The organism is Curtobacterium sp. MCLR17_042 (genome assembly GCF_003234695.1).
Classification (GTDB): domain Bacteria; phylum Actinomycetota; class Actinomycetes; order Actinomycetales; family Microbacteriaceae; genus Curtobacterium; species Curtobacterium flaccumfaciens.
On record NZ_QKTD01000002.1, the window covers coordinates 57,279 to 287,964 of the forward strand.

Genomic DNA, 230,686 nt, shown 5'->3' on the forward strand with positions numbered 1-230,686 from the left:
GGTCTGGGCGGCGAGCGCGTCCAGGGTCCGGTCGAGGTGGGCCGCCCCGTTGGCGGCGACGAGGATCGCGGTGACTCTGGGCTGCATGACGGGCGTCACTCTACGGTCTGGAGGCGCGGTGTCGGCTGCGGACGGCGGCGCGCCGTGAACCTTTGGATGCGCTCACTGCGCGGTGCGGGGCGGGCGCTCCACGCGCCTCCCGGACGGGGTGGGGCGGCTACGCCCTTTTCCGCAACTTGCGGCGTTCGCGCTCGGAGAGGCCGCCCCAGATGCCGAAGCGTTCGTCGTTCTCGAGCGCGTACTCGAGGCACTGCGCCCGAACCTCGCACGAGGTGCAGATCTTCTTCGCCTCGCGCGTGGAGCCGCCCTTCTCGGGGAAGAACGCCTCGGGGTCGGTCTGCGCGCAGAGCGAGTCGACCTGCCAGGCGAGCGGGTTCTCCTCGTCGTCGGTCTCCGGACGTCGGACACCCGGGACGCCGAGCGCCACAGGATCGACGTGCCAGTCCTCCGGAACTCCGGCGTGGAACTCGGAACCGTTCACCCTGATCACCCCTGCCGCCTCGACAACGAACCCCAACTCTTGCGGCCGTTGCCTGTAATTACAGCGGTGTCATTCGCCTGAGTCAAGTCGCGGATCATAGAAGGCACCGACCGCTCCAGCGTGTCATGTCCCCCGTTTGGGCGTGTCGCACCGCTCGGGTGGACCTTCCGGGGGACAACTGACTCGTCCTCAGGCGCTCAGGAGGCGCTGCGACGGGCCTCCCAGGCGCTCGACACCATCTCGTCCAGGGAGTGCCGCATGGCCCACTCGAGGTCACGGGCGGCGGCTTCGCCGGTCGCGACGATGCGGGCCGGGTCGCCGGGGCGCCGCGGTGCGATCTCGGGGTCGAAGGCGATCCCGGTGCCCGACGCCATGGCGTCCATGATCTGCCGGACGCTCACGCCGTCGCCGCTGCCGAGGTTGTAGGCACGCTCCAGCGGCTCCCCCGCCTCGAGCTTCCGAGCGGCCACCGCGTGCGAGTGCGCCAGGTCGGCCACGTGCACGTAGTCGCGGACGCAGGTGCCGTCCGGGGTGGCGTAGTCGTCGCCGTTGATCCGCGGGGTCCGGCCGGCGAGCAGCGCGTCGAAGACCAGCGGGAACAGGTTGTGCGGGCTGGCGTCGTACAGGTCGGGCTCCCCGGAACCGACGACGTTGAAGTACCGGAGCGACGTGGTGGTGAAGCCCGCGGCGACCTCCATGTCGCGCAGCAGCCACTCGCCGATGAGCTTCGACTCGCCGTACGGCGACTCCGGGTTCTTCGGGGTGGACTCGACCACGGTCTCGACGTCCGGCGTGCCGTAGACCGCCGCGCTGGACGAGAAGACCGCCTTGGTGACGCCGGTCTCGGCCATCGCGCGCAGCAGGGTCGCCATGCCGGTGACGTTCTGCTCGTAGGTGTGCAGCGGGCGCTCGACCGAGACGCCGGCGTACTTGAACCCCGCGACGTGGACCACGCCGGTGACCTCGTGCTCGCGCAGCGTGCGTGCGACGAGCTCGCCGTCGAGGATCGTGCCCTCGACGAACGGCACGTCGTCCGGGACGAACGCGCGGAAACCGCTCGACAGATCGTCGAACGCGACCGTGTCGATGCCGGCCGAGCGCAGTGCTCGGACGACGTGGGACCCGATGTACCCGGCACCGCCGGTGACCAGCCAACTCATGCTCGCCACGCTAGCGGACGTCGGCGACGCCCCGGTGGCGGTGTGCGGGTCCACGCCACGGCGTGCGGCCCCGCGCCGGCCCCGGCGCCGGTCCGCGCCCCTAGGCGCCGGTGGCGATGAACACGGTCGACGTGATGCCGTCGGAGGAGTCCGCCTCGACCGTCACGTCGCCCTCGTCCGGGGTGATGAAGCACGACTCGCCCTTGCGGAGCAGGGTCGCCGACTGCGCGCCGACGAGCGTGACGACGCCCTCGGTGCAGATCGCGATCGACGGCCCCACGAGCGGGGCGACCCCGCCGGTGCTCAGGCCCACCGGGCGACCGTCACCGTCCACCCGCAGCAGCGCGAAGCCGACGCCGTCCGGCGCGAACCGGTCGACGCCCGGGGCGATGCGCTCGGGCTCGAGGACCGGTGCCGGGTACGCGGTGAAGTCGAGCACCCGCAGGAGCTCCGGCACGTCGACGTGCTTCGGCGTGAGCCCGCCGCGCAGCACGTTGTCCGACGGCGCCATCAGCTCGATGCCGAGTCCGTCGAGGTACGCGTGGATGTTGCCGGCGGGCAGGTACATGGCCTGCCCCGCGGTGAGCGTCACCCGGTGCATGAGCAGGGAGACGACGATGCCGGGGTCGCCGGGCCAGCTGGTCGCCAGGTCGCGGACGGTCGCGGTGTTCGGGGTGAGCAGGTCGTCGTCGAGCGAGACGGCCAGGTCGCTCGCGGCCTGCACCACGGCGAGCGCGGACTCGTCGGCGGTCTCGAGCCAGCGGACGGTGTCCTCGAGCCCGTGCAGCAGGTGCACCTCGAGCGGACCGAGGCGTCCGGTGCCGGCGTCGAGCACGCGGACCTCGGCCAGGGTCTCCTCGACCGGGCGGAAGCCGCTCAGCGCCTCGAACCGCTCGCTCAGCGCGACGACGAGCTCGGGCTTCGGGAACGGGTCCTTGTAGTTGCGGGCCGGGTCGTCGAGCGGGATCCCCTCGCGCTCCTCGCGGGCGAAGCCCGCTTCTGCCTGCTCCGGGGTCGGGTGCGCCTGCAGCGAGAGCGGTGCCGCAGCGGCGAGCACCTTGAGCAGGAAGGGCAGGCCGGTGCGGTCCGGCCCGAGTGCGGTCTCCGGCTCGTCGGCGATCCAGTCGCGGAGCGTGTCGGCCCCGCCGACCATGGCCGGGTTGACGACGACACTGGGGCTGCCGGCGTGGGCGCCGAGCCAGAGCTCCGCCTGCGGGGCACCCGTGACGGTGCGGCCGAGGAGCTCCGGGATCGCGGTGACCGAGCCCCAGGCGTAGTCGCGGGGGGTGTTCGTGATGCCGAGGAACATGGGCCAGAGCCTACCGGCGCTGCCGGTGGAGTCCTGCGGACGGCGACCGGCCGGTAGCCTGGCGTCGTGACGAACACCTGGCCGCTGGCGCGCGGGACCGTACCGGAGCGCGAGGCGTTCGCCTTCGGGGCGACGACCCTGTTCGTGCTGTTCGCGGGCGACGCCGTGCCGAACACCCTGACCTGGGTCGGGGCCGGCGTCCTCTGGGCCCTCGTCGCGGCGTGGGGCATCACGATCCTGGTCCGGGCGAAGCCGCCGCTCGTCCGCACCCCCTGGGCGCTCTGGGCGTTCCTCGGCTGGTGCCTGGTGACCCTGGTCTGGTCGCACTGGCGCTTCGCGACGATCTCGAGCCTGACCGTGCAGGTGATCTGCGCGGCCGTGGCGTTCACGATCGCCTCGACCCTGACGTGGCGCCGGATCACCGATGCCCTGAGCCTCGCGCTCCGCTGGGTCCTCATGCTCTCGCTCCTGTTCGAGGCCGCCGTCGCGGTGTTCGTCCGGCACCCGATCGCCCCGATCTGGACGGACTACGGCGACCGCGACGTCCCCGACGCCTTCTACTTCTCGCGCGCCGAGCTCTTCACCGGTGGTCGGATCCAGGGGCTGCCCGGCAACGCCAACCTGCTCGCGATGGTGGCCCTGCTGGTCGCGATCGTGGTCGCCGTGCAGTTCGCCGAGGGCCGGATCCGCCGGAACCAGGCGATCGGCTGGCTCGTCGTCGCGGCACTCGGCTTCGTCCTCACCCGCTCGTCGACGGTCATCGCCGCCGCACTCGTGGTCGCCGTGGTCGCACTCGCCGCCGTCTGGATGCGCCGTGTCCCGACCGAGCGCCGCACCCCGCGCTACCTGCTGCTGGCGGTGGGTGCCGTCGTCGTCGCCGTCGCCGCGTTCGTGCTGCGCGGCCCGGTGTCCGAGCTGCTCGGCAAGGGCTCGGACGCCACCGGACGCGGAGAGATCTGGGCCAAGGTGCTCGGCCTGATCGACCAGCACCCCGTGGGCGGCTGGGGCTGGATCGGGTACTGGTGGCCGGGCATCCCGACGCTCGCCGACCTGGCGCAACGCAAGGGCGTCACGTACCTGCAGGCCCACGATGCATACCTGGACGTCTGGATGCAGACCGGCATCATCGGCCTGGTGCTCTTCGCGATCTACGTGGTCACGACGCTGTCCCGCTCGTGGGCCTGCGCGACCCGCATCGGGTACGACGCCGCGCTGCGTCCGCGGTCGTTCGACCCGGTGTCGCTCCTGCCGCTCCTGGTCGTCGTCGCCCTGCTCGTGCAGTCCGTCGCCGAGTCCCGCCTGCTCTACCAGGGGAACTGGGTGCTCTTCGCCCTGCTCGCGATCAAGACGCGCATCGTGCTGACCGGCGAGGAACCGGTCTCGACCGGCGACGGCCCGCGCACGCCGCCCGCCAAGCGCGAGTTCCGCTGGGCCGGCACGCGCTGACCCGGACGCTCCCTCAGCGCGACAGCCACGAGCACGACACCGGGGACGACCACGGGTTCGACTTCACCCGGGCGACCTCGAGCGTCGGGTCCGCGTCGCATGCCGCCACCGCCGCCGGCAGCTGCCCTGCCCACACCGGGCCGCCGCTGCGCCGCGTGTCGGTCGGCGCGACGTGCAGGACCGCCGACCCGACGACGGCGGTGACCACGCACCAACCGGCCAGCGCGCCGACGAGGCGACCCGGGCCTCCCGTCCGTCCGGCAGCACGCGACCAGCTGCGAGCGTCCACGAGCGTGGCGGCTGCGACCACCGCGGCGCTCACCAGCAGCAGGCCGGCGGCCGCGGCGTAGCGCTGCGGCGGCACGGCGGCCATCGCGGCGACCGGCGCCGACCAGTGGATGCCGTCGCCGCCGTTGGCGAGCAGGGCCACCCACCACACCGCGACGGAGCCGACGGCGAGGGCTGCGACCATCCACCGGGTGCGCGCCGGCCCGACCACGACGGCCGCCACCAGGACGACGAGCAGCAGGGCTGCGGGCACCACGACCACCGCCCAGCCGTGCTCGACCACCGCCGTCAGGACCGCGCCGAGGTCCGGGTCCCAGGCGCCCGCCACGGGACGCAGCAGGTACCCCGCGAGCACGTCGCGCAATGCCGGCGACCCCGTGGCGAGGGCCCGCGGGCTCGTCAGGGTCGTCACGCCCTGCACCGCCAGGGCGACGACCACGACGAGCGTGACCGGCAGCGCGGTCCACCGGCCGGCCGGTCCGGGCGTACGGCCACGCGGCGTCCAAGCGAGGAGCAGCAGGGGTGCGAACAGGGCGGTGAGCGGTTCGGTGAGCACGGCCGCCCCCGCGACCACGGCGAGCGCCCCGGCCGCCCACCACGACCGAGCACGCCACGCGAAGACCCACGGCACCAGGACGAGCAGGAACCAGTGCAGGTTCGCCGCGTTGCCACTGATCTCGTACGGGGCGAGCGGCAGGACGACGGGGACGGCGGCGAGCACCAGCCGCAACGGCCAGGGGCGCACGACGTCGCGGGACAGCACGAACACCAGGGCGCAGACCCCGCCGACGACCGCGCACGCGGCGAGCGCCACGACCTGCGCGTACCGCTCGGGCGGCAGCGCGTACCCGAGGTCGACGATGAGGCGCGGCAGCAGGTGCACGTACCCGGCGTAGGGGTGCAGCAGGGTGTCGACGGGACCCATCGCGATCCGTTCGCGCAGGAACACGCCGCCGTCCTCGGCCCAGATGGTGTTCCGCGGCACCGGGCCGAGCCGGTACCAGGCCAGGGCGGTCGTGAGCAGGCCGACGACGACCGCGACGAGGGGGACGCCGGCGACCCTGCGCGCGAGGTCCATCCGGTGAGGATAGTTCGGTCATCGCGCATCGTCGATACAGCCACACCGCGATGCGGTGTGCTCGTCACAAGGTCGTGCGCCAAGATGGACGCGTGACGGACGGCCGGGTGAGCAGACAGGTGCTCGGGCGCCGGTACCTCTCCGCCTGGATCGGCTTCTCGGCCGGTGGACGGTTCAGCCAGGCGCTCGCGACGGTCATCGTGCTGTTCGGGTTCGGCCAGCCCACCGTCGAGGCCCTCGTCGGCCGGGCGGGGACCTGGGCGGTGCTCGTGACGCTGTTCGTGCTCGCGGGGCTGAGCCTGCTCGGCCAGCGCTACCGGATCGAGTGGCACGGGGTCCTCCCCCTCTCGCTGCTGGCCTTCGTCGGCTACTGCGCGTTGAGCGTGCTCTGGAGCGAGTACTCCTGGGTGGCGCTCCGCGGACTGGTGCAGACCGTGTGCTTCATCGGCCTCGGGCTGTACCTGGCCCTCGGCCGCGACCTGGTGCAGGTGATCCGGGCCTCGGGCGACGCCTTCCGGATCCTGCTCGTGACGGCCCTCGGACTCGAGGTCCTGTCCGGCCTGGTCCTCGACGTCCCGTTCCCGGCGTTCGGCATCCGCGGCGACATCGCGTACGGCGGTCCGATCCAGGGCATCGGCGGTACGCGCAACTTCATGGGCTTCATCGCCGCGATGGCCCTGGTCACCTTCGTGGTCGAGTTCCTCACCCGGTCGGTCACGGTCTGGCGCGCGATCGCCTCGACCTCGCTCGCCGTGATCGCCCTGATGCTCGTGCAGTCCCCCATCACCGGGCTCGCGATGATCGCGCTCGCCGTCACCGCGCTGGCGCTCTGGTCACTCCGGCACGCGCGACCGGCGACCAGACCGGTGGTCAACGGCGTCCTCGGCGCGGTCGTCCTGCTGACGCTCGCCGTCGGGGTGCTCGCCCGGCACCGTCTGCTCGCCGAGATCGGGGCGGCCGGCGGCACCGCCACCCGGACGGACCTGTGGTCGCAGATCCGGGTCCTGGTGGAGCGCTACCCGATCCAGGGCTGGGGCTGGGTGGGCACGTGGCCGACCGAGCCCGTCGTGCCCTACGTCACGCTCATCGACCCCGCCGGCGTCCGGTTCACCTCGGGCCTGAACGCCTTCGTGGACGCCTGGCTGCAGATCGGCTTCGCGGGCACGCTCATCCTCGGCATCACCGCGTTGCTCGCGTTCGCGCGTGCCTGGGTGACGGCGACGACGTTCCCCGGGGTGGCGTACGTGTGGCCGGCCGCCGTGCTCGTGCTGCTCGCGGTCACCAGCACGGCGGAGAGCTACCTGCTGCACGGCGCCGGCCTGATGTTCTTCGTGACGGTCCTCGTGATCGCCGCGCGGCGCCGCTCCTGGCGCCGACACCTGCCGCGCGTGTAGCCGCGGTACGGCGCGACCCACCGCCGGCCTGGAGGCCCGTGGCGGCCCCGCACCGCGCCTCCAGGCCGTCACGCCGATCGTTCCGGACGCGCGCTTCGTGAGCAGGAACGGTCGCCTCCGCGGAGGCGACCCGACCGTTCCTGCTCACGAAGCGCGCGAGCGGGCGCCCTACGGGCGCGTGCGGCGACCGAGGCGGCGCTGCACGCCCCACTGGGTGACGCGGAGCATCGCCTCGAGGACGATGGACCGGCTCATCTTGGAGACGCCGTGCACGCGGTCACGGAAGCGGATGGGCACCTCGACGATGCGGCCGCCGAGGGCGTCCACGCGCAGCGTCATGTCCACCTGGAAGCAGTACCCCTTCGAGTCCACCGACCCGAGGTCCATCCGCGCGATCGCCGACGAGCGGTACACGCGGTAGCCGGCGGTGATGTCCCGCACGTCGAGCCCGAGCACCAGGCGGGCGTAGGTGTTGGCCCCGCGGCTGAGCGCCTGGCGCCGGAGCGGCCAGTCGACCACCGACCCACCGGGGACCCAGCGGGACCCGATGGCGAGCAGGACGTCGTCGGACGCGGTCACGGCGTCGACCAGGGCCGGCAACCGGTCGGCCGGGTGCGAGCCGTCGGCGTCCATCTCGACCAGCAGCGGGTACCCGCGCTCCAGACCCCACCGGAAACCGGCGACGTACGCCGTGCCGAGCCCGAGCTTGCCGGAGCGCTGCAGCAGGTGCACACGGTCGTCCGCGGCCGCCAGGGACCGCACGATGTCCCCGGTGCCGTCCGGGCTGCCGTCGTCGACGACGAGCACGTGGGCACCGGGCACCGCCGCCAGCACGGCGGCGGTGATCGCACGGATGTTCTCCGCCTCGTCGTACGTCGGGACGATGACGAGGGCGGTGGTCTCCCCCGGGGTCACCGGTTCAGGCGCCGCTTCACCTTGCCGGCGACGCTGCGGGGACCCTCGGTGCGCAGGTAGTGCACGGCACGGCCGAGGTCGTAGCGGACGCCGGAGAGCTTCTTGCGCTCCGGGACGCGGACGCGCATCTTGTGCGGCTCGATCGACGACGCGGTGTCGCGCACCGACTTGTCCGCAGCGCGGATCGGGTTCCGGCAGAACTCGACGAGCGGGGCGAGGACGTTCTCCCACGTGAACTGCTCGCGCACGCGGTCGACGTTGCCGATGAACTCGGTGCGGGCCTTCTTGTCGAAGAGCGCCGTCTCGAGCGCGGCGGCCAGGCCGTCGATGTCCTGCTCGTGCACCGCGATGCCGAGCTTCTCTTCTGCGACGAGGTCACCGAACGAGTCGCCGGCCGTCGTGACGATCGGCAGGCGTGCCCACAGGTAGTCGAGGATGCGGGTGCGGAACGAGAAGGTGGTCTCGAGGTGCTCGTAGTGCGTCGAGACGCCGGCGTCGGCCTCGAGCAGGTAGGCGCCGCGCTCCTCGTACGGGATCCACTGGTCGTTGAAGAACACGTGCTTGCCGGTGAGACCGAGGGCGTCGGCCTCGGCGCGGACCTTCGCGACGATGTCCATCTCGGGGACGTCGGGGTTCGGGTGCTGCACGCCCATGAAGAAGAGCTTCACCGACGGGCGGCGCTCGGCGAGCTGGGCGATCGAGCGGACCAGGGTGATCGGGTCGAACCAGTCGTAGATCCCACCGCCCCAGACGACGAGCTTGTCGTTCTTGCCGATGCCCGGCACGACGCCCTTGACGCGCTGCTGGTCGTGGACCGGCGGCGTCGAGGACAGGCCGAACGGCACGACGCCGATGAGCGAGCGCAGGTCGGCGTCGCGCGAGTACGTGCGGGCGTTCACGCGGCCGGAGCCGGCGAGCTGCCCGAGCCAGAACATCCGCTGGCGCTCCGAGGCGCAGATGAAGTAGTCGCCGAGCTCGAGCTGATGGTTCAGCGTGTCCGAGGCGTCGAGGATCTGGCGGTTCCACTTGTCGACGTCGTCGCTACGGCCCTGTTCCAGCTGCTCGAGGTGCAGCGGGTCGTAGACGTCGACGACCAGGATCTTGCTGGTCGACTCGAGCACCGGGAACAGCCGGAGCGCGTGACCCTGCACGATGATGACGTCGGCCCAGCCCTCGTGCTCGACCATCTGGCGCGGGTGCCGGTGCGGGACCGTGACGACCTCGTACGACGGGTCGATCGGCGACGAGCGGGTCAGGCTGACCACGCGGACGTCGTGCTCGGACGCCAGCTGCTTGGCCATCTGCGTGGCACGGATCGCCGGACCGGCCATCTTCGCGCCGATCGAGTCGCCCGTGATGATGAGGACGCGGCGACGGGTACCGACCTCGAGCACGCCGAGGGAGTGCACGATCTTGTCGTAGCCGGCCAGGTAGTTCTCGATCGGGTACGCGGGCTCGTCGCGGTTGCCGAACAGGCGGAGGAGCTCACGGTCGGACCGGACGCGGGTCGCCTGGATCTGGCGGCGGGACTCGGTCATCGACGGCAGCTGCTCGACGAACTGGTCGACGCCGTAGATGCCCGCCATGCTCGTCTTCGGCACCGGGATCGTCGGGACGCTGTCGTCGCCGCGGTTGCGCAGGTCGAGTTCGGTGGAGTCGAGCTCCCCGCGGCCCACGGCACGGCGGACGGCGAGTGCCAGGGAACCGGGCAGCGCAGCGGCGAGCTGCTCGTCACCGAGGTTCTTGTAGAGCGTGAACAGCGCGTTCCGCTCGAGCAGGTAGGTCTCGCGGAAGTCGCCGAACTTGTTCATCGACGCGTGGTGCTTGTGGAACGCGACCGACTTCGGCTGGTACCGGAAGCGCCAGCCGAGCAGGTTGAGCCGCCAGCCGAGGTCGACGTCCTCGTAGAACATGAAGTAGCGGTCGTCGAAGCCGTCGAGCTGCTCGAAGAGCTCGGCGCGGATGAACATCGCGGCGCCGGTGCCGAACAGGACGTCGGTCTCGCTCTCCCACCGGCCGGTGTCCGGCGACCCGGCGAAGGGCTTGTAGCCCATGCCGTACCAGGTCATCGCGGCCTCGGTGAAGTCGACGTTGACGCCTTCCCAGTCGAGGACCTTCGAGGCGACGGCGCCGATGTCGGCACCGGAGGCGAAGGTGGCCATCGCCTCGCGCACCCAGCCGGTGTCCGGGCGGGCGTCGTTGTTGAGGAACGCCACGACCTCGCCGGAGGACTTCTCGACGCCGAGGTTGCACCCACCGGTGAACCCGAGGTTCGCGCCCGCGTCGATCAGGGTGAAGTCGAGGCTCGAGGCCTTCAGACGCCCGAGGTGCTCGGGGCCCGAACCGTTCTCGACGACGATCACCTCGAGCTTGTCCTGCGGCCAGTCCTGCTTGCGGAGCTCCGCGATGCTCGTCAGGGTGTCGTCCGTGCCCTTGTAGTTCACGAGGATGACGGACACGACTCCCGGCTTGCGCTCTGTCACGCGAGTTCCTCCAGCAGCTGCCGCGCACCGGGCGCGGGTCGATGGGTCGGCCGACGGGGTGCCGCGGGCCGATGACACCCTACAAGGCGCGCCCAGGGACTCCCTGCCGCCGCTGCGGATTCGTGCAGAATGGCGTGCGTGACCGCAGTGATCCCGAGCACCCCCATGTCCTCTCCCCTCCGCGAGGACTACGCGGCCCTCGCGGCCGACGAGCACGCCGAGGGCCCCCGCGGCACGATCCGCTTCGCGGTGTCGACCGCCGATCCGTCCGAGGGCAAGGGCGACCTGTTCGTCGCGCTCGGGCTGGCGCGGGCGCTCCGGGCCGAGGGCTGGGGCGTCGCGATGTGGCCGCTCGAGCGCTGGGGCGAGGAGCTCCCCGCCGACACCGCCGTCGTGGTCAGCATGATCGAGTCCTTCGTGCCCGGGTACGTCCCCGCCGGCACTGCCCTGGTGGCGTGGGTGCGGAACTGGACCGCCAAGTGGGCAGCTCTGCCGTACCTCGACGAGTTCGACGCGGTCTGGACCTCGTCCGGGATCGCCCGCGACGCGATCGCGGCCGCGTACTCCGGCCCCGTCGAGGTGGTGCCGATCGGCGTCGACACCGAGCTGTTCACGACCGACGCCCCCGCACCGCGCGAGCGCACGGACCGCGCCGTGACCACCGTCAACTTCTGGGGCGTCCGCCGCCGGGTGCAGGACGTCCTCGCCGAGGTCGCCCCGGCCGAACCGATCGTCTGGTTCGCCGCGAACGTCGACCACGTCGAGGCCTCCGCGGGCGTCGAGCTCCGCCCGGCCGTGTCCTACTTCGCCCTGCCCGAGGTCTACCGCGCCGCCGGCTTCGTCGTCGACGACGTCATCGAGCCGGCCGCCGAGTACGGCACCCTGAACTCCCGCCTGTACGAGTCGCTCGCGTCCGGTGCACTGCCGGTCACCGACTGCGCGCTCGGGCTCGACGAGCTCGGCCTGTCCGACGTGCCGGTGTTCGACGACACCGACTCGCTCGAGCGCGTGCTCGCGATGCCCCGCGACGAGCGCACCGCCCTGGTCGCACGGCTCCGCGCCGTCGTGGTCGAGCGGCACTCGTTCCGCAGCCGCGCCGAACAGGTCGGTCCGTCGCTCGACGCCGCCGTCGCCGCCGCCTCGGGCCGGAGCGGCGAGCGTGGCGCGTTCCTGCGGTGGGCCACCGCCCAGCGCGAGACGCTCCGGCAGACCGAGCACGACCGCGACGTCCACCTGGCCGGCGTGCACGACATCAACGCTCGCCTGGTCGCGTCGGAGCAGAAGGTCGGCGCGTACGACACCGCCCGTCGCCTGGCCGAGGCGGAGCGCGACCAGATCGCGGCCCGCTTCGAGGGCCTCACGCGCTCCCCCGAGTACCGGCTGCTGCACGGCGCGGGCCTGATGGCGCGGCGCGCGCGCCGCTGACGGCGGTCGACGCGACCCACGACGGACGGGAGGCCCGGTACCAGCTGGTACCGGGCCTCCCGTCCGTCATCTGGTGACCGTCTACTGCACGGTGACGGTCTTCGTGCCGAAGCTCTTGTAGGTGCCGCTCGGCAGGTCCTGGAAGTAGACGCGCACGGTGTGCGTGCCCTTCTTCACCCCGGTGAACTTCCGCGACAGGCCGACGTCCGAACCCCAGTCCGGGTGCACGGCCTGCACGTCGGTGCGGGTCGCGTTGACGGTGCCCGGCGAGACGGCGACGCCGTCCAGGTGGATCTTGTACTTGACCGGGTCCCAGACGTCCGGGTCGATCGCCCAGCCGGCCACGGTGATGGTGCCCGTGCCGCCGGTGACGGACTCGTACAGGCCCTTGACCGAGCCGGTCTTGCCCGTCTTGCCGGTGGTCGGCGGGTCGGTGACCGTCACGCTCTTCGTGCCGAAGCTCTTGTACGTGCCGCTCGGCAGCTCCCGGAAGTACACGCGCACGGTGTGCGTGCCGGCGGTCAGCCCGGGGATCTTCAGCGAGAGGCCGACGTCGGAGCCCCACGCGGGGTGCACGGCCTCGACGTCGGTCCGCTTCGCGTTCGCGGTCCCGGGGGCGATGGCGACACCGTCGACGTGGATCTTGTAGGCGACGGGGTCCCAGACGTCGGGGTCGATCGCCCAGCCGCGCACCGTGGCGCTGTTCACGCCACCGACCACGGACTCGAACGCACCCTTGACCGAGCCGGTCTTGCCCGTCTTGCCGGTCGTCCCCGACGCGTCGGGTTCGGCGGTCGACGCGGCGGTCACGGTCACGGACTTGGTGCCGAAGCTGACGTACTTGCCGCCCTGCAGGTCCTGGAAGTAGACGCGCACGGTGTGCTTGCCCGCCTTCAGGCCGGTGAGCCGGAGCGTCAGACCGACGTCGGAGCCCCACGTCGGGTGCGTCGCCTCGACGTCGGTGCGGGTGGCGTCTGCGATCCCGCTGTTCGTGCTCACGCCGTCGAGGTGGATCTTGTACTTGACCGGGTCCCACACGTCCGGGTCGATCGCCCAGCCCCGCACGGTCGCCGTGCCGACGCCGCCGGTGACGGAGTCGTACGACCCGCGCACGGCACCGGTCTTGCCGGTCTTGCCGGTGGTCGGGGCGTCCACGACGACCGACTTCGACGCGACCTTCACGTACTTCGTGCCGGGCTTGTCCATCACGTACAGCGTCACCGCGCGCGAGCCCGCGCTGATGCCGCCGATCGTCTTCGAGAAGCCGAGGGTGCTGCCGACGCCCGGGTAGACCTTCGCCACGTCGGTGCGGGTCTTGTCCGCCGTGCCGGTCGCCTTGCTCACGCCGTCGACGAGGATCTTCCACGAGCCGGGCTTGGACGAGTCGGGGTCGAGGACCCACCCGGTGGCCGAGATCGTGCCGACGCCGCCGGTCACCGAGTCGAGGACGCCCTTGGGCGCCGCGCTCGTGATGGTGCGGGTGTAGCAGCCGAGCAGGGTGTTCGCCCCGCGACCCTGGTTGATGGCGTAGCTGCAGACGGAGTGCTTGCCGAGGCTCAGCCCGGTCAGTTCGGCCGAGAACCCGTGCCGGGTGTTGTTCGCGCCGAGGGTGCCGGCGAGGTCGCTCCGGGTCTTGTCCGCCGTGACGGTCTTCGCGCCGGCGCCGTCGACGTAGAACGCGACGCGCAGGGCGTTGGTGGTGTCCGGGTCGGCCGCCCAACCGGTGACCGTGATCGACGAGGTGGAGGTCGCGGTCACGGAGTCGACGTCGCCGTACGGGTTGCCGCCGCCGGCCGCAGCACCGAACCAGTCGGTGTACATGCGCCAGAAGTTGCGGTTGCCGTAGGCGGAGCAGCTGTCGCCGGAGCCGTAGAGGTTCGACATGGCCGCGGCGTTCGGGGTGTACGGGGTGTAGATGTACAGGCTCGCGGTCGCCTGGTTCTGGATGTAGACGGACTTCCGACCGCAGGCCGCGTTCGGGTTGAGCAGGATCGAGTTCGTCCGGCCCGCCTGGTACGCCCACGAGGTCGGCGACGCCTGGTACCGCTTGAACTGCAGGGCCGCTGCGTAGACCTGCTGGCCGAAGCCGAAGTACGCCGGGTCGCACGGGGCGGTGTCCGGGCACGCGAAGCCGGTGGCGTGCAGGTACATGTAGGACGTCGGCGAGGACGTCGTGACGATGCCCTGCTCCTTCTGCAGGAGCACGAGGAGCACCTTCTGGCTGATGCCGCACGCGGCACCGACCTGGGCGATCATCGTCGCGGCCGACTTGGTGCCGCCCGCGATGGCCGCGCACCGGCCGGAGACGGCACCGATCGAGCTCATCTTCTGCGAGAAGTCCTTCAGGCAGGCGGGGCCACTCGACGACTTCCGGCAGTTCGGCGCGACGCTCGTCAGGAACGACTGCACGGCGGCGGCGTTCATCGCCGAGCCGTTGTAGAAGTTCGCGTCGCTGATGATGTTGCCCGGGTCGAAGTCCGAGGCCACCGCGGCCGAGGCCGACTGGGTCGTGGTCTGCTCCGCGAGCACCGTGCCGAAGGTCAGGCCGCTCACCGCGACGGCGAAGGCCGCCACCAGGGCGAGGGAGCTCCGGAGGGAACGACGGGAGCGGGCTGCTCGGGGGGAACGGGTGGTGCGGGGGGTGCGGGGGTTGCGCATCACGGGACCTCGGCGGTCAGGGGGTCGGACGTCGTCGACGCGGAGCCGACGGCGTAGGTCAGGGTGACGGACCAGGTGCCGCTCGACACCTTCGCCGCGGGGAACGACACCTGCGCGCAGTTCACCGACGAGGCACTCGCCTGTGCGGTGCTCGTGGCGGTGCGGGTGACGCCGTCCTTCGTCGCGGTGAAGGTGCACTTCCCGCTCGTGTCGGTCGTACCGGAGACCAGGCCACCGGCCTGGAGGGTCTTCGAGCCGGTGTCCCAGCCGGCGAACGTGACGACGGACGTGGCCGGGTACTCCGACGGGTCGGTGTCCGGCTGGTTCGTCGCGCCGCTGCCCGGGAACGCACCGGGGGTGTCGTCGTCGGAGGCGCCGGCGTCGTCGCCGTCACCGTCGTCGGACCCACCGTCGGTCGGCGTCGAGGCCGCGTCGGTGGGCGCCGAGGTCGCCGAGTCGTCGTCCGTCGGGGTCGCACTCGGGGTGCGCGAGACGGACGCGGACGGCGACGGGGTGGCGTCGTCGCCACCACCGGAACAACCGGCCAAGAGGAGACTGAGTGCACCGACCACCGCGAACGCAGCGATCGGCCTGGATGCGAGGAGCATGCTGACGGGCCGTCCTGTGGATGTTGACAAGGGTCCGGGTTGCAACAACGGTAACTCGAAAGTGAAGGTTGAGGGTTGGATCGGCCGGAATCACCCCCACTCGGGGTGCACGACGACCGTCGCCCAACCCCGTCCCGCGGGCCCGGTGAGTATGCTGTTCCGGTCCTGCCCCCACGAACGAAGAGACGTATGGTCGACCAAGCCCGCATGACCGCGCTCGCGAAGGAACCCCTCGTCGTGATCGGCGCTCCGACGAGCGCCTTCCGCGGGACCTTCCGTGAGCTGCGCGACGTCTTCCGGCAGCGCGAGATGCTCGGCATGCTCGTCCGGCGTGACCTGAAGGCCCGGTACAAGGACTCGGCACTCGGGTTCGTGTGGACGCTCGTGCGCCCGCTGACCCAGCTGCTCATCTACTACTTCGTCATCGGCAAGGTCCTCGGTGCCGCCAACGGCATCGACAACTTCGCGATCTACGTCTTCACCGGCCTGACCGCCTACACGCTCTTCAGCGAGATCGTCGCCGGGTCGACCGGGTCGATCGTCGGCAACTCGGGGCTGATCAAGAAGGTCTACGTCCCGCGCGAGGTCTTCCCGCTCGCCAGCGTGGGCGCGGCCCTGGTGAACTTCACCATCCAGTTCGCGATCCTGCTGGCGGCGACGGTCGTCATCGGCGTCTTCCCGTGGCACGAGGGCCTGGTCTACCTGATCCCCTCGCTCGCGGTGATCCTGGTCTACGGCGCCGCCATCGGCCTGGTGCTGTCCGCGCTCAACGTGTACCTGCGCGACGTGCAGTTCGTCATCGACGTCGGCCTGATGGTCCTGCTCTGGGCCTCGCCGATCGTCTACTCGTACTCGCGGGTGGTCGCGACCGTGAACGCGGACTGGCTCCTCACCCTCTACACGAACAACCCGCTGACCCTGTCGGTGCTCGGCCTGCAGAACGCGATCTGGCTGCACGACCCGGCAGACGTCACGTACCCGGACCACCTGATGCTGCGGCTGGGGATCGCGTTCGTGATCGGCCTCCTCTGCCTCATCGGTGCGCAGCGGATCTTCTCCCGCCTGCAGGGCAACTTCGCGCAGGAGCTCTAGACCATGGCCATCAGCACCCCCGTCGCCCCGACGACCGCCGGCGAGACCGCCGAGCGTCCCGACGTCATCGTCATCGACCACGTCCGCAAGCGCTTCACGGTCCGCAAGGACAACACCCTGCGCGAGCGCATCGTCACGCTCGGCCGCGCCGGGCGGAAGCACCGCCAGGACTTCTGGGCCCTCGACGACGTCACGGTGTCGATCCAGGCCGGCTCGACCGTCGGGCTCATCGGCCAGAACGGCTCGGGCAAGTCGACCCTGCTCAAGGCCATCGGCGGCATCATCCAGCCGACCTCCGGCACGGTGTCCCGCCGCGGTCGCCTCGCCGCCCTGCTCGAGCTCGGCGCGGGGTTCCACCCCGACCTGTCCGGCCGCGAGAACGTCTACCTCAACGCGAGCCTGCTCGGCCTCAGCCGCAAGCAGACCGACGAGAAGTTCGACGACATCCTGGCGTTCTCGGGCATCGGGGACTTCATCGACACCCAGGTGAAGTTCTACTCATCGGGCATGTACGTGCGGCTCGCGTTCGCCGTCGCCGTGCACACCGACCCCGACGTCCTGCTCGTCGACGAGGTGCTGGCCGTCGGTGACGAGGCCTTCCAGCGCAAGTGCCTCGACCGCATCCGCACCTTCCAGGAGGCCGGCAAGACGATCATCATCGTCACGCACTCCCTCAGCCAGGTGCAGGAGATGTGCGACCGCGTCGTCCTGCTCAACAAGGGCAAGGTGCTGCACGACGGTGACCCCGTCCAGGCCGTGAGCATGTTCCGCGAGGTGCTCGAGGAACGCCGTCAGGGCGAGCTCAGCACCGACGTCGCCGTCGGCCGCGGCAAGGTCATCGGCGCGAGCGTGCACGTCGACGGCAAGCAGCCCCGCGCCGAGGTCATGCCGGGCGACGACCTCGTCGTGGACATGGAGTTCGAGCACCTGGACGGCATCGCCGACTGGGAGGCCGCGGTCCAGATCAACAACGCCGGTGGCCAGGTCGTCTACGGCACCACCACCGGCATCATGGGCCTCGAACTGCAGCCGCTGCACGGTCGCCGGAAGCTCCGCCTGCGGATCGCCGACACCGCGTTCGGCACCGGCAAGTACTTCATCAACGTGTCGATGATGGACTCGGCCGGGCGCCACCTGCACGACATGCCGGAGTGCGACTCGTTCGAGGTCCCCGGGTTCGAGCACGCCGTGGGCACGGTCTACGCCGAACCCTCGATCGAGGAGCTCGACTGACCCCGGACGACGGCGACACCGGGTCCCGCGCCGACGGCATGCCCCGTGGTGACTCCGCGCCCCGGGCCGACGGCACGATCCGCACCGCGGTCGTCGTCGTCAATTGGAACCGCGCCGACCTGACCACCGCGGCCGTCCGCGCCGTGCTCGACGAGGGCACGGCCGACGACGTCATCGTCGTCGACAACGGGTCGTCCGACGACTCCGTCGCGGTGCTCCGCCGTGCCCTGCCGGACGCCACCGTCATCGCACGCGACGACAACGGCGGCTTCGCGGCCGGTGCCAACACCGGCATCCGGCACACGGACGCCGACGTCGTCGTGCTCCTGAACAACGACGCCGTGCCCGCACCGGGCTTCGTCGCTGCGCTCCGCGACCACATGGCGCACGCCGGGCCCGAGGTCGCCGCCGTGACGGGCCGCATCGTGCTCGCCGGACGCTGGACGGGCCTCCCGGCCGGGGTGGAGCCCGCCCCCGGCCAACGCGTGCTGCGCGACCACGACGGCCGTCGCTGGACGCCGTCGGCGGACGGCGAGGTCCGGCTCAACTCGACCGGCGTCCGCGTCGACCGCGACGGCAACGGGATGGACCGCGACTGGTTCGCGCCCGTCGACCGGGTCGCCGACGTCGACGTCTTCGGGTTCTCCGGCGGCGCGTCCGCGCTCCGCCGAACGGCGCTGGACGACGTCGGCCTGCTCGACGAGTCCCTGTTCATGTACTACGAGGACACCGAGCTCGCCTGGCGGCTGCGCCGCCGCGGATGGCGCGTCGAGCACGCGGCCGACGCGGTCGTCGAGCACGACCACTCGGCGTCGTCCGGCGTGCAGAGCGACCTGTTCGTCTTCCGGAACGCGCGCAACCGCATCGTCGTCGCGCTCTGGCACGCCCCGTGGCCGACCGTCGCGCGGGCGAGCGTCCGTACCCTGGTGCGCGGCCTGCGTGGGCTGGCCTCCGGTCGCACCCGCCGGGAGGCGCGGCTCGTCCTGACGGCGATCGCGGACGTCGCGGGGACCCTGCCGGTCCACCTCGCGCGCCGGCTGCGCGAGACCCGGCGCGCGTCCGTCCCGCGCCGCAGCGTGGACCCGGGCGCATGAGTGCAGCGGGCTATCCTGGACACTCCCCCGTCGACGGCCCCGGCCACGACGTCCCCGCCCGGAAGGAACCACGCGTGCCGCAGCTCACCGTCCTCGTCGACGGGACCGCGGTACCGCAGGCGCTCGGCGGCGTCGGACGCTACGTCGAAGGGGTCGTGTCGCACCTGACCGACCCGTCGCTCGACGTCCACCTGGTCGTCCGCCCCGTGCACGCCCCGCACTTCGCCGCCGTCGCGCCGCACGCGACCGTGCACACGGCGCCGGGCTGGACCGACTCGGTGCCCCTGCGGTTCCTGTGGGAGCAAACCGGGCTGCCGGCGCTCGGCCGTCGGCTCGGGGCGCAGGTGCTGCACTCCCCGCACTACACGTTCCCGTTCGCCTGGCGCGGCGGGTCCGTCGTCACGCTGCACGACGCCACGTTCTTCTCCAACCCCGAGTGGCACTCGCGCCTGAAGCGCACCTTCTTCACCTGGTGGAGCCGCCGGTCCCTGCGCACCCGACCCGTCGTCATCGTGCCGAGCGCCGCGACCGCGACCGAGGCCGCCCGGGTCGTGACCGGCATCCGCGCCGACGTCCGGGTCGCACCGCTCGGCGTCGACCGCACGGTGTTCCACGAGCCCGACGTCGCCGCGGTCGAGGACGCCCGGATCGCCGCCACCCTGCCCGAGGGTGCCCCGTGGATCGCGTTCCTCGGCACCATCGAACCGCGGAAGAACGTCACGGCGCTGCTCGACGCGTACGCCTCGGTACGCGCCGCACGTGCGGCAGCCGGGTCGGACGGTGGCCCGGGTTCGGAGACCCCGTGGCTCGTGCTGTCCGGGGCCCGCGGCTGGGACGAGTCGGCCATCGCGCGGCTCGACGCCCTGCAGCCCACCGACCACGTCATCGAGGCCGGCTACCTGCCGCTCGAGGACCTCGCCGGGTTCCTCGGCGGTGCCGAGTTCGTCGTCTACCCGTCCCTCGGCGAGGGCTTCGGGCTGCCCGTGGTCGAGGCGATGGCCTCCGGCGCGTGCGTCCTGACCACCCGGCGGCTGTCCCTGCCCGAGGTCGGCGGTGACGCGGCCGTCTACAGCGAGCCCGACGCGACCGCGCTGGCGTCCGCGATGACCGCGCTGCTGGACGATCCCGCGCTCGTGGCGTCGCACCGTGCGGCGGCGCTGACGCGGGCCTCCTCGTTCACCTGGGAGGCCACCGCCGCCGTGCACGTCGAGGCCTACGAGTCCGTCGCCGGGGGTGCGCGGTGATCCGGGTCGCGGTGCTGACGGTCACCTACAACACCGGCGAGACCATCCGGCCGTTCCTGGCGAGCGTCGCCGGTGCCTCGAAGGACCCGGTCGCCGTCGTCATCGCGGACAACGGCTCGGCCGACATCGACGCACTCCGAGCGGTCGGTGAGTCCTACGGTGCCGTCGTGGTGTCCTCCGGTGGCAACCGTGGCTACGGCGGCGGGATCGACGCGGCCCTGAGCGCCCTCGACGACGTGCTGCCGGACGTCCGCCCGGAGTTCCTGCTCGTGACGAACCCCGACGTCGTGCTCGGCGAGGGCTCGATTGACGAACTCGTGGCCGCCGCCGACCGGTTGCCGTCCGGTGGGTCGTTCGGCCCTCGGATCCTCGACGACCAGGGCGAGACCTACCCGTCCGCCCGGCAGCTCCCCTCACTCCGGACCGGCCTCGGCCACGCGGCGTTCTCGCGGTTCTGGCCGGCGAACCCGTGGAGCCAGCGGTACTGGTCCACCACGAAGGTCGTCGAGCGCGAGGCCGGCTGGCTCTCCGGTGCGTGCTTCCTCATCCGGACGTCGCTCTTCCGCGAACTCGACGGGTTCGACGAGTCGTACTTCATGTACTTCGAGGACGTCGACCTCGGGCAGCGCGTCGGTCGGTCGGGCCGAGCGAACGTGTACGTGCCCTCGGCGGTCGTCACCCACACCGGAGCCCACTCGACGTCGTCCAACCGGCGCCGCATGGAGATCGAACACCACCGGAGCGCCTACCGGTTCCTGTCGCGGAAGTACCGGGCGTGGTGGCTTTGGCCGCTGCGCGTCGTGCTGCACGCGGGTCTCTCGCTCCGCGCCCGCTGGGTCACGCGCAAGTAGCTCCCGCTCGCGGGCTGTCCCGTTCGCGGGCTGTCCCGTTCACAAGACACCGGTGTTCGCGCGTTGCACCGCGGTCTGCGGGTGTTCCGAGTGCGAACACCGGTGTCTTGCGGGCCCGTTCGCGCCCGACGGCGTCAGGGGCGGCGGGGGTGCAGGCGCGTGCGCTCGGCGCGGGCCGCCGCCAGCAGCACGGCGGCGCGGGCGTCGAAGGAGTGCTCGGCGGCGATGCGATCGGCCACGGCGGCCCGCTCGGCAGCCGACGGCCACGGGCGCGCCGGGTCGAGCAGGTCGGCCAGCTCGTCACGAGAGCCCGGCACCACGAGCGTCGGGACGTCCAGCACGTCGGACAGCCCGGCCACCGGGTCGGTCACGACGACTCCCCCGGACGCCAGCACGTCGAACACCCGGTTCGACACGAAGCCCCCGGCGGCCATGTCGGGCCAGTGGTCGTTGAGCACCACACGCGCTGAGGCGTAGGCCGCCGCGACCTCGGCCCGGGTCAGCGACGGTTCGCCGAGCGACTCCGCGGGGACGACCTCGTCCCAGCCCGGACCGTGCACGCGCAGATCGGCACCGAGCGCGACCGCGTCGGTCACCATGGGTCGCGCGGCGCCGCGAGTCGAGCCGACGAACACCACGCGGTCGGCATCGGGGCTCGTCGCCGTGCGCGCGCCCGGGCGGAACACCGCCGGCTCGGTCGCCTGGAGCAGCGTCCGGACCGGCGCGCCCGCACGCGCAGCGGCCGCGGCTGCCCACACCGGGCCGGCCGCGAAGGCCGCGTCGAACGACCGCAGTTCGGTGTCGGCGACGTCGTCGGGGTGGCTGATCACCCAGAGCAGGTTCACCGAAGCCGGGTTCGGCGGCACCCGGTCGAGGCCCCGGATCACCAGCGTGACGTCGTCCGAGACATCGTCGTCCCGCACGTGGGCGTCGCGTCGGTCGATCCGGACGCGCTGCCCGAGGCGCTCGAGTGCCCCGGCGAGCTCGGCGGCGAAGTGCACGTCGCCCCAGCCGTCGCCCTCCGGCCCGGCGGGCGCAGCGATCTTGAGCGACCAGGTGAGGTGTTCGGCGTCACCGCCGGTCACGCGCGCGGCCGGGGCCACCGGCCGGGCACCCCAGGGCGGCAGGGGCGGTCCGGCGACGACACCGGCGCCCTCGGACGCGCGGTCGCGCCAGGCGGTGAACGCGTCGACGGTCGCGGCGTCGACGGTGCGGCCGGCCTCGACCGAGCGGGTCGCCTCGCCGACGACGCGCACGGCTCCGCCATCGGCATCGGCGACCGCGCGGCTCCAGGCCGTCAGGGTCATGCGTTCGTCCGGGAGGCACGGTGCCGGCACCAGCGCCGCCCCCGGCACCGAGAGCACCGGCTGGTCCGCCGCGAAGACGGTGTCGACGCTGGTCACGGTGTCGGCGCGGTCGTCCGACCAAGGCAGGGCACCGGGGCGCAGCAGCCGGGCACCGGAGCGGAGCGTGCCGTCCGGCATCCGGACCCGGGCCTGCGCGACCGAGCCCGCGGCCGCCAGCGCGTGCAGTGCCGGCACGTCGACCGACACCGAGGTGTCGACCACCACGAGCGTCTGGCCCGCACCGGCTACGACCCCGGCGTTGATCGCCGAGCCGAGGCCGTCGACGGGTTCCGGTCGGACCCACGGCAGGCGACGGCCGAACGGGTCGACCGGCGAGGCGTCCGCGACGTAGCTCACGACCCGGACGTCGACCCCGCGGCCGAAGGCGTCACGGGCGACCGACACGAGCCGGGCGACCTCGGCGTGCCGGTCCGAACGGGTCGTGACGAGCACCGTCACGTCGTGGTCCAGCCGCGGCAGGGGACGGTCGAAGCCGGCCACGCGCACGACGTCAGCCGGCGCTGCGGGCGCGGGACGGGCCTCCCGGTCGGGGTGGTCGGGAGCCGTCGTGTCGCGACGTCGGCGACCGAACCAACCGGGGGCGGGGGTCACGTGCGGAGCTAGACGCCGAGGAGTCGCTGCAGGTAGACGCCGTAGCCGCCCTTGACCAGCGGCGCGGCGAGCTCGGCGAGCTGCGCGTCGTCGATCCAGCCGTTCCGCCAGGCGATCTCCTCGATGCAGCCGATCTTGAAGCCCTGACGGTCCTCGATGACCTTGACGTACTCCGACGCCTGCATCATCGACTCGAACGTGCCGGTGTCGAGCCACGCGGTGCCGCGGTCGAGGACCTGGACGCCGAGCTCGCCGGCCTCGAGGTAGCGCTCGTTGACCGTGGAGATCTCGAGCTCGCCGCGGGCGCTCGGCTCGATCGTCTTGGCGATCTCGATGACCTTGTTGTCGTAGAAGTACAGGCCGGGGACGGCGTAGTTCGACTTCGGCTCGGCCGGCTTCTCCTCGATGGAGACGGCGGTGAAGTCGTCGTCGAACTCCACGACGCCGTACGCCTTCGGGTCGGCCACGTGGTACGCGAAGATCGTCGCGCCCTGGACGTCGGTGTTCTTCCGGAGGTTCGTGCCGAGGCCGGTGCCGTGGAAGATGTTGTCGCCGAGGACGAGGGCGACGCTGTCGTCGCCGATGAACTCCTCGCCGATGACGAAGGCCTGCGCCAGACCGTCCGGGGACGGCTGCACGGCGTACTGGATCTCCATGCCGAGCGCCGAGCCGTCGCCGAGCAGGGCCCGGAACTGGTCGTTGTACTCCGGCGTCGTGATGACCAACACCTCTCGGACGCCCGCCATCATCAGGGTCGACAGGGGGTAGTAGACCATCGGCTTGTCGTAGATCGGCATGAGCTGCTTGCTGATGCCCTTGGTGATCGGCCAGAGGCGCGTGCCGGAACCGCCGGCGAGGATGATGCCCTTCATCGCTTTCCCCTTACTTCTTCGTCCGGAGCGACTCGGTGTACGCGACGCACTCCTCGTACGTCGGCAGCAGGCCCTGTGCCGCGGCTTCCTCGAGGGTGGGGGCGCTGGTGTCCTTCTCGGAGAGCACCAGCTCGCCGAGGCCCTCGGGCAGGTCGAGCCCGACCGTCGGGTCGAGGATCGTGATCCCCTTCTCACGCTCGGGGTCGTAGTGCGCGCTGACGAGGTAGTTCACGGTCGACTGGTCCTCGAGCGCGACGATCGCGTGGCCGAGCCCCTCGGACAGGTAGACGGCCTTGCGGTCGACGTCGTCGATCCGGACGGAGTCCCACTGGCCGAACGTCGGGGACCCGACGCGGATGTCGACGATGTAGTCGATGAACGCCCCGCGCACGGCGGTGACGTACTTCGCCTGGCTCGGCGCGACGAGGGCGTAGTGGATGCCGCGGGCGACACCGGCCGCGGAGATCGACATGTTCACCTGGCGGAGGTCGAGCGGGTGAGCGACGGTCTCCTCGAGCACGTCGGCGCGGTACGCCTCGAGGAATGCTCCTCGTGCGTCGCCGTGCTGGACGGGCGTGAACTCCCACGCGCCAGGGATCTTCAGTTCGCGGATCTGCACCGGGGAAGCCTAGCAAGCCGTGAGTTCGCATAGGCTGTCCTGGTTCTGTGCCCCGCGCCCCGCGCGCTGCGACTCCCGAAACGAGACCAAGCGAGCCCGTGAAGCTATTCGTCCAGATCCCCTGCCTCAACGAGGAGAACACCCTCGCCAGCGTCATCGACTCCATCCCGCGGGAGATCGACGGCATCGACGAGATCGAGATCCTCGTGATCAACGACGGCAGCACCGACCGCACCGTCGAGGTCGCCAAGGAGCACGGCGTCAAGCACTTCGTGCACCACACGACGAACATGGGCCTCGCCCGCTCGTTCCGTGACGGCGTCGACTACGCGCTGCTGCACGGTGCGGACATCGTCGTGAACACCGACGGGGACAACCAGTACCCGCAGGCACAGATCGCCGAGCTCGTGCAGCCGATCCTCCGGAAGGAAGCCGAGATCGTCATCGGCGACCGGCAGACGCGCACCATCGAGCACTTCTCCGGCTTCAAGAAGATCATGCAGCGCTTCGGCTCGTGGGTCGCCAGCCGCGCTGCCGGGCTCGACCTGCCCGACGCGGCCAGCGGGTTCCGCGCGTACTCGAAGTACTCGCTCATCCGCCTGAACATCGTGACGCGCTTCAGCTACTGCATGGAGACCATCGTGCAGGCCGGCTACAAGCGCCTGGCGATCGCGTCGGTGCCGATCACGACGAACCCGAAGACCCGCGAGTCGCGGCTCTTCAACAACATCTTCCAGCACATGTTCGAGTCCGGCTCGGCGATCGCCCGCGTCTACCTGATGTACCGGCCGATGGCCCTGTTCCTCTGGGTCGCCGCGGTGCTCGGTGCGCTCGGACTCTGGCCGCTCATCCGCTACCTGGTGCTCCTGGCGATGCAGACCGGCGGCAACCACCTGCAGTCGATCATCCTCGGTGTCGTCCTGCTCATCACGGCGCTCCTCTCCATAGTCATCGGCGTCGTGGCCGACCTCACCCGCCTCAACCGCACGCTGGCCGAGGAGCAGCTCGACCTGCAGAAACTGCAGCGGTATGGCGACTGACACGGCACCGGCCGTGTCGCGCTCCGACGTCCGACCCGCGGTCGGGCGGCGCGAGCGCATCATCGTGATCGCGTTGACGGTGGCGTTCGCCGCCGTCCTCGCGGTCTGGGCCGTCGTCACCACGACGTACAAGGCCCCGGACGAGCCGACCCACGTCGATGCGGTGCTGCACCTGGCGATCGGTGATGGCTGGCCCGCGCCCGGTGCGATGCACTACCTCAACGCGGTGCACGACACCCAGATCAGCAACATGCGGCAGTCGACCGACGTGAACCAGACGTGGGGCGAGCTGCTCCGCGAGTTCCCGGGCGTGCACCCGACGAGCATCGACCAGATGTCGCAGCACCCCGCCACGTACTACGCCCTGGCCGCCGGGGTCCTGCAGCTGGTGCACTTCGAGGACCTCCGCTGGGACCTCGCCGTCATGGTGCTGCGACTGTTCGACGCCCTGCTCGTCCTGCCGCTGCCGTTCCTGGCGTGGGCCACCGTGCGTCGGCTGACGCGGTCACCACGGGCCGCCCTGGTCGGCGGTGCGGCGGTGTTCGCCCTGCCCGAGGTCGCCTCGATCGGCACCTCGGTCACGAACGACGCGCTCATGCTGCCGCTGGCCGGGGCGCTCGTGTACTTCGTGGTGCGGCTGCTCACCGGCGACCTGCGGGTGCGCACGACCATCTGGATCGGGCTGCTGCTCGGCGCGATGCTGCTCGTCAAGGGCACCGCGCTCCCCGCGATCCCGTTCGTGGGCATCGCCGTGATGGCCGCCGGCTGCACCCGGGCGACCGTCTGGCGGAACGCGCTCCGGACGCTGTGGACCCTGGGGCTCGCCGCCGTCGTCGGCGGCTGGTGGTGGCTCCGCAACATCCTCGTGTACCGCGACATCCAGCCGGACGGCATGGCCGGCGCACGTCCGCCGATGCCCTTCCCGGCCGGCACCGCGGCCAGCCCCGAGGTGTTCCTCCGCGACTACTGGAACGGCGTCACCCGGACCTTCTGGGGCAGCGTCGGTGGTCTCACCCAGTTCCAGCTCGCCCAGGTCCTGATCGACGGGCTGACCATCGCGTCGCTCGTCGGCATCGTCGTCTGGGGCTTCCGCCGCGGCCCGTCGCTCCGCCCGGCGATCGTGCTGGCGTCGTTCCCCGTCATCCTCATCGCCCTGCACCTGCAGAGCGGGTGGGGCGGGTACGTCCGGAGCACCATCGTCGCCGGCACCCAGGGGCGCTACTACTACCCCACGCTCATCGCCCTCATCGCCCTGAGCGCCCTCGCCTGGCGCCGGGTCACCGTGACGGCAGCCGGCACCACCCGGCTCGCCGTCGGGATGTCGATCGCGGCGATGGCCATCGCGCTGTACGGCGTCGTCTACGCGCTGCGGGCCTTCGGGCGCGACGCCGCCTTCTGGGTCGACGAGTTCGCAGTCGGCCGGTTCGACCGCTACGGCATGGTCCCCGCCGGCACGAACTTCACCCTCGTCGCCGTCGCCGCGGTCGCACTGACCGTCACCGCCGTGCTGCTCGTCCGGTTCATGCGCCGTCCGGAGGTGCCCGCGTGAGCGCCCCGCGACCGCTCGTCGGCCGGCACGAGTGGGTCCTGCTCGGCACCGTGACGCTGGCCTGGCTCGCCTTCCTGCTGACCTTCGCCCTCGTCACCCCGGCCTTCGGGGCACCCGACGAGCCTGCACACGTCGACGCCGCGTTCCGCCTCGCGCTCGGACTCGGCTGGCCGCACGGCGGCGAGATGCACTACCTCGCCGCCGTGCGGCAGATCGTCGAGCACCCGGCACCGGCCATCGACCGCCCCACGGTCGACGCGCTGCTGGCGGCCGTGCCCGGGGACTCCCCCGCGATCGACCCGATGTCCCAGAACCCGCCGACGTACTGGTTGGTGGCCGCCGGGATCCTGCGCGTCATCCGGTTCGGCTCGCACGACTGGGCGACCTCGGTGCTCGTGCTCCGCGTGTTCGACGTGCTGCTCGTCACCGCGCTGCCGGTCCTGGTCTGGGCGACGGTCCGTCGGGTGACCCGCTCGCCCCGCACGGCACTCGTCGCCCCGGTCCTGCTCTTCGCCGTCCCGCAGCTGGCGCAGGTCACCTCCGGCGTCACGGTGTGGGCACCGGTCGTGCTGCTCGGCGCCGTGCTCGTCTGGCTCAGCGCACGCGTGCTGACCGGCGACCGTTCGTGGTGGACCACCGCCGGGCTCGCCGTCGCCGTCACCGGGCTGGCCGCCCTGAACGCGCTGGGGCTCCTGGCGATCCCGTTCGTCGTCCTCGTGTCCGCCCTGGCACCGGGCCGGACGTGGGGCCGCCGGGGCCTGCACGCCGGCGTGGTCGTCCTCGCTGCCGTCGCCGTGTCCGGCTGGTGGTGGGTGCGGACGCTGCTCGTGAGCGGGACGCTCCTGCCCGACGCCCTGCGCGCCGTCACGACCGTGCAGCCGTACCCGGCGGGCGGTGCGAACCCCGGGGCGTTCGCCGGGCGCCAGTGGGACGGACTGACCGCCTCGTTCTTCGGCGCACTCGGTGCGAACCAGTGGCCGCTGCCGGCGATGGTCATCGACACGCTCGCGGTCGTCGGACTGGCCGTCATCGGGTGGTCGTACGCCCGCCGGGCTCCGGGCCGCCGGGTGACCACGATCCTGCTCGTCTGGCCGACCGTCGTCCTCGTCGCCACCCTCGCCTACAACTGGCGGAACTACCTCGGCACGCACCAGGGCAACGGGCTGCAGGGCCGGTTCCTGTTCGTCGCGGTCGTCGCGCTCGTGCTCGCACAGGCGGTCGCGTGGCACGCCCTCGTCGTCCGTCCGGAGCTCCGCCGACGCCTGGCCCGGCTCGCGGTCGTCGGTTCGCTCGCCATCGGCACGTACGGCATCGGCCTGACCTACCGCGGCGGGTGGGAGAACACGCAGTTCCGCATCACGCCCGGCGGGATCTCCGCGATGGCCGGCGGCGCGGTCGCCGGGCCGTTCGCGATCCTGCTGGTCGCAATCGTGTTCGCGGCCGCCGCCGTCGCGACCGTCGTCCTGGTGTGGCGGACCGTCGCCGAGCCGGGAGCACCCGCCACCGCCGCCGAGCCCGCCGACCCCACCAGCGGCCCGCTAGAATCGCCGCCGACCCACGAACCGACCGTCAGGAAAGAGAACTCGTGAAGATCCTCGTCACCGGAGGAGCCGGCTTCATCGGCTCGAACTTCGTCCGCCGCACGCTGGAGGACGCGTACCCCGGCCTCGAGGGCGCCGAGGTCGTCGTCTACGACGCACTGACCTACTCCGGCAACGAAGCGAACCTCGCCCCGGTCGCCGACTCCCCTCGTTACACCTTCGTGCACGGCGACATCCGCGACGCCGCGAAGCTCGACGAGGTCGTCCCGACCGTCGACGCCATCGTGCACTTCGCCGCCGAGTCCCACGTCGACCGCTCGGTCCGTGACTCCGGCATCTTCGTCGAGACCAACGTCGTGGGCACCCAGCGCCTGCTCGACGCCGCGCTCCGCCACGGCACCGAGCGCTTCGTGCACGTCTCCACCGACGAGGTCTACGGCTCCATCAGCGAGGGCTCGTGGGACGAGGAGCGCCCGCTCGAGCCGAACTCGCCGTACTCGGCGTCGAAGGCCGGCAGCGACCTGCTCGCTCGCAGCTACCACCGCACGCACGGGCTGAACCTCTCGATCACGCGCTGCTCGAACAACTACGGGCCGTACCACTTCCCCGAGAAGGTCATCCCGCTCTTCGTCACCAACCTCATCGACGACGTGCACGTGCCGCTGTACGGCGAGGGCAACAACATCCGCGACTGGCTGCACGTCGACGACCACACCCGTGGCATCGCGATGGTCCTGACCCGTGGCCGCGCCGGCGAGATCTACAACATCGGCGGCGGCACCGAGCTGACCAACAAGGAGCTCACGCAGCTGCTGCTCGACGCGACCGGCAAGGACTGGTCGTACGTCGACCGCGTCGCCGACCGTCTCGGCCACGACCTGCGCTACTCGGTCGACATCTCGAAGATCCAGGCCGAGCTCGGCTACGAGCCGCTCGTGCCGTTCGAGCAGGGCCTGGCCGACGTCGTGCAGTGGTACCGCGACAACCGCGCCTGGTGGGAGCCGCTCAAGCAGCGTGCGGCCCTGAGCTGAACCGGCACACCGTGACCAGGTACCTCATCACCGGCGCCGCCGGCATGCTCGGCCAGGACCTCCAGGCCGCACTCGCCGGCCGCGACGTCACCGCGCTGTCGCGGGCGGACCTCGACATCACCGACCCGGCCGCGGTGGACGCCGCCGTCGCCGGGCACGACGTCGTGGTCAACTCCGCCGCCTACACGAAGGTCGACGACGCGGAAGACCACGAGGACGACGCCCACGCGGTCAACGCGACGGGGCCGAAGCTCCTGGCCGAGGCCGCGGTCCGCCACGGCGCGAAGCTCGTCACCGTGTCGACCGACTACGTCTTCGACGGCAACGGCACCGCGCCCTACGCCGAGGACGCCCCGACCGACCCGATCAACGCCTACGGCCGCACCAAGGCCGCCGGCGAGGCGTTCGTGCGCGCGATCGCCCCGGACACCTCGTACGTCGTCCGCACCGCGTGGATCTACGGCGCGCACGGGCCGAACTTCGCCGCGACGATGCTCCGGCTCGCGGGATCGCACGACACCGTCAGCGTCGTCACGGACCAGGTCGGCCAGCCGACGTGGACGGGCGACCTCGCCGCGCGGATCGTCGAGCTCGTCGACGGGGACGCCCCCGCGGGCATCTACCACGGGACGAACGCCGGCCAGGGTTCCTGGTTCGACTTCACGCAGGCCATCTACCGCGAACTCGGGCTCGACCCGGAGCGCGTGCTGCCCACCGACAGCGCCGCCTTCGTCCGGCCGGCGCCGCGCCCGGCGTACAGCGTGCTCGGCCACGACGGCTGGTCGCGTGCCGGACTCGCGCCGATGCGCGACTGGCGCGACGCGTTGCACGCTGCGGTCGCGGCGGGTGCGCTGACCGCGTAGGCACGGCTCTCGACCGGGAGGCGCGGGTCGGGTTCCGCACACCGCGGACCCGACCCGCGCCTCCTGTCCGACCACCGACCGCGCCCAGGGGGCGCCGGGACCACCCTGGTAGTGTCGGGCAGCCGAGCGCGGGGCCGGCCCTCGGCCCCCTGACCACGGGTCCACGAACCACGACGAGGAGCACAGCACCATGACCACCCTCCACGTCATCGTCGACCAGATCGTCGCGCCCGTGCCGGGCGGCATCGGGCGCTACGCCGAGGAGCTCGCGCGACACCTCGTCGAGCACGCGCCGAGCGGCTGCGAGGTCGCGGGTGTGGTCTCCGCCGTCGGGTCCGACGAGATGGCGCACCTGCGGACGCTCCTGCCCGGACTGTCCGACCTGCAGCGACTGCCGCTGCCACGTCGTGAGCTGTCGCTCGCCTGGCAGGGCGGGTTCGTGGGCGGCATCGCGAAGGGCATGGTGCACGCGCCGAGCGTGCTCGCACCACTGGTCAAGCACGACCGTTTCCAGGACCCGGGCCGGCAGACCGTGGTGACCGTGCACGACGTGGTGCCGTGGACCAACCCCGAGACCCTCACACCGCGCGGCGTCCACTTCCACAAGGCGATGGTGAAGCGGGCGTGGAAGCACGCCGACGCCGTCGTGGTGCCGACCCACGCCGTGGCGGGGGCGCTGAACGAGATCCACCGGTTCGACGACCGGCTCCGCGTGATCGGCGGTGCCCCGAGCGGACGCCTCCGCCTGCCCGTCGACGCCGACCTGCGCGCCGAGCGCCTCGGCCTGCCCGACCGCTACGTGCTCGCGGTCGGCACGCTCGAGCCGCGCAAGGCCCTGGCGTCCCTGATCGAGGCGATGGCCCACCCGGATGCCCCCAGCGACGTGCCCCTCGTCATCTCCGGTCCGGACGGCTGGGGCGACATCGACGTGTACGGCACCGCGGAGCGCGCGGGACTGTCGCGCGACCGGGTGAAGGTCCTCGGCCGCATCGACGACGCGGACCTCGCGGTGGTCTACGACCGTGCGACGGTGTTCGTGTTCCCCAGCCTCGCCGAGGGCTTCGGCCTGCCCGTGATCGAAGCGATGAGCTTCGGCACCCCGGTGATCCACTCCGACGACCCCGCCGTGGCGGAGGTCGCGTCGGACGCCGGCGTCACCGTCGCCCGGTCACCGCGGGAGTCCTACCCCGCACGGCTCGCACAGGCCGTCTACCAGGTCGTGAACGACCCGCAGCTGTCCAGCCGGCTGGCCGTGGCGGGGCCGGACCGCGCACGCATGTACGACTGGTCCGACTCCGCCGCGGAGACCTGGCAGCTGCACGCCGACCTCTGACGGCAGGAGCGCGTCAGCCCTTGTACGTGTAGGTGCTGACCCAGTCGATGTACAGGTGCCCGGCGTCGCCCCAGTCGCCCACCTGGAACATGTAACGGTGTGCGGTCTTCGGCACGTCGTAGGTGATCGTCTTGATCACCTTGCCGTCGAGGCGGTACCGCACGGACTTCCCGGGCACCCACTCGATCGAGTACGTGTGCCACGAACGCCACGAGACGCCGGTGCTCATGCTCGTCGCGTTGGCCTCCTGGCCCGCGATCATCGAGTGGTGGTGCAGCATCGGCTGCTGGTCGAAGTTGGCCTCGGGGTAGTCGATCTCCCCGTCGGCCCAGCGGTCGGACGACGGCCAGAGCATGAAGGCCGCGCCGTTGCCGGCACCGCCCGTTGCCTTGGCGCGGACGATGAACTTGCCGCCCTTGTGGCCCCAGGCTCCCGTCGGCGTGCCGAAGGTGCCGGCGGCGCCGTGCTTGCCGTCGAGCTTGACGTCCATGTACCCGTTGTGCGAGCTGATCTGCGAGCCCGAGTAGTACATGCCGCCGGTCCCGTCCGGGTACGGCTGCCACGAGTTGGCGTACTTCTTGGCGAAGGCGCCCTTCGCGCTGGCCGCGGCGCTGAACTGCTCGCGGAAGGTCTGCTTGAAGTTCCCGACGTCGCCGAGCGGTGCCGAGCTGGCGGTCGCTGCGGTCCCCTGACCGAGCGGCCCGGCGACGAGTGCTGCTCCGAGGAGCACGACGGCGAGTGCGGCCCTCCTGGTGGTGCGTTTCTGCATGAGGTCGGTCACTCCCTGACGTGACTGTTCGCACCCGTTCCCGTGGGTGCCGGGCGGCCGGATCTCGGCTACCCGGCGTTCACGGTAGTTGCTGTCCACAATCTGCGCCTGGGGGTTGACACTTCAGCGCACCCCCAGTACACGGGGCTTGCGCGAGGATCAGCCGTCGGGCAAGAAGTCCTGGTCAGTGCGCGTGGCGTGGCGTCGGCATCGGTCGGATCAGCCGCGCGCCGACGTCGGGTGGTGGGGTCAGGGACGTGCGCGACGGTGTCGAGCGACCACGGCGACCACGACGGCGGCCACCACGGCGAGGACGGCGACGACCGCTGCGGCTTCGGCGACGTGGAGCGCCGCGAACCACGAGTCGAACTGCGACTTCGTCGCCACGACGTCCTGGCCCGCGCCACGGAACCACCCCGCCACGGGGTTCACCGGACCGGCCGCGCGCGCAGCGACCACGCAAACCACCGCGGCGACCACGGCGACCGCGGAGAGGACGAGGACGGGGACGGCGCGGTGCATCCCGCTACCGTAGCGCGGCGCGGACCCCGCAGCGGCGGCCTCAGAGCGAGTCGCGGAGGCGCGCCGCCTTCTCCTCGACCAGGCGCTCGAGCCCGTCGGCGTACTCGGTCAGGCGAGCGGCGACGACCGGCTCCGAGGAACCGATGATGCGCGCAGCCAGCAGACCGGCGTTGGCGGCACCGTTGATCGCCATCGTCGCGACCGGGATACCCGCCGGCATCTGCACGATCGAGAGCAGCGAGTCGAGGCCGTCGAGACGCGCGAGTTGCACCGGGACACCGATCACCGGGAGCGTCGTCATCGAGGCGACCATGCCCGGCAGGTGTGCCGCGCCACCGGCCCCGGCGATGACGACCCGGATGCCACGGGCGGCGGCGCCGCGGGCGAAGCGGGTCATCTTGTCCGGGGTGCGGTGCGCCGACACGACGTCCGCCTCGAAGGGGATGCCGAGTTCGGTGAGGATGTCCGCCGCGGCCCGCATGGTCGGCCAGTCGGAGTCCGACCCCATGATGATCGAGACGAGCGGCTGTGCGGGTGCGGCGGTGTCGGTCACGCGACGAGCCTAGCCGAGCAGCACGCGTCGCCAGGTGTCGCCGTCACGGCCGATCGTGCGGTCCTCGGCGACCCAGCGGGCCGCCCCCTCGTCCGCCCGGCCACGGTCGACGGCGGTCCGCACGGCGTCCCGCCACGCCGACACGTCGTCCGGCACGGCCACGGCCCCGTGGGCCCGTGCGACGGCGTAGGACGGACGATCCGACACCACGGCGGGCAGCCCGAGCGCGGTGTACTCGAGGAACTTCAGGTCGCTCTTCGCGCGGTTGAACTCCTCGTCACGGAGCGGTGCGACGCCCGCCCGCCAGCGCTCCCGGTGCGCCACGAGCCATCGGGAGAACGCCGGGTAGTGCCCGTCGGGGACCTCGACCCGGCGGAACCAGTCGGCACCGCCCTCGTCGGTCACCCCGATGACCTCGAGCCGGATCGGGGTGCCGTCGGCGGTGGTGAGGTCGGCGAAGACGTCACGCAGGAGTTCGAGGTCCGCGGCGTGGGTGAGCGTGCCCATGTACAGCACCCGGTGCTCCCCCGCGGGCCGTTCGTCGTCGTCCGCGGTGGGGCCGGCAGTCCAGATCGTCGGGTCGAGGGCGTTCGGCACGACGACGACGTCCCGCGCCACCGGACGGACCACGTCGGCGAGTTCGGGCGTGCTCACGACGACGGTGTCGGCACCGCGCACCAGGGCATCGATCGAGGCGAGCCGGTCGGGGTCGTACTCGGCGCGGGCCAAGCGGGCGCGTCCGGACTCGGTGAAGAAGTCGTCGTCGACCTCGGCCACGACGTGGATGCCCCGGGAGGCGGCTGCCGCCAGGAAGGGCTGCACGTCGGCACGGGGAAGGATGTCCCGCTGCACCAGGAGTGCGGCGTACGGCGCCTGGTCGGAGCCGTCGACGAACGCCGCCGGGTCCACCTGGCGTACCTCGGCGGTGCCGCTCGCAGCCAGGTGCTCGGTGCGGCGGACGACACGGACGTGTGCCGAGGCCGGGTGGGCGCCGCCACCGCCCGCGACGACGTACCCGAGGACGGGCAGGGGCGCCGGCTGTGGCGGGGCACCTGCGACGGCGCGGCGCAGGCGTCCGGCGGCCCGGCGGACGAGATCACGCGGCATGCGCCCATCCTCTCGCACCTGGCACCTGGCACCGTGCGAGGCCAGTCACGAACGGTGCGGGGTTCCGTGCGCGGTGCGAGCCGCAGAGCCTCCCACCGACGACGGAACCTCGCACCGCACGGCGGACGCCGCACGGAGAACGCCGCACGGAGAACACCGCACGGCGGACGCCCCCTCAGCGCACCGTCACCGTCCGGCACGGCGATGCCCTGCGGTCCGCTCCGCTCCCGGTGTTGTGGACGATCGCGCAGACGGTGTGCTTGCCGGCCGCAGCCCGGACGGTGCCCGCGAAGCCGTGCGAGCCACCGGAGCCCCAGGTCGCGTCCACGTCGGCACGCTTCCGACCGGCGTCCAGCGACGTCACCCGCTTGCCGTCGACGGTGATCGCCACCCGGCTCGCCGAGGCCACCGCGTCGCCGTCGAACGCCCAGCCGCGCACCGCGATGCCCCGGGTCGCGGCCTTGGCGGACTCCAGTTTGGCGTACGGGTCGTGCCGGTAGGCGCGGACGGTCGAGCAGCCGAGCGGGGTGTCCGACCCCGCGCCGATGTTCACCGCGGTGACGCAGACGCGGCGAGCGCCGGCCGCGGTGGGCACCACGACGTCGAAACCGTGGGTCGCGCCGACCCCGAAGCGCGCGTCGACGTCCGGCCGGTCGAGCCCGGCGGTGGTGACGCCGGCCGAGACGCCGTCGACGGTGGCACGGACCCGCACGGGCTGCGTGGGGTCGTCCTCGTCGTAGGCCCACCCGGACACGCGGACGCCGCCGCCGGCTCCGGCGACGGCCTCGAGCGTGCCACGGGGGGTCAGGTCGGCGGCGGGCACACCCAGGCGTGCGTTCGCGACGAGGGCCTGGGCGTAGGTCGAGAACCACTTGCCGGCGGCCGGGGCCCCGTTGCAGGTGCCGTCGCTCGCGCCGGGGGTCTTGACCCACAGCAGGGCGTCGAGCGCCGTGCCGTCGGAGACCACCCGGGGCGAGGTGCCGAGCCCGGCCCCCGGCCCGTTGCACCAGGTGCCACGCCAGCCCTGCCCGTTGCGCGAGGTGTCGATCACGTAGTGCGAGCCCCCGGTGGCGGCGGACACCTTCTGCGCGTACGCCTGCTCCTGGGCGGTCGGGTAGTAGTTCGCGACGTTCGTGAAGAACCCGCGGGCCTGCTGGACGCCCGCGCTGTTCAGCCGCGACGCCATCAGCGCGGGCTGCACCCAGTTCGAGTTGCCGGCGTCCAGGTAGGCGGGGACTCCGGCGGCGGTCAGCCCGGCGACGGTGCGGGACAGGATCCGGTATCGCTGCTCGTCGAGCGCGGTGCTGCACTTGGCGTTGCTGAGCATCGCGAGCGAGTCCGGTTCGACGATGACGGCTGCGCGGTGTCCCGCCAGCGCCGCGGTGACCTGGTCGACCCAGGCGTCGTAGGACCCCTCGTCGAAGCCGCCGGCGGAGTACCCGCCGCAGTCACGGTCGGGGATCGCGTAGAGCACGAACACGGGGGTGGTGCCGGACTGTTCGGCACCGGTGAGGGCGGTGCTGATGGTCTTGGTCAGCTGCGTCCCCTGGCTCCAGTCGCCGAGCCAGGTGGCGACGGGGTACCCGGCGATCTTCGCCGCCGCAGCGGCCCCGGCCGGGTCGGTGGCGGCCAGGGCGGCCTGCGCCTTCGCGGCCTCGCTCGTCGGCGACCGGTACGGCCCGGCGCCGTAGAGCGACGCGGACGTGGCCGAGCGGATGGTCGAGGCCGAGGTCGCTGCGGACGCGGTCGCGGTCGGCAGCAGGCCGGCGACGGCTGCGACGAGGGCGATGGCTGCGCCGCAGACGGCGGCACGACGCGGACGGCGGCGCATGGGGACTCCCTGGACGGTGGGCACGGACTGTACCAGGGGAACATGCGCTCCCAGCCCCCGCCAGCCTCCCGAGCGGGTGCCACCCGAGGGGGTGTCCGCAGAGCGACCGACAAGTGTGTCCCGCACCCGTGACGGACGGGAGGCCCGTGGCGGCGTCGCCACGGGCCTCCCGTCCGTCAGCCGGTCACGTCGAGGACGCGACCCGGTGTCGCGGACACCGGCTCAGTCGTCGAAGTGCGCCGCGGCCGCGCGGGCGCGGTAGACGACGTCGTCGACGTCGTCGCCGAGCACCGTGACGTGCCCGATCTTCCGGCCGGGCCGGGGCGCCTTGCCGTAGAAGTGGTACTTCGCCTCGGGGAAGGCGTCGAGCGCTGCGGGGTACCGGGCGGCGAGGTCGCCGTCCGCGGGTCCGCCGAGCACGTTGACCATGACGGACGCGGGAGCGAACGAGCCGGTTGCTCCGAGCGGCAGGTCGAGGACGGCGCGCAGGTGCTGTTCGAACTGGCTCGTGGTGGCGCCGTCGATGGTCCAGTGCCCGGTGTTGTGCGGACGCATCGCGAGTTCGTTGATGAGGATGCGCTCGTCGTCGGTCTGGAACAGCTCGACCGCCAGCACACCGGTCACACCGAGTTCCTCCGCGATGCGGACGGCGATCGACTCAGTCAGGTCGGCGATCCGGCCGGCGCTGTCCGGGGCCGGTGCGATGACCTCGGCGCAGACCCCGTCGCGCTGCACGGTCTCGACGAGCGGCCAGGCGACGACCTGCCCGGAGGGACGGCGTGCCACGGACTGCGCGAGCTCACGGGTGAAGGGGACGAGTTCCTCGACCAGGAGCGCCTGGTCGCCGCCGGCCTCGGCCACGGCGATGAACCAGTCGTCGACGTCGGACGCGTCGGAGACGACCCGGACGCCCTTGCCGTCGTACCCGCCCCGCGGCGTCTTGACGACGGCACGGCCTCCGTGGTCCGCCAGGAACGCTCGGAGGTCGTCGGGCCCCTGCACGGCGGCCCAGTCGGGCACCGGCAGCCCGAGTTCGCTCAGCCGGCGACGCATGGTGATCTTGTCCTGGGCGACGGCCAGCGCGTCCGGTCCGGGGTGGACCGACACGCCCGCGTCGACCAGGCTGCGCAGGACGTCCTGCGGCACGTGCTCGTGGTCGAAGGTCACGACGTCGACCTGTCGGGCGAACTCGAGCACCGTGGCGGCGTCGTGGTAGTCGCCCTCGGCGGTGGCGGCGATCGCGGCGGACATGCCCGGCCCCTCGGCGAGCACCCGGATGTCGATCCCCAGTTCGACCGCGGCCGGCACCATCATCCGTGCCAGCTGTCCCCCACCGATGACCCCGACGCGCAACGCCATGCTGTGTGATCCTTCCGGCGCTCCCACCGTGCGGTGGGAACGCGTTGTCTACAATCGCTGTTCGGGTCGCGCTCTGCACGACCGGTCACAACTCTACTGATCCTGGAGGGCTCGTGCGGCGCCTCATCGCCCAGCTGGCACGCTTCGGCGTCGTCGGTGCCGTCGGCTTCGTCGTGGACACCACGGTGTTCAACGTGCTGCGCATCACCGTCCTGAACCCCGAGGACGTCCACTCGGGGCCGTTCTGGGCGAAGGTCATCTCCACCGTCGTGGCGATCTTCGTGAACTGGATGGGCAACCGGTACTGGACGTTCCGCGAGCAGCGTCGCGCCGTGGCCACCCGCGAGGGCATCGAGTTCGTCGTCGTGTCGCTCGGCGGCATGGTCATCGCACTCGCCTGCCTCGGGGTGTCCCACTACGCGATGGGGCTCACCTCGGTGCTCGCCGACAACGTCGCGAACATCATCGGGCTCGTGCTCGGCACGGTCTTCCGGTTCTGGCTCTACAAGGTCTGGGTCTACCACCCCGAGCGCACGGCCACGCAGTCGGCCGCCGCGGACGAGTCGGTGTCCGACGGCCCGCGGGTCCCCCACGACGTCTGACCTAGGATCGGTGGGGTGACGGCCGAGACGACCACCACCCCCGCCCCACCCCGCACCGCGCGCTGGGAACGTGTCGCGATCGCGGTGATCACGGCGACCTTCGGACTCTGGCTCGTGGCGTGGGCATTGCTCGTCCCGGTGTTCGAGGCCCCCGACGAGACCGCGCACATCGACGCCGCCGTGCACGTCGCCCTCGGTGACGCCTGGGCGGCCCCCGGCGAGCTGCACGTCACCAACGCCGTGCAGGCTGCGAAGGTCGAACAGGCGACGAAGCCGTCCGACGAGTGGTCGACGGTGAGCGAGCTGCTGCAGAACGCACCAGGGCCCTCGGCGACGGTCAACCAGATGACCCAGCACCCGCCGACCGCCTACCTGGCCGGCGCCGCCGTGCTCCGGGCCGTCGACTTCGGCGAGCTCCGCTGGGACCACGCGTTCATCGCCCTCCGCCTGGCCGACGTGCTGGCCGTCACCGCGCTCCCCCTGCTCGCCTGGGCGTCGGTGCGCCGGGTGACCCGCAGCCCCCGCGCCGCGTTGATCGGGGCCCTCGCCGTGTTCGCGACGCCCGAGCTCGCGTCGATCGGCTCGTCGTTCTCGAACGACGCCCCGGTGCTGCTCGTCGCCGGGATCGTCGTCTGGCTCGCCACCCGTCTGCTCACCGGCGACACCCGCTGGCGCACCACGATCGCACTGGCTGTCGTGCTCGGGGCCCTGGTCTGGATCAAGGGCACCGGGTTGCCGGCGGTGCCGTTCGTCGCGGTGGTGGTGCTGTTCGCCGGCGCCGGGGTGCTCTCCCTGCGGCAACGGATCGTCCGCACGGTCGTCACGATGGCGGTCTCCGGCGGCATCGGTGCCTGGTGGTGGCTGCACAACCTCGTGTCGTACGGCCGGATCCAACCGAACGGCTACACGGCGATGCGGCCCCCGAAGGACTTCCCCCCGGGCGAGAGCCCCACGCTCGGACACTTCCTCGACGTCAGCTGGGGCACCCTGTCGCGCACGTTCTGGGGCAGCTTCGGCGGTCGCGCCCAGGTGACCATCGGCGACCTGCTCACCGCCGTCCTGACCCTCGTCGCCCTCGTGGTGCTGGTCGGCTGGGCGTTCCGCCGGGGCCCGGACCTGCGGGTGGCCCTGTGCCTCGCGGTGTTCCCGGCGCTCCTGATCGGCATCCAGAACCGCACGAGCGCGCACTCGTACCTCACCACCACCGAGGTCGCCGCCACCCAGGGCCGGTACTACTTCCCCGCGATCGTCTGCCTGATCGTGCTGAGCGCGCTCGCGTGGCGACGACTGGTGCCGGCCGGCCGGGCACGCACCTGGGCCGCGGTGGCGCTGGCCGTCGTGCTGCCCGCGGTGGGCGTGTACGGCTTCGCGGTGGCGTCGGCCTGGTTCTGGAACGCGGCGCTGTTCCCGGTGACGGGCCGCGGGCTGCTGCGGTACTCCGAGATCGGGCCGGTGCCACCCGCGGTGCTCGTGGTCGTCGTGGCCCTGGTCGCGGTGGGGCTCGTCGCGTCGGTCCTGCAGGTCGCGCGCGCCGATCGTCGCGCCCTGCCGACGACGGTTCCCGTCCGCTGACACGCCCGGCTGCGGAGCGCCGCGGTGGCACGACGTGCCGCAGGCGCGGCCCCGAGGGGTCGCGAACTGTCGGCAGGCGCGGCCGCAGCCGACACTTCGTGACCCCTCGGCGGACGGCGCGCGGCGTGCAGTGGGCGCACCCACGAGACGGACGGGAGGCCCGGTGCCAGCTGGCACGGGCCTCCTGTCCGTCGTCACGCGCGACCGGTGCCCCACTCCGTGAGCAGGAATGGTCGGGTCCGTCATCCGCACCCGACCATTGCTGCTCACGAAACGCTGCGCGCGCCGCGCGTCAGGCGGCGGGGACGCCGCCCTCGACCGCGGAGGGGTCGTCGGTCGGGCGGTTGCGCCGGAACCACGTGGGGGCCGCAGCGCAGAGCAGGAAGAGTCCGTCGACCGCGAGGCTCCAGACACGGGTGACGACGACCACGACCAGTGCGATGGGCGCCGGCATGACGAGCGCCAGCAGGAGGGCTTGCACGCCCTCCCGGACGCCGAGTCCGCCGGGGGCGAAGACGGCCAGCATGCTGATCGCCGAGGCCATGCTCGCGGCACCGATCACGAACGCCGCGTCGGTGAGCTTCAGCGACGGGTACACGCCGAGGGTGATGAAGTAGTACGCCGTGCCGGACAGGACCGCGCCGGCGACGTAGAGCCCGGCTCCACCGAGGACGGTGCCGAGGTTCGGACGGACGTCGGCCTCGAGCGGCTTGCGCCGCAGGATCTTCAGCGCGATCCCGATCAGGAACACGAACACGCGCGGGATCAGGCAGACGACGCAGCCGACGAACGCCGCGATCATCAGGACGATGAGCCACGGGTCGAGGTTGTGCGTCCGCGGGTCGATGAGCAGCAGCACGAGCGCCAGGGCCAGCGTGGCGGCGATCTGCAGGGCGCCCTCGAGCAGCCCGCTCACGCCGAGGCGGGCCTTCGAGACGCCGTGCTTCGAGGCGAAGTAGACCTTGCCGATGATCCAGGTCGCGGCACCGGGGATGTAGCGGCCCATCCAGGACTTCGCGTACACGTAGGTCAGGGTGACGCCGCTGCCCTTGAGCCCGGTCGCGCCGAGCCGTCGCAGCAGGTAGAACCAGATGCCGACGCCCCAGTACCGGAAGCCGAGGCTGATCACCGTCGCGAGGATCACCCACGACCACTGCCAGTCGAGCCCGGCGAGCTGGCCCCAGTCGACGCTCCGGACGTACAGCACGAGGAACACCGCGAGCAGGACGTAGAAGGCGATGGGGATCGCCTTGCCGAGGAACCGTCGTCGCTTCGACGGACGCTTCCCCTCGGGCGCGGGGGTGTCGCTGGTGCTTGCGGACAAACGGGTCTCCTGCTCAGGTCACGGGCTCAGGTCATGGTAGACGCTGGGGCGGGCCGCTCCCTGCGGTGCTGCCGCAGGGAGCGGGTGCCGGGGACGTCACCGGTCGAGCGTCACCGGGCGAGCTTGACGATCTGCACGCGGCAGGGGATCTCCGGGTCGGTGGAGCGGTCGGCGCTGCACGAGATCGTCGCGTTGTAGGTGCCGACCAGCTTGCCGGCCACCGAGTAGTCACGCGCCGGGGCGGTCGCCGGGTCGAACTGCACGAAGTACTGCACGCCCTCGTCGATGAACAGGTTGCGCATCGCGTCCGAGTGGTACGTGTAGCCCTGACCTGAGCGACCGTACACACGCGTGTCGGTCAGGAACGCGAGCGAGGAGAGCGAGCGGTAGTTCGAGCCGATGACGGTGGCGTCCTCGGGCAGGGCGCCGCTCGCCCGGATCTGGTCGGCGAGCCGGACGATCTCCGGCACGTCGGTCGGCCCGAAGACGCGCAGCGCCTCGGTGCGGTTGACCGACGGGTAGAACGGCGCCGGGGACCCGAACCAGTTCTGCGTGTACGAGGCGATCGGCACGACCGCGATCGCGACGCACGCCACGATCGTCCGGACCACACCCCGACGGCGCACCAGCCGCCAGACGGCCGGCAGCATGAGCGCCCCGATCATCGCCGTCAGGTAGAACAGCGGCCAGTAGTACCGGGCGTTGCCGCCGCCGCTCGACGACGAGGTGATCATGCCGTAGCCGACGAAGTACACCAGCGTCGTCGCCGCGACGATGCAGGTGAACGCGTAGCGGCGGAACCGCACGACACCGATGACGAGGGCGGCCGCGAAGAGCAGAGCGATGGGTGCCGCGAACGGGGCGAAGGTGCTGATCTTCTGCAGGTAGTACGGCAGGGCGAGCATGCGCTCGTGCAGGTAGTACCCGGCGCGGGCCGCGATGCCGGACTCCTTCGTGACCTTCGGCGCGGTGTCCTCGGTGGTCGACTGCGTGGGCGGCGGCACCACGGCGGGGTCCGGGTTGTCCATCGGGCCCTGCTTGTAGACCGACGGGGTGAAGTCCTCGTTGGGCGAGAAGGCGTGGTCGTTGGGCGGGACCGGCAGGAACGGCCAGTCCGTGGCACGGCCGCCGTCGTCGAACTTCGAACCGATGTTGACCGACAGCGACGACCCGAGCGTCACCGTGCCGTACTTGAGGGTCAGTGCGCCGACCCACGGGGCGATGACGACGGCGAACACGACGATCGTGGCCACCGGGGCCGTCCACCAGTGCCGGACCGGCTCGCGGCGGCGGCGGGCGGACCAGACGCGCAGCAGCAGCCAGAGGATCACGGCGCCGACGGCCACGGGCAGCAGGAAGAGCTTGGTGAAGTACCCGAGCGCGGCCACGACGCCGAGCACCGCGCCGGAGGCGACCCGCGCACGCGTCGAACCGTGCAGCGCCTGGTCGGCCCACCGGAGCGCCCAGAGGAACCCGACGATCCACGCGACGACGAGCAGGTCCGGGGTCTGCACCGACACGGCGCTCATCAGGGCGGGGATCGCGGTGACCATGAAGAGCACGGCCGGGACGATGCGGTGGTTCTGCGACCAGACCAGCCACCCGCCGATGCCGAGCACGACGGCCACGGCGAAGCAGTTCACGATCGCGAAGGCCGTCTGCATGCCGAGCCCGAGGGCGATGAACGGCGCCATCATCCACGAGACCAGCGGCGACCAGTACGCGTTGATCGCGTCGGGCAGCCAGCCGTTCGCGTACTCGCGCGCGATGCCCATGTAGGAGATGCCGTCGACGTTCGTCACGCCGAGGCGGTTGTGGTATGCCACGGCGGCGCTCAGGGCGACCCCGATCACCACGAGGACGCCCAGGATCAGGGGTGCGACGACGTGCCGGTACCGTCGCGCACCCGCCCCCGAACGCCGTCCTGCGGGCTCGTGGGTGCTCTGCGGTGCTGCGGTCGTCGTCACGGTCACGTGCTTCATCATGACATCCGTTCGCTTGCCGGACCGCACCGAGGCGGATCGCGGGCCCCGCTCGGCGTGTGGGAGACTGCCGGGGACCCCGCTCCGACCACCTCGAGGACGTTCGTTGGCCACCGAAACCCGCGCAGCCGAATCCGCAGCCGAACCGACGGCGGCCGCTCCCCGCGCAGGGGGCCGGCTCGAGTTCCCGTACCTGGACGGGCTCCGCGGTCTCGCCGCCCTGGCCGTGGTGTTCTACCACGCGTACCTCTTCACCGGGACGACCGGCACCGGGCCGACCGAACTGCCGTGGCTCCGACCGTTCATCGGCTGGGGCTACCTCGGCGTCCCGCTGTTCATCGTCCTGTCCGGCTACGTCCTGATGCTGCCCGTCGTGACCCGGTTCGACCGCTACCGGTTACCTGGCGGCTTCTGGAAGTTCATCTGGCGCCGCGCCCGACGGATCATCCCGCCGTACTGGGCGTCGCTCGTCGTCTTCGCGCTCATCATCCTGTTCGTCCCGGTGATGGGGCAGCCCGGCGGCACCCAGTGGGACACGAAGCTGCCGATGGGCTGGGGCACGTTCCTCACGCACTTCTTCCTGGTGCACGACTTCTTCCCGCAGTACATCGGCAAGATCAACGGCCCGATGTGGACGGTCGCCGTCGAGTGGCAGATCTACTTCCTCATGCCGCTGCTGATCCTGCCGCTCTGGAAGGTCTTCGGCGGGTGGGCGACCGCGTCCTCGCTGGTCCTCATCGGCATGTGGATGGGCTCCGAGAGCCGCTACTCGTGGATGCACCCGTGGTTCGTCGGCCTCTTCGCGGTCGGCATGCTCGCCGCCGAGCTCACCGTGAAGGCCCGCGACGAGCACCTGACCGGCAAGCTGAACGCCTCGAAGCTCGGCGGGCCGCGGTGGCAGAGCGGCGTGTTCGTGGCCGCGATGTTCGTGGGCATGCTCCTCGTCTTCTTCCGAAACCGCGACTACTGGCAGCACCAGACCTGGCCGTCCGAGGTCGTCCTCGGCATCTTCGCCGGCATCCTGCTGACCTGGATGGGCCGCAAGGCGGTCACCGGGCAGCACACCTGGCTCGCACGGTTCTTCGCGTGGAAGCCCTTCGTGCTCGCCGGCCTCGTGTCGTACACGGTCTACCTCTTCCACAGCCCGCTGCTCGGACTCGGCAACCTGCTGCTCCTGCCGATGGGCCTGTACCCGAAGTGGCAGTTCCTGATGATGGTCTTCGTGGTGATCCCGATCACCCTGGCGATCTGCGTCGGGATGTGGTGGCTCGTGGAGCGCAACTTCCTGAACCGCCGGCAGAAGCACGCCACCCGCGAGGTCTCCTCGCGCGGGCGCCTGCCCGAGGTCGAGACGGACGACGAGGGCACCCGCACCGCCCGCTAGCCCCGACAGCCGACACTGCATCCGACGCTGCCCCTGTGCGCCTCACGGACAGGTGTCGCCGAGTCCGGGTAGCATCGCTCGGACCGCGGCGTGGGAGATCAGGCCCACGGCATCTCGACAGGGAAGACGAGACCACATGCGCGCACCCATCAGCAGGATCCTCGGGCTCGGCACCGCTGCCGCCGTCGCCGGGGTCATCACCTTCGGCAGTGGCCCGGCGGTCGGCGCGACCGCCACCGCCGCCGCAGGCACCGACACCGGTCAGCAGCTCTCCATCGCCGAGATGGACCGCACCGGCAACCACACCATGGGTGCCGGCATCGCCGCCCACGCCGGTGAGACCCACGTGACGACCTCCCCCGACGCGACCTCGGGCGGCGGCGTGAGCGCACAGTCCCTCAGCTCGTCGGCCGCTGCCGCCACCGCCGGCGGGCCGCCCCCCGGCCGGGTGCAGGGCTTCGACATCAGCGCGTGGCAGCCGAGCGTCAACTTCCTGCAGGCCTACCGCAACGGCGCCCGGTTCGTGTACGTCAAGGCGACCGAGGGCACCTCGTACGTCAGCTCCACCTACAAGCAGCAGTACGCCACCGCCAAGCAGCGCAACCTGTACCGCGGCGGCTACGTCTACGCCCAGCCGAGCCAGGCGAGCGGCGCCGCGACCGCGAACTACTTCTTCGCCCACGGCGGCCAGTGGAGCAAGGACGGCAAGACCCTGCCGCCGCTGCTCGACATCGAGTACGGCAGCGCCGCCCAGGGCACCTGCTACGGCAAGTCGTGGGGCGCGATGCGCACCTGGATCAAGGACTTCAACCGGACCGTCGTCGCCAAGACGGGTCGGTACCCCGCGATCTACACCACGACCGACTGGTGGAAGCGCTGCACGAACAACAGCAACCAGTTCTCGAAGAACCCGCTGTTCGTCGCGATCTACCCGGTGAAGAACTTCACCACCCCCGGCACCCTCGGACGCAGCTGGTCGAAGTGGACCTTCTGGCAGTGGGCGGCCAGCGGCACGCTCCCCGGCGACCAGGACGTCTACCGCAACGACATCACGTACCTGAAGCGCTTCGCGTCCCGGACGAGCTGACGCCCGTCAGGGACGTCGCAGCGACCGACGGCCCTGCCACCAGCCGACGGCGAACAGCACCGCGCCGACGAGCAGGAACGGCCCACCCGCGAAGACGAGGAACGCCGCACCGAACGGGAAGCTCCCGCCGGTCGCGGCGGACACGGTGAGGATCAGCGCCCCGGTTCCGGAGACGGCTCCGCCGATGGCGGCGGTGACGCCGCCGGCGACGGTGAGGGATCGACGCTCGGTCATGTCGTCAGCCTAGGGGCGCGCGCCCCCGGCGCTCGGCCACCACGAACGGACAGGAGGCCCGTGGCGGTGTCGCCACGGGCCTCCTGTCCGTCACGGGCGCGCGTTCGCACCCGCCGTGTCAGCGCACGGTGTCAGCGGACGTCGCGCGTCGCCTCGGCGAAGTCGGCGTCGAGGGCGGTCGCCATCCGGGCCACGCCCTGCGCGAGCTGCGCGCGGACCGCGTCGCGGTCCGCGTCGAGCGCCTCGAGCTGCGCCGTGACGTCGTCGACGAACGTGGGCTCGAGTGCGGCCTCGATCGGCTTCGAGTAGGCCTGCTGGCCCATCTGCTCGAAGAACAGCCGGCCCTTGTCGACGTAGTAGAGCACCGCGGCGGGGACCCCGGCGATGGTCGCGACGATCGCCGAGTGCAGGCGGCTCGCCAGGAACAGGCGGCTGCGCGACATCAGTCCGGCGTACTCGGACGGCGAGAACTCGTCGGCCTCGACCACGTGGGTGCGGTCGGCGTGCCGCATCAGGGCGATGACCTCGCGGGCGAAGGCGGCGTCGCCCTCGGACGCCTCCATGTGCATCGGGTAGAACACCACGTCGGCGTCCCAGCGGTCGATCACACGGTCGGCGAGGTCGGCGACGGCCTGCCGGTAGGTCACGAGCTTGTCGCTGTCGACACCGGTCTGGCGGAAGCGCTTCGGCAGGAAGCGGAACGGGATCCAGCCGCTGCGCTTGTAGTGGAACCAGCGACGGACGCCGAAGCCGATCGAGCCCTCGAGATGCTCGGCGGTCAGGCCGGTGGTGCGCTCGAGCCGCTCGAGCACGTCCGCGTCGGGCGGGGTGACCGTCCCGACGACCGCGGGGTCGAACGACGACACGATCGGCGTCTTCACGCCCCAGGACAGGAGCTTCTCGCGGGACTCGTCGTCACGGACGGCGAACGCGCTGCACAGGTCGACGGTGGCGCGGATCAGGCGCTTGCTGACCCCGGCGGTGGTCGGGCCGATGCCCTGGAACGCCCCGACGAGGTTCTTGTTGACCGCACGGACGAGCAGCATCTTGCCGAACCAGTACACGAGGCCGAGCTTGTTCGTGTAGTCCTTCAGTATCTCACCGCCACCCCAGAGCACCACGTCGGCGCCGCGGGCGGCACGGAGCAGCGCGAACAGGTCGCCGATGCCGGTGCTGTACGGGGAGACCGGCAGGAACCGGATCCCGAACCACGCGGCGTCCCGCTCGGGGTACTGGGACAGGGACACGATCTCGGCGTCCGGCCACCGGCGACGGACGAGCTCGACGTTGCCGGCGAGGATCGCCCGGTCCCCGCGGTTGTGGGGCGAATCGCTATTGTGGATCAGTACGCGCACGGGGTGAGAGCCTACCGGACCGTCCCCGCCAGCCCCGGAAAGGCACGATGTCCCGCACCACTCGCTCCGCCCGCTCCCGCCAGGACCGCCCCCGCCTGCTCGTCCTGGGCTCGACGTTCCCGGCCCGTCCGGACGACGGCGTTCCGGCGTTCGTGCTCGACCTCGCCCACCAGGAGGCCACCGAGTTCGACACCCTCGTGCTCACCCCCCGTGTGCCGGGTGGTGCCGCGAAGGAGCGCATCGGCGACGTCGCGGTGCGCCGCTACCCGTACTTCCCGCGTCGCTTCGAGGACCTGGCCGACGGCGCGATCCTCGACAACCTCAAGGAGCGGCGCTCCCGCATCGTGCAGGTGCCCGCACTGGTGCTCGCGCAGTACCTGGCCGTGCGGCGCGTGGTGCGCTCCGCGAGGCCCGACGTCATCCACGCGCACTGGGCCATCCCGCAGGCCCTCGTCGCGACGCTGGCCGCCCCGGGTGTGCCCGTCGTCGTCACGACCCACGGCGGGGACATCTACGCGCTCCGTGCGGCTCCCCTGGTCCGGCTCAAGCGCTGGATCTTCGGACGGTCGGCGCACGTCACCACGGTGAACTCCGAGATGCGCGAGCGCCTGACCGAGTGGGGCGTCCCCGAGTCGCGCTCGACCGTGATCCCGATGGGCGTCGACCTCGGCCCGGCCCGCGACACCCGCGCTCGTGTCGCACCGCAGGAGCACCACGTCGTCGCCGTCGGTCGTCTGGTCGAGAAGAAGGGCTTCGGCAACCTGATCGAGGCGCTCCGCGGCCTGGGCGACGACGTGCCCTGGCGGCTCACCGTGGTCGGCGACGGCCCGTACCGCGCCCAGCTCGAGCAGCAGGCGGCGGATCTGCCGGTGACGTTCCTGGGCCAGCGGGGCCGCACCGAGGTGCTCGAGACCCTCGCGTCGGCCACCGTCGTCGCGGTGCCGTCGATCCCCGCGGCGAACGGCGACCAAGAAGGCCTGCCGGTCACCCTGCTCGAGGCCGCGGCGGTCGGGGCCGCGATCGTGGCGAGCGACCTGCCGGGCATCCGGGACGTCGTGCAGGACGACGTGTCCGGCGTGCTCGTGCCCCCGGGCGACGTCCCGGCGCTCCGCGCAGCACTGCAGCGCGTGCTCACCGACGACGCAGCACGCTCGCGCTACCAGGAGCAGGCCGTCGTCTCGGCAGCGGAGTTCTCCACCGAACGGATCGGCGAGCGCTACCGGGCGGTGCTGCGCGCGGCCATCGCGTAGAGCACCACGACGGCCGCGGCGCACACCGCCGCGGCCGAGGCCGCGAGCACGACGACGGTGCCGGAGTGGCCGACGAGCTCGGACCCCGCGGTGTCGACGAGCGACCAGGCCGGCACGACGGTCGCCACGGCCCAGGCCAGTGCGACCCACGTGCCGACCCGGCCCCAGGCGAGGAACCCCGCCGACATCGCCAGCGCGATCGGCACCAGCACGGTGAGCGTGTAGCGGTTCAGCGGCGCCCCACCGCCGGTGGCGTAGCGGATCTCGACGGCGACGTAGAGCACGGTGACGACCACGAGCATCGCGACGACTATCCGGCGCGACCACCGGTCGTCGTCGGCCGGGGCCCAGGGCCGCAGGCGACGTGCCACCAGGGCGGCGACGAACAGCAGGACCGGCAGGAGCAGGAGCACCCACGGCAGCGGTGACGCGATGGGCAGTGCACCGCGGAAGAGCGCGAAGAGCTGGCGCCAGAACCCCAGCATCGAGACGACCTCGACCTCGGAGTAGTGCGGCCGGGGCGTGTACCCGGGCCATGCGGTCGGCCGGCCGCTGAACGAGCCGGTCAGCGCCTGGTTGCGCAGCCAGAACCACCCGGACGCGGCGGCCGCGGCGGCGAGGGGCACCGCGGCGACCACGACACGGGCACCGAGCCCCCGCAGGCGACCGAGCCGCACCGTCCGGGACAGCGCGAACGCGACGACCATCGCCACGAGCCAGAGCGTGAACGTCAGCCGCGTCGTCATCCCGGCGGCGGCGACGAGCGCTCCCCCGACCACGAGCCCCGGGCCGACCCCGGAGCGGAGCGCCGCACCGGCCACCCCGCACGCGAGGGCGCAGGTCAACGCCGCCAGCGAGTCGTTGTAGACGACGCCGCCCTGCACCACCAGGACACTGGTCGACGCGGTGACGACGGCGACGGTCGCGGGCAGCCGCACGACGCCCGGGAAGCAGCGCGACGCCGCCCACGCCGCACTCGGCACGACCGCTGCAGCGAACACGGCGTTGCAGAGCCGACCGGACACGACCGCCTGCACCGGGTGTCCGGCGTCCACCAGCGGTCCGATCACGGGGGCGAGCAGGGCGTAGTACAGCGGCGGGTGCTGGGCGACCCACTGCACGGGCGGCGTCCCGCCGAAGCCCGGCCGGAAGCGGATGCCGTCGAGCAGCACGGGCAGCTGCCCGTGCCACACCCGCAGCACGTAGTCCACGTGCGCGGACTCGTCGACGCTCGCGAGCGGCATCGACGAGAACGTCCGTGCCACCGAGGCGGTCAGGACGAGCAGCGTGGCGGCGAGGACGACCGGTGTCGCCCAGTCCCGGCCGCGGAACCCCGCGGTGAGCAGGGCGCGGATGCGGTCGGAACGCCGGGTGTGCTGCTGCACGTCAGGCGACGTCAGCGCCCCATGCCGCGGTACGTGAAGCCGGCGGCGGTCCACGCGTCACGATCGAGGCAGTTGCGGCCGTCGATGACGACCGGCGACGCCACGAGTGCGGCGGCGGCGGTCGCGTCGAGCTCCCGGAACTCGGTCCACTCGGTGAGCACGAGCACGAGCTCCGCCCCGCCCAGCGCCTCGGCCGCGCTCTCGACGTAGTCGAGCTCGGGGTGGACGCGGCGCGCGGTGACGACGGCCTCGGGGTCGTACGCCGAGACGACGGCGCCGAGTTCCTGCAGGCGGGCTGCGATGTCCAGGGCCGGCGAGTCGCGCACGTCGTCGGAGTTCGGCTTGAAGGCCAGGCCGAGCACCGCGACGCGCTTGCCGCTGACGACCCCGCCGAGCAGCTCCTGCGCCAGCTCGACGACGTGCGCGCGACGGCGCAGGTTCGTGGCGTCGACGTCGGCGAGGAACGCCAGGGACTCCCCGACGCCCAGCTCGTTCGCCCGCGCCTGGAACGCGCGGATGTCCTTCGGCAGGCAACCGCCACCGAAGCCGAGGCCGGCGTTCAGGAACTTCCGGCCGATGCGGGCGTCGTGGCCGATCGCGTCGGCGAGCGCCGTCACGTCGGCACCGGCGACCTCGGCGATCTCGGCCATCGAGTTGATGAACGAGATCTTGGTGGCGAGGAACGCGTTGGCGCTGATCTTCACGAGCTCGGCGGTGGGCAGGTTGACGACGAGTCGGGGCGTGCCGGTGGACAGCGCCTCGGCGTAGACCTCGTCGAGGGCGGCGACGGCCTGTTCGCCGGCCTCGCCGTCGGGCACGCCGTAGACGAAGCGATCCGGCGCGATGGTGTCCTGCACGGCGAAGCCCTCACGCAGGAACTCGGGGTTCCAGACGAGCGTGGCACCGGGGACGGCCTCGCTGACCTCGTCGGCCAGCCGTGCGGCGGTGCCGACGGGAACGGTCGACTTGCCGACGACGAACTCGCCGGCGGACAGGTGCGGGGTGAGCGCGGCGACGGCGGCGTTGACGTAGGTCAGGTCCGCGGCACCGGTGGGCCCCTGCGGGGTGCCGACGGCGAGGAAGTGCACGCGGGCACCGGCCACCTCGGCCATGTCGGTGGTGAAGCGGATCCGACCGGACTCGAGGGCCTCGGTCAGGATCTCGGGCAGGCCGGGCTCGAAGAAGGGGGCCTCGCCCGCGGCTAGCCGCTCGATCTTGGTGGGGTCGACGTCCACGGCGACGACCTCGTGTCCGAGTTTGGCCATGGAGGCGGCGTGCACGGCACCGAGGTAGCCGCAGCCGATCACAGAGATACGCACGTCGAAGAAGGTACCGGTTTCTCGCCGAAGTCTCATCACGACGACCGCCGTGACGCCCACGGCGAGGCTCGGAGCGGCCGGATCAGGCCCGCACGTCGCCCCACGGCGGCCGGTCCGGACCGCCGACGATCTCGTCCCAGTCCGGCTCACGGTGCCGGCGTCTGGCCTCGTAGGCCTCCACCAGGTCGTGCAGGACGGCGACGACGAGGTCGGCGTGCGGCACGTCGGCGAGGACCACCGCGGGGTCGTCGCCGGGGAACACGAGCACGTCGCCGGAGCGGAACAGCCCCTGCAGCCCGCGGCGCCGTACGGTCACGTCGTAGCCGCGGGAGTGCAGGAGCTCCCGTCGGGTCCGCGTGCCGAGTCCGTTGACCACGACCAGGCGACGCGTGGTGACGACGTACCGCTCCGACATCCAGCGGAACAGCGGGACGGCGCCGCCGAACACGACGAGCACCACGACGACGAGCGCGACGACGGCGTTCAGCCACGCCAGCTGCGCCTGGAACACGCCGAAGCCGAACCCGCCGGCCGCGGTGACGAGCACGACGAACACCGCCGGGCGCACCAGCCGACGGGCGTGTGGTCGCAGGCGTGCGACGACACGTTCGGGCAGGGGCTCGGCGGTCATGCCGTCATGCATACCGCAGGTGGGTGACGTCCCCCACCGCGACGCCCCTGGTGCCGCCCGCCTGGTCCCGGATCGTGATGCGACCGGCGTCGTCGATGCCGGTGGCGTCGGCCTCCTCGACGGTGCCGTCCGGCAGCTCGAGGCGGATGCGGCGACCGATCGTGCCGCACGCGGCGCGGACGTGGGACCGGACCGTCTCGGCGGCGGGACCCCCGGTGACCAGGCCGGCCACCGCCTCCAGGACGGACCGCAGGAAGACGGACAGGACCGCGTCGGCCAGGGCGGGTGCGTCGTCGACCGCGCCGGCGAGCAGGAGCGAGGTGGACGTCGGGGTGGGCAGCCGGGCCGCCGGGATCGTCAGGTTCACGCCGGCCCCGACCACGACGCTGCCGTCGGCGGCGACCTGGCAGAGGATCCCGCACACCTTGTCCCCGGCGACCTGCACGTCGTTCGGCCACTTCACGACGACGTCCGCGCCGGCCGGGAGCACCGACGCGATCGCGTCGCGCATCGCCGCCCCGGCGACCAGCGGCAACCAGCCGCGGTCGTGGTCGTCCAGGTCCGCACGGACGAGCACGCTGGCGGCGAGCGTCTCACCGGCCGGAGCGGTCCAGGTGCGGTCGAGCCGACCCCGACCCGCGGTCTGGTGCAGGGTCGCGAGGACGCTGCCGTGCTGCTGCTCGGGGGCGGCGGCGAGCAGGTCCGCGTTGGTGGACCCGGTCTCGGCGGGGGTGGTGATCGTCGCGCCCGCCGACCGGACAGCCGCGCTGGTGGCGGGGAACGACGGCGACGGGGATGTGGACATGTACGCAAATGTACGGGCAGGAACCGTGGGGGTCCTCCAACCGGCAGCGTGGCACCCGCCGGTAGGGTGAGCGGGTGACTTCAGGAGACACCCCCGATCTGTCGACGACGGCCGGCCGACTGGCCGACCTCCGCGACCGGTACCACGAGGCCGTGACCGCCGCGGGCGAATCCGCCATCGCCAAGCAGCACGCGAAGGGCAAGGGCACCGCGCGCGAACGCATCGAGCAGCTGCTCGACGAGAACTCCTTCGTGGAGTTCGACGAGTTCGTGCGACACCGCACCACGTCGTTCGGCATGGATGCCAAGCGCCCCTACGGTGACGCGGTCGTCACCGGCGTCGGCACGATCCACGGCCGCAACGTCGCCGTCTACGCGCAGGACTTCACGGTCTTCGGCGGGTCGCTCGGCGAGGTCGCCGGCGAGAAGATCATCAAGGTCATGCAGCACGCGCTGAAGACGGGTGTGCCGATCATCGGCATCCTCGACTCCGGCGGCGCCCGCATCCAGGAAGGCGTCGTCGCGCTCGGCAAGTACGGCGAGATCTTCCGCCTGAACACCCAGGCCTCCGGCGTCATCCCGCAACTCTCCATCGTGATGGGCCCGGCGGCCGGCGGTGCGGTGTACTCCCCCGCCCTCACCGACTTCGTCATCATGGTCGACAAGACCAGCCACATGTTCGTCACCGGCCCCGACGTCATCAAGACCGTCACGGGCGAGGACGTCGGCTTCGAAGAGCTCGGCGGCGCCCAGACGCACAACGCGGTCTCCGGCGTGGCCCACTACCTGGCCGAGGACGAGACCGACGCGCTCGACTACGCGCGCTCGCTCATCGGGTTCCTGCCGGACAACAACCTGTCCGACCCGCCGGCCTACGACGTCGCCCCGGAGCTCGAGACCACCGACGCCGACCACGAGCTCGACCTCGTGATCCCGGACTCGACGAACCAGCCGTACGACGTCACCACGATCATCGAGCACATCGTCGACGACGGTGAGTTCCTCGAGGTCCAGCCGCTCTTCGCGCCGAACATCCTGATCGGCTTCGGCCGGGTCGAGGGCCGCACGGTCGGCATCATCGCGAACCAGCCGCAGGCGATGGCCGGCACGCTGAACATCGACGCCGGCGAGAAGGCCGCCCGCTTCGTGCGGTTCTGCGACGCGTTCGGCATCCCGATCCTGACCCTGGTGGACGTGCCCGGCTACCTGCCCGGCACCGACCAGGAGTGGACCGGCGTCATCCGCCGCGGCGCGAAGCTGCTGTACGCCTACGCCGAGGCCACCGTCCCGCTCGTCACCGTCATCACCCGCAAGGCCTACGGCGGCGCGTACATCGTCATGGGTTCCAAGCAGCTCGGTGCCGACATCAACCTGGCGTGGCCGACCGCCGAGATCGCCGTCATGGGCGGCCAGGGTGCCGTCAACATCCTGTACCGCGCCGAGATCAAGCGCGCCGAGGAGTCCGGCGAGGACGTCGCCGCGGTCCGCACGAAGCTCGCGAACGAGTACACGTACAACGTCGCGTCGCCGTACCTGGCGGCCGAGCGCGGTGAGCTCGACGGCATCATCCAGCCGCACGCCACGCGCGTGTCGGTCATCAAGGCCCTCCGGTCGCTGCGGGGCAAGCGCGCCACGCTGCCCCCGAAGAAGCACGGGAACATCCCCCTCTGATGGGTCGCCACGCAGCAGCCGTGCCCTCGGACGAACCCGCCTCGGTGGCGGACGTCCGGGTGGTCTCGGGCGACCCCACACCCGAGGAACTCGCAGCCGTCGTGGCCGTCCTGCAGCGCCAGGCCGACGAGGCCGCTGCCGCCGGACGTGCCGCCGTGGTCGTCGAGCCCCGCACCGGGTGGGACGCCGCGGCCCGCGGACTCCGCCGCCCGCTCGATCACGGACCGGGCGCCTGGGGCCGATCGCTCCGCTGATGTACCCCTGGTGCGCGGGCGACCGGAACGGTCGCAGGGCGCACTTCCCGGTCGGTATCCCCTCACTCGGGGGACACGTTCAGCGGATACGGACCGGAAATGCCGGAATTGTCCCCCATAATGACGACTGACATGCGGCTCGTGCGTGGGCATAGTAGTTGGTGTTCGGTGTCCTTCAACGAAAGACATCGCAGGACGGTGGCCGACTAGGGTACGAAGCCACCGCCCGCTGCGAGGCAGGGCGACATTCGGGTTGTCGCTCAGCCTCGGGTCGTGAACGGGCCGGTCGGTATCCGACCGGCCCGTTCCCCGTTTCCGGGGCGTTCAGCGCGTGCGGGCGGGCGTCGGGCCGGCTGGCGGGGCGGCTGGCGAGGCCGATCCGGAACGACACCGTCGACGTCGTACGACAACGACATGGTCGCTTCCGTGCGTGCGCAACAGTTGCGCGCGCGTCCGAGCGACACCGTCGACGTCGGACGACAACGACATGGTCGCTTCCGTGCGCGCGCAAGCCCGGCGCACCCACGTGACGGCCGGGAGGCCCGTAACGGGGCCGCCACGGGCCTCCCGGCTGTCCCCCATCGCGTCCACCGCCGCCCGCACGCCCGGCGCACCACGCGCCCCCGCAGCGCGGTCCGCACCACGTCCGCGACGATCCACGCGTCGATCACGTGGCGCACTGTCGCAACACGCGTGCCGCGCGCGGTACCGACGCGCCGCGCGCTACGCCGGCTCGTGCCGCGGGATCTCCAGCCAGAGCGCCACGGAGTCGTCCTCGTCCCCGTCGTCGTCGTCCATCCCCGCTCCGAGCGCCGCGGACTCACTGGCCGCGCCGTCGAGGCGGAGTCCGACGACGGTCACCGCGGAGTCGGAGCCCTCGCCGACCGTCCGTACGATGACGTTGTCGGCATCGCGGGCCTGCCGGAGCGCCTCGGCGACACGGGCGTGGATGCGCCGGATGTCCGGGGCGTCCAGGTCGTCGAGCCCGCCGTCGTCGTGCAGCTGGACGGTCGCTCCGCGGCGACGCAGGCGCATCACCTCGTCGCGGACGTCGTCGGACAACAGGGACCGGCCCCGGATCTCGTCGCGGATGGCCTGCTCGAGGTGCAGGCACTCGGCGCGGTCGGCGTCGTCGAGGTCGCCGCAGGAGTCGATGATGCGCTGCAGCATCGGCAGGGCCATCCGGGTGGTCTGGCTCAGGCGGAACTGCCGCTCGAACACGTGGGCGTCCTGCGCGGCCTGCCAGTCGGCGGTCTCCTGCTCGGCGAGGACGAGTTCACGGGTGTTCCGGATGGCGCGGCTCATCGCGGCGGCGAAGACGGTGGCGATCGCGACCCAGGCGACGCTGCCGACCACGCCGAGCCCACCGAGCGAGCCGAGGCCGGCCCAGGCGACGGTGTACACGGTCAGGAACAGCACGCCGGCCCACGCGAAGGGGCCCCGACCGCGCACGACGAGCACCACCATGAGCGTGCCGATGGCCGCGATCCACCAGGTGGCGGAGCCCGGACCACGACCGTCGACGAGGACGGGGGCGGCGATCACCGGCATCACGATCGCGGTGGCGAGGGAGAAGCAGGCCGTCCAGACCGGCAGGACCCTGCCGGGGACGAACAGTGCGAGGCCGGTGGCCGCGGCGTACAGGACCATGCAGGCGATGATCGGGGCGACCTGGTCGACGCGCGGCAACGTGGCCGCGGCGAGGACCAGATGGTAGAGGGAGAACAGCGACGCCAGGCCGAGGGCGATGCTCGCCGGCAGGGAGACCTTCATGCGGTCGTCCTCGCGGCCGGCGACCACGTCAGCACGATGCGGGTACCCTCGCCCGGGGCGGTGTGCACCTCGGCCCGACCGTCGACGGTCGCGACGCGCTCGACGATGGAGCGGCGGACACCGAGCCGTTCGGCGGGGATGGCCGCGACGTCGAACCCGCGGCCCTCGTCACCGACCTCGACGAGCACCCCCTGCCCCTGCTGCTCGACGCGGACCCAGCGGGAGACATCAGCGTCGCCGGCGTGCTGCACGCTGTTCACCGCGGCCTGCAGCGCCGCCGAGGCCAGCGCGTCGGCGACCGACGCGGGCAGGCGGACCGACCCGGTCGGCGTCGGGACGAGGCGGACCGGGGCGGGCAACGCACCGACCCCCTCGCGGATGCGCGCCCGGAGTTCGCCGAGGGCGACCGGCGCGACGTCACCGGGACCGTCGGTGGCGGCGGCCTCGAGGTGGTCGATCGCGTTCCGGGCCATCCGCGCGGCGAGGGTCTTGGCCTCGAGCGTGTCGGCACGGGCGGCCGAGAGCAGCGTCGTGAGCACGCTGTCGTGCACGATGGCGTCCACCTGGACCCGCTCGACCTCGGTCGCGTGTTCCCGGATGGCGAGCGAGTACCGCCGCACGGCCGTGGACTGCGCCGTGTCGACCGACGTGGCCGCACGCCGCAGCACCACGGCGATGACGAGCACCGCGCCGCTGAGCAGCGCCGTGTACACGCCGTCGAGCAGGACGGCGAGGACCCCGACGTCGCCGCCGAGCGGGCTGAGCCGGATGACGACGTACACCGCCGGCACGAGCGCCGTGTAGACCGTCGCACGCCACGTGGCGAAGCCCATCGCCGCCGCCGTGCAGCCGACCGTGCAGAACCACCACGGCCACGGCTGCTGCGCCGACGGGATGGGCTCCTGCACGGTGGCCGTCCACGTCACGAGCACGACGAGGAACAGCAGCGCGCAGACGATCTGCGCCAGCTGGGCGACCCGCTGCACGAAGGCCGAGACCCCGATGAACACGAACGACGCCGCGAGGGCGAGCATCAGCGTCGGACCCCAGAACGGGTCGAGGTACGGCAGCTGCTGCAGGACCGCGGGCGCGTCGACGATGCCGAGGCCGATCGCCGCCATCGCGAGGAGGATCGCGAACGCGCGTTCCACCGACGCCTGCGTGATCGAGGCGCGGACGCTGCGCGCCGGATCGGCGCCGAACGGCGCCGGTTCGACGACCGTCCGCGCCGACTCAGCCGCGGTCGCCATCCGTGTCAGCGACCGTCGCCGTCGGGGTCGATGCCCGAGTCGAGCCCGGGGAGGATCCCGTCCTCGACGGCTCGACGCAGCAGGTCGACCTTCGTCGGGGCCGGGCGACCGACCTCGACGTACTTCACACGGATCCGGTCGAGGTACTCACGGGCCGTCGAGTAGCCGATGCCGAGCTGCTGGGCGGCGAGCTTGAGCGGGAGACCCGAGGCGTAGAGGTGCAGGATCTCGCGCTCGCGACGGCCGAGCTGCGCCTTCGCGAAGTCACGGTCGGCGTCGATGGCGCTCGCCCACTCGAGGTTGTTGAGGACGTCACCGCGCGCGACGGTGGCGACGGCGGCCATCACGGTCTTGGTAGCCGAGGACTTCGGGATGACGCCGGCAGCCCCTGCTGCGAGCGCCTCACGCACGTTGGCGACACGGTCCGCGATGGAGTGCACGAGCACCGCCGATCCCGTCCCCTGCACGCCCTTGACGTTCTCGGTCACGGTCGAACCGTCACCGAGGGACAGGTCGAGGACGACGACGTCGACCTCTCGCCCGTCGAGGTTCTGGACGTACTCGGGGACGCTGGCGGCGGTGAGCACCACCTCGAACCCCTCGTTCTGGCACGCCGCCTGGATCCCGAGTCGGACGGACTCGTGGTCGTCGACGATCGCGACCCGGACCGGCCTGGTGGCCGCCCCTGACGTCTCGGTGCTGGTGGTTGTCGTTCCTGCTGCCACAGTGGCCTCTCGTTCCGATGCGCGACGCCGGCCCCTGAAACCGGAGTGCCATCAACGACCCAGGATACCCAGCCCGGACTCAGGTGCGGGGCTTCTCCGCTGCGCCACGCTGGCCGGTCCGCCGATTGGTGGACACCCCGACACGCAAGGACCCGCGGTCGAGCGACCGCCGGACCTCAGCGCGTGGGGACCAGGCGTGCGACGGCTTCCAGGTGGTGGGTGTGCGGGAACAGGTCGAAGGCCCGCAGTGCTTCGAGTCGGTAGCCGAGGTCGGCGAACGTCGCGACGTCGCGGGCCAGCGCCACCGGGTCGCACGCCACGTAGACGACCTGCTCCGGCTGGAGCGCGGCGATCTGCACGACCACGTCACGACCGGCACCGGCGCGGGGCGGGTCGAGCACGATCGTGCCGGCGCGGAAGCGGTCCTTCTCGGCGCGCGAGGCGTTCGCCACGGTGTTCGTCAGCCAGCGGTCGACGCGGCCGGTCTCGGCGCGGGCGCCGAGCCACTCGGACAGGTTCTCCTGCGCGTGCTCGGTGGCACGGGCGGCGCTCTCGACGCTCGTGATGCGCGCCTTCGGGCCGACCAGGTCACCGAGGGCGGCGGCGAGCAGGCCGACGCCGCCGTACAGGTCCAGGTGGGTGCCCTCGGGGTCGAGGCGGTCGCGGTCGACCAGGTCCTGGACGGCCTCGGTGAGCACGGTCGCCGCGGCGCGGTGCACCTGCCAGAACCCGTTGTCGTCGACCTGGAACGTGCGCTCCCCCACGACCTCGGTCACCACGGTGGGCTTCTGGTCGTCGATGACGAGCCGCGCACCCTCGGAGCCGCTCGGTGCGAGGACGTCGATGACCGACGAGCCCGGCAGCGCACCACGGCCGAGCGGGGCGCTCTGCTGCACGACGGCGGTCGCGAGCGGCAGGCTGGCGACGGGGATCACGGAGTGCGAGCGGGCGGCGAAGGGGCCGGCGGTGCCCTGCTCGTCGACGTGCAGCCGGACGCGGGTGCGCCAGCCGAGGCCGTTCGCCGCGTCGTCACCGGGCGCGGCCTCGACGACGACGTCGTGGCCGAGCACCTCGGCGAGGTCCATCCGTGCGAACCGTGCGAACGAGTCGACGAGGACGTCGTGCTTGAGCGTGCGCTGGTGTGCGAGGGCGATGTGACCGAACTCGGCACCACCCGGGCGCGTCTCGGGGTCACGCTCGAGCGCGGCCTCGGGCCAGACGTGGTCGACGCGGTGCTCGCTCGGCGTGATGACGCTGACCGTGTCGGCGCGCCAGAACGACTTCTTGCGGTCCTCGGTCACCCGGGCGACGACGCGCTCCCCGGGGATCGCGTCCGAGACGAAGACCACCCGTCCTTCGTGCCGTGCCACCGAGATGCCGCCGTGGGCGATCCCGGTGACGTCGAGTTCGAGCAGCGTGCCGACGGATTCACCCATGGTGAGATGGTCCCATGCGTCTGTACCTCGCGAGTACATCCCCCGCCCGCCGAGCACTCCTCGCCCAGTCCGGGATCGAACCCGTGCTCGTGTCCCCCGGGGTCGACGAGGACGCCGTCGGCGCCGCAGCAGCGGCATCCCTCGGCCGTGCCCTGACCGGGCCGGAGCTCGTCTCGCTCCTCGCCGTCGCCAAGGCGTCAGCAGTCGCCGACTCCGCGGTCGCCGGGTCACCGGTCGACGGAGTGGTGTTCGGCGGCGACTCCGCGTTCGAGGTCGACGGACAGCTGTACGGCAAGCCGCACGACCCCGCGGTCGCCCGGGAGCGCTGGCGGCAGATGCTCGCCGCCGGCGGCGGGACCCTGTGGAGCGGACACTGCGTGATCGATCGACGACGCGACGACCGGCACCGGGACCCGGAACCGGCCACGGGACGGCCTGGAGGCGCGGCACCGGCCCGCACCGTGCCTCCCGTCCGGTCCCTGGTCACGTCCACCGCCGGCGTCCCGCAGCTGGGTGCCGTCGCGCCCGGCGGGTCGGCGCTGGCCGCCGCCGGCGACCGCGTGGTCGCGGTCGACAGCGCGGTGCTGACCTTCGCCGACGACGTGTCCGTCGACGAGATCGACGCGTACGTCGCGACGGGCGAGCCGCTCGAGGTGGCCGGCGCGTTCACCATCGACGGTCGCGCCGCGGCGTACATCACGCGGATCGACGGCGCACCGTCCGCCGTGATCGGGATGTCGCTGCCGGTGCTGCGGTCGATGCTCCTCCGGGGCTTCGGCATCGCCTGGCACGATCTCTGGGCTCATTAGACGCGGCGCACTGTAGACATCCACACCTGTTCCGGGTGGTTCTTTGTGGGTGCCAGTCAAAACGCACTCCCGCCGCACGAATACGCTGCTGTGTCATGCCCCGTATCAGCAAGGTCCTCATCGCGAACCGCGGCGAGATCGCCGTCCGCATCATCCGCGCGGCCCGCGACGCGGGCAAGGCATCGGTCGCGGTCTACGCCGACCAGGACCGCGATGCCCTGCACGCCCGCCTCGCCGACGAGGCCTACGCGCTGAACGGCACCACGAGCGCCGACACGTACCTCGTCATCGACAAGATCATCTCGGTCGCCCGCCGCTCCGGTGCGGACGCCGTGCACCCGGGCTACGGGTTCCTCGCCGAGAACGCCGACTTCGCCCGCGCCGTCATCGATGCCGGGCTCGTCTGGATCGGCCCGTCGCCGGAGTCGATCGAGCGCCTCGGCGACAAGGTCTCCGCGCGCCACGTCGCCGAGAAGGTCGGCGCACCGCTCGCCCCCGGCACCATCGAGCCCGTGCAGGACGTCTCCGAGGTCTTCGACTTCGTCGACCAGGTCGGCCTGCCCGTCGCGATCAAGGCGGCGTTCGGCGGTGGCGGTCGTGGTCTGAAGGTCGTCCGCGACCGTGCCTCGGTCGAGGAGCTCTTCGAGTCCGCCACGCGTGAGGCGATCGCCGCGTTCGGTCGGGGCGAGTGCTTCGTCGAGAAGTACCTGGACAAGCCCCGCCACGTCGAGACCCAGTGCCTGGCGGACGAGCACGGCAACGTCGTCGTGGTCTCCACCCGCGACTGCTCGCTGCAGCGTCGCCACCAGAAGCTCGTCGAGGAAGCCCCGGCGCCCTACCTGACGTCCGAGCAGCAGAGCGCGCTGTACGAGTCGTCGAAGGCCATCCTGCGCGAGGTCGGCTACGTCGGCGCCGGCACCTGCGAGTTCCTCATCGGCGCCGACGGCACCGTGTCGTTCCTCGAGGTGAACACCCGCCTGCAGGTCGAGCACTGCGTGTCCGAAGAGGTCACCGGCATCGACCTGGTGCGCGAGCAGTTCCGCATCGCCGAGGGTGGCGTGCTCGACTACTCGGACCCCACGCCGCGGGGACACTCGTTCGAGTTCCGCATCAACGGCGAGGACCCGGGTCGCAACTTCTTCCCCGCGCCCGGCCCGGTGCACGCGTTCAACGCACCGTCCGGCCCCGGCGTCCGTGTCGACTCGGGTGTCGTCTCCGGCGACGTCGTGTCCGGCTCGTTCGACTCGATGCTCGCGAAGCTGATCGTCACCGGCGCCACCCGTGCCGAGGCGCTGGAGCGTTCGCGTCGTGCACTGGCCGAGTTCGAGGTCACCGGCCTGCCGACCGTGCTCCCCTTCCACCGTGCCGTGGTGTCCGACCCGGCGTTCGCGACGGACGACTCCTCGCCGTTCAGCATCTACACGCAGTGGATCGAGACCGACTTCGTGAACGACATCCCGGCGTGGAGCGGCTCCCCCGAGGAACTGCCGGCCCCGGCTGCGCGCGACAGCGTCGTGGTCGAGGTGCAGGGCAAGCGCATCGAGGTCACCATGCCGTCGATCGTCGGTGGCGGTGCTGCCGGCGGTGTCGCCGGTCGTCGTCCGGCCGGCCCCACCGCTCCCCCGAAGCGCCGTTCGTCGGCCGTCCGCGGGGGCCTGGCGAAGTCCGGGGCGTCCGTCGCGTCGCCGATGCAGGCCACCGTGGTGAAGCTCGCGGTCGCCGAGGGCGACACCGTGGTGAAGGGCGACCTGCTCGTCGTGCTCGAGGCCATGAAGATGGAGCAGCCCGTGCAGGCCCACAAGGACGGCGTCGTCACCGGGCTGAACGCCCCGGTCGGCCAGACGGTCTCGTCCGGTCACGTGCTGCTCGAGCTCGCGTAGCGCGGGGGTTCTTGCTCTCCCCCGGAACCAGGTTCCGGACACAGCACCGTGCATCTACACGGTGCTGTGTCCGTTCCACGGTGCGTCACCACATTGGTGTCGTGCGGCTCGCCAGTGGGACCGGGAGTCCGGACCTCCGGAGCGTGAACGGAGCATCCCCGCCGGGCAGAACCTCGCGCCAGATCAGCCTCGCGACACCGCGGACCCCCGGGACTGCACGCACCGCGTCTTCTCGGAACTTCTCCGCAATCACCACTTCTTCTGCCGTCCGCGCGCCCCGAACCTCGCCGGCCCGGTACTTGACGAGTCCGTCGAACTCCACGACCACCCCCTGCTCCGGAAACCAGAAGTCGACCCGTGCGATGCATCGGCCGTCGACGGAGAACTCGTGTTGCAGCTCCGGCCGTGGCAACCCGAGATCGTGCATCACCAACAGCGCGAGGCTCTCTCCGGCGGACTCGATCCGACCATCCGCGAGCTCGAGGAGCGCTCGGACCCGCTGGACACCGCGGCGTGTCGGTCGCGACTCGAGTTCGGCCAGCAGGTCGTGACGGTCGCCCCCTCGTCGGAGCACCGCGTCGAGGATGACCAGGGCATGGCCCCGGTCGGATCGGAGCGCAACGTCGATGGCCGTGGTCACCAGGTCCGTCGTCTCGACCCCGTCGATGAGCACGGTTGCCACGTCTCGACCACGTGCCGGCACCTTGTCGCTGAACCGCAGGCGCTGCGCGCGGTCGCGCGTGGGGTCGGTGAGGGCCACGCGATCCGGGAGTGGCCCGAACCAGGGCAGCTCGTGCATCACGACGGCCGACGCGTGCGACACGATCAGCCCCGGACGGGAGGCAGCGAGGACGGCATCGATCCGAGCACGGTGACGAGCCGCTTCCGACGCATCCCGGAACGCCTGGGCGGGGGTCGAAACGCCGTGGCCGATGCGGAGGAACTCGCCCCGCTCCGTTCTGCGCCGCATGCTGCGAGCCGTTGCGCTGTCCACCGGAGTCGTCATGAGCGTGAGGCGTTCCATCGGGACAGCGTGGCGTCCCGGCGGCCGCTCACGGCACGATGACCCGGTCGCTGTGGAGAACCAGCCGACCCGTTGCCATTGTGGAGCGGTACCGGGCTTACGCGACACTGCGGAATGGACACAGCACCGCGAAGATGCGCGGTGCTGTGTCCGGAACCTGGTTCGGGCGGACCGCGCCCTACGACACCAAAGGGCGCACCGACTCGGCGAGGGCGTCGACCAGGCGCTGGGCCTCGGCGGGGGTGTCCGCGACGGTGTCGATGTAGACCTTCACCTTGGGCTCGGTCCCGCTCGGGCGGACGATCACCCGGGCGTCGCCGGACAGGTCGTAGCGCAGGATGTCCGAGGGTGGGAAGCCCGCCACCCCGTCGGCGTAGTCCGTCACCGTGTGCACGTCGAGCCCGCCGAGCGTCGTCGGTGGCGTGGACCGGAGCGACGCCATGATCTCGCCGATGCGCGACAGGTCGTCGACGCGGGTCGCCACCTGGCCCGAGGCGAACGCTCCGAACTCGGCGGCGAAGGCCTCGAGGTGGTCGGCGATGGTCGAGCCGGACGCGGCGAGCTCGTCGGCGAGGGACAGCAGTTCGAGCGCAGCCGAGATGCCGTCCTTGTCGCGGACGACCGACGGGTCGACCAGGTAGCCCAGGGCCTCTTCGTAGCCGAACAGCAGCTCGGGCACCCGCGAGACCCACTTGAAGCCGGTCAGGGTGTCGCGGTACTCCAGCCCGTGGCGCGCAGCCACCCGGGCCAACGCCGGCGACGAGACGATCGACGCGGCGAGGGTCCCGGTCGCGCCGGACTCGGACGCCCGTGCAGCGGCCCGCCACCCGAGCAGCCAGCCGACCTCGTTGCCCGACAGCCGGCGGTACGACGGCGCACCGGCGTCCGAGGCCGTCGGGATCGCGAGCGCGAGCCGGTCGGCGTCGGGGTCGTTTGCGATCACCAGGTCGGCGCCGACGGCGAGACCACGGGCGATCGCCAGGTCCATCGCGCCCGGCTCCTCGGGGTTCGGGAACGACACCGTCGGGAACGCACCGTCGGGATCGATCTGCTCCGGCACCACCGCTGGCTCGGCGAACCCGGCCGCCGCGAACACCGCGCGAGCGGTCTCCCACCCGACGCCGTGCATGGCCGTGTAGACGACCTTCGGCTGCTCCTCGACCCCGAGTACCGGAGCGGGCACGATCGCGGCCGTGGCGGCCACGTAGGCGTCGACCAGGGCCGACGTCGCGACGGTGTAGTCCGTGCCGCGCGGCAGGTCGGTGACGGACCCCGCGGCGACGGCGTCGATGGCGTCCGCGATCTCGCCGTCGACGGGCGGCACGATCTGCGAGCCGTCGTCGTCCTGACCGAGGTAGACCTTGTACCCGTTGTCCCGCGGCGGGTTGTGGCTCGCGGTGACCATGACGCCCGCGCCGACGTCGAGGTGCCGGACGGCGAACGCGAGCACCGGCGTCGGCAGGGCCGAGGGCAGCAGGGTGACCTCGAGCCCGAGGCCGCGCATGACCTCGGCGGAATCACGTGCGAAGACGTCCGAGTTCACCCGGCCGTCGTACCCGATCACGACGCTGCGCGAACGCCCGGTGTCGATGAGGAACCGTGCGAGCCCTGCAGCGGCCTGGGTCACGACGACCCGGTTCATCCGCAGCGGGCCCCAGCCGAGCTCCGCGCGGAGTCCGGCGGTGCCGAACTGCAGCCTGCCGTCGAACCGCTCGGCGAGCGCCCGGACAGCGGGACCGTCACCGTCGGACGCCGCGTCGATCGCCGCGGCCAGCTCGTCGCGGGTCTCGGGGTCGGGGTCCTGCGACAGCCACGCCCGCGCGGTGCCGAGCACCTGGTCGAGGTCGAGCTTCACGACGCCGGCTGCCCGAGTGCGGCGACCACTCGTGCGAGCAGGTCGGCGATCACCGGCTCGGCCTGCTTGCCGGCCTCGAGCACCTCGGTGTGCGACAGCGGGGTCTTCTGGATGCCCGCGGCGAGGTTCGTGATGAGCGAGAACCCGAGGACCTCCATGCCGGCCTGACGGGCGGCGATGGCCTCGAGCGCGGTCGACATGCCGACGATGTGCCCGCCGATGGTCTTCGCCATCTGGACCTCGGCGGGGGTCTCGTAGTGCGGGCCGCGGAACTGCGTGTACACGCCCTCGTCGAGCGACGGGTCGACCGTCCGGGCCAGCTCGCGCAGCCGCGCCGAGTACAGGTCGGTGAGGTCGATGAACGTCGCGCCCTCGAGCGGGCTGTCCGCGGTCAGGTTGATGTGGTCGCTGATGAGCACCGGGGTGCCCGGGGTCCAGTGCTCCTTGATGCCGCCGGCACCGTTGGTCAGCACCATGATCGAGGCACCGGTCGCCGCCGCGGTGCGGACGCTGTGCACGACCCGACGGACCCCGTGGCCCTCGTAGTAGTGGGTGCGGGCACCGATGACGAGCGCGTGGCGGCCGTCGGCGAGGCGGATCGACCGGATCGTGCCGGAGTGTCCGGGGACGGCCGAGGCGCTGAACCCGGGGACCTGCTCGGCCGGGATCTCGGACACGGTCTCACCGATGATGTCGGCGGCCTTGCCCCAGCCCGACCCGAGGGTCAGGGCGATGTCGTGCCGCTCGATGCCGGACTGTTCGGCGATGACGGCGGCGGCGGCCCGCGCGACCTCGAACGGGTCGGCAGCGGGGTCGTTCAGCGGGTTCTCGGTGCTCATGCCCCAACTCTAAAGGGCCGACGCCCGCCGCAGCGCCGCCGCAGCGGCCGCCGCTGCACCCGCCCCCGCACCCGCCTCAGTGCTCGCCGAGCGCCCGGTCCACCGCCGCCGTGATCTCGCCCTGGTCGAAGTGGTTCGCGATGACGATGACCTCTGCGTAGGTGTCGCCGATCGCCTCGACGAACTCCTGACTCGTCAGGATCACGTTGGCGTCGTCGGAGACGTCCCGCACGGACGCGACGTCCGCCGCGACGACCGACGCCGACAGCCCGAGGGCGTCGAGCGCCTTCTCGGCGTTCACCTTGAGGATGCCGCTCGAGCCGATGCCGGCGCCGCAGATGGTCACGATCTTCACGCGGAGACCCCCATGATCGTGCGGACCTCGTCCGCGGTGGTCGCCGCCGCGATCCGCCCGGTCACGGTGGCGTCGTTGAACAGGTTCGCGATCTCACCGATCGACTCCAGGTGGGTGCCGACCTCGGCCACCGCGAGCCCGAGCACCACGCGGACGGGGTCGTTGTGCGGGTGGCCGAACGCCACCGGCGTCGCGAGCGTCACGATCGCGAGTCCGTCCCGCACGACGGCACCACCCGGCCGGGCGTGCGCGAACGCGAGCCCCGGCGAGATGACGATGTACGGCCCGTGCTCCTCGACCATGCCGATCATGGCGTCGGTGTACTCGTCGGTGGTGGCGCCCGAGGCGACGAGCGCACCGCCGACCAGGCGCATCGCGTCACGCCACGCGGGCGCGTCCGCACCGAGGAGGACGGCGGTGTCCGGCAGCGGTGGCAGTCCCATGCGTCAGGCCTCCTGGTACCCGGCCGTGATGGTGGCGATGATCTCCTCGCGGTCCTCGAGCGGCAGGAACGACCCGAGCGCGGCGTTGATCTGGAACGCCGCCAGGTCGTCGAGGTCGTACCCGAACGTGCCGGCGAGCAGTGCGAGCTCCTTCGACAGCGAGGTCCCGCTCATCAGGCGGTTGTCGGTGTTCACCGTGACCCGGAAGCCGAGCTGGTAGAGCACGTCGAACGGGTGGTCGGCGAGGTCGTCGCCCCACGCGGCGATCGCCCCGGTCTGCAGGTTGGACGACGGCGAGACCTCGAGCGGGATCTCGCGGTCACGGACCCACGAGGCGACCTCGCCCAGGGAGGCCAGCGTCGAGCCGTCCCCGGCGTCGGACAGGGCGACGTCCTCGAAGATGCGGACGCCGTGCCCGAGGCGGAGCGCCCGGCCGTCGACCAGGGCGGAACGGATGGAGGCGAGTCCGTCGGCCTCGCCCGCGTGCACGGTGACGGGGAACAGTTCGGACGCCAGGTAGTCGAAGGCGGCACGGTGGTTCGAGGCGGGGAACCCGGCTTCGGCACCGGCGATGTCGAAGCCGACGACCCCGGCGTCACGGTGGCGGACTGCGAGCTCGGCGATCTCGAGCGACCGGTCGGCGTGCCGCATCGCGGTGACGAGCTGGCCGACGCGGATGCGCCCACCGGCGGCGTCGACGGCTTCCTCGATGCCGGCCTGCACGGCCTCGACCGTCTGGTCGAGGGTCAGTCCGCCCTGCAGGTGCTGCTCCGGCGCCCAGCGGACCTCGCCGTAGACGACGCCGTCGGCGACCAGGTCCTCGACGAACTCGCGGGCGATCCGGGTGAGCTGCGGCGCGGTCTGCATCACCGACGTGGTGACGTCGAACGTCTTCAGGTACTCGACCAGGGAGCCGGAGTTCGACTGGTCGGCGAACCACTGCCCGAGCTCGGCCGGGTCGGTGGTGGGGAGCGACACACCCGCCGAGGCCGCGAGCTCGATGATGGTCGCGGGACGCAGGCCGCCGTCGAGGTGGTCGTGCAGCGAGACCTTCGGCAGGTCGTTGATGACCGCCCCGGCGTCGGGCAGGCGGTAGGTCGGGGCGTCGGCGCTCATGCCCCCAGGCTATCGGTGGTCACCGCCGCCGCGCAGGCACCTGTGCACAACCCACGACGGAAGACACTGGAGGCTCCCCACAGGTGTGCAGGAAGCCTCCGGTCGGTCGGGTGGCCGGGTTCAGGACCCGATGCGCTCGCGCACGATCGGCCCACGTGCCGCGGCAGCGGAGCCCTCCGGGCCGATGGTCCACGCACCCTCGAGCGACTCGAGTGCGCGCGGGATCCGCGATGCGTCGTCGGAGTGCAGCGTCCAGAGCGGCTGGCCCTCGGTCACGGTGTCCCCCGGCTTGACGTGGAGCTCGATGCCCGCACCGGCCTGCACCGGGTCCTGCGCACGGGCACGACCGGCCCCGAGCCGCCAGGCCGAGACGCCGAACGGCAGCGCGTCCTGCTGCGTGAGGACCCCCGACGTCGGCGCGGTGACGACGTGCTGTTCGCGGGCCACGGGCAACGTGGCGGACGGGTCCCCGCCCTGCGCCTCGATCATCCGACGCCAGGTGTCCATGGCGCGGCCGTCCGCGAGCGCTGCGGCGGGGTCGGCGTCGGGCAGTCCGGCCAGCGTGAGCATCTCGGTCGCGAGTGCCACGGTCAGCTCGACGACGTCAGCGGGGCCGCCGCCGGCGAGCACCTCGACCGACTCCCGCACCTCGAGCGCGTTGCCGATCGTCAGCCCGAGCGGGACCTCCATGTCGGTCAGCAGCGCCGAGGTCGCGACCCCGGCGTCGTTGCCGAGGTCGACCATGGTCTGTGCGAGCTCCCGGGACGCCTCGTAGGTCGGCATGAACGCACCGGACCCGAACTTGACGTCGAGCACGAGCGCCCCGGTACCCTCGGCGATCTTCTTCGACATGATGCTCGACGCGATGAGCGGGATGCACTCGACGGTGCCGGTGATGTCGCGGAGCGCGTAGAGCTTCTTGTCCGCGGGTGCCAGGCCGGACCCGGCGGCGCAGATGACCGCGCCGACGTCCTGCAGCACCTGCATCATGCGGTCGTTCGAGATGGACGCCTGCCACCCGGGGATCGACTCGAGCTTGTCGAGCGTGCCGCCGGTGTGCCCGAGTCCGCGACCGGACAGCTGCGGCACGGCGACGCCGAACGACGCCACCAGGGGCGCGAGCGGCAGCGTGATCTTGTCGCCGACACCACCGGTGGAGTGCTTGTCCACGGTCGTCTTGCCGAGCGACGAGAACGACATCCGCTCCCCCGACGCGATCATCGCGAGCGTGAGGTCCTTGATCTCGCGCCGCTCCATCCCGTTCAGGAAGATCGCCATCGCCATCGCGGCCATCTGCGGGTCCTCGACGTAGCCGCGGGTGTACGCGTCGACGAGCCAGTCCACCTCGGCGGTGCTGAGGGCCCCGCCGGAGCGCTTCGTACGGATGAGGTCGACGGTGTCGAACGGCTCGACGGCCATGTGGATCAGTGCTCCTGCTGGTAGGTGGCGAGGGTCCGCGGCCCGAAGGCGTCCGGCAGGACCTCGTCGATGGTGCGGATGCCGGAGAGCGTCTCGAGGAGCATGCCCTCGGCCGAGTGCTCGAACAGCAGCTGGCGGCAGCGCCCGCACGGCATCAGGGTCGCCCCGTCGCCGTCGACGCACGTGAACGCGACGAGCTTGCCGCCACCGGTCATGTGCAGCTGCGACACGAGCGAGCACTCCGCGCAGAGCGTCACCCCGTAGCTCGCGTTCTCGATGTTGCAGCCGGAGACGATCCGGCCGTCGTCGGTGAGCGCCGCGGCGCCCACCGGGAACGACGAGTACGGCGCGTAGGCGCGCCGCATCGCGGCCGTGGCGGCGTCCCGCAGGACGCCCCAGTCCACGTCGTCGGCCGGGAGGCCCGTGGCGGCGTCCGTCGGGTCGGTCGCGGTGACCGCCTGGTCACCTGGTTGCTGCGTGTCGGTCATGTGTCGTGCCTCCAGGCCGTCAGCTCTTGATGTAGGGCTTGCCGGACGCGGCGGGGCCGCGCGACTGCCCGACCAGGCCTGCCACGGCGAAGATCGTCACCACGTACGGCAGCATCAGCAGGAACTCGCTCGGCACGGGCGAGCCGACCGCGCTGAGCGTGTTCTGCAGGTTCGACGCGAAGCCGAACAGCAGGGCGGCGAGCGTGGCCTTGATCGGATCCCAGCGGCCGAAGATCACGGCGGCCAGGGCGATGTAGCCCGCGCCCGCGGTCATGTCCTTCGTGAACCCGCCGGTGGCGTCGAGCGTGAAGTACGCCCCGCCGAGGCCCGCGATCGCACCGGCGAGGGAGACGTTCCAGAACCGGGTGCTCGTGACGTTGATGCCCACCGTGTCGGCGGCCTGCGGGTGCTCGCCGACGGCGCGGAGTCGCAGACCCCAACGGGTCTTGAACAGGCCGAAGGTGACGACCGCGACGGCGACGTAGGCCAGGTAGACGACGACCGACTGCTCGAAGAAGATCGGTCCGATGATCGGGATCTGGTGGAGCACCGGGACCTCGAACTTCGGGAACCGGATGCCGATGTTGAGCGTCTGCTGGTTCGGGGACAGCACCTGCGAGTACAGGAAGCCGGTCAGGCCCGAGATGAAGGCGTTGATGACGACACCGACGATGACCTGGTCGACCAGGTACTTGATGCTGAACGCCGCGAGGACGAACGACACGAGCACACCCGCGACGAGGGCACCGACGAGGCCGACCCAGGGCGACCCGGTGAGCGAGGCGATGAGCGCCGAGGTGAACGCACCGGCGAGGAACTGACCCTCGATCGCGATGTTCACCACGCCGACCCGCTCGGAGATGACGCCGCCGAGTGCACCGAAGACGAGCGGGACCGCGAGGCCGAGCGCACCGAAGAGCATGCCGGGGATGGTGATCGAGTCGCCGGCGACCGCCCATGCGAGGAAACCGACCACGAAGACGATCGCGAACACCGAGGTCACCCAGAGCGGCACACGTCGCGAGGCACGGGTCTCGACGATCGCGTACACCGTGGCGAGCGCGAGCAGCACGGTGACGACGATCCCGGTGGCCGTCGCCGGCAGCGGGAGGTTCGGCAGCGCGAAGAAGTCGCCCTTCGACGCCAGGCGGAGCGTCGCCGTTCCGGGGCGGTGTCCGAAGCCGAACAGCACGAGCGCGAGCAGCGTGAACACGCCGTACCCGATCGGGAGCTTCCAGCTGCGGGTCGTCTCGACCGGGCGGTCGTCCAGGGGCATGCGCGGCGCGGCCGCGGTGGGGCTGAGGGTGCTCATGCGGCGACCGCCTTCTTGCTGTTCTTGCTCGTCTTCGTGCGCTTGCGTGCACCCGGCTGCGGGATCCGGAAGATCGCGCGGACGAGCGGCGGCGCCGCGATGAAGAGGACGATGAGGGCCTGGATGACGCCGACGATGTCGATCGGGATGCCGTTGGCGGCCTGCATGGCGTAGCCACCGTTCTTCAGGACGCCGAACAGGATCGCCGCCCAGAACACGCCCCACGGCTTCGAACGGCCGAGCAGGGCAACGGTGATGGCGTCGAAGCCGATGCCGGCGTCGATGCCCGAGGTGAAGCCCGTGGTGACGGCGCCCTGCACCTGGTAGGCACCGGCGATGCCGACCAGTGCACCGGAGATGACCATGACCCAGATGGTCAGCGACGGGACGCTCATGCCGGCCACACGGGCGGCACGGGGGTTCTCACCGATGGTGCGGAACCGGAAGCCGAGCGACGACTTGTTGACGAGCCACCAGACGACGACGACCGCGATGATCGCGACGATGAACCCGAGGTCCACGCCGTACCGCACACCGAAGAGCTGCGGCAGGAGCGCGCTGTCCTTGGTGGCTGGCGAGATCGGGTTGCTGCTGCCCGGGGCCTGCAGCAGGCCCGGGGTGCGGAGCAGGTAGCTGACCAGGTAGAGCGCGACGTAGTTGAGCATGATCGTGACGACCACCTCGTTCGCACCCGTCCGGGCCTTGAGCACCCCGACGATGCCGCCCCAGACCGCGCCGCCGACGATGCCGGCGATGATCGTGAGCGGGATGTGGATCGCGGCGGGGCCGTCGAACGAGAACCCGACCCACCCGGCGGCCGCGGCCCCCATCAGGATCTGGCCCTGGCCGCCGATGTTGAACAGTCCGGCGCGGAACGACAGCGCGATCCCGAGCCCGGCGGCGATGAGCGGCACCGAGTAGTCGACGGAGCGCGTGAGCGGCCCGATCGCCTGCTGGAAGGAGTCCGCCCCGAAGTTGAACACCGAGCCCTGGAACAGCGATGCGTACGCGCCGCCGACCGCGGTACCGATCGCCTGGAGCATGTCGGTGGGGCGGGCGAAGAAGTAGCCGGCGGTCGCACGGACGTTCTCGTCCGTCACCGCGATGAGGATGCCGCACGCGACCAGCGCGAGGACGACGGCGAGCACCGTGACGAGCACGGAGCCGTTCAGGATCCCCTGCAGGGCGGCGTGCCAGCGATCGCCACCGGCGCCGTTGCGGCGCTCGGTGTCCTCCGCCGAGTCCGTCATCAGGTGCGGGGTCGACTCGACCTCCTGCAGACGGTCGTCGGTGAGCGGGGCGTCCGCGGTGCCGTGCGCAGCCGGGGTCGGCTGCTGCGTGTTGTCTGGTTCCTGCGCGGTCACGCGGCCAGCTCCGTTCCTTCAGGGATCTCCCCGGCCATCATGAGGCCGAGGACGTCACGGGGGGTGGTCGCGGGGACGATGCCGACGATGCCGCCGCGGTACATCACGGCGATCCGGTCGGCCAGGGCCACGACCTCGTCGAGCTCGGTGGAGACGACGATGACCGGCACACCGGTGTCGCGGGTGGCGACGATGCGCTTGTGGACGAACTCGATCGAGCCGACGTCGATGCCGCGGGTGGGCTGCGCGGCGACGAACAGCCGCAGCTCACGGCTCAGTTCGCGCGCCAGGACGATCTTCTGCTGGTTGCCGCCGGACAGCCGCCCGGCCGCGGTGGTGCGACCCGGCGTCCGGATGTCGAACTCGGCGATCTTCTCGTCGGCGAAGGCGTCGCGCTCGGCCGAGCGGATCGTGCCGGCGCGGACGAACTCGGCGTGGTCGGCCCGGTCGAGCATCAGGTTCTCGGCGATCGTGAACTCGCCGACCAGGCCGTCCTCCTTGCGGTCCTCGGGGACGAAGCCGACGCCGGCGTCGAGCACCTGCTTGACGCTCCGCCCGGTGAGTTCCTTGCCGTCGAGGGTGATGCGGCCGGCGTGGGCGGGCTCGAGGCCGATGATCGCCTCGGTGAGCTCGGTCTGCCCGTTGCCCTGCACCCCGGCGATCGCCAGGACCTCGCCGCGGCGCACCGTGAAGGACACGTCGTCGACGAGCACGATGCCGGACGGGTCGGTCACGGTCAGGTTCTGGACGACCAGGGCGTCGGCGCCGCCGGTCGCAGGAGCCTTGTCGACCACGAGCGAGACGGCACGGCCGACCATCAGCGCGGCCAGCTCGTTGTTCGTGGCGGTCGGCGACGCTTCACCGACGACCTTGCCGAGGCGGATGACCGTGATGCGGTCGGCGACCTCGCGCACCTCGCGGAGCTTGTGGGTGATGAAGACGATCGCGGTGCCGGCTTCGCGGAGCTGGCGCATGATGCCCATCAGCTCGTCGGTCTCCTGCGGGGTGAGGACGGCCGTCGGCTCGTCGAACACCAGCACGGAGGCGTCGCGGGACAGCGCCTTGATGATCTCGACGCGCTGCTGCACACCGACGGGCAGGTCCTCGACCTTGGCGTCGGGGTCGACGTCGAACCCGAAGCGGTCGGAGATCTCCTGCACGCGCTTGCGGGCACCGGCCAGGTCGAGCCGCCCGCCGAAGGTGGTCTGCTCCTGGCCGAGCATGACGTTCTCGGCGACGGTGAACACGGGCACGAGCATGAAGTGCTGGTGCACCATGCCGATGCCGGCGCGCATGGCGTCACCGGGGCCGTCGAAGTCCTGCACCACGTCGTCGAGCAGGATCTCGCCCTCGTCGGCGTCGTACAGGCCGTACAGGACGTTCATCAGGGTGGACTTGCCGGCGCCGTTCTCACCTAGGAGGCAGTGGACCTCACCCGGCTCGACGGTGAGCGAGATGTGGTCGTTGGCGACCAGGGCGCCGAACCGCTTGGTGATGCCGCGGAGTTCGAGCTTCATGTTCGGGAGTCTATTTCTGTCTCGCGCGCGCCACGCGGGCGCACGGTGTCGCGTGCAGCCCGCGGATGCACGATGTGGTGTGCGCCGCCGGGCGCACGATGTGGTGTGCGCCACCCGGGCGCACGAGAACGCGGGCGAGGGATGCTCCCCCGCCCGCGTTCATCGGGTCAGGACTGGGTCTTGACCTTGATCGAGCCGTCGATGATGCCGGCCTTCACGTCGTCGAGCTCGCCCTGCAGGCCCTTGTCGACCTTGGACTCGAAGTCGTGGAACGGCGCGATGCCGACGCCGTCGTTCTCGAGGGTGCCCACGTACGGGTCCTTCGAGAACTTGTCGTCAGCCGCCTGCTCGACGACGTCCTTCACGGCCGGGCGCATGCCCTTCTCGACCGAGGTGAAGGCGATGTCCTTGTAGCGGGGGTCGGCCTCGTAGAGGTCGCTGTCCGCACCGATCAGGACGGAGCCGTTGTCGGCGTCCTTGATGGCCTCGGCAGCGGACTGGTAGATCGGGCCACCGACGGGCAGGATCACGTCGGCGTCCTGGTCGAGGAGCGTCTGCGCGACCGACTTGGCCTGCGTGCCGGCCTCGAAGCCACCGGTGAAGGAGCCCTTGCCGGTGTCGACGTTCCAGCCGACGACCTTGACGTCCTTGTCCTTCTGCTCGTTGTAGTACTTCACGCCGTCCGCGAAGCCGTCCATGAAGATGGTGACGGTCGGGATCTGCATGCCACCGAAGGTGCCGACGACGCCGGTCTTCGAGTAGGACGCCGCGGCGTAGCCGGCGAGGAACGCCGCCTGCGAGGTGTCGAACGTGATCGGCTTGACGTTCTTCGCGTCGATCGAGTTGTCGTCGATGATCGCGAAGTCGGTGTCGGGGTTCGCAGCGGCCTGCTTCTTCGTGGCGTCGGCCAGGTTGAAGCCGACGGTCACGACGAGGTTGCAGTTCTGGCCGATGAGCTGCTCGATGTTCGAGTCGTAGACGGTGGCGTCCTTCGACTCGGCCTCCTTGTAGGTGGCACCGAGGTCCTTGGCGGCGTCCTTCATGCCCTCGTAGCCGAGCTGGTTGAACGACTTGTCGTCGAACCCACCGGCGTCGGAGACCATGCAGGGGCGGAAGTCGGTCTTCTTCGCCGAGTCGGTGGTGGACGGCGCCGAGGCGCAGCCGGCCAGGACGGCGACGGTGCCGGCGAGCGCGAGGGCGCTGAGGACGACCTGTCGGGTACGAGATGTCACGGGTTGGTTCCTCCGGGGAGCGTGCCCGGACCACGTGCGTTCCGGGCGATCGTGGCGACAGTACACGACCGTCGGGTCGGTACAGGACCCGTTGCGGGGGTCCTGCGGATCGGTTACGGGATCGCGACCCCGCCGAAACGCGCCCGTAACGCGAGGCCACTCATTCACCCCCAGTTCGAGGGGTTTGTCGATGGAGCGCTACAGGACGTCGCCGCGGCCGCTGATCTTCAGGGCATCCACGACGCCCTTCACCCGCTGAGCGTTCGCGCTCGTGGTGACGAGCAGCGCGTCCGGGGTGTCCACGACGACGATGTCCTCGACGCCGATGAGCGAGATGAGCCGCTGGCTGTGCGAGATCACGATGCCGCTCGACGAGTCCGCCAGGATGCGGGCACCGTCCCCGAGCACCGCGAGGTTGTTCGGGCGACCGCCGGACTGCAGCTTGGCGAGGGAGGCGAAGTCGCCCACGTCGTCCCAGTCGAAGTCACCGGGGACGACCGCCATGCGTCCGGCAGCGGCGGCGGGCTCGGCGACCGTGTAGTCGATCGCGATCTTCTCGAGCATCGGCCAGACGGCGTCGACGACGGCGCCGCGCGCCGAGGTGTCCCAGGCGTCGGCGAGTTCGTTGATGCCCGCCAGCAGCTCGGGCTTCGTCCGGCCGATCTCGGCGAGCAGCACGTCGGCGCGCGCGATGAACATGCCGGCGTTCCAGAGGTAGTTGCCCTGCTCGACGTACGAGCGGGCGGTGTCGAGGTCCGGCTTCTCGACGAAGGACTTCACCGCGTGTGCGGTCGGGGCACCCTCGATGTCGAGCGCCGCGGTGTCGGCGTTGATGTACCCGAAGCCGATCGCGGGTTCCGTCGGGGTGATGCCGATGGTGGTGACGTAGCCGGCACGGGCGACGGCGACGGCCTCGCGCACCGAACGACGGAAGCCGCGGGCGTCACCGATGACGTGGTCGGCGGCGAACGAGCCGATGACGACGTCGGGCTCGCGGCGCACCAGGATCGCCGCGGCCAGGCCGATGGCCGCCGTGGAGTCCTTCGGCTCGCTCTCGAGCACCACGTTGTGGTCCTCGACGCCGGGCAGCTGCGACTCCACCGCGACCCGGTGCGCACGGCCGGTGACGACCATGATCCGCTGGTCGCCGGCGAGCGGCGCCAGACGGTCCCAGGTCTGCCGCAGCAGCGAGGTGCCGGATCCCGTCAGGTCGTGCAGGAACTTGGGTGCGTCCGCGCGCGACAACGGCCACAGGCGCGATCCGATGCCCCCTGCGGGGATGATCGCGTAGAAGTCTTCGAGAGCGTCAGCCACGCGCTCACCGTACCGCCCCCGCCGGGCGGATCCTGGGTGGTCTCCGCACGATTCCCGCATGCGGCCTCCCGCAGGGCTCCGTCCGGCGTCCGCACCGGAGGGCGTCGCGTTGTTCACCCGGCGCGCGCGTCCCGTTCACGTCGTCGGCCCCGCCGGGTCACGTCACGCCCGGAGCATGGGCAGCACCATGAGCGCACGCAGCGTGGAGCGCGGCACGTCCCCCCGGACCGTCGCCGTCGTGACCGAGAGCTTCCTGCCCACCCTCAACGGCGTGACCACCAGTGTCCTGGCGGTCCTCGACCACCTGGAACGACGGGGTCACCGCGCGGTCGTGATCGCCCCGGACACCCCCGGCCTGGCGCAGTTCCGGTCGCGCAGCGCCGTCGAGCGCTACCGCTCCTTCGACGTCCACCGCATCCCCGCCGTCGCCTACCGCCAGTTCCCGGTGGCACTCCCCCACCCGGTGCTCGACACGATCCTCGCCGCCTCCGGCGCCGACGTGCTCCACGCCGCCAGTCCGTTCCTGCTGGGTGGGCGCGCGATCACGGCAGCCGGGAGGCTCGGCATCCCCTCCGTCGCCGTCTTCCAGACCGACGTGGCCGGGTTCGCCCGCCGCAACGGCCTGACCGCGACCGTCCCGTTGGTGCGGAAGATCCTCGGACGCATCCACGCCGGCGCCTCGCTGACGCTCGCCCCGTCGAGCGCGACGGCCACGATGCTCGCCGAGGAGGGCGTGCCCCGCGTCGCCCGCTGGGGTCGCGGCGTCGACACCGAGCTGTTCCACCCCGCGCGCCGGTCGACCGGGCACGTGCGGGCACTCCGCCGCCGCCTGGCCCCGAACGGCGAGACCATCGTCGGGTACGTCGGACGCCTGGCCCCGGAGAAGGAGGTCGAGCGGCTCGCCGAACTCGGCGGCGTCCCCGGCATCCGGGTCGTCGTGGCCGGAGGGGGTCCGTCGCGGGCCATGCTCGAACGGCGACTCCGGCACCTCGACGTCACCTTCACGGGCCCCCTGCGCGGCGACGCACTCGCCGACGCGTACGCGTCGCTCGACCTGTTCGTGCACACCGGTCCGGCCGAGACCTTCGGGCAGACCCTGCAAGAAGCCCACGCCTCCGGCCTGCCCGTGATCGCGCCGGCGTCCGGCGGCCCGCTCGACCTGGTCGCCCCGGGGCTCGACGGCGAGCTCTACGACGCCGATGCGCCGCAGGCCCTGCGGCACGCGGTCCTGCGGCTGCACCACGACCGCGCGCTGGCGGAGCGGATGGGTTCCGCCGGTCGGCTCCGGGTCGAGGGCACGACCTGGGAGGCCGTCGGCGACCAGCTCCTCGACCACCACGACACGGCCCGCACCATCGGCGCGCCGCCCGTCGGACGGGGCCTCCGGGCAGGTCGGGACGAGAAGGTCAGCGCCCGCGCATAGGATGGGTCGTGTTCCACACGAACACGAACGGCAAGGGCTCGCCGATCGGGCGAGCCCGTCCTATGGAAGGACGAGCTCATGGCTGAGCACACCGGCGGGGGTACGGCGACCGCGGTGCCCGACGTCTCGATCGAAGCCCCGCGGGCTTCTCGGACGCCACAGGGCACGCTCTACCGCGGTTCGATCGGGATGTGGTCGTGGGTCCTCCACCGCATCACCGGCGTCGCGATCTACTTCTTCCTGCTCGTGCACATCCTCGACACGGCGCTCGTGCGGCTCTCACCCGAGGCGTACAACGCGGTCATCGGCACGTACAAGACCCCGATCATGAACCTCGGGGAGATCGCGCTGGTCATGGCCATCGTGTTCCACGCCTTCAACGGCCTGCGGATCATCCTGATCGACTTCTGGTCGAAGGGCCCGAAGTACCAGCGGGCCATGTTCTGGATCGTCATGGTCCTGTGGGCGGTGGCGATCGCGGGCTTCCTGCCCCGCCAGCTCATGAACCTCGTCGCGGACTTCAACTGAGGGGCACGAAGATGACCACGCAGATCGTCGAACCTCCCCGCTCGGCCGCGGCCGCCCGCAGCACCACCAACTGGGAGAAGTGGGGCTGGATCTACATGCGCGCCTCGGGCGTGCTGCTCGTCGTGCTGATCTTCGGCCACCTCTTCGTCAACATGGTGGCCGGCGAGGGCGTCAAGCAGATCGACTTCGCCTTCGTCGCGGGCAAGTGGGCCAACCCCTTCTGGCAGGTCTGGGACTCGCTCATGCTGGTCCTCGCCCTCATCCACGGCTCGAACGGCATGCGCACGATCGTCAACGACTACGTGTCGAAGCCCGGCATCCGCAAGACGCTCCTCGTCGCGATCCTGGCCGCCTGCGTCGTGCTGATCGTCCTCGGGCTCCTCGTCTGCTGGACCTTCGACCCGTGCCCCGCCGGCGCCGCTGCCGCCGACCTGCCGTCCTTCTGCCCGGCGCAGTAGCACCACCACCGTTGCTGCCCGCGTTCCCACCGTCTACGGAAAGACCCCTGTGACCGAGACCACCGTCCACCACCACCAGTTCGACATCGTCATCATCGGCGCCGGAGGCGCGGGCATGCGAGCCGCGATCGAAGCCGGCCCGAAGGCGAAGACGGCCGTCATCTCGAAGCTCTACCCCACCCGGTCGCACACCGGTGCGGCGCAGGGCGGGATGGCCGCGGCCCTCGCGAACGTCGAAGAGGACTCGTGGGAGTGGCACACCTTCGACACGATCAAGGGCGGCGACTACCTGGTCGACCAGGACGCCGCCGAGATCCTCGCGAAAGAGGCGATCGACGCCGTCATCGACCTCGAGAACATGGGCCTGCCGTTCAACCGCACGCCCGAGGGCAAGATCGACCAGCGCCGTTTCGGTGGGCACACCCGCGACCACGGCAAGTCCCCGGTCCGCCGGGCCTGCTACGCCGCCGACCGCACCGGGCACATGATCCTGCAGACGCTGTTCCAGAACTGCGTGAAGCTCGGCGTCGAGTTCTACAACGAGTTCTACGCGCTCGACCTCATCATGGTCGACGTCGTCGGTGACGACGGTGTCACCCGCCAGCAGCCGGCCGGCGTCGTCGCGTTCGAGCTCGCGACCGGTGAGCTGCACGTCTTCCACGCCAAGGCGATGATCTTCGCGACCGGCGGCTTCGGCAAGATGTACAAGACCACCTCGAACGCGCACACCCTGACCGGCGACGGCGTCGGCATCGTGTGGCGCAAGGGCCTGCCGCTCGAGGACATGGAGTTCTTCCAGTTCCACCCGACCGGACTCGCCGGGCTCGGCATCCTGCTGACCGAGGGTGCCCGTGGCGAGGGCGCGATCCTCCGGAACGCCTCGGGCGAGCGCTTCATGGAGCGGTACGCCCCCACCATCAAGGACCTCGCACCGCGTGACATCGTCGCGCGCTGCATGGTGCAGGAAGTGGCCGAGGGTCGGGGTGCCGGACCGAACAAGGACTACGTGCTGCTCGACTGCACGCACCTGGGGGCCGAGGTCCTCGAGACGAAGCTGCCGGACATCACCGAGTTCGCCCGCACGTACCTCGGCGTCGACCCGGTCGTCGAGCCGGTGCCCGTCATGCCGACCGCACACTACGCGATGGGCGGGATCCCGACGAACGTCAAGGCCGAGGTCCTGTACGACAACACCACCGTCGTCCCCGGCCTGTACGCCGCCGGCGAGTGCGCCTGCGTCTCCGTGCACGGCTCCAACCGCCTCGGCACCAACTCGCTGCTCGACATCAACGTCTTCGGCAAGCGCTCGGGCAACAACGCGGCCGAGTGGGTCCAGACCGCCGAGTTCCTCCCCCTGCCGGAAGACCCGGCGGCCGGCGTCCGCGGCATGCTCGACCAGCTCCGTGCCTCGACCGGCACCGAGCGCGTCTCCGCCCTCCGCAAGGAACTGCAGGAGGAGATGGACAAGAACGCCCAGGTGTTCCGCACGGACGAGTCGCTCGCCCGCGTCACCGAGACGCTGCACACGCTCCGCAACCGCTTCATGCAGGTCTCCGTGCAGGACAAGGGCAAGCGGTTCAACACCGACCTGCTCGAGGCCGTCGAGCTCGGGTTCCTGCTCGACCTGGCCGAGGTCGTCGTCTACTCCGCGCGCAACCGCAAGGAGAGCCGCGGCGGCCACATGCGCGACGACTACCCGAAGCGCGACGACGAGAACTACATGCAGCACACCATGGCGTACCTGACGGGCGACCCGCACTCGTCACTCGCCGACGACCACATCACGCTCGACTGGAAGCCCGTCGTCATCACGCGGTACCAGCCGATGGAGAGGAAGTACTGAGATGACCGACACCCTGGTCTCCGAGGCACCCCGCACCGACACCGTGCAAGACGCCCCTCCCGGATCCTTCTCCGTCACGGTCATCGTCCGTCGCTTCGACCCCGACGTCGACGACGAGCCGCGCTGGCAGGACTTCGACGTCATGATGCTGCCGACCGACCGCATCCTCGACGCCCTGCACAAGATCAAGTGGGAGCAGGACGGGTCCCTGACCTTCCGCCGCTCGTGCGCACACGGCGTGTGTGGTTCCGACGCGATGCGCATCAACGGTCGCAACCGCCTGGCGTGCAAGACCCTGATCAAGGACCTCGACGTCTCGAAGCCGATCTACGTCGAGGCGATCAAGGGTCTGCCGCTCGAGAAGGACCTCGTCGTCGACATGGAGCCCTTCTTCCAGAGCTACCGCGAGGTGCAGCCGTTCCTGCAGTCCTCGTCGGCCCCGACGCCCGGCAAGGAGCGTGTGCAGTCCGTCGCCGACCGCGCCCGCTTCGACGACACCACGAAGTGCATCCTCTGCGCCGCGTGCACGTCGTCCTGCCCGGTGTTCTGGACCGATGGGCAGTACTTCGGCCCCGCTGCGATCGTGAACGCACACCGGTTCATCTTCGACTCCCGCGACGACGCCGCGAACGTCCGTCTCGACATCCTCAACGACAAGGAAGGCGTCTGGCGCTGCCGCACGACCTTCAACTGCACCGACGCGTGCCCCCGTGGCATCCAGGTGACGAAGGCGATCTCCGAGGTCAAGCAGGCGATCATGCGCGGCCGCGCGTAGTCCCGGCTCCGTCCAAGGCCCAGCACCACGTCGACCGATAGGCTCCCGACCATGACGTTCGCGGACACCCGCCCCATCCTCGACCAGCTCGGCTACACGACCCGGTACGTGCAGCTCCCCGGCGAGACCCTGCACGAACCGCCGGTCGAGGGGGCGCTCCGCATCGTCCAGACCGACGCCTCCGGCTACGCGCTCGAGGTCGTCGACTACGGCACGGCTCGGCGTCTCGCGCAGGCCACGGGCGAGGACGACGCGGTCGAGATGCTGCGCCGGTTCCTGAACCGTCCGTTCCCGGAGCCGCGCGACATCCCCCGCCACGAGCTTGAGGGGCTCCGCGACCGCGCGGCGTCGACCTACCCGCAGCTCGCGCAGCAGGTCGCGCAGGCCGGCGAGCAGGGGCTGACCATCCAGATCCCGGCCGGTGTCCCCGTCGACCGCATCGGTGGCCCGGACGGCTACCTGCTGCACCCGCTCGACACCCCGCTGCCCAGCCGGTCACTGCCCCCGCACGTGACCTCCTCGCCGGAGACCCACCGCTACGTCGTCGACCGGCCATTCCTGGTGAACGTCCGCTTCGTCCAGCCGTGGTTCGAGCAGCCGGGCGGCGCCCTGCGCTTCCAGATCGCCGACCCGTCGGCCACCGTGCGTGACCTGGTGGTCGACGGCGCGCTCGTCCGCCTCCGGGTCGTCTGAGCCCACCGACACACGAACAGCCCGCCCCACGCTCGACGCATGGGGCGGGCTGTTCTCGTCCGTGGAGCTACCGCAGGTCGGGGCGGTCGTACTGCGCACCGGCCGGGTTCGACGGCAGGCAGCCGAACACGATGGCGGCGGGGCTCGCGATGAGCGACACGAGCCAGAGCGGGCCCGGCAGGTTCGCGTCGTGGAGCCGGCGCCACGCGAGTGCCAGGTTCGGCACGAGGGTGGCGAGCCACCAGAGCCCGAAGAGCCCGAGCAGCACGAAGGCGAGCGGTGAGGGCGCCCCCGACACGTCGCGCGAGTACCCGTAGTCGTCCACGACCGTGGTCGACGGGCTGGTGGCGATCAGCAGGGCGATGAAGCCCCCGTAGAGCACGATCGTGACGATGGCGTTGGCCAGGAACCAGTACCAGTACTCACTGCGACCGGCACGGCCGTCGAAGCGGGCGTACTTCTTGAAGAACCGGAGGAACGCGTCGAGGAACCCGATGCCGTACCAGGGGGCCCAGAGCGGCGGAACGCCGTCCGCGTCGACCGGTATCGGCTCTGCCAGCTGCGGGTACCCACCGACGTACGGCTGGGCGTACTGCTGGTACGGCTGCTGTCCGTAGCCGGGCTGCTGCCCGTAACCGGGCTGCTGCCCGTACCCAGGCTGCTCGCCGTAGCCAGGCTGCTGCCCGTACCCAGGCTGCTCGCCGTAGCCAGGCTGCTGCCCGTAACCCGGCTGCCCGTGAGCAGGCTGGTCACCGGAGCCCGGCTGCCCCTGAGGCTGACCGCCACCCGGCTGACCCCACTGCGGCGTCCCGTCGTTGCTCATCGACCGACCCCGGGCCGGTCGTACCGCGCGCCCTGCGGGTTCGACGGCAGCAGCCCGAAGACGATGCCGGCGATGCCGATGAACAGCGCGATGATCCAGAGTGCCCCGGAGAGGTTCGCATCGTGCAGGCGTCGCCAGCCGAGGGCGAGCGACGGCACCAGGGTCGCGAGACCCCAGAGCGCCAGCAGGACGAGCACGACCCAGAAGACCGGCGGGACCGGGTCGACGACGGTGATCTCGTTGCCGTAGTAGTCGACGGTCCGGCTGTTGAGCGTGGTGAGGCGGATGACCGTCCCGATGGTGACGAGTGCCCCGGTGACGATCGTGTTCGCCAGGAACCACCACCAGAACTCACTCCGGCTCGCACGGCCGCTGAACGTGGCGTACTTCGCGAAGAAGCGCGCAACTGCCTTCGGGAACGAGATCCCGTACCACGGGGCCCATCGCGGCTGCGTCCCCGCGGCGTCGGTCTGCTGACCGGGCTGCTGCGGGGGCGCCCACTGCTGCGTGCTCTCGGTCATCGGGCGCCCTGCGGACGGTCGAAGCGCGCGCCCTGCGGGTTCGAGGGCAGCAGGCCGAAGACGATGCCGACGATGCCGACGAAGATCGCGATGATCCACAGCGCACCGGGGAGGTTCGCATCGTGCAGCCGGCGCCAGCCGAGGGCGAGCGTCGGAACGATGATCGCGAGGCCCCAGAGCAGGAACAGGATGCCCGAGATGACGAACAGCGCCGACGGCTCGGTGACGGTCGACTGGACACTGGTGGACGTCGCGGTCGACATCGACACCGTCGAGCGCTCCGAGGTGCCGATACCGATGCCGTACAGGATGCTGAGGACGATGACCACGATCGCGTTGGCGAGGTACCACCACCAGAACTCGCTCCGGCTGGCACGACCGCTGAACGTGGCGTACTTCTTGAAGAAGCGGCCGACGGCCTTGCCGAACGAGATCCCGTACCACGGTGCCCAGAGCGGCGGTTCGCCGTTCGGTCCGGTCGGCGGCTGCTGGCTGTACTGCGGTGCGCCGCCGAACTGGGCGTTCGGCTGGTTGTTCGGATCCTGCGGGTACTGGTCGCTCACGTGGTCCCCCTCGAGTGTTGGCTGATGTTCACGGTCGAGTCAACCAGAACTCCTGAGCGGCGGTCAGAACCGGTACCGCGTCACCCCTGCAGCGGACGGTCGTACTGCTGCCCCTGCGGGTTCGACGACATCAGGCCGATGATCAACGAGAACAGGATGCCGATCGGCGGGATGATGAACAGCAGGGCGAGCAGGCCGCTGAGGTTGACGTCGTGCAGCCGGCGCACGGTCAACGCGATGAAGCCGAGTGCGCAGGCCAGGCTCCAGAGACTGCCGAGGCCGTCCGAACCGTCGTCGACGAACGGCAGCACGTCGAACCCGCTCCCGATGATGCCGGCGGCAGCCGAACCGATCAGGTACCAGAGCGCCCAGAACCAGTACTCCGACTGACTGGCCCGACCGTCGAAGCGCACGTACTTCTTCCAGAAGCGCAAGAACGCCTGGGGGAAGGGGATGCCGTACCAGGGTGCCCAGAGCGGTGGCTCGGACCTCCCACCACTCGCTCGACCCGGACCGGGCTGCCCGTACTGCCCCGGAGGCTGCTGCCCCCACGGCTGCTGTCCGTACGGGCCCTGCTGCTGGCCGTACGGGTCACGGGGCGGGTGCTGGTCGCTCATCGGTGGGTTCCTTCCGGCGCGGCTGTCGGTACACACAGAGTGTGGCACTCGCCCGCACAGGTGAGCGTCATCCGCCCGGACGACACCTGACCCGCCCGAGGACCTGGCCCGACGACACTGTCAGGGCAGGAGCGCGAGCTTGCCCCCGGGGTGCCCGGACTCCAGCAGCTCCGCCGCCGCCTTCGCCTCCGCCAGCGGGAAGGTCCGCGCCACCGGCACCTCGAGCTGTCCGGCGCCGGCGAGGTCGATGAGCCGCTGCCGCACCGAGTCACGGAACGCCTTGCTGGCCGGCTGTGCGCCGCCCACCGCGGCGATGCCGTCCGATGCGGCCCGCGCCTGCGCGGCGATCGTCACGATCCGTGACCGGTCCGCGACCAACGCGAGCGAGACGTCGACGGCCTCGTCGGTGCCGACGCAGTCCAGTGCCACGTCGATGCCGGAGGGTGCGAGATCACGGACACGCGCCTCCAGTCCGTCGCCGTACGCGACCCACTCGCCACCGAAGCGTCGCACGACGTCCGCACCACGCTCCGACGCGGTGCCGATGACGCGGGCGCCGAGCAGCCGCAGCTGCTGGAGCAGGCTGACGCCGACCGCGCCCGAGGCGCCGTGCACCAGGACGGTGTCGCGCCCCTCGGCGCGGGTGACGCGGAGCATGTCGGCGGCGGTCGAGCCGGCGAGGAGCAGGTTGGCGGCCTCCGGGAAGCCGAGCGAAGCGGGCTTCGCGAAGACGTCGGCCGCGGGCACCGTGACCGACTCGGCCCAGCCACCGCTGACGCGGAACGCGAGGACCTCATCGCCGACCGTTCCCCCACCGGAGGCGATCTCGGTGTCGGGGCCGACGGCGGACAGGACGCCGGCGACCTCGTAGCCGACGGCGATGGGCAGGTCCGCGGGGTCGCCCTGGCGGGTGTGCTTGGTGTCTGCGGGGTTCATGCCGGCGGCGCGGACGGTGATGGTGACCTCGCCGGGGCCGGGTACCGGCACCTCCGCCTCGACGTACTCCAGGACTTCGCTGCCGCCGAACCGTGGGGCCACCCAGTGCTTCGTCATGCGGGCGACGGTACGCGTCGCGACCCCGGAACGGACGGGAGGCCCGTCACCAGCTGGTGACGGGCCTCCCGTCCGTCCGTGCGGACGTCGTCAAGCCGCCCTTGCGGACGTCATCAGGCGCGCGCGGACCGGATCCGCTCGGTGAACGCGGCGTGCAGCGGGTGCTCCGCGGCGAGACCGGTGATCTGCGTGGCGACGTCCGCGTCGGACGCGTCCGACGCCAACAGCGCCTGCAGTTCGACGCTCTGCTCGTCGTCCGCGACGTCGAAGCGGAGCGCCGCGGCCATCGCGTCGAGGAGCGCGGTCGGCTCGGTGCCGTCCTCGGCCAGCGCGGCGGCGGGCGAGACGAACCGCTCGTCGCGCGACAGCTTGCGGAGCGGCTGACGGCCGACGCGGGTCACCGTGTCGGGCAGGTGCGGGTTCTCGAACCGGCCGATGATCGCCTGCACGTACGCGCGGTGCACCTCGGGGTCGAGCTCGTGCCGGCGGATGAGCAGGTCGCTCGTCTCGGCGAGCACGGACTCGAGCTCGGAGCGCACGGCGGGGATCGCGATGGCGTCCGAGATCTTGTCGGCCCCGGCGACGAAGCCGTGGTACGCGACGGTGGCGTGCCCGGTGTTCACCGTGAAGAGCTTCCGCTCGATCGACGCCGCGAGGCCGTCGACGTAGTGCGCGCCGGGGATCTCCGGCTCGTTCCCACCGAACGGCGTGCGGTCGATGGCCCACTCGAAGTAGGTTTCGACGGTCACATCGAGTCCGCCGCCCTCGGGCTGCGCGGGCACGATGCGGTCGACGGCGGTGTTCGCGAAGACGGCCTTGGCCAGGGCGGCGTCGCGGCCGTCCTCGGGCAGGGCGGCGACGATGAACTCGCGCAGGCGGTCCGTGGCGTTGAGGGCGTTCTCGCACGCCATGACGGCGATCGGTGCGGCGTCCGCGTCGCGGGCGACGAGCGCGCGGGCGATGACCGGGGCGATGAACTTCAGGACGTTCGGGCCGACGGCGCACGTGACGATGGCGGCCTTCGCGATCTCGGCGACCACGCCGTCCTCGTCCTGGGCGCTGTTCAGCGCGCGGAAGTTCGTGACCTCGTGGTCCTGGGCGCCGGCCCCGACCTCGTGCACGGTGTACGAGTCGGCTGCGGCCAGGGCGTCGATGAGCGGGGCGGCGACGTCGGCGAAGACGACCTCGTACCCGGCCTCGTGGAGCAGGAGCCCGACGAAGCCACGGCCGATGTTGCCGGCGCCGAAGTGGACGGCGGTGCTGGTGCTCACTCGTTGACCTCGCCGAGGATCGAGAGGATCGCAGCGGTGTCGGCCGCGTCGGTGAGCTTCTGGACCTCGTCCTCGTCGGAGAACACGATCGCGATCTTCGACAGGATGTCGAGGTGCTCGTTGTTCACGCCGGCGATGCCGACGACGAAGCGCACGGGGTTGCCGTCCCAGTCGATCGGGCTGGCGTAGCGGATGAACGACAGGGCGGACGACTTGATCGCGTCCTTCGCGTCGTTGGTGCCGTGCGGGATGGCGAGGAAGTTGCCCATGTAGGTGGACACGCTCTTCTCACGCTCGAGCATGGCCGGGTAGTAGTCGGCCGTGACCGCGCCCGCAGCCTCGAGGATCTCGGCCGCCTCCTTCATCGCTTCCGACTTGGTCGGCGCGGTGTCCTCGGTGTGGATGCGGATCTGGCTCTCCTGCAGGACGGGCATCGGGGGTTCTCCTTGTGTTGAGGACGAGATGGAGGGGACGGGTCGGCCCCGTCCCCTCCGATACTGCACTTCGTTACTGGTTGTGGCGTTACTGGTTCTTCAGCTGCTCGACGACCTGGTCGTACTGCGGAGCGTTCATGAAGTTGCCGACCGACACGTGCTGCGCGTTCGGGTTCTTCTGCTTCGCGCGGTCCGTCAGTTCTTCCTGCGTGATGATCAGGTCCTCGTCACCGGACAGGTTCGCGATCGCCTTGTTGGAGACCGTGACCCCTTCGATGCCCGCCTTCTTGATCTTGTTGCGCAGGACGCTGGCGCCCATCGCACTCGAGCCCATGCCGGCGTCGCAGGCGAAGACCAGGTTCTGGACCTTCGTCGCCGTCGCCGTGCTGGCCGAGCCGACGCCGCCGAGGGAGGCCTCGGCCTCTTCCTCGTTGGCCGGGGAGTTGTTGCCGAGCAGGCCGGCGGTCGCCGAGTTGACGTCGCGGCCCTTGTTGGCCTGGAGCTTCGCCATGGCGGCGCTCATGTCACCGCCACCGTTCGCCAGGTCGCGCTTGCGGCTGGCGAGGAGGAAGAAGGACGAGACCGCGAACGACACCGCGGCGGACAGGATGACCGACAGGATCACGCCGAGGAAGCTGTTGCGCTCCGTGGCGCCGAGCACCGCGAAGATCGAGCCGGGCGACGCCGGGGCGACGAGGCCGGACTGGAACGCGACGTTCGTGGCGACACCCGTGGCACCACCGAGGATGACGGCGATGAACAGGACCGGCTTCTGCAGCACGTACGGGAAGTAGATCTCGTGGATGCCACCGAAGAACTGGATGATGATCGCGCCGGGAGCGGTCGAGCGGGCGATGCCGACACCGAAGAAGGTGAAGGCGAGCAGCAGACCGAGGCCGGGGCCGGGGTTCGCCTCGAGCAGGAAGAGGATGCTCTTGCCCGACTCCTTCACCTGGTCGGCCCCGAGCTGGTCGAGCACACCGTGGTTGATGGCGTTGTTCAGGAAGAACACCTTGGCCGGCTCGATGATGACACTGGCGATCGGCAGGAGCGAGTGCTGCACGAGGAAGTCCACCATGTCGCCGAGGCCTTCGGCGATGAGCTTGAACAGCGGCGCGAGCCAGAAGAAGCCGACCATCGCGAGGGCGAAGCCCAGGATCCCGGCCGCGTAGTTGTTGACGAGCATCTCGAAGCCGGGCTTGATCTTGCCGTCCCAGATCTTGTCGATCTGCTTGATCAGGTAGGCACCGAGCGGCCCGCAGATCATCGCGCCGAGGATCATCGTGGTGCCGTTGGCGCCGATGATGACGCCCATGGTCATGATCGAACCGACGACCGCACCGCGGGTGTCGTAGACCATCCGGCCGCCCTGGATGGCGATCGCGAGCGGGATCAGGTAGGTCAGGATCGGGCCGACGAGGCCGGGGTTGGCGACGCCGGCCGTCTCACCGAACCCGCCGAGGACGCCGACGGGCGTCCAGCCGGTCTCGATGAAGAAGGCGGTGATGATGCCCCACGCGATGAAGATCGCGATGTTGGGCATGACCATGCCGGAGAGGAACGTGCCGAACTTCTGAACGGCGACGCGTCCGCCGCCCCGCGACTTCGCGGGTGCGTCGGGCGCTGCAACGGACGACGTTGTCATGTGCGGTGACTTTCTGTGTGGTGGAGCTGCTGCGTGGTGCTGGGAGGGGTGGTGCTGGGGGTGGTGGGTCAGGCGGCGTGCACCGCGGACGCGGCAGCGGACTTCGCGGCCGCCGCCGTGCTCGCGGCGAGTGCCGCCGTCGCCATCTCGCGGGCCTGTTCGAGCGTGTAGCGACCGAGTTCGGCGCGCACGTCGGCCAGGGCCGCGGGGGTCATGGAGAGGGTCGTGGCGCCGAGGCCGACCAGGACGACGGCGAGCAGCGGGTCGGCTGCTGCCTCGCCGCAGATCCCGACGGCCTTGCCGGCCGTGGCTCCGGCGGTGCCGAGCTGCGCGACGAGGCGCAGGACGGCGGGGTGCCACGGGTCCTGGTACGACGCGACGGTGCCGAGCATGCGGTCGGCGGCCATCGTGTACTGGGTCAGGTCGTTCGTGCCGATCGACACGAAGTCGGCGTTCTGGAACACCTGCTCGGCCATCAGTGCGAGCGACGGCACCTCGGCCATGACACCCGCGGTGCGGATGCCGAGTTCGCGGGCCAGGGTGACGAAGTACTCGGTCTCCTCGGCGTCGGCGACCATCGGGGCCATGACCCACAGGTCGGCCTCGGTCGCGGCGTCGGCCTGGGCGAGCGCGGTCAGCTGGTCGCGCAGGACCTCGGGGTGGTTCCGCAGGGCACGCAGGCCGCGGCGCCCGAGGGCCGGGTTCTCCTCGTCCTTGTCGGTGAGGAACGGCAGGGGCTTGTCGGCGCCGGCGTCGAGCGCGCGCACGACGACCTTCTTGCCGGGGAACGCCGCGAGCAGCTGGCGGTACGACTCGGTCTGTTCGTCGACCGTGGGGGCCTTCGGCGAGTCGAGGAAGAGGAACTCGGTGCGGAAGAGCCCCACGCCCTCCGCACCGAGAGCAACGGCGCCGGCGGCGTCGGCGGGGCTGCCGAGGTTCGCGAGCAGGGGCACGACGTGGCCGTCGGCGAGGGCACCGGCGGTGAGCGGCGCAGCGGCCGCGGCGAGGCGGTCAGCGATGCGGCGCTCGACGTCCGCGACCAGTGCGGCGTCGGGGTCGGTGACGACCGTGCCGGCGATGGCGTCCACGACGACGGACTGGCCGTCGGTCAGGTCGTCCGCGCCGGTCACGCCGACGATGGCGGTGATGCCCTTGGCACGGGCGAGGATCGCGGTGTGCGAGGTCGGCCCGCCGTCACGGGTGACGAGCGCCAGGACCTTCTCGAGGTCGAGCAGCGCGGTGTCCGCCGGGGCGAGGTCGCGGGCGACGAGGACGAAGGGGGTGTCCGACTCGGGGACGCCGGGGGCGTGCACGCCGCGGAGCTTGGCGATGATGCGCTGGGCGACGTCGTCGAGGTCGGCCGCGCGCTCCCCCATGTAGCCGCCCATGCCGACGAGCAGGTCGCGGAACTGGGCGAACGCCTCGTACACGGCACGCTCGGCGTTGGTGCCACCGTCGATGCGGGTGTGCACGTCGTCGAGGAGCGTCGGGTCCTGCGCCATGAGCGCCTGGGCCTCGAGCACGGCCTGGGCGTCGCCACCGGCGAGCTGTCCGCGCTTGTTGAGGTCGTCCGCCACGGCGGCCAGTGCGTCGTGCACGGCCTGCTTCGCGTCGTCCGCCGAGCCCACCAGGGCGTCCTTCGACGGTTCGCCGAGCGGGTCAGCCATCCGGAGCACGGGGCCGTGGGCAACGCCACGGCCGACGCCGGTGCCGAGCAGTTCGGACATTCGAGACTCCTTCATCTCACACGCGCTTGCGGTGGGGTGGATCGTTCGGTGCACACGACACGGGAACAGACCACGCCCGTGCGGTTGATCAGCACACTACCCCGCTTCGCGTTGACAAACAAACACATCCGGGGATAAAAATACAGAAACAGATGCCCGTTTGCGTCTGGCGGATCGAACGCAGGGGGCGACATCGCGGATGTCGTGCCCGAGCATGTCCGTTCCGTTCCGACCCGAGACGACGAGGTCCGATGTACGCACCAGAACGCCACCAGCGCATCGTCGAGCAGGCGCGCGCGCAGGGCCGGGTGGACGTCAAGGACCTGGCCGAGCTGCTCGCCGTCACGCCCGAGACCATCCGCCGCGACCTGACGAGCCTCGAGCGCCGCGGCCTCGTCCGGCGCGCGCACGGCGGCGCGATCCCTGTCGAGCGCATCACCCTGCACCCCGGCGTCGGCGACCGTGGCGGCATCAACCAGACCGAGAAGATGGTCATCGCCGAGGCCGCCCTGGCCGAACTACCCGAGAACGGCTCGATCATGATCGACGCCGGCACCTCGACCATCTGCCTGGCCGAGCTGCTGCCGACCGACCGCGGGCTGACCGTCGTCACGCACTCGCTCCCCGTCGCCACCGCCGTCGCGAACCGCCCGGGCATCGACCTGCACCTGCTCGGCGGCAACATCCGCAGTGACTCTCTGGCCGGCGTCGGCACCTGGACGCACCAGCTCATCGGCATGGTCAGCGTCGACGTCGCCTTCATCAGCATCAACGGCATCACGCCGGAGCGCGGCCTGACGACCCACAACATGGCCGAGGCCGCCGTGAAGAGCGCGATGATCAAGTCCGCCCGACGGAGCATCCTGCTCGCCGACCACACCAAGTTCGGCCGCGAGGAGTTCGGTCGCGTCGCCCCGCTCGCCGCGATCGACACGATCATCACCGACCCTGCCGTCAACCTCGACCTGGTCCGCGAGGTCGAGGCCGCCGGCACCGAGGTCTTCTGGCCCGGCCGACCCTGACCGTGCCCCGTTCCCGCCCACCCAGTGCTCGCTAGCATGAGCCAACCACCCATCGACAGGAGTACATCGATGTCCGAAGCCACCCGCACCGTGACCGTCGCCAGCGCATCCGGCCTGCACGCTCGCCCCGCATCCCTCTTCGTCCAGACCGTGACGGCGTCGGGGCACCAGGTCACGATCGCCAAGGGCGACAAGTCCGGGAACGCCGGCAGCATCCTCGCCCTGCTCGGGCTCGGCATCGAGAACGGCGACGAGGTCACCCTCACCGTCTCGGGCGACGACGCCGAGACCACCGCGGACAGCCTGGTCGAGTTCCTGAAGACGGACCACGACGCGGCCTGATCGCGCAGGTCGCGTCCTGCACGCGACCACCAGACGGACGGGAGGCCCGTGGCTGCGCAGCCACGGGCCTCCCGTCCGTCTGTCGGGGGCGTCCAGGGCTGTCGGCACCCGCCGATAAGGTGTTCTGCATGACACGCCTGCGCCTCGCATCCGTCAACGTGAACGGCGTCCGCGCCGCCTTCCGCAAGGGCATGGGCGACTGGCTCGCCACCCGCGACGTCGACGTGCTGGCCCTGCAGGAGGTGCGCGCGTCGAGCGACGACCTGGCGGCGCTGCTCGGCGACGAGTGGGACATCGTGCACGACCCGGCGACCGCGAAGGGCCGGGCCGGCGTCGCCATCGCCTCGCGTCACTCGGCCCAGATCCACCGCGTCGCGCTCGGCCCGGACGACTTCGACTCGGCCGGCCGCTGGCTCGAGGCCGACTACGAGATCGGCGGCACGACCGTCACCGTCGTCTCCACCTACGTGCACTCGGGCGAGGTCGACACCCCGAAGCAGGACGAGAAGTGGAAGTTCCTCGACGCCATGACCGAGCGGCTGCCGGCACTCCGGGCGCACAACCCGCTCGCGGTCGTCGTCGGTGACCTGAACGTCGGGCACGACGAGCGCGACATCAAGAACTGGAAGGGCAACGTCAAGCGAGCCGGCTTCCTGCCGCGCGAGCGTGCCTACTTCTCGCGGTTCTTCGGCGCCGACGGCGAACCGGTCGAGGGTGCCGACGGCTCCACGGGCCCCGGGCTCGGATGGGTCGACGTGGGTCGCGCCCAGGCCGGCGACGTCGACGGCCCGTTCACGTGGTGGTCGTGGCGCGGGCAGGCGTTCGACAACGACACCGGTTGGCGCATCGACTACCAGATGGCGACGCCCGACCTGGCCGCCAAGGTCACGGAGTACACGGTCGACCGCGCCGCGGCGTACGACCAGCGATGGTCCGACCACGCCCCCGTGGTCGTCGACTACGAACTCTGACCCCTCTTCTCTCGCTTCACCTGACGCACCGGAGCACCACCATGACCAAGACCCGCATCTTCTCGGGCATCCAGCCGTCCGCCGGATCGCTGCACCTCGGCAACTACGTCGGGGCGCTCATGCAGTGGAGGACCCTGCTCGACGACTACGACGCCATCTACTGCGTCGTCGACATGCACGCCATCACCTCGCCGCAGGACCCGGCCGAGCTCCGCGCGAACACCCGGGCCACCGCTGCGCAGTACATCGCGTCGGGCATCGACCCGTCCAAGGCGACGCTGTTCGTGCAGTCGCACGTGCCCGCCCACGCCGAGCTCGCCTGGGTGCTGAACACCCTGACCGGCTTCGGCGAGGCGAGCCGGATGACCCAGTTCAAGGACAAGTCGGCACGCCAGGGCGCCGAGGCCGCGTCGGTCGGGCTCTTCACCTACCCGATCCTGATGGCCGCGGACATCCTGCTCTACGACACCAAGGTCGTGCCGGTCGGGGACGACCAGCGCCAGCACGTGGAACTCACGCGCGACCTGGCCGGACGCTTCAACTCGCGGTTCGGTGACACCTTCGTCACGCCCGAGGCACGCATCCTGACCGAGACCGCGCGCATCTACGACCTGCAGGACCCGACCAGCAAGATGAGCAAGTCCGCAGCGTCGGACAACGGCCTCATCCGCCTGCTCGACGACCCGAAGCGCACCGCGAAGAAGATCAAGTCTGCCGTCACTGACGCCGAGCGCGAGATCCGGGCCGACCGCCAGACGAAGCCCGGTGTGACGAACCTGCTGTCGATCCTGTCGGCGTTCACCGGCACCTCGATCGCCGCGCTCGAGGAGTCGTTCGCCGGCAAGGGCTACGGCGACCTGAAGGCCGAGGTCGCCGACGCCGTCGTGGCCGAGCTCGAACCGGTCCGCGCCCGCACGCTCGAACTGCTCGACGACCCGGCGGAGCTCGACCGGCTGCTCGCCGTCGGCGCCGACCGCGCCGAGTCGATCGCGCAGGAGACCCTGGCCCGCGTCTACGACCGCATCGGGTTCGTCCCGCGATCGCGCGGCTGACCGTGCAACCCGTCACGCTCGAGTCCGCACGGGTCCGGCTCGACCTGCCCACCCGCGCCGACACCGCCGCGATCACCGAGGCCTGCCAGGACCCGGAGATCGTCCGGTGGACGACGGTGCCGACGCCGTACCGCGAGCAGGACGCCCGGACCTTCGTCGACGCCCTGGTCGGACCGGGGTGGGCCTCGGACCGCGAGTACACGTGGGCGATCCGACCGGCCGGTTCGACGTGGCTCGCGGGCATCATCAGCTACCGCACCGCCGGTCGTGACCTCGGGTTCTGGCTCGCACCGTCCGCGCGCGGTGCCGGACTCATGCACGACGCCGTCCGGCTCGTGGTCGACTGGGCGTTCGAGCAGGGTGCGCCGGACGTCTACTGGGAGTGCTACGAGGGCAACGCAGCGTCGGCAGCGGTCGCCCGTGCGGCCGGGTTCTCGTTCACGGGCCTCGGCGCAGCCCGGGTGCCGGACCGGGACGGCGGCCCGACCGCGGCGTGGACCGCACTGCGACGCGCCGACGGCACCCCAGCCTCCGAGCTCCCCTGGCCCGTCGCCTGAACGCGTTCACAACCGTGGTGACGTGTCACCCAACCACCGCCGGTAGGCTCGGCCCGTGAGCGACACGGCACGACCCACCGAGGTCCGGGCGATGCGCCGCGGGCTCGAACTCGCGGCCCTCGGGCCCGTCGTCGGCGACCACGCCCGCGTCGGCGCCGTGATCCTCTCCCCCACCGGCGAGGTCCTCGCCGAGGGGTGGCACAAGGGCGCCGGCACCCCGCACGCCGAGGTCGACGCGATGGCCAAGGTCGACCCGGCACTGCTGCGCGGCGCGACGGCGGTCGTCACCCTCGAACCCTGCAACCACGTCGGCCGCACGGGGCCGTGCGCCGTGGCCCTGCTCGACGCCGGGATCGCCCGGGTCGTGTACGCGATCGACGACCCCGGAGCCGACGTGCACGGCGGCGCCGACCGTCTCCGTGCCGCCGGGGTCCAGGTCGTCTCCGGCGTCCTGGCCGACCAGGCCGAGGCGTTCCTCGAACGCTGGCTGCTCTCGGTCCGTCTCGGCCGACCGTGGGTCACCGTCAAGTGGGCGTCCAGCCTGGACGGGCGCGCCGCCGCTGCCGACGGCACGAGCAAGTGGATCACCGGCGCCGCCGCACGGCAGCACGTGCACGAACAGCGCGCAGCCCACGACGCGATCCTCGTCGGCATCGGCACCGTCCTGGCCGACGACCCGAGCCTGACCGCGCGCGGGGACGCCGGCGAACTGCTCGCCGACCAGCCGCTCGCCGTGGTGCTCGGCGACCGCCCGGTGCCGGCCGACGCCGCCGTCCGTCGGCACCCGCGGGGGCTCGTCACCCTGCCCGGACACGACCTGGCCACCTCGCTCGGTGCCCTGCGCGGGCACGGGGTGCACTCGGTGTTCGTCGAGGGTGGCCCCACGGTCGCCTCGGCGCTCATCGCCGCCGGACTCGTCGACGAGTACCTGGTGTACATCGCCCCGGTGCTGCTCGGCGGCCCCCGGGTCGCCCTCGACGACCTGGGGGTGGGAAGCATCTCCGACCGTCGGCGGTTGGACGTACTATCGACCACCAGCCTCGGCCCCGACCTGCTGGTCCGAGCCCGACCGCAGCATCCGCAGCACCAGAACCAGAACCAGCACGACCGCCAGCAGCAGCAGCACGACGCGACACCCGGGCTCGGGAACGACGGGCCCACGAACGACCGGAGCACCCCATGACCGATGCGCTGACCTCCCCCACGCCGGGGAGCCCGGTCAAGTTCGAGGTGTCGACGAACGTGCCGACCACCCACGGCACCTTCCAGATGCGCGCCTACCGCGACCTCGTGACGAGCGCGGAGCACGTCGCGATCATCGGCACCCTGCCGGACGGCTCGATGCCCACCGACGGCGCACTCGTCCGGGTGCACTCCGAGTGCCTGACCGGTGAGGCCTTCGGCTCGCTGAAGTGCGAGTGCGGCCCCCAGCTCGACGCCGCGCTCGACACGATCGCGGCCGAGGGCGGCGTGGTCATCTACTTGCGCGGGCAAGAGGGCCGCGGCATCGGCCTCATCAACAAGCTCAAGGCCTACCGCCTGCAGGAGGACGGTCTCGACACCCTCGACGCCAACCTCGCGCTCGGCCTGCCCGCCGACTCACGAGCCTACGGCGGCGCCGCGGGCATCCTCGCCGACCTCGGCATCACCCGGGTCCGGCTGCTGTCGAACAACCCGGAGAAGCGCCGCCAGCTCGAGGAGCACGGCATCACCGTCGACTCCCTCGTGCCGCTCGTCGTCGGCATCTCGGCGCAGAACGCCGGGTACCTCGACACCAAGCGCGACCGGATGGGCCACCAGCTGCCCGAGCACCTCGAAGCGGGCGCCGGCGCAGGCGCCTGAGCGCGCGCAGGCGCCAGACGCTGCGGCCAGCTGACTCTGGGCTGATTCGCAGGCAGACGACATCTGTCGTATGATCGGGCTTCCGTCACAAGCGGTCCCCCCTCAGCCGAACGCACCCGATCGGTGCCCGCGCCACCCCGCGCGAACCGATCGGTGTCCGCCGTCCGGATCCTCGTGCTCTCCGCCGGGAGCACGCAGCACGGAAGACCTCGCCCTGTCATGACCGCCGCCCCGGCACCCGCAACCCCCACCTCCGCTCCGGCACCCGCCGGCAACCCACGCTCCCGCGTCGTCATCGCGAGCCTCGTCGGCACGTCGATCGAGTTCTACGACTTCTACGTCTACGCGACCGCTGCGGTGCTCGTCTTCCCGACGCTGTTCTTCCCGAACGAGGACCCCACGGCCTCGCAGCTGTCGTCCTTCGTCACCTTCGCCCTGGCGTTCTTCGCCCGGCCGGTCGGGTCGATCATCTTCGGGCACTTCGGTGACCGGATCGGCCGCAAGACCACCCTCGTCGCGTCGCTGCTCGTGATGGGCACCGCCACGTTCTTGATCGGCTGCCTGCCGACGTTCGACACCATCGGCGTCTGGGCCCCGGTCCTGCTCGCCGTGATGCGCTTCGCCCAGGGCGTCGGGCTCGGCGGCGAGTGGTCCGGTGCGGCCCTGCTCGCGACCGAGAACGCACCGAAGGGCAAGCGCGGCGTGTTCGGCTCGATGCCGCAGCTCGGTGCCCCGATCGGCTTCCTGCTCGCCAACGGCCTGTTCATCGCGATCAACGCGGCGATGCCCGCCGGTGCCGACGGCACGCCGAACGCCGACTTCCAGGCGTGGGGCTGGCGCATCCCGTTCCTGCTCTCCGCCGTGCTCGTCATCATCGGTCTGTACGTGCGGTTCAAGCTCGTCGAGTCGCCGGTGTTCCGCGGTGTGCAGGAGTCCGGCACGGTCGCGAAGGTCCCGCTCGGTCGGGTGTTCCGCACCTCGTGGCGGGCCGTCATCGTCGGCACGTTCGGCATGGTCGCCACGTACGTGCTCTTCTACTTCATGACGACGTTCACCCTGTCGTACGGCACGACCGGCTCCGAGGCGAGCGCACTCGTCCCCAAGGTCGGCCTCGGGTACACCCGTGGCGAGTTCCTGACCCTGCTCATGATCGGTGTCGTGTTCTTCGGCATCTTCACCCCGATCGCGGGGTTGCTCGCCGACAAGTTCGGCCGCCGCAAGACCCTCATCCCGACCACGATCGGCATCGCGCTGTTCGGCCTGACGTTCCAGTTCTGGTTCGCGGCGTCGAGCGGCCCGATCACCGTGGTGACGTTCCTCATCGTCGGGCTCTCGCTGATGGGACTGACCTTCGGTCCGATGGGTGCGCTGCTGCCCGAGCTGTTCCCGACGAACGTCCGGTACACCGGCTCGGCCATCGCGTACAACGTCGCGTCGATCCTCGGTGCGTCGCTCGCCCCGACGATCGCGCTGGCGCTCTGGAAGCCGGACGGCGACATCTTCCTGGTCGGCCTGTACCTGACGATCGCCGCGGTCGTGACGCTGGTCGCGCTGCTCTTCGTGCGCGAGACGAAGTCGAAGGACATCGCCGACGCCTGATCGGCGACGCATCCGCGGGACGGGAGGCCCGGTGCCAGCTGGCACCGGGCCTCCCGTCCGTCGTGCGCGCGACCCCACTGCGCGGCGAGACGCCGTCAACGCAGGTTGACGAATGTCGGTGCGTCAATGTAGGTTGACAGGCATGGACCGACCGACCATCACGAGCCTCGCGGCCGGAGCATCAGGGGACGACCCGTTCTCCGCCCTCGCCAACGTGCGGGAACTGCGCCGTGAGCTCGACCGGACCGAAGAGCTCGCCGCGCGACGTGCCCGCACCGCCGGCGCCTCGTGGCAGGAGATCGCGACGCTGCTCGGTGTCAGCCGACAGGCAGTGCACAAGAAGTACGGCAGAAACTAGGAACACGATGAGCTTCCCCTTCGCACGCCCGAAGACCTCCGACGGCCCCCGCGCCACGTTCGGTCGCCTGCTGTCCTACCTGTTCGAGAACAAGCCCGCGATGGTCGTGATCATCGTGCTGAGCGTCCTCGGGGCGGGGGCCTCGCTCGCGCAGCCACTCCTGGTCAACCAGGTCATCACCGCGGTGCAGCAGGGCAACACCCTCAGCACGCTCGTGTGGCTGCTGGTCGGGCTCGTCATCGTCGCAGGGGTGCTGAACGGCGTCCAGCACTTCCTGCTGCAACGCGCGGGTGAGGGCGTCGTGCTCTCCACCCGCCGCAAGCTCATCGCCCGCATCCTCAACCTGCCGATCTCGGAGTTCGACACGCGCCGCACCGGCGACCTGGTGTCCCGCGTCGGCAGCGACACCACGCTCCTGCGTGCCGTCCTGACCCAGGGGCTGATCGAGTCGATCGGCGGCGCGCTCACGTTCATCGGCGCCATCATCGCGATGGCCATCATCGACCCACTGCTGCTCGGCATCGTGATCGTGATCGTCCTGATCGCCATCGTCGTCGTCGGTGGGCTGAGCCGTCGCATCCGGGTCGCCTCGAAGCGGGCGCAGGAGAAGGTCGGCGACCTCACTGCCGCCGTCGAACGCGGGATCGGCGCGGTCCGGACCATCCGCGCGGCCGGCGCCACCGAACGCGAGGTGCGCGAGGTCGACGGCCACGCGACCGAGGCCTACAAGCGGGGCCTCGACATCGCCAAGATGTCCGCGTTCGTCGTCCCCGTCGCGAGCATCGTCATGCAGGTCGCGTTCATCGCCGTCCTGGGCGTCGGCGGGGCACAGGTCGCGGCCGGCACCATCACCATCGCGACGCTCATCACGTTCATCCTGCTGCTCTTCATGATGATCATGCCGCTCGGCCAGGCGATGGGCGCGGCCGTGGCCGTCGCCCAGGCGCTCGGCGCGCTCGGCCGGATCGAGGAGATCCTGCACCTGCCGACCGAGTCCCAGGACGACGAGTCGGTCCGGCCCGCCGCGGCCGTCGCCACCGACGACGCCATCGCGTTCGAGCACGTCTCGTTCCGGTACCGCGCCCAGGCGGGTGCCTCGGGTGCCGACGGCGCGGTCGCGTCCGACCCCGCGGACCGTCCAGGAGGCCCGGATCACGTCGACGACGAGCGCCCGGCCGACGACGTGGTGCTCCACGACGTGTCGTTCCGGGTGCCCCGCGGGTCACGCGTCGCACTCGTGGGTCCGTCCGGTGCCGGCAAGTCGACGACCCTGGCGCTGATCGAGCGGTTCTACGACCCCACCGACGGCGTCATCCGCCTGGGTGGCATCGACGTCCGCGGCATGGACCGCGACGAGCTCCGTGCCCAGATCGGCTACGTCGAGCAGGACGCGCCCGTGCTCGCCGGCACGATCCGCGCCAACCTGCTGCTCGGGTCGCCGAACGCCACCGAGGACGACTGCGTCCGGGTGCTCGAGGCGGTCAACCTCGGCGAGGTCCTGCACCGCGATCCCCGCGGTCTCGACGCGCAGGTCGGTGAGGACGGCGTGATGCTCTCCGGTGGGGAACGGCAGCGCCTGGCCATCGCCCGCGCGCTGCTCGCCGCTCCCCCGATCCTGCTGCTCGACGAGTCGACGTCGTCACTCGACGGGGTCAACGAGCAGAAGATGCGGCTCGCGATCGACGCCGTCGCCGAGGACCGCACCCTGCTCGTGATCGCCCACCGGTTGTCGACGGTGGTCGATTCCGACGTGATCGTCGTGCTCGAGCACGGCCGCGTCGTCGGCAGCGGCACGCACTCCGAGCTCGTGGAGTCGACGCCGCTCTACCGCGACCTGGCGAAGCACCAGCTGCTGGTGTGATTGCCGGTACGGCCGCGAGTACCGCGGCCGTACCGTCGATCCGGGCTCGGGCTCAGGATCTGGCTCAGGCGGCGAAGGGGTCCGGCGTCAGCACGTAGACGGTCTCGAGGTACTCCTCGATGCCCTCGTGCGACCCCTCGCGGCCGAGGCCGGAGGACTTCACACCGCCGAACGGGAACGCCGCGTTCGAGACGACGCCCGTGTTCAGCCCGAGCATCCCCGTCTCCAGGCGCTCGGCGAGCCGCTGACCGCGCCGGAAGTCGGTCGTGAAGGCGTAGGCGATCAGCCCGTACTCGGTGTCGTTCGCGAGCCGGATCCCTTCGTCCTCGGTGCTGAAGCGCGTGACCGAGGCGACCGGTCCGAAGATCTCCGTCGTCATGATCTCCGAGCCGGGCTGCACGTCGTCGATCACCGTCGCCTCGTAGAAGGTGCCCGGGCGGTCGATCCGGTGGCCGCCGGTGACGAGCCGGGCACCGCGATCGAGGGCGTCGTCGACGAGCGAGGCAGCCTTGTCCACGGCGCGGTCGTCGATGAGCGGTCCGAGCGTCGTGCCGTCCTCGGTGCCTCGGCCGACGCGCAGGGCGTCCACCTTCGCGGTGAGGGCCGCGATGAACGCATCGGCGATGCCGTCCTGCACGAAGAACCGGTTCGCGGCGGTGCAGGCCTCGCCCGTGTTGCGGAACTTCGCGAGCATCGCCGCCTCCACCGCCTCGTCGAGATCGGCGTCGTCGAACACGAGCAGCGGCGCGTTGCCGCCGAGCTCCATGCTCGTCTTGAGCACGTTGTCCGCCGCCTGCTTGAGGAGCGCCGAACCGACCGGGGTCGAACCGGTGAACGTCAGCTTCCGCAGGCGCGGGTCGGCGATGATCGGCTCGGACAGTCCCTTGGCGTCACTCGACGGGATCACGTTGAGCACGCCGTCCGGCAGCCCGGCACGACGGAACAGCTCGACCAGGAACAGGGTCGTCAGCGGGGTGAGGTCGGCCGGCTTCGCGACCACCGTGCAGCCGGCGGCCAGGGCCGGGCCGATCTTCCGCGTCGCCATCGCGAGCGGGAAGTTCCACGGGGTGATCGCGTACACGGGGCCGACCGGACGCTTCAGCACGATCGCGCGGCCGGTGCCCTCGGGGTTCGTGCGGTAGTCGCCGGTGATGCGGACGGCTTCCTCCGAGAACCACCGCAGGAACTCGCCGCCGTAGACGACCTCACCGCGGGCCTCGGCCAGGGGCTTGCCCATCTCGAGCGACATCAGGGCCGCGAGGTCGTCGGCGTGCTCGTGCACCAGGTCGAAGGCCCGGCGCAGGATGTCCGAGCGCGTGCGCGGGGCCGTCGCTGCCCACGACTCCTGCGCCGCGGCGGCTGCGTCGAGGGCGGCGAGGCCGTCCTCGGGAGTGGCGTCGGCGACCTCGGCCAGGACGGCACCGGTCGACGGATCGTGCACGGCGAAGGTGGCCCCGCTCGACGAGGCGCGCCAGGTGCCGCCGATGAAGAGTCCGGTGGGGACGCCCTCGACGCGGACATGCTCGTCGGCGACGGTAGTGGTTTCGTTCGTGGTGGTGTCGGTCACAGTCGTGCTCCTCCTGGGTTCGCGAGGCCCTCGTCCATGTCGCTGCGGTCGACGTGTCCGCCGGCCGCCCGGATCTCGTCGAGCGCCCGGGCGCTGCGCTCGACGTCGACGCCGGCCACCAGGTCCTCGTACACGGCGACGTCGAGGCCCGCGGCACGGGCGTCGAGCGCCGAGGCACGGACGCAGTGGTCGGTCGCGATGCCGACGACGTCGATCGTGTGCACGCGGCGCTCGGCGAGCACCTCGGCCAGCGGGACGCCCGCCTCGGTCCGGGCCTGGAACGCCGAGTAGTCCGGCGTCCCCTGCCCCTTGCGGACGTCGACGTCGATCAGTGCGGTGTCGAGATCGGGGTGGTAATCGGCGCCGGGTGTGCCGGCGACGCAGTGCACCGGCCACGTGTCGACGAAGTCGGGTCCGTCGGGTCCGGCGAAGTGTCCGCCGTTGTCGTCGTCGCCGTGGTGCCAGTCGCGGGACGCCACGATCAGGTCGTACTCGTCCCCGTGCCGACCGAGGAACGCGGTGATGCGCTTCGCGAGCGCCGCTCCCCCGGTGACCGCGAGCGCACCGCCCTCGGTGAAGTCGTTCTGGACGTCCACGACGAGCAGTGCTCTTGCCATGGGTCCATCCAACACCCGTCGGCTCAGGAGCCGGTGAGCTTGCTCCCGCACGAGTAGGTCGCGGCGGTCACCGCATCGAGTGCCGGCAGTGCCGCTGCACGCGGCGAACCGATGGCGTAGAAGGCGAAGGTCAGCCGCGACCCGTCGGCGGCGTCGATGTAGCCGCCGAGGGTGTTCGCGCTGTCGATCCAGCCCGTCTTCGCGTGCACCTTGCCGCGGGCGACCGCGTTCGCGCCGGTGAACCGGCTGGCCAGGGTGCCGGACTGGCCGGACACCGGCAGGGCGTTCGCGAGCGTGCCGAGGCCCTTCGCGCCGGAGGCGACCTGCACCATGAGGTGTGCGACGAACTCCGGCGACACGGCGTTCGAGGCACTCTCGCCCGAGCCGTCCTTGATCACGATGCCGGCCGGGTCGAGGCCGTAGGAGCGCAGTGCCGACTGGTACACGGACGACAGCGACGCCGCCGAGCCGTTCGACCCGGACTCCTTCGAGGACACCCGGGCGAGCATCTCGGCCAGGGTGTTGTCCGAGTTCGGGATCATCTGCCCGATGAGCGTGGACACCGGCTGCGACGACACCGTGGCGATCGTCTCGGTGCCCGTGGTCGCCCGCTTGACGATCTGCGCGGACCCGGCGCCGGCGACACCAGCGTTCGCCAGTGCCGTCCGGAAGGCGATGCCGGCGCGTCCGACCGGGTCCTCGGACCGGGGCGAGGTCGCCGCTGCGGGGTTCGCCCGGTCACCGTCGACCATGAGCGCCGTGACCTTCGGCTGGTACCCGATGGTGCGTTCGGACACCGGCCACGTGGGGTCCCAGGCGTCGGCGTCGCTCCAGTACGAGTCGTCGGTGACGATCGTGGTGACCGGGGTGTCGCCGACCCTCGCCTTCACCTGCTGCGCGAGCTGGGCGAGGGTCGGGGCGCCCGGGTACACGGTGCCGCCGCCGGCGGACAGCGTCGCGTCGCCGTGGCCGACCAGGGCGACGGTGTTCGCGGACTCCCGTGCGACGGTCGTCGGGATGCGGTGGTCACCCCCGAGCACGGACAGCGCGGTCGCCGAGGTCAGGGTCTTCATGACGCTGCCGGTCTGCGCGGCCCGCTCGCCGTGCTTGGAGAACAGGACCTTGCCCGTCTTCGCGTCCATCACGTACCCCTCGAAGTCGCCGAGGCCGCTCGCCGACGCAGCCGTCGCGATCGAGCAGGTCCGGAGCGCAGACGGACCCGCGAGGTCGTCCGGCACCGCGCGGGCATCGGCGGTCGGGGTGGGGGACGGCTTCGTGGTCGGGCGCTTCGTGGTGGTCGTCCGGTCCGGAGCCGAGGACGCGGTCCGGGTCGGGCTCGGCGCCGCAGCGGTCCGGGAGTCCGGGGTCGTGGCCGCTGCGACGGCGACGGCCCCACCGGAACCGACCACGAGCAGCGCCGCGAGACCACCGGCGATCCAGGGGACCGGGCGTCGCGCGGCGGAGGCGCGCACCGCGGTGACGGCGGCGCGGAACCGCTCCGGGACGGAACGCGGGGTGGGCTGCTGCTCGGACATCGCGACCGATCCTACGGAACTGCGGCAGGAGCCTCCAGGCCGGATCCGGGATCCGTGGCGGACGGGAGCCGGATCAGGGAGCCGTGACGGGACCGTCGGCCGGGTACCGGACCCCGACCTGGCGTCGTGCCTCGTCCAGCACCGCCATGATCGCGACGGTCTCGTCCGGGTCCATCGGGCCGCCGTCGTGGCGGCCCGACGTGATCATCGTCTCGAAGGCGCGGGCCTCGTGCGCGTACCCGGCGAGCTCCTCGCGGCCGTCGAACTCCTCGACGACGGCTCCGTCGCGATCGCGGATCCGCCAGGTGGTCGGCGTGTACCAGGTGGAGTCGAGGTCGATGCGGCCGGTCTCGCCGATGATCGACGCGGTGTTCGGGCTCCGCAGGTCCATCCCGAAGTGGATCATCGACTGCGCACCGCCCTCGTGCGTCATCACCAGGCCCATCTGCTCGTCGACGCCCTGCTCGCTCAGCGTCCCGGCTGCGACCAGCGCGGTCGGCACCCCGAGCACGTCCACCGCGAAGGACACCGGGTAGATCCCGAGGTCGAGCATCGCTCCCCCGCCGAGTGCCGGGTCGCGCAACCGGTGGCCGGGGTCCGTCGGGAGCGCCTGGTGGTGGGTCGCCTCGACCACCATCGGGCGGCCGATCCGTCCCTCGGCGACGACCTCGCGGATCATCGCCATCTGGGGCAGGAACCGGGTCCACATCGCCTCCATCACCGCGACGCCCGCGTGCCGAGCAGCGTCGACGACCGTACGGGCCTCGTCCGCGGTCATCGTGAAGGCCTTCTCGACCAGGACGTGCTTGCCCGCGCGGATCGCGAGCAGGGCGTCCTCGGCGTGCCGGACGTGCGGGGTCGCGACGTAGACCGCGTCGACGTCGTCGTCCGCCACCAGGTCCGCGTAGGAACCATGGGCCCGCTCGATGCCGAACTCGGCGGCGAAGGCCTCGGCGTGTTCGCGGGTGCGGCTGCCCACGGCCGTGAACACGATGCCGGCCGCGGTGCAGTCACCCACGAAGGACCGTGCGATGCCGCCTGTGCCGATGACTCCCCAGCGAACCGTCATGGGTCCTGTCTACCAGCGCGGGGTGGGGTGTGGCGGCGCGGCAGTGGCGGGGCGTGTCTCGGCTGGTCAGCCGAGGGGCCCGCCTCGGGTCGTCAGCGGCGGTGCTTGCCGAGCGCGGCGTCCGGGGCGGCCATCGGGTGGTTCCGGAACCAGCGCAGGAGCTCACGGGCACGGCTCGTATCGGCGCTCGCATCGCCCTCGGCGAGGAACGAGTCGAAGCCGTCGGGCAGGTCGGCTTCGGCCTCCCGGTGGAACGCCATCTTCCACTCGCCGAAACGCCGGGTGTGGATACGCTCCTCGACGAGCAGGCCGACGTCGGTGTGCCGCGGGTCGTCGATGATGCGCTGGTACGTCTCGAGCACGGCGGACTCGGGGCCCTCGAGCAGCTGCATGAACCGGCCGTCCTTGTAGACGAGCAGACCGGACAGGCCGGACGCGGTGTTGCGGACCCGTGCGTGCTCGAGCAGTGCGTCGAGCCGCTCCTGGTCGAACACCTCGTTCGCTGCGCTCATGTAGACCAGGGACAGCAGCATGACGACCTCTCGGTGACGACGGAACGGGTTCGTGTCCCATCGTTGTCCGAGTGGCCCGGCAAGGGAATCCCCAGAACGGGGATCGTTCCCGCCCGCGCACCCGCGTCGAGGTTCGGGTCATCGACGCGAGCACACGGGTGTCGGGTCGTACGACCGGACTGATTCGGAGCCCCCGTCCGGGGGGTTTGGTCACTCCGTTTCGTAGGTGCGGACCCAGTCGATCTGCACGTGCCCCGGGTCGCCCCAGTTGCCGATCTGGAACATGTAGCGGTGCGGCGTGGTGGGCACGTTGCGCGGCACCGTGAACACGAGCTTGCCGTCGAGGTAGTACCGGATGATCTTCCCCGGCACCCACTCGGTCGTGTAGGTGTGCCAGTCGTTCCAGGACACCCGGGTGTTGTAGTGCTCGGTCCGCTTCTCGAGCCCCTGGAGCATCGAGTGGTGGAAGACGCGCGGTGAGCCGTTGAACTGCCCCTCCGGGTAGTTCAGCTCGCCGTCCGCCCAGGCGTTCGACGTCGGCCAGAGCATGACCGCGATCCCGTTGCCGTCGCCACCGGTCGCCCGCGCACGGATGCTGAAGGTGCCGCCGACGTGTGACCAGGCGCCGGTGGGCGTGCCGAACGTCCCGGCGGCGCCGTGCTCCCCGTCCATCGCGACGTCGAGGTAGCCGTCGTGGGCGCTGATGAGCTTGTCCGAGTAGTACTTGCCGCCCGTACCGTCGGGGTACGGCTGCCACGAGTTCCGGTACGTCTCGGCGAAGGGGCCGCCCGCTGCGGCGGGGGTGTCGAAGTCCTCGGAGAAGGTCGGCTCGCGGTCCGCGAGGTACGCGGGACCGGTCGCGGACGCCGTCGGGGTCGCGGACGGACCGGTGCTCGGCGACGAGGTCGATGCGGACGTGGCACGGGACTCGGGCACGGCTGCCGCGGTGACCGCGAGGGCTCCGGCGGTGGCAGCGACCACGACGATGACCAGGACACGCTTCAGCACGGCGGCACCGCCGGTGGAGCGCTGGGCTGGTGGTCGGTCATCGTGTCCCCCGTTTCGCGGACAAGGGTAGCCCGCGAACGCGCCCGACGTCTGTCCCTCGGGCGAGGGACACGGGTTTCATCCGGAATACGAAAACCCCGGTCAGAGCCACTTCGAGTGGGCCTGACCGGGGTGTTCACGGAGCCGCCTGTCGGAATCGAACCGACGACCTATTCATTACGAGTGAATCGCTCTACCGACTGAGCTAAGGCGGCGCACACTCCATGTCCGGAGTGGCACGAGCAATGACTATACAGGCTCAGACCAGTGAACGCGAAACCAGCACGCCGAGCTCGGAGAAGGACCGTTCGAGCTCGTCGACCAGGTGTGTTCCGGCCTCGGAACCCGACCACTCCCACCACGCGTGGCGCAGGGCGGCGAGGGCGACGATGGCCGCGAGACCCGCGCGGCGGCGGAGTGCCTCGGCGTCGGCGGCGAGCTCCGGGTCGGCGTGCTCGAGCCGGCGCGTGACGGCCGCCTGCAGCTCCGCCTGGAACTCCTTCATGGACGCCATGCGACGGCTGAACAGCTCCGGGTTCGCGCGGAGCACCTGCTGCCGCTCCTCGATGAGCCCGCGCTCCTCGATCAGTTCCCGCGTGGAGTGCACGAGCAGCGTGCCGATGTCCGCGAGCAGGTCACCGCTCGGACCACCGTCGACGAACGCCTGCAACGCCGCGTCGTCGGGCAGCTGCGGGTCGTCCCCGAGGATCGCCTGCTCCTTGCTCGGGAAGTAGTTGAAGAACGTCCGGGGCGAGACGTCGGCCCGCCGGGAGATCTCGTCCACCGTGACCGCGCCGAGGCCGTCCTCGATGGCGATCCGGAGCGCAGCCTGCTGGATGGCGCGCCGGGTGGCGCGGCGCTTCCGTTCGCGCAGGCCGGGTTCAGCGTCGTGCATGCCGTGATTGTCGCACGCCGTGCCTCAGCGGCGGGCGCGGGCGATGGTGACGAGCAGTGCTTCGAGCGCCAGGAGTGCCGCCACGTTCGCCGCGATGCGCTGGCGCGCCAGGGCCACGGCGTCGAGGACCTCGAGCGCGGCAGCGGGCGGTGTCGTCGGCAGCGCGTGTTCGAGCTGGTCCTGCATGGCCAGGTTGACCGGTTCCGCGGGGGCTCCGAGCCCCAGCAGGAGCAGGTCGCGGTACAGGGACGAGACGTCGACCAGGATCCGGTCGAGCCCGTCGCGCAGGCTCCGGGTCGCCCGGCGCTTCTGGTCGTCCTCGAGGGCGCGGAGCTGCGACCGGAGCGCCGGCGGGATCGTCCCGCCGGGTTCGACCCCGAGCGAGCGCAGGGCCGCGTCGCGCTCTTCGGAGTCGCGCTGCTCGGTGATGGACTTCGCGTCTTCGTCGGCGACGGCGAGGAGCTCGGCGGCCGCCATGACGGCGTCACCAACGCTCCGCACACCGAGCACGGTCGTCAGGGTCCGGCGGCGACGGTCACGGGCCGGCTCGCTCGTGGCGAGACGCTGCGCCATGCCGATGTGGCTCTGCGCCTGGCGAGCAGCATCCATCGCGAGGGCACGATCGACGCCGGTCCGGGCGACGAGCAGGTCGGCGACGGACTCGATGCCGGGCACGCGCAGGCGGACAGAGCGGACGCGCGACCGGATCGTCGGCAGCAGGTCGGCCTCACTCGGAGCACAGAGGATCCACACCGTGCGCTCCGGGGGTTCCTCGAGCGCCTTGAGCAGCAGGTTCGAGGTGCGCTCGGTCATGCGGTCGGCGTCTTCGATGATGACGACGCGGTACCGCCCGACCGATGGCGAGTAGTACGACGACGTGACGAGCTGCCGGATCTCGTCGATCGTGATGATCACGCGCTGGGTCGTGAGCACCGAGACGTCGGGGTGGGTCTTCGCGGTGATCTGCCGCAGGGTGTGGTCGTCGTCAGGGCCGTTGCCCACGAGCGCCGCCGCGAAGGCGGTCGCCACGTTCGACCGTCCCGACCCGGGCGGACCGGTGATGAGCCACGAGTGCGTCATGCCGCCGGTGCCGTCGGTGGACTCAGCCGCGTTGCGCAGCGACGCGACCGCTTCTTCCTGCCCGGTCAGGCCGTCCCACACGCTCACGGGACCATCATGTCAGTGACCACCGTCATGCCGGGTCGATCCCGACGAGCGGGGCGACCGCTCGACGGACCGCGTCCTGCACGGTGTCGGTCGGGTTCGAGGCGTCGACCACCAGGAAGCGCGCCGGCTCGGCATCGGCCATCGCCAAGAAGGCCTGACGGACGGACTCGTGGAACGCCGCAGCCTCGGACTCGAGACGGTCGAAGGTGTCGCCCCGCGCCGCGGCCACCCGGGCGCGTCCGACGGTGACGTCGAGGTCGAGCAGGATCGTGAGGTCCGGTGCGAGACCGTCCGCTGCCCACTCCGAGACGGACCGGACCTGCTCGGCGCCGAGCCCGCGCGCGACGCCCTGGTAGGCGACGGACGAGTCGATGTAGCGGTCCTGCAGGACGACCTCGCCGCGTGCGATCGCCGGACGGACGACCGTCTCGACGTGCTGGGCTCGGTCGGCCGCGTACAGCAGCGCCTCGGCCCGGGGCGCGACGTGGCCCCGCTCGTGCAGGACCATCTGCCGGATCTGGACGCCGAGGTCGGTGCCGCCGGGTTCGCGGGTGCGCACCACGGTCCGACCGTGCGCACCGAGCCACGCCGAGAGCAGCTCCGCCTGGGTCGTCTTGCCCGCGCCGTCGCCGCCCTCGAGCGTGATGAAGCGACCGGTCACTTCTTCTTGGCCGCCGTCCGACGAGCCGGCGTCTTCTTCTTGACCGGCCCCTTGGCACGCTTGTCGGCGATGAGCTGGACCGCGCGGGCGTGGTCGACGGCCTCGACGTCCTCGCCCTTCGGGATGGTCGCGTTCGTCTCGCCGTCGGTGACGTACGGGCCGAACCGGCCGTCCTTCATCTTGATCGGCTTGCCGGACACCGGGTCGGCGTCGAACTCCTTGAGCGCGGCGCTCGCGGTGCGGTTGCCGCCGTACTTCGGCTGCGCGAACAGCTCGAGTGCGCCGGGCAGGTCGATGTCGAAGATCGCGTCCTCGCCGGGCAGGGTCCGGGTGTCGGTCCCCTTCTTCAGGTACGGCCCGTACCTGCCGTTCTGTGCCGTGATGTCGTTGCCCGTCTCCGGGTCCTGGCCGACGACGCGGGGCAGGTCGAGGAGCTTCAGCGCGGTCTCGAGGTCGACGGTCTGCGGGTCCATCGACTTGAAGAGCGAAGCGGTGCGTTCCTTCGGCGCCGCCGCTTTCTTCGTCGTCTTCTTCGCAGGCGCCTTCTTGGCGGGGGCCTTCTTCGCCGTCGCCGACGCCGTCTCGCTCGTCGCGGTCGCAGCAGCCGCTTCGGCCACGGGGGCCTCTGCTGCTGCGGGCGCTTCGACGACCTCGCCGGTCTTCGGGTCCACGGTGGGTTCGGGCTCCGGGGTGCGCTCCGTGACGTAGGGGCCGAATCGGCCGTCCTTCGCCAGGACCTCCTTGCCGGTCTCCGGGTTGATCCCGACGACGCGGTCGCCGATCACCGGGGCGTCGACGAGTTCCTTCGCCTTCTCGACGGTCAGTTCGTCGGGAGCGAGGTCCTCGGGCACGTTCACGCGCCGCGGCTTCTCGGGGTCGTCGCTCGGCACCTCGATGTAGGGGCCGTACCGACCGATCCGGAGCGTGAGGCCCGGAGCGAGCTCGACCGAGTTGATCTCGCGGGCGTCGATCTCACCGAGGTTGTCGATGACCGTCCGCAGGCCGCGCTGGTCGTCGTCGCCGCCCCCGAAGTAGAAGCCCTTGAGCCAGTCCACCCGGTCCGCGTCGCCGCGAGCGATGCGGTCGAGGTCTTCTTCCATCTCGGCGGTGAAGTCGTACTCCACGAGCTCGCCGAAGTACTCCTCGAGCAGGCGCACGACGCTGAACGCGATCCAGTTCGGCACCAGCTGCGTGCCGCGGAGCGAGACGTAGCCGCGGTCGATGATCGTCGGGCTGATCGTGGGGTATGTCGACGGACGCCCGATCCCCAGCTCTTCCAGCGTCTTGATGAGGCTCGCCTCGGTGAAGCGCGGCGGCGGGGTGGTGTCGTGCCCCTTCGCCTCGACGTCGGTGACCGCGAGGTGCTCGCCCTGGGCCACGTTCGGCAGGGCGACGTCCTGGCCCGCACGCTCGGACGACTCGTGGCGGTCCTCGTCACGGCCTTCTTCGTAGGCGCTGAGGAAGCCGCGGAACGTGATGACGGTGCCGGATGCGGTGAACTCGGCATCCGTACCGTTCGCGGTCGAGGCGATGCCCTCGACCGACTCGGTGGAGGAGATGCCGAGCACGATCGATGCGGTCGAACCCTTCGCGTCCGCCATCTGGGACGCGATTGTGCGCTTCCAGATGAGGTCGTAGAGGCGCCACTCGACACCGGTGAGGGTGCCCTGCAGGTCCTGCGGGGTGCGGAAGGAGTCGCCGGCGGGACGGATCGCCTCGTGCGCCTCTTGCGCGTTCTTGCTCTTGCTCGCGTACAGGCGGGGCTTGTCGGGCACGGTGGCCGAGCCGTACAGGTCCGCTGCCTGCTTGCGAGCGGCGTCGATGGCCTGCTTCGAGAGCGAGACCGAGTCGGTACGGATGTAGGTGATGTAGCCGTTCTCGTACAGGGTCTGCGCAGCGCGAGCCGTCTGTCGCGGGGACAGACGGAGCTTTCGCGCGGCTTCCTGCTGGAGCGTCGACGTGGTGAACGGCGCGGCCGGGCGTCGCGTGTACGGCTTCGAGTCGACGCTGCGGACGGTGGCGTCACCGGCGCGCTCGAGGACCGTCGTCAGCGACGCGGCAGCGGCCTCGTCGAGCCGGACGACGTCACCGCTGAGCGTGCCGCGGTCGTCGAAGTCACGGCCGGAGGCGACGCGGGTGCCGTGGATCCGGGCGAGTCGCGCCGAGAAGGAGGACTCGCCGGCCTTCTCGAACCGGGCGGAGAGGTCCCAGTAGTTGGCGGACACGAAGGCCAGGCGCTCGCGCTCGCGGTCGACGACGAGACGGGTGGCGGCGGACTGCACGCGGCCGGCGGACAGACCGGGGGCGACCTTGCGCCACAGGACCGGGGAGACCTCGTACCCGTACAGACGGTCGAGGATGCGGCGGGTCTCCTGCGCGTCGACGAGGGCGGTGTCGAGCTCACGGGTGGCTTCCTGTGCGCGCTGGATCGCCTCCTTCGTGATCTCGTGGAAGACCATCCGCTTGACGGGGACCTTCGGCTTCAGGACCTGCAGCAGGTGCCACGCGATCGCTTCACCCTCGCGGTCTTCATCTGTTGCGAGGTAGAGCTCGTCGGCGTCCTTGAGGGCGCGTTTCAGCTCGGAGACGGTCTTCTTCTTGGCGTCGGACACGACGTAGTACGGCTCGAAGCCGTTGTCGACGTCCACCGAGAACTTGCCGAGGGAGCCCTTCTTGAGCTCGGGCGGCAGGTTCTTCGGCTCGACGAGGTCGCGGATGTGTCCGACCGAGGCCTGGACTTCGTATCCGTCACCGAGGTATTGCGCGATCGTCTTCGCCTTCGCAGGGCTCTCGACGATCACGAGCTTCTTCGTGCCTGGCACGTGTCTCCTTGATCGATGGTGCTGATCGGCCCTGGCCACGAGCGTGTCCGGGTCGACCGGGACATCGGTGACCGCGGGCCGACAGGCACACCATACACATAGTGTTCGGGCGGGTCGCCTGCCGGACCGGCCACCGCGAGTGCGCCGACGACGAACGGTCCGGTGCCCACGACCACGCGGACGCGGGCCGTGGTGGCGACGAGTTCGCAGGCGTCGAGGGCGGCCCCGTTCGCCGTGGCGATCCGGGTCGCGACCGCACACGGCTCCCCCGGTACCAGCCCGGTGGCGGCCGCCGCGGTGCCCACGGCGGCCGCGTCGGCGGCACCCTGGGCGCGGAGGGCCTGCGTGCGGTGACCGGCGGCGGCGAGCGCCGTCGACGCGACGAGGACCCCCACCCCGAGGACCGCCACGAGCAGCACGGTCGCCGAGCCTCGTTGGCCGTCGGGGATCGTCACGTCAGCCCCCTCGGGCCGCGGCACACCCCGTCGCGGTCAGCGGGAGCGCCGCGAAGGGACCGGTCCCGCCGCGCGTGGCGTCGACGCAGACCAGGTCACCGTCCGACCGGACGACGACCGAGACCCCCGGAGCGATCCGGTCGGCCGCGGACCGGCCCTGGTGCTCGTCGTCACGCCCGATCGCCCGGGCGGCGGTGGCTGCGGCGAGTTGCAGACGGCCCTGCGCGTCGACGACGAGGACGGCCGCGACGAGGGCGGTCAACACGATCGCCACCACGGGGAGCGCCACCGCGAACTCGACGGTCACGGAGCCGCGCTCACAGCGAGAGCGCGCCACGGACGAGGTCGGTGAGGATGGTCTGGACCTCGCCGGAGCGCATGACCGCGACGAGCACACCGGCGAACGCCACGGCGGCGAGGATGACGACCGCGTACTCGGCGGTGGCCGATCCCCGGTCGTCCCGCAGCCGGGACGACCACCGGGCGACGAGGCGACGCGGGCGACGGTGGTGGCGGATGGCCCGACGGGTGCGGCGGTCGGGGGATGACGTGGTGCTCATGGAGTCCGTCCTTTCTGTTCGGTGGGACAAGCGTGTCCTGGCCGGGGTGTCGACGACGAGGCCTCGGCGCCATCTGTGGAGAGGTCACGCGGCCCCGCCCACCGTGGAGGAGAGGACCCCGACTACCACGGGCACCACCCCCACGAGCACGAACGCCGGCAGGACGCAGACCCCGAGCGGCAGCACCAGTCGGACCGCCAGTCGTTCCGCAGCCACGAGCCCGTCGGCAGCGGCCTCGTCGCGCACGTCCTCGGCGGCGCGGCGGAGCAACCCCGCGGCGGGCACCCCGGCGCGCCGGGCGAGGTCGAGGACCTCCCGCAGCCGGTGCACGTCCCCGGCGGTCGGGGCGGCTCCCGCGGACGCCTCGGCGACTGCCTGCCCGGCGGTGCTCCACGACCCGCCTCCGGCGACCGCCACGGCCCAGGCGTCGAGGAGCACCCCGGGGACTCGGCCGTCGGGGGTCGCGGAACGGACCAGCCGGTCGGTCCACCGTCGCCCGGCCAGCACGAGGGCCGCCGCGGTGCACGAGCACGCCCAACCCGCCGGCGAACCGACCAGGACCTCGACGGCACCGGCACCCCAGGCCGCACCGAGCCCCAACCCGAAGAGCGGCAGCGCGAGCACGACCCGGGCGCTCGTCCGCGGTCCCGCCAGGGCGACCCGGATCGCCCGGTCCGATGCTGCGGCGCGCCGGAGCGCACCGGCGAGCCCGCGGAGGGTCTCCGCGACGGGCGCTCCCGTCCGGTCCGCCACGCGGAGGATGACGACGATGTCCTGCTGGGCGGGTCCTCCGACCCCGGGCAGCCCGCCGACGAGCCGCCAGGCCCGCGGCGGCGGGACGCCTGCCGCGACCAGCGTCGCCACCCGGTCGAGCACCCCGGCCACCCGCGCCGGGCCGTCGGGTGTGGGTCGTCTCACCGCAGCCCGTCCACCGGGCGCACCTCGAGCCTCCCGTCCGGGCCGACGCACAACGTGCCCACGCCACCGAGCCGCCGCTGTCCTGCGCGTCGCTCCACGTGCAGGACCAGGTCGAAGGCGCTGACGGCCTGCCGCGCGAGCGCCTCGGCACCGAGGCCGGCGAGTGCCCCGAGCGCTTCGAGGCGAGCGGCCACGTCGGCGATGCCGTTGGCGTGCACGGTGCCGGCTCCCCCGTCGTGCCCGGTGTTCAGGGCGGAGAGGAGTTCGCGGACCTCGGCGCCGCGGCACTCCCCCACGACGATCCGGTCGGGGCGCATCCGCAGCGCCTCGCGCACGAGCCGGTCGAGGCCGAGCGCGCCGACCCCCTCGGCGTTCGCCTGCCGCGCCTCGAGCGCGACGACGTGCGGATGGGCGATCCGGAGCTCCGCGACGTCCTCCACCGTCACGATCCGCTCGTCGACGGGGACGTTCCCGAGCATCGCCGCGAGCAGGGTGGTCTTGCCGCTGCCGGTCGCGCCGGTGACCAGGACGTTCCGGCGCGCGGCGACGGCGTCCTCGACGACCGACCGTGGGACGAACGCGAAGGTCCCGCCGCGTTCGAGGGTGGCGAGGGAGGGTCGATGGACCTGTGGCAGTCGGATCGACACGGCGGTGCCCCCGACGGACACCGGGGCGAGGACGACGTGGACCCGGATGCCGTCCCCGTGCCGGACGTCCGCGCACGGGGTGGTCTCGTCGACGTGGCGACCGCCGAGCGCGACGAGCCGGGTCGCGAGTTCGCGGGCACGCGCCTCGGTCAGTCGCGGCTGGACGGCTTCGAGGCCGGTGCCGCGGTCGACCCACGTCCCCACGCCACCGACCACCAGGACGTCCGTCACGGTGGCATCAGCCACCAGGGCGGCGAGTTCCTCGAACTCGACGACCACGGACGCCCGGCGACGAGCCGGCGGCGCTGCCCCGGGCAGGAACGGCGCCGACGGAACATGCGCCCGCGCCGGTGCCGGCACCGAGAACGCAGGCGATGTCGACGCGGAAGGCGCCGACGCGCGGGGAAGCAGTGGAGCACGGTGCAGAGGCATGCCGCCGACGGTAGGGAGCACGTCAGCCCTCAGCGGGGAGGGTCCCCACTTCTGTGGACAACGTCGGAGTGCCCCACCAACGGGCCGGTTTGTCCCCCGAAACGGAAAGCCGTACCCCGGTCGATGATGCGACACCGACGTGCTCGGGGTCGCCCACCACCCCCGCTTCCCCCGGCCGGCCTGTGCGTAGCACCTGCTACGCAAGAACATGCAGAATGCATGCACGAGCATGGACCGGTCTGTCCACGCGACCGGCGTCCCTGCGCGGATCGGGGCACACGACGGAGCCCGACGAGCCACCATCGCTCGAGTCGGACCCCGGGAAACAGAAGAGGCGGCACCGGTTGGGGGGAACAGGTGCCGCCTTGACATCGAGGGATTGGGGGGAATCCGATTCGATGCCGCCGGAAACGAGTCCAGCGGGATCTACTGTACCCCACGATCGGCCCTCCAGGGCAACCCCGGACACGACCTTCGGGCGTGCCGCGCCCCGACCCGGCCGAGGGGTAGTCTCCGGATGCACGCAGGCACCGGCGACGGATGCACGCACGCACCCGCCGCGGATGCACGGACGCATCCACGGCGGACGCACGCATGCATCCACGACGGATGCCACCAGAGGCCGCAACGACGCGAAAGGACATCGATGTCCACTCCGACCCAGACCGACCCCCGAGGCGACGACGGAGCGACCTTCGCACCGCCGCCCGAGTTCGTGGCCGACGCGGTCGCCGGCGAGGACCTCCACCACGCAGCAGCAGCCGACCGCGAGGCGTTCTGGGCCGAGCAGTCCCGCTCCCTGCTCGACTGGCGCACCCCGTTCACGCAGACCCTGGACTGGTCAGGCGCCCCGTTCGCGAAGTGGTTCGCCGACGGCACGCTCAACGTCGCCGAGAACTGCCTCGACCGACACGTCCGCGCCGGCAACGGCGACCGGGTCGCGATCCACTTCGAGGGCGCTCCCGGCGACACGCGCCGGATCACCTACGCCGAGCTGACCGCCGAGGTGCAGCGCGCCGCGAACATGCTCACCGACCTCGGCGTGGGCCAGGGCGACCGGGTGGTCGTGTACCTGCCACTCATCCCCGAGGCCGTCGTGACGATGCTCGCCGTCGCCCGCATCGGTGCCGTGCACTCGGTCGTCTTCGGCGGGTTCAGCGCGGAGAGCCTCCGCGCCCGCATCGAGGACGCCGGCGCGAAGCTCGTCGTCACCGCGGACGGCGGGTGGCGGCGCGGCGCCGTCTCACCGCTCAAGCCCGCCGTCGACGAGGCGCTGACCGGCGAGGGCACGGACACGGTCGAGCACGTCCTGGTCGTCAAGCGCGGCGGCAACGACATCGCCTGGAACGACCGCGACGTCTGGTGGCACGACGAGCTGGCGAAGGCGGCGCCGACCCACGAGGCCCAGGCATTCCCCGCCGAGACCCCGCTGTTCATCCTGTACACCTCGGGCACGACCGGGAAGCCGAAGGGCATCGTGCACACCTCCGGCGGCTACCTGACCCAGGCGGCGTACACGCACAAGAACGTCTTCGACATGCACCCGGAGAAGGACGTCTACTGGTGCACCGCCGACATCGGCTGGATCACCGGCCACTCCTACGTCGTCTACGGCCCGCTCGCCAACGGCGTCACGCAGGTGCTCTACGAGGGCACCCCCGACGAGCCGAAGCCCGGCCGCTGGTGGGACCTCGTCGACGCGTACGGCGTCACCGTCCTCTACACCGCGCCCACGGCGGTCCGCGCCGCGATGAAGGCCGGCCGCGAGATCCCCGAAGCGCGCAGCCTCGAGACCCTCCGCCTGCTCGGCAGCGTCGGCGAACCGATCAACCCCGAGGCGTGGCAGTGGTACCGCCAGGTCATCGGCCACGACCGCACGCCGATCGTCGACACGTGGTGGCAGACCGAGACCGGCGCCATCATGATCTCCGCGCTGCCCGGCGTCACGAAGCTCAAGCCCGGCGCCGCGCAGACGCCCCTGCCGGGCATCGTCGCCGAGATCGTCGACGACGACGGCAACCGTGCCGACCCCGGCGAGAGCGGCTACCTCACGATCACCGAGCCGTGGCCGTCGATGGCGCGCGGGATCTGGAACGACCCGGACCGGTTCGTCGAGACGTACTGGTCGCGGTTCCCCGGCCGCTACTTCGCCGGCGACGGCGCGCGGCTCGACGGGCAGGGCGACATCTGGGTGCAGGGGCGCGTCGACGACGTCATGAACGTCTCGGGACACCGCCTGTCGACGGCCGAGATCGAGTCCGCCCTGGTCGGCCACGAGGGCGTCGCCGAGGCCGCCGTGGTCGGGGCCGCCGACGAGACCACCGGGCAGGCCGTCGTCGCCTTCGTCATCCTGACGGCCGAGGCCGCCGCAGACGTCGACCGCGAGACCGCCTCCGCGGAGCTCCGCAACTGGGTCGGCAAGCGGATCGGCGCGATCGCGAAGCCGCGCCAGGTCGTCATCGTGCCGGAGCTGCCGAAGACACGCTCCGGCAAGATCATGCGGCGGCTCCTCCGCGACGCGGCCGAGGGCCGCCGCATCGGCGACACGACGACCCTCGCCGACCCGACGATCATGGCGACGATCGCGGAACTGATGTAGTGCCGCCAGACGGAAGCAGGGCCTCCAGTCAGATACAGACTGGAGGCCCTGCTCACGTTCGTTCCGTCGGTCGCTGCCGTCAGGCGGTGAGTTCCACCACCAGCTCGACCTCGACCGGCGCGTCCAGCGGGAGCACGGCGACGCCCACCGCGCTCCGCGCGTGGACGCCGTCGTCGCCGAAGACCTCGCCGACCAGGGTCGACGCGCCGTTCGCGACACCGGGCTGGCCGGTGAACGACGGGTCCGACGCGACGAAGACCGTGACCTTGACGACTCGGGCCACGCGGTCGAGCGAACCGGCGACCGACTGCACGGCGGCCAGGGCGTTCAGCGCGGCCACGCGAGCCTGGGCGGCGGCGGTCTCGGCGTCGACGTCGGCGCCGACCTTGCCGGTCACGGGCAGGGCGCCGTCGACGAACGGCAGCTGCCCCGCCGTGTAGACGTACTGGCCCGTCACGACGGCGGGCACGTAGGCGGCGACGGGCGCGGCGACCGCGGGGATCGTCAGGCCGAGTTCGGCGAGCCGGTCGGAGACGCTCATGCGTCGGCCTTGGGGCGCTTCAGGTAGGCGACGAGACCGCCCTCGGGCCCGGTGACGATCTGGACCAGCTCCCAGCCCTCGTCCCCGTAGTTGTTGAGGATCGCGGTGGTGTTGTGGATCATCAGCGGCGTGGTGAAGTACTCCCAGCGAGTCATGCGGTTCCTTGCCAGCCTTTCAGTCGGGGGTGTCGTTTAGGCTGCATCCTATGTCTGCCCAGAAGACGTCTGCATCGCGGACCAAGCCCGTCTCAGCAGTCGGCGCCTTCATCGGATTCGTCGGGTTCAGTGCCCTCGCCGGCCTGCTCGTCACGATCGGGGTCACCCCGGCCATCGCCGTCGCCGGTGTCACGACGACGTCCACGATCGGTGTGTTCGAGTCCCTGCCGGAGTACATCGAGATCGGTGACCTGCCGCAGCGCAACGAGCTGTACGCGTACTCGGGCGGCAAGTCCGTGCACTTCGCCACCCTGTACGACCAGAACCGCCAAGAGCTGAAGTTCGACCAGATCAGCGACCAGCTGAAGAACGCGGCGATCGACGGCGAGGACAAGCGCTTCTACGACCACGGCGGCGTCGACATGACGTCGCTCATCCGCGCCGGTGTGGGCAGCATCGCGGGCGGCCTCGGCGACTCGGGCGGTGGGTCGACGCTGACCATGCAGCTCGTCCGCAACATCAAGATGAACGAAGCCCTGAACCTCCCCACCAAGAAGGAGCAGGAGAAGGCCTACAACGAGGCCGTCGAGCAGACCATCCCCCGCAAGTTGGAGGAGATGAAGCTCGCGATCGGGCTGGCGAAGAAGTACTCCAAGAAGGAGATCCTCACCGCCTACCTGAACATCGCCTACTTCGGCGACCAGACCTACGGCGTGCAGGCCGCGGCGCAGCACTACTACAACAAGAGCGCGACCGACCTGACCCCGGCCGAGGCCGCGTCGCTCATCGCGATCGTGCAGTACCCCGAGGCGCGCAACCTGTCGAGCCCGAAGAAGTACGACGCCAACGTCGCCCGGCGCAACGTCGTGCTCCGTTCGATGTACGACCAGAAGAACCTCACCGAGGCCGAGTACCGAACGGCTCGCCAGTCGAAGCCGGCGGACTACGTGCACCTGACGCAGCCCTCGCAGGGCTGCCGCGCCTCGGTCGGCGACGGCTCGCAGTTCTTCTGCGACTACGCCAAGAAGGTCGTACTCGAGATGTCGCAGCTCGGCTCGTCGCAGAAGGCTCGTGACACCGCGTGGCGCAACGGTGGGTACAAGATCCAGACGACGCTGAACATCGACCTGAACGCCGAGCAGAAGCGTCTCGTCAACACGTACGACAACAAGGCCGAGACGAACCTGGCCCTGGGCGCCACGCTGAACTCGATCGAGGCAGGCTCCGGCCGCATCGTCACGATGGCACAGAACAAGGACTTCGACGAGTCGTTGAAGTCCGCGCCGACATCGACGTCCCTGAACTACAGCGTCGACGAGAAGTACGGCAGCGCCAAGGGCTTCCAGACGGGCTCGACCTACAAGCTCTTCACCCTGCTCGCGTGGCTGCAGGCCGGGCACGGGCTGAACGAGGTCGTCAGTGGCGCGCCGCGTGACATGTCGACGGGGTGGACCCAGTGCGGCCAGCCGTACTACGTCGGAGGCGGATACCGGCCGAAGAACGACAGTCCCGGCGAGAGCGGCAACTACACCGTCGCCGCGGCGACGGCGCAGTCCATCAACCTGGCGTTCCTCAACATGGCGCAGAAGCTCGACCTCTGCGACATCAAGAAGGTCGCCGAATCCCTCGGCGTCCACCGTGCGGACGGCGGAGAGCTCCTCTCCAACCCGTCGTCGGTCCTCGGCATCAACGAGATCGCGCCCATGACGATGGCCGCCGCGTACGCCGCCGTCGCGAACAACGGCATCTACTGCAAGCCGATCGCCATCGACCAGATCACCTCGCCGTCCGGCAAGAAGCTCGGCGGACAGACCAAGGACTGCAAGCAGGCGATCGACCCCGAGGTCGCTCACGCCGCCATCTACGCCATGAAGGGCACGATCGCCAACGGCACCGCTCGCGGCGCGCAGACCCCGGACGGCATGCAGCTGTTCGGCAAGACGGGTACGACCGACGACGGCAACCAGATCTGGCTGGTCGGCTCGAGCTCGCGTGTCGCCACCGCCTACTGGCAGGGCAACACCGACGGCAAGCTCACCAACCTCCGCAACTTCAGCAACGGGGTGAGCGGCACGTACGCCGCCAGCCGTGCGGACGTGTGGCGGCAGGCGCAGACGCCGGTCAACGCGATCTACCCAGCGGGTCCGTTCACCGACCCGAACACCTCGGCGCTCCGCGGCAACGCCAAGGCACTGCCGAACCTGCAGGGCAAGACGGCGGACGAGGCCCGCGCGGCGATCTCGGGCGCCGGATTCACCTACGTGGACGGCGGCGCGCGTCCCGGCCCGGGGAACCCCGGCTCCGTGACCTCGACGTCCCCGGCGGCGGGTGCGCTCCTGTCCTCGGGCTCGAGCGTCACCGTCTACACGTCGGACGGCACCCAGGCGACCGTTCCGGAGATCGGCGGCGACTCCCTTGGAGACGCCCGCTCGGCACTGAACGACGCCGGGTTCACGAGCGTCAACCTCGCCGACAGCTACGCCAAGGGCGGCGGTGGCAAGACCTGCAAGGTCGCCGCCGTCGAGCCGGCGATCAACGCGACGGCGAACAAGAACGACAACGTGACGATCCAGCTCTACGGCGACAAGAACGGCAAGGCGCCCAAGGACTGCAAGTGACCCGCGGTCGCACCGCACTCGGCGTCCTCGCTGCCGGCGCGGCCGTCGGAGCTGCTTCGGCAGCGTGGGGCTCGCTCGTCGAGCGGCGTCGCTTCGGGATCCGGTGGGAGACCGTCCCGGTGCTCCCGCCGGGATCCCGTGACGTCACTGTCCTGCACCTCTCCGACATCCACATGGCCCCGTGGCAGGCCGACAAGCAGCAGTGGCTGCGCGACCTGAGCCTGGTCGAACCGGACTTCATCGTGAACACCGGGGACAACCTCGGCCACGCGACCGCGAACGCTGCTGTTGAGTACGCGCTCGAGCCGTTCCGCGGGGTGCCCGGTGTCTTCGCCTACGGGTCGAACGACTTCTTCGGGCCGTCCCCGCGCAACCCGCTCAAGTACTTCTCGGGGCCGAGCCGGATGCACAAGGCTGCCGAGCCCGTCGGTCTCGACATCGATCGGCAGACGGCGTTCTTCGAGTCGCTCGGCTGGCTCGACCTCAACGACCAGGCGCACGCGATCGAACTCCGCGGCTCCCGGTTCGAGCTGTTCGGCACGTCGGACGCGCACCGCGACTGGGACCGCCTCGACCTGCTCCCCACCAACGTCGACGAGATGCGCAGCGACGTGCCGTGGTCCGAGGACGAGGACGGCCCCGCTCCGGTCGCGATCGGTGTCACGCACGCGCCCTACCGTCGCGTGCTCGACGCCTTCGTGACGCAGGGGGCCGACATCATCTTCGCCGGGCACACCCACGGCGGTCAGGTGGCGGTCCCCGGGGTCGGCGCGCTCGTCACGAACAGCGACCTCCCCCGCCGGTACGCGAGCGGATTGCACAAGTGGGAGCACCGCAACCACTGGTCGTGGCTCGAGGTCTCCGCGGGCCTCGGCACCTCAATCTACGCGCCCGTCCGGTTCGCCTGCCGACCCGAGGCCGTCGTGGTCACCCTGACCGCGCGGGCTTCCTGAGCCGACGCGCCCGGGAGTTCACCGGATGGTCGTGAGCATCCCCGATCATCGGATAGTATTGTCTGGTTGCTCCGGTACGGAGTGATCACACCGCGGGGTGTGGCGCAGCTTGGTAGCGCGCCTCGTTCGGGACGAGGAGGTCGCAGGTTCAAATCCTGTCACCCCGACACTGTGTTGAGACAGTACGAAGAAGGCCCTGGTTCTCCGGAACCAGGGCCTTCTGCTTTCTCCGGATGCGTCTCGGCCGCCCGATGGGTCGCACGACCCAGTCAGCCGGTCCCCGCCCCATCACGAGCAGCCCCTCCCGCTACGCTCGCAAGCGCCATGCAGAACGACCATCCCCTCGCCGCCGTGCTCGTCGCGATCGCCGCCGAGTTCCCCGACATCGCGGACGACCCGGCCCTGGCGCAGAGCCTGACCGAGAACGTCTCGTCGATGATCGCCGAGGCCCACGAGCGCTACGCCGCGGGAACCGACGGCAGCGTCGTGAGCCACGCGTTCCTCGACCCCGAGCACCTGGCGACCGGCAGTCTGCACGCCGAGCACGCCCAGCACCCGGCCGGCGCCATGCTCGCGGCGGAGATGCTGTTCGACGCCTACCTGCCGGTCTTCGTCGACGAGGTCGGCGCGGCGTCCACCGCCGAGGTCCTGCGCGCCACCAGGGCCCTGCACGCCGGCATCTGGAGCCGGTTCCCGGCCGGGGCGGTCGCGTACACGGAGGCACTGCGCCAACGCCTCACCACGGCGCACCTGGACTCCCGGACGCAGATCGCGCGGGACCTGCACGACCGCGTCGCCCACGGCATCCTCGCCGGGCTGCAGCGCCTCGACCTCGTCCTGCTGACGGATCCACCGGCGGACGAACGAGCCGATCAGCTCGACGACGCAGCGCGGTTGCTCCGGAGCGCACTCGGCGACGTCCAGGACCTCGCAGTGAGCCTGCACGCCCGGGTCGGGGATGCCCTGCTCGACGACGCGCTCCGACGGCACGTGCGCGATCTGTTCCCCGACGACGACCTTCTGTCCATCGAGTCGACGGGTGTCGCCGGTCCCCTGCCGAACTGGCAGGCCGAGGAAGCGCTGACGATCCTGCTCGAGGCACTCACGAACCGCAGCAAGCACGCCCCGGGCTCGACGACCTCGGTGCGCTTCGCGTGGTCGCCCGCAGCACTGGTGGTGACGGTCGCCGATGACGGACCGGGCTTCGACGTGGAGCGAGACGCCGACGGCCGCCTCGGCCAGCAGACCATGCGTGAACGTGCCGCGGTGATCGGCGCCCGGCTCGACGTCGAGAGCGTCCGCGGCAGCCGAGACCACGGCACCACCGTCCGCCTGACCATCCCGAGGGGCACCCTGTGACCGTCACCCACGTCGCCATCGTCGACGACCACCGGCTCTTCCGCGAAGGACTCGCCACGATCCTGGCCGCGGTCCCCACGATCCGCGTCGTGGCGCACGGCGAGCGACCGGCCGAGGTGCTCGGCTCCCCCGAGGCCGCCGCGATCGACGTCCTGCTGCTCGACGTCGAGCTGGACGGCCCGCCGGCACGGACGACGATCGCCACGGTTCGCCGCACCCGCCCGGACATCCGGGTGGTGGTGCTCACGATGCACCGGGACGCCGTCCTCCGCCGCACCCTGCTCGATGCCGGCGCGGTCGACTTCGTCACGAAGGACACCCCGAGCCGCGAACTCGTCGACCGGATCGCCCGGGCAGCCCACGCTGATGCGGCACCGGTCACGTTCCCGGTCGACCTGGTGACCGAGGCCCGAGCCGGCTCACCGTTGAGCGACCGCGAGCTCGAGGTCCTGCGACTCCTCGCCGCCGCGCGCACCAACGCCGAGATCGCCGCCGACCTGCAACTCGCGATCGGCACCGTCAAGCGGCACGTCTACAACGTCTTCCGCAAGCTGGACGTCGGTTCCCGCGTCGGGGCGGTGGCCGCAGCCACGCGCCTGGGCCTGCTCACCTGAGGCGCCACGGAACTTCGTGAGCAGCAATGGTCGGGTGCCCAGCGGACACCCGACCATTCCTGCTCACGAAGCGACCTAGACGGAGACCGACGCACCCGCGGGCACGAGCTTGCCGGCGGCGTGCAGCCCGGCCACGACGTCGAGCGCCTGGTGCCGGAACCGCGCCTGCGCAGCACCGGGCGAGACGATCACGCCGTTCGCCCCGGTCGAGGCCACGAGTGCGTTGATCTTCTCCGCGACCTGCTCGGCGCTGCCGTACGCCTGACGCTCGGTGCGGGCCGCGATGAACCGACGCTCGAGGTCGTTGAACTCGTACGCACGCGCCTCGTCCATCGAGACCGGCTCGGGCTTCCGGCCGGAGCGCATCCGGATGAAGGAGATCATGCCCGGGGCGCTCTGCTCGTCGATGACGGCGGGGTCCTCGTCGGTGACGACCTGCACACCGATCAGCGCGTTCGGCGTCTGCCGGAAGCGCGACGGACGGAACGAGTCGCGGTACAGGGCGAGTGCCGCCTCGGTGTTGTCCGACGCGAAGTGGTGGGCGAAGGCGAACGAGATGCCGAGCGCACCGGCGACCTGGGCGCTGTAGCCGGAGGACCCGAGCAGCCAGAACTCCGGCACGTCGCCGTAGCCCGGCACGGCGCGGATGCCGGCGAGCGGGTTCTCCGCGCCCATGCCGGTGAAGAACCCGATCAGGTCGGCCAGGCGGTCCGGGAAGTCGTCGACGTCGAGTCGGTCCGTGCGGCGGAGGGCCATCGCGGTCGCACCGTCGGTGCCGGGAGCGCGCCCGAGCCCGAGGTCGACCCGGTCGCCGTACAGGGCACGGAGGGTGCCGAACTGCTCGGCGACGACGAGGGGCGCGTGGTTGGGCAGCATGACGCCACCGGAGCCGATGCGGATGGTCGAGGTGGCCGCGCCGACGGCGCTCAGCAGCACCGCCGGGGCCGAGGAGGTGATGCCCGGCATCCCGTGGTGCTCGGCGACCCAGAACCGCTCGTACCCGAGCTGTTCGGCGTGCACGGCCATGTCGATGGACCCCTGCAGGGCCTCGGTGTTGGACTGGCCGTACTCGCGGGTGGCCAGGTCGAGGACGGACAGGTGCAGGGTGTCGTCGGTCATGTGGTCACCAACGCGCGTCAACGCACGTGCATTCCTGTGCACGCGACGGACTGGAGGCCCGTGGCGGCGCCGCCACGGGCCTCCAGTCCGTCTGCTGGGTGCGTACCGGACGCACGCCGGCACGAGCGGTCAGGCGCCGTCGAGGCGGCCGCCGGACTCCGTCAGGTAGCAGTTGGCGCAGAGCGACTCGTAGGCGACGTCGACGCCGTCGATCGCGACCTGGGAGCCGTCGAAGACGAACCGGCCGTCGACCGTGCGGGCGTTGAAGACCGCCTTGCGGCCGCAGCGGCAGATGGTCTTCAGCTCTTCGAGGGAGTGCGCGACCTCGAGCAGGCGGGCGCTGCCGGGGAACGCCTCGGTGCGGAAGTCCGTGCGGATGCCGTAGGTGATGACCGGGATCTCGTCGAGCACCGCGATGCGCAGCAGGTCGTCGACCTGACGCGGGGTGAGGAACTGCGCCTCGTCGACGAGCACGCAGCTGACGGGCCGCACCATGCCGTCCAAGCGGTCCGACTCGGGGTCGACGGCGCCTGCGGCGGAGACGGCCTGGCGCACGTCGGCGTCCGGCGAGAACACGATGTCGACGGTCCGGGTGACGCCGAGGCGGGAGACGATCTCACGGTCGCCCTTGGTGTCCACCGCGGGCTTGGCGAGCAGCACCCGGTGCCCGCGCTCCTCGTAGTTGTAGGCCGCCTGCAGCAAGCCCGTGCTCTTGCCGCTGTTCATCGCGCCGTAGCGGAAGTAGAGCTTCGCCACTACGCGAGGAACCCGTCCTCGGCGGCCCGACGGATGAGGTCGGACTTCTTCGAGGCGGGGCGGCCCACCTTGCTGTACTTCTCGCGCACGCGACGCAGGTAGGTCTTGGCGGTCTCGTACTGCACGTTCATCTGCGCGGCGACCTCGTTCGTCGAGTAGCCGGACACGTAGAGCCGCAGCGCCTCTTCCTCACCGGCGCTGAGCTTCGGCCGCTGGTGCGCGGCGGCACCCGTCGGCAGCGGACGCCACTCGCGGGGCTGCGGGGTCTCGCGGGCGACGCCCATGATCTCGCGGGCGACGTCCATGACCTCGCGCATCGGGAGCGACTTCGACAGGAACGCCGCGGCGCCGGCGGCCAGGGCGCGGTCGCGGGACTCACGGCTGTCGACGCTCGAGAGCACGATGACCTTCGCCCCGGCGGCACGGCAGGTGCGGACACGGGCCTCGATGGACACCGGTTCCTTGAGCTGGAAGTCCAGGAACACCAGGTCGGTCGGGAAGCTGTCGCTGTGGACCATCTCGAGCCAGGTGTGCGCGGTCAGGGCCAGGTCGAAGTCGAACGCGTTCACCGCGATCCAGCTCGACAGGCTGTCCAGCAGCACCTCGTGGTCGTCGAGGATGGCCAGCCGCACACGTCGTGCTCCCGGGTTCGGGAGGGACGGCGACCCCTCCGAGAGCCTGTTCGGGTCAGTGCTGGTCATAGGAGAACCTTAGTGCGAGGGCGGAAGGGCGGACCGCGACGTCGAGGTCGGGGAACGTCACGCGGAGGACGGCGAAGTAGGGGTCGAAGGTGCGGTGGATGCCGATGTCGGAGTCCGCGACGGCGAGCTCCATCTCGACGGACACACGGCCGGGTGCAGGTGCCTGCGCGGGTCGGGCCGCCAGGGCTGCCCGGGCCGCGGGGGCTGCGCGAGCCGCGGGGGCCGCGTGGTCCGCCGGGCGGGCCTGGGGCGCCGGGTCCGCCAGGGTGTCCGCTCGTCGTACCGTCGCGCGGAAGCCGGCCGGGTCGACGGTCGAAGCACGGAGGGCCGCACGGACGAAGGTGCGGACGACCGCCCGCTGGTCGGTGTCGAGCGTCGCGATCAGGCCGTCGGGGTCGTCGACCACCGGCGCCTGGCCGCCGTCGACCCGGACGGCGTGCTCGAACCAGGTGCGGTCGGCGTCGGCGACCATGGACGCGCGGATACCGTCGGCGATCGCACGGGCGCGGGCACGGTCGGCGTCGGTGATGACGTCGCGCGTGCGGAGTTCGGCGAAGAACGGGGCGACGTCGCGGGACAGGATCGTCGAGCGGTCCTGCTGCACGCTCGCCGCGATGCCGTCCCGCTCGGCACGTGCGACGGAGTACGACCCGGCACGGATCTGCACCCGCTCGGCGAGCCCCGCGAAGGTCCAGGCGAACACCGCGGACGCGGCGGTCAGCACGAGCGTCGGTGCCGCGGCCAGGAACGCCGCGACGGCGACCGGCACCTCGTGCGGGAACTCCGCAGCACCGGCGCCCCAGGTCACGGCGTTCACCGCGGCAAGCGCGAGCCCGCCGATCGTCAGGTCGGTCCACGGACGGTACGGCGCGACCATGACGATGCCGGTCGCGGTGATCAGGGACATGAAGTCGTTCAGGGCACTGCGGTCCGGCCCCCACTGTGCGGCGACGCTCGTCACCGACGCCAGGCCGAGCAACCCGACGTGCGCGACGAACGCCGACCGTGGGAACGGCGCACGGAACGGGCTCGAGGCAGCGAGCACCACCACCGCCGAGGCCGCGACGAGCAGCACGGTGAGGGCGCTGAGCGTGGGGCTGCCCACGACGTCGCGGTCGAAGATCGACACGAGCAGGGCCCAGACGACGCTGCCGGCCCCGAGCACGACGGCCAGGGGTCGCGACCCCATCGCGCCGAGCGGGTCGTACTGCTGCGCGGTGCGACGGGGCCCCGGACCGGACCCGAGCCGCTGCCGGATCGCGTTCATCGCTCGGTCCCCCGGCCGTCGCTGACCGCCGGCACGGTGACCGTGCCGGTGACCGGTCCGTACGGCACGGTCATCATGACGCTCGTGCCGGAACCGGGCGACGACCAGATCTGGACGTCACCGCCGACCCGGCCGATCCGCTCACGCACCGAACCGCGGAGCCCCATCCGGTCGGCTCCGGTGGCGTCCTCGTCGAACCCACGACCGTCGTCGACGACCATGACGGTGCAGGACGCGCTGTCGTCGAACACGCTGACCTCTGCGGCGTCGGTCCCCGCGTGCTTCCGCACGTTGGCCAGGCACTGGCCGACGGCCCGGACGACCGCCGACAGCGCACGCTGGTCCAGGCGCTCGAGCGCGGAGGGGTCACCCGAGACGGTCACGTCGAGTCCGAGCGTCCGGTGCTCGGCGACCATGGTGCCGAACGCCTCGGCCGCGGCCCCGGGACGCGGGCGGGCGGCCGGCGCGAGCCACCCCTTGCCGGTGAGCACCGCGACGTCGGCGTCGACCGTCTCGGCGAGGTGCGGGTCCATCGGGCCGTCCGGCGCGAGGGCGATCGCGCCGAGGTGGTTGAGCACGGTGTCGTGCAGGATCGCGGACGCCTCGGCCTCGACCCCGGCGCGGTAGGCGGACACGTGTTCTTCGCGCGCCGAGCGCAGGAGCTCGGGCTGCACCCGTTCGCTCCACCCGGTGCTGCGGGTCGTGAAGAGCACGAGCGCGACCACGAAGCCCAGGGTCACCCAGGCCAGGATGAGCGGACGGGGCGACTGGTCGGCCTGCACGATGGCGATCCAGGTGGCGAGTCGTCCGGTCAGGAAGCCGACGAAGGACCACAGCACGACGCGGCTCGGCACGGCGCCTGCTCCCCCGACCAGGATGAGCGGGATCACGACGAGGGACATCAGGTACGAGGTCACCCACCCGGTCGGCACCTGCTGCTGGACCCCGACGGCGAACCACCAGGCGCAGACACCGCCGACGGCCAGGAAGGCGATCGCCGAAACGCGGTTGCCGAACTGCACGTGCACGCCGATCATGGCGAGCATCGGGACGACAGCCAGCGCCGTGCCGACGACCCGCACCCCGGGCTCGGACAGGCCGTAGAGCACCAGCGTGATGGCCGCGGCCAACAGCGAGCCGATGGCGCCGGCGCGGAATGCGCGCACGGTCGACCACGCGTTCACTCGCGGTGCGAGGTGCGTGGGGATGCCGAGCACGAGGTGGATCCTTCCGGGTGGCGAGGGCGCCGTCCACGATCCAACCACCGGAGCAGCGGCCGTGTACCCCGAATCCGGGGCCGTGCGGCGACCCGCACGATGATAGCGGCCCGGACCGGGGTCTTGCTGTCCCCCGAACGTGGACCGGACACGACCCGGACGGACGCTCCTCAGAACAGCGTCTGCGCCGCAGCCGGCCGGAGCAGCCGCTGGTCGAACCCGGGGTCGGCGCGCTTCAGCGGTGACACCGTCGGCACCGACTGCTCCTGCGGCAGCGCCTGCGGCCCGCCCGTGCCCAGCCCCTGCGGCACGCCCGGCTGCAGCGTTCGCGGTTCCGAGAAGCCCATCGACCCCGTCGCCGGGTCCACGCGCCCCAGTCCGACCCCGTGCGCCGCCAGGATCGGGCGGATGCGCTCCGACAGCCACCGCCGGTAGTCCTTCGGCGCGTACGTGTTGTCGAGGTACATCGCGCGGTACCGCTGCACCAGATCGGGTCGCTCGCGGCCGAGCCACTCGAACCACCACGGCTTGACGCCCGGCCGCAGGTGCAGCGCCGAGTACATGATGCTCGTCGCGCCGGCCGCGGTCGCCCGACCGATGGCGTCGTCGAGGTGCGCCCGGGTGTCGGTGATGTACGGCAGCACCGGCATCAGGAACACCGCGCAGTCGAGCCCCGCGTCGCGGATGGCCCGCACGGTCGCCAGCCGGGCCGACGTCGTCGGGGTGCCGGACTCGACGGACTGCTGCAGCGAGTCGTCGTACACGGCGATCGACATCGCGAGGTCGACCGGCACCACCTTCGCCGCCTCGGCCAGCAGCGGCAGGTCGCGGCGCAGCAGCGTGCCCTTCGTCAGGATGCTGAACGGGGTGCGCGACTCCGCCAGCGCCTCGATCACGCCGGGCATCAGCCGGTACCGCCCCTCGGCCCGCTGGTACGGGTCGGTGTTCGTGCCGAGCGCCACCGGGTGACGGTCCCACGAGGGCTTGCCGAGCTCACGACGCAGCACGTCGGCGACGTTCGTCTTCACCACGATCTGCTGGTCGAAGTCGGCGCCGCCGTCGAACTCCAGGTACGTGTGGGTCGGTCGGGCGAAGCAGTACACGCAGGCGTGGCTGCACCCGCGGTACGGGTTGATCGTCCAGCCGTACGTGCCCGAGCCGTCCGCGCTCGGCACCCGGTTCAGGGCGCTCTTCGCCAGGACCTCGTGGAAGGTCACCCCGGCGAACTCGGGCGTCGTCACGCTCCGGACGAACCCGCTGTTCGATTCCATCCCGGGCAGCGCGTCGCTCTGCTCGGCGTCGATCGCCTGTCCACTCCACCGCATGTCGTCATTCGAACACACGTTCGAACAGACCGCAAACCGGCGCGGACCACGACAGGCCTCAGTGGTGCAGGCCGAGCACCTTCGCGGTGCGCTCGAGCGTGGCGTCGGCCAGAGCCGGGTCGTCCCCGAGGTCCTGCCCGTAGGTCGGCACCATCGCGCGGACGTCGTCCTGCCAGCCGTCCCACCGGTCCGGGAAGCACCGGCGCAGCATCGTGAGCATGATCGGCACGGCGGTCGAGGCACCCGGCGACGCCCCGAGCAGTCCGGCGATCGAGCCGTCGGCGGCGGTGATGACCTCGGTGCCGAACTGCAGCACACCGCCCTTGTCCTTGTCGGGCTTGATCACCTGGACACGCTGCCCCGCGGTGATGCGGTGCCAGTTCTCGGGCTCGGCGCTCGGCATGAAGTCGCGGAGCGCCTCGAACTTGGTGTGCTTCGACGCGAGGAGCTGGCCGACCAGGTAGCGGACCAGGTCGAAGTTCGAGAACGCGACGCTCAGCATCGGTCGGAGGTTGTGCGGTCGGATCGAGCGGAACAGGTCGAGGACCGAGCCCTGCTTCAGGAACTTCGGGCTGAACCCGGCGTACGGCCCGAACATCAGCGACGACCCACCGTCGACGATGCGGGTGTCGAGGTGCGGCACCGACATCGGCGGGGCACCGACACTGGCCTTGCCGTAGACCTTGGCGGAGTGCTTCTGCACCACCTCGGGGTCGTCGGTGCGCAGGAACTCGCCCGACACCGGGAAGCCGCCGTAGCCGCGGATCTCCGGGATGCCGGACTTCTGCAGCAGGTGCAGGGCTCCGCCACCGGCACCGACGAAGACGAACTTCGCGGCGATGCGCTGCGTCGACCGGCCGATCTCGTTGCGGACGTTGAGCACCCAGCCCTCGGACACCTTCGAGCGGGTCAGGTTGGTGACCTGGTGCGAGGGTTCGAACTCGACACCGTCGATCTCGAGCTGGTCGAAGAGCTGGCGGGTGAGCGACCCGAAGTCGACGTCCGAGCCGGCTGCCGAGTAGGTCGCCGCGATCGGCTGGTCCTTCTTGCGGCCGGGGATGAGCGCCGGCGCCCACTTCCGGATCTGCGCCGGGTCGTCCGAGAACTCGATGCCCGCGAAGAGCGGGTGGTCCCGCATGGCCTCGTACCGGGCACGCATGTACGCGACGTTGGCCTCGCCCCAGACGAACGAGATGTGCGGCGTGGGGTTGATGAAGTTCGACGGCTCCGGCAGCACACCGGTCTCGACCAGGTGCGCCCAGAACTGCCGCGAGACCTGGAACTGCTCGTTGACCGTGACGGCCTTCGCGATGTCGACGCGGCCGTCCGGCAGTTCCGGCGTGTAGTTCAGCTCGCACAGTGCCGAGTGTCCGGTGCCCGCGTTGTTCCACGGGTTTGAGGACTCCTGCGCCACCGTGCCGAGCCGCTCGTACACGCGGATCTTCCAGCTCGGCTCGAGCTTGTGGATGATGGCCCCGAGCGTGGCACTCATGATGCCTCCGCCGATCAGGACGACGTCGATGGGGTCCACCTGCTGCTCTGCCACCCGTCGATCCTACCGGCGGCATCCGACAGACGGACAGGAGGCCCGTGGCGGTGTCGCCACGGGCCTCCTGTCCGTCTGTCGGTTGCGTCCGGGGCGCGCTACGCGTCGACGGAGCGGCGCGCGACGATCGTCTCGGCGATCTGCACCGCGTTGAGCGCGGCACCCTTCCGCAGGTTGTCGTTGCTGACGAACAGGACGAGGCCGCGGCCCTCGGGCGCGGACTGGTCGGCGCGGATGCGGCCGACGAACGCCGGGTCCTGGCCGGCGGCCTGCAGCGGGGTCGGGACGTCGGAGAGTTCGACACCGGGTGCGCTCGACAGGATCTCGGTTGCACGCTCGGGCGACAGCGGACGCTCGAACTCGGCGTGCACCGAGATGGAGTGCCCGGTGAACACGGGGACGCGCACGCAGGTGCCGGCGACGAGCAGGTCGGGCAGCTCGAGGATCTTCCGACTCTCGTTCCGGAGCTTCTTCTCCTCGTCGGTCTCACCCAAGCCGTCCTCGACGATGCTGCCGGCGAGCGGCACGACGTCGAAGGCGATCGGACGGACGTACTTGACGGGCTCGGGGAACGTCACGGCGGATCCGTCGTGCGTCAGCGCAGCGGTGTCCTGCTCGAGCGCGGCCTTCGCCTGACCCAGGAGTTCCTCGACCCCGGCGAGCCCGGAACCCGAGACCGCCTGGTAGGTCGTCGCGACCAGGCGGCGGAGCCCGGACTCGGTGTCGAGCACCTTGAGCACCGGCATGATCGCCATGGTCGTGCAGTTCGGGTTCGCGATGATCCCCTTCGGCGCCTGGTCGATGGCGTGCGGGTTCACCTCGCTCACGACGAGCGGGACGTCGGGGTCCATGCGCCAGGCGCTCGAGTTGTCGACGACGAGTGCCCCGGCGGCGGCGAACTTCGGCGCGAGGGCCCGCGAGGCCGTGGCCCCGGCGGAGAACAGCGCGATGTCGATGCCGGACGGGTCGGCGAGCTCGGAGTCCTCGACCACGATCTGCTCGCCGCGGAACGGCAGCGTCGTGCCGGCGGAACGGGCGCTCGCGAAGAAGCGGACCCGGTCGGCCGGGAACGCGCGCTCTTCGAGCAGGCGACGCATCACGGCGCCGACCTGGCCGGTGGCGCCGACGACGGCGACGGTGAGGGTGCTCATGCGGTGCTCCTGGTGGTTCAGCGGATCGACGGGTCGGCGGGCGTCAGCGGCCGGTGCCGGCGTAGACGACGGCCTCGGCGTCGGCGTCGAGGCCGAACGCGCTGTGCACGACGCGCATCGCCTCGTTCAGGGTGTCGGCGCGGGTGACGACCGAGATGCGGATCTCGGACGTGGAGATCATCTCGATGTTGATCGACGCGTCGTGCAGGGCGCGGAACAGCTGCGCCGAGACGCCGGCGTTCGTGCGCATGCCGGCGCCGACCAGGGCGAGCTTGCCGATCTGGTCGTCGTACTGGATGCTCTCGTAGCCGATGTCGGCCTTCGCGACCTCGAGCGCCGTCAGCACGGTCTGGCCCTGGTCCTTCGGCAGGGTGAACGAGATGTCCGTCCGCCCGGTCGACGCTGCCGACACGTTCTGGACGATCATGTCGATGTTCGCCCCGGCGCGTGCCACGTTGGTGAAGATCTCGGCGGCCTTGCCCGGCTGGTCCGGGACCCCCACGACGGTGATCTTGCCCTCGGAGAGGTCTCCGGCGATCCCGGTGATGATCGGTTCTTCCACGGTTTCCCCCTCGGCAGGGTTGTAGACGATGGTGCCCTCGTTGTTGTTGAACGAGGACCGGACGTGCAGGGTGACGCCGTGCCGCCGGGCGTACTCGACGGCGCGGATGTACAGGACCTTGGCACCCGAGGCTGCGAGCTCGAGCATCTCCTCGCTGGTGACGCGGTCGACCTTGCGGGCCTTCGGCACGACGCGGGGGTCGGCGGTGAAGATGCCGTCGACGTCGGTGTAGATCTCGCAGACGTCGGCGTCGAGCGCTGCGGCGAGGGCGACGGCCGTGGTGTCCGAGCCGCCGCGGCCGAGCGTGGTGATCTCGCCCGTGGTGCGGTTGAAGCCCTGGAACCCGGCGACGATCGCGACGTGGCCGGAGTCGAGCGCCTCGCGCACGCGCTTCGGAGTGACGTCGACGATGCGGGCCTTGCCGTGCTGGGCGTCGGTGAGCATGCCGGCTTGGCTGCCGGTGTAGGAGGACGCTTCGACCCCCAGGCTCTTGATCGCCATCGCGAGCAGCGCCATCGAGATGCGCTCCCCCGCGGTCAGGAGCATGTCGAGCTCACGGCCGGCGGGGATCGGCGTGACGGAGTGCGCCAGGTCGACGAGTTCGTCGGTGGTGTCGCCCATCGCCGACACCGCCACGACCACGTCGTTGCCGGCCTTCTTCGTCTCGACGATCCGCTTCGCCACGCGCTTGATGCTCTCGGCGTCCGCGACGGATGAACCACCGAACTTCTGCACGATCAAGGCCACTGGCTGGTACTCCCGGAGACGGCGACACCGCGAGGTCACGCGGTCTGACAATGGTAGTCGGTGTTTCGGGGATGTTGCGTGCGAGCGGGCCCCGACGCAAGGATCCTGCGTGGCGGTCAGCCGCCGACGACGCGGCGCCCTTCGAAGGCACGACCGAGCGTGACCTCGTCGGCGTACTCCAGGTCGCCGCCGACCGGCAGCCCCGACGCGAGCCGGGTGGTGCGGATGCCCATCGGGACGAGCAGCCGACTGAGGTACGTCGCCGTCGCCTCGCCCTCGAGGTTGGGGTCGGTCGCGATGATGACCTCGGCCACGGTGCCGTCGGCCAGGCGCGTCATGAGCTGCTGGATGCGCAGGTCGTCCGGTCCGATGCCGTCGATCGGGCTGATCGCCCCGCCGAGCACGTGGTACAGCCCACGGAACTCCCGGGTGCGCTCGATCGCCGCGACGTCCTTCGCCTCTTCCACCACGCAGATCGTCGCCGGCGAGCGGCGCGGGTCGCGGCAGATGCTGCACTGGACGTTCTCGGTGACGTTGCCGCAGATCTCGCAGAAGCGGACCCGCTCCTTGACGTCGGCGAGCAGCTCGGACAGCCGGCTCGGGTCGAACGACTCGGTCTGCAGGATGTGGAAGGCGATGCGCTGCGCCGACTTCGGGCCGATGCCGGGCAGGCGACCGAACTCGTCGATGAGGTCCTGGACGATCCCGTCGTACATCAGGCACCGTCCTGGTGGAGAGCGGTCTCCTCGATGAACTGGGCGTTGAGGATCTCACGCACGACGGCCTCGCCGTACCGGCCGGCGACCGGGGCCCGGCGTGCGGGCGGTGCGGTGCGCGCGGGAGCGGCGGCGGGCTGGGCCGCACGCTGCGGTGCGGCCTGCTGCGCCGGGGCTGCCGGCGCCGCGGCTGCGGGTGCTGCTGGTGCTGCGCCGCGTCCGATCCCCGGGTCGGGGAACGGGGCGCCGTCGTCGTACGGTTCGTCGTCGAGCGGGTAGTCGTCGACCGGAACGCCCGGCACGACGGGACCGCCGGGAGGCACGGCTCCCGCTCCGGACGCCGCCTGCGGCCCCGGGGTGGTCGGCTGGTCGGGCTGCCCGGCCGTGGCAGCGCCCGGTCGCGCGGGTGCGGCCAACGGTGCCGACTCGGCCGGCTGGGGCGTGCTCGTCTCGGCGGGGGCGACCGGCGCGGACGCCGGCACGGTGCCGAAGGGTGCTGCCCAGCTGGGCTCGACGGACTCCGGGACGGCGTCGACGGTGGGGTCGCTGGCGGGGATGGTCGCGACCGCCCAATCCGTCACCGGTGCGCCGGACGGAGCGGGCGCCGGTTCGGCCGGTGCCTGGTCGCGCTGCGGGGCGGACGCGGCCGGCGCTGCCTTCGGCACCGGCGAGGACTTCGGCGCCGGTGGGGACTTCGGCGCGGGCGCTGCTGTCGGCGCAGGAGGTGCCGTCGACTCGGGTGCTGCCGACGCGGCCTTCGGCTCGGCGGCGGGTGCAGCCGTCGGCGTGGGCTCACCAGCGGAAGCCGGTGCCGAGGACTCCGGTGCTGCGGGCTCGGGCGCCGGGGTCGCGGCGGCGGCGGCGGGCGCCTGGGCAGCGGGCGCCGGACGCTGGGCCGGTGCAGCCTGCTGTGCCGGAGCCGACTCCTGCTGCTGCTGCTGCTGGGGACGCTGCTGCTGTCCGGGCCCGCGGGCGACGAACTTCACCCGGAGCCCGAGGACGTCCACGATGGCGGCACGGAGCAGTTCGCTGACGCTGGCCGACGGGTCGGACATCTCCTTGAACGAGGCGACGTCCTGCTGGCTCGGGAACGTCAGCGTCAGCACGTCGTCGCGGAGCGCGGTGACCTGCGCCGTGACGACCACCGACCACGCCGAACGCTTGGCGTGCTGCACGTGCTCGACGATCTGCGGCCAGGAGTCGCGCATCTGCTGGAAGCCGACGGCACCGACGGTCCGGACGGCGGGCTCGTCACCGATCGTCGTGCCCTGACCGGTGGACGACGGGCTGACCGGCTCGGCCGCGGGCTTCGAGGGCTCCGGCTTCGAGGGATCCGGCTTCGAGGGCTCGGCCGAGGTCTGTCCGGGCGCTCCCGGAGTGCTCGGAGCGACCGCTGCCCACGATGCTGCGGCGTCACGAGCCACGGCTCCGGAGTCGGCCTGCGGCGCGGCGGGCTGCTCGACGGGACGCTCGGGCGTCGTCCGAGCTGCTGCCGGAGCGGGCGTCGGGGCGAGGGAGGGAGCAGGCGCTGCGGGAGCCGCGGCTGCCGGCTGCTCACGACGCGGTGCAGCGGCGACGGCGGGAGCGGACTGCTCGCCGGCGCCGGCCTGGTGTCCACCGGCGTCGTGTCCACCGACGTCACCCACCCCGACACGACGTTCCAGCCGCTCCACCCGGGCGAGGGCTCCGCGCTGGGTGTCGTCGGCCTCGGGCACGAGCATCCGGGCCGTCATGAGTTCGAGGTGCAACCGCGGCGAGGTCGCGCCGGTCATCTCGGTGAGGGCACGGTTCGCGATGTCGGCGGAGCGGGAGAGCCCGGTCGCGCCGAAGACCCCGGCCTGGCGGCTCATGGTGTCGAGTTCTTCCGGGGAGACCCCGCGCAGGACGGCGGCGGCGCTCTCGTTCGTCGCCGCGACGACGATCAGGTCACGCAGACGCTCGAGCAGGTCCTCGACGAAGCGGCGGGGGTCCTGTCCGGTCTGCACGACGCGGTCGATCGCGGCGAACGCGGACGCCGGGTCGGCGACGGCCAGGGCGTCGACGACGTCGTCGAGCAGGGCGGCGTCGGTGTAGCCGAGCAGGGCCACGGCACGCTCGTAGGCGATCGCACCGTCTTCGCTGCCGGCCATCAGCTGGTCGAGCAGCGACAGGGTGTCGCGGACGGATCCACCGCCGGCACGCACCACCAGGGGCAGGACGCCGGGGGCCACCGACACGGACTCCTGCGTGCAGAGCTGCTCGATGTACTCGAGCATCACCGCGGGCGGGACGAGCCGGAACGGGTAGTGGTGGGTGCGCGACCGGATGGTGCCGATGACCTTCTCGGGCTCGGTCGTCGCGAAGATGAACTTGACGTGCTCCGGCGGTTCCTCGACCAGCTTGAGCAGTGCGTTGAAGCCCTGCGGCGTCACCATGTGCGCTTCGTCGAGGATGAAGATCTTGTAGCGGTCGCGAGCCGGCGCGAACACGGCACGGTCGCGCAGGTCACGTGCGTCGTCGACACCGTTGTGGCTCGCGGCGTCGATCTCGATGACGTCGAGCGAACCGCTGCCGTCGCGGGCGAGTTCCACGCAGCTCGGGCAGACGCCGCACGGGGTGTCGGTCGGGCCCTCGGCGCAGTTCAGGCAGCGCGCGAGGATGCGGGCCGAGGTCGTCTTGCCGCAGCCACGGGGCCCGCTGAACAGGTAGGCGTGGTTGACGCGGTTCGTGCGGAGCGCCGTGCGGAGCGGGTCGGTGACCTGCGACTGCCCGATCAGCTCGGCGAAGTTCTCGGGCCGGTAACGGCGATACAGGGCGGTGACCACGCGACAAGGGTAGCCGTCACGACCGACAACCCGCGTGCCCGTCCACAGGTCGTCCTGCCGGGCCGGACCACCCGTCGGCGGTGGGCCGAGCGCCCGGACGGCACCGCGCCTCCCGTCCGTCTGGTCGACGGGCGGGAGGCGCGGTGTGTGACGCTGGTGCGGATTCAGCCGCGGGTGCGGCGACGGAGCCTGCCGGCGAGGCGGGAGAGCCCCAGCAGCAGGAACCCGAGGGCCACCAGGCCCGCCGCGGTGCCGGCGATCGGGACGACGTCCGCGCCGGTCCAGGCGAGGGCGCCGGTGCCGTTGCCGGAGCCACCGATCCCGGCGCCGGAGCCGTTCCCGGAGCCACCGCCGATGCCGGAGCCGTTCCCGGAGCCACCGCCGGTGCCGGTCCCGTTGCCGGTCCCCGGCGTCCCGGGCAGACCGGGTGCACCCGGCGTTCCGGGCGTCCCCGGCGTCCCCGGCGTGCCCGGCGTTCCGGGCGTCCCGGGCGTGCCCGGCTCCTCCGGGTCCACCGCGTCGTCCATCACCATGACGCGGAGCATCTGCGCCTGCGAGGTGAACCCGCCGACCGACTGGGTGACGCGCAGCATGTGGCCGCCGACCGGCAGCCCCACCATGACCCACCACTCGCCGTCCTCGTCAGCCGTCGTGGCGACCGCATCACGGCCCATCGGCTGCACGGTGACGGTGGCGCCGGGCTCGGCGGTGCCCGTGACCATCAGGTCGTGGTCACCGTCCTCGTCCGCCATGTACTGCGAACCCGGTGTCGGAGAGGTGACCGCGAGCGGCTCCAGGGTGTCGACCACGATCGGCACCTGCGGCGCTGCCGAGGTCGTGCCGTTCACCGACTGCGTGGCGCTGATCGTCCACTCCCCCTCGGGGACACGCTCGAACACGACGCTCCACGCCCCCTCGTCGTCGGCGGTGGTGGTGCGGACCTGCCCGGTGGACAGGGTCACCGTCACCGCGGCGCCGGGGGTGGCCTGACCGGTCACCGTGAACGAGCCGGTGTCACCGAAGCCGTCCGCCTGGATGAGCTGCCCGGGGTCGGGGCTCGTGATGACGATGCCCGTCTCCTGCGCAGCCACGACCGTGACGTCGGCGGTCACCGGGTCGGAGGTCCGACCGCCGACCGTCTGCGTCACCGACACCGTGTGGTCCCCGAGGGGGACGCCACCGATCGTGACCGTCCACGAACCGTCGTCGCCGGCGGTCGTCGTGGCGGTCCGGCCGTCGACGTCGACCGTGACGGTCGCGCCGGGCTCGGCGGTGCCGCTCACCGGGACCGACGTCGTCGACCCCGTGGTCGGGAACGCCTGGCCGTCGGTCGGGCTCGAGATGACGACCGGCGTCGCGGCCGTCACGGTGAAGCCGACCTGCGGAGCGTCGGTGGTGGCACCGTCGACCGTCTGGCTGGCGGCGACCGTGTGGATTCCCTCGTCGACGTCCCGCACCGTCACGGACCACGTACCGTCGTCGTCCGCGGTCGTGGTGACCGCGATGCCGTCGTCGATGCGGACCGAGACGGCGGCGTTCGGTGCGGAGGTACCGGTCACGCGCACGTCGGTCGAACCGCCGAGCACCCGGTGGTCGGTGCCGTCGGCCGGGCTGGTCACGACGATCGCGTCCGCGGCGGCGACCACGACGGTCACGTCGCGCTCGATCGGGTCGGACGTCGTGCCGTTCACGACCTGGGTGACGACGAGCGTGTGCTCGCCCGCCGGCACGTCGGTCAGCGTGGTCTCCCACCGTCCGTCGGTGCCGACACGCACCACGACCGGGTCGGCGTCGTCGAGGACGACACTGACCGACGCGCCGGGCTGGCCCTTGCCGCCGACCGGGACGGTCGCGGTGGGGTCGGTGCTCGGCACGGTGAACGTGGTGTCGTCGGCCGGCGCGGTGACCGTCAGCGCGGCACCGGGTGCCACGGTGAAGGTGCTGCGCACCGCCGCGGACGTCGAGCCGTCGACCGTCTGGGTCGCACGGATCGTGTGCTCGCCGACGGTGGTGTCCGGCAGTTCGACGCTCCAGGTACCGGCGTCGGTCGCGGTCACGGTCCGGGCGTCGCCGCCGTCGATCGTGACACGGACCTCGGCACCGGGCTCGGCAGCCCCCGCGGCGGTGAGGGTCGCGACGGAGTCACGCTGGGCGACCCGGATCGTGGTGCCGTCCGCCGGGGTGGCGATCGTGATCGGGTCGGCGACGAGGACGCGGACGTCCACCGTCACCGGCGCGGACTCGGTGCCGTCGATGCGCTGCGTGACGCTCACGGTCGTGGTGCCGGCCGGCACACCGGGGACCGAGACGCTCCACGCACCGTCGTCGTCCGCGGTGGTCGACTCGGTGCGACCGTCGCCCAGGTCGACCACGATGGTCGCGCCCGGCTCGGCGGTGCCGGCGACGTCGACCGTCGTCGTGCCGTCCCCGTCGGCGACCGTGTACTCCTGGTCGGCCGTCGGCTCGGTGATGACGACGGGCGCGCCCGCCTCGATCTCGAAGGTCGTCTCGACCGGCGTGGTCGAGGTCGAGCCGTCCACGGTCTGCGTCACCTCGACGGTGTGCTCGCCGACACCGAGGTCCGGCACGTCGACGCTCCACGAGCCGTCGTCACCAGCGGTGACCTCGACGGGGTCGCGGTCGTCGACGGTGACCGTCACCGTGGCGCCGGGCTGGGCGTCACCGGCGACCGTCACGGTCGTCGTCGCGTCGCCGTCGGCCACCGTGATCGGGTCGTCGCCGGGCTCACGGATGGTGAGGTCCGCGGCGGCGACCACGGACACCGGTCGTTCGACCGCCGCGCTCGTGGTGCCGTTCAGGGCCTGCGTGACCGAGGCCGTGAACGAACCGGTCGGCACGTCCTCGACCGTGGTCGCCCAACGGCCGTCCTCGTCCACGGTCGCCGTGGCGGTCCCGCCGTCGCCGAGGTCGACCGTGACGGTCGCGCCCGGCTCACCGGTGCCCGCGAAGTCGACCCCGGTGGTGGCGTCGTCGTCCGCCACCGTGACGGTGGTGGCACCGCGCGGGGTGGACACGACGAGCGGGGCTCCGGCACGGACCGACACCGCCGCCGTCACCGGCGTCGAGGTCTGCCCGCCGACGACCTGCGTCGCGGTGACGCGGTGGTCACCGACCGGGACGTCCTGGAAGGTGGTGTCCCACCGGCCGTCCTCGTCCGCGGTCACCGTCTCGGTCTCGCCGGTCGAGATCCGGACCGTCACCTCGGCGTCGGGCTGCGCCCGACCGGTCACCTCGACGTCGGCGGTGCCGGACGTGTCGGCGACCGTCAGGACGTCGCCGTCCTCCGGGGTCACGATGGCGAGCGCGGTCCCGGCCCGCACCGTGACGGTCTGGTCCGGACTGGAGGCGGTGGTCCCGCCGACCGTCTGGCTGGCGGTGAGCGTCGGGGTGCCGACACCGACCCCGCCGAACGTGACCGTCCAGTCGCCGTCCGCGTCCGCGGTGGTGGTCGCCTCGTCGTCGCCGAGTCGCACCGTCACCGGCGCGCCCGGCTCCGCCGAACCCGTGACCACGACGTCGCGCGTCGCGTCGGCGTCCGGCACGAGGAGGACCACGTCGGTCTCCGGTGCGGTGATCGTGACGGTATCGGCGGCCTCGATCGTGACCGTGCGCTCGACCGGGTCGGAGGTGCGCGGGTCGGAGACGGTGCCGGGCAGGGTCTGGGTGACCGCGACCTGGTGCTCGTCGACCCCGAGGTCGGGGAACGTGACCGACCACGTGCCGTCGGCACCGACCGTCGTCTCCTGGTCCTCGGAGCCGGCGAGGGTCGCCGTGACCGCGGCGCCGGGCTGGCCGGTGCCGGTGACCGTGACGTCGCGCTCGACGTCCGGTCCGGCGACCGTGATCGGGTCCGTGGCCGGACCGGTGATCGTCAGCGCGTTGGCCGTGACGACCTCGAAGGTGATCGGGACGGCGCTCGTCACGACGTCCTCGACCTCCTGGCTCGCCGACGCCGTGTACACGCCGGTCGGTGCGAGACCCGTGGCGTCGACCGCCCAGCGTCCGTCGTCGTCAGCCGTGGTGGTGAACCGGGTGCCGGGGCCGACCGAGACGGTCACCGCGGCGCCGGGCTCGGCCGTGCCGGTGATCCGGACGGTCGCGGTGGCGTCGGCGTCGACCACGACGAAGCGTGCGCCGCTCGCCGGGGTGTCGATGACGATGGCGTTGCCGGGGACCACGGTGAAGTCACGCGTGACCACCGGGCCGTCGGTGCCGTTCACGGTCTGCACGGCCTCGACGGTGTGCTCACCGATGCCGAGCTGCGTGGTCGGGAGCTCCCAGTTGCCGGCCGTGTCCGTGACGACCTCGACGGGGTCGCCCTCGGCGATCGTGACGGCGACGGTCGCGCCGGGCTCCGCGGTGCCGCGGACGACCACGTTGGCCTGCCCACCGGTGCCGGCGGGCACCTGCTGGGCGTCACCCGGTGCCACGATGACGAGCTCGTCGCCGGCCTCGACCGCGAAGTCACGGTCGACCGGTGCCGAGGTCGCGCCGTCGACGGTCTGGGTGACCGTCGCGGTGTGGTCGCCGGTGCCGACGTCGGTGAGGACCACCGACCAGGCGCCCTGCGGGTTCGCGGTGGTGGACACCGCGTCGCCGTCGTCCAGGACGACCTCGATGTGGGCACCGGGCTGCGCGGTGCCCCGCACGGTGACGTCGACGACGGAGTCGTCGGTCGCGACCGTGACGGTGGCGTCCTGCGCCGGAGCGGTGACGGCGAGCGGGGCGCCCGCCTGCACCGTGACGACCTGGCGGACGGCCGGCGAGGTGGTCCCGCCGACGGTCTGCGTCGCCGAGATCGTGTACCGACCGACCGGGACGTCGGTGACGGTCAGCGTCCAGGTGCCGTCGTCGTCGGCCGTCGTGGTGGCGGTCAGTCCGTCGCCGAGCGAGACCCGCACCTCGGCGCCGGCCTCGGCCGTGCCGGCCAGGTCGAGGTCGGTGGTGGTGCCGGCGTCGAGGACCGTGACCACGTCGCCGTCCGCGGGCGCGGTGATCGCGAGCGGGTCGCCCGCCTCGACGGTGAAGGTGGTCTCCACCGGGCCGGACGTGGTGCCGTCGACGCTCTGACGCGCCGTGACGGTGCGCTCCCCGACCGGGACGTCGGCGAAGGTCGTCGTCCAGGCGCCGTCCTCGTCCGCGGTGACCGCGGCGGTGAAGGAACCACCGATGCCGACGGTGACCCGGGCGTTCGGAGCGGCCGAGCCGGACACCGTCACCGGGGTGGTCGAGCTGTCGTCGGCGACGGTGATGGTGCTGCCGTCGGCCGGCTCGTCGATGGTGAGCGCGGGGGCCGCCGTCACGGTGAAGTCCCGGGTGACCGCGGCGCTCGTGGTGCCGCCGACGGTCTGGGTGACCTCGGCCGAGTACTCCCCGGCCGGGACGTCCGTGACGCTCGTCGACCAGGTGCCGTCGGCGTTCGCGCGGGTGGTGGCGGTCAGGCCGTCACCGAGGTCGACGTCCACGCGGGCACCGGCCTGCGCGCTGCCGGAGAACGGGACGGACCGGGTGTCGCCGGCGAGCGGGAAGTCCTGGTCCGCCGTGGGGGTGTCGACGGTCAGGCCGGCTGCGGCCACGACCCGGAAGGACCGGGTCACGGGTGCCGAGGTCGTGTCGCCGACGGTCTGCGTGACGCTCGCCGTCTGCTCGCCGACCGGGACCTCGGGAACGATCACGCTCCAGGCGCCGGCGTCGTCCGCCGTGCCCGTCGCGGTCACGCCGCCGCCGAGGTCGACGTCGATGCGCGCGTTCGCCGTCGCGGTGCCCGTCAGGGTGACCGGGGCGGTCTCCCCCGTGGTGGTGAAGGTCTGACCGGCCGTCGGGGTGGTGATCGTCAGGGCGCGCTGGGCGACGACGGAGAACTCCTGCGTCGCGGTGCCGGCCGCGGTGCCGCCGACCGTCTGGGTCGCGGTCGCGGTGTACGCACCGGTGGGGACGTCGGCGATGGTCGTCGTCCAGGTCCCGTCGGCAGCGACGGTCGCGGTGCCGGTCAGGTCTCCGCCGAGGCTGACGGCCACGGCGGCGCCGGGCTCGCCGGCCCCGCTCACGACGACGCTGCGGGTCGAGTTCGCCGACGGCACGGTGAACTGCTGTCCGGCCGTGGGCGCCGTGATGGTCGGCGCCGCGAACGCCGTCGCGCGCACGGTCGAGGTGGCGAGGTCCACGGTGGCGACGTTCGCCCCGGGGAGCACGGAGAGCCGCAGGGCGTGCACGCTCCGCGATCCGGTGTCGTACCCGCGGGGGTCGCGGAAGCCGGTGGTGTCCTGCGCGTTCACGGTGAGGTCGACGACCTGACGGAGCAGCAGCACGACGGGGCTCAGCAGCGTGGAGACGGCCGAGGTCGTCGCCGTGAGCGTGGTGCCGAGGTTCGTCAGGGCCGTCCCCGTCACCAGGGGACGCACGATGGTCTGCAGCGCCGGGATGACGACGGTGTTGACCGCCGGGGCGAGCAGGGTGCCGAGCGCGTTCAGGCCGAGGGGCCCGCCCGTCGCGGTCACCGTCGCGGTGGCCGGGGACGTGCCGGCGAGGGCGCCGAGCGTGGTGTCCGCGCGGAGGGCCAGTGCGGTGAGCGGGATGCCCGCGAGGTTGACGTTCGCGGTGACGTTCACCCGGACCGCGGTCGAGTTGATCGTGTTGACGACCGCCGTCTGCAGTGCGGTCGGCAGCTGGGTGCCGAGGATCGTCGTGATGCTCCGGTTGATCGAGCTCACCGCCGCCTCGGTCAGCACCGACGTGTTCGCCGGCTGGCCGTTCAGCGTGGTCAGCTGGTCGAGGTCGACCGTGATCGCGCCCGTCGCCGGTGTGATCGTCACGGCGCCGTCGGTCAGGGGTTCCTGCAGGACCCGGGTCAGGGTGTCGTCGAGGTTCAGGTCCACGGCCGCGGTGACGTTCGTGCCGTTGACGTTCACCAGGCCGAGGCTCGTGCCACGGAGCAGCCGCTGGATGTCGGCGGTCAGGGCGGTCGTGGTACCGGAGAGGGCCCCGTCCGCGCCGACCGCGGAGTTCACCGTGCCCGAGAAGGTGCGCAGGTCGTTCCGGAGCGCGGTGCTGAGTCCGGCGACCGCCGGGCTCGTCAGGTCCAGCTCCGCACCGGCGATGCGGTAGTCGGTCGTCGTCTCGACCGCGGTGCCGCGCGTCGCCTGGATCCGGGAGGCCAGGGCACCGATCTCCAGCTGCGCGTTCGACAGCACCGTGGTGTCGGCGCCGACGCGCGAGAACAGCGGGTTGAGGTCGACCGTCGCGGCGCCGGTGCCCGACCCCGTGCCGACCCCGATGCCGCCGTCGTTCGTCAGGAGCCCCGACGACGCCGTCGCGCCCGTGGCCGAGGTCGTGGCGTACTGACCGTCGACGCCGAGGGTCAGGATGCCGTTCGGGCCGAGCAAGTTGATGTCGTTGCCGAGGTCCACCCCGACGGCGTTGAGCGCCGTCAGGTTGAGCGGCTGGTTCGTGGTGCCGCCGCCCGAGGCCGCGCCCCGCGCGGAGTACGCGCCGCCGAGCTGGGCAACCGCATCGGCGTCGACGATGCCCGAGCCGCTGAGCAGCAGCCCCTCGGCCTCGGCGACGTCGTTCTGGGCGGCCGCAGCGGGTTGGATCGCCACGGTGGCGGCGATGAGCGCCGTCACCGTGGCGACGACGCCGCCGCGCAGGAGGAACCGCCGACCGTCCGTCGCTCGCCCTCGAGCTCGGCCGTCGGCGCGGGTGATCCGTCGTGTCCGTTCGTCCGCTGCGGAGGGTACGGGGGTACCGGGCAGCGACGCGTGCCTGCGCATGCGTGTCTCTTTTCCTGGCGGGCGCGCCCGCCACCTGATCCTCGGAATCCACCGCTGGTGAGGCGGCGGAGGCTCCTCCGCTGGTGAGGCGGTGGAGGGTTGGAATCCTGGTTGGGGATTCCTGAGGCAGATCTTTACACATGATCAGGAAGCTGTCCGCAAGCATCGACGAAAAAGGACGCGAGACCTCCCGAACGGGGGGCGGACACCGGGGAGCCGACTCGACCCGGAACGAAGAAGACTCCTCACGCACCCGCCAGAGCCTGGTTACCCTTGCTGCGTTTCCGCCCTGGGGGAGTTGGCCTGGATGGCGTCACGTGAGGAGCCGCCGAGAAGTCTACCGGACGCAACGGGCAGACTCGAACACATGAAGATCGCCATCGCCGGAGGACACGGCCAGATCGCCCTGCTCCTCGCCCGCCAGATCACCGACGCCGGCCACGACGCCGTCGCGATCGTCCGCAACCCCGCGCACGTGGCCGACGTCGAGCAACAGGGCGCGCGTGCGATCGTCGCCGACCTGGAGCAGCTCGGCGACGACGACCTGGCGCTCCGCCTGCGCGGTGTCGATGCCGTGGTGTTCGCCGCCGGTGCCGGGCCGAACAGCGGCGCCGAACGGAAGCTCACCGTCGATCGCGACGGTGCGATCCTGCTCGCCGACGCCGCCGAGCGTGCCGGCATCGAGCGGTACGTGATGATCTCCGCGATGGCGGCCGACACCTACGACCCCGAGCTCGCCGTCGTGCCCGCACAGGACGACGCCGCGGTGTTCCAGGTCTACCTGCGGGCGAAGGCCGAGGCGGACGCGAACCTGCGGGCCCGACGCCTCCGCTGGACGATCGTGCGCCCCGGCGGCCTGCTCGACACGCCGCCGCAGGGCACGGTCCACGTCGGCCGGACGGTCCCGCGCGGCTCGATCCCCCGAGCGGACGTCGCGACCGTCGTCCTGCACGCCCTGCTCGACGACGCCGCAGTCGGCGTGCAGTTCGAGGTCACCAGCGGCGACACCCCGATCCCGGCGGCGCTGAACGCGCTCACCTGACCCGTCGGTGCCGCCCGCACCGTGCGCGCTTCGCCGCCCCGTGCGGGCTCCTCGCCGAAGGTGCCGGGCCGCGCACCGTGCGCACCTGCTCACCCCGTGCGGACCTCCGCGCCCCGTGCCGCGCTGCAAGCGCGCACCCAGCAGGCAACCCCGCACCAACCGACGAATGCTGCACCGTGCACCGGACGTGACCCACGGACGGACGGGAGGCACGGAGCCAGCCCGCCCCGCGCCTCCCGTCCGCACCGTGCGCACCTGCTCACCCCGTGCGGACTTCCACGCCCCGTGCCGCGCTACAAGCGCGCACCCAACAGGCAACCCCGCACCATGCGCCGGACGCGACCCACCGACGGACGGGAGGCACGGAGCCAGCCCGCCCCGCGCCTCCCGTCCGCACCGTGCGCACCTGCGCACCCCGTGCGGACTTCCGCGCCCCGTGCCGCGCTGCAAGCGCGCACCCACCAGGCAACCCCGCACCTGCCCACGAACACCGCACCGTGCCGCCGCAACGCCCCGACGCCGCGCCGCACCGCGGCGCCACGCGTCAGAGCGCGACCGCAGCCGACTGCCGGGCGATCTCGAGCTCCTCGTTCGTCGGGATCACGAGCACCGCGACCCGTGAGCCGTCGGTGGAGATGCGGCGGGCGTCCCGCGACGCCAGCTCGTTCCGGTCCGGATCGATCTCGATGCCCAGGTGCTCGAGCCCCGCGAGCACACGCCGCCGCAGCAGCGCGTTGTTCTCGCCGACCCCCGCGGTGAACACGACCGCGTCGAGCCCGCCGAGCTGCGCCGTGTAGGCACCCACGTAGCGACGGATGCGGTGGCGGTACACGGCGAGCGCCGCCTCCGCCTGCTCGTCGCCCTTGGTGGCGGCGTCCTGCACGTCCCGCATGTCGCCGTTGCCGGTCAGGCCGAGCAGGCCGGACCGCTTGTTGAGCATGGTGTCGAGCTCGTCGAAGGTCATCCCGGCCTCGCGGTGCAGGTGGATGAGCACCGCGGGGTCGAGGTCACCGGAGCGGGTGCCCATGACGAGTCCCTCGAGCGGGGTGAGGCCCATCGAGGTCTCGATGGACTTGCCGCCGTCGATCGCCGCGACCGAGGCGCCGTTGCCCAGGTGCAGCACGATCGTCTTGAGCTCGGCGAGCGGCCGGTCGAGGAACTCCGCGGCCTGCTCGGAGACGTACTTGTGGCTGGTGCCGTGCATGCCGTAGCGGCGGATCCCGTACTCGGCGGCCAGGTCGGCTGGGATCGCGTACGTGTACGCGTGCGGCGGCATCGTCTGGTGGAACGCGGTGTCGAACACGGCGACGTGCGGGACGTCCGAGAAGACCTGCTTCGCGGCCCGGATCCCCTCGAGGTTCGCGGGGTTGTGCAGCGGCGCGAGGCTGTTGAGGTCCTCGATCTGCTGCTCGACCTGGTCCGTGACGACCGTCGCGCGGTCGAAGGTGGTGCCGCCGTGCACGACGCGGTGGCCGACGACGGCGGGCGGGTGCTCGTCGAACGACGGCCCGACCTTCGCGAACGCGTCGATCATCGCCTGGAACCCGGCCGCGTGGTCGGGCACCGACGCGGCGTCGTTGGACGACGACTCCCCCGTCAGCGCGTTGGTGTGCTTCCAGGCCCCGGCGGACTCGCCGATGCGCTCGACGAGCCCGGAGGCGAGCGTGCGCTCGTCCTCGAGCTCGATGAGCTGGTACTTGAACGAACTCGAGCCGGAGTTGACGACGAGGGCTGCGGTCACGGGGTGGTCACTTTCTGTCGGGCCTGGAGGCGCGGTGCGGGTCGGGCGGTCAGGCCGCGTCGGTCGCGGTGCCGGCCTGGATCGCGGTGATCGCGACGGTGTTCACGATGTCGCCCACCAGGGCACCCCGCGACAGGTCGTTGATCGGCTTGCGCAGGCCCTGCAGGACCGGGCCGATCGCCACGGCGCCGGCCGAGCGCTGCACGGCCTTGTACGTGTTGTTGCCGGTGTTGAGGTCCGGGAAGATGAACACCGTCGCCCGCCCCGCGACCGGGGAGTCCGGCATCTTGGTCGACGCGACCGTGGGGTCGGCTGCGGCGTCGTACTGGATCGGGCCCTCGACGAGCAGGTCGGGTCGGCGTTCCCGCACGAACGCGGTGCCGGCGCGCACCTTGTCGACGTCGGCGCCGGAGCCGCTGTCGCCGGTGGAGTAGCTGAGCATCGCGACGCGGGGGTCGATGCCGAACTGGGTCGCGGTCTCGGCGGACGAGATCGCGATGTCGGCGAGCTGCTCGCTCGTCGGGTCCGGGATCACCGCGCAGTCACCGTAGACGAGCACGCGGTCGGCGAGCGCCATCAGGAACACGCTCGACACGATCGAGGTGTCCGGACGGGTCTTGATGATCTCGAACGACGGCCGGATGGTGTGGGCTGTGGTGTGCTTCGCGCCGGAGACCATGCCGTCGGCGAGCCCGAGCTGCACCATCATCGTGCCGAAGTACGAGACGTCGGTGACGGTGTCGCGGGCGAGCTCGATCGACATCCCCTTGTGGGCGCGGAGCCGGGTGTACTCCTCGGCGAAGCGCTCACGCAGCTCGGGGTCGAACGGCGAGACGAGCTGCGCGGCCTCGAGGTCGAGGCCGAGCTCGGTCGCCCGCGTGCGGATCGCGGCGGGGTCGCCGAGGATCGTGAGCTCGCAGACCTGACGCTGCAGCAGGGTGGAGGCGGCACGGAGGATGCGGTCGTCCTCGCCCTCTGGCAGGACGATGCGCTTGCCGTAGCTGCGCGCCCGGTCGAGCAGGCCGTGCTCGAACATGAGCGGGGTGACGACCCCGGACGGAGCGAGCTGCAGGCGGTCGCGCAGGGCCTCGGCGTCGACGTGCTGCTCGAACAGGGCGAGCGCGAGGTCGGCCTTCCGGGGCGAGTCGGCGGCCAGGCGGCCACGGGTCTGGGTGATCCGGAGGGCGGTGTCGTACGTGCCGAGGTCGTTCTGCGCGATCGGCAGCGAGCTCGACAGGCCCTCGAGCAGCCGCGACACCTGCGGGGCGATCTCGAACCCGCCGTTCAGGATGACGCCGGCCAGGCTCGGGAACGTCTCGGACTGGTTGGCGAGCAGCGTGGCGATGAGGACGTCGCTCCGGTCACCGGGGACGACGACGATGCCGCCCTCGATCAGCCGGGGCAGCACGTTCTCCATGCTCATGCCCGCGACGACGGTACCGAGGGCCTCGCGGTCGAGCAGGGCATCGTCACCGCGGACCAGGGTGGCGCCGGTGGCCTGCAGCAGGGCGCGGACCGTCGGGGCGACGAGCACGCGGTCCTCGGGGATCGCCCACACCGGCACGTCGGGGTGGTCGTCGTGCACGGCCTGCTCGACGCTCGTCACGATGGCGGCGAGGGCGTCCCGGTCGGCACGGTTCACCACGACGCCGAACAGCTGCGCGTGTGCCGCCCGCAGCTCGCTGGTCGTGACGTCCGCCACCTGCGCCATGCCCTCGGGGGTGCGGGCCGCACGTTCGGCGGCGTCGCGGCCACCCAGCACGAGGAGCACCGGAGCGCCGAGGTTCGCGGCGACCTTCGCGTTGAAGGACAGCTCGGTGGGGCTGCCCACGTCGGTGTAGTCGGATCCGAGCACCACGACGGCGTCGCACTGCCGCTCGACCTGGGCGAACCGGGTGACGATGGTGCCGAGGGCCGCCTCGGGGTCGGCGTGCACGTCGTCGTAGGTGACCCCGACCGCGTCGTCGTACGAGATGCCGACGGCCGTGTGCTGCAGCAGCAGCTCGAGTACGTAGTCGGGTTCGACGACCGATCTGGCGACGGGCCGGAACACGCCGACGCGGCCGACGGACCGGGCGAGGGTCTCGAGGACACCGAGGGCGACGGTGCTCTTGCCCGTGTGCCCTTCTGCTGACGTGATGTAGATGCGGGTCGACACGACGCCCAGGGTAGTCGCCGGACATGTCACGACATCTGGGAGCACCGGCGCCGACGACACGCGGTCGTGAGCACCGCGCAGAACCTGTACCATTGGGTGTCGCCGTCGCGAGACGGTGTCAGGAGAATTCGCCTAGTGGCCTATGGCGCACGCTTGGAAAGCGTGTTGGGTGCAAGCCCTCGGGGGTTCGAATCCCCCATTCTCCGCAGCGAGCAACACAGAACCACCACGAAGGACCCGCACCGATCGGTGCGGGTCCTTCGTCGTTGTGCTCATGAAGGCTCGTTGTGCTCATGAAGGCGCCGTGGTCCCCCACCCTGCGGACGAGCGCGTGCCCTGTTCCCCCTCGGTTGGCCGGGAAACGCTGACCAGGGGTGGAACGGGCTGTCCCCGGTACCCGTCGGTCGCCTATGCTGGCCGAGCGAACGGCTCCGGGACGAGCCGACCGCGGTGCATCGAGCGGCAGGGGCGTCGCTCGGAGGGCGTGCTGGTCAGCGTGCCCGGAACACCCGAGGGGACGAGGAGACGCGCCATGGGGGACACCACCGTGCCCGCAGTGCCCGTGCGGCCCGCCGTCTTCGACACGGTCCTCCGTCCGCGTCGGTCCCTCGTCCGTTCCACCGCGCTGAGCATCGCCTTCTCGGCCGTGCCGCTCGCCGTCGCCCTGGTCTGGGTCTCGTTCCCGTTCCGCACGTGGGCCGTGTTCGCCGGGATCGTCGTCGCGATGGCCGCGGCCGTCGGCATCGTGTTCGTCCGACTGCACACCGCGTTCATCGGGATCGACGACGACGGCCTGACGATCCGCGGGGTCCTCACGGCGCACCGGCGGATCCCCCGCGAGCGCGTGCACAGCCTGGTGCTCGCCACGACCTTCGGCTCGTCGGTGGACCGGACCGTCCGGGAACTCGTCGCCTTCGACCGGACCGGCACGCACCTCTTCCGGCTCCGAGCCGACGTGTGGGGCGACGACGGGCTCGACCGGGTCGTCGACGCGCTCGGCGTGCAGGTCGTCGAGGATGCTCGACCGGTCTCCGCCCGCACCTTCGCGAAGCGCTACCCGACGAGCCGCGCCTGGTACGAGCAGCGGTCGGCGTTCCTGCTCGTCGGCGGCCTCGTCGTGCTGGTCGTCGGCGGGCTGCTCGCCGTCGAGTTCGCCGGCCTCGACGCGCGCTGACCCACCGGCGGACCCGTCAGCGCCGACGCCGCAGCGTCGAGAAGATTCCGCGCACCACTTCCTTCGCGATGGTCCCGCCCAGCCCGGAGCCGAGCAGGTCCGACAGCGGGTCCGCCGCGGTTCGCCGCGTCCCGGACCGCCGCGTCCCGGACCGCTGCGTCCCGCCCGACCGACCGGAGCCGCCGGACCGACCGGAACGCCGCGCCTCCGACGCTCGCTCGGCCCGCTCGAACTCCCGCTGCTGCCGCTCGTACTCTCGCTGCGCATCCACCGACGCGTCCGCCGCGGCAGCATCCGCCGCGTCGGCTGCAGCGGCGGCGTCGGCCGCAGCGGCCGCCGCCTCCATCCGGCGCGCGAGCACCTCCCGGGCCGAGTCCGGATCGACGCGGGTGCCGTAGGTCGCCAGGAGCGGTGAGGCCTGCACCCGCGCGGCCATCTCGTCGGCCGGCATCGGGTCCATCGACCCCTGGGGTGCACGCAGCCGGGTCCACGCGACGGGGGTCGGCGCGCCCCGCTCGTTCATCACCGTGACGATGGCCTCGCCGGTCGCGAGCGACGTGAGCACCTCGCCCAGGTCGTAGTCGCTCGTCGGGTAGGTCGACACCGTCGCCCGGAGCGCCTTCGCGTCGTCCGGGGTGTGGGCGCGGAGCTGGTGCTGGATGCGCGACCCGAGCTGCGCCAGCACGTCGTTCGGCACGTCCTTCGGGGTCTGCGTCACGAAGAAGACCCCGACGCCCTTCGACCGGATGAGCCGCACGGTCCGCACGATCTGCTCGGTGAAGTCCTTCGACGCCCCGCTGAACAACAGGTGCGCCTCGTCCAGGAAGAACACGAGCTTCGGCTTCTCCTGGTCGCCGACCTCTGGCAGCTCGTTGAACAGGTCGGCCAGCAACCACATCAGGAACGTCGAGAAGACCTCCGGCCGGTCCTGCACACCGGGCACCTCGAGCAGGCTGACGATCCCCCGCCCGTCCGCCGCCGTCCGCAGGAACACCTGCGTGTCGATCTCGGGCTCGCCGAAGAACTGGTCGGCACCCTGGTCGGCGAAGGTGACGAGCTCCCGCAGGATCACCCCGGCGGTCTGCTTCGACAGGCCCCCGAGCTCGGCGAGTTCGCCCTTGCCCTGCTCGCTCACCAGGAACGTCAGCACGCTCCGCAGGTCGTCGAGGTCCACCAGCGCCAGGCCCTGCTGCGTGGCGTAGTGGAACACCAGACCGAGCGAGGACTCCTGCGTGTCGTTCAGGCCGAGCACCTTCGACAGCAGCAGCGGCCCGAACCCGGAGACGGTGGCGCGGATCGGCACGCCGGTGCCCTGCCCGCCCAGCGAGAACAGCTCGGCCTGGCTCGCGACCCCCTGCCACTGCTGGCCGATGCCCGCGGTGCGGTCGAGCAGCTTGTCGTTCGCCTGCCCCGCGACGGCCAGACCCGACAGGTCTCCCTTGATGTCGGCGGCGAACACCGGCACCCCGTTCGCCGCGATCTGCTCGGCGAGCACCTGCAGCGTGCGGGTCTTGCCGGTGCCGGTCGCCCCGGCCACCAGTCCGTGCCGGTTCAGCATCGCGAGCGGGATCCGGACCTGCACGTCGGGCACCGCTGCGCCGTTGACCAGGGCGCCGAGTTCGATCGCGCCGCCGTCGACGGCGTAGCCGTCACGGATCGCCGCGACCGCGTCCGGTCCGAGCGGGCCGGCTCCGGCACGGACGGGAGGCACGGTGCCGGTCGCCGCCGTCGCCCCCGGATCCGGGGCGGTCACCTCGACCGCCGCGGCAGGGGTGGTGGGAGCCGGTGCGGCTGCAGGGGCGGGCTCCGCGTCGGGCGCGAGCCGCGCCTCCAGGCCGGTGGGTGGCGGGGACCCGACGACCGCGGGTTCCGCGTCCGCGGTGAGGACCGCCTGCTCCTCAGCCGCCAGTGCGGCGGCGAGCTCCTCGGCTCGCCGCGCCGCTTCGTCGGCGAGCCGACGTGCCTCGTCCGCAGCCTGCCTCGCTGCCTCGGCAGCCGCCCGTGCCCGCTCCGTCGCGTCGCTCATGGGCACAGCCTAGGGACCGGAGCCCGCGGCGGCCCGGGTCGTCAGTGCGTCAGCGCGGGGACCGTCCGCGGGCGGACCACGAACCAGAGCATCAGGATCGCGACGGCGGCGGTCGACGCCATCACCATCGCCATCGGGGTGGCCGTCGTGATGCCGAGCCAGCCGACCACCGGCGAGATGAGCCCGGCGACGCCGAAGTTCAGGGCGCCGAGCACCGAGGCGGCGGTCCCGGCCTCTTTCCCGTGGGCGGCGAGACCGATGACCTGCACGAGCGGGAACGAGAACCCGCACGCGGCGATGAAGAACCACAGCGGGACGAGCACGCCGACCAGACCGGCCCCGAGCTGGTCGAGGACGATGATCGCGATCGACGCCAGCAACAGGGTCGCGGTCGAGCACGCCAGGATCCACTGCGGACCGACCCGCTGGGCGAGCCGCGACGAGATCTGCACGCCGAGGACGACCCCGACGGAGTTGACGGCGAAGAGCAGCCCGTACTGCTGCGCGTCGAGCCCGTAGACCTGCTGGAACAGGAACGGCGACGCGCTGAGGTACGAGAACAGTCCGCTGAACACCATGGCGCCGATGAGCGCGACGCCGACGAAGATCCGGTCGGAGAACAGCGCCTTGTAGCGCTGGCCGATGGTGGAGTGCCCGGCCTCGTGCCGGCGGGCCGGGGGCAGGGTCTCGACGATGAGCAGGATCGAGGCGATGACCACCGCCAGGCCGTAGCAGGCGAGGAAGACGAAGATGCCGCGCCAGCTGGTGAACTGCAGCATCTGCGAACCGATGAGCGGCGCGAGGATCGGTGCGAGGCCGTTCACCATCGCCAGGCGGGACAACATGCGCACCAGCGGCTTGCCGCCGAACAGGTCACGCACCGTCGCCATCGCGACGACACCACCGGCTGCGGCGCCCATGCCCTGCAGCACGCGGAACACCGCGAGCAGCTCGATGTCCGGCGCGGTCGCGGCACCGATCGACGCGGCGATGTGCACCGTCGTCGCGATGATCAGCGGCAGTCGGCGGCCCACCTTGTCACTCCACGGGCCGACCAGGAGTTGCCCGATGGCGAAGCCGAGCGTCGTCGCGGTGAGCGTCAGCTGGACCGCGCCGTCGGTGACGCTGAACTGGTCCTTGATCGCCGGGAACGCCGGCAGGTACAGGTCGATCGTGAACGGACCGAGCGCCGTGAGGGCGCCCAGGACGAAGACGTAGACGAGTCGCTGCCCGCGGGAGAGCGAGTCTCCCGGGTGCAGGACGACCCGGAGCGAACCGGTGGTGGCGGGCGCGGTCACGAGACAGGAGTCCTTCGACGATGAGGGGCGGGGGGGGTGATCGCGGGTCGATCGAATCGATTCGTCCGCGGAACCATCCTACGGTCGCCGGTGCGTGCTCGGCGCCGCCGGTGCGGGCCGCCCGCGTGAAGCGGCTGGTGCTGCCCCTCGGCCCGGCGCGGACCATGCGGTAGCGTCGGGTTGCTCGGGGGCCTTCCGGGTGAAGCGGATCAGAAGGGGGTGGGCGTCATGGTGGATGCCCGGATCCTGCACACCACTGCAGCGCTGCGCGAGGCGATCCTGCGACTCGCCGCGGACCGACCGGTCTCGGAGATCACCGTCGCCGACGTCACGCGTGCCGCCGGCATCAACCGGGCCACGTTCTACTCGCACGCCGTCTCCCCCGGGTCGCTGCTCGCCGACGTCCTGACGCCGGAACTCGACCGCATCCGGCAGGACGACGCCGACGAGCGCCGAGCCGCCGCCGACCGGGGCGCCGGAGCCGACGAGCTCGCGGCCATCACCCGGCGCGGCATCAACGCCGTCGTCGAGCACGTGACGACGCACCGCGACATCTACGGCAAGGCGCTGCCGGACCCGAACGACGCGTCGCTGCACCGGCTGCTCGTCGAGCACTTCACGGAGTCGAGCGCCCTGCACATCCGCGAGCTCGACCCCGCACACCGGCCCGACCTGCTCGACGACGTCGCCGCGGGGTTCGTGGCGCAGGGCTTCGTCGGGGCGATCGAGGCCTGGCTCGCCGGGCCCCGACGGTCGCGGAAAGCGCTGGTCGAGACGATCACGCTGTCGTTCCCGGCGTGGTGGAGTTGAGCGGACCGCTCTACTCGGCGTCCGTCGTGTCGCCGTCCGTCGGGTCGGTCTCCGGCTTCTCGCCACGCTGCAGGGACTGCACGACGTCGACCGCCGTCGCCGCGGTGTCGGCGTCGTCGCCCTCCGACGGCACGCGGTAGTCGGCGGACACCCCGTCGCCACCGGTGCCGGTCGCGGGCAGCGGATCACCGAGGGACACCACGACGACCCCGGCGTCGTGGGCGGTCTGGATCACGCCGGTCAGTGCGGACGGCCGGGCGGCGTGCACGAGCAGGGCCTTGGCGCCCTTCCGCACGAGCTGGGCGACCGCGGTCCGCTGGGACGCCGCTGCCCCCGACGCCGGAGCGACCCGGACGTCCGGCCGGAACCCGGCGTCGGTCAGGTCGGCGCGGAGCCGGTCGGCGAGGGCGGCGTCGTCGTGCACAAGGACGACACCGATCACGGCCTGCTGGTCGAAGCCGCCGTCGGAGCTCGTCAGGTCGGTGCTCTGCACGGGTGTGGGGGCAGCCGACGTCGTGCCCTGGCACCCGGCCAGGGTCAGGGCCGCCGCCAGGGCGACGGTCACGGCGACGATGCGCAGCACGGTGGTCTCCTCTTCGGTCCGGTCTGCCACGCTACCCGGCGGTCGGGCCGTGCGACGACGGAGTCCGCGACGGGACGGATCCGCCCGGGCCTGCCGACACCGTCGTCGCAGGCGCGGGCACGGGGCCGAGCCGTCGGACGGCCGCGATCGCCAGTGCGGCGAACCCGATCATCGCCGCGAACACCAGGGGGAACGACACGGTGCCGTCGGCTCCACCGGTCGCGGTGAAGAGCAGGCCGGTCACCGCCAGGCCGATCACGCTGCCCGCGGCATCAGCGATCGTCAGGGCCGAGCTCGCGAACCCGTCGTCGCCCTCGCCGGAGAACCGCAGCGTCAGCATCGAGGCGCGCGGGTAGATCGCGCCCATGCCCGCACCGCCGACGAACCAGCCGGCGACCAGCACCCACCACGACAGGTCGAACGTCGCGACCGCGAGCGCGGTCACCAGGCTGACGAGCACCAGCGTGAGCCCCACCCCGAAGGTGCGCCGGGCAGTGAGCCGCCGCTCCCCCAGACGGCCGTGCGCCCAGCTCGACGCGGCCCAGCTGAGTGCCGCCACCGTCAGGGCGAGCCCGGCGGCCGACGGCGACAACCCGTGTTCGGCCTGCAGCAGGAACGGCACGTACGCCTCGCTCCCGAAGAACGACGCGGCGACGAGCCCGCGCAGCAGCACGACCGACGGCAGCCCGGCCGCGGCCCGGAACGTCCCGGTGGGCAGCAGCGGCCGCAGGGCGAACCAAGTGCCCACCAGCCCGATGACGACGGCCGCGACCATGCCCCACGGGGTCAGGTCGGGCGCGACGTTGAGCAGCAGGATCGACACGGCCGCGGCCACCGACCACCCGATCCGGACCCGCTGCCACGGCGGGCGGAGCGACGCGGCCGGGGCGTGCAACCGGCCGAGGGTCGGCACGAGCAGGACGAACGCGGCCAGCGCGATCACCAGGGCGCCGGCGAACACCCAGTGCCAGTTCCAGGTGTCGGTGACGATGCCGGCCAGCGCGGGACCGATCAGCGCGGGGACGACCCAGGCCGCGGCGAACCCGGCGAACACCGGTCCGTGCAGCTCGGCGGGGAAGATCCGGGCGACCAGTACGTACAGCACCACGTCGATGGCCCCGGCGCCGAACCCCTCGATGAGGCGCCCCGCCAGGAACACCTCCATGGTCGGCGCGAGCATCACCACGGCGGTCCCCACGGCGAAGAACACCGCCGACACCCAGGCCACGATCCGTCCGCCAGCGCGGTCTGCCCAGTTGCCGGCGAGGACCATGCCGGGCACCCCGGCGGCGAGCGGGGCGGCGAAGGCGAGGGCGTACAGGGTCTCGCCGTCGAGGTCGCGGCTGATCACCGGCATGATCGTCGTCATCGCCAGGTTCTGGAACGCCGCGACGCCGACGATCGCGACCATGCCGATCGTCGCGAGGGCGTACGGCCCGCTCAGCAGGCTGGTCCGCGACGCCGTTGTGCTCACCCACGACATCGTAGGGGCGCGCGCCGACGGCACGGTGGCGCGTCCCGTGTCCGGCGTCCCGCGTCCCGCGCCCAGAGTCCCGAGTCCCGCGTCAGCAGGGCCCGCGTCAGCGCGGCAGCTGTGCCCGCTTCAGCGCGCCAGCGCCTGCTCCAGGTCCGCCACCAGGTCGCCGGCGTCCTCGATGCCCACCGACAGGCGGACCACGTTCTCCGGCACGGCCAGCTCGGTGCCCTTCACCGATGCATGGGTCATCTCGCTCGGGTACCCGATGAGCGACTCCACGCCACCGAGCGACTCGGCCAGGGCGAACAGCTCCGTCGACTCCGCGAACCGCTTCGCCGCCTCGGCGCCGCCGGAAAGCGCGACCGAGAGCATCCCGCCGAAGCCGCGCATCTGGCGGGCGGCGACGTCGTGCCCCGGGTGGTCGGGCAGGCCCGGGTAGTAGACGCGCTCGACGCCGGGCGCGACGACGAGCGCCTCGGCGACGGCCTGCGCGTTCCGCGAGTGCCGCTCCATCCGCACCGCGAGCGTCTTGATGCCGCGGGTGGTCAGGTAGGCGTCGAACGGCGACGAGATCGCGCCCGCGCCGAACTGCAGGAACTGGACCTTCGCCGCGAGCTCCTCGTCCGCCAGCACGACGGCTCCGCCGACGACGTCGGAGTGTCCGCCGAGGTACTTCGTGGTCGAGTACACGACGACGTCGGCGCCGAGCGACAGCGGCTGCTGCAGGTACGGCGACGCGAACGTGTTGTCGACGACCACCAGGGCGCCCGACTCGTGCCCGAGGGTCGCGAGCGCGGCGATGTCGGCGATCTTCATGAGCGGGTTCGTCGGCGTCTCGACCCACAGCACGGTGGTGGCCGGTGCGCCCTGCAGGGCTGCACGGACCTGGTCGAGGTCGCTCATGTCGACGACGACGAGCTCAACGCCCCACGGCACGTGCAGCCGGCTCACCAGGCGGTGGGTGCCGCCGTACACGTCGTTGCCCATCACGACGCGGCCACCGGGGACCAGCGCGGCACGGAGCAGGGCGTCCTCGGCGGCGAGCCCGGACGCGAACGACGACGCAGCGACGCCGCCGTCGAGGTCGGCGAGGAGCACCTGCAGCGAGTCACGCGTCGGGTTGCCGGCGCGCGAGTACTCGTAGCCGTTGCGCATGCCGCCGACGCCGTCCTGCACGTACGTCGACGTCAGGTGGATCGGCGGGATGACGGCGCCGGTGGTCTCGTCGGGCTCCTGGCCGGCGTGGACGGCCCGGGTGCTGAACTCGGTCATGCTCGGTGGTTCCTTACTCGGAGAGGTAGGTGAGGAGGTCGTGCCGGGTCAGCACGGTGACGGGCTTGCCGTCCGCGACGACGAGGAGCGCGTCGGCCGACTCGAGCGCACGACGCGCCGCGGAGACCGACTCGCCGACGCCGATGAGTGGCAGCGGGTCCCCGACGAAGCCGGTGAGCGCGTCCGACATCTTCGCGGTGCCGGTGAAGACCTGCTCGAGCAGCGCCTTCTCCTCGACGGCGCCGACGACCTCGCCGATGACGACGGGCGGCTCCGCGCTGAGCACGGGCATCTGCGAGACGCCGTACTTGGTCATGATGTCGACGACGTCGCGCACGGTGTCCGCCGGGTGCGCGTGCACGAGGTCGGGCAGGCGGCCGTCCTTGCCGGCGATGAGCGAGCCGACGGTGCGCTCGTCGTCGGTCTCGGCGAAGCCGTAGGAGCGCATCCACCGGTCGTTGAAGATCTTGCCGAGGTAGCCGCGGCCGCCGTCCGGCAGCAGCACGACGACGACGTCGTCCTCGGTCAGGTCACGGGCCGCGCGGAGCGCCGCGACGACGGCCATGCCGCTCGAACCGCCGACGAGCAGTCCTTCTTCGCGCGCCAGGCGCCGGGTCATCGCGAAGGAGTCGGCGTCCGACACGGCGATGATCTCGTCCGGCACGCCGGCGTCGTACGCGCTCGGCCAGAAGTCCTCGCCGACACCCTCGACCAGGTACGGGCGACCGGTACCGCCGGAGTACACGGAGCCCTCGGGGTCGGCCCCGACGATGCGGACGCCGCCGTCGGACGCCTCCTTCAGGTACCGTCCGGTGCCCGAGATCGTGCCGCCGGTGCCGACGCCCGCGACGAAGTGGGTGATCTGCCCCTCGGTGTCGCGCCAGATCTCCGGACCGGTGGTCTCGTAGTGGCTGCGGGGACCGTTCGGGTTCGCGTACTGGTTCGGCTTGTAGGCGCCGGGGATCTCCTGCACGAGCCGATCCGACACCGAGTAGTAGGACTCGGGGTGCTCCGGCGCGACCGCGGTCGGGGTCACGACGATCTCGGCGCCGTACGCCGTCAGCACGTTGCGCTTGTCCTCGCCGACCTTGTCGGGCAGCACGAAGACGCACCGGTAGCCGCGCTGCTGTGCGACCAGCGCCAGACCGACGCCGGTGTTGCCGGAGGTCGGTTCGACGATGGTGCCGCCGGGGCGCAGGTCACCGGAGGCCTCGGCCGCGTCGATGATCCGGGTGGCGATGCGGTCCTTGGACGACCCACCGGGGTTCAGGTACTCGACCTTCACCAGGATGGTCGCCCGCACCCCCTCGGTCACCCGGTTGAGCTTGACGAGCGGGGTGTCGCCGACGAGGTCGACGACGGAGTTCGCGTAACGCACGGCGTCGAGTCTAGGACGCGGTCCCCGCGTCCCGCTGGGATGTGTCGTGCGCGGACAACGCACCGTGATCCCGCGGCGGGCGACGTGCCCTGGTCGCGCTGCGCGCCGGAGGGGAGGCCCGTGCGGACGCCGCCACGGGCCTCCTGTCCGGCGCCCGGTCGCGACCACGACCGGTCAGGGCCGGACGACGTCCGCCGACGTGTTCTGCTGCCGGTGCAGCTGGGCGTACGTGCCGTCGAGGGCGAGGAGTTCGTCGTGCGTGCCCTGCTCGACGATCTGCCCGTGGTCCAGGACGAAGATGACGTCGGCGTCGCGGACCGTCGACAGCCGGTGCGCGATCGAGATGGTGGTCCGGCCGGCCGCCGCCGTGTCGAGCGCCGTCTGCACGACGTGTTCCGAGATGGAGTCGAGTGCACTGGTGGCCTCGTCGAGGACGAGCACCGGCGGGTCCTTCAGCATGACCCGCGCGATGGCGATGCGCTGCTTCTCGCCACCGGACAGGCGGTAGCCGCGCTCCCCCACGACGGTGTCGTAGCCGTCCGGGAACGACGCGATCGTGTCGTGGATGTTCGCCGCACGAGCCGCACGCTCGAGCTCGTCGTCGGTGGCGTCGGGCTTGGCGTACCGCAGGTTCTCGCCGATCGTGGCGTGGAACAGGTACGTCTCCTGGCTGACGATGCCGACGTGCCGCATCAGGTCCTCGTGCACCAGGTCGCGGACGTCCTGCCCGGCGAACCGCACCGATCCCTCGGTCGCCTCGTACAGCCGGGGCACCAGGTAGGACACCGTCGTCTTGCCCGCGCCGGAGGGGCCGACGAAGGCCGCGAACTGCCCGGGGCGGAGCTCGAACGACACCCCGCGCAGGGTCGGCTTGTCCGCTTCGCCGTCGGGGTAGGTGAAGACGACGTCGTCGAAGGCGACGTGGCCGACCTTCGACTCGTCCACGGGCCGGGCGGTCGGCGAGTCCGTGATGGCCGGCTTGAGGTCGAAGTACTCGAAGATGCGGGCGAAGAGCGCACCGGAGGTCTGCAGGTCGAGGACCACGCGCAGCAGCCCGACCGTCGGGAACAGCAGCCGGGACTGCACCGTCGTGAACGCGACGATCGTGCCGGCCGTGATCGGGACGTCGCCGATGATCAGGTACGCGGCGACGACGTAGATGATCGCCGGGATGATCGACAGGAAGATCTGCACGATCGCGAAGAACCACTGCCCGGACATCTGCTGGCGCACCTGCAGGGTGATCTGGTTGCGGTTCTCGTCCCCGTAGCGGCGGGTCTCACTGGCCTGCTGGTTGAAGCTCTTCGCCAGCAGGATGCCCGAGACGCTCAGCGCCTCTTGCGTGATGGCCGTCATGTCGGACAGCGACTCCTGCGTCTGCGCGGCGATGCGGGCCCGGACCTGGCCGACGCGGCGCTGCGCGATCACGAGGAGCGGCAGCAGGACCACTGCGACCAGCGTCATCTGCCAGCTCAGCAGGAGCATCGCGACCACGGCGGCGATCACGGTCACGGTGTTGCCGAGCACCGACGAGATCGTGTTGTTCAGCACACTCGCCACGCCACCGACGTCGTTCTGCAGGCGCGACTGGATGACGCCGGTCTTGGTGCGGGTGAAGAACGCGAGCTCCATCCGCTGCAGGTGCGCGAACAGGCGCATCCGCATCGCACCCATGACCTTGTTGCCGACCGTCGCGGTCAGGTACGTCTGCCAGACGCCGACCCCGGCGCTCGCGATCCAGAGCAGGACCATCGCGGACACGAGCTCGACCAGCACCGGGACGTCCGGGCGACCCGACGGCGGGAACAGCCCACGGTCGAACGCCTGCTGGGTGAGCAGTGGCGGCACGACCGAGATGGCCGCACCGACCAGCACGAGGACGACCGTGAGCATGATCGCCCGACGGTGCGGCTCGAACAGCGCGGCGATGCGCCGGACCAGGTGCGGGATCCTCGGCGCCTCGGCGTTGGCGGCCTTCTGCGCGCGGAAGTCGCCGCTCGAGATGCGCCCACCCCCGCGCGGGCCGCCGCCTCGCCCGCCGTGTCCCATGCTCATGGAGCCACCGTAGCCCCGCGCTCGGACATCGACCGCCCTGTCCACAGCACCGCAGTATTTGACCCCGTTCAGGGGGCGTGCGAGCATGTGCCGTCCCCGTCCCCGCACCACCGAGGTCCCATGTCGTCCGCGCCGTCACGTCCCACGTCCCTGGGGGCGCAGCTCGCCCGCCGCAAGCCGATCGAGCAGCTGCAGGCCGAAGCCTCACGCGGTGTGAACGGTGAACCGCTCCGTCGGTCGCTCGGGGTCTGGCAGCTGACGATGATCAGCGTCGGGGCCACGCTCGGCACCGGCATCCTGGTCGTCCTCGGCACCGCGGTCCCGCTCGCCGGTCCCGCCGTCTGGATCTCGTTCGTCGTCGCGGGGATCGCCGCGCTGCTGTCCGCGCTGTCGTACGCCGAGATGGCGGGCGCCGTCCCGACCTCGGGGTCCAGCTACTCGTACACCTACGCCACGATGGGCGAGGGCATCGCCTGGATCTGCGGCTGGTGCCTCGTGCTCGAGTACGCCGTCTCGGTGGCCGCGGTCGCCGTGGGTGCCAGCGAGTACGTCGACGAGACCCTGCGCGTGTTCGGGCTGCACCTGCCCACCGCACTCTCCGCTCCCCCGGTCGACGGCGGCGTGGTCAACCTGCCCGCGGCGGTCCTGGTCCTGCTCGCCACCGCCGTGCTGCTGCCCGGTGCCCGCGAGAGCGCCTGGGTGAACACGGTCATGGTGATCGTGAAGATCGCTCTGCTGGTCTTCTTCGTCGTCGTGGCGTTCACGGCGTTCCGGGCGCAGAACTTCGAACCGCTCGCCCCGATGGGTGCCGCCGGGGTCACCGCCGCCGCGTCACGGTTGTTCTTCTCGTACATCGGCTTCGACGCCGCCTCGACCGCCGGTGAAGAGGCGAAGAACCCCCGCCGCGACCTGCCCCGGGCGATCATCGGCTCCATCGCACTCATCACCGCGCTGTACATCCTCGTCGCGGTCGCTGCCATCGGTGCCCGCTCGTGGACCGCGTTCTCGTCGTCCGAGGCGTCGCTCGTCCGCATCGTCGTCGACGTCACGGGGCAGCCGCTCGTCGCCCTCGTGTTCTCGATCGGCGCGGTCGTCGCCATCGCCAGCGTCGTGCTCACCGTCCTGTACGGCCAGACACGCATCCTGCTCACGATGTCCCGCGACGGCCTGGTGCCGAAGGTCTTCGGCCGGGTCTCCCGCCGAACCGGTACCCCGATCGCGAACACGCTCATCATCGGCATCGCCGTGACGATCGTCGCCGCGCTCGTGCCCCTCGGGGAACTCGCTGACGCCACGAGCATCGGCACCCTCGTCGCCTTCGCCCTGGTGAACGTGTCCGTCATCGTGCTCCGCCGTTCGCAACCCGACCTGGAGCGCTCGTACCGGGTGCCGCTGTTCCCCGTCGTGCCGATCCTCGGCACCCTGAGCTGCGTGCTGCTCGCGGTGTTCCTCGGCGCCACCACCTGGATCGCCTTCGGCATCTGGATGGTCGCCGGCGCCCTGCTCTACCTGGCCTACGGCCGCCGCCACAGCACCCTGCGCTGACGCGCGCGCCGCCCCCGCGCCGACCTCGCGCGCTCACCGACACTTCACGCGCGCCGTCCCCCGTGAACTGTCGCTGAGCGCGTGTACTCGCGACGCGGTTCCTCGTCCACAGCTGCCACGTCGAGACCACGTCGTCCACAGATGTCCCGTCGCGACACCGTCGGCGGCGGACGACGACGAACATCACGGCATGAACGAGAGCACCCACCGTCCGCACCTGCTCCGTGCCACGGCACAGGACCCGACCAACGCGCGACTCCTGCAACGTCGGCACGCCTCTGGGGCGATGGTCCGCCTGCTCGCGGGCGTGTACATCGGGACCGAGGAGTGGGACGCGCTGAGCTCCGTCGGCCAGCACCTCGCCCGTGCACGGGCGATCGCGCCACGGCTGCGTCGTGGCTCGGTGTTCTCCCACGTCACCGCTGCGCTGATCCACGGCTGGCCACTGGTCGGGGACGCACCCGATCGGGTCCACGTGATCGACCCGGCTGTCCCGGTCATCCAGCACCGAGCCGGTCTCGTCCGACATCCGAGCGGTCCGACGCCGCGGACCGCTACCACGGCCTTCGACGGCGTACCGGTCACGGCTCCCCTGGACACCGCGACGGCGCTCATCACGACAGGGTCGCCCCACGTCGCCGCCGTGGCCGTCGATGCTGGCATCCGTCAGGGGGTGCTGGCGCTGGACGACCTCCGCGGCGTGGTCCCCGTCCGTCCTGCACGCGGCTCAGTGCACGCCGAGATGGTCCTCTCGGCGCTCGATGCACGGCACGAGTCCGTCGGCGAATCGTTCGCTGCGATCCGGTTCGTGCAGGTCGGGCTCCCTTCGTGTGAGCCGCAGGTCGAGTTCCGGCACCTTGACGGCACGGTCGACCGCGTCGACTTCTGGTTCCCGTCGCTCGGCGTCGTCGTCGAGTTCGACGGCCGGCAGAAGTACGTCGACCCGTCGATGCTGCAGGGGCGCGATCCCGCGGACGTCCTCTGGGCGGAGAAACGTCGTGAGGATCGGCTCCGCGCGCTCCCGGCAGTGCGGGCCGTCATCCGTGTGACGTGGTGGCACCTCATCGAGCCCGACCGCCTCGTTGCGCTCTTCCGTTCGCATGGCGTCCTCATCTGAGCTGTACGAGCTCACGCGCTGGCAGACACTTCACGGACTGGTGCGCGCGTGAAGTGTCGGTCAGCGCGAAACGTCGCCGCGCGCCGCCGCCAGCGCCGCACCCCCCCCGCACACGACGAAGGCCGCCGCCCCGAGGGGCAGCGGCCTTCGTGACCGGAACGGTCGAGACTACGCGAGCTCGATCGTGGCGCCAGCGGCCTCGAGGGTCGCCTTCGCCTTGTCGGCGGTCTCCTTGTTCGCACCCTCGAGGATCTTGGCGTCGGCGGTCTCGACGAGCGCCTTGGCCTCACCGAGGCCGAGCGACGTCAGGCCACGGACCTCCTTGATGACCTGGATCTTCTTGTCACCAGCGGACTTGAGGATGACGTCGAACTCGGTCTTCTCCTCAGCGGCCTCGGCCGGAGCAGCTGCGCCGGCGGGGGCGGCAGCGGCGACCGGGGCGGCCGCGGTGACCTCGAAGACCTCTTCGAACTTCTTCACGAAGTCCGAGAGCTCGATGAGCGTGAGCTCCTTGAAGGCCTCGATGAGCTCGTCCTGCGAAAGCTTCGCCATGATTTTCTCCTACTACTAGCTAGTACGTGTGGTTGATGAACGCGAGCCTGATCAGGCCGCGGACTCCTGCTTCTCGCGAAGGGCGTCCACGGTGCGGACGGCCTGCGAGAGGGGTGCCTGGAACAGGTACGCAGCACCGAACAGCGAGGCCTTGAGTGCGCCGGCGAGCTTGCCGAGCAGCACTTCACGGGACTCGAGGTCGGCGAGCTTGTCCACCTCGGTCGCGGTGAGCGGGTTACCGTCGAAGTAACCACCCTTCACCACGAGCTCGGGGTTCGCCTTGGCGAATGCACGCAGCGACTTCGCGACGGCGACGGTGTCACCGTGGACGAAGGCGAGAGCGGACGGACCGGCGAGCTCGTCGTCGAACGACGAGATGCCGGCGTTGTTCGCCGCGATCTTGGTCAGCGTGTTCTTCACCACGGCGTACGTGGCGTGCTCACGGATCGAGTTGCGGAGCTCCTTGAGCTGCGCGACCGTGAGACCGCGGTACTCGGTGAGCAGAACGGCGTTCGAGCTACGGAAGGACTCCGTGAGCTCGGCGACCGCAGCTTCCTTGTTCGCCATGGTTCTCCTTGGGGGTCTTGCCGGCAGCCCCAGGTCCACGAACGAAAAAAGCTCCGGCGCAGAGGCTCGGAGCTGCTCTCACCAGATGGTGGGAGTGGTTCGGAACACCTGCGCGGGATGCCTCACGAGTGAGGACCTTCGGTCACGATGTTCACAAACACGTTGCGAGCAGCACGACATCCGGCGGTCTTTGGCTTCGAGAACTGTACCAGACGCCGTGGGCGTCACCAAACAGCGGCCGGGAGGCGCGGTGCGGGCCCGCCCCGCGCCTCCCGACCGTCAGCGGGTCCGGTCCACCGCAGCGGGTGTCGCCGACCAGTCCGCGGACCCGGCAGGGTCAGCCGACGACGACGCGACAGCCCCGGCCCCGGCCCCGGCGGCAGCCGAAGCCGGGTCGCGGGGCAGGTGCACCGTGAACATGGTGTCCCCCGGCTCGCTCGTGACGTCGACCCGGCCGCCGTGCGCCTGCACGACCGCGTCCACGATGGCGAGCCCCAGGCCGGTCGACCCGACCGTGCGGGACCGCGAACTGTCCGCCCGGGCAAAGCGCTCGAACAGCTTCGGCAGGAACTCCGGGTCGATCCCCTGGCCGGTGTCGCGCACGGTCAGGTCAACGCCGCCGTCGACCGGGGCGAGGCCCACCGTGATGCGGGTGCCCTCGGGCGTGTGGGTCCGGGCGTTCGTGACGAGGTTGACGATGACCTGGTGCAGGCGTGCGGCGTCGCCCGTGATGGTGACCGGCTCCGGCGGGACGTCGACCTCGATGGGGTGTTCGGGCGAGGCGGCGTGGGCGTCGTTCACGGCGTCGAGCACCAGTCCGGTCAGGTCGACCTCGGCGAACTGGATCTCGCGGCCTTCGTCGAGCCGGGCGAGGAGCAGCAGGTCCTCCACCATCGAGGTCATGCGGATGGACTCGGACTCGATGCGGCTCATCGCGTAGACGACGTCCTTCGGCAGGTCGCCGCCCATGCGCCGGGTGAGTTCGGCGTACCCGCGCACCGAGGCGAGCGGGGTCCGGAGCTCGTGCGAGGCGTCGGCGACGAACTGCCGCACCTTCTGTTCCGAGCGCTCCCGCGCCTGCATCGCACTGCCGATGTGCCCCAGCATGCGGTTGAACGCGCTGCCGACCCGGCCGACCTCGGTGCGGGGGTCGGTGTCGGGCACGCGGACGCCGTCGAGGGCGTCACTGCGGTCGAGGGGCATGCGCGCGACGGTGGACGCGGTCTCGGCGACGCGCTCGAGCGGCCGGAGCGACTGCCGGACCACGAACGCCGCGACGATCGAACCGGCGACCAGTGCGGCTGCCAGGACGGAGAGGACCCCGGCGAACAGCTTCCAGACGCTGTCGTAGACGGGGGCCATCGGGAGCCCCACGACCAGGACGGCCGGGCCGACGTTGACGGCGGCCAGACGGTAGCGTCCGACGTCCGAGCCGAGGTCGATCGTCTCCGGGTCGGCGTCCACGCGGACGGACCCCAGTGCCTCGGCGCTCGTCTGCGGGACCCCGCTCGGGCGGCCGTAGTCGTCGAGCACGTTCGCGATGACGACCTGCCCGTCGACGAAGTACGCCGTCAGGGTGCCGGCAGCTTGCCCGGACGGCCGGGACAGGTCGATGCTCGGCTGCCCCGACTGGTTCTGCTGCAGGTACCGCTGCGCCCGGTGGGTGGCGCTCGTGATCTGCTTGTCGATCGCGCTGGTCTGGATCGAGAAGAGCGCGATGATGCTGGCCGCCCCGATCACCGCGCTGACGGCGACCACGAGGGCGACGATGCTCAGGACGAGCCGGCGCCGCAGGGTCACGAGGTCGGCTTGATGACGTACCCGACGCCGCGCACCGTGTGGATCATCGGGGTCTCACCGGCGTCGATCTTCTTGCGCAGGTAGGAGATGTAGATCTCGACGACCGACGACTTGCCGCCGAAGTCGTACGACCACACGCGGTCCAGGATCTGCGCCTTCGAGAGCACGCGGCGGGGGTTGCGCATCAGGAACCGGAGCAGCTCGAACTCGGTGGCGGTCAGTTCGATCGGCCGGCCGGCGCGGTGCACCTCGTACGACTCCTCGTCGAGCACCAGGTCGCCGACGACGATGCGGGAGTCGCCGGCCTCGGAGATCGAGATCTGCGAGCGGCGGATGAGCCCACGCAACCGCGCCACGACCTCCTCGAGGGAGAACGGCTTGGTGACGTAGTCGTCGCCGCCCGCGGTGAGCCCGGTCACGCGGTCCTCGACGGAGTCCTTCGCGGTGAGGAACAGCACCGGGGTGTCGTCGTTGTTCTGCCGCAGCCGGCTCAGCACCTGCAGCCCGTCGAGGTCCGGCATCATCACGTCGAGCACCATCGCGTCGGGCTTGAACTCCCGCGCGGTCGTCAGGGCGTCCTGCCCGCCGTTCGCGCTCTTGACGTCCCAGCCCTCGTAGCGGAGCGCCATGGACAACAGGTCGGTGAGGCTGGCTTCGTCGTCGACGACCAGGATGCGCAACGGGGTTCCGTCGGCACGCGTGAGGCGCGGGGCTGCTGCGGGCTGGGAGATGGTCACGTCTTCGAGTATCGAGAAGTTCCTATGAGTCGTCTGTGGCGCGGCCCAGTGCGTTCTGTGGATCGAGGACACGTCCACGTCTGCCGCTCCGTACGTTGGGAGCATGTTGCGATCTGCAGCCTGGCCCCCGTCGGCCCGGCACCTGGACACCGCGCGGATCGAACGGACGACCGGGAGGCCCGGATCGCCACCGACGGACCGCCTCGCGGTCGCGCGGGCGGTCGCCGCCACCACCCCACCCCTGTCCGCCGGTGCGGCCGGCGGGTTCTTCGGCACGCTCGCCGCGGTCGCCGCGGCGGACGTCGCCACCGCCCGCACCGTCGAGCCGCACCTGGACGCGCTCGGGATCCTCGCGCAGGCCGGGGTCGACGCCCCGGACGGCTCGACCTGGGGCGTCTTCGCGGCCGAGGGGCCGGGCCTCCGACTCGACGCCGCACCACAGCACGACGGCACGGTCCTGCTGCGCGGCACGAAGCCGTGGTGCTCGCTCGCCTCGACGCTCTCGCACGCCCTGGTCACCGCGCACCTGGGCGACGAGCGGGTCCTCGTCGCCGTGGACCTGCGACAGCCCGGGGTCACCGCGCACGACGAGGCCTGGGCCGCACGCGGCATGCCGGACGTGCCGAGCGGACCGGTCGACTTCGACGGCGTCCGGGCACGACCCGTCGGCGCACCCGGCTGGTACCTGCGACGCCCGGGCTTCGCCTGGGGCGGCATCGGCGTCGCGGCCTGCTGGTGGGGCGGTGCGGTCGGGCTCGCCCGGGTGCTCCGTGACACCGCGGCCGCACACCCGGAGTCCGAGCTGCTGCAGGCCGCCCTCGGCGCCACCGTGGCCGACCTCGCCGACGCCGAGGACGCCCTCGCCGACGCCGCCGCCCGGATCGACGACTCCGACCCGGCCTCCGACGACACCGACTGGCGGCTGCTCGCCCAGACCGTCCGGTCGCGGGTACGCCGTTCGGTCGACGCCGTGCGCGAGCGGGTGGTCGCCACGATCGGCCCGGCTCCGCTGACCGCCGACCCCACCGTCGCCGCGCGGGTCGCCGACCTCGAGCTCTACGTCCTGCAGGACCACGGCGCGCGGGACCTCGCCCGCATCGGCCGGATGGTGCTCGAGCGGGGCGGCGTCGCGTGGTGAGCTTCGACCACCGCGAGCCGGGCACCGACCCGGCGGCGTGGACGGGGTTCCTCGACGGCCTCGACGCACCGGCGATCGACCTGTCCGGCACCGGGTCGGTGGTGGTCGTCGCGCCCCACCCCGACGACGAGACCCTCGGCGCCGGTGGGCTGATCGGGGCAGCTGCAGCGGCCGGCGTCCCCGTGCACGTGCTGCTGCTCACCCGCGGCGAGCGCTCCCACCCGGACTCCCCCACGACGACCCCGGAGGCACTCGCCGCCGCCCGTGACGCGGAGTTCGTGGCGGCCCTGCGCACCCTGCACCCCGACGTGACGTCGACCTCGGTGGGGATCCCGGACGGCGCGACCCGTGAACACCGAGACCGTGTCGTCGAGAGCCTGGACACCGTGCTCGCCGATGCCGCCCGCCCCGTGCTGCTCGTCGCGCCGTGGCGTGGGGACGGGCACCGCGACCACCGCATCGCCGGCGAGGTCTCCCAGGCCGCCGCGGCGAGCGCTCCCGACGTCGAGCTGCTCGCGTACCCGATCTGGGCCTGGCACTGGGACGACCCGGACCACTCCGTCGCCCCGTGGGCCGACGTCCGGGCGCTGTCGCTGCCCGACGACCTCGTCGCCCGGAAGCGTTCCGCCCTCGACGCCTACCCGTCGCAGACCCGGCCCCTGTCGGACGCACCCGGAGACGAGGCGATCGTCGACGACCGGCACGCCGCCCACCACCTGCGGACGACGGAGTGGTTCTTCGCACCGGAGTCCGCCGCGTCGCGGTCGCGCGAGTCGTTCGACGCCCACTACGACCGGAAGCCCGAGGGGTGGGACTTCGACGGGTCCTGGTACGAGCAGCGCAAGCGGGCCGTGACGCTGGCGGCGCTCCCCCGCCCGCGCTACCGGTCGGCGCTCGAGCTCGGCTGCGCCACCGGGGTCCTGACAGCTGCCCTGGCCGACCGCGCGGACGACGTGCTCGGCACCGACATCTCGGCGGCGCCGCTGGAGCGTGCCGCCCGCCGCGCCCCGACCGCTCGGTTCGTGCAGGCTGCCCTGCCGGCGGAGTGGCCGGACGGGCGCTGGGACCTGGTGGTGATGTCCGAGGTCGGGTACTACCTGTCACCAGCCGACCTCGACGCGACGGTCGACCGGGTGCTCGGGTCACTCGACGACGACGGCGTGCTCGTGGCCTGCCACTGGCGGCACCCCGACGACGAGGCCGTGTCGAGCGGCGACGCGGTGGACGCACGGCTGACCGAACGGTGGCCGCGTCCCGCCCTGCTCCGACACGTGGAGGAGGACTTCGTCCTGAGCGTCCTGCCCGGCCCGGCGGTCACCTCGGTGGCCCGGGCCGAGGGGATCATCCGGTGACCCGACCGGAACCGCGTGCACGCATCGACGTCGTCGTCCCCGCGCACGACGAGGCGGACCGGATCGCCGCGTGCCTCGACGCGCTCCTGGTGGCCGTCGACCGGCTCGCCGCGGAGCGACCCGGATTCGACGCCGCCGTCACGGTGGTGCTCGACGGCTGCACGGACGGCACCGCTTCGGTGGTCGATCGGTACGCGGTCGACGTCCTGACCACGGACCGTGTCGGGGTCGGTCGGGCACGGACCATCGGGGCGACGCACGCGCTCCGTGTGCACGCCGGCGACCCGGCTGCCCGGTGGCTCGCCCACACCGACGCCGATTCGCGCGTGCACGAGCGGTGGCTCGTCCAGCAGGCCGACGCCCTCGCCGCTGGTGCGCACGTACTCGTCGGCGCCGTCGTCCCCGACCCGGACGACCTGGCGCCCGCGGTGCTCGACCGCTGGACGCGGGCGCACCCGCCCGGTGCCGCCCTCGGCCACGTGCACGGCGCGAACCTCGGCGTGCTCGCCGCGGCGTACGTCAGCCTCGGCGGGTTCGACGCCGTGCCCGAGCACGAGGACGCGCGGCTGGTGGCCCGGGCGCGGGCGCTCGGCTTCCGGGTGGACGCCACCGTCGACCTGCCCGTGGTGACGAGCGGGCGTTTCGCCGGCCGGACCCCCGGCGGCTACGCGGAGCACCTGCGCCAGCGGTACGGCGACGTCGGCTGACCCGGCCTTAGTCGCCTCATAGGTGGGCGATGGGTCGGTCATCGACAGCGTGCCTAGCTTCTCCTCCGTCGGCCCCGCCGCGTGCTCTGCGCGGCCGGTGACCCCAGCCGGCCACCACCGAGGAGAACCATGTTCCTGACCTACCTCAGGCGCGAGCTCACGAACCGCAAGAAGCAGACGGTCATCATCGCGATCGGGATGGCCCTGGCCATCGCCCTCGTGGTGATCGTGTCGTCGATCTCGGGTGGCGTGCAGGCAGCGCAGTCGAGCGTCCTGCAGTCCGTCTACGGCGTCGGCACCGACATCACCGTCACCAAGACCGCGACGGCGTCGACGAACGGCGGGCGTCCGAGCTTCGACTTCGGCAGCCAGGGCGACAGCGACGACGACAGCGGCTCGACCGACCTGTCGCAGTCGCGGCTCGCGGTCGCCCGCGGCACGAGCACCCTGAACGCCGCGAACCTGTCCACGATCACGAGCACCGACGGTGTGAAGGCCGCGACCGGTGTGTTGACCCTCGAGAACAGCACGTTCTCCGGCCAGGTCCAGCAGCAGTCGACCGACGACAGCAGCACGGACAGCAGCAGCGACTCCAGCAGCGACAGCACCACCCAGCAGGGCCCGCCGAGCGGGGACACCGGCGGTGGCGGCGGGTTCGGCGGTGGGTCGTTCAGCGTCGACTCGTTCACGGTGACCGGCATCCCGGTGTCCGGCGCGACCGTCGGTCCGCTCACGAGCACCGAGCTCACGAAGGGGCGCACCTTCGCCGCGAAGGACGCGGGCAAGGACGTCGTCGTGCTCGATGCGTCGTACGCGAAGAGCGAGTCCAAGGCGGTCGGCGACACGGTCGACATCGGCGGCACCGACTTCACCGTCATCGGCATCGTGAGTTCCACCGGCTCGGCCTCGACCACGGGCTCGAACACCTACATCCCGCTCGACACCGCGCAGGCGCTGGCGGACCTCGACGGCAAGGTCACCTCCATCTACGTGTCGGCCGAGTCCTCGTCCGACGTCAGCACGATCAAGTCCGCACTGCAGGCGAAGCTGACGAGCGCCACCGTCTCCACCGAGGCCGACCTGGCCTCGAGCGTGTCCGGGTCGCTCAGCACCGCATCGAGCCTGGTCTCGAACCTCGGCAAGTGGCTGTCGATCGTGGTGCTCGCCGCGGCGTTCCTCATCGCGATCCTCTTCACGATCTCCGGCGTGACCCGTCGCACCCGCGAGTTCGGGACCCTCAAGGCGATCGGCTGGTCGAACGGCCGCATCACCCGACAGGTGGCCGGCGAGTCCCTGGTGCAGGGCCTGATCGGCGGCGTGCTCGGCGCCGCGGCCGGCCTGATCGGCATCCTCGTCGTGAACGTCATCAGTCCGACGATCTCGGCGAGCGCCTCGAGCACGACCGGCGGGGGCGCCCGTGGCGGTGGTGGCATGCCCGGCGGCGCAGCGACCGCGGCCGCGGGCAGCGGCACGACGGGCGGTGCACCGGCCGGTGGCTTCGGCGGCGGCGCGAGCACCGCGTCGACGACCGACGTCGTCCTGCACGCCCCGGTGACCGTCGAGATCATCCTGCTGGCGATCGGCCTCGCGATCCTCGGCGGCCTCATCGCGGGCGCGCTCGGCGGCTGGCGTGCGAGCCGGCTCCGTCCGGCCGAGGCGCTCCGGAGCGTGGCCTGATGCCCGGCCGCACCGACACGACCGAACCGACGACAGGAGCAACCGTGACCAGCACCGACACCGCGACCGGCGAGGCGGAGGCGAGCCGTGCCTCCAGTCCGATGTACCGGCTGACGAACGTCAGCAAGACCTACCAGCAGAAGAACCGGACCGTCACCGCCCTGACGAACGTCCACCTGACGATCCCACAGGGGCAGCTCGTGGCCGTGCAGGGGCCGACCGGCGGCGGGAAGTCGACCCTGCTGCAGATGCTCGGAGCGCTCGACCGGCCGAGTGCCGGGTCGATCCACCTCGGTGGCGACCGCGACGTGGCGAAGCTCGGCGACGGCGCGCTGACCGACCTGCGGGCGACCGAGATCGGCTTCGTGTTCCAGAGCTTCAACCTGATCCCGACGCTGACGGCGCTCGAGAACGTCGAGACGGCGTTCGCGGGGTCGCTCGCGAACCGGTCGCGGAGCGAGGTCCGCGACCGTGCGGTCGCCGCGCTCCGCGAGGTCGGTCTGGGTGAGCGGATGGAGCACCTGCCGGCCGAGCTGTCCGGCGGTCAGCAGCAGCGCGTGGCGATCGCCCGGGCGCTGGTGAAGAACCCGAGCGTGCTGCTCGCCGACGAGCCGACGGGTGCGCTCGACGAGTCGACCCGCGACGAGATCATGGCGCTCATCGAGAAGCAGTGGCGGGAGCGCGGGCTGACCGTCGTCATCGTCACGCACGACTCGTGGGTCGCGAAGCGTGCCGAGCGGCGCCTGCACATCAAGCAGGGGCAGGTGCGCGAGGTCTAGCGGGGCGGGCGGGTGCGCGGGGAGGCGCCGGGCGTCCGCCCGCGTTTCGCGCTGAGCGACAGTCCACGCCCGCAGGAGCGCGTGGACTGTCGCTCAGCGCGTGAAGACGCCGCCGACCCGCCGCCGCTGCCGCTACCCCGCCACCGGGTAGTCGCAGTACGCGAACCACGTCGAGTCCGGGGCCCACGGCGGCACGTTGACCGTCCCCTGGCCGCCGTCGAGTGCCACCAGGGTCTCCGGCTGGACCGCGATCCTAGCGCCGCGGACGAGCGACCCCGGCAGCAGCCGGAGCTCGACGCGGTGGTCGGCCGGGTGGCCCTGCACGCCAGGTTCGTAGGACAGGTAGAGCAGGTGTGCGGCATCCGGGGACAGGTGCGGGAACCAGTTCACCCGGTCGTCGTTCGTCAGGCGGACGGGGCTGTCGTGCCCGGGCCAGCGCACGGCCAGCTGCGCGGTGCCGGGGGTGAACCGCTCCGTGTTCCAGAGCAGGATCCCGCCGGCCGGACTGATGGTGCAGCCGTCGTCGGGGTGCTCGTCCCGCGTGACGAACGTCGGCTCACCGGTCTCCGGGTCGACCATCGCGACGTCGGTCGTCCAGACGCCGTCCTCGGACAGCTCCCCCACGATCGCGGCGAGGGCGCTGCCGTCGGGGGCGATGCCGTGCAGGTAGAACTTCCGCTTGGTGGGCAGGGCGGACGCGACGTCGGTGATCCGGGTCGCGGGGCCGCCCTCGGGCAGCGGAACGCGGTACAGCTCGCCGTCGCGGGCGCTCACCACGATGGAGCTGCCGGACGGGTCGAGCACGTGGTCGTTGTTGATCTCGTCGACGCCGTCCATCGGCACCGGCACGAGCGCCGTCTCGTCGAGTACGGTGCCGGTGCCGCTGTCGCCCGACGGCAGCCGCAGCAGCCAGAGGTCGCCGTCGCCGTTGAGCACCAGGGTCTCGGCGTCCAGGACGTTCGGCGCCTCGACGAGCACCGTGGCCGACTCGAACACGAGCCGCGAGGTGCGGGACTCGATGTCGTACACGTGCACGCGGCTGGTCTGTCCGGGCAGCAGCTGCCGCCCGCGGGTCTCGTCGCTCATGGTCCCATCCTGTCGGTCGTCGGGTGGTCGGGTCGTCGGGGTCGGTGGGGAACAGCAGAACACCGGTGTCCACGCTGCGCACCGCGTCATGCGGGGGCGTCGAGCGTGAACACCGGTGTCGTGCGGAAGGGCTCCGCCTACTTCACGGCACCGGCGGTCAGGCCGGCGACGAACTGGCGCTGGACCACGAGGAACGCGGCCACGACCGGGATCGACACGACGAGCGACGCCGCCATGACCTGGTTCCAGTACACGTTCGTCTGCGTCGAGTACTGCTGCAGACCGACCGCCAGGGTCGAACCGAGGCCGTTCGTCATCACCGAGGCGAAGAGGACCTCACCCCAGGCCGTCATGAACGAGTAGATCCCGACCGCCACCAGACCCGGACGGGCCGACGGCAGGATGACCCGGAACAGCGCACCCATCGGGCCCGAACCGTCGACCATCGCGGCCTCGTCGAGTTCGCGCGGGATGGTCTCGAAGTACCCGGCGAGCATCCAGATCGAGAACGGGAGCGTGAACGTCAGGTACGTGATGATCAGACCGAGCCACGACCCGACGAGCTGGATGCCCAGGGTGTTGCCGAGGTTCGTGAAGATCAGGAACAGCGGCAGCAGGAACAGCACGCCGGGGAACATCTGCGTCGAGAGCACCGCGGTGGTGAAGGTGCTCTTGCCCTTGAAGTTCCAGCGCGAGACACCGTAGGCGGCGAACGTCGCGATGATCAGCGAGAACACCGTCGCCACCGTGCAGACCACGAGCGAGTTGATGAAGTACCGACCGAGCGGCACCGTCGACCACATGTCGATGAACGGCTGGAAGGTGATCCGCGACGGGATCCACGTGAAGTTGTCCTGCACGTCGCCGAGGGGCTTGATGGCCGTGGTGATCATCACGTAGAGCGGCACGACCGTGAACAGTGTCAGGACGACCAGGGTGATGATCTTGAAGGACTTGGCGCCAGTTGTCTCACGCACGGACGGACCTCCGGTTGGTCACGGCGAGGTAGATGCCGGTGACGACGAGCAGGAAGAGCAGGAGCAGGACGCTCATCGCGGCACCGGAACCGAAGTTCCAGGTGATGAACGACGCGTTGTAGATGTGGAAGCTCAGCAGGTCCGCGGCGGGTGGCTGCGCGGTCGAGCCGAACAGCACGAACGGCGTGTTGAAGTCGTTGAACGTCCACAGGAACATCACGAGCACGAGCGTCACGTTGACGGGGCGGACCATCGGCAGCGTGATCGAGCGCCACTGGCGGAACGGCTTGGCACCGTCGACCGAGGCAGCCTCGTACACGTCGTTCGGGACGGACTGCAGGCCGGCCATGAGCATCAGGAACGCGAACGGCCAGGTCTTCCAGATCGCCACGACGACGACGGCCACGAAGGCGTTGTTGCCGATGAGCCAGAACGGGGCGTTGCCGCCGAACAGCCCGAGTTGGTCGACGAGCAGGTGGTTCAGGGCCCCCGAGTCACGCTGGAACATGAACTTCCAGGTGATGACGCCGGCGTACATCGGCAGCGCGTAGGGCACGAGGAACAGGGTGCGGAAGAGCCCGCGTCCGGCGAACGGCTTCTGCAGCGCGACGGCTGCGGCCATGCCGAAGGTCCAGGAGAGCCCGACCACGAGGACCGTGAAGGCACACGTGATGAGGAACGAATTGAGGACTCCGCGGCCGATCGCCTGGTCGAAGTCGACGACGACCTGGTAGTTCCGGAACCCGGCGAAGGGCGCGGCACCCCAGTTCGCGATGAAGTACTTGGTGAGCTGGATGAACGAGATCCAGATGCCGGTGAGCATCGGGACGATGTGGATGAGCAGCTCGAACAGGATGGCCGGCGCGACGAGCGCGTAGGGCAGCCAGTGGGTCTTGCGCTTGCGACCTGGCGGACGGCCCGACATCGTCGGGGCCTTCGTGTGCGTCAGGTCGATGCGCTCCGAGTCGGGCAGGACCGTCGTGGACATCTGGTGGGGCCTTTCGGCAGGAGGGGCGTGCAGGTGCGGTCCGCGCGGCCGTGGCAGCGGCCGGGAGGCGCGGGGTGCGTGGGGCGTGCGCCTCACGGCCGACGCGTGGTCGGCTCCGGGGCGTCCGCCTCACGGCCGACGTGTGGTCGGCCCTGGAACGTCAGGGGCTGAAGGCCCGGGCGCGTCCGTCGGACGCGACCCGGGCCTCCAGGGTGGATCAACCGGCGGCCTGGGACACCTGGTCCTGGGCGGTCTGCAGGGCCGACTTGATGTCGGCCTCGGAGACCTTGGAACCGGTCGCGATCTTGGCGAACATGTCGTTCATCGCCTTGCCGACCGTGGACTCGAACTGGTCCTCGGCGGGCACCAGCGGGAGCGGCTTCGCCTTGTTGTTGTAGATGTCGAGGAACGTCTTCGTCTGCTCGTCCGTGACGGAGTCAGCAGCCTCGGCGAGCACCGGCAGGGCCGAGTACGGCTTGTCCAGCGTCGTCTGCGTGTCCATGCTCGTCATGTACTTGACGAACTTGAGCGCGCCGTCCTTGTTCTTCGTGTTCTTGAACACCGACAGGTTGATGCCGGCCGGGAACGAGGCGATCTGCTCGCCACCGCTCGGGGCGGGCAGCGCCACGACGCCGTACTCGGACGACTTCATGCCGAGCGATTCGATGGTCGCGTTCGCGTTGTTCTGGTTGAGGATGAACGCGGCCTTCTTCTTCGCGAAGTCCGTGGTCGACTGCGTCGCGTTGTCGTACTGCGCGTTCGACGGGTTGGCGACCTTCGAGTCCTGCATCAGGTCGAGGTAGCGCTTGATGCCGTCGACGTTGGCCTTCGAGGTGAAGGTCGGCTTGCCGTCCTTGTCGAACCACTCGCCACCGTTCTGCGCCGAGTTGATGAACGCGAAGTGCGAGTTCTCGGTGTACGAACCGCCCGCGAGGCTGAAGCCGTAGGTGTCACCCTTGGTCAGCTTCTCGGCGTCGGAGACCATCTCCTCCCACGTGGTGGGCGGGGTGATGCCGGCGTCCGACAGCATCTTCTTGTTGTAGTACAGGCCGTAGGCGAGGCCGTAGAGCGGGACGCTCGTGACCGTCTTGTCGGGCGCGCCACCGGTGGACAGGGCGACCTTGCCGAACTTGTCCTCGCCGCCGATCGCCTTCATCTCGGCGTCACCGAACTCCTGGAAGGCGCCGGTGGCCTGGAGCGAGGTCGCCCAGGTGTTGCCGATGTTGACGACGTCCGGGCCCTGGCCCGAGGTGACGGCGGTCTGGATCTTGTTCTGCAGGTCGTTCCAGCCGATGACCTGGAGGTCGACCTTGATCCCGGTCTCCTTGGTGAACTTCTTGAGGACGGGGGTCAGCACCTCCTTGTCGTTCTGGAGGGACGTGCCCTGGTTGGACGCCCAGTAGGTGAGCGTCTTGGAGTCGCCGGAGTCGCCGGACGATCCGGAGGAGCAGGCTGCGAGGCCGGACACGGTGAGTGCGGCGGCCGCGGTGATGGCCAGTGCGCGGATGGCAGTGCGCATGACTCTCTACTTTCTCGTCGTTGAGATGGTGCAGGGGATGGTGCAGAGGTGGAGCTGGTGCTGCGGATGGTGCTGGTCGGGTGCTGCTGTGGGTTGCGGGCAGCGCCCCGGCGGTCAGGCCAGGGTGCGTTCCGCGGGGTCCCAGCCCTCGGGGAGGGTCGGGGAGGGCGACACGGTGCTCTCGACGAGCACCGCCTCGCCACGTTCTGCCGCCTCGGCGATGGAGACCATCACGTCGAGGACGTGGAAGGCGAGCGCACCGGGGACGCGGTTCTCGTCGCCGGCCCGCAGCGAGCGGGCCAGGTCGACCACGCCGGTGCCACGCGAGTAGGTGGAGCCGACCGCGGGGATCGTCTCGGGCTCCTCGGAACCGAGGGCGTACAGCTCGGTGTCGCCGTCGAAGTTGTTCGGGTCGGGGAACACGACGGTGCCGGTCTCCCCCGCGATCTCGACGAAGCCGGTGCGGCCGCGGTCGGACTCGAACGAGAACACACTCTGCGCACTCCCGCCGTTCTCGAACTCGATCAGCGCGGAGTGGTTCGTCGGGACGTCCACCGGGAACTCGGTGCCGGCCTTCGGTCCGGAACCGATGGTGCGGGTGGCGCGGGACTTCGACGCGGTGGCCGTGACCTTCTTCACCGGTCCGAACGTCTGGACGAGGGTGGTGATGTAGTACGGGCCGATGTCGAACAGCGGACCGGCACCGTACGCGAAGAGGAACTCGGGGCTCGGGTGCCACGACTCGGGCCCGGGGCTCTGGAAGAGCGTCAGGCCGTTCAGCGGCGTGCCGATGCGGCCGTCGCGGATGGTGCGGAGCGCGGTCTGCAGGCCGGCGCCGAGGAACGTGTCCGGGGCGACGCTGACGGTCTTGCCCGCGGCGGCCGCGGCGTCGCGGAGCTCCGCGGCGCTGGCACGGTCGAGGGCGTAGGGCTTCTCGCCCCAGACGTGCTTGCCGGCGGCCAGGGCCTGCAGCGCGACCTCGACGTGGGCGGCCGGGATCGTCAGGTTCACGACGATCTCGATGTCGTCGTCGGCCAGGAGCTCCTCGACGGTGCCCGATCCGGGGACACCCCACTTCTCGGCCTGGGCGGCGGCGCGCCGCAGGTCGATGTCGGCGATGAAGCGGACGGTCACGTCGGGGAAGACGGTGAGGTTCGACAGGTACTGGTCCGAGATGACCCCGGCGCCGATGACACCGACGCCGACCGGGCCGGTGCGGGTGGTGCTGTCGGTCGCCGTTGCAGCAGCGGTCGTGGTGTCGGTCATGCGCGGGCCCCCTCGAGGAACGTGTAGGAGTCGGCGACGGCCTGGAAGACGTCACCCTCGTGGTCGTCGAGCTCGACGACGTGCAGTGCGTCGGGCGCCGCGGCGATGATGTCGCGGATCGGCATGATGCCGTTGCCGACGGCGACCTGCTGCTTGTCGTCGTGCGAGCCGTCGCCGTCCTTGACGTGCAGGAACTGGACCTTGTCGCCGTACTTGCCGATGACCGCGACCGGGTCGTCCCCGCCGACCTGCACCCAGTAGGTGTCGAGCTCGAGCACGACGTCGTCGGACAGGGCGTCGGCGAAGACCTCGTAGGCGCTGACGCCGTCGATGCGGTTCGAGAATTCGAACGCGTGGTTGTGGTAGCCGAGCACCAGACCGTGGTCGGCGGCGCGCGGGGCGAGGGCGCTGAGTTCGCGGGCGATCGCCTCGACGTCCTCGCGGGTGGTCCAGCGGGACTCGTCGATGTGCGGGTCGATGAGGGTCCCGAAGCCGAGGGTGGTGGAGGCGTGGAAGATGCGCTCGAGGTCCTGCTCGCCGGCGTCCAGCAGACGGGCGTGGCCGCTCGGGGCGGCGAGGCCGGCGTCGCGGAGGGCGGCGGCGAGTTCGTCGGCGTTGTCGACGAAGCCGAAGGCCTCGACGTTCGTGTAGCCGATGTCGGCGATGCGCTGCAGGGTGCCGGGCAGATCGGCACTGAGGGCATCGCGGACCGTGTAGAGCTGGACCGAGAGCGGTTGGGTCACCAGGGGTTCTCCTCGTCGAGATGGTGCGGTCGTCACTGACCGATCGTCACACTACGAGCACTTTTGTCGGCGGTCAAGCAGAAGTCCGAGGAATGTCGACGGACTTCATTGCGTGGCGCGAACGATGTGTGCTTCACTCCCCACATGGTCGACTTGAACCGGACGGCAGCGTCGCCTCCGGTCGGGACGAGCGAGCTCTTCCAGATCCTCCGCGACGGCGTGCCGCGCACCAGGGCCGAGCTCGCCGCACTGACAGGACTCGCACGCTCCACCATCGGCGTGCGCCTCGACTCCCTGATCGACATCGGGCTGGTCGGCGCCGTGGACACCGCCGTCTCCACCGGCGGCCGTCCGCCAGCACAGGTGGCGCTGAAGCCCCGCGCCCGGCTCGTGATCGCCGCCGACCTCGGCGCCTCGCACGGTCGCGTCGCCGTCACCGACCTGGTCGCGGCACCACTCGCCACCCGCGAGGCCCGGATCGACATCGCCGCCGGTCCGGTACCGACGCTGTCCTGGCTCGTCGAGACGATCGACGACCTGCTCGCCGAGGTCGGGCGCAGTCGGCAGGACGTCATCGCGATCGGCATCGGCGTCCCCGGACCGGTCGAGTTCTCCACCGGCCGCCCGGCCAACCCGCCGATCATGCCCGGCTGGGACGGCTTCGACGTGCCCTCGTGGCTCCGTCAGCACATCGCCGCCCACGTCCTGCTCGACAACGACGTCAACATCGCGGCCCTCGGGGAGCGCGAGCACGGCTGGCCGGACGTCGACCACCTGCTGTTCGTGAAGGTCGCCACCGGCATCGGGTCCGGCATCGTCTCCGAGGGCCGGCTGCAGCGCGGCGCCCAGGGCACCGCGGGGGACATCGGCCACGTGCGGGTCTCCCGCGCCGGCGACGTCCCCTGCCACTGCGGCAACACCGGCTGCCTGGAGGCCGTGGCCTCCGGTCCGGCGATCGCCCGCGCCCTCCGCGCGAAGGGGCACGACGTGCACACGGGTGCGGACGTGATCGACCTGGTGAACCGGTCCGACCTCGACGCGATCTACGCCGTGCGACAGGCCGGTCGGGACATCGGCGAGGTCCTGGCGACCTGCATCTCGCTCATCAACCCGTCCGTCATCGCACTCGGCGGATCGATCACGCAGGCCGGTGAGCACCTGCTCGCCGGCGTCCGCGAGGTCGTCTACTCCCGCTCGATGCCCCTGGCGAGTGAGCACCTCGTCATCGTGCAGTCCCGCGCCGGGTCCCTCGCCGCGCTGCAGGGGGCTGCGGCCCTCGCCATCGGCTACGCCCTCTCCCCCGCCGGGGTCGACGAGCTGGTCGCCTTCGCCGAGGGGCGCGAACTGGTCTCCTGACGCACACCCGCGGTCGCGTGAGCGCGTCGGTTTCGGTCTTGCCGGTGGTCGGGGGGACAATCGTCGGGTGACGATCGTGCAGCCCACCCTGTGGGGCGACCTGGACCCCGGTCTGGAGGCGCATCCCGCCCCCGGTACGCCGGTCCCGGCTGCGCGTGATGCGTTCACCGCCCTGCGCGGCCACACCGAGCGCATCGTCGCGCACTCCTCGGACCGCGTCGCCTGGCTCCGCGCCCGCGCCATGGGCATCACCGCCACCGACGTCGCCCGGCTCGCCTCACTGCACGCCGTCGAGGCCGTCGTCACCGAGAAGCGCTACGGCTCCCGGTTCTCCGGCAACGCGTTCACCGAGCACGGCAAGGACCGCGAACCGGTCATCGCCGCCTGGGTGGCCGCCACCCACGGCATCCAGCCCTCGGCGCACCTGTTCCACGCCGCTGCGAACCGCGCCCACCTCGCCACCCCGGACGGTGTCGGGGTCGACGAGTCGTCCCGCGTGGTGCTCGCCGAGATCAAGACCACCGGCAAGGCGTGGCGGAGCATCCCCCGGCACTACCTGCGGCAGATCTGGTGGCAGCAGTACGTGCTCGGTGCCGACCGCACCCTGTTCGTCTGGGAACGCCACGACGGGTTCGTGCCGGTCGCCGACGAACCCGAGTGCCGCTGGGTCGACCGCGACGACGACCAGATCCGCGGGCTGGTGCAGCTCGCCGACCTGGTGCTCGACAAGCTCCGCGGCTTCCGCTCCTAGACCTTCACCAGCCGCAGCCGACTCATCCCGACGACGAGGATGCCGAGCAGCGTGATCGAGACCGCGATCCCGACCACGTAGATCGCGACGACGCCGTAGCCCTGCGCCGGATCGAGGAACGGGTACGGCACCCACCCGTCGGTCGCGCCGCGGACGAGCACCACGGTGGTCCAGACCGCCGGGTAGAGCAGGAACCACCACACGTGGCGGAGCAGCAGCCGTGCGCGGTCCGAGAACAGCAGCCAGTCGAGCACCGCGTACACCGGGATGATCTTGTGCACGATGTCGTTCGACCACGGCACCGAGGCCGACACGTTCGCGCCCGTGAGCAGCGTGTTGTAGACGATGCCGGTCGTTGCGATGTACACCGTCGCGGCGCCACGGAGCACCGAGACGGCGAGGTCCGCCCGCTTGCGACGGGCTGCGGCGACGAGCGTCACCGCGAGGGCCACGGCGATGATCAGGTTCGACTGGATGGTGAAGTAGCCGAAGAAGTTCCAGAACGAGTAGGTCGGGGTCTGCGAGCTCTCGAGCCACTGCGCCACGACCGCGACGACGATGGCGATGACGGCGATCAGTCGGAGCGAGTTCACGAGGGTGCGCACGGCTCCACGCTATCGGGACACGCGCCCCACATGCGGAAAGGACCCGCACCGTCGCCGGTGCGGGTCCTTTCACGAGTCAGTGGACTCAGATGCTGTTGACGTCCAGCGGGATGCCGGGGCCGAAGGTCGTCGAGACGGCGCCCTTCATGACGTAACGGCCCTTCGAGGACGACGGCTTGAGGCGGTTGATCTCCTCGAGCGCGGTCGAGATGTTCTCGTCGAGCTGCTCCGGCGTGAACGAGGCCTTGCCGACGACGAAGTGCACGTTGGCGTGCTTGTCGACGCGGAACTCGATCTTGCCGCCCTTGATGTCGTTGACGGCCTGCGCCACGTTCGGGGTCACGGTGCCGGTCTTCGGGTTCGGCATGAGGCCACGCGGGCCGAGCACCTTACCGAGACGACCGACCTTGCCCATGAGCTCCGGGGTCGAGACGGCGGAGTCGAACGAGGTGTAGCCCTCGGCGACCTTCGCGATGAGCTCGTCGCCACCGACCTCGTCGGCACCGGCGGCGATGGCGGCCTCAGCAGCCGCACCCGTCGCGAAGACGATGACGCGGGCGGTCTTGCCCGTGCCGTGCGGCAGGATGACCGTGCCGCGGACCATCTGGTCGGCCTTGCGGGGGTCCACGCCGAGCTTCAGCGCGACCTCGACCGTGGAGTCGGTCTTCGAGGAACCGGTCTCCTTGGCCAGGGCGACGGCCTCGGTCGGGGTGTAGAACTTGTCGGCCTCGATCTTCGCGGCCGCGGCCTGGTAGGCCTTGGACTTCTTCGCCATGGTGGTCTCCTTGCGAGATACGTGGTTGGCGAGCCGGCGAGGCTCTCCCACGGAAAGGTGTCTGGTGGTGGGCCGGAGCCCGATCGGTGCTTAGGCCTCGACCGTGATGCCCATCGAGCGTGCGGTGCCGGCGATGATCTTCGCGGCCTGCTCGATGTCGTTGGCGTTCAGGTCGGCCTGCTTGGTCTCGGCGATCTGACGGACCTGGTCCATCGAGATCTTCGCGACCTTGACCGTGTGCGGGGTCGAGGACCCCTTCTGCACACCAGCAGCCTTCTTGATGAGCTCGGCGGCCGGCGGGGTCTTCAGGACGAACGTGAACGAACGGTCCTCGTAGACGGTGATCTCGACCGGCACGACGTTGCCACGCTGCGACTCGGTCGCCGCGTTGTACGCCTTGCAGAACTCCATGATGTTGACGCCGTGCTGACCGAGCGCCGGACCGATCGGGGGGGCCGGGTTGGCGGCTCCCGCGTTGATCTGCAGCTTGATCAGGCCCGTGACCTTCTTCTTCGGTGCCATGACTTGTCTTCCTCCTGGAATCGAACACACGGGGATCCGTGCACTCTCCCGCTGGTCCGGCCGTTCCGGACAGCGGTGAAGGCCCGCTCGCACGAGGCGCGCGGGCCCAAACCCGTTCAGTGTAGTCGATCTCGGTGATCGCTACAGCTGGGTGGTCGTTAGAGCTTGGTGACCTGGTCGAAGCTGAGCTCGACCGGGGTCTCGCGCTCGAACAGCGAGACGAGGACCGTGAGCTTGCCGCTCTCCGGCTTGATCTCGGAGATCGAACCCGGCAGGCCCGCGAACGAGCCTTCCTTGATGGTGATCGTCTCGCCGATCTCGAAGTCGACCTCGGCTGCGGGCTGTGCCTGCAGGCCGCTGCCCTTCGCGCCGCCCTTGGTCGGGGCAGCCTCGGCGACCTGGACCAGGGACTTGAGCATGCCGAACGCCTCGTCGAAACGGAGCGGCGTCGGGTTGTGCGCGTTGCCGACGAAGCCGGTGACGCCCGGGGTGTGCCGGACGACGGACCACGAGTCCTCGTTGAGGTCCATGCGGACGAGCACGTACGAGGGGATCCGGACGCGGGTGACCAGCTTGCGCTGCCCGTTCTTGATCTCGACGACGTCCTCCATCGGGACCTCGACCTGGTAGATGTAGTCCTCCATCGACATCGAGACCATGCGGTTCTCGATGTTCGACTTCACGCGGCGCTCGAAGCCCGCGTAGGAGTGGATGACGTACCACTTGCCCGGCTTCATCCGCAGCTCGGCCTTGAAGGCCTCGTACGGGTCGACCTCGGCGGGCTCCTCGTCCTCGTCCTCGTCCTCGGCGTCGAGTGCCTCGTCCGCTGCGAGCGTCTCGTTCGCCTCGGCGGCGGTCTCGGACTCGAGTTCGACTTCTTCCTCGTCCTCGACTGCCTCGACGGCGGCCTCGGCCTCGTCGGTGGAGTCGATCTCGAGGGCGTCGTCCACGACGGCGTCAGCCTCGGGGTCGCGGGCTTCCTGCAGGGCCGTCAGTGCTTCGTCGAGGCCGGCGTCGACGGTGCCGTCGTCGGGCTCGGAGCTGAGGCCGAGGGACTCGTCGTCGTCGCCCTCGATCGAGATCGCACGCTCTTCAGCGGACTCGACGGAGCGTCCTTCGCCGGTCTCGACGTCGCCTTCCTGGTTCTCCTCGACCTCGGAGGACTGCTCGGCAGCCGTCGCGAGGTCGATGTCATCGCGGGAGTTGTCAGACACAGTCGATTCTTTCCGTTCGGTGGTTCGGGTCGGGGTGGCGTTCGTTCATGGTCACGAGCGACGCCGTCACGATCGACGCCGTCTCGGGCGACCGTACTCCTCGGAACGACCGCACACGGCAGTCGACGTCGGGGTCAGGCCGTGGGCCCGTTGCCGAAGACGTACCCGACGCCGAGACCGAACACGAAGTCGAGGATCGACACCAGGATCATCATGACGACGACGAACACGAGCACGACGCCCGTGTAGCTGAAGAGTTCCTTGCGGGTCGGCGTCACGACCTTGCGCAGTTCGCCGATCACCTGGCGGATGAAGAGCACGATGGCAGCGATGGGCCCGCGGCGCTCGGCCCGGTCCTGCTTCGCCTTGGCGACGACGTCGTCCGCCGTCGTCTCCATGTCTTTGCTCGCCAACTTCTACCCTTCCAGAGTTGCAGGGCGGACAGGACTCGAACCTGCAACCTGCGGTTTTGGAGACCGCTGCTCTACCAATTGAGCCACCGCCCTTCGGACACGGTTCGTCACCGATCCGCGTTCCGGTGGACGAGTCTACGGGAGTCCGTCACACGGTGTCCACTTGGCCCCTTCCACGGCGTGCCGCGCCGGTAGGCTGGGCCCCGTGAGCACCGCAGCCCCAGGCCCCGAGTCCACCGCCCACGTGTCCGTCGACACCCTCGCCACCGCGCCGGCCGATCGTCCGCGCATCGCGTCCCGCATCGCGGCCATCGCCGAGTCCGCGACGCTCAAGGTCGACGCGAAGGCCAAGGCACTCAAGGCCGCAGGCCGTCCGGTGATCTCGTTCGCCGCCGGCGAGCCCGACTTCGCGACCCCGCAGCACGTGGTCGACGCGGCCGTCGCTGCCGCGCAAGACCCGAAGAACCACCGCTACACGCCCGCGACCGGCCTGCCCGAACTCAAGCAGGCCATCGCCGACAAGACCGCCCGGGTGTCCGGCGTCACCGTCGAGCCGTCGCAGGTCATCGTCACGAACGGTGGCAAGCAGGCGGTCTACCAGGCGTTCCAGACCATCGTCGACGCCGGTGACGAGGTCCTGCTGCCCGCGCCCTACTGGACCACCTACCCCGAGGCCATCCGGTTGGCCGGCGGCGAGCCCGTCGAGGTCTTCGCCGGCAGCGACCAGGACTACCTGGTGACGGTCGAGCAGCTCGAGGCCGCCCGCACCCCGGCGACCAAGGCGCTGCTGTTCTGCTCGCCGTCGAACCCCACGGGCGCCGTCTACTCCGCCGAGCAGACCCGGGCCATCGGCGAGTGGGCGCTCGAGCACGGCATCTGGGTGATCAGCGACGAGATCTACCAGGACCTGGTCTACGACGGGGTCCGGTTCGCCGGCATCCTGGCCGAGGTCCCTGCCCTCGCCGACACCACGATCCTGGTGAACGGCGTCGCGAAGACCTACGCGATGACCGGCTGGCGCGTCGGGTGGTTCGTCGGCCCGACCGACGCCGTCAAGGCCGCGTCGAACCTGCAGTCGCACCTGTCGTCGAACGTCTCGAACGTGTCGCAGCGCGCCGCGATCGCTGCCCTCACCGGTCCGCAGGAGCCCGTCGCCGCCATGCGCGAGGCCTTCGACCGCCGACGGAAGGCCATCGTGGACGGCCTCAACGCGATCCCGGGCTTCCGCACGCCGACCCCGCAGGGCGCCTTCTACGTCTACCCGGACGTCACCGCACTGCTCGGTCGCGAGTGGGCCGGCACCACCCCGACGACCACGCTCGAACTGGCCGACCTGATCCTCGAGCACGCCGAGGTCGCGGTCGTGCCGGGTGAGGCCTTCGGTCCCTCCGGCTACCTGCGCCTGTCGTACGCCCTGGGCGACGACGACATCGCCGAGGGCGTCGCCCGGCTCGCGGCGTTCTTCGCGTAGAGCTCGGGAGTGCAGAACGGGCCACCTCGTCGAGGTGGCCCGTTCTGCGTGCCGGGAGGCCCGTGGTGCGTCGTGCTCGTCCGTCCCGTCGCGCGGACGATCAGCCGAGCAGGTCCCCCACCACGACGGGTTCCGGGACGAGCGAGACACCGAAGCGGTTCAGGACGGTCACCTGCACGAACCGTGCGAGCTCGGCCACCTGCGCCGCCGTCGCCCCGCCGCGGTTCGTGAGCGCGAGGGTGTGCTTGGACGAGATCGCAGCGCGGGAGCCCGGCACCGCGTACCCGCGGTGCACGCCGGCGTGCTCGATGAGCCACGCGGCACTGAGCTTGACGTCGTCGCCCGCGGGCCACCGGGGCGCATCCGCCGGCAGGGTCTCGGCGAACGCCGGCGAGACGATCGGGTTCGTGAAGAACGACCCGGCGCTCCAGGTGTCGTGGTCGTCCCCGTCGAGCACCATGCCCTTCGAGCCGCGCAGCCGCAGGACCTCGTCGCGGACGGTCGTGGGCGGCACGAGCGCACCGAGCTCGACCCCGAGCGAACCGGCGAGCTGCGCGTACCGCACGGGCACACCGCGCTCCCCCGCGAGCCCGAGTCGGAACTCGACCGTCAGCACGACTCCGCGCCGACCGTGCTTGAGGGTCGACGTTCGGTAGCCGAGCGCCAGCTCGGCTGCGGGGAGCCACGCGCGCTCCCCCGTGGCCGCATCGAGGAACTCGACGCGGGTGAGCACGTCGGCGAGCTCGACCCCGTAGGCGCCGATGTTCTGCACCGGGGACGCACCGACGGTGCCCGGGATGCCGCTGAGGGCCTCCAGGCCGGTCCAGCCGTTCGCGACGGTCGTGGCGACGAACGGGTCCCACGGTTCCCCCGCGGCGACGCGGACGGTGACGCCGTCGGCGTCGCGGTCGGCGCGGACGCCCGTCGTCCGGACCAGCACGACGGTGCCGTCGAAGCCCTGGTCGGCGACCAGCAGGTTGCTGCCGCCGCCGAGGACGAGCCACTCGTGGTCGTCGAAGGCGTCGAGCGCGTGGGCGACGAGCTCGTCGGTCGTCTCGGCCGTGAGCAGCCGGGTGGCGGCCCCGCCGACGCGGAGCGTCGTCAGGTCGGCCAGCACCGGCTCGGACACGGTCAGCGGAACACCACCGTGACCTGCGCCTTGCCGAGCACGGTCTGCCCGGCGGCGGTCACGGTGAGGTCGATGCGCTTCGGCCGGCCGTCCTCGTCGACGGTGCCGACCTTCGCGACGATGCCGACGGTGGCACCCTGCTCCGGGTCGACGACGACGGGGCGCGTGAAGCGGACGCCGTAGCCCGCGACCCAGCCGCTGTCGCCGAGCCACTCGGCGACCGGCTGCACTGCGATGCCCATCGTGAGCATGCCGTGGGCGAGGACACCGGGCAGGCCGACCGAGGCGGCGACGTCGTCGCGGTAGTGGATCGGGTTGAAGTCGCCCGAGGCGCCGGCGTACCGGACGAGCGAGTCGCGCGTGATGTGCACGTCGCGCTCGGCGACGACGGTGCCGACCTCGAGCGCGGTGGCGGGTGCGGCGGTCATGCGTCGTCTCCTCGGACCACGAGGGTGGAGGTCGCCGTGACGACGTGCTCCCCCTCGGCGTCGTTCATGGTGCTCTGGGCGGTGACCATCGCGTTGCCGCCGAGGGTCTTCACGCTGGTGACCGTGAGGGTCGCGGTGAGCTCGTCACCGGCGACGATCGGCCGGTCGTAGGTGAAGGACTGCTCGCCGTGGACGACGCGGGAGAAGTCGATGCCGGCGTCGGGCTCGTTCAGGAGCTGCGCGAGCGTGGCCTCCTGCACGACGACGGCGAACGTCGGGGGTGCGACCACGTCGGCGTACCCGGCGGCACGTGCGGCGTCCGGATCGTGGTGGACGGGGTTGGTCGCGAAGACCGCACGCGAGAACTCGCGCACCTTCTCGCGGCCGACCAGGTAGGGCTGGGCCGGCGGGAACGTCCTGCCGACGAGCTCGGGGTTCACTGACACCACGGCAGTCTACCGAGGCCCGTCCGGGGGCCGGTGATCCATGAGAACGCATCAGCTAGACTGTCTGAGACCGATTCGGGGGAATCGGGGCGTGCCGTTCGGCACGGGTTCGTTCGGGACGGGGAGGGCCGATGGACACCACGACGGAGTTCGCCGTGCACACGGGAGACCGGTGCACCGCCATGGAGGTCGCGGCCGCCGCGCTGCGCCGCACGGGCCACCACGTCGAGTCGACGGGTGGCACGATGACCGCGACGGCGGGCAGCCGGACGCTCACCATCCTGCTCGGTGCGCTCGTCCAGCCGGCCCGGGAGTACCGCCGGTACGAGCTGTCGACCGTCGTGGACGGTGCCACCACCACGATCACCCTGCGCCGAGCCGGGCACGGGACGGCCGTGTCCGGCGGCAGCATCGGGGCGAACCGTCGTCGGGCCGCCTGGCAGCAGGTCACCGCCGCGGTCGAGGACGCGTTCCGTGCGGCCGGGGTGCTCGCGACGCGGACGGACACGGGCTCCCACCGCACGCAGTAGGCCGCCGGACGGCTCCCGGCGGGTGGCCGCGCGGCGCACCGCCACGGGAGCGGTCACCGTGGACCCGGTCAGCCATCTAGGTTGGGCCCGGGGCCCCGGAAAGGAACCGCCATGAGCATGGAGAGCGCAGCCTGGAGCTCGCTGTACAAGATCTCGTCCGCGCAGGGCGGCAAGCACGGGTTCTCCCGCGCGTCCGTCCGGCGGATCCTGACGTTCGCGGTGCCGTACCGGGCGAAGCTGCTGGTCTTCATCGGCCTGTCCGTCGTCGGCGCCTTCCTCGCGGTCGCGACGCCGGTCCTCGCCGGGCAGGTGGTCGACGTCATCGTCGCCCGCGGTGAGGTCGCGACGATCGTCCGGTTGGCCGTGGTCATCGCCCTGGTGGCCGTGGCCGACGCCGCCGTGTCGCTGACGACGCGGTGGTACTCGGCGCGGATCGGCGAGGGCGTGATCCTGGACCTCCGGACGGCCGTCTTCGACCACGTGCAGAAGATGCCCATCGCGTTCTTCACCCGCACCCGGACCGGTGCGCTCGTGAGCCGCCTCAACAACGACGTGATCGGCGCCCAGCAGGCCTTCAGCGGCACGCTGTCCGGCGTGGTCACGAACCTCGTGGCGCTGGTCCTCACCCTGATCGTCATGCTCAGCACCTCGTGGCTCGTGACGGTGCTCGCCGTCGTCATGCTCCCGGTGTTCCTGGTCCCCGCGCGCCGGATGGGCAGCCGCCTCGCCGCACTGCGTCGCGAGGCCGCCGACCACAACTCCGCGATGAGCACCCAGATGACCGAGCGCTTCTCGGCACCCGGTGCCACCCTCGTCAAGCTGTTCGGCCGGCCCGACGAAGAGGCCGAGGAGTTCCGCGTCCGCGCCGCCCGGGTCCGCGACATCGGGGTCCGGACCGCGATGCTGCAGTTCGTCTTCTTCACCGCGCTGATGCTCGTCTCCGCGCTCGCCCTCGCGCTGGTCTACGGGCTCGGCGGCTTCCTCGCGCTCGCCGGCCGCCTGGACACCGGCGAGGTCGTCACCCTGGCGCTCCTGCTCACCCGGCTGTACGCCCCGCTGACGAGCCTGGCGAACGCCCGGGTCGAGATCATGAGCGCCGTGGTCAGCTTCGAGCGCGTCTTCGAGGTGCTCGACCTCGAACCACTCATCCGGGAGCAGCCCGACGCGGCCACCATCCCCGACGGCCCGGTCTCCGTCGAGTTCGACGACGTCCGGTTCGCCTACCCGTCCGCCGACAAGGTGTCCCTCGCCTCGCTCGAGGAGGTCGCGACGCTGGACACCCGCGGCGGCGAGGAGGTGCTGCACGGCCTGTCCTTCCGGATCGAACCGGGGCAGACCGTCGCCCTGGTCGGATCGTCCGGAGCCGGCAAGTCCACGGTCGCGCAGCTGCTCTCGCGCCTGTACGACGTCGACAGCGGCGCCGTGCGTCTGGCCGGGACGGACGTCCGCGACGTCACGTTCGCCTCGATGCGGCACACCCTCGGCATGGTGACGCAGGACGGCCACCTGTTCCACGAGACCATCCGCTCCAACCTGCGGTTCGCCCGGCCCGAGGCGTCCGACGACGAGGTGTGGGACGCCGTCCGCCGTGCGCGGCTCGAGCCGCTCATCCGGTCCCTCCCCGACCAACTGGACACCATGGTGGGTGAACGCGGCTACCGGCTCTCCGGGGGCGAGCGCCAGCGCATGACGATCGCCCGGCTCCTGCTCGCCCAGCCGCGCGTCGTCATCCTCGACGAGGCGACGGCAGCGCTCGACTCGACCTCCGAGGCAGCGGTGCAGGCAGCACTCGGCGAGGCGCTCGAGGGACGGACGGCGATGGTGATCGCGCACCGGCTCTCGACGATCCGCAGCGCAGACGTGATCCTCGTCGTCGAGGACGGCTCGATCGTGGAGCGGGGCACGCACGACGAACTGCTGGCCGCGGGTGGCCGGTACGAGGAGCTGCACCGCACCCAGTTCGCCGCGCAGGAGAACGTCGCGGCCGACGTGCCGGCGGCGGACTGAACGCGCGACGGGTGGGCCCCAGCAATCGAAGTGGGGCCGGCAACAGAGAAGGCCCCCTGACCCAGGGGATCCTGGACGAGAGGGCCTTGCGTGTAGCGAGGGCGGGACTTGAACCCGCGACCCCACGATTATGAGTCGTGTGCTCTAACCAACTGAGCTACCCCGCCAGAGATCCGGAGCGGCACGCGCACCGGGTCGGAGCCCCGAGTCAGGATTGAACTGACGACCCCCTCCTTACCATGGAGGTGCTCTACCACTGAGCTATCGGGGCGATGTGCCGCGAACGGCACCACACGAGGATAGCAGACCTCCGACGCTGCTCCGGAACCGGACGAGACGCCCGGGCGTGCCGCGTCGTGGGCCGCTAGTTCGCGTTGGTCTTGAGCCACGCCAGCGGGTCCACCGGGACCCCGTCGACGTGCACCTCGAGGTGCAGGTGCGGGCCCGTGGAGTTGCCCGTGCTGCCGACGAGGCCGAGGATGTCGCCGACCTCGACGTGCTGGCCGGTGACCACCTTGAAGGAGTTGTCCTCCATGTGGCCGTAGACGCTGACGAACTGCTTGCCGTCGACGTCGTGCTCGACCCAGACGTCGTTGCCGAAGCCACCGTCGTTCGCCTGCACCTTGATGACGGTCCCGGCGGCGATGACGCCGATCGGGGTGCCCTCACCCGGGGCGAAGTCGACGCCCATGTGGTTCGTCGAGCAGAACGAGCACCCGGCGACCTGGCGTCCGCCGAAGCCAGAGGTGATCGGGACACCCGTCAGGAACGGCCACTGGATCGTGCCGGTGGGGTCGTTCGTGAAGCTGGAGGAGTCGACGTTCGCGTACTGCGTGGCGTCCGAGACCGTGAACTGGTCGCGCGCGGTCGACCCGTCAGCAGCGGCACCGACCTGCATCGACTGGGTGGCACCCGAGCTGGCACGGGCCGCGGTCGAGCCGGACTCGGGCACCCAGAGCGCCTGGGCCGGCAGCGAGGTCGAGACGACCAGCCCGGCCGCGAAGAGCAGGGCGCCGACCGCGGTCACACGGGAGGCTGACCGGCGGAACGACGCACCACGCTTCGGGGCCGGTGCGCTGGCGGGGGTGCTGGACCGGATGTGGCGGGTCGCCCGGTCGACCGGGGCCTTCGGCGCCGGACGGCTGGTGCGACGACGCGACGCGGGGACCTGCCCGGCGACCCGACGCGGCTGCGACACCGAAGGAGCGGGTGCGGCCGGCTGCGCGTGCACGACGGGCGGGGTGGGGGCCGGCGGCGTCACGATGCGGGAGGCCGGGCGCACGGGCGACGCCGGTGCGAGGTCGATCGGCGACACGGGGGCCGCGGGGGTTCCCGGCGTGGCCGCACCGATCACGTCATCGAAGCTCGGACCCGTCGAGTCCTGCGCCACGACCGCACCCCTTGCAGCGGCTCGCTCTGCCTCGATCCGAGCGCGTCGGGTCTGGTGGACGACCGGGGTGGCGGCGTCGACGGAACCGTCGGTGGGAGCGAACGACAGAGGAGTACGGGGCATGCGTGCGGTGGCGATCCTGATCGGAGAAGGGCTCACTCGTTGGTAACGAGCAGGTAACGGGACCTGAGCACGCTAGCAGGAGACGTCGCAGGTCGCCAGTCGTGGTCATGTCCTCCCGGCACCCCCAGACCTGGGGTTCGGCGCGCCCTCAGGCCCGCACGGCTCCGAGTGCACCGGCCTCGAGCCCACGCACCAGGGCCTCGAGTTCGTCGGCGACGGCGGGGCTCGCGAAGAGGAAGGAGCGGGTTCCCCCGGCCTCCCAGATGCGGATCGCCGCGCCGGCCTCCTGCGCGACGAGGGCCCCGCCCGCCATGTCCCACGGGTTGATCCCGCGCTCGTAGTACGCGTCCACCACGCCCGCACCGACGGCGCAGCAGTCGAGCGACGCCGCTCCCCCGCGGCGGATGTCCCGCACCTCGCCGATGAGCCCGGCGAGTACCGCGACCTGCTCGCGGCGACGGTCGGCCGTGTACCCGAACCCGGTGGCGACGAGCGTCTCGGCGAGCGAACCGGGCGTGGCGACGGACAACGGTTCCCCGTCACGGGTCGAACCCTGGCCGACCGCCGCTCGGAAGACGGTGCCCGTCGCCGGCGCCACGACGACGCCCGCGATCGGCTCCCAGGTCATCGGGTCGGGTGCTCCACGGACGACGCCGATGCTCACGCCGTACTCCGCGCTGCCGTACAGGTAGTTGACCGTGCCGTCGATCGGGTCCACCACCCAGGTGATGCCCGAGGCGCCCGATGCCGACCCGGACTCCTCGCCGTGGAAGGCGTCGTCCGGTCGGGCCTCGGCGATGCGGGCGCGGATGAGTGCCTCGACCTCACGGTCGGCGGCCGTGACCACGTCGACGATGCTCGACTTCCGGTCCGCGACCTCGACCCCCTCGGCGCGGCGCCGTGCGGCCAGCGCCGCTGCATCACGGGCGATCGACTCGGCGAGGTCGGCGAACTGAGATGGGGTGAGGTCGGATGCCATGCACCCATCCTCCCGGAAACACCATCGGCCCCGTCCGCAGTGGACGGGGCCGATCAGATGGTGGCAAGTGAGGGATTCGAACCCCCGAAGGCTACGCCGGCTGATTTACAGTCAGATCCCTTTGGCCGCTTGGGTAACTTGCCATGCGCACCCAGCCGGTGTGATCACCAACCGAAGGCGCGCACAAAAGCATAGCGGATGGCTGACGGTGGTCGTGACCACCGCGAGCCGATCCGCGCGACCGGAACCGCGCCTCCTGTCCGCCGTTAGGCTGTTCCGCATGGCAGACAGTTCCTTCGACGTGGTCAGCAAGGTCGACAAGATGGAGGCGGAGAACGCCCTCAACCAGGCGGCCAAGGAGATCGAGCAGCGGTACGACTTCAAGGGCGCCGACGCCTCGGTCGCGTTCAGCGGCGAGGACGTCCTCATCAAGGCGAACTCGGAAGAGCGCGCCAAGGCCGTCCTCGACGTGCTGCAGAGCAAGGCGATCAAGCGGAACATCAGCCTGAAGAGCCTCGACGCCGGCGACCCGTACCCCTCGGGCAAGGAGTACCGCATCGAGGTGAAGTTCAAGAACGGCATCGAGCAGGACGTGGCGAAGAAGATCGGCGCGTTCCTGCGGGCCAACGCCCCGAAGACGGTGAAGAGCCAGATCCAGGGCGACGAACTCCGCGTGTCGTCGAAGAGCCGTGACGACCTGCAGAACACGATCCAGCTCCTCAAGGGTGAAGAGTTCGACGTCCCGTTGCAGTTCATCAACTTCCGCTGACCAGCGGCCCCTGCGAACGACACCCGACACCGGCACCCCGTGGAGCACTGGCTCAGCGTCGTCATCACCGTCCTGCTCATCCTGCTGGACCTGGCGATCCGCGTCTTCTCGATCATCTACGTCCCGATCAACCGGAAGCCGCAGACTGCGACGGCGTGGCTGCTCGCGATCTTCCTCATCCCCTACATCGGTTTCATCGTCTTCCTGGTCATCGGGTCGACGAAGCTCCCCCGCGCCCGTCGCGAGAAGCAGACCGAGATCAACGCGTACATCCTGGAGCAGACCGAGGGCATCGAGCGGGTCCGCCGTGACCACCCGTGGCCCGCGTGGCTCGAGAGCGTCACGCGGCTGAACCGCGAACTCGGTGCGATGCCGTTGGTCGGTGGCAACTCCGCGGAGCTCTACCCCGACTCCGAGGAGTCCATCGCCGAGATGACCCGGGCGATCGACCAGTCCCGCCGGTTCGTGCACGTCGAGTTCTACATCGCGACGCTCGACGACACCACGCGCCCGTTCTTCGAAGCGCTCGGGCGGGCGCAGGCACGGGGCGTCACCGTGCGGTTCCTGCTCGACCACTGGGCCAGCCGCGGCTACCCGGGCTACAAGGACACCCTGTCGTTCATGGACCAGGCGGGCATCGAGTGGCACCTGATGCTGCCCCTCCTGCCGCTGCAGGGGAAGTTCCAGCGCCCCGACCTCCGCAACCACCGGAAGATCATGGTGATCGACGGCTCGGTCGCGTTCACCGGCTCGCAGAACCTGATCGACGCGTCCTACGACATCAAGTCCCACGTCGAGAAGGGCATGGTCTACAAGGACCTGTTCGCCCGGTTCGAGGGACCGGTCGTCGCGGGGCTCAACGCCCTGTTCGTCACGGACTGGTACAGCGAGACCGACGAGCTGCTGCTGCGCGAGAGCGACCCCGTCCAGCGGGCCGACCGCGGCGATGCGCTCGACTGCCAGGTGGTGCCGTCCGGCCCGGGCTTCGACGGCGAGAACAACCTGCGCCTGTTCAACGCGCTGCTCTACTCGGCGCAGCAGAAGGTCTCGATCACGTCGCCGTACTTCGTGCCGGACGACTCGATGCTCTACGCCATCACCACGACGGCGCAGCGCGGGGTCGACGTCGAGCTGTTCGTCGGCGAGATGGGCGACCACGCCATGACGTGGCACGCACAGCGCTCGTACTACGAGGGACTGCTCCGCGCCGGTGTGCGGATCTGGCTGTACCGTGCGCCGACGATCCTGCACGCGAAGCACTTCACCATCGACGACGAGGTGTCGGTGATCGGGTCGAGCAACATGGACATGCGCTCGTTCAGCCTGAACCTCGAGGTCTCCGTGATGGTGCGCGGTCACCGCTTCGTGGACGCCCTGCGCGAGGTGCAGGAAGCGTACAAGGAGCACAGCGTCGAGCTCACGCTCGACGAGTGGGTCGACCGTCCGCGACGTTCCAAGGTGCTCGACAACGTCGCGCGGCTCACGGCGGCGCTGCAGTAGCCGTCTGGAGGCCCGGTGCGGGTCCGCCAGGTGCGCTCAGCGCATCGGGACGAGGGACGCCAGGGCCCCGACCACCCGCTCGAGCGGGCCGCGGCCGAGGAACCGCCGCCACAGCATCGCGAAGACCACCGAGCCGAGGGCGAACCAGCCCCAGGCCTCGGCCGACTCGGGGTACGTCGGCAGCATCGCGATGACCACGAGGTGCCCCGAGTACACCGTCAGCGGCATCGACCCCACGGCCGCCAGGGGGAACGCGATCCGCTCGGCGACGCGCCCGCGGCCGTCGAACACGAGCAGGCAGAGGGCGATGACGGCGACCGCCACCCCGGCCGTCCCGACCACGTCGACGACCGACGACGAGTGGTCGCGCGGGGACAGGAACAGCTGCGCGAGGGCCTGGCCGGGGGTCGAGCCCTCGCCCGCGTACGGGACCCCGGGGAATGCCAGGGCCGCGTCGTCGGGCAGCGGGGCGAGGACGGACCCGGCGACGTACGCGGTGGCGGCGACCAGTGCGCCGGACGCCAGGAGCAGGACCTGCCGGCCACGGTCCTCCAGGCCGGCCCGCGCGACCGCGAGCCCCACCAGGACGTACGCCAGGAAGGTGACCGCGGGGTAGACCAGGCCGAGCTGGACGCCGATCATGCCGGCGTCCGCGTAGGCCGGCGCGATCGTCAGCGCGGCGAGCGGCGACAGCACCGCGCAGAGCGCGGCGATGCCGAGCAGCGCCGCCGGTCGGACGCGGAGCACCGGGACCACGAGCAGGAACAGCACGCCGTAGGTCGGCAGGATGACGTACACGGGGGTGTCGAGCGCCATCAGGGCGAATCCGATGACGACGACCACGACGGCGCGGATCGCGAGCCGGGCACGGATGCGGCCGATGGTGGGCGGGCCGGGCGGGTCGGTGCGGCCGCTCGTCAGACCGATCGAGACGCCGGCGAGGACCGCGAACAGCGTGGACGGGCGCCCGTGGGCGACGGCGGTCCAGGTGGCCGGGTCGGTCCAGTCGAGCTGCTCCGCGATGCCGCCGATGTGTGCGGCCATCATGCCGAGCAGCGCGACCGCACGGGCCACGTCGACGCCCTGCAGCCGCATCCCCGACGCGGACGCGCCCCGCACCGCTGTGGGCGGGACGGGGCGCGTGTCGGTCATGGTCGTCAGCTCGTCGGGGCGTCGACGCGTCCGAGCGAGACCTCGATCATCTCGTCGCGCGGCACCACCTTGATGCGCTCGCGCCCGTCGACCGCGCCGAGCGCCTGCTCGTGGGTGTCGAGGTGGTGCCAGCCCTCGAGGTCGGTGTACTCGACACCGCGCTCGCGGAGCAGGGCCGGGATCGCCTCGTCGGAAGGGTCCTCCGGGGTCCACCAGCTCGCCTGGTCGTTGACGATGTGCTGCACGGTCTCCATCGCGTCGGACTTCGTGTGCCCGATGAGCCCGACCGGACCGCGCTTGATCCAGCCGGTGGCGTACACCCCGGGGATCTGCTGGTTGTCGTCGTCGAGGACCTGGCCCTCGTGGTTCGGGATGACACCGTGCCGCTCGTCGAACGGCACACCGGGCAGCGGGGAACCGAAGTACCCGACCGCGCGGTAGGCGGCCTGGATCGGGATCTCGCGGATCTCGCCGGTGCCCTCGACGCCGCCCTCGCCGTTCGGACGGGTGCGCTCGTAGCGGATGGCGGTCAGCTTGCCCTGCTCGTCGCCGACGAACTCGATCGGCTTCGCGTAGAAGTGCAGGTGGAGCCGACGGCTGGCCTGGCCGACCTCGCGCGTGCGCCACTGCTCGAGGACACGGTTGATCACCATGACCTGCTTGTTCGTCGCGATCGCGGTCTTCGACGCCTCGTCGTGGTCGAAGTCCTCGTCGTAGACCACCATGTCGACGTCACGGACCTCGCCGAGCTCGCGGAGCTCGAGCGGCGTGAACTTCACCTGCGCCGGACCACGGCGGCCGAAGACGTGCACGTCCGTCACGGGCGAGGCCTTGAGGCCCTCGTAGACGTTCGCGGGGATCTCCGTCGGCAGCAGGTCGTCGGCGTGCTTCGCCAGGATGCGCGAGACGTCGAGGGCGACGTTGCCGACGCCGATGACCGCGACGCTCTCGGCGTTCAGGGGCCAGGTGCGCGGGACGTCGGGGTGGCCGTCGAACCAGCTCACGAACTCGGCGGCGCCGTACGAGCCGTCGAGGTCGACACCGGGGATGTCGAGGTCGGCGTCCTTGATCGCGCCGGTCGAGAACACGACCGCGTTGTAGTGCTTCTTGAGGTCCTCGAGGGTGATGTCCTCGCCGTAGCGGACGTTGCCGAACAGCCGGACGACCCCGCGGTCGAGGACGTCACGCAGGGCGTTGATGATGCCCTTGATGCGCGGGTGGTCGGGGGCGACGCCGTACCGGACCAGGCCGTAGGGCGCGGGGAGCTGCTCGAACAGGTCGATCGACACGTCGTAGCCGTGGGCCTCGCGCAGCAGGATGTCCGCGGCGTAGATGCCGGCCGGGCCGGCGCCGACGATGGCGAGTCGGAGGGTGGGCACTGATCGTCTCCAGTTCGTTCGGGTGGGGGTTCCCGGGGGCCTCCCGACCGGGCCGCCGTGGGCGTGCGCCGTCGGGAGGGGTGTTCAGCGGCTTCGGTCGACGACGGAGTCCGCGAAGCGGGTGAGTGCCCGTTTCACGGTGCCGTCGGGGAGCGGGGCGAGGGCGGCGACGGCTTCGCGGGCCCAGGCGACGGCGACGGCTCGGGTCGCCGCGGTGGCCTCGTGCTCGCGGAGCGCGGCGACGGCCGACTGGTACGGCGCGGAGTCGACCACGTCGTCCGGTGCACCGTTGACGTCGCGCTCGATGCGCTCGACCAGGTGCTGCGCGGACGGATCGGTCACGGCCATCCGGCGCAGCTGCAGGACCGGCAGGGTGTCGACGCCGGCGCGCAGGTCGTTGCCGGCGATCTTGCCGGTCTTGTCCGTCGCGGGGGCGAGGTCGATGACGTCGTCGACGAGCTGGAAGGCCACGCCGACCTTCTCGCCGAAGGTACCGACGGCGTCCAGGTAGGCGCGGTCGGCACCGGAGAACATCACGCCGGCGCGGGCGGCGGTGGCGATGAGCGAACCGGTCTTGTCGCTGAGCACCTGGATGTAGTGCTCGAGCGGGTCGTCGTCCGGCTGCGGCCCCGTGGTCTCGTGCAGCTGCCCCATGCAGAGGCGCTGGAAGGTCTCGGCCTGCATCCGGATGCCCTCGGTGCCGAGGTCGGCCGTGATCAGGCTGGCGCGGGCGAAGAGCAGGTCGCCGGTGAGGATCGCCACGTTGTTGCCGTAGGTGATCTGCGCGGCGGGGACCCCGCGGCGCACGGGCGCTTCGTCCATGACGTCGTCGTGGTACAGCGACGCCAGGTGCGTGGTCTCGATGCTCACCGCGGCCTTGACCACGGCGTCGGTCACGCCGTCACCGAGCTGAGCGATGAGGAGCGTCAGGGTCGGACGGATGCGCTTGCCACCGGCGGACAGCAGGTACCGACTGGTGGTGTCGGCGAGGGTGTCGGTGGAGCGCATGGCGTCCTCGAGCCCCTGCTCGACGAGTTCGAGCCCGTCGTCGACCGCGGAGATGAAGCGTCGGTCGGCGGGCGTGGCGAACAACCGCTCGCCGATGCCCAGCGATGCGCGCAGGCTCGGCGCGCGACGTGCGACCGGGACGCTCGGATTCAAGTGCTGCTCCGTCTTCGGGGGTGGTGACCGGTCAGTCGGCGGCCGGGTCGACGCGCGGCTGCTCGCCGGTGTTCTGGTGGTCACGGCGGGCCTTCGCACGCCGTGCCGCGGACTCGCGCACCGTGTCGGCGACGGGCTTGCGGCCACGGTGCAGTGCGACGATACCGGCCGTCAGGTTGCGGTAGGCGACCACCGAGAAGCCGACACCGCGGAGCCACTGGGTGAGCACCTGCTGGTCGGGCCACGCGTCGATCGACTCGGCGAGGTAGCGGTAGGCGGCCGGGTTGCTGCTCGAGAGCCGCGCGATGCCCGGGAGCACGCGCTTCAGGTAGGTGCCGTAGCCGAGGCGCAGCAGGGCGCGGGGCGGCGTCGAGAACTCACAGATGACGACGCGGCCACCGGGCTTCAGGACACGCAGCATCTCGGCGAGCGCCTGCTTCGGGTCGTTCACGTTGCGCAGCCCGAACGAGATCGTGACGGCGTCGAACGTGTCGTCGTCGAAGGGCAGCTGCTCGGCGTCGCCCTCGACGAAGGTGATCTCGGGGTGGCGTTCACGGCCGACGGCGATCATGCCGGCGGACAGGTCGAGCGCGGTGACCTCGGCGCCCTTCTTGGCGTAGGCCGCTGCGCTGGTCCCGGTGCCCGCGGCGATGTCGAGAATCTTCTCGCCGGGCTGCGGGTCGACCGCGCGGACCGTGGCGACACGCCACAGCGGGGCGTTGCCCGCCGACAGGATGTCGTTCGTGAGGTCGTACTTGGCCGCGACGTCGTCGAACATCGCCGCCACCTCGTCCGGGCGCTTGTTCAGGTCCGCTCTGCTCACACGGTCAATCCTAGAGGTCCCGACCGAGCGTTCACCGGACTCGCAGCCACCCGGGCGGTGCGGGATCGGCGCGTAGCATCGGAGCCGTGACCCGAACCACCACGGCGGCGCCCCCGCTGACGGTCTCGACCCGGATCCTCGACGACCCGGGCGCCGTCCTCCGCCACACGCTCCGCGACCGTCCCCTCGCCTTCGTCCGGAACGGCGACGGCATCGTCGGCATCGGTGAGGCGCTCCGGTTCACCTTCACCGGCCCGGACCGGATGCGGGACGCCGCGGCCCTCTGGCGCAGCATCGTCGAGACCGCCGTCGTCGACGACCCGGTGCAGCTGCGCGGTTCGGGGCTCGTCGCGTTCGGGTCGTTCGCCTTCGCCGACGACTCCGCCGACGAGAGCGTGCTCATCGTGCCCCGGGTGGTCCTCGGTCGGCGGCGCGGCAAGGCCTGGCTGACCGCGATCGACACCACGCTCGGCGCGGAGCCCCTGGCCTTCACCCGGACCTCGGTCCCGGTCCCCCACGTCGGCCCGCACGTCTCCGTGGCGCTGCGTCCCGGGCACATCGACGAGGACACCTACGCCGCCGACGTGACCGAGGCGGTCCGGCGCATCGTGGCCGGGGACGCCCGCAAGGTGGTGCTCGCCCGCGACCTCGTCGGCACGCTGCCGCCGGGAGCCGATCGACGGGCGGTCCTGCTCGACCTCGCGTCGGCCTACCCGCAGTGCGTGACCTTCGCGGTGGACGGGCTGATCGGCGCCACCCCGGAGACCCTCGCCCGCACCGACGGCACACGGTTGACCGCACGGGTGCTCGCCGGCAGCGCCGCCCGGGGCACCGACGAGGTGTCCGACCGGGCCGCCGCCGAGGCCCTGGCCAGCAGTGCCAAGGACGTCGAGGAGCACACCTTCGCGATCGACAGCCTGCTCGCGGCCCTCGCCCCGCTCGCGACGGACCTGCGCGCCGACGCCGAACCGTTCCGGCTGCAGCTGCCGAACCTGTGGCACCTGGCGACCGACGTGCAGGCCACGCTGCCGCCCGACACCACGTCGCTGGACGTCGCCGACGCCCTGCATCCGACGGCCGCGGTCGCCGGGACCCCGACGGACGTCGCCGTGCGGCTCGTCGCCGAGCTCGAGGGCGTCGACCGGGGCCGCTACGCCGGGCCGGTCGGCTGGATGAGCGCGACGGGTGACGGTGAGTGGATGCTCGCGCTCCGCAGCGCCCGGATCGACGACGACGGCACCGTGCGGGCCTGGGCGGGGGCCGGGATCGTCGCCGGTTCGGAGCCGGCGCGCGAGGTCGCCGAGACGGCCCTGAAGTTCCGGCCGATCACCGACGCGCTGGCCTGAGGCAGCCGCGCGGCCCACGCGGTCGCGCGATCCACGCGGTCGCGCGACTCGCGCGGTCCCCGACGGCCGCTGGCCCGTCAGTCGGCCAGCGGGACCTCGATGACGACCCGCTCGGCCGGATCGGTGAGCACCCGCTCCAGGTCACCCCACGTCGCCGCCCGACGGTACTCCCACCCGAGACCGGTGACGATCCGTTCGACGTCGACGTGCTGCGGGGTCGACATCATCCGCCGCATGTCGGCTTCGGGCGTGGTCTTCGCCACCTCGAGCCCGCGGAAGATCGCGCCGCCGTGGTCGTTGCCGACGACGACCTGCACCCGGTGGGTACGTTCCTCGGTCCCGGTGACGAAGGCTCCGAGGTCGTGCAGCAGCGTCAGGTCGCCGAGGAGCACGCGTGTGGTGCCGACGGAGGCCGAGGACTGCTCGAGCGCCGCGGCGATGCCGAGCGCGGTCGAGACGGTGCCGTCGATGCCGGCGAGCCCGCGGTTCGCGTGCACCCGGATCTTCTTGCCGAGCACCCGGGCGTCGGCTTCGCGGATGAGCTGCGACGCTCCGAGGACCAGCCGGTCGTGCGGCCAGGTCACGCCCCAGACGGCCTCGGCGAGCATGGCCCGGTCGACGGGTCGGCGACGGAGCGCGACCTCGTCACGCAGGAACTTGTTCCGCTCGGCGCGGTCGGCGGAGCGCTTGGCGTCGAGGTCCGGGCCGGCGTCGCCGTCCCCCAGGATCCGGCGGCTGGCGCCGACCCAGCGGCCGACCCACGCGCGGTGCTCCGGCCGGGGCCGCCCCGTCACGCGGACGTCGGACACGAAGGTGGTCGCGGCGTCCGGTCGGGAGGAACGGGCCGGGTCGAAGGGGTCGGCCGCCGGTCCCCGGACGACGATCGTCTCGACCCCGTCGCGCTGCAGGAGCGCGGGGACCTCTCTGCTGAGGGTCGGGTGGCCGAGCACGACGGCTCGGCGGACGGCGCCGCCGTGGTCGGCGTCGCGCAGGAGTTCGCGGTAGGCCACCACCAGGTTGCGGCCGAAGCGCGCGCCGCTCGAGACCTCGGCGAGGAGCGGCGCCCCGAGTTCCCAGGCGATCCGCTCGGCGTCCTCGCCGGCATCGTGCCCGGCGATGACGACGGTGCCCGGTTCGTCGTCCGGGGTGAGTTCGGCGACCGGCAGACCCGCGTGCGCCCGTCGGGTCGCGAACGCCAGGTCGACCTCGTCCTCGGGCACGGGGCTGACGTGCTCCGGGGCGAGTCCGGCGGACAGCGGCTCACGGAACGCGACGTTGAGCTGCGCGGGACCGGGCTGTCCGGTGTGCCCGGCTGCGGCGGCGACGGCCTGGCGGGCGAGGGTGCGCAGGGTGTCGCGGACCGAGTCGTCGACGCCGTGGGCCGACGGGGCCTCGACGTCGCGGACGAAGGCGACGGCCTGGCCGAAGATCCCCGGTTGGACGGTGGTCTGGTTGCTGCCGATGCCCCGCAGTTCGTCGGGACGGTCGGCGCTCAGCACGATCATCGGCACGCCGGAGTGGTGCGCCTCGAGCACGGCGGGGTGCAGGTTCGCCACCGCGGTGCCCGACGTCGTCAGCACCGCTGCCGGTCGGTGCGTCTCGACCGCGAGCCCGAGTGCGAAGAACCCGGCGGTCCGTTCGTCCAACCGCACGTGCACGGTCAGCCCGCCGGCGCGCTCCAGGGCGACCGCCGCGAGTGCGAGCGCCTGGGACCGCGAACCTGGGCTCACCACGACGTCGGTGACGCCGGCACGCACGAGTTCCTGCAGGAGGGCGAGCGCGGTGTCCGTCGCCGGGCTGCCCGAACCGGCGGGGCCGTCAGCGATCGGTGCGGCCGTCGTCGTCGCGCTCGTGGAACTGGTCTTCGAGGTCTCGGAGGGTCGCGTCGTCCTGGTCCTTGTCCGTGAGGGTGGTGCCCGGCTCCGGCGTGGTGCCGAGGAAGTCCGGGTCGTCTTCGGGTCCACGGTACCGGGCAGACGCACCGGGGTCGGCCGCCGGGGTGCGACCGAGCAGGAACCAGAGGACGCCGCCCAGGACGGGCAGGATGATCACGAGCAGCAGCCACACGCCCCGACGCAGGGAACGGACGCGCTGACGGGGCATCGTGCCACAGTCGATGGCCGCGTACACCGTGAAGGCGACGGCGGCCACGGCGACGATCAACCACAAGCGGACCATGTGGTGAAGTCTAGGTCGCGACCCTGTGATGCCCCTGCCGGTCGGCGCTCCGTAGACTCACCGTGTGAAAGCGTGGCTCCTGTACACCCTGGCTCGGCTCGGCATCTTCGTGGTGGCGCTCGTGCTCCTCCTGCTCCTGACGCCGATGCCGTGGTACTGGGCGACGATCGTGGCCGCCCTGGTGGGCCTGCTCATCTCGTACATCGCGCTGTCCGGACTGCGCACACAGGTGGCCCTGAGCCTGGCGAACCGCCGCGGTACCCCGGAGCGCGACGCGGACTCGGACTTCGAGGACGACTTCGTCGACGCCGCCGACTCCGACGCCGCGGCCACCCCGACCGTCCGTCCGGTGTCCGACGCCGACCGGCACGAGGCGCGCCGGGACACCGACGCCGACTGATCAGACGGAGCCGGGGCGGGGCCGTCCGGTCGAGCAGCCGGAACGGCTACGGCTGGATGGCCAGGGTGATCCCGAGCACCACGCCGAAGGCGAGCGAGGCGAACGACGACAGCTGCAGGGCCGTGATGAGCTCGCGGGGCTTCCGTGACGACACACCGATCGCCAGCGCCGGCAGCGCCAGCAGCAGCGAGAAGTACGTGAAGCCGGTGCGGAAGTACAGCAGCACGAACCACAGCAGCACGACGTACGGCAGCATCAGGAACAGGCCGTACAGGACGCGGGCCACCGGACGGCCGACGACCACGGCGAGCGTGCGTTTGCCCGCCAGCTGGTCCTCGTCGATGTCGCGGATGTTGTTCACCATCAGGACCGCGCAGGCGAAGAACCCGGCGGCCACCGCGGCTGCCCAGCCGCTGACCGTGACCTCGCGGATCTGCACGAACTGGGTGCCGAGCACGGCGACCAGCCCGAAGAAGACGAAGACGAAGACCTCGCCCAGGGCGTTGTACCCGTACGGCTTCTTGCCGCCCGTGTAGAACCAGGCGGCGACGATGGCGGCGGCCCCCACGAGCAGCAGCCACCACAGCTGGGTGAGCAGCACGATGACCAGGCCGGCGACCGCGGCCAGGCCGAAGAACGTCAGGGCGACGGTGAGCACGGTCCGGGGCTTGGCCAGACCGGCTCCGGTGAGTCGTGCCGGGCCGACGCGGTACTCGTCGGTGCCGCGGACCCCGTCGGAGTAGTCGTTGCTGTAGTTCACACCGATCTGCAGGAACAGTGCCACGGCCAGGGCGAGCAGCGCGACGGCGAGGTGGCCGTCCTTCGCCAGGTAGTCGCCGAAGTCGCCGGGCTCCCCGCTGTCGACGAACGCGACGGCGGTGCCGAGCACGACCGGGACGACACCGAGGGTCAGGGTGCGCAGGCGTGCGCCGCCGATCCAGTCGCGTGCGGTCGCCTTCCGCTTGGTGCGGGCGGGGGCAGCGGCCTTCGCCGGGTTGCCGGACCGGCCCTGCTTCTGCGTCGAGTTCTTCGTTCGTGCCACGAGCACCGATCATATTGCCGATGCGCCGTCCGGCCGCTCGCGGTCCCTACGGGCGGCCCGGCTCCACGAGCGCCTGCACGGCCCGACGGTCGGGTTTGCCCGACGACAGCAGCGGGATCCGGTCCAGCACGACGACGTCCGCCGGCCGGGCGGCTCGGCCCAGGGTGGCCCCGACGTGGGTACGCACGGCATCGAGGTCGAGCGGCTGCTCGGTGATGACGACCGGGACCTCGCCCCACTCCCCCGCCGAGCGCCGGGCGACGACAGCGGTCTCCTGCCCGGGCAGCCCACGGACGAGCCGTTCGACCGCACCGAGCTGGACCTTCTCGCCGCCGGAGATCACCACGTCGTCGAGGCGTCCGAGCACGCGGACCACGCCGTCGGACAGGGACGCCGTGTCCCCGGTCCGGTACCAGCGCAGCCCGTCCCGTTCGACGAAGGCCGACGCCGTACGGGCATCGTCGTCGAGGTACCCCTCGGCGAGCATCGGCCCCGCCAGCTGCAGTTCGCCGTCGACCAGCGCGGTGCGCACCGTGCCGAACGGGACGCCGTCGTACACGCATCCGCCGCTCGTCTCGCTCGCACCGTAGGTCGTCACGACCCGGACCCCAGCGTCGAGCGCACGCTGCCGGAGCGGCGCCGGGGTGGCCTGCCCGCCGACCAGGACCGCGTCGAACCGGGCGAGCGCACGGGTGGCGTCGGGGTCGTCGAGGACCCGGGCGAGCTGCACCGGCACCAGCGAGGTGTAGCGATGCGGCGCGGCCGGACCGGTGACGAGCCGTTCGGCCGCCTCGGTGAACGCGGCGGCCGCGAAGTGCCCGGGCGGCACGACGACGGGTTCGGTGCCCGCGGTGATCGAGCGGGTCAGGACGTTGATGCCGGCGATGTAGTGCGTCGGCAGGGCGAGCACCCAGCGCCCGGGCCCACCGAGTGCCGCGTCCGCCGCGGCGGCACCGGCGAGGAGCGCCTCGGACGAGAGCGCCACGCGCTTGCCGGTGCCGGTGGACCCGCTCGTCTCGACCACCAGGGCGACCGCCTGCCGGACCTCCGCCGGAGGTGGCGTCGGCAGCGCCGGTGCCCCCTCGGCGACGGGGAGCAGTGCGGGGCCGCCGGCGAGTGCTGCCTCCAGGCCGCGCAGCACGGCCGTCGGGTCCGACGTACCGGTCGCGACCAGCGGACGGGGCATCAGTAGTGCCAGGGGAACGCGGTCCACTCGGGAGCGCGCTTCTCGAGGAACGAGTCGCGGCCCTCGACGGCCTCGTCGGTGCCGTAGGCGAGCCGCGTCGCCTCGCCCGCGAACACCTGCTGGCCGACCATGCCGTCGTCCACGGCGTTGAACGCGTACTTGAGCATCCGGATCGCCGTCGGGGACTTGCCGAGCACGATCTCGCCCCAGCGGATCGCCTCGCGCTCCAGGTCCTCGTGCGGCACCACGGCGTTCACCGCACCCATCTCGTACGCGCGCTGGGCGGAGTACTCCTGGGCGAGGAAGAAGACCTCGCGGGCGAACTTCTGCCCGATCTGCTTGGCGTAGTAGGCGCTGCCGTATCCACCGTCGAACGAGCCGACGTCGGCATCGGTCTGCTTGAACTTCCCGTGCTCGGCGCTCGCGATGGTGAGGTCGCAGATCGCGTGCAGCGAGTGCCCACCGCCCGCAGCCCAGCCCGGGACGACCGCGATGACGACCTTGGGCATCATCCGGATCAGGCGCTGGACCTCGAGGATGTGCAGCCGCCCCATCGATGCCTGGGCGGCCGCGGGGTCCACACCCTCGGGCGGGGCGCCCTCGTCGCCGACGTACTGGTAGCCGCTCCGCCCCCGGATGCGCTGGTCGCCGCCGGAGCAGAACGCCCACCCGCCGTCCTTCGGGCTCGGGCCGTTGCCGGTGAGCAGCACGACACCGACACGGGGGTCCTGCCGGGCGTCGTCGAGGGCGCGGTAGAGCTCGTCGACCGTGCGCGGGCGGAAGGCGTTGCGGACCTCGGGACGGTCGAAGGCGACCCGGACGATGCCCTCGGAGACGTGCTTGTGGTACGTGATGTCGGTGAACTGCTCCGCGATCGGAGCGGTGGTCCAGACGTCGGGGTCGAACAGGTCGGAGACGGGAGCAGCCATGCTCCCAACGTACCGCCGGGCGTCCGGCGGGTCAGGCGCCCATGTCGGTCAGGATCTCCGGCGCGACGAACACCATGATCACGATGAGGATCACGGGGTTCGCGAAGAACGCCAGGACGACCCCGACGGCGCCGTACCAGCGTCCGAACGAGCCGACGGCGGCGACGAACCCGAGCACGGCGGCGATGAGCGTCAGGAACACGACGACGAAGCAGATCCCGAAGGCGAAGTTCGTGTCACCGCCCATGAACACGGCGAAGGCGCTGGCGTCCACCGCGGCGGACACCACCGCCAGGCCGAGGGCGATCTTGCCGACGACCGGGTTGCGGCGCTTCGTGCCACCCGCCTGCCGGACGTCGACGGTGTTGCGCTGCATGAGTCGGGCGAAGTCGTCGGAGTCGCGCCCGGGAGCCGCCGCGGATCGAGCGCCCGCTGCCGGGCGGGTCGCCGCCGCGGGTCGGGCTGCAGCTGCCGGACGAGCCGACGCTGCCGGGCGTGCTGCTCCGGCGCTCGACGGGTCGGACGGGCGCTGCGATGCACGCTGCTGTGCTGCGCGCTGCCGCGGATCCACCGCCACCGAGCCTCCCTCGTTCCGGGTCGTTCCCCTCGCCGACCGAGGCCGACCGATGCATGCTAGTGCCCTGCCCTGGCGGTCCCCTCCGAGGAACCGGCAGGCCCCCTGGGTGCGGTGGGAGGATGGCGGACGTGCTCCCCGACCTCGCCGACCTCCTCGCCGACGCCCACGTGGTGGCCCTGCCGATGCGCGTTCGGTTCCGCGGCATCAGCACGCGCGAGGCCGTCGTGCTGCGCGGACCCGCCGGCTGGACCGAGTTCTCGCCGTTCGTCGAGTACGACGACGCCGAGGCCGCCGCCTGGCTGCGCGCCACCGTCGACTTCGGGTGGACCGACCACGAACCCGCCACCGACTCCGTACCGGTCAACGCCACCGTCCCGGCGATCGCCGCCGACGACGTCGCCGACCTGCTCGCCCGGTACCCCGGGTGCACCACCGCCAAGGTCAAGGTCGCCGAACCCGGCACGACGGTCGACGACGACGTCGCCCGGGTCGCCGCCGTCCGCCGGGTGATGGGTCCCGAGGCCGCGGTCCGGGTCGACGCCAACGGGCTGTGGAGCGTCGAGCAGGCCGCCGTGGCACTCGAGCGGCTCGCACCGTTCGACCTGCAGTACGCCGAGCAGCCCTGCGCGACGGTGCCCGAGCTCGCGGAGCTCCGGTCGCGGATCGCCGGCCTCGGGGTCCGGGTCGCCGCGGACGAGAGCGTCCGGAAGGCGAGCGACCCCCTCGCCGTCGCCCGGGCCGGTGCCGCCGACGTCCTGGTCGTGAAGGCCCAGCCGCTCGGGGGCATCACCGCGGCGGGCGCGGTCGTCGCCGACGCCGGGCTGCCGTGCGTCGTCTCCAGTGCGCTCGACACCTCGGTCGGGCTCGGCATGGGCGCGTTCCTGGCCGCCGCCGCGATGACCGCCGGGTACGCCGCGGGGCTCGGGACGGCGGCGATGTTCGCCGGGGACGTCACGGCCGATCCGCTGCTGCCGGTCGGCGGTCGGGTGCCGGTGCGCCGCGTCGGCGTCGCTGCGGAGCTGGTGGAGCGGTACGCCGCGTCACCGGAGCGCACGGCGTGGTGGCGCGAGCGGGTGACGCGCGTGCACGACCTGCTCGCAGCCGCCGGGTAGCGCGACCGCCGCTCGGTCGGGTCCGTCGAGGGTGCACGACACGCCACTCGCGTTCGCCGAGGTCTCCCGTTCCGTCGTTCGGACGGCCCCGGAACGACGATTCGTGCGACCACGCCGCTCCGCACACGGCATGTCGTGACCGGTGGCGGGGTCCGCCGGACCGGTCGCGGCTCTCGACGCACCCCGAACGACGGACGGGAGGCACGGTGCCAGCTGGCACCGTGCCTCCCGTCCGGTCGTGGTCGCGACCAGGGCCGCGTCAGCGACCGGCGCGGCTCACAGACCCGAGTAGCTGTGCAGGCCCTTGAAGAAGACGTTCACGACCGAGAAGTTGAACATCACCGCAGCGAAGCCGATGAGGGCCAGCCAGGACGACCGCGCACCGCGCCAGCCACGGGTCGCACGGGCGTGGATGTAGCCCGCGTAGACGACCCAGATGATGAAGGTCCAGACCTCTTTCGTGTCCCAGCCCCAGTAGCGACCCCAGGCGCGCTCGGCCCAGATCGCACCGGCGATGAGCGTGAACGTCCAGAGGACGAAGCCGACGAGCAGGACGCGGTACGTCAGGACCTCGAGCCGGTCGGCGTCGGGCAACGTCGCCATGAAGCGGAGCTTGCCGGAGGCCGTGCGGCCCTGGCGGTACGTCTGCACGAGCTGCGCCACCGCGAGCCCCGCGCCGAGCGCGAAGAACCCGGTGCCGGCGATCGCCACGAAGACGTGGATGACCAGCCAGTACGACTGCAGGGCCGGCTGCAGCGGGACGACGGGGACCCAGTAGTTCACGGTCGCGATGCCGAGCAGGATGATCGTCAGGCCGGTGATGAAGACACCGAGGAACTTCAGGTTCTGCCAGAACTGCACGAGCAGGAAGATCAGGGTGATCAGCGCCGTGCCGGTCAGCGAGAACTCGAACATGTTGCCCCACGGCACACGGTCGGCCGCGATGCCGCGGAGGACGACCGAGGCGACGTGCAGGACGAGCGCGAGGATCGTCATCGCCATGCCGACGCGCTCGAACTTCGTGCCGCGGCCGGCCGAACCGCCCGACGGCGGTGCGGCGACCTGCTCGAGCACGACGGTGCCGCCGCGGACGGTCGCGACCGTCTTCGCGCCGGGTGCTGCCGCAGCGCTGGCCGCGTCGGCCGAGCTGTCGTCGGCACCCGCGGTCTTCGCGGCGGCCGTGACGTCGCCGGAGCGTTTGGCCATGTCGAGGGCGAACGAGATGAACGCGACCACGTACACCGCCATCGCGGAGTACGTGAGCACGACCGAGTAGGTCGCGAGGTTCGTGGTCATGTCGTTCACTGGGGCATCCTAACTCCGAGGTCCGACGTGTGGCGCTGTGCGATGTCAGCGACGGCCCGTTCGAGGTTCGGGTCCTCGCCGCGTGCGAGTCCGGCGTACTCGAGGTCGTACTCGCCGCCCGCCGTGTCCTTGCGCGGGACGACCTTCACCCAGACGCGACGGCGCGGGACGAACAGCGAGGTGAGCAGGCCGAGGGTGGAGAGCAGGGCGAACCCGCCCACCCAGAGCTGCGAGGGGTCGTGGTGGACGTCGAGGGAGACGTACCGCTTGACGCCGTCGAACGTGATCGACCCGGCGCCTTCGGGGAGCTTCTTCGTCTGGCCGGGCTTCAGCGCGATGCTCGCGGTGTCCGACTGCCGACCGGCGATCTGGTCGAGCCCCTTGGTGCTGAGCGTGTACACGCTCTGCGGGACTCCGCTGTCGAGCCCGAGGTCACCCGTGTAGACCTGCAGCGTCAGCAGCGGGTTCTGGGTGTCCGGGTAGGCACTCGAGTAGGCGCCGCTCGCGAGCTTCGACGCGGTGGGGTAGAAGAACCCGACCATGCCGAGCTGGTCCGGCTTCGCGTCCGGCACCTTGATGACGCCCGTGGAGGTGTAGTTCGCGTCCTCCGGCAGGAACGGCACGACGTCCTTGAAGGCCACGTTGCCGTCACCGTCGCGCACCGTGACCTGCATGGCGTAGCCGTTGCCGAGCAGGTAGACGTTCGTGCCGCCGACGTGCAGCGGGTCGTTCACGCCGAGGCGGCTCGTCTTCGGCTCGCCGCCCTTCTCGGTGCTCGTGACGGTGGCCGAGTAGTCGAGCGCCTGGCCGAGGGCGTCGAGGTTGCGCTCCTCGTACTTCGTCACGAACTTGTCGAGCCGGAGGTTGTAGCCCTTGAGGTCGGTCTGCTGGAACCAGCGACCGGGGTTGAACGAGTCGTACGAGCCGAGCACGTTCGAGAACGTCTGGCCCTCGACCAGCAGGCGCTGACCGGTGAAGCCGAAACCACCGCCGACGCCGACCGCCAGGAGCACCCCGACGAGGGCGGCGTGGAACACCAGGTTGCCGGTCTCGCGCAGGTAGCCGCGCTCCGCGCTCACCGAGTCGCCGAACCGCTCGACGCGGTACCCGGACCGCTTCAGGATCGCCATCGCGCGCGTCACCGCGTGCTCGGCGGACGGGAGGCCCGTGGTCGCGTCGATCCCGGTCGTCCCGTCGATCATCGCGTCCGGCTGCACCGCCACGGTGCGGAAGCCCGCCAGTCGCGTCAGGCGCGCGGGGGTCTTCGGCGGACGGGTCCGCAGTGCCTGCCAGTGGTGCTTCGTGCGGGGCACGATGCAGCCGATGAGCGAGATGAAGAGCAGCAGGTAGATCGCGGAGAACCACACCGAGGTGTAGGTGTCGAAGACCTGCAGCTTGTCGAGCACCGGGTAGAGCTGCGGGTGGTCCGCCTTGTACTGCACGACGCCGTTCGGGTCGGCGGTGCGCTGTGGGACGAGCGAGCCGGGGATCGCCGCGAGGGCGAGCAGCATGAGCAGGAACAGTGCCGTGCGCATGCTCGTCAGCTGCCGCCAGAAGAAGCGGAGGTACCCGACGAAGCCGAGCTTCGGCTGGTTGATGCCGCCGTCGGTGGGGCCGGAGCCGTCGACGTGGTCGGACGGTCGCTGCGGGTCGGAGGCGCTGTCGGCCCCGTCGCCTGCGCCCGTCGGGATGTGCTCGTTCAGGTCAGACCGCGGGGACAAAGCTCTGGATCACCGCCCCGACGCTCGACATGACGGCCGACCAGATACCGGTGACCATGAGCAGACCGATGACGATCAGGATCGCTCCTCCGATGATGTTGACGGTGCGCATGTGACGCTTCACCGCCGCGATGGCCCCCGTGGCCCAGCCGGCGCCGAGGGCGACGAGGACGAACGGGATGCCGAGCCCGAGGCAGTACGCCACCCCGAGCCACATGCCCTGCCAGGCGCTGCCCGACTGGACACTGAGCAGGTTGATGGCCGCCAGGGTCGGGCCGAGGCACGGGGTCCAGCCGAGGCCGAACACGATGCCGAGCAGGGGTGCGCCGAGGAGCCCGGTGGCCGGGGTCCAGCTGGGCTTGATGGTGCGCTGCAGGAACGTGAACCGACCGACGAACACCAGGCCCATCGCGATCACGACGACCCCGAGGATCTGCGTGATGAGGTCGCGCCACCGCACGAGCCAGAAGCCGAGCGCGCCGAACACCGTCGTGTACGCCACGAACACCGCGGTGAACCCGGCGATGAACAGCAGCACGCCGAGCACCACACGTCCCCGACGCTGCCCGCCCTCGGCGACACCGCCGACGTACCCGAGGTACCCCGGCACGAGCGGCAGCACGCACGGGGACAGGAACGACACGAGCCCGGCGAGCGCCGCCACGGGCAGCGCCACGGCCATCTGGCCGCTCAGGATCGCGTCGGCGAAGGGGTTGGAGGTCACGGGTCAGGAGGCCTTGCCGGCGTCGAGCTCGTCGCTGACCAGGGTCTGCAGGATGCTCGTGCCGTCGATCGCGCCGAGGACCCGGGCGGCCACGCGGCCCTTGGTGTCGAGGACGATCGTGGCCGGCACCGCGTTCGGTGCGATCTGCCCGGACATCGCGAGCTGCATCGTGCCCGTGCGCTGGTCGAGGACCGTCGGGTACTGCACGTCGAAGGTGCGCTCGAAGGCTGCCGCGGTCGCTGCTTCGTCGCGGACGTTGACGCCGATGAACGCGACGTCGTCGGCGTCGGCGTACTCGTCGTGCACCTTGTTGAGGTACTTCGCCTCGGCACGGCAGGGCGGGCAGCTGGCGTACCAGAAGTTCAGGACGACGACCTTGCCGCGGAGGTCCTTCGACGAGACGGTGTCGCCCTTCGAGTCCTCGGCCCGGAAGGTGACCGGGTCGGTGCGGTCCTTCGCGGAGACCTCGGTCACGGCGCCGTCACCGGAGATGTAGTTCTGGGTCGTGCCGTTGCCGTACTGCTTCGCGATGCCGCCGCTGTCCGACGAGCAGCCGGACAGGACGAGCACGGCGGCGACGGTCGTCGCTGCGAGGACCGCGAACCGCTTGCTGATGACGCGCGCACGCTTCGTGCTGTTCACACTGCTCCTTCGTCGACGGCGTTCGCGCGCAGTTCCTGCGCGGGGTCCGCGTACCCGACCTCGGTGAACCGACCGGTCGACGTGGCGGGCACACGTTCGACGGTGGTGATGCTCGACAGGTCACAGCGGCGCTTGCGCGGGTCGTGCCACAGGGGCTCCCCCGCGAGCTTCCTGTGGACCATCCAGATCGGCAGCTGGTGGCTGACCAGGACGACGTCGCCCTCGTCCACGCTCTCCCACGCCGTGGTCATCGCCGCGAGCATGCGATTGGCGATCGACTCGTACGCCTCGCCCCAGCTGGGACGCAGCGGGTTCGCGATCCACGGCCACTCCGCCGGGCGGCCGAGCGAGCGCTTCGTGAACCCGGGGGGCTGCCCCTCGTAGCGGTTCGTCGGTTCGATCAGGCGCTCGTCGAGCGTCACGTCGAGCCCGTAGGCGGCCGACCAGGGTGCGGCGGACTCCTGCGTGCGCTGCAGCGGGGACGCGACGATCCGACGCACGTCGACGCCGGCGTCCTTCCAGGCGGTCGCGGAGGCCTGCGCCATCCGCGTGCCGAGGTCACTCAGCCCGAAGCCCGGGAGCCGGCCGTAGAGGACGCGGCCCGGGTTGTGCACCTCTCCGTGCCGGACGAGGTGGAGACGGGTCGCGGGCATGGGTTCCAGTGTAGGTCGCCCGCGGTTCCCACCGCCCCCTCAGGTGATTCACCGGATGCGGAAGCACTCAGCCGCCGAGCTCACCGGAGAGCCGCCCGTGCAGCGCGATCGACCCCGTGTCGAGGTTCACCACCTCGACGGTCGACCCGTGCTTCGCGAACCGCTGTTCGACCCCGTCGAGCGCCGCGACCGTGGACGCGTCGAACACGTGGGCTTCGGCCAGGTCGATGATCACGTGTTCCGGGTCCTCGGCGTAGGAGAACCGCGTGACGAGGTCGTTCGACGAGGCGAAGAACAGCGCCCCGCGGACCCGGTACCGCACGGTGCGGTCGTCGACCGGCTCGCGCACCACGGTCACCACGTGCGCCACCCGTCGGGCGAAGACCAGAGCCGCCACGACCACACCGACGAGCACCCCGGTCGCGAGGTTCTCGGTCACGACGACCACCACGACGGTGACGAGCATGACCGCGGTCTCGCCGAGCGGCATCCGTCGGAGGGTGCGCGGTCGGATGCTGTGCCAGTCGAAGGTCGCGACGCAGACCATGAGCATGACCGCCGTCAGTGCCGCCATCGGGATCTGGGCCACGAGGTCGTGGAGCACGATCGTCAGGACCAGCACCGAGACACCGGCCGCGAAGGTCGAGACGCGGGTCCGGGCACCCGCGGTCTTCACGTTGATCACCGTCTGGCCGATCATCGCGCAGCCGCCGGTCCCACCGAAGAAGGCGGACGCGATGTTCGCGACGCCCTGACCCCACGACTCGCGCCACTTGCTCGAACCCGTCTCGGTGATGGAGTCGACGAGCTGCGCGGTGAGCAGGGTCTCGATCAGCCCGACGATCGCGACACCGAACGCGTACGGGGCGATGATCTGCAGCGTCTCGAAGGTGAACGGCGTCGTGATGCCGCCGAAGCCCGGGAGCGCCGTCGGCAGTTCACCCTCGTCGCCCACCGTCGGCACGGCGATGCTGAACACCATCGTGAGACCGGTGACGACGACGACCGCGATGAGCGGTGCGGGGATCGCCTTCGTCAGGAACGGGAAGCCGACGATGATCGCGATGCCGAGCGCCGTCAGCGGCCAGACGATGAACGGCACGTCGTCGCCGAGCAGGTTCGGCAGCTGGGCGGTGAAGATGAGGATGGCCAGGGCGTTCACGAACGCGACGTTGACGCTGCGCGGGATGAAGCGCATCAGCCGCGCCACCCCGAGGAACCCGAGCACGAGCTGGAACACGCCGCCCAGGACGATCGCGGGCACCAGGTACTCGATCCCGTGCTCCCGGACGAGCGGGGCGATGACGAGCGCCACCGAGCCGGCTGCGGCGGAGATCATCGCGGGGCGACCACCGACGATCGAGATCACGATCGCGATGACGACGCTCGAGAACAGGCCGACCGCGGGATCGACCCCGGCGACGACGGAGAACGAGATCGCCTCGGGGATGAGGGCCAACGCGGTGACGATGCCGGCCAGCACCTCTCGGGTGAGCATGCGGGGCGAGCGGAGGGCGGCGAGGACGCTCGGGGCCGTCGGCGCGTGTGTGATCACGGACATCGATCGGAACTCTACCCTCACGTGAGGGTAGAGTCGTACGCCGTGAGCACCCGCGACGTCCCCGACACGATGCACATCGGCGAGCTCGCCGACCGCGCCGGCATGTCCCTGCGCACGATCCGGCACTACGACGAGGTCGGGCTGCTCGTGCCGAGCGGCCGCACCACCGGCGGGTTCCGGGTCTACACGGCGCAGGACCTCGAACGGTTGCTCGTGATCCGCCGGATGAAGCCACTCGGGTTCACGCTCGACGAGATGGCCGAGCTGCTCCGCGTGGTCGACGCCCTCGCGACGAAGGACCCCGAGGACGAACCGGCACTGGCCGCCCACCTCGACGCGTACCTCGAGGACGCCCGTGCCCGGCACGCCAAGCTCGTCGAGCGGGCCGGCATGGCCGAGGAGTTCATCGGCACGCTCGGATCACTCCGCGCATCGCTCCCCTGATGTCGCGGTGTCCTCGGCGAGCACCCTGGCGCGCATGCGCTGCCGTTCGAGTTCGAGCTTGAGCTCCCCCTCTTCCACGTGGAGCTGCCAGTCGATCGCCCCACGTTGCGCCCAGTCCCACATGCTCTCGCCGGGCGCAGGACCGATGTACGGCCGCTCCGCGGGAACCGTGTCTTCCTTCCGCACCAGCTCTCGCCAGGCACGGCGCAGACGAGTCGTCATCACTGTCTCCTCTTCTCGATGAACAGTTCCGCCAACACCCTTGCAGCGGGTTCTTCTCCGGCAGGCACTCTCTGCATGTCGTACATCGCCTGTGCCAGGTTCCGGCCGATCTCGCGACGCCCGACCTCGGCCGCGGTGATCAGGTCGAACACCACGGTCAACCGCGCCCAGTAGCGGTCGCGCTGTTCCCGCGCGACGTCCCGCCGCCACCGGATGACCGCCCACAGCCCACCGACGACCGCCACGAGCAGCGTGAACGCCGCCGTGCAGAGCGCAGCCACAACCACCGCGACCGCCGCAGGCGGCCAGGTCGCGAGCTCCCCCGTCTCCGTCCCCATCCGGTCCCCCTCTCGTCCCGCGACCCGGCCACGTCGAGAACGCTACGGATCCCACGCAGGCCGCCACGGGCCTCCCGGCCATCGGTGGAGAACACCGGACGCAGGCGGCCCTGTGGAGGGAAGAACCCTGCCGCCCACGCCCCCGGACGCAGGCGGTTAGACTCGACCACCGTGATCGAACGCACCCGCATCGCCGACCTGGCAGCCCTCCCCGACGGTCCCGTCTCCGTGGCCGGATGGGTCGAGACCGTCCGAGACCAGAAGAAGGTGCAGTTCGTCGTACTGCGCGACGAGACCGGCGCCGTCCAGCTCGTGAACCCGGCGACGCGCGAGGCCGAGGACGGCGACGAGGCCGCACAGTCCGCCCTCGCGACCACCAACGAGATCTCCGGCCTGGCGCACGGCACCTTCGTGCACGTCACCGGCACGCTGAAGCACGACGAGCGCGTGAAGCTCGGCGGGCTCGAGGTCAAGATCGGTGCGCTGCAGGTGGTGAGCGCCGCGATCCCGGAGACCCCGATCGCCGACGACTCGTCGCTCGACAAGCGCCTCGACTGGCGCTTCCTCGACCTACGCAACCGCAAGCAGAACCTGATCTTCCGCATCCAGACGACGCTGGAGCACGCGTTCCGCACGTACTGGGTCGACCGCGACTACATCGAGATCCACACCCCGAAGCTCATGGCGTCGGCGTCCGAGTCGCGCGCCGAGCTGTTCCAGCTCGAGTACTTCGAGACGACCGCCTACCTGGCCCAGTCGCCGCAGAACTTCAAGCAGATGGCGCAGCCGGCCGGCTTCGGTGCCGTGTTCGAGATCGCCGACGCCTTCCGCGCCGACCCCTCGTTCACGAGCCGCCACGCCACCGAGTTCACCAGCGTCGACGCCGAGTTCTCGTGGATCGAGTCCCACGAGGACGTCATGGCGATGCACGAAGAGGTCCTGGTCGCCGGCATCACCGCCGTCAAGGAGAAGTACGGCAAGGACATCGCGGAGGTCTTCGGCTTCGAGCTGCAGGTCCCCGCGACGCCGTTCCCCCGCGTGACCCTGGCCGACGCGCGCAAGATCGTCGCCGAGAGCGGCTACGACGTCGTCCGCGCCGACGGTGACCTGGACCCCGAGGGCGAGCGCCGCGTCGCCGCCTGGGCGAAGGAGCACCACGGCTCCGAGTTCGTGTTCGTCACGGAGTACGACGCCTCGATCCGGCCGTACTACCACATGCGGAAGCCGGGCGACCCGTCGGTCACCAACAGCTACGACCTCATCTTCAACGGCGCCGAGATCTCCACGGGTGCCCAGCGTGAGCACCGCGTCGACGTGCTCGAGGCGCAGGCCGTCGAGAAGGGTCTCGACCCGGAGGAGCTCGGCTGGTACCTCGACTTCTTCCGCTACGGCGTCCCTCCGCACGGCGGCTTCGGCATGGGCCTCGCACGCGTGCTGATGCTGATGCTCGGCGAGCCGTCGATCCGCGAGGTCACGTACCTGTTCCGTGGCCCGACGCGTCTGACCCCGTAGTCACCAGCGAGTGAGCAGAAAAGGTCGCCTCCGGAAATCGGAGGCGACCTTTTCTGCTCACTGGACGCATACAGCGCACGCAGCGCACTCAGCGCCGGGGGCGGGACGGGAGGCCCGGCTCAGCTCTGCCAGTCGATGGCGGCCCGCTCCGTGACCAGTTCGCGGATCTCCGCTGCCGCGGCCTGGTGCTCCGGGTGCACCTGGTACGCGTCGAGTCCGGCGAGGTCGTCGAAGCTGGCGACGACGGCGACGTCGTGGTTCTTGTCCGGGTAGGCGACGTTCTCGACGACCTCGAGCGACCGGATCGACTCGACGGTGCCGACCAGACCGGTCAGGAGTTCGCGGATGCGGGCGATCGACGCGGTGCGGTCGAGGTCGGTCCGCAGGGACCAGGAGACGACGTGGGAGATCATGCGCGGGCCTCGGCCTTCTCGAGCGCACGTGCGAGCCGGTCGGCGTCGACGTGCCAGTTGCTGTGGACGCGCCCGTCGATCAGCACGACGGGGATGTCCTCCGCGTACTCCTGGCGGAGGGCGTCGTCGTCGAGGATCGAGCGTTCCTGCAGGGTGACCCCCGGGTGGTCGGCGACGACGCGTTCGACCACGGGTCGGGCGTCGTCGCAGAGGTGGCATCCGGGCTTCGTCAGGAACGTCACTGCGGGCATGGTCCCAGCGTAGTCCGGGAACGCGAAAGCCCCGGCGAACCGGGGCTTCTCGTGCAGGTCCTCCGACCTGCGCAGACCTGTGAGGGTCTACTTCTTGTTGCGTCGCTGGTGACGCGTCTTGCGAAGGAGCTTGCGGTGCTTCTTCTTCGCCATGCGCTTACGACGCTTCTTGATGACAGAACCCATGTGGACCTCGCTCGGACTGATGCTGATGTACGGACACCGGGCCGAAGAGACCGCGGAAAATCAACCTGCCCGAGTCTACCGGCTGCCCGCTGTGATGTCGAACGCGCGCTCAGCCGACGTCCGCCACGCCACCGCGCAGCACGTCGGCGACGGCTGACTCGGGGACGCGGAAGGAACGGCCGAAGCGGATGGCGGGGAGCTCACCGGCGTGCACCATCCGGTACACGGTCATCTTCGAGACGCGCATCATCTCGGCGACCTCAGCGACGGTGAGGAAGCGCACGTCGTCGAAACTGCCGGTCATGGTCCGCCTTCGGGGCTCGCACGCGCGCTGCGCACGGGAGTGGTGTGACCTGTGTGGTCAGTGGCAACTGTAGAGGCGTGTGCGACCCGGTGTCCAGGTTCAGTCCGCGCGACGTGCACCGGCGCCGCCCCGTGCTCGGAAGCCCGAGCGGCAGGGCTCAGTCCTCGTCGCCCCGGCGGGTGAAGCGCTTGCGGCTGCGGTCGACGACGCGTTCCCAGCCCTGCTGCGCGCCGGAGATCGCCGCGGTGGCCCGGTACGACGCCTCGGCCATGACGCGGCCGAGCTCGGTGCCCACCTCCACCGTCGCCTTGCCGGCCGTGCCGTTCCGGCGGATCGACACCGGCTGGCCGTCCGGCGTCCACGCTGTGGTGGCCGGGGTGCCGTCGGCGTCGACCGCGCCCGTGAACGGCAGGACCCAGTCCTCCAGGTGCACGAGCGGCTCCGGGTCGAGCCGGTAGTAACGGTGCTGCCCCTCTTCGCGACTGGTGACGAGACCGATGTCGCGCAGGACGCGCAGGTGCTTCGACACCGTGGGCTGGCTGACCCCGAGGCGTTCGACGAGCTGGCCGACGCTGAGCTCCCCGCCGGTGACGTCCGAACCGTAGGCGGACAACAGCGTGCCGAGCAGCTCGCGCCGGGTCGGGTCCGCCACGACGGAGAAGATGTCGGCCATGGGGCAAGGCTAGCCGGGGCACCACGGATGTACCATGACGAACCGTCCCGGCCCATGTCCTCGGAGGCATACGCATGCTCGACCGAACCGAGCCGATCCCGCACCACGTGAGTGTCGGCCGACGGCGAGCGAGCCGGATCGCGACGGTGCTGCGCTCGTCGCCGTCCCGACTGGCGATCGTCGTGTTCATCGCGCTGATCTTCCTGTTCACGGTGGCCTTCATGACGCCGTGGGCCACGGCGGACCGCAGCAGCACCCACTTCGCGGACGCCCTCTTCACCGCGGCGTCGGTGGTCTGCGTCACCGGGCTGTCCACCGTCGACATGGCGACGCACTGGTCGGTGTTCGGCAAGGTGCTGGTGGTCATCGGCACGCAGATCGGCGCCGTCGGTGTCCTGACCTTCGCGTCGATCCTCGGTCTGTTCGTCACCCGCAAGCTCGGCCTGCGCGCCAAGCTCATGGCGGCCGGCGACTCGAACCCGCTCCGCACCCACCACGGCGCCGTGCCCGAGGGACAGGCCGTCCGGCTCGGCGAGGTCGGCACCCTGCTCGCGACGGTGGCGGTGAGCACGCTGTCGATCGAGATCGTCCTCGGTCTGCTGCTCCTGCCGTCGGTGCTCATCGCCGGCATCCCGTTCTGGACCGCGGTCGGCGACTCCTTCTACTACGCGGCGATGGCCTTCACGAACACCGGGTTCTCGCCGAACGCCGACGGCCTGGACCCGTTCGCCCACGACTACTGGTTCCTGACGCTGCTCATGATCGGTGTCGTGGCGGGATCCATCGGGTTTCCGGTGATCCGTGCCCTGACTAAGCAGCTGCGCACCCCGCGGCGCTGGCCGATCCACGTCAAGCTCACCCTGGCGACGAGCGCGATCCTGCTCCTCGGCGGTGCGGTCGTCTACACCGCACTCGAGGCGTCGAACCCGACGACCTTCGGCGAAGAAGGAGCCGGGCGCACCGCGTTCCAGGCACTCTTCCTGTCGACGATGACCCGCTCGGGAGGCTTCTCGCTCGTCGACTTCGACCAGCTCAACGGCTCGAGCCTGCTCGTCACGGACATGCTCATGTTCATCGGTGGCGGATCCGCCTCGACGGCCGGCGGCATCAAGGTGACGACCCTCGCGGTGCTGTTCCTGGCCGCGGTCGCCGAGGCCCGCGGTCGCCAGAGCATGGAGGCCTTCGGTCGCCGGATCCCGAGCGACGTCCTGCGGGTCGCGGTGGCCATCGTGCTCTGGGGAGCGACGATCGTGGCCGTCGCGACCGTGGTGCTCCTGCAGATCACCGACGACTCGCTCGACCGGGTGCTGTTCGAGGTGATCTCGGCGTTCTCGACCAGTGGACTGTCCTCCGGCGTGTCCGCGGACCTGCCGGAACCGGGCAAGTACGTGCTCGCCGCCACCATGTTCCTCGGCCGGGTCGGTACAGTGACCATCGCCGCTGCCCTGGCCGCCAGCCAGAGCCGGCAACTGTTCCGCCGTCCCGAGGAGAGGCCGATCGTTGGCTGACCGCACCCGTTCGTCGCACCAGCACGGTGCCATCAGTCACGACGCCCCCGTCCTGGTCATCGGGCTCGGGCGCTTCGGGGCCGCCACCGCCGGCCAGCTCGAGCGCCAGGACCGCGAGGTGCTCGTCGTCGACACCGACGCCGGACTCGTGCAGAAGTGGTCCGACCGGGTCACCCACGCGGTGCAGGCGGACGCGACCGACATCGACGCGCTCCGGCAGATCGGCGCGCAGGACTTCGCCATCGCCGTCGTCGGCACGGGTAGTGACCTGGAGTCGAGCGTGCTCATCACGGCGAACCTGGTCGACCTCGGCGTCCCGCAGATCTGGGCGAAGGCGATCAGCCGCTCGCACGGCACGATCCTGTCCCGCATCGGCGCGAACCACGTCGTCTACCCCGAGCGCGAGGCCGGCGAGCGCACGGCACACCTGGTCTCCGGCCGGATGCTCGACTTCATCGAGTTCGACGACGACTTCGCCGTGGTCAAGATGTTCCCGCCGCGCGCGGTCCGCGGCAAGGACCTCGCCACCACCGTGATCCGCACCCGCTTCGGCCTGACCGTGCTCGGCATCAAGCCGCCCGGCAGCCCGTTCGTGCCGGCGACGCCGGACAGCGTCATCGGTGAGGACGACGTCATCATCGTCTCGGGTTCCGAGACCGACCTGGAGCGCTTCGCCGCGTACGAGTAGCGACCACCGGACGGACGGGAGGCCCGTGGCGACGCCGCCACGGGCCTCCCGTCCGCACTGTGGCTGCGTCCACGACGCGGTGTGCGTCTACGACGCGGCGATCTCCTCGGCACGCGCGATCGCGGCACGCGACGCGCGCAGCAGCGTGTCCGCCAGGTCGGCGTCCTGCAGCACCGCGACGGCCCGCTCCGTCGTGCCCTTCGGGCTCGTCACCGCGCGGCGCAGATCGGCGGGCTCACGACCCGACCGCTCGAGCAGCTCGACGGCGCCGCGGACGGTGCCCTGCACCATCGTCGCCGCCTGCTCGTGGGTGAACCCGAGCTCCTCGGCGGCACGCTGCCACTGCTCGACCAGCAGGAAGACGTAGGCGGGACCGGAACCGGACACGGCGGACAGCGCGTCGAGCTGCGACTCCGGCACCTCGATGACCTCGCCCGAGGCGGTGAACACCGACGACGCCAGTGCGACGGCCTCGGCGTCGGCCGAGGTGCCCGCGCTGATGCCGGTGACGCCGTGACCGACGCCGATGGGGGTGTTCGGCAGGGCACGGACGACGCGGACGCCGGTGGGCACCCGTGCCTCCATGCTCGCGGTGGTGGTGCCGACGGCGACGCTGACCAGGACGGCGCCGTGCTCCAGGTCGTCGGCGACCTCGTCGAGCAGGTCCGCGATCATGTACGGCTTCACGCCGACGACGACGAGGGCCGCGCCACGGACGGCCGACCGGTTGGCGTCGGGGTCGGTGTCGCTCGCGGTGGCGTCGAGACCGCGCTCCCGGTGGGCAGCAGCGGACGCCTCGGACTTCGTGGTGAGGGTCACGGTGGCCGGGTCGAGTCCCGCGGCGAGCAGGCCGTCGAGGACCGCGCCGGACATGGAGCCGACGCCGAGCAGGGCGGTGCGGGGCAGGTCGATCGTCATGCTCCCGACCCTACCGACGCCACCCGCCTAGGATCGTGTCGCAGACCACGAGAAGGGGACAGCTGTGAGCGCTTCCGGAGGCACGAAGGCGATCTTCGCCGCACTCGGTGCCAACATCGGCATCGCGATCGTGAAGTTCATCGCGGCGGCGATCAGCGGATCGGCGTCGATGCTGGCCGAGGGCGTGCACTCCCTGGCCGACTCCGCGAACCAGCTCCTCCTGCTGCTCGGTGGCCGCAAGGCCCGGCGAGCGGCGGACCAGGAACACCCGTTCGGCTACGGGCGTGAACGCTACGTCTACGCGTTCGTCGTCTCCATCATCCTGTTCTCGGTCGGCGGCGTCTTCTCGCTCTACGAGGGCATCGAGAAGCTCGCCCACCCGCACCCGCTCGAGAACTGGTGGCTCCCCCTCGTGGTGCTCGTCATCGCCATCGGGCTCGAGGGCTTCTCGCTCCGCACCGCCCTGAACGAGGCCCGACCGCAGAAGGGCTCGCAGAGCTGGGTGCAGTTCGTCCGCCGTGCGAAGGCCCCGGAGCTGCCCGTCGTGATGCTCGAGGACACCGCGGCCCTGCTCGGCCTGGTCTTCGCCCTGTTCGGCGTCGGCCTGACGGCGATCACCGGCAACGGGGTGTTCGACGCGATCGGCACCATGCTCATCGCGGCGCTGCTCATCGCGGTCGCCGTGGTGCTCGGCATCGAGACGAAGAGCCTGCTCGTCGGCGAGGGCGCGACCGCCGCCGACGTCGAGCGCATCAAGCAGGCGGTGCTCGACGGCCCCGAGGTCGACGCGATCATCCACCTGAAGACCCTGTACCTCGGACCGGACGAGCTGATGGTCGGCGTGAAGGTCGCCGTCGACGGGGACCGCCGGCTCGGTGACGTCGCCGCCGGCATCGACACCGTCGAGCAGCGTGTCCGGAACGCCGTGCCGATCGCCCGGGTGATCTACGTCGAACCCGACGTCCTGCGCACCGGGCCGCAGCCGCCGACCGAGGCGATCGTCATCCTCGCCGCGGACTGAAGAAGTCGTCGAGCAACTCGGCGCACGCCTGCTCGAGCACGCCGCCGATGACCTCGGAGCGGTGCGGCAGCCGGCGGTCCCTGGCGATGTCGTAGACGCTGCCGCTGGCGCCCGCCTTCGGGTCCCACGCGCCGAACACGACCCGGGGCACCCGTGCGGCCATGACGGCGCCGGCACACATCGGGCAGGGCTCGAGCGTCACCACGAGCGTGTGCTCCTCGAGGTGCCAGTCCCCCGTCACCGCCGCTGCAGCACGCAGCGCGAGGACCTCGGCGTGGGCCGTCGGGTCCTGTCGCGCCTCGCGCTCGTTCCGGCCGGTGGCGACCACGACGCCGTCACGGTCGAGCACCACGGCCCCGACCGGGACGTCGTCGGTCTCCAGGCACCGTCGGGCCTCGTCGAGCGCGCGCTCCATCGCCGGGACGAACGGGCGGGCTGCGGCCTCCTCCACGGGACCTCCTGACGGTCGACGGCACGCTAGGCTCGACCCTATGCGAGTCCACGTCGCCGACCACCCGCTCATCACCCACAAGCTCTCGGTGCTCCGCGACCGTACGACGCCCTCCCCCACGTTCCGCGCCCTGACCGAGGAGCTCGTCACGCTCCTCGCGTACGAGGCCACGCGGGGCGTCCGGGTCACGGCGACGCCGATCGACACGCCGGTGGCGCACACCATGGGCGTCGCGATCGCCAAGCCGCGGCCGCTCGTCGTCCCGATCCTCCGCGCCGGGCTCGGCATGCTCGAGGGCATGGTCAAGCTCGTCCCGACGGCCGAGGTCGGCTTCCTCGGCATGGCCCGCAACGAGGAGACGCTCGAGCCGCAGACCTACGCCGAGCGCCTGCCCGACGACCTGTCCGGGCGGCAGTGCTTCGTGCTCGACCCGATGCTCGCCACCGGTGGCACCCTCGCCGCCGCGATCGACTTCCTGTTCGCCCGCGGTGCGCAGGAGATCACGTGCGTGTGCATCCTCGGTGCCCCCGAGGGGCTCGCCATGGTCGAGCAGGCCGTCGGCGACCGCAACGTCTCGATCGTCCTCGGTGCGCTCGACGAGAAGCTCGACGAGAACGGGTACATCGTCCCGGGCCTCGGCGACGCCGGCGACCGGCTCTACGGCCTGGCCGAGTAGCGCAGACCCGCCACTTCTCGGACTGGAGGCGCGGTGCCAGCTGGCACCGCGCCTCCTGTCGTCCGTGCGGTCGCGCTCACCGCACCCTCCCGTTCCGGGCGTACCCGCCCGTTCCGGGCGTACCCGCCCGTTCCGGGCGTGCCTGCCCGTTCCGGGCGTACCCGGTCGTTCCGGGCGTACCCGGTCCGTTCTTTCCACCCGGTACGCCCGATTCCACTTTCCATCGCGGGCGCAATGGGAAAGAACGGGCGTGGCGCTCGACGTCCGTGCGGTCGCGCTCACCGCACCGTCCGCGCGGACGGTTGACACCGCGTTGGTATACCGCAGATACTCGTCACATGACTGCAACCGTGTCCACCCGCGTCCTCTCCGAGGCGTGCTCCTCCGCAGGGGCAGTGGGGACCGTCGGCGTGATGATGCCGACCATGCCGGTCATGCGTTGTCGAATGTGTGCCTGATCGGCACCCGTTCCAGCCGGATCCCCCGCGACACCACCCCCGTCGCGAGCGCGTGATCCCCGGGTGACGGACACCGTCGGCGACGCGCACCACGTCACGAGGTCTGTCTCCCGTTCCCCCGGGTCGACCCCGGTCCGCAGCAGGACCGCAGGGCACATCGGCGTACCGCCGTACCCGGGATGACGCATTCGACACCGGCCGCCGCGCCACCCGCGCACCGGCCACACCGCCCGGAGAACCACCATGTCGCTCACCATCGCTCAGCCCCGCACCGCGCTCCGCTCCGCACCGGCCCCGACCGACCTCGGCACCGTCACGCCGATCCGTCCGCGCCCGGCCTCGCCGGCAGCGACCGGACCGGCCACCGTTCCGACGAGCCCCGTGGTCGCGCCGCAGCGGAACCGCGCGCTCCCCGAGGGCACCGAGGCCCGCGGCTTCGCCCTGTACGTCGGCATCGACGAAGCGAAGGCCGCCGCCGCCGGCACGAGCCTCGCCGCGGTGGTCGAGCAGCTCAAGGCCCTCACCGCGCAGCTCGTCCCGTCGTCCGAGACGTACGCGGCCGTCGCCGTCGCCGCCGAGCACTCCGGTGGCCGGGACGTCGACGTCGTCCGCCTCGCCCTGCAGGACCGCTCCGCGGTGGCCGCCCGCAAGCAGGCCGAGAAGCCCGAGCCCGAGGAGACCGGCGTCGTCATCGACATCTCCCGGAAGCGCGTGACCCTCGACGGCGAAGCGGCGCCGCTGACCTACAAGGAGTTCGAGCTCCTGCAGTTCCTGGTCCTCCGCGAGGGCCAGACCGTCGACCGGTCCGCGATCATCGACGGCCTCTGGTCGGACGGCGAGGACGAGACCCCGAACGAGCGCACCATCGACGTGCACGTGCGTCGGCTCCGCTCCAAGCTCGGCGCGTTCGAGGAGATCGTCCGCACCGTGCGCGGCGTCGGCTACCGCTTCGACCGGCACGCGGACGTCGCCGTGCGGTACGCGTCGACCCCGTCGCCCGACCTCTTCTGAGCCTGATCGACTGCTCTTGGTGAACTCGCAGCGAACCGGCCCCGGAGAGGCTGGCGCGCCGTTACCGCTTCGTTATACAGTCGGTGGTGCAGACGGTGTTTGCTGTGGCACCGCCTGTGGAATGTGATTGCAGGAAACTCTTGGTGCAAGGGAGAGGGCCGGTCGCCGACAGGCGGCCGGCCCTCGTGCATGTCGCCCGGCTCCTGTCGGACCCCGTCGGTAGTGTGGTCAGACCGTACGACCGGAGGGAACGCGAACGTGAGCGAGACACGCCGCAGTGAGAAGGCGACCGCGGTCGCCGCCTGGGAAGCGCTCTTCCGCGCCCAGGTCGCCGTGATGCGGAGTCTCAACGCGGACTTCCCCGGCGACGAGATCTCGTTCAACGAGTACGACGTCTGCTTCAACCTGTCGACCCAGCCCGGCCGCCGCTGCCGGATGCGCGACCTCACCGGGCACCTGCTCCTCACCCAGCCGAGCGTCAGCCGCCTGGTCGACCGACTGCTCGCCCGCGGCATCGTCGAGAAGCAGCCGGACCCCACCGACGCCCGCGGCGTGATCGTGGCACTGACCCCGCACGGCTTCGACGTCTACCGCCAGGTCGCCGTGCAGCACGCGGCGAGCATCGCGCAGCAGGTCGGCGCCGGACTGTCCGACCCCGAACTCCGCACCCTCACCGAGCTCTGCACGAAGCTCCGGCTGGCGGTCGGCACAGCACCGGGCCGGCGGTCGACGGCCCGCCCGGTGGCCGCTGCGGATGCGGCAACGGTGTGACCGGCGCGATCGTCTGGCTCCGTGACGACCTGCGGCTGTCGGACAACCCGGCGCTCCGTGCGGCGATCGACCACGGTGGCGACGTCACGGTGGTGGTCGTCCTCGACGAGCAGTCCCCCGGGCTCCGTCCGATCGGTGCCGCGAGCCGCTGGTGGCTGCACCACTCCCTGACCGCCCTCGATGCCGACCTGCGCGAGCGGGGTTCCCGGCTGGTCCTCCGGCGCGGTGCCGCGGCGACGGCGATCGACCAGCTCGTCGCCGACACCGGAGCCGACGCCGTGTACTGGAACCGTCGGTACGGCGCCGTCGAGCGTGACGTCGACGCCGGCATCAAGGCGGCCCTGCACGACCGTGGCGTCGAGGCGCACAGCTTCGCCGCGAACCTGCTCTGGGAACCGTGGACGGTGCTCACCGGGCAGGGCGAGCCGTACAAGGTCTTCACCCCGTTCTGGAACGCCGTCCAGGCGCTGCCCGAACCGCGCCATCCCCTGCCCGACCCCGACGACCTGCCCGCTCCGGCCGACGTCACGGGTGATGCGCTGGCCGACTGGGCACTGCTGCCGACGAAGCCCGACTGGGCCGGCGGCCTCCGTGACGCCTGGACCCCGGGCGAGCACGGCGCGCAGCAGCAGCTCGAGCACTTCGTCGAGCACGCGCTCGAGGACTACGACCAGCGCGACGAGCCCGCGATGGAAGCGACCAGCAGCCTGTCGCCGTTCCTGCGGTGGGGCGAGATCAGCCCGTACCAGGTGTGGCACCGCCTGCACGAGCGGCTCGAGCCCGCG

Annotated in this window: 207 protein-coding genes, 7 tRNA genes, 1 other RNA gene and 1 pseudogene (2 of these 216 only partly in view); 75 read left to right on the forward strand and 141 right to left on the reverse strand. The window is 71.4% G+C overall.

Going from position 1 to position 230,686, the window contains the following annotated elements:
• The 4 genes from DEJ02_RS02525 to manA form a co-directional block, all read right to left on the reverse strand.
• Positions 1-87: the start of a glycosyltransferase gene (locus DEJ02_RS02525; RefSeq protein WP_146249207.1), read on the reverse strand. Its footprint begins 2,751 nt before the window's first position; 87 of the gene's 2,838 nt are visible here — the first part of the coding sequence; the start codon lies at positions 85-87; the stop codon falls past the left edge of the window.
• A 130-nt stretch (positions 88-217) separates the two neighbouring features.
• Entirely contained in the window at positions 218-550 is a 333-nt protein-coding gene (locus DEJ02_RS02530) for a WhiB family transcriptional regulator (protein ID WP_081827389.1), read from the reverse strand.
• 188 nt (positions 551-738) lie between these two features.
• Positions 739-1,701, reverse strand: coding sequence for a UDP-glucose 4-epimerase GalE (gene galE, locus DEJ02_RS02535; RefSeq protein WP_071405789.1), 963 nt, complete (start codon positions 1,699-1,701; stop codon positions 739-741).
• A gap of 100 nt (positions 1,702-1,801) precedes the next feature.
• Entirely contained in the window at positions 1,802-3,010 is a 1,209-nt protein-coding gene (manA, locus tag DEJ02_RS02540; RefSeq protein WP_111031896.1) for a mannose-6-phosphate isomerase, class I, read from the reverse strand.
• Positions 3,011-3,076: 66 nt separating this feature from the next.
• Here manA and DEJ02_RS02545 point away from each other — a divergent pair, with 66 nt between their 5' ends.
• A complete protein-coding gene (locus DEJ02_RS02545) occupies positions 3,077-4,456 on the forward strand; it encodes an O-antigen ligase (protein ID WP_071405764.1) in 1,380 nt (459 codons plus the stop codon).
• 13 nt (positions 4,457-4,469) lie between these two features.
• Here DEJ02_RS02545 and DEJ02_RS02550 read toward each other — a convergent pair whose 3' ends face one another.
• Positions 4,470-5,822, reverse strand: a complete 1,353-nt coding sequence (locus tag DEJ02_RS02550) for a hypothetical protein (protein ID WP_111031897.1) — start codon at positions 5,820-5,822, stop codon at positions 4,470-4,472.
• Positions 5,823-5,914: 92 nt separating this feature from the next.
• Here DEJ02_RS02550 and DEJ02_RS02555 point away from each other — a divergent pair, with 92 nt between their 5' ends.
• Entirely contained in the window at positions 5,915-7,216 is a 1,302-nt protein-coding gene (locus tag DEJ02_RS02555; protein WP_146243540.1) for an O-antigen ligase, read from the forward strand.
• 168 nt (positions 7,217-7,384) lie between these two features.
• On the opposite strand, the gene DEJ02_RS02560 is transcribed toward DEJ02_RS02555, so the two are convergent.
• A complete protein-coding gene (locus DEJ02_RS02560; protein ID WP_111031898.1) occupies positions 7,385-8,131 on the reverse strand; it encodes a polyprenol monophosphomannose synthase in 747 nt (248 codons plus the stop codon).
• Positions 8,128-10,614: a glycosyltransferase gene (locus DEJ02_RS02565; RefSeq protein WP_111031899.1), complete on the reverse strand. Its 2,487-nt coding sequence runs from the start codon at positions 10,612-10,614 to the stop codon at positions 8,128-8,130. The genes DEJ02_RS02560 and DEJ02_RS02565 overlap by 4 nt, the downstream gene beginning before the upstream one ends.
• A gap of 138 nt (positions 10,615-10,752) precedes the next feature.
• Between DEJ02_RS02565 and DEJ02_RS02570 the strand changes: the two genes are divergently transcribed.
• Positions 10,753-12,039: a glycosyltransferase gene (locus tag DEJ02_RS02570; protein ID WP_146249208.1), complete on the forward strand. Its 1,287-nt coding sequence runs from the start codon at positions 10,753-10,755 to the stop codon at positions 12,037-12,039.
• A gap of 81 nt (positions 12,040-12,120) precedes the next feature.
• Here the strand turns inward: DEJ02_RS02570 and DEJ02_RS02575 are convergent, their stop codons facing one another.
• Positions 12,121-14,697 carry a hypothetical protein gene (locus tag DEJ02_RS02575; protein ID WP_111031901.1) on the reverse strand — a complete coding sequence of 859 codons (2,577 nt, stop codon included), beginning with the start codon at positions 14,695-14,697 and terminating at the stop codon, positions 12,121-12,123.
• On the reverse strand, positions 14,697-15,305 hold the full coding sequence (locus DEJ02_RS02580; RefSeq protein ID WP_111031902.1) for a hypothetical protein: 609 nt from the start codon (positions 15,303-15,305) through the stop codon (positions 14,697-14,699). Before DEJ02_RS02580 ends, DEJ02_RS02575 begins: the two co-directional genes overlap by 1 nt.
• Positions 15,306-15,494: 189 nt before the next feature.
• Between DEJ02_RS02580 and DEJ02_RS02585 the strand changes: the two genes are divergently transcribed.
• The 5 genes from DEJ02_RS02585 (at position 15,495) to DEJ02_RS02605 (ending at position 20,819) form a co-directional block, all read left to right on the forward strand.
• Positions 15,495-16,397, forward strand: coding sequence for an ABC transporter permease (locus DEJ02_RS02585; RefSeq protein ID WP_111022341.1), 903 nt, complete (start codon positions 15,495-15,497; stop codon positions 16,395-16,397).
• 3 nt (positions 16,398-16,400) lie between these two features.
• Positions 16,401-17,630: an ABC transporter ATP-binding protein gene (locus DEJ02_RS02590; protein ID WP_111031903.1), complete on the forward strand. Its 1,230-nt coding sequence runs from the start codon at positions 16,401-16,403 to the stop codon at positions 17,628-17,630.
• Between the two features lie 38 nt (positions 17,631-17,668).
• Positions 17,669-18,724 carry a glycosyltransferase family 2 protein gene (locus tag DEJ02_RS02595; protein ID WP_111031904.1) on the forward strand — a complete coding sequence of 352 codons (1,056 nt, stop codon included), beginning with the start codon at positions 17,669-17,671 and terminating at the stop codon, positions 18,722-18,724.
• A 74-nt stretch (positions 18,725-18,798) separates the two neighbouring features.
• Positions 18,799-19,968, forward strand: a complete 1,170-nt coding sequence (locus DEJ02_RS02600) for a glycosyltransferase family 1 protein (RefSeq protein WP_220038358.1) — start codon at positions 18,799-18,801, stop codon at positions 19,966-19,968.
• Positions 19,965-20,819, forward strand: coding sequence for a glycosyltransferase family 2 protein (locus DEJ02_RS02605; protein WP_111031906.1), 855 nt, complete (start codon positions 19,965-19,967; stop codon positions 20,817-20,819). Before DEJ02_RS02600 ends, DEJ02_RS02605 begins: the two co-directional genes overlap by 4 nt.
• 134 nt (positions 20,820-20,953) lie before the next feature.
• On the opposite strand, the gene DEJ02_RS02610 is transcribed toward DEJ02_RS02605, so the two are convergent.
• The 3 genes from DEJ02_RS02610 to DEJ02_RS02620 form a co-directional block, all read right to left on the reverse strand.
• Positions 20,954-22,666: a glycosyltransferase gene (locus DEJ02_RS02610; protein ID WP_146249209.1), complete on the reverse strand. Its 1,713-nt coding sequence runs from the start codon at positions 22,664-22,666 to the stop codon at positions 20,954-20,956.
• Positions 22,667-22,785: 119 nt separating this feature from the next.
• Entirely contained in the window at positions 22,786-23,649 is an 864-nt protein-coding gene (gene rfbA, locus DEJ02_RS02615) for a glucose-1-phosphate thymidylyltransferase RfbA (protein ID WP_111029470.1), read from the reverse strand.
• 10 nt (positions 23,650-23,659) lie between these two features.
• Positions 23,660-24,268 carry a dTDP-4-dehydrorhamnose 3,5-epimerase family protein gene (locus tag DEJ02_RS02620; protein WP_111031908.1) on the reverse strand — a complete coding sequence of 203 codons (609 nt, stop codon included), beginning with the start codon at positions 24,266-24,268 and terminating at the stop codon, positions 23,660-23,662.
• Between the two features lie 98 nt (positions 24,269-24,366).
• On the opposite strand from DEJ02_RS02620, the gene DEJ02_RS02625 reads away from it, so the two are divergent.
• From DEJ02_RS02625 to DEJ02_RS02650, 6 genes are all read left to right on the forward strand, one after another.
• Positions 24,367-25,308 carry a glycosyltransferase family 2 protein gene (locus DEJ02_RS02625; protein ID WP_111029469.1) on the forward strand — a complete coding sequence of 314 codons (942 nt, stop codon included), beginning with the start codon at positions 24,367-24,369 and terminating at the stop codon, positions 25,306-25,308.
• A complete protein-coding gene (locus DEJ02_RS02630; protein ID WP_111031909.1) occupies positions 25,298-26,857 on the forward strand; it encodes a glycosyltransferase family 39 protein in 1,560 nt (519 codons plus the stop codon). The genes DEJ02_RS02625 and DEJ02_RS02630 overlap by 11 nt, the downstream gene beginning before the upstream one ends.
• Entirely contained in the window at positions 26,854-28,446 is a 1,593-nt protein-coding gene (locus DEJ02_RS02635; RefSeq protein ID WP_111031910.1) for a glycosyltransferase family 39 protein, read from the forward strand. Before DEJ02_RS02630 ends, DEJ02_RS02635 begins: the two co-directional genes overlap by 4 nt.
• A complete protein-coding gene (gene rfbB, locus DEJ02_RS02640) occupies positions 28,443-29,429 on the forward strand; it encodes a dTDP-glucose 4,6-dehydratase (protein ID WP_071406432.1) in 987 nt (328 codons plus the stop codon). The genes DEJ02_RS02635 and rfbB overlap by 4 nt, the downstream gene beginning before the upstream one ends.
• Positions 29,430-29,440: 11 nt before the next feature.
• The gene (rfbD, locus tag DEJ02_RS02645) at positions 29,441-30,292 is read left to right on the forward strand and encodes a dTDP-4-dehydrorhamnose reductase (RefSeq protein WP_111031911.1); all 852 of its coding nucleotides are present in this window, start codon (positions 29,441-29,443) and stop codon (positions 30,290-30,292) included.
• Positions 30,293-30,482: 190 nt separating this feature from the next.
• Complete coding sequence (locus tag DEJ02_RS02650) at positions 30,483-31,625, forward strand: glycosyltransferase family 1 protein (RefSeq protein ID WP_111031912.1); 1,143 nt, start codon at positions 30,483-30,485, stop codon at positions 31,623-31,625.
• Between the two features lie 13 nt (positions 31,626-31,638).
• Here DEJ02_RS02650 and DEJ02_RS02655 read toward each other — a convergent pair whose 3' ends face one another.
• The 6 genes from DEJ02_RS02655 to DEJ02_RS02680 form a co-directional block, all read right to left on the reverse strand.
• Positions 31,639-32,406 (reverse strand): family 16 glycosylhydrolase, encoded by a 768-nt coding sequence (locus DEJ02_RS02655; RefSeq protein WP_111031913.1) that lies wholly within the window; start codon positions 32,404-32,406, stop codon positions 31,639-31,641.
• A 237-nt stretch (positions 32,407-32,643) separates the two neighbouring features.
• Positions 32,644-32,916: a hypothetical protein gene (locus DEJ02_RS02660; RefSeq protein WP_111031914.1), complete on the reverse strand. Its 273-nt coding sequence runs from the start codon at positions 32,914-32,916 to the stop codon at positions 32,644-32,646.
• A gap of 40 nt (positions 32,917-32,956) precedes the next feature.
• Positions 32,957-33,469, reverse strand: a complete 513-nt coding sequence (gene purE / locus DEJ02_RS02665; RefSeq protein WP_111031915.1) for a 5-(carboxyamino)imidazole ribonucleotide mutase — start codon at positions 33,467-33,469, stop codon at positions 32,957-32,959.
• 9 nt (positions 33,470-33,478) lie between these two features.
• Positions 33,479-34,576: a glycosyltransferase gene (locus tag DEJ02_RS02670; RefSeq protein WP_111031916.1), complete on the reverse strand. Its 1,098-nt coding sequence runs from the start codon at positions 34,574-34,576 to the stop codon at positions 33,479-33,481.
• 175 nt (positions 34,577-34,751) lie between these two features.
• Complete coding sequence (locus tag DEJ02_RS18600; protein WP_111031917.1) at positions 34,752-36,407, reverse strand: glycoside hydrolase family 6 protein; 1,656 nt, start codon at positions 36,405-36,407, stop codon at positions 34,752-34,754.
• A gap of 222 nt (positions 36,408-36,629) precedes the next feature.
• Positions 36,630-37,766: a 5-(carboxyamino)imidazole ribonucleotide synthase gene (locus tag DEJ02_RS02680; protein ID WP_111031918.1), complete on the reverse strand. Its 1,137-nt coding sequence runs from the start codon at positions 37,764-37,766 to the stop codon at positions 36,630-36,632.
• A gap of 113 nt (positions 37,767-37,879) precedes the next feature.
• On the opposite strand from DEJ02_RS02680, the gene DEJ02_RS02685 reads away from it, so the two are divergent.
• Positions 37,880-38,368, forward strand: coding sequence for a GtrA family protein (locus DEJ02_RS02685; RefSeq protein ID WP_111031919.1), 489 nt, complete (start codon positions 37,880-37,882; stop codon positions 38,366-38,368).
• A 15-nt stretch (positions 38,369-38,383) separates the two neighbouring features.
• Complete coding sequence (locus tag DEJ02_RS02690) at positions 38,384-39,940, forward strand: DUF2142 domain-containing protein (protein WP_111031920.1); 1,557 nt, start codon at positions 38,384-38,386, stop codon at positions 39,938-39,940.
• 292 nt (positions 39,941-40,232) lie between these two features.
• Here the strand turns inward: DEJ02_RS02690 and DEJ02_RS02695 are convergent, their stop codons facing one another.
• Both DEJ02_RS02695 and DEJ02_RS02700 read right to left on the reverse strand, forming a co-directional pair.
• Positions 40,233-41,264 carry a lysylphosphatidylglycerol synthase domain-containing protein gene (locus DEJ02_RS02695; RefSeq protein WP_111029461.1) on the reverse strand — a complete coding sequence of 344 codons (1,032 nt, stop codon included), beginning with the start codon at positions 41,262-41,264 and terminating at the stop codon, positions 40,233-40,235.
• Between the two features lie 110 nt (positions 41,265-41,374).
• On the reverse strand, positions 41,375-43,246 hold the full coding sequence (locus tag DEJ02_RS02700; protein WP_181440257.1) for a glycosyltransferase family 39 protein: 1,872 nt from the start codon (positions 43,244-43,246) through the stop codon (positions 41,375-41,377).
• Positions 43,247-43,352: 106 nt separating this feature from the next.
• Here DEJ02_RS02700 and DEJ02_RS02705 point away from each other — a divergent pair, with 106 nt between their 5' ends.
• Positions 43,353-44,630 (forward strand): acyltransferase, encoded by a 1,278-nt coding sequence (locus tag DEJ02_RS02705; protein WP_181440258.1) that lies wholly within the window; start codon positions 43,353-43,355, stop codon positions 44,628-44,630.
• Positions 44,631-44,766: 136 nt separating this feature from the next.
• A complete protein-coding gene (locus DEJ02_RS02710; RefSeq protein WP_111031922.1) occupies positions 44,767-45,717 on the forward strand; it encodes a GH25 family lysozyme in 951 nt (316 codons plus the stop codon).
• Positions 45,718-45,723: 6 nt separating this feature from the next.
• On the opposite strand, the gene DEJ02_RS02715 is transcribed toward DEJ02_RS02710, so the two are convergent.
• Together DEJ02_RS02715 and DEJ02_RS02720 are read right to left on the reverse strand one after the other, a co-directional pair.
• On the reverse strand, positions 45,724-45,951 hold the full coding sequence (locus DEJ02_RS02715) for a hypothetical protein (protein WP_111031923.1): 228 nt from the start codon (positions 45,949-45,951) through the stop codon (positions 45,724-45,726).
• Between the two features lie 131 nt (positions 45,952-46,082).
• Positions 46,083-47,306, reverse strand: a complete 1,224-nt coding sequence (locus tag DEJ02_RS02720; protein ID WP_111031924.1) for a polysaccharide pyruvyl transferase family protein — start codon at positions 47,304-47,306, stop codon at positions 46,083-46,085.
• 47 nt (positions 47,307-47,353) lie between these two features.
• On the opposite strand from DEJ02_RS02720, the gene DEJ02_RS02725 reads away from it, so the two are divergent.
• Complete coding sequence (locus DEJ02_RS02725) at positions 47,354-48,556, forward strand: glycosyltransferase (protein WP_111031925.1); 1,203 nt, start codon at positions 47,354-47,356, stop codon at positions 48,554-48,556.
• Here DEJ02_RS02725 and DEJ02_RS02730 read toward each other — a convergent pair.
• The 4 genes from DEJ02_RS02730 to DEJ02_RS02745 all read right to left on the reverse strand — a co-directional run bounded on the left by DEJ02_RS02730 (position 48,523) and on the right by DEJ02_RS02745 (position 52,696).
• The gene (locus tag DEJ02_RS02730) at positions 48,523-49,941 is read right to left on the reverse strand and encodes a hypothetical protein (protein WP_111031926.1); all 1,419 of its coding nucleotides are present in this window, start codon (positions 49,939-49,941) and stop codon (positions 48,523-48,525) included. The genes DEJ02_RS02725 and DEJ02_RS02730 overlap by 34 nt on opposite strands.
• An 11-nt stretch (positions 49,942-49,952) precedes the next feature.
• Complete coding sequence (locus DEJ02_RS02735) at positions 49,953-51,260, reverse strand: UDP-glucose/GDP-mannose dehydrogenase family protein (protein ID WP_111032113.1); 1,308 nt, start codon at positions 51,258-51,260, stop codon at positions 49,953-49,955.
• Positions 51,261-51,342: 82 nt separating this feature from the next.
• Positions 51,343-51,891 (reverse strand): PH domain-containing protein, encoded by a 549-nt coding sequence (locus DEJ02_RS02740; protein WP_181440259.1) that lies wholly within the window; start codon positions 51,889-51,891, stop codon positions 51,343-51,345.
• A gap of 4 nt (positions 51,892-51,895) precedes the next feature.
• Complete coding sequence (locus DEJ02_RS02745; RefSeq protein WP_111031928.1) at positions 51,896-52,696, reverse strand: biotin--[acetyl-CoA-carboxylase] ligase; 801 nt, start codon at positions 52,694-52,696, stop codon at positions 51,896-51,898.
• A gap of 74 nt (positions 52,697-52,770) precedes the next feature.
• Here DEJ02_RS02745 and DEJ02_RS02750 point away from each other — a divergent pair, with 74 nt between their 5' ends.
• Positions 52,771-54,366, forward strand: coding sequence for an acyl-CoA carboxylase subunit beta (locus DEJ02_RS02750; RefSeq protein WP_071406413.1), 1,596 nt, complete (start codon positions 52,771-52,773; stop codon positions 54,364-54,366).
• Entirely contained in the window at positions 54,366-54,620 is a 255-nt protein-coding gene (locus DEJ02_RS02755) for an acyl-CoA carboxylase subunit epsilon (RefSeq protein ID WP_051596908.1), read from the forward strand. The genes DEJ02_RS02750 and DEJ02_RS02755 overlap by 1 nt, the downstream gene beginning before the upstream one ends.
• 723 nt (positions 54,621-55,343) lie before the next feature.
• Here the strand turns inward: DEJ02_RS02755 and DEJ02_RS02760 are convergent.
• The 4 genes from DEJ02_RS02760 to DEJ02_RS02775 all read right to left on the reverse strand — a co-directional run bounded on the left by DEJ02_RS02760 (position 55,344) and on the right by DEJ02_RS02775 (position 59,804).
• Complete coding sequence (locus tag DEJ02_RS02760; RefSeq protein ID WP_071406459.1) at positions 55,344-56,393, reverse strand: hypothetical protein; 1,050 nt, start codon at positions 56,391-56,393, stop codon at positions 55,344-55,346.
• A complete protein-coding gene (locus tag DEJ02_RS02765; protein WP_071406412.1) occupies positions 56,390-57,643 on the reverse strand; it encodes a sensor histidine kinase in 1,254 nt (417 codons plus the stop codon). The genes DEJ02_RS02760 and DEJ02_RS02765 overlap by 4 nt, the downstream gene beginning before the upstream one ends.
• Positions 57,644-57,648: 5 nt before the next feature.
• Entirely contained in the window at positions 57,649-58,368 is a 720-nt protein-coding gene (locus DEJ02_RS02770) for a response regulator transcription factor (protein WP_017888757.1), read from the reverse strand.
• Between the two features lie 176 nt (positions 58,369-58,544).
• A complete protein-coding gene (locus DEJ02_RS02775) occupies positions 58,545-59,804 on the reverse strand; it encodes a class I SAM-dependent RNA methyltransferase (RefSeq protein WP_111031929.1) in 1,260 nt (419 codons plus the stop codon).
• A gap of 14 nt (positions 59,805-59,818) precedes the next feature.
• Here DEJ02_RS02775 and DEJ02_RS02780 point away from each other — a divergent pair, with 14 nt between their 5' ends.
• Together DEJ02_RS02780 and DEJ02_RS02785 are read left to right on the forward strand one after the other, a co-directional pair.
• Entirely contained in the window at positions 59,819-60,613 is a 795-nt protein-coding gene (locus tag DEJ02_RS02780; protein ID WP_111031930.1) for a nucleoside triphosphate pyrophosphatase, read from the forward strand.
• Between the two features lie 95 nt (positions 60,614-60,708).
• Entirely contained in the window at positions 60,709-62,493 is a 1,785-nt protein-coding gene (locus DEJ02_RS02785; protein ID WP_111031931.1) for a biotin carboxylase N-terminal domain-containing protein, read from the forward strand.
• An 85-nt stretch (positions 62,494-62,578) separates the two neighbouring features.
• On the opposite strand, the gene DEJ02_RS02790 is transcribed toward DEJ02_RS02785, so the two are convergent.
• The 13 genes from DEJ02_RS02790 to DEJ02_RS02850 all read right to left on the reverse strand — a co-directional run bounded on the left by DEJ02_RS02790 (position 62,579) and on the right by DEJ02_RS02850 (position 76,771).
• Positions 62,579-63,253, reverse strand: coding sequence for a hypothetical protein (locus DEJ02_RS02790; RefSeq protein WP_146249210.1), 675 nt, complete (start codon positions 63,251-63,253; stop codon positions 62,579-62,581).
• Between the two features lie 442 nt (positions 63,254-63,695).
• On the reverse strand, positions 63,696-65,372 hold the full coding sequence (locus DEJ02_RS02795; protein WP_111031933.1) for a phospho-sugar mutase: 1,677 nt from the start codon (positions 65,370-65,372) through the stop codon (positions 63,696-63,698).
• The gene (locus tag DEJ02_RS02800; protein WP_111031934.1) at positions 65,369-66,211 is read right to left on the reverse strand and encodes a purine-nucleoside phosphorylase; all 843 of its coding nucleotides are present in this window, start codon (positions 66,209-66,211) and stop codon (positions 65,369-65,371) included. The genes DEJ02_RS02795 and DEJ02_RS02800 overlap by 4 nt, the downstream gene beginning before the upstream one ends.
• A gap of 76 nt (positions 66,212-66,287) precedes the next feature.
• A complete protein-coding gene (locus tag DEJ02_RS02805; protein WP_027466460.1) occupies positions 66,288-66,566 on the reverse strand; it encodes a PTS sugar transporter subunit IIB in 279 nt (92 codons plus the stop codon).
• Positions 66,563-67,009 (reverse strand): PTS sugar transporter subunit IIA, encoded by a 447-nt coding sequence (locus DEJ02_RS02810; RefSeq protein WP_071406407.1) that lies wholly within the window; start codon positions 67,007-67,009, stop codon positions 66,563-66,565. Before DEJ02_RS02810 ends, DEJ02_RS02805 begins: the two co-directional genes overlap by 4 nt.
• A 3-nt stretch (positions 67,010-67,012) precedes the next feature.
• Entirely contained in the window at positions 67,013-68,125 is a 1,113-nt protein-coding gene (locus tag DEJ02_RS02815; protein WP_111022313.1) for an adenosine deaminase, read from the reverse strand.
• 120 nt (positions 68,126-68,245) lie between these two features.
• A complete protein-coding gene (locus tag DEJ02_RS02820) occupies positions 68,246-69,544 on the reverse strand; it encodes a thymidine phosphorylase (protein WP_111031935.1) in 1,299 nt (432 codons plus the stop codon).
• 5 nt (positions 69,545-69,549) lie between these two features.
• A complete protein-coding gene (locus tag DEJ02_RS02825; RefSeq protein ID WP_111031936.1) occupies positions 69,550-70,032 on the reverse strand; it encodes a cytidine deaminase in 483 nt (160 codons plus the stop codon).
• Positions 70,033-70,051: 19 nt separating this feature from the next.
• The gene (locus tag DEJ02_RS02830) at positions 70,052-71,344 is read right to left on the reverse strand and encodes an ABC transporter permease (protein ID WP_084741425.1); all 1,293 of its coding nucleotides are present in this window, start codon (positions 71,342-71,344) and stop codon (positions 70,052-70,054) included.
• On the reverse strand, positions 71,341-72,708 hold the full coding sequence (locus DEJ02_RS02835; RefSeq protein WP_181440260.1) for an ABC transporter permease: 1,368 nt from the start codon (positions 72,706-72,708) through the stop codon (positions 71,341-71,343). Before DEJ02_RS02835 ends, DEJ02_RS02830 begins: the two co-directional genes overlap by 4 nt.
• Entirely contained in the window at positions 72,705-74,225 is a 1,521-nt protein-coding gene (locus DEJ02_RS02840; protein WP_111031937.1) for an ABC transporter ATP-binding protein, read from the reverse strand. The genes DEJ02_RS02835 and DEJ02_RS02840 overlap by 4 nt, the downstream gene beginning before the upstream one ends.
• A 167-nt stretch (positions 74,226-74,392) precedes the next feature.
• Positions 74,393-75,457 (reverse strand): BMP family protein, encoded by a 1,065-nt coding sequence (locus DEJ02_RS02845; RefSeq protein WP_111031938.1) that lies wholly within the window; start codon positions 75,455-75,457, stop codon positions 74,393-74,395.
• Between the two features lie 198 nt (positions 75,458-75,655).
• Positions 75,656-76,771 (reverse strand): mannose-1-phosphate guanylyltransferase, encoded by a 1,116-nt coding sequence (locus tag DEJ02_RS02850; protein WP_071244281.1) that lies wholly within the window; start codon positions 76,769-76,771, stop codon positions 75,656-75,658.
• A gap of 187 nt (positions 76,772-76,958) precedes the next feature.
• Here DEJ02_RS02850 and DEJ02_RS02855 point away from each other — a divergent pair, with 187 nt between their 5' ends.
• The 6 genes from DEJ02_RS02855 to DEJ02_RS02880 all read left to right on the forward strand — a co-directional run bounded on the left by DEJ02_RS02855 (position 76,959) and on the right by DEJ02_RS02880 (position 82,491).
• Complete coding sequence (locus tag DEJ02_RS02855; protein WP_258378649.1) at positions 76,959-78,194, forward strand: glycosyltransferase family 1 protein; 1,236 nt, start codon at positions 76,959-76,961, stop codon at positions 78,192-78,194.
• A gap of 78 nt (positions 78,195-78,272) precedes the next feature.
• Positions 78,273-78,722, forward strand: a complete 450-nt coding sequence (gene sdhC / locus DEJ02_RS02860) for a succinate dehydrogenase, cytochrome b556 subunit (RefSeq protein WP_017888739.1) — start codon at positions 78,273-78,275, stop codon at positions 78,720-78,722.
• Between the two features lie 11 nt (positions 78,723-78,733).
• Entirely contained in the window at positions 78,734-79,180 is a 447-nt protein-coding gene (gene sdhD / locus DEJ02_RS02865) for a succinate dehydrogenase, hydrophobic membrane anchor protein (RefSeq protein WP_027466446.1), read from the forward strand.
• A gap of 49 nt (positions 79,181-79,229) precedes the next feature.
• Positions 79,230-81,023 carry a succinate dehydrogenase flavoprotein subunit gene (gene sdhA, locus DEJ02_RS02870; RefSeq protein WP_027466445.1) on the forward strand — a complete coding sequence of 598 codons (1,794 nt, stop codon included), beginning with the start codon at positions 79,230-79,232 and terminating at the stop codon, positions 81,021-81,023.
• A gap of 1 nt (position 81,024) precedes the next feature.
• Positions 81,025-81,798, forward strand: coding sequence for a succinate dehydrogenase iron-sulfur subunit (locus DEJ02_RS02875; protein ID WP_017888736.1), 774 nt, complete (start codon positions 81,025-81,027; stop codon positions 81,796-81,798).
• Positions 81,799-81,849: 51 nt separating this feature from the next.
• Positions 81,850-82,491, forward strand: coding sequence for a TNT domain-containing protein (locus DEJ02_RS02880; protein WP_071244287.1), 642 nt, complete (start codon positions 81,850-81,852; stop codon positions 82,489-82,491).
• 67 nt (positions 82,492-82,558) lie between these two features.
• Here the strand turns inward: DEJ02_RS02880 and DEJ02_RS02885 are convergent, their stop codons facing one another.
• From DEJ02_RS02885 to ptsP, 9 genes are all read right to left on the reverse strand, one after another.
• Positions 82,559-83,314, reverse strand: coding sequence for a DUF805 domain-containing protein (locus tag DEJ02_RS02885; protein ID WP_258378650.1), 756 nt, complete (start codon positions 83,312-83,314; stop codon positions 82,559-82,561).
• Positions 83,311-83,835 carry a DUF805 domain-containing protein gene (locus tag DEJ02_RS02890; protein WP_111031940.1) on the reverse strand — a complete coding sequence of 175 codons (525 nt, stop codon included), beginning with the start codon at positions 83,833-83,835 and terminating at the stop codon, positions 83,311-83,313. The genes DEJ02_RS02885 and DEJ02_RS02890 overlap by 4 nt, the downstream gene beginning before the upstream one ends.
• Complete coding sequence (locus DEJ02_RS02895; protein ID WP_111031941.1) at positions 83,832-84,398, reverse strand: DUF805 domain-containing protein; 567 nt, start codon at positions 84,396-84,398, stop codon at positions 83,832-83,834. The genes DEJ02_RS02890 and DEJ02_RS02895 overlap by 4 nt, the downstream gene beginning before the upstream one ends.
• 80 nt (positions 84,399-84,478) lie before the next feature.
• Entirely contained in the window at positions 84,479-85,015 is a 537-nt protein-coding gene (locus DEJ02_RS02900) for a DUF805 domain-containing protein (RefSeq protein ID WP_111031942.1), read from the reverse strand.
• Positions 85,016-85,135: 120 nt separating this feature from the next.
• Positions 85,136-86,068: an NADP-dependent oxidoreductase gene (locus tag DEJ02_RS02905; protein ID WP_111031943.1), complete on the reverse strand. Its 933-nt coding sequence runs from the start codon at positions 86,066-86,068 to the stop codon at positions 85,136-85,138.
• A gap of 113 nt (positions 86,069-86,181) precedes the next feature.
• Complete coding sequence (locus DEJ02_RS02910) at positions 86,182-87,339, reverse strand: mannitol-1-phosphate 5-dehydrogenase (protein WP_111031944.1); 1,158 nt, start codon at positions 87,337-87,339, stop codon at positions 86,182-86,184.
• Positions 87,336-87,773, reverse strand: a complete 438-nt coding sequence (locus DEJ02_RS02915; protein ID WP_071244331.1) for a PTS sugar transporter subunit IIA — start codon at positions 87,771-87,773, stop codon at positions 87,336-87,338. Before DEJ02_RS02915 ends, DEJ02_RS02910 begins: the two co-directional genes overlap by 4 nt.
• An 88-nt stretch (positions 87,774-87,861) precedes the next feature.
• Entirely contained in the window at positions 87,862-89,418 is a 1,557-nt protein-coding gene (locus tag DEJ02_RS02920; RefSeq protein WP_163342633.1) for a PTS mannitol transporter subunit IICB, read from the reverse strand.
• Positions 89,419-89,486: 68 nt separating this feature from the next.
• Positions 89,487-91,145: a phosphoenolpyruvate--protein phosphotransferase gene (ptsP, locus tag DEJ02_RS02925; protein ID WP_111031946.1), complete on the reverse strand. Its 1,659-nt coding sequence runs from the start codon at positions 91,143-91,145 to the stop codon at positions 89,487-89,489.
• 251 nt (positions 91,146-91,396) lie between these two features.
• Between ptsP and DEJ02_RS02930 the strand changes: the two genes are divergently transcribed.
• The 10 genes and pseudogenes from DEJ02_RS02930 to DEJ02_RS02975 all read left to right on the forward strand — a co-directional run bounded on the left by DEJ02_RS02930 (position 91,397) and on the right by DEJ02_RS02975 (position 100,749).
• The gene (locus tag DEJ02_RS02930; RefSeq protein ID WP_027466423.1) at positions 91,397-92,167 is read left to right on the forward strand and encodes a DeoR/GlpR family DNA-binding transcription regulator; all 771 of its coding nucleotides are present in this window, start codon (positions 91,397-91,399) and stop codon (positions 92,165-92,167) included.
• Positions 92,168-92,236: 69 nt separating this feature from the next.
• Positions 92,237-92,509: an HPr family phosphocarrier protein gene (locus DEJ02_RS02935; protein ID WP_022905912.1), complete on the forward strand. Its 273-nt coding sequence runs from the start codon at positions 92,237-92,239 to the stop codon at positions 92,507-92,509.
• A gap of 128 nt (positions 92,510-92,637) precedes the next feature.
• Positions 92,638-93,480: an exodeoxyribonuclease III gene (locus tag DEJ02_RS02940; RefSeq protein ID WP_110863349.1), complete on the forward strand. Its 843-nt coding sequence runs from the start codon at positions 92,638-92,640 to the stop codon at positions 93,478-93,480.
• Positions 93,481-93,521: 41 nt separating this feature from the next.
• Positions 93,522-94,532 carry a tryptophan--tRNA ligase gene (trpS, locus tag DEJ02_RS02945; RefSeq protein WP_111031947.1) on the forward strand — a complete coding sequence of 337 codons (1,011 nt, stop codon included), beginning with the start codon at positions 93,522-93,524 and terminating at the stop codon, positions 94,530-94,532.
• 2 nt (positions 94,533-94,534) lie between these two features.
• Positions 94,535-95,089: a GNAT family N-acetyltransferase gene (locus tag DEJ02_RS02950; protein WP_071406390.1), complete on the forward strand. Its 555-nt coding sequence runs from the start codon at positions 94,535-94,537 to the stop codon at positions 95,087-95,089.
• A gap of 91 nt (positions 95,090-95,180) precedes the next feature.
• On the forward strand, positions 95,181-96,272 hold the full coding sequence (ribD, locus tag DEJ02_RS02955; RefSeq protein ID WP_375342360.1) for a bifunctional diaminohydroxyphosphoribosylaminopyrimidine deaminase/5-amino-6-(5-phosphoribosylamino)uracil reductase RibD: 1,092 nt from the start codon (positions 95,181-95,183) through the stop codon (positions 96,270-96,272).
• 29 nt (positions 96,273-96,301) lie between these two features.
• Positions 96,302-96,931: pseudogene (gene ribA / locus DEJ02_RS02960) on the forward strand (GTP cyclohydrolase II); the annotation flags it as partial.
• A gap of 219 nt (positions 96,932-97,150) precedes the next feature.
• The gene (locus tag DEJ02_RS02965; RefSeq protein WP_110863353.1) at positions 97,151-98,530 is read left to right on the forward strand and encodes an MFS transporter; all 1,380 of its coding nucleotides are present in this window, start codon (positions 97,151-97,153) and stop codon (positions 98,528-98,530) included.
• 142 nt (positions 98,531-98,672) lie between these two features.
• Positions 98,673-98,888: a hypothetical protein gene (locus tag DEJ02_RS02970; protein WP_027466417.1), complete on the forward strand. Its 216-nt coding sequence runs from the start codon at positions 98,673-98,675 to the stop codon at positions 98,886-98,888.
• Between the two features lie 7 nt (positions 98,889-98,895).
• Complete coding sequence (locus tag DEJ02_RS02975) at positions 98,896-100,749, forward strand: ABC transporter ATP-binding protein (RefSeq protein ID WP_111031950.1); 1,854 nt, start codon at positions 98,896-98,898, stop codon at positions 100,747-100,749.
• A gap of 64 nt (positions 100,750-100,813) precedes the next feature.
• On the opposite strand, the gene DEJ02_RS02980 is transcribed toward DEJ02_RS02975, so the two are convergent.
• The 16 genes from DEJ02_RS02980 to DEJ02_RS03055 all read right to left on the reverse strand — a co-directional run bounded on the left by DEJ02_RS02980 (position 100,814) and on the right by DEJ02_RS03055 (position 115,500).
• Complete coding sequence (locus DEJ02_RS02980; RefSeq protein WP_111031951.1) at positions 100,814-102,316, reverse strand: NAD-dependent succinate-semialdehyde dehydrogenase; 1,503 nt, start codon at positions 102,314-102,316, stop codon at positions 100,814-100,816.
• The gene (locus DEJ02_RS02985; RefSeq protein WP_071404992.1) at positions 102,313-102,933 is read right to left on the reverse strand and encodes an isochorismatase family protein; all 621 of its coding nucleotides are present in this window, start codon (positions 102,931-102,933) and stop codon (positions 102,313-102,315) included. The genes DEJ02_RS02980 and DEJ02_RS02985 overlap by 4 nt, the downstream gene beginning before the upstream one ends.
• Positions 102,934-102,956: 23 nt before the next feature.
• The gene (dacB, locus tag DEJ02_RS02990; RefSeq protein ID WP_111031952.1) at positions 102,957-104,468 is read right to left on the reverse strand and encodes a D-alanyl-D-alanine carboxypeptidase/D-alanyl-D-alanine-endopeptidase; all 1,512 of its coding nucleotides are present in this window, start codon (positions 104,466-104,468) and stop codon (positions 102,957-102,959) included.
• 73 nt (positions 104,469-104,541) lie between these two features.
• Positions 104,542-105,537, reverse strand: a complete 996-nt coding sequence (locus DEJ02_RS02995) for a Gfo/Idh/MocA family protein (RefSeq protein WP_111031953.1) — start codon at positions 105,535-105,537, stop codon at positions 104,542-104,544.
• A gap of 92 nt (positions 105,538-105,629) precedes the next feature.
• Entirely contained in the window at positions 105,630-106,070 is a 441-nt protein-coding gene (locus DEJ02_RS03000; protein ID WP_111031954.1) for a BLUF domain-containing protein, read from the reverse strand.
• Between the two features lie 189 nt (positions 106,071-106,259).
• The gene (locus tag DEJ02_RS03005; RefSeq protein WP_111031955.1) at positions 106,260-107,057 is read right to left on the reverse strand and encodes a glycoside hydrolase family 16 protein; all 798 of its coding nucleotides are present in this window, start codon (positions 107,055-107,057) and stop codon (positions 106,260-106,262) included.
• 181 nt (positions 107,058-107,238) lie between these two features.
• Positions 107,239-107,311, reverse strand: a tRNA-Thr gene (locus DEJ02_RS03010).
• 44 nt (positions 107,312-107,355) lie between these two features.
• Positions 107,356-107,991 (reverse strand): TetR/AcrR family transcriptional regulator, encoded by a 636-nt coding sequence (locus tag DEJ02_RS03015; protein ID WP_111031956.1) that lies wholly within the window; start codon positions 107,989-107,991, stop codon positions 107,356-107,358.
• A gap of 24 nt (positions 107,992-108,015) precedes the next feature.
• Entirely contained in the window at positions 108,016-109,158 is a 1,143-nt protein-coding gene (locus tag DEJ02_RS03020; RefSeq protein ID WP_071404998.1) for a DNA polymerase III subunit delta', read from the reverse strand.
• A 25-nt stretch (positions 109,159-109,183) separates the two neighbouring features.
• Positions 109,184-109,819, reverse strand: a complete 636-nt coding sequence (gene tmk / locus DEJ02_RS03025; RefSeq protein ID WP_111031957.1) for a dTMP kinase — start codon at positions 109,817-109,819, stop codon at positions 109,184-109,186.
• The gene (topA, locus tag DEJ02_RS03030) at positions 109,816-112,641 is read right to left on the reverse strand and encodes a type I DNA topoisomerase (RefSeq protein WP_111031958.1); all 2,826 of its coding nucleotides are present in this window, start codon (positions 112,639-112,641) and stop codon (positions 109,816-109,818) included. The genes tmk and topA overlap by 4 nt, the downstream gene beginning before the upstream one ends.
• The gene (locus DEJ02_RS03035) at positions 112,617-113,096 is read right to left on the reverse strand and encodes a hypothetical protein (protein WP_111031959.1); all 480 of its coding nucleotides are present in this window, start codon (positions 113,094-113,096) and stop codon (positions 112,617-112,619) included. The genes topA and DEJ02_RS03035 overlap by 25 nt, the downstream gene beginning before the upstream one ends.
• 1 nt (position 113,097) lies before the next feature.
• Complete coding sequence (locus tag DEJ02_RS03040) at positions 113,098-113,403, reverse strand: TadE family type IV pilus minor pilin (RefSeq protein WP_181431568.1); 306 nt, start codon at positions 113,401-113,403, stop codon at positions 113,098-113,100.
• A 10-nt stretch (positions 113,404-113,413) separates the two neighbouring features.
• Positions 113,414-113,656, reverse strand: coding sequence for a DUF4244 domain-containing protein (locus DEJ02_RS03045; RefSeq protein ID WP_175330804.1), 243 nt, complete (start codon positions 113,654-113,656; stop codon positions 113,414-113,416).
• 84 nt (positions 113,657-113,740) lie between these two features.
• The gene (locus tag DEJ02_RS03050) at positions 113,741-114,574 is read right to left on the reverse strand and encodes a type II secretion system F family protein (RefSeq protein WP_181440261.1); all 834 of its coding nucleotides are present in this window, start codon (positions 114,572-114,574) and stop codon (positions 113,741-113,743) included.
• Positions 114,571-115,500: a CpaF family protein gene (locus tag DEJ02_RS03055; protein ID WP_111031961.1), complete on the reverse strand. Its 930-nt coding sequence runs from the start codon at positions 115,498-115,500 to the stop codon at positions 114,571-114,573. The genes DEJ02_RS03050 and DEJ02_RS03055 overlap by 4 nt, the downstream gene beginning before the upstream one ends.
• Before the next feature lie 799 nt (positions 115,501-116,299).
• Between DEJ02_RS03055 and acs the strand changes: the two genes are divergently transcribed.
• Positions 116,300-118,252 (forward strand): acetate--CoA ligase, encoded by a 1,953-nt coding sequence (acs, locus tag DEJ02_RS03060; protein WP_111029419.1) that lies wholly within the window; start codon positions 116,300-116,302, stop codon positions 118,250-118,252.
• Positions 118,253-118,331: 79 nt separating this feature from the next.
• On the opposite strand, the gene DEJ02_RS03065 is transcribed toward acs, so the two are convergent.
• A complete protein-coding gene (locus DEJ02_RS03065; protein ID WP_111031962.1) occupies positions 118,332-118,793 on the reverse strand; it encodes a RidA family protein in 462 nt (153 codons plus the stop codon).
• Positions 118,790-118,948: a DUF4177 domain-containing protein gene (locus DEJ02_RS03070; protein WP_017888699.1), complete on the reverse strand. Its 159-nt coding sequence runs from the start codon at positions 118,946-118,948 to the stop codon at positions 118,790-118,792. The genes DEJ02_RS03065 and DEJ02_RS03070 overlap by 4 nt, the downstream gene beginning before the upstream one ends.
• A 50-nt stretch (positions 118,949-118,998) precedes the next feature.
• On the opposite strand from DEJ02_RS03070, the gene DEJ02_RS03075 reads away from it, so the two are divergent.
• From DEJ02_RS03075 to DEJ02_RS03095, 5 genes are all read left to right on the forward strand, one after another.
• Positions 118,999-121,566, forward strand: a complete 2,568-nt coding sequence (locus tag DEJ02_RS03075) for a transglycosylase domain-containing protein (RefSeq protein ID WP_111031963.1) — start codon at positions 118,999-119,001, stop codon at positions 121,564-121,566.
• Positions 121,563-122,519, forward strand: coding sequence for a metallophosphoesterase (locus DEJ02_RS03080; protein WP_071405008.1), 957 nt, complete (start codon positions 121,563-121,565; stop codon positions 122,517-122,519). The genes DEJ02_RS03075 and DEJ02_RS03080 overlap by 4 nt, the downstream gene beginning before the upstream one ends.
• A 93-nt stretch (positions 122,520-122,612) precedes the next feature.
• Positions 122,613-122,686: transfer RNA gene (locus DEJ02_RS03085), tRNA-Pro, on the forward strand.
• Positions 122,687-122,843: 157 nt separating this feature from the next.
• A complete protein-coding gene (locus DEJ02_RS03090) occupies positions 122,844-123,878 on the forward strand; it encodes a sensor histidine kinase (RefSeq protein ID WP_111031964.1) in 1,035 nt (344 codons plus the stop codon).
• Entirely contained in the window at positions 123,875-124,492 is a 618-nt protein-coding gene (locus DEJ02_RS03095; RefSeq protein WP_111031965.1) for a response regulator, read from the forward strand. The genes DEJ02_RS03090 and DEJ02_RS03095 overlap by 4 nt, the downstream gene beginning before the upstream one ends.
• 75 nt (positions 124,493-124,567) lie before the next feature.
• Here the strand turns inward: DEJ02_RS03095 and DEJ02_RS03100 are convergent, their stop codons facing one another.
• From DEJ02_RS03100 to ffs, 13 genes are all read right to left on the reverse strand, one after another.
• Positions 124,568-125,611 (reverse strand): LLM class flavin-dependent oxidoreductase, encoded by a 1,044-nt coding sequence (locus tag DEJ02_RS03100; protein ID WP_111031966.1) that lies wholly within the window; start codon positions 125,609-125,611, stop codon positions 124,568-124,570.
• 129 nt (positions 125,612-125,740) lie between these two features.
• Positions 125,741-126,367, reverse strand: a complete 627-nt coding sequence (locus DEJ02_RS03105; RefSeq protein ID WP_111022274.1) for a thymidine kinase — start codon at positions 126,365-126,367, stop codon at positions 125,741-125,743.
• Entirely contained in the window at positions 126,367-127,068 is a 702-nt protein-coding gene (locus tag DEJ02_RS03110) for a response regulator transcription factor (RefSeq protein WP_035808846.1), read from the reverse strand. The genes DEJ02_RS03105 and DEJ02_RS03110 overlap by 1 nt, the downstream gene beginning before the upstream one ends.
• Entirely contained in the window at positions 127,055-128,335 is a 1,281-nt protein-coding gene (locus DEJ02_RS03115) for a hypothetical protein (protein WP_111031967.1), read from the reverse strand. The genes DEJ02_RS03110 and DEJ02_RS03115 overlap by 14 nt, the downstream gene beginning before the upstream one ends.
• Entirely contained in the window at positions 128,332-129,552 is a 1,221-nt protein-coding gene (locus DEJ02_RS03120; protein WP_111031968.1) for a sensor histidine kinase, read from the reverse strand. The genes DEJ02_RS03115 and DEJ02_RS03120 overlap by 4 nt, the downstream gene beginning before the upstream one ends.
• Positions 129,553-129,722: 170 nt before the next feature.
• Positions 129,723-130,877 (reverse strand): Rv2578c family radical SAM protein, encoded by a 1,155-nt coding sequence (locus DEJ02_RS03125; RefSeq protein WP_111031969.1) that lies wholly within the window; start codon positions 130,875-130,877, stop codon positions 129,723-129,725.
• 58 nt (positions 130,878-130,935) lie between these two features.
• Positions 130,936-132,423 carry a malate:quinone oxidoreductase gene (locus DEJ02_RS03130; RefSeq protein ID WP_111031970.1) on the reverse strand — a complete coding sequence of 496 codons (1,488 nt, stop codon included), beginning with the start codon at positions 132,421-132,423 and terminating at the stop codon, positions 130,936-130,938.
• Positions 132,424-132,521: 98 nt separating this feature from the next.
• Positions 132,522-133,574 carry an aspartate-semialdehyde dehydrogenase gene (locus tag DEJ02_RS03135; RefSeq protein ID WP_071405015.1) on the reverse strand — a complete coding sequence of 351 codons (1,053 nt, stop codon included), beginning with the start codon at positions 133,572-133,574 and terminating at the stop codon, positions 132,522-132,524.
• 43 nt (positions 133,575-133,617) lie between these two features.
• Entirely contained in the window at positions 133,618-134,883 is a 1,266-nt protein-coding gene (locus tag DEJ02_RS03140) for an aspartate kinase (RefSeq protein ID WP_017888681.1), read from the reverse strand.
• 116 nt (positions 134,884-134,999) lie between these two features.
• Positions 135,000-135,599: a recombination mediator RecR gene (gene recR, locus DEJ02_RS03145; RefSeq protein WP_017888680.1), complete on the reverse strand. Its 600-nt coding sequence runs from the start codon at positions 135,597-135,599 to the stop codon at positions 135,000-135,002.
• Positions 135,599-138,403, reverse strand: coding sequence for a DNA polymerase III subunit gamma and tau (locus DEJ02_RS03150; RefSeq protein WP_111031971.1), 2,805 nt, complete (start codon positions 138,401-138,403; stop codon positions 135,599-135,601). Before DEJ02_RS03150 ends, recR begins: the two co-directional genes overlap by 1 nt.
• A gap of 164 nt (positions 138,404-138,567) precedes the next feature.
• Positions 138,568-146,193, reverse strand: a complete 7,626-nt coding sequence (locus DEJ02_RS03155; protein ID WP_111031972.1) for a choice-of-anchor G family protein — start codon at positions 146,191-146,193, stop codon at positions 138,568-138,570.
• Between the two features lie 233 nt (positions 146,194-146,426).
• Positions 146,427-146,523: signal recognition particle sRNA small type (gene ffs, locus DEJ02_RS03160), an RNA gene on the reverse strand.
• A gap of 37 nt (positions 146,524-146,560) precedes the next feature.
• On the opposite strand from ffs, the gene DEJ02_RS03165 reads away from it, so the two are divergent.
• Positions 146,561-147,235, forward strand: a complete 675-nt coding sequence (locus DEJ02_RS03165) for an SDR family oxidoreductase (protein ID WP_071405018.1) — start codon at positions 146,561-146,563, stop codon at positions 147,233-147,235.
• 544 nt (positions 147,236-147,779) lie between these two features.
• Here the strand turns inward: DEJ02_RS03165 and DEJ02_RS03170 are convergent.
• Both DEJ02_RS03170 and pta read right to left on the reverse strand, forming a co-directional pair.
• Complete coding sequence (locus DEJ02_RS03170) at positions 147,780-148,976, reverse strand: acetate/propionate family kinase (RefSeq protein WP_027466390.1); 1,197 nt, start codon at positions 148,974-148,976, stop codon at positions 147,780-147,782.
• 49 nt (positions 148,977-149,025) lie between these two features.
• Positions 149,026-151,134, reverse strand: a complete 2,109-nt coding sequence (gene pta / locus DEJ02_RS03175; protein ID WP_111031973.1) for a phosphate acetyltransferase — start codon at positions 151,132-151,134, stop codon at positions 149,026-149,028.
• A 121-nt stretch (positions 151,135-151,255) separates the two neighbouring features.
• On the opposite strand from pta, the gene DEJ02_RS03180 reads away from it, so the two are divergent.
• Together DEJ02_RS03180 and DEJ02_RS03185 are read left to right on the forward strand one after the other, a co-directional pair.
• Positions 151,256-151,340, forward strand: a tRNA-Ser gene (locus tag DEJ02_RS03180).
• Between the two features lie 326 nt (positions 151,341-151,666).
• On the forward strand, positions 151,667-152,308 hold the full coding sequence (locus DEJ02_RS03185; protein ID WP_111031974.1) for a hypothetical protein: 642 nt from the start codon (positions 151,667-151,669) through the stop codon (positions 152,306-152,308).
• A gap of 16 nt (positions 152,309-152,324) precedes the next feature.
• On the opposite strand, the gene DEJ02_RS03190 is transcribed toward DEJ02_RS03185, so the two are convergent.
• Both DEJ02_RS03190 and DEJ02_RS03195 read right to left on the reverse strand, forming a co-directional pair.
• Positions 152,325-154,334 (reverse strand): helicase HerA-like domain-containing protein, encoded by a 2,010-nt coding sequence (locus tag DEJ02_RS03190; RefSeq protein ID WP_111031975.1) that lies wholly within the window; start codon positions 154,332-154,334, stop codon positions 152,325-152,327.
• A gap of 41 nt (positions 154,335-154,375) precedes the next feature.
• Entirely contained in the window at positions 154,376-155,632 is a 1,257-nt protein-coding gene (locus tag DEJ02_RS03195) for a multidrug effflux MFS transporter (protein WP_111031976.1), read from the reverse strand.
• A gap of 228 nt (positions 155,633-155,860) precedes the next feature.
• Between DEJ02_RS03195 and DEJ02_RS03200 the strand changes: the two genes are divergently transcribed.
• Positions 155,861-156,442: a TetR/AcrR family transcriptional regulator gene (locus DEJ02_RS03200; protein ID WP_146249211.1), complete on the forward strand. Its 582-nt coding sequence runs from the start codon at positions 155,861-155,863 to the stop codon at positions 156,440-156,442.
• A gap of 10 nt (positions 156,443-156,452) precedes the next feature.
• Here DEJ02_RS03200 and DEJ02_RS03205 read toward each other — a convergent pair whose 3' ends face one another.
• The 5 genes from DEJ02_RS03205 to DEJ02_RS03225 form a co-directional block, all read right to left on the reverse strand.
• Positions 156,453-157,055, reverse strand: a complete 603-nt coding sequence (locus tag DEJ02_RS03205) for a substrate-binding domain-containing protein (protein ID WP_111031978.1) — start codon at positions 157,053-157,055, stop codon at positions 156,453-156,455.
• A gap of 1 nt (position 157,056) precedes the next feature.
• Entirely contained in the window at positions 157,057-158,499 is a 1,443-nt protein-coding gene (locus DEJ02_RS03210) for an MFS transporter (RefSeq protein ID WP_128781006.1), read from the reverse strand.
• Positions 158,500-158,628: 129 nt separating this feature from the next.
• Positions 158,629-159,774: a cystathionine gamma-synthase gene (locus tag DEJ02_RS03215; protein ID WP_056070707.1), complete on the reverse strand. Its 1,146-nt coding sequence runs from the start codon at positions 159,772-159,774 to the stop codon at positions 158,629-158,631.
• Positions 159,775-159,787: 13 nt separating this feature from the next.
• The gene (locus tag DEJ02_RS03220) at positions 159,788-161,152 is read right to left on the reverse strand and encodes a cystathionine beta-synthase (protein WP_110863383.1); all 1,365 of its coding nucleotides are present in this window, start codon (positions 161,150-161,152) and stop codon (positions 159,788-159,790) included.
• 174 nt (positions 161,153-161,326) lie between these two features.
• A complete protein-coding gene (locus tag DEJ02_RS03225) occupies positions 161,327-163,201 on the reverse strand; it encodes an ABC transporter ATP-binding protein (protein ID WP_111031980.1) in 1,875 nt (624 codons plus the stop codon).
• Positions 163,202-163,327: 126 nt separating this feature from the next.
• Here DEJ02_RS03225 and DEJ02_RS03230 point away from each other — a divergent pair, with 126 nt between their 5' ends.
• Positions 163,328-164,752: an amino acid permease gene (locus DEJ02_RS03230; RefSeq protein ID WP_111031981.1), complete on the forward strand. Its 1,425-nt coding sequence runs from the start codon at positions 163,328-163,330 to the stop codon at positions 164,750-164,752.
• Positions 164,753-164,942: 190 nt separating this feature from the next.
• Complete coding sequence (locus DEJ02_RS03235; RefSeq protein ID WP_111031982.1) at positions 164,943-165,869, forward strand: hypothetical protein; 927 nt, start codon at positions 164,943-164,945, stop codon at positions 165,867-165,869.
• Between the two features lie 168 nt (positions 165,870-166,037).
• Here DEJ02_RS03235 and rplL read toward each other — a convergent pair whose 3' ends face one another.
• The 4 genes from rplL to DEJ02_RS03255 form a co-directional block, all read right to left on the reverse strand.
• Entirely contained in the window at positions 166,038-166,421 is a 384-nt protein-coding gene (gene rplL, locus DEJ02_RS03240) for a 50S ribosomal protein L7/L12 (protein ID WP_027466380.1), read from the reverse strand.
• Positions 166,422-166,472: 51 nt separating this feature from the next.
• Positions 166,473-166,988, reverse strand: a complete 516-nt coding sequence (rplJ, locus tag DEJ02_RS03245; RefSeq protein WP_017888663.1) for a 50S ribosomal protein L10 — start codon at positions 166,986-166,988, stop codon at positions 166,473-166,475.
• Between the two features lie 279 nt (positions 166,989-167,267).
• Complete coding sequence (locus tag DEJ02_RS03250) at positions 167,268-168,788, reverse strand: cell wall metabolism sensor histidine kinase WalK (protein WP_111031983.1); 1,521 nt, start codon at positions 168,786-168,788, stop codon at positions 167,268-167,270.
• Entirely contained in the window at positions 168,785-169,525 is a 741-nt protein-coding gene (locus tag DEJ02_RS03255; protein WP_017888661.1) for a response regulator transcription factor, read from the reverse strand. Before DEJ02_RS03255 ends, DEJ02_RS03250 begins: the two co-directional genes overlap by 4 nt.
• A gap of 103 nt (positions 169,526-169,628) precedes the next feature.
• On the opposite strand from DEJ02_RS03255, the gene DEJ02_RS03260 reads away from it, so the two are divergent.
• The 5 genes from DEJ02_RS03260 (at position 169,629) to DEJ02_RS03280 (ending at position 175,178) form a co-directional block, all read left to right on the forward strand.
• Positions 169,629-170,663: an acyl-CoA/acyl-ACP dehydrogenase gene (locus DEJ02_RS03260; protein WP_111031984.1), complete on the forward strand. Its 1,035-nt coding sequence runs from the start codon at positions 169,629-169,631 to the stop codon at positions 170,661-170,663.
• A complete protein-coding gene (locus DEJ02_RS03265) occupies positions 170,660-172,015 on the forward strand; it encodes a bifunctional PIG-L family deacetylase/class I SAM-dependent methyltransferase (RefSeq protein ID WP_258378651.1) in 1,356 nt (451 codons plus the stop codon). The genes DEJ02_RS03260 and DEJ02_RS03265 overlap by 4 nt, the downstream gene beginning before the upstream one ends.
• Positions 172,012-172,722, forward strand: a complete 711-nt coding sequence (locus DEJ02_RS03270; protein ID WP_181440262.1) for a glycosyltransferase family 2 protein — start codon at positions 172,012-172,014, stop codon at positions 172,720-172,722. Before DEJ02_RS03265 ends, DEJ02_RS03270 begins: the two co-directional genes overlap by 4 nt.
• Before the next feature lie 129 nt (positions 172,723-172,851).
• Positions 172,852-174,399: an ABC transporter permease gene (locus DEJ02_RS03275; protein WP_111031987.1), complete on the forward strand. Its 1,548-nt coding sequence runs from the start codon at positions 172,852-172,854 to the stop codon at positions 174,397-174,399.
• A 101-nt stretch (positions 174,400-174,500) separates the two neighbouring features.
• Complete coding sequence (locus DEJ02_RS03280) at positions 174,501-175,178, forward strand: ABC transporter ATP-binding protein (protein WP_111032115.1); 678 nt, start codon at positions 174,501-174,503, stop codon at positions 175,176-175,178.
• Positions 175,179-175,310: 132 nt separating this feature from the next.
• Here DEJ02_RS03280 and DEJ02_RS03285 read toward each other — a convergent pair whose 3' ends face one another.
• The 6 genes from DEJ02_RS03285 to DEJ02_RS03310 form a co-directional block, all read right to left on the reverse strand.
• A complete protein-coding gene (locus tag DEJ02_RS03285) occupies positions 175,311-176,264 on the reverse strand; it encodes a biopolymer transporter Tol (protein ID WP_111031988.1) in 954 nt (317 codons plus the stop codon).
• A 137-nt stretch (positions 176,265-176,401) separates the two neighbouring features.
• Complete coding sequence (locus DEJ02_RS03290; protein WP_017888647.1) at positions 176,402-177,241, reverse strand: carbohydrate ABC transporter permease; 840 nt, start codon at positions 177,239-177,241, stop codon at positions 176,402-176,404.
• Positions 177,234-178,229, reverse strand: a complete 996-nt coding sequence (locus DEJ02_RS03295) for a carbohydrate ABC transporter permease (RefSeq protein ID WP_017888646.1) — start codon at positions 178,227-178,229, stop codon at positions 177,234-177,236. Before DEJ02_RS03295 ends, DEJ02_RS03290 begins: the two co-directional genes overlap by 8 nt.
• 217 nt (positions 178,230-178,446) lie before the next feature.
• Entirely contained in the window at positions 178,447-179,748 is a 1,302-nt protein-coding gene (locus tag DEJ02_RS03300; protein ID WP_111022252.1) for a sugar ABC transporter substrate-binding protein, read from the reverse strand.
• 114 nt (positions 179,749-179,862) lie between these two features.
• A complete protein-coding gene (locus tag DEJ02_RS03305; protein ID WP_111031989.1) occupies positions 179,863-181,014 on the reverse strand; it encodes a Gfo/Idh/MocA family protein in 1,152 nt (383 codons plus the stop codon).
• Positions 181,011-181,757, reverse strand: a complete 747-nt coding sequence (locus tag DEJ02_RS03310) for a sugar phosphate isomerase/epimerase (protein ID WP_071406322.1) — start codon at positions 181,755-181,757, stop codon at positions 181,011-181,013. The genes DEJ02_RS03305 and DEJ02_RS03310 overlap by 4 nt, the downstream gene beginning before the upstream one ends.
• Before the next feature lie 144 nt (positions 181,758-181,901).
• On the opposite strand from DEJ02_RS03310, the gene DEJ02_RS03315 reads away from it, so the two are divergent.
• Both DEJ02_RS03315 and DEJ02_RS03320 read left to right on the forward strand, forming a co-directional pair.
• Complete coding sequence (locus DEJ02_RS03315) at positions 181,902-183,113, forward strand: ROK family transcriptional regulator (RefSeq protein ID WP_110863395.1); 1,212 nt, start codon at positions 181,902-181,904, stop codon at positions 183,111-183,113.
• 67 nt (positions 183,114-183,180) lie between these two features.
• A complete protein-coding gene (locus DEJ02_RS03320; protein WP_111031990.1) occupies positions 183,181-183,864 on the forward strand; it encodes a YqaJ viral recombinase family protein in 684 nt (227 codons plus the stop codon).
• Here the strand turns inward: DEJ02_RS03320 and DEJ02_RS03325 are convergent.
• The 6 genes from DEJ02_RS03325 to DEJ02_RS03350 all read right to left on the reverse strand — a co-directional run bounded on the left by DEJ02_RS03325 (position 183,861) and on the right by DEJ02_RS03350 (position 187,486).
• Entirely contained in the window at positions 183,861-184,469 is a 609-nt protein-coding gene (locus DEJ02_RS03325) for a Pr6Pr family membrane protein (protein WP_071406320.1), read from the reverse strand. The two genes, DEJ02_RS03320 and DEJ02_RS03325, sit on opposite strands and share 4 nt — an antisense overlap.
• Before the next feature lie 85 nt (positions 184,470-184,554).
• Complete coding sequence (rplA, locus tag DEJ02_RS03330; RefSeq protein WP_017888639.1) at positions 184,555-185,244, reverse strand: 50S ribosomal protein L1; 690 nt, start codon at positions 185,242-185,244, stop codon at positions 184,555-184,557.
• A gap of 90 nt (positions 185,245-185,334) precedes the next feature.
• On the reverse strand, positions 185,335-185,766 hold the full coding sequence (rplK, locus tag DEJ02_RS03335) for a 50S ribosomal protein L11 (RefSeq protein WP_017888638.1): 432 nt from the start codon (positions 185,764-185,766) through the stop codon (positions 185,335-185,337).
• A 158-nt stretch (positions 185,767-185,924) separates the two neighbouring features.
• Positions 185,925-186,980, reverse strand: coding sequence for a transcription termination/antitermination protein NusG (gene nusG, locus DEJ02_RS03340; protein WP_111031991.1), 1,056 nt, complete (start codon positions 186,978-186,980; stop codon positions 185,925-185,927).
• A 134-nt stretch (positions 186,981-187,114) separates the two neighbouring features.
• On the reverse strand, positions 187,115-187,378 hold the full coding sequence (gene secE, locus DEJ02_RS03345) for a preprotein translocase subunit SecE (RefSeq protein WP_371830607.1): 264 nt from the start codon (positions 187,376-187,378) through the stop codon (positions 187,115-187,117).
• Between the two features lie 35 nt (positions 187,379-187,413).
• Positions 187,414-187,486, reverse strand: a tRNA-Trp gene (locus DEJ02_RS03350).
• Between the two features lie 151 nt (positions 187,487-187,637).
• Between DEJ02_RS03350 and DEJ02_RS03355 the strand changes: the two genes are divergently transcribed.
• Positions 187,638-188,864 carry a pyridoxal phosphate-dependent aminotransferase gene (locus DEJ02_RS03355; RefSeq protein ID WP_111031992.1) on the forward strand — a complete coding sequence of 409 codons (1,227 nt, stop codon included), beginning with the start codon at positions 187,638-187,640 and terminating at the stop codon, positions 188,862-188,864.
• A gap of 100 nt (positions 188,865-188,964) precedes the next feature.
• Here the strand turns inward: DEJ02_RS03355 and DEJ02_RS03360 are convergent, their stop codons facing one another.
• The 3 genes from DEJ02_RS03360 to DEJ02_RS03370 are packed head-to-tail and all read right to left on the reverse strand — an operon-like array spanning position 188,965 to position 190,867.
• Positions 188,965-189,993 carry a UDP-N-acetylmuramate dehydrogenase gene (locus DEJ02_RS03360; protein WP_111031993.1) on the reverse strand — a complete coding sequence of 343 codons (1,029 nt, stop codon included), beginning with the start codon at positions 189,991-189,993 and terminating at the stop codon, positions 188,965-188,967.
• A 2-nt stretch (positions 189,994-189,995) separates the two neighbouring features.
• On the reverse strand, positions 189,996-190,421 hold the full coding sequence (locus DEJ02_RS03365) for a MaoC/PaaZ C-terminal domain-containing protein (protein WP_027466539.1): 426 nt from the start codon (positions 190,419-190,421) through the stop codon (positions 189,996-189,998).
• Positions 190,418-190,867, reverse strand: a complete 450-nt coding sequence (locus DEJ02_RS03370; RefSeq protein ID WP_082047026.1) for a MaoC family dehydratase N-terminal domain-containing protein — start codon at positions 190,865-190,867, stop codon at positions 190,418-190,420. Before DEJ02_RS03370 ends, DEJ02_RS03365 begins: the two co-directional genes overlap by 4 nt.
• Before the next feature lie 131 nt (positions 190,868-190,998).
• Between DEJ02_RS03370 and DEJ02_RS03375 the strand changes: the two genes are divergently transcribed.
• Positions 190,999-191,397 (forward strand): hypothetical protein, encoded by a 399-nt coding sequence (locus tag DEJ02_RS03375; protein WP_071406316.1) that lies wholly within the window; start codon positions 190,999-191,001, stop codon positions 191,395-191,397.
• Between the two features lie 111 nt (positions 191,398-191,508).
• Positions 191,509-193,404, forward strand: coding sequence for an ABC transporter ATP-binding protein (locus DEJ02_RS03380; protein WP_111031994.1), 1,896 nt, complete (start codon positions 191,509-191,511; stop codon positions 193,402-193,404).
• A gap of 93 nt (positions 193,405-193,497) precedes the next feature.
• Here the strand turns inward: DEJ02_RS03380 and DEJ02_RS03385 are convergent.
• The 5 genes from DEJ02_RS03385 to DEJ02_RS03405 form a co-directional block, all read right to left on the reverse strand.
• Positions 193,498-193,571 (reverse strand) — tRNA-Met (locus DEJ02_RS03385).
• Between the two features lie 32 nt (positions 193,572-193,603).
• Positions 193,604-193,675 (reverse strand) — tRNA-Thr (locus tag DEJ02_RS03390).
• Positions 193,676-193,768: 93 nt separating this feature from the next.
• Positions 193,769-194,917 (reverse strand): M23 family metallopeptidase, encoded by a 1,149-nt coding sequence (locus DEJ02_RS03395; protein ID WP_111031995.1) that lies wholly within the window; start codon positions 194,915-194,917, stop codon positions 193,769-193,771.
• Between the two features lie 148 nt (positions 194,918-195,065).
• On the reverse strand, positions 195,066-195,896 hold the full coding sequence (locus DEJ02_RS03400) for an inositol monophosphatase family protein (protein WP_111031996.1): 831 nt from the start codon (positions 195,894-195,896) through the stop codon (positions 195,066-195,068).
• Positions 195,897-195,954: 58 nt separating this feature from the next.
• Positions 195,955-196,039 (reverse strand) — tRNA-Tyr (locus tag DEJ02_RS03405).
• 137 nt (positions 196,040-196,176) lie between these two features.
• On the opposite strand from DEJ02_RS03405, the gene DEJ02_RS03410 reads away from it, so the two are divergent.
• Both DEJ02_RS03410 and cls read left to right on the forward strand, forming a co-directional pair.
• Positions 196,177-196,665: a YajQ family cyclic di-GMP-binding protein gene (locus DEJ02_RS03410; protein WP_017888627.1), complete on the forward strand. Its 489-nt coding sequence runs from the start codon at positions 196,177-196,179 to the stop codon at positions 196,663-196,665.
• A gap of 39 nt (positions 196,666-196,704) precedes the next feature.
• Positions 196,705-198,165 (forward strand): cardiolipin synthase, encoded by a 1,461-nt coding sequence (gene cls / locus DEJ02_RS03415; protein WP_111031997.1) that lies wholly within the window; start codon positions 196,705-196,707, stop codon positions 198,163-198,165.
• 36 nt (positions 198,166-198,201) lie between these two features.
• On the opposite strand, the gene DEJ02_RS03420 is transcribed toward cls, so the two are convergent.
• From DEJ02_RS03420 to DEJ02_RS03435, 4 genes are all read right to left on the reverse strand, one after another.
• Positions 198,202-199,317: a heparan-alpha-glucosaminide N-acetyltransferase domain-containing protein gene (locus DEJ02_RS03420; RefSeq protein WP_111031998.1), complete on the reverse strand. Its 1,116-nt coding sequence runs from the start codon at positions 199,315-199,317 to the stop codon at positions 198,202-198,204.
• A 5-nt stretch (positions 199,318-199,322) separates the two neighbouring features.
• Positions 199,323-200,696 carry an FAD-dependent oxidoreductase gene (locus DEJ02_RS03425; RefSeq protein ID WP_111031999.1) on the reverse strand — a complete coding sequence of 458 codons (1,374 nt, stop codon included), beginning with the start codon at positions 200,694-200,696 and terminating at the stop codon, positions 199,323-199,325.
• A gap of 84 nt (positions 200,697-200,780) precedes the next feature.
• Entirely contained in the window at positions 200,781-201,857 is a 1,077-nt protein-coding gene (locus DEJ02_RS03430) for a polyprenyl synthetase family protein (RefSeq protein WP_111032000.1), read from the reverse strand.
• A gap of 31 nt (positions 201,858-201,888) precedes the next feature.
• Complete coding sequence (locus DEJ02_RS03435; protein ID WP_111032001.1) at positions 201,889-202,680, reverse strand: demethylmenaquinone methyltransferase; 792 nt, start codon at positions 202,678-202,680, stop codon at positions 201,889-201,891.
• A gap of 86 nt (positions 202,681-202,766) precedes the next feature.
• Here DEJ02_RS03435 and DEJ02_RS03440 point away from each other — a divergent pair, with 86 nt between their 5' ends.
• On the forward strand, positions 202,767-204,026 hold the full coding sequence (locus DEJ02_RS03440; RefSeq protein WP_111032002.1) for an isochorismate synthase MenF: 1,260 nt from the start codon (positions 202,767-202,769) through the stop codon (positions 204,024-204,026).
• A 77-nt stretch (positions 204,027-204,103) separates the two neighbouring features.
• Here DEJ02_RS03440 and menD read toward each other — a convergent pair whose 3' ends face one another.
• Both menD and DEJ02_RS03450 read right to left on the reverse strand, forming a co-directional pair.
• Positions 204,104-205,852 carry a 2-succinyl-5-enolpyruvyl-6-hydroxy-3-cyclohexene-1-carboxylic-acid synthase gene (menD, locus tag DEJ02_RS03445; protein WP_111032116.1) on the reverse strand — a complete coding sequence of 583 codons (1,749 nt, stop codon included), beginning with the start codon at positions 205,850-205,852 and terminating at the stop codon, positions 204,104-204,106.
• A complete protein-coding gene (locus DEJ02_RS03450; RefSeq protein WP_071406307.1) occupies positions 205,845-206,204 on the reverse strand; it encodes a PLDc N-terminal domain-containing protein in 360 nt (119 codons plus the stop codon). The genes menD and DEJ02_RS03450 overlap by 8 nt, the downstream gene beginning before the upstream one ends.
• 64 nt (positions 206,205-206,268) lie before the next feature.
• On the opposite strand from DEJ02_RS03450, the gene DEJ02_RS03455 reads away from it, so the two are divergent.
• Positions 206,269-206,604, forward strand: a complete 336-nt coding sequence (locus DEJ02_RS03455) for a DUF4229 domain-containing protein (RefSeq protein ID WP_111032003.1) — start codon at positions 206,269-206,271, stop codon at positions 206,602-206,604.
• A gap of 46 nt (positions 206,605-206,650) precedes the next feature.
• Here DEJ02_RS03455 and DEJ02_RS03460 read toward each other — a convergent pair whose 3' ends face one another.
• The 4 genes from DEJ02_RS03460 to DEJ02_RS18400 are packed head-to-tail and all read right to left on the reverse strand — an operon-like array spanning position 206,651 to position 210,338.
• Positions 206,651-207,652, reverse strand: a complete 1,002-nt coding sequence (locus DEJ02_RS03460; RefSeq protein WP_111032004.1) for a 1,4-dihydroxy-2-naphthoate polyprenyltransferase — start codon at positions 207,650-207,652, stop codon at positions 206,651-206,653.
• Between the two features lie 40 nt (positions 207,653-207,692).
• Complete coding sequence (locus DEJ02_RS03465) at positions 207,693-208,832, reverse strand: AMP-binding protein (RefSeq protein ID WP_111032005.1); 1,140 nt, start codon at positions 208,830-208,832, stop codon at positions 207,693-207,695.
• On the reverse strand, positions 208,832-209,761 hold the full coding sequence (locus DEJ02_RS03470) for a 1,4-dihydroxy-2-naphthoyl-CoA synthase (RefSeq protein ID WP_111032006.1): 930 nt from the start codon (positions 209,759-209,761) through the stop codon (positions 208,832-208,834). The genes DEJ02_RS03465 and DEJ02_RS03470 overlap by 1 nt, the downstream gene beginning before the upstream one ends.
• A gap of 31 nt (positions 209,762-209,792) precedes the next feature.
• Complete coding sequence (locus DEJ02_RS18400) at positions 209,793-210,338, reverse strand: hypothetical protein (protein WP_181435832.1); 546 nt, start codon at positions 210,336-210,338, stop codon at positions 209,793-209,795.
• 119 nt (positions 210,339-210,457) lie between these two features.
• On the opposite strand from DEJ02_RS18400, the gene DEJ02_RS03480 reads away from it, so the two are divergent.
• Positions 210,458-211,450, forward strand: coding sequence for an o-succinylbenzoate synthase (locus DEJ02_RS03480; protein WP_111032007.1), 993 nt, complete (start codon positions 210,458-210,460; stop codon positions 211,448-211,450).
• Positions 211,451-211,726: 276 nt separating this feature from the next.
• On the opposite strand, the gene ccsB is transcribed toward DEJ02_RS03480, so the two are convergent.
• The 6 genes from ccsB to DEJ02_RS03510 form a co-directional block, all read right to left on the reverse strand.
• Positions 211,727-212,746 carry a c-type cytochrome biogenesis protein CcsB gene (gene ccsB / locus DEJ02_RS03485; protein WP_111032117.1) on the reverse strand — a complete coding sequence of 340 codons (1,020 nt, stop codon included), beginning with the start codon at positions 212,744-212,746 and terminating at the stop codon, positions 211,727-211,729.
• A 5-nt stretch (positions 212,747-212,751) separates the two neighbouring features.
• Positions 212,752-214,476 carry a cytochrome c biogenesis protein ResB gene (locus DEJ02_RS03490; protein WP_228513215.1) on the reverse strand — a complete coding sequence of 575 codons (1,725 nt, stop codon included), beginning with the start codon at positions 214,474-214,476 and terminating at the stop codon, positions 212,752-212,754.
• Complete coding sequence (locus DEJ02_RS03495) at positions 214,460-215,158, reverse strand: cytochrome c biogenesis CcdA family protein (protein WP_071247888.1); 699 nt, start codon at positions 215,156-215,158, stop codon at positions 214,460-214,462. Before DEJ02_RS03495 ends, DEJ02_RS03490 begins: the two co-directional genes overlap by 17 nt.
• 45 nt (positions 215,159-215,203) lie before the next feature.
• Complete coding sequence (locus tag DEJ02_RS03500; protein ID WP_258378652.1) at positions 215,204-215,842, reverse strand: TlpA disulfide reductase family protein; 639 nt, start codon at positions 215,840-215,842, stop codon at positions 215,204-215,206.
• Positions 215,839-216,495 (reverse strand): histidine phosphatase family protein, encoded by a 657-nt coding sequence (locus tag DEJ02_RS03505; protein WP_111032008.1) that lies wholly within the window; start codon positions 216,493-216,495, stop codon positions 215,839-215,841. The genes DEJ02_RS03500 and DEJ02_RS03505 overlap by 4 nt, the downstream gene beginning before the upstream one ends.
• Positions 216,496-216,562: 67 nt before the next feature.
• The gene (locus tag DEJ02_RS03510) at positions 216,563-218,056 is read right to left on the reverse strand and encodes a SulP family inorganic anion transporter (RefSeq protein ID WP_111032009.1); all 1,494 of its coding nucleotides are present in this window, start codon (positions 218,054-218,056) and stop codon (positions 216,563-216,565) included.
• 69 nt (positions 218,057-218,125) lie between these two features.
• On the opposite strand from DEJ02_RS03510, the gene DEJ02_RS03515 reads away from it, so the two are divergent.
• A complete protein-coding gene (locus DEJ02_RS03515; protein ID WP_111032119.1) occupies positions 218,126-218,500 on the forward strand; it encodes a MerR family transcriptional regulator in 375 nt (124 codons plus the stop codon).
• Here DEJ02_RS03515 and DEJ02_RS03520 read toward each other — a convergent pair.
• Both DEJ02_RS03520 and DEJ02_RS03525 read right to left on the reverse strand, forming a co-directional pair.
• On the reverse strand, positions 218,477-218,722 hold the full coding sequence (locus DEJ02_RS03520; protein ID WP_146249212.1) for a hypothetical protein: 246 nt from the start codon (positions 218,720-218,722) through the stop codon (positions 218,477-218,479). The two genes, DEJ02_RS03515 and DEJ02_RS03520, sit on opposite strands and share 24 nt — an antisense overlap.
• Positions 218,722-219,060 (reverse strand): hypothetical protein, encoded by a 339-nt coding sequence (locus tag DEJ02_RS03525; RefSeq protein WP_111032011.1) that lies wholly within the window; start codon positions 219,058-219,060, stop codon positions 218,722-218,724. Before DEJ02_RS03525 ends, DEJ02_RS03520 begins: the two co-directional genes overlap by 1 nt.
• 171 nt (positions 219,061-219,231) lie before the next feature.
• Between DEJ02_RS03525 and aspS the strand changes: the two genes are divergently transcribed.
• A complete protein-coding gene (gene aspS / locus DEJ02_RS03530; protein WP_111032012.1) occupies positions 219,232-220,572 on the forward strand; it encodes an aspartate--tRNA(Asn) ligase in 1,341 nt (446 codons plus the stop codon).
• Positions 220,573-220,691: 119 nt separating this feature from the next.
• Here the strand turns inward: aspS and DEJ02_RS03535 are convergent, their stop codons facing one another.
• From DEJ02_RS03535 to DEJ02_RS03555, 5 genes are all read right to left on the reverse strand, one after another.
• Positions 220,692-220,985, reverse strand: a complete 294-nt coding sequence (locus DEJ02_RS03535; RefSeq protein ID WP_111032013.1) for a Dabb family protein — start codon at positions 220,983-220,985, stop codon at positions 220,692-220,694.
• Complete coding sequence (locus DEJ02_RS03540) at positions 220,982-221,236, reverse strand: glutaredoxin family protein (RefSeq protein ID WP_071247435.1); 255 nt, start codon at positions 221,234-221,236, stop codon at positions 220,982-220,984. The genes DEJ02_RS03535 and DEJ02_RS03540 overlap by 4 nt, the downstream gene beginning before the upstream one ends.
• Positions 221,237-221,323: 87 nt before the next feature.
• On the reverse strand, positions 221,324-221,422 hold the full coding sequence (locus DEJ02_RS03545) for a 30S ribosomal protein bS22 (RefSeq protein ID WP_003792170.1): 99 nt from the start codon (positions 221,420-221,422) through the stop codon (positions 221,324-221,326).
• Positions 221,423-221,531: 109 nt separating this feature from the next.
• Positions 221,532-221,726: a helix-turn-helix domain-containing protein gene (locus tag DEJ02_RS03550; protein ID WP_017888579.1), complete on the reverse strand. Its 195-nt coding sequence runs from the start codon at positions 221,724-221,726 to the stop codon at positions 221,532-221,534.
• A gap of 157 nt (positions 221,727-221,883) precedes the next feature.
• Positions 221,884-222,399 (reverse strand): helix-turn-helix transcriptional regulator, encoded by a 516-nt coding sequence (locus tag DEJ02_RS03555; protein ID WP_051596885.1) that lies wholly within the window; start codon positions 222,397-222,399, stop codon positions 221,884-221,886.
• Positions 222,400-222,473: 74 nt separating this feature from the next.
• On the opposite strand from DEJ02_RS03555, the gene DEJ02_RS03560 reads away from it, so the two are divergent.
• A complete protein-coding gene (locus DEJ02_RS03560; RefSeq protein WP_111032014.1) occupies positions 222,474-223,907 on the forward strand; it encodes a TrkH family potassium uptake protein in 1,434 nt (477 codons plus the stop codon).
• The gene (locus DEJ02_RS03565) at positions 223,900-224,595 is read left to right on the forward strand and encodes a TrkA family potassium uptake protein (RefSeq protein WP_217499818.1); all 696 of its coding nucleotides are present in this window, start codon (positions 223,900-223,902) and stop codon (positions 224,593-224,595) included. The genes DEJ02_RS03560 and DEJ02_RS03565 overlap by 8 nt, the downstream gene beginning before the upstream one ends.
• 87 nt (positions 224,596-224,682) lie before the next feature.
• Here the strand turns inward: DEJ02_RS03565 and proC are convergent, their stop codons facing one another.
• Positions 224,683-225,513 carry a pyrroline-5-carboxylate reductase gene (gene proC, locus DEJ02_RS03570; RefSeq protein WP_111032015.1) on the reverse strand — a complete coding sequence of 277 codons (831 nt, stop codon included), beginning with the start codon at positions 225,511-225,513 and terminating at the stop codon, positions 224,683-224,685.
• Positions 225,514-225,577: 64 nt separating this feature from the next.
• On the opposite strand from proC, the gene DEJ02_RS03575 reads away from it, so the two are divergent.
• Positions 225,578-226,534, forward strand: coding sequence for a cation diffusion facilitator family transporter (locus DEJ02_RS03575; RefSeq protein ID WP_111032016.1), 957 nt, complete (start codon positions 225,578-225,580; stop codon positions 226,532-226,534).
• Here the strand turns inward: DEJ02_RS03575 and DEJ02_RS03580 are convergent.
• Positions 226,515-226,949, reverse strand: a complete 435-nt coding sequence (locus tag DEJ02_RS03580; RefSeq protein WP_071247896.1) for a nucleoside deaminase — start codon at positions 226,947-226,949, stop codon at positions 226,515-226,517. The genes DEJ02_RS03575 and DEJ02_RS03580 overlap by 20 nt on opposite strands.
• A 76-nt stretch (positions 226,950-227,025) precedes the next feature.
• On the opposite strand from DEJ02_RS03580, the gene upp reads away from it, so the two are divergent.
• The 4 genes from upp to DEJ02_RS03600 form a co-directional block, all read left to right on the forward strand.
• The gene (gene upp / locus DEJ02_RS03585; RefSeq protein ID WP_071406290.1) at positions 227,026-227,661 is read left to right on the forward strand and encodes a uracil phosphoribosyltransferase; all 636 of its coding nucleotides are present in this window, start codon (positions 227,026-227,028) and stop codon (positions 227,659-227,661) included.
• 701 nt (positions 227,662-228,362) lie between these two features.
• The gene (locus DEJ02_RS03590) at positions 228,363-229,130 is read left to right on the forward strand and encodes a winged helix-turn-helix domain-containing protein (protein ID WP_111032017.1); all 768 of its coding nucleotides are present in this window, start codon (positions 228,363-228,365) and stop codon (positions 229,128-229,130) included.
• 258 nt (positions 229,131-229,388) lie between these two features.
• A complete protein-coding gene (locus tag DEJ02_RS03595; protein ID WP_181421263.1) occupies positions 229,389-229,901 on the forward strand; it encodes a MarR family winged helix-turn-helix transcriptional regulator in 513 nt (170 codons plus the stop codon).
• A protein-coding gene (locus tag DEJ02_RS03600) for a deoxyribodipyrimidine photo-lyase (RefSeq protein ID WP_111032018.1) crosses the window boundary here: on the forward strand, positions 229,898-230,686 show its 5' portion. The gene runs 561 nt beyond the window's last position; only the first 789 of its 1,350 coding nucleotides appear in the window; its start codon is at positions 229,898-229,900; its stop codon lies beyond the right edge, outside the window. The genes DEJ02_RS03595 and DEJ02_RS03600 overlap by 4 nt, the downstream gene beginning before the upstream one ends.

Coding starts and splice junctions, on each gene's coding strand:
- galE (WP_071405789.1), bottom strand. CDS start 1,701: ATGAGTTGGCTGGTCACCGGCGGTGCCGGGTACATCGGGTCCCACGTC.
- manA (WP_111031896.1), bottom strand. CDS start 3,010: ATGTTCCTCGGCATCACGAACACCCCCCGCGACTACGCCTGGGGCTCG.
- DEJ02_RS02550 (WP_111031897.1), bottom strand. CDS start 5,822: ATGGACCTCGCGCGCAGGGTCGCCGGCGTCCCCCTCGTCGCGGTCGTC.
- DEJ02_RS02575 (WP_111031901.1), bottom strand. CDS start 14,697: ATGCGCAACCCCCGCACCCCCCGCACCACCCGTTCCCCCCGAGCAGCC.
- DEJ02_RS02580 (WP_111031902.1), bottom strand. CDS start 15,305: ATGCTCCTCGCATCCAGGCCGATCGCTGCGTTCGCGGTGGTCGGTGCA.
- DEJ02_RS02585 (WP_111022341.1), top strand. CDS start 15,495: ATGGTCGACCAAGCCCGCATGACCGCGCTCGCGAAGGAACCCCTCGTC.
- DEJ02_RS02590 (WP_111031903.1), top strand. CDS start 16,401: ATGGCCATCAGCACCCCCGTCGCCCCGACGACCGCCGGCGAGACCGCC.
- DEJ02_RS02595 (WP_111031904.1), top strand. CDS start 17,669: ATGCCCCGTGGTGACTCCGCGCCCCGGGCCGACGGCACGATCCGCACC.
- rfbA (WP_111029470.1), bottom strand. CDS start 23,649: ATGAAGGGCATCATCCTCGCCGGCGGTTCCGGCACGCGCCTCTGGCCG.
- DEJ02_RS02630 (WP_111031909.1), top strand. CDS start 25,298: ATGGCGACTGACACGGCACCGGCCGTGTCGCGCTCCGACGTCCGACCC.
- DEJ02_RS02650 (WP_111031912.1), top strand. CDS start 30,483: ATGACCACCCTCCACGTCATCGTCGACCAGATCGTCGCGCCCGTGCCG.
- DEJ02_RS02660 (WP_111031914.1), bottom strand. CDS start 32,916: ATGCACCGCGCCGTCCCCGTCCTCGTCCTCTCCGCGGTCGCCGTGGTC.
- DEJ02_RS02670 (WP_111031916.1), bottom strand. CDS start 34,576: ATGCCGCGTGATCTCGTCCGCCGGGCCGCCGGACGCCTGCGCCGCGCC.
- DEJ02_RS18600 (WP_111031917.1), bottom strand. CDS start 36,407: ATGCGCCGCCGTCCGCGTCGTGCCGCCGTCTGCGGCGCAGCCATCGCC.
- DEJ02_RS02680 (WP_111031918.1), bottom strand. CDS start 37,766: ATGGCGTTGCGCGTCGGGGTCATCGGTGGGGGACAGCTGGCACGGATG.
- DEJ02_RS02700 (WP_181440257.1), bottom strand. CDS start 43,246: ATGAAGCACGTGACCGTGACGACGACCGCAGCACCGCAGAGCACCCAC.
- DEJ02_RS02710 (WP_111031922.1), top strand. CDS start 44,767: ATGCGCGCACCCATCAGCAGGATCCTCGGGCTCGGCACCGCTGCCGCC.
- DEJ02_RS02715 (WP_111031923.1), bottom strand. CDS start 45,951: ATGACCGAGCGTCGATCCCTCACCGTCGCCGGCGGCGTCACCGCCGCC.
- DEJ02_RS02725 (WP_111031925.1), top strand. CDS start 47,354: ATGTCCCGCACCACTCGCTCCGCCCGCTCCCGCCAGGACCGCCCCCGC.
- DEJ02_RS02740 (WP_181440259.1), bottom strand. CDS start 51,891: ATGACCGCCGAGCCCCTGCCCGAACGTGTCGTCGCACGCCTGCGACCA.
- DEJ02_RS02745 (WP_111031928.1), bottom strand. CDS start 52,696: ATGTCCACATCCCCGTCGCCGTCGTTCCCCGCCACCAGCGCGGCTGTC.
- DEJ02_RS02755 (WP_051596908.1), top strand. CDS start 54,366: ATGGGTCGCCACGCAGCAGCCGTGCCCTCGGACGAACCCGCCTCGGTG.
- DEJ02_RS02760 (WP_071406459.1), bottom strand. CDS start 56,393: ATGAAGGTCTCCCTGCCGGCGAGCATCGCCCTCGGCCTGGCGTCGCTG.
- DEJ02_RS02765 (WP_071406412.1), bottom strand. CDS start 57,643: ATGGCGACCGCGGCTGAGTCGGCGCGGACGGTCGTCGAACCGGCGCCG.
- DEJ02_RS02775 (WP_111031929.1), bottom strand. CDS start 59,804: ATGGGTGAATCCGTCGGCACGCTGCTCGAACTCGACGTCACCGGGATC.
- DEJ02_RS02780 (WP_111031930.1), top strand. CDS start 59,819: ATGCGTCTGTACCTCGCGAGTACATCCCCCGCCCGCCGAGCACTCCTC.
- DEJ02_RS02785 (WP_111031931.1), top strand. CDS start 60,709: ATGCCCCGTATCAGCAAGGTCCTCATCGCGAACCGCGGCGAGATCGCC.
- DEJ02_RS02800 (WP_111031934.1), bottom strand. CDS start 66,211: ATGAGCACCGAGAACCCGCTGAACGACCCCGCTGCCGACCCGTTCGAG.
- DEJ02_RS02810 (WP_071406407.1), bottom strand. CDS start 67,009: ATGGGACTGCCACCGCTGCCGGACACCGCCGTCCTCCTCGGTGCGGAC.
- DEJ02_RS02815 (WP_111022313.1), bottom strand. CDS start 68,125: ATGAGCGCCGACGCCCCGACCTACCGCCTGCCCGACGCCGGGGCGGTC.
- DEJ02_RS02820 (WP_111031935.1), bottom strand. CDS start 69,544: ATGGCCGTCGAGCCGTTCGACACCGTCGACCTCATCCGTACGAAGCGC.
- DEJ02_RS02825 (WP_111031936.1), bottom strand. CDS start 70,032: ATGACCGACACGCAGCAACCAGGTGACCAGGCGGTCACCGCGACCGAC.
- DEJ02_RS02830 (WP_084741425.1), bottom strand. CDS start 71,344: ATGAGCACCCTCAGCCCCACCGCGGCCGCGCCGCGCATGCCCCTGGAC.
- DEJ02_RS02840 (WP_111031937.1), bottom strand. CDS start 74,225: ATGAAGCTCGAACTCCGCGGCATCACCAAGCGGTTCGGCGCCCTGGTC.
- DEJ02_RS02855 (WP_258378649.1), top strand. CDS start 76,959: ATGAGCGCACGCAGCGTGGAGCGCGGCACGTCCCCCCGGACCGTCGCC.
- sdhC (WP_017888739.1), top strand. CDS start 78,273: ATGGCTGAGCACACCGGCGGGGGTACGGCGACCGCGGTGCCCGACGTC.
- sdhD (WP_027466446.1), top strand. CDS start 78,734: ATGACCACGCAGATCGTCGAACCTCCCCGCTCGGCCGCGGCCGCCCGC.
- DEJ02_RS02875 (WP_017888736.1), top strand. CDS start 81,025: ATGACCGACACCCTGGTCTCCGAGGCACCCCGCACCGACACCGTGCAA.
- DEJ02_RS02880 (WP_071244287.1), top strand. CDS start 81,850: ATGACGTTCGCGGACACCCGCCCCATCCTCGACCAGCTCGGCTACACG.
- DEJ02_RS02885 (WP_258378650.1), bottom strand. CDS start 83,314: ATGAGCAACGACGGGACGCCGCAGTGGGGTCAGCCGGGTGGCGGTCAG.
- DEJ02_RS02890 (WP_111031940.1), bottom strand. CDS start 83,835: ATGACCGAGAGCACGCAGCAGTGGGCGCCCCCGCAGCAGCCCGGTCAG.
- DEJ02_RS02900 (WP_111031942.1), bottom strand. CDS start 85,015: ATGAGCGACCAGCACCCGCCCCGTGACCCGTACGGCCAGCAGCAGGGC.
- DEJ02_RS02905 (WP_111031943.1), bottom strand. CDS start 86,068: ATGACGAAGCACTGGGTGGCCCCACGGTTCGGCGGCAGCGAAGTCCTG.
- DEJ02_RS02915 (WP_071244331.1), bottom strand. CDS start 87,773: ATGCCCGTCCTGCAGGAGAGCCAGATCCGCATCCACACCGAGGACACC.
- DEJ02_RS02920 (WP_163342633.1), bottom strand. CDS start 89,418: ATGACAACGTCGTCCGTTGCAGCGCCCGACGCACCCGCGAAGTCGCGG.
- ptsP (WP_111031946.1), bottom strand. CDS start 91,145: ATGTCCGAACTGCTCGGCACCGGCGTCGGCCGTGGCGTTGCCCACGGC.
- DEJ02_RS02930 (WP_027466423.1), top strand. CDS start 91,397: ATGTACGCACCAGAACGCCACCAGCGCATCGTCGAGCAGGCGCGCGCG.
- DEJ02_RS02935 (WP_022905912.1), top strand. CDS start 92,237: ATGTCCGAAGCCACCCGCACCGTGACCGTCGCCAGCGCATCCGGCCTG.
- DEJ02_RS02940 (WP_110863349.1), top strand. CDS start 92,638: ATGACACGCCTGCGCCTCGCATCCGTCAACGTGAACGGCGTCCGCGCC.
- trpS (WP_111031947.1), top strand. CDS start 93,522: ATGACCAAGACCCGCATCTTCTCGGGCATCCAGCCGTCCGCCGGATCG.
- ribD (WP_375342360.1), top strand. CDS start 95,181: ATGCGCCGCGGGCTCGAACTCGCGGCCCTCGGGCCCGTCGTCGGCGAC.
- DEJ02_RS02965 (WP_110863353.1), top strand. CDS start 97,151: ATGACCGCCGCCCCGGCACCCGCAACCCCCACCTCCGCTCCGGCACCC.
- DEJ02_RS02970 (WP_027466417.1), top strand. CDS start 98,673: ATGGACCGACCGACCATCACGAGCCTCGCGGCCGGAGCATCAGGGGAC.
- DEJ02_RS02975 (WP_111031950.1), top strand. CDS start 98,896: ATGAGCTTCCCCTTCGCACGCCCGAAGACCTCCGACGGCCCCCGCGCC.
- DEJ02_RS02985 (WP_071404992.1), bottom strand. CDS start 102,933: ATGGCAAGAGCACTGCTCGTCGTGGACGTCCAGAACGACTTCACCGAG.
- dacB (WP_111031952.1), bottom strand. CDS start 104,468: ATGTCCGAGCAGCAGCCCACCCCGCGTTCCGTCCCGGAGCGGTTCCGC.
- DEJ02_RS02995 (WP_111031953.1), bottom strand. CDS start 105,537: ATGACGGTTCGCTGGGGAGTCATCGGCACAGGCGGCATCGCACGGTCC.
- DEJ02_RS03000 (WP_111031954.1), bottom strand. CDS start 106,070: ATGCTGCTGTCCCTGGTCTACATGAGCGCAGCGAACGAGGTGTTCGAC.
- DEJ02_RS03015 (WP_111031956.1), bottom strand. CDS start 107,991: ATGCACGACGCTGAACCCGGCCTGCGCGAACGGAAGCGCCGCGCCACC.
- DEJ02_RS03045 (WP_175330804.1), bottom strand. CDS start 113,656: ATGAGCACCACGTCATCCCCCGACCGCCGCACCCGTCGGGCCATCCGC.
- acs (WP_111029419.1), top strand. CDS start 116,300: ATGTCCACTCCGACCCAGACCGACCCCCGAGGCGACGACGGAGCGACC.
- DEJ02_RS03065 (WP_111031962.1), bottom strand. CDS start 118,793: ATGAGCGTCTCCGACCGGCTCGCCGAACTCGGCCTGACGATCCCCGCG.
- DEJ02_RS03070 (WP_017888699.1), bottom strand. CDS start 118,948: ATGACTCGCTGGGAGTACTTCACCACGCCGCTGATGATCCACAACACC.
- DEJ02_RS03075 (WP_111031963.1), top strand. CDS start 118,999: ATGTCTGCCCAGAAGACGTCTGCATCGCGGACCAAGCCCGTCTCAGCA.
- DEJ02_RS03090 (WP_111031964.1), top strand. CDS start 122,844: ATGCAGAACGACCATCCCCTCGCCGCCGTGCTCGTCGCGATCGCCGCC.
- DEJ02_RS03100 (WP_111031966.1), bottom strand. CDS start 125,611: ATGACCGACGACACCCTGCACCTGTCCGTCCTCGACCTGGCCACCCGC.
- DEJ02_RS03110 (WP_035808846.1), bottom strand. CDS start 127,068: ATGACCAGCACTGACCCGAACAGGCTCTCGGAGGGGTCGCCGTCCCTC.
- DEJ02_RS03115 (WP_111031967.1), bottom strand. CDS start 128,335: ATGAACGCGATCCGGCAGCGGCTCGGGTCCGGTCCGGGGCCCCGTCGC.
- DEJ02_RS03125 (WP_111031969.1), bottom strand. CDS start 130,877: ATGCGGTGGAGTGGACAGGCGATCGACGCCGAGCAGAGCGACGCGCTG.
- DEJ02_RS03135 (WP_071405015.1), bottom strand. CDS start 133,574: ATGAGCACCCTCACCGTCGCCGTCGTCGGCGCCACCGGCCAGGTCGGC.
- recR (WP_017888680.1), bottom strand. CDS start 135,599: ATGTACGACGGGATCGTCCAGGACCTCATCGACGAGTTCGGTCGCCTG.
- DEJ02_RS03155 (WP_111031972.1), bottom strand. CDS start 146,193: ATGCGCAGGCACGCGTCGCTGCCCGGTACCCCCGTACCCTCCGCAGCG.
- DEJ02_RS03165 (WP_071405018.1), top strand. CDS start 146,561: ATGAAGATCGCCATCGCCGGAGGACACGGCCAGATCGCCCTGCTCCTC.
- DEJ02_RS03185 (WP_111031974.1), top strand. CDS start 151,667: ATGGGGGACACCACCGTGCCCGCAGTGCCCGTGCGGCCCGCCGTCTTC.
- DEJ02_RS03190 (WP_111031975.1), bottom strand. CDS start 154,334: ATGAGCGACGCGACGGAGCGGGCACGGGCGGCTGCCGAGGCAGCGAGG.
- DEJ02_RS03200 (WP_146249211.1), top strand. CDS start 155,861: ATGGTGGATGCCCGGATCCTGCACACCACTGCAGCGCTGCGCGAGGCG.
- DEJ02_RS03215 (WP_056070707.1), bottom strand. CDS start 159,774: ATGACCGAGTTCAGCACCCGGGCCGTCCACGCCGGCCAGGAGCCCGAC.
- DEJ02_RS03225 (WP_111031980.1), bottom strand. CDS start 163,201: ATGGGACACGGCGGGCGAGGCGGCGGCCCGCGCGGGGGTGGGCGCATC.
- DEJ02_RS03230 (WP_111031981.1), top strand. CDS start 163,328: ATGTCGTCCGCGCCGTCACGTCCCACGTCCCTGGGGGCGCAGCTCGCC.
- DEJ02_RS03235 (WP_111031982.1), top strand. CDS start 164,943: ATGAACGAGAGCACCCACCGTCCGCACCTGCTCCGTGCCACGGCACAG.
- rplL (WP_027466380.1), bottom strand. CDS start 166,421: ATGGCGAAGCTTTCGCAGGACGAGCTCATCGAGGCCTTCAAGGAGCTC.
- rplJ (WP_017888663.1), bottom strand. CDS start 166,988: ATGGCGAACAAGGAAGCTGCGGTCGCCGAGCTCACGGAGTCCTTCCGT.
- DEJ02_RS03260 (WP_111031984.1), top strand. CDS start 169,629: ATGTTGCGATCTGCAGCCTGGCCCCCGTCGGCCCGGCACCTGGACACC.
- DEJ02_RS03275 (WP_111031987.1), top strand. CDS start 172,852: ATGTTCCTGACCTACCTCAGGCGCGAGCTCACGAACCGCAAGAAGCAG.
- DEJ02_RS03280 (WP_111032115.1), top strand. CDS start 174,501: ATGTACCGGCTGACGAACGTCAGCAAGACCTACCAGCAGAAGAACCGG.
- DEJ02_RS03285 (WP_111031988.1), bottom strand. CDS start 176,264: ATGAGCGACGAGACCCGCGGGCGGCAGCTGCTGCCCGGACAGACCAGC.
- DEJ02_RS03295 (WP_017888646.1), bottom strand. CDS start 178,229: ATGTCCACGACGGTCCTGCCCGACTCGGAGCGCATCGACCTGACGCAC.
- DEJ02_RS03300 (WP_111022252.1), bottom strand. CDS start 179,748: ATGCGCACTGCCATCCGCGCACTGGCCATCACCGCGGCCGCCGCACTC.
- DEJ02_RS03305 (WP_111031989.1), bottom strand. CDS start 181,014: ATGACCGACACCACGACCGCTGCTGCAACGGCGACCGACAGCACCACC.
- DEJ02_RS03315 (WP_110863395.1), top strand. CDS start 181,902: ATGGTCGACTTGAACCGGACGGCAGCGTCGCCTCCGGTCGGGACGAGC.
- rplA (WP_017888639.1), bottom strand. CDS start 185,244: ATGGCGAAGAAGTCCAAGGCCTACCAGGCCGCGGCCGCGAAGATCGAG.
- rplK (WP_017888638.1), bottom strand. CDS start 185,766: ATGGCACCGAAGAAGAAGGTCACGGGCCTGATCAAGCTGCAGATCAAC.
- secE (WP_371830607.1), bottom strand. CDS start 187,378: ATGGAGACGACGGCGGACGACGTCGTCGCCAAGGCGAAGCAGGACCGG.
- DEJ02_RS03365 (WP_027466539.1), bottom strand. CDS start 190,421: ATGACCGCCGCACCCGCCACCGCGCTCGAGGTCGGCACCGTCGTCGCC.
- DEJ02_RS03375 (WP_071406316.1), top strand. CDS start 190,999: ATGGACACCACGACGGAGTTCGCCGTGCACACGGGAGACCGGTGCACC.
- DEJ02_RS03380 (WP_111031994.1), top strand. CDS start 191,509: ATGAGCATGGAGAGCGCAGCCTGGAGCTCGCTGTACAAGATCTCGTCC.
- DEJ02_RS03395 (WP_111031995.1), bottom strand. CDS start 194,917: ATGCCCCGTACTCCTCTGTCGTTCGCTCCCACCGACGGTTCCGTCGAC.
- DEJ02_RS03400 (WP_111031996.1), bottom strand. CDS start 195,896: ATGGCATCCGACCTCACCCCATCTCAGTTCGCCGACCTCGCCGAGTCG.
- DEJ02_RS03410 (WP_017888627.1), top strand. CDS start 196,177: ATGGCAGACAGTTCCTTCGACGTGGTCAGCAAGGTCGACAAGATGGAG.
- DEJ02_RS03420 (WP_111031998.1), bottom strand. CDS start 199,317: ATGACCGACACGCGCCCCGTCCCGCCCACAGCGGTGCGGGGCGCGTCC.
- DEJ02_RS03450 (WP_071406307.1), bottom strand. CDS start 206,204: ATGGTCCGCTTGTGGTTGATCGTCGCCGTGGCCGCCGTCGCCTTCACG.
- DEJ02_RS03465 (WP_111032005.1), bottom strand. CDS start 208,832: ATGCCCCGTCCGCTGGTCGCGACCGGTACGTCGGACCCGACGGCCGTG.
- DEJ02_RS03470 (WP_111032006.1), bottom strand. CDS start 209,761: ATGGCTGCTCCCGTCTCCGACCTGTTCGACCCCGACGTCTGGACCACC.
- DEJ02_RS03480 (WP_111032007.1), top strand. CDS start 210,458: ATGGCGGACGTGCTCCCCGACCTCGCCGACCTCCTCGCCGACGCCCAC.
- ccsB (WP_111032117.1), bottom strand. CDS start 212,746: ATGACCACGAACCTCGCGACCTACTCGGTCGTGCTCACGTACTCCGCG.
- DEJ02_RS03495 (WP_071247888.1), bottom strand. CDS start 215,158: ATGGCCGTGGCGCTGCCCGTGGCGGCGCTCGCCGGGCTCGTGTCGTTC.
- DEJ02_RS03505 (WP_111032008.1), bottom strand. CDS start 216,495: ATGCCCGCGACCCGTCTCCACCTCGTCCGGCACGGAGAGGTGCACAAC.
- DEJ02_RS03510 (WP_111032009.1), bottom strand. CDS start 218,056: ATGTCCGTGATCACACACGCGCCGACGGCCCCGAGCGTCCTCGCCGCC.
- DEJ02_RS03515 (WP_111032119.1), top strand. CDS start 218,126: ATGCACATCGGCGAGCTCGCCGACCGCGCCGGCATGTCCCTGCGCACG.
- DEJ02_RS03520 (WP_146249212.1), bottom strand. CDS start 218,722: ATGACGACTCGTCTGCGCCGTGCCTGGCGAGAGCTGGTGCGGAAGGAA.
- DEJ02_RS03525 (WP_111032011.1), bottom strand. CDS start 219,060: ATGGGGACGGAGACGGGGGAGCTCGCGACCTGGCCGCCTGCGGCGGTC.
- DEJ02_RS03535 (WP_111032013.1), bottom strand. CDS start 220,985: ATGATCTCCCACGTCGTCTCCTGGTCCCTGCGGACCGACCTCGACCGC.
- DEJ02_RS03540 (WP_071247435.1), bottom strand. CDS start 221,236: ATGCCCGCAGTGACGTTCCTGACGAAGCCCGGATGCCACCTCTGCGAC.
- DEJ02_RS03545 (WP_003792170.1), bottom strand. CDS start 221,422: ATGGGTTCTGTCATCAAGAAGCGTCGTAAGCGCATGGCGAAGAAGAAG.
- DEJ02_RS03550 (WP_017888579.1), bottom strand. CDS start 221,726: ATGACCGGCAGTTTCGACGACGTGCGCTTCCTCACCGTCGCTGAGGTC.
- DEJ02_RS03555 (WP_051596885.1), bottom strand. CDS start 222,399: ATGGCCGACATCTTCTCCGTCGTGGCGGACCCGACCCGGCGCGAGCTG.
- DEJ02_RS03560 (WP_111032014.1), top strand. CDS start 222,474: ATGCTCGACCGAACCGAGCCGATCCCGCACCACGTGAGTGTCGGCCGA.
- proC (WP_111032015.1), bottom strand. CDS start 225,513: ATGACGATCGACCTGCCCCGCACCGCCCTGCTCGGCGTCGGCTCCATG.
- DEJ02_RS03580 (WP_071247896.1), bottom strand. CDS start 226,949: ATGGAGCGCGCGCTCGACGAGGCCCGACGGTGCCTGGAGACCGACGAC.
- upp (WP_071406290.1), top strand. CDS start 227,026: ATGCGAGTCCACGTCGCCGACCACCCGCTCATCACCCACAAGCTCTCG.
- DEJ02_RS03590 (WP_111032017.1), top strand. CDS start 228,363: ATGTCGCTCACCATCGCTCAGCCCCGCACCGCGCTCCGCTCCGCACCG.